General features: G+C 65.7%; 211 protein-coding genes, 3 tRNA genes and 1 other RNA gene. 109 read left to right on the forward strand and 106 right to left on the reverse strand.

Annotated features, from left to right (window positions below; all coding sequences use genetic code 11):
* The first annotated feature begins 366 nt into the window (after window positions 1-366).
* The gene (locus tag LQK81_RS17960; RefSeq protein ID WP_230807756.1) at window positions 367-846 is read left to right on the forward strand and encodes a hypothetical protein; all 480 of its coding nucleotides are present in this window, start codon (window positions 367-369) and stop codon (window positions 844-846) included.
* 1,021 nt (window positions 847-1,867) lie between these two features.
* Here the strand turns inward: LQK81_RS17960 and gdhA are convergent.
* Window positions 1,868-3,214: an NADP-specific glutamate dehydrogenase gene (gdhA, locus tag LQK81_RS17965; protein WP_230807976.1), complete on the reverse strand. Its 1,347-nt coding sequence runs from the start codon at window positions 3,212-3,214 to the stop codon at window positions 1,868-1,870.
* Window positions 3,215-3,598: 384 nt separating this feature from the next.
* Here gdhA and rnk point away from each other — a divergent pair, with 384 nt between their 5' ends.
* Window positions 3,599-3,994 carry a nucleoside diphosphate kinase regulator gene (gene rnk / locus LQK81_RS17970; protein WP_230807757.1) on the forward strand — a complete coding sequence of 132 codons (396 nt, stop codon included), beginning with the start codon at window positions 3,599-3,601 and terminating at the stop codon, window positions 3,992-3,994.
* Between the two features lie 148 nt (window positions 3,995-4,142).
* On the opposite strand, the gene LQK81_RS17975 is transcribed toward rnk, so the two are convergent.
* On the reverse strand, window positions 4,143-5,051 hold the full coding sequence (locus LQK81_RS17975) for a ribokinase (protein WP_230807758.1): 909 nt from the start codon (window positions 5,049-5,051) through the stop codon (window positions 4,143-4,145).
* Between the two features lie 99 nt (window positions 5,052-5,150).
* Between LQK81_RS17975 and LQK81_RS17980 the strand changes: the two genes are divergently transcribed.
* Genes LQK81_RS17980 through LQK81_RS18010 form a run of 7 tightly spaced genes read left to right on the forward strand, consistent with a single transcriptional unit; the run spans window position 5,151 to window position 10,338 of the window.
* Window positions 5,151-5,969 (forward strand): FadR/GntR family transcriptional regulator, encoded by an 819-nt coding sequence (locus tag LQK81_RS17980; protein ID WP_442967156.1) that lies wholly within the window; start codon window positions 5,151-5,153, stop codon window positions 5,967-5,969.
* A 30-nt stretch (window positions 5,970-5,999) separates the two neighbouring features.
* Window positions 6,000-6,446, forward strand: a complete 447-nt coding sequence (gene rpiB / locus LQK81_RS17985; protein WP_230807759.1) for a ribose 5-phosphate isomerase B — start codon at window positions 6,000-6,002, stop codon at window positions 6,444-6,446.
* 32 nt (window positions 6,447-6,478) lie between these two features.
* Window positions 6,479-7,405, forward strand: a complete 927-nt coding sequence (locus LQK81_RS17990; protein ID WP_230807760.1) for an NAD(P)-dependent oxidoreductase — start codon at window positions 6,479-6,481, stop codon at window positions 7,403-7,405.
* Window positions 7,402-8,079 carry an amino acid ABC transporter permease gene (locus LQK81_RS17995; RefSeq protein WP_230807761.1) on the forward strand — a complete coding sequence of 226 codons (678 nt, stop codon included), beginning with the start codon at window positions 7,402-7,404 and terminating at the stop codon, window positions 8,077-8,079. The genes LQK81_RS17990 and LQK81_RS17995 overlap by 4 nt, the downstream gene beginning before the upstream one ends.
* An 11-nt stretch (window positions 8,080-8,090) precedes the next feature.
* Entirely contained in the window at window positions 8,091-8,762 is a 672-nt protein-coding gene (locus tag LQK81_RS18000) for an amino acid ABC transporter permease (RefSeq protein ID WP_230807762.1), read from the forward strand.
* A 28-nt stretch (window positions 8,763-8,790) separates the two neighbouring features.
* Window positions 8,791-9,516, forward strand: a complete 726-nt coding sequence (locus tag LQK81_RS18005) for an amino acid ABC transporter ATP-binding protein (protein WP_330166558.1) — start codon at window positions 8,791-8,793, stop codon at window positions 9,514-9,516.
* A gap of 24 nt (window positions 9,517-9,540) precedes the next feature.
* Window positions 9,541-10,338, forward strand: a complete 798-nt coding sequence (locus tag LQK81_RS18010) for a transporter substrate-binding domain-containing protein (protein ID WP_230807763.1) — start codon at window positions 9,541-9,543, stop codon at window positions 10,336-10,338.
* Window positions 10,339-10,687: 349 nt separating this feature from the next.
* Here the strand turns inward: LQK81_RS18010 and LQK81_RS18015 are convergent, their stop codons facing one another.
* A complete protein-coding gene (locus tag LQK81_RS18015) occupies window positions 10,688-13,081 on the reverse strand; it encodes a calcium-binding protein (protein ID WP_230807764.1) in 2,394 nt (797 codons plus the stop codon).
* A 384-nt stretch (window positions 13,082-13,465) separates the two neighbouring features.
* Here LQK81_RS18015 and LQK81_RS18020 point away from each other — a divergent pair, with 384 nt between their 5' ends.
* Together LQK81_RS18020 and LQK81_RS18025 are read left to right on the forward strand one after the other, a co-directional pair.
* Window positions 13,466-16,546 (forward strand): glycosyltransferase, encoded by a 3,081-nt coding sequence (locus LQK81_RS18020; protein WP_230807765.1) that lies wholly within the window; start codon window positions 13,466-13,468, stop codon window positions 16,544-16,546.
* 150 nt (window positions 16,547-16,696) lie between these two features.
* Window positions 16,697-17,278, forward strand: a complete 582-nt coding sequence (locus tag LQK81_RS18025; protein ID WP_230807766.1) for a class I SAM-dependent methyltransferase — start codon at window positions 16,697-16,699, stop codon at window positions 17,276-17,278.
* 114 nt (window positions 17,279-17,392) lie between these two features.
* Here LQK81_RS18025 and LQK81_RS18030 read toward each other — a convergent pair.
* Window positions 17,393-17,468, reverse strand: a tRNA-Ala gene (locus LQK81_RS18030).
* Between the two features lie 145 nt (window positions 17,469-17,613).
* Window positions 17,614-18,003: a TIGR02300 family protein gene (locus tag LQK81_RS18035; RefSeq protein ID WP_112600103.1), complete on the reverse strand. Its 390-nt coding sequence runs from the start codon at window positions 18,001-18,003 to the stop codon at window positions 17,614-17,616.
* Window positions 18,004-18,317: 314 nt separating this feature from the next.
* Here LQK81_RS18035 and aroA point away from each other — a divergent pair, with 314 nt between their 5' ends.
* The 3 genes from aroA (at window position 18,318) to rpsA (ending at window position 22,306) form a co-directional block, all read left to right on the forward strand.
* Complete coding sequence (aroA, locus tag LQK81_RS18040; RefSeq protein WP_230807767.1) at window positions 18,318-19,676, forward strand: 3-phosphoshikimate 1-carboxyvinyltransferase; 1,359 nt, start codon at window positions 18,318-18,320, stop codon at window positions 19,674-19,676.
* 178 nt (window positions 19,677-19,854) lie between these two features.
* A complete protein-coding gene (gene cmk, locus LQK81_RS18045; RefSeq protein ID WP_230807768.1) occupies window positions 19,855-20,484 on the forward strand; it encodes a (d)CMP kinase in 630 nt (209 codons plus the stop codon).
* 115 nt (window positions 20,485-20,599) lie between these two features.
* Window positions 20,600-22,306 (forward strand): 30S ribosomal protein S1, encoded by a 1,707-nt coding sequence (gene rpsA / locus LQK81_RS18050; RefSeq protein ID WP_230807769.1) that lies wholly within the window; start codon window positions 20,600-20,602, stop codon window positions 22,304-22,306.
* Window positions 22,307-22,409: 103 nt separating this feature from the next.
* Here rpsA and LQK81_RS18055 read toward each other — a convergent pair whose 3' ends face one another.
* On the reverse strand, window positions 22,410-24,104 hold the full coding sequence (locus tag LQK81_RS18055) for a hypothetical protein (protein WP_230807770.1): 1,695 nt from the start codon (window positions 24,102-24,104) through the stop codon (window positions 22,410-22,412).
* Window positions 24,105-24,470: 366 nt separating this feature from the next.
* Between LQK81_RS18055 and LQK81_RS18060 the strand changes: the two genes are divergently transcribed.
* Window positions 24,471-24,803: a DUF6665 family protein gene (locus LQK81_RS18060; protein ID WP_230807771.1), complete on the forward strand. Its 333-nt coding sequence runs from the start codon at window positions 24,471-24,473 to the stop codon at window positions 24,801-24,803.
* 16 nt (window positions 24,804-24,819) lie between these two features.
* Here LQK81_RS18060 and LQK81_RS18065 read toward each other — a convergent pair whose 3' ends face one another.
* Entirely contained in the window at window positions 24,820-26,079 is a 1,260-nt protein-coding gene (locus LQK81_RS18065) for a hypothetical protein (RefSeq protein ID WP_230807772.1), read from the reverse strand.
* 114 nt (window positions 26,080-26,193) lie between these two features.
* On the reverse strand, window positions 26,194-26,820 hold the full coding sequence (locus LQK81_RS18070; protein ID WP_230807773.1) for a ribonuclease D: 627 nt from the start codon (window positions 26,818-26,820) through the stop codon (window positions 26,194-26,196).
* Between the two features lie 108 nt (window positions 26,821-26,928).
* Here LQK81_RS18070 and LQK81_RS18075 point away from each other — a divergent pair, with 108 nt between their 5' ends.
* Entirely contained in the window at window positions 26,929-27,258 is a 330-nt protein-coding gene (locus tag LQK81_RS18075; RefSeq protein ID WP_230807774.1) for a hypothetical protein, read from the forward strand.
* Between the two features lie 90 nt (window positions 27,259-27,348).
* Window positions 27,349-28,377: a hydroxyacid dehydrogenase gene (locus tag LQK81_RS18080; RefSeq protein ID WP_230807775.1), complete on the forward strand. Its 1,029-nt coding sequence runs from the start codon at window positions 27,349-27,351 to the stop codon at window positions 28,375-28,377.
* 53 nt (window positions 28,378-28,430) lie between these two features.
* On the opposite strand, the gene LQK81_RS18085 is transcribed toward LQK81_RS18080, so the two are convergent.
* Both LQK81_RS18085 and LQK81_RS18090 read right to left on the reverse strand, forming a co-directional pair.
* On the reverse strand, window positions 28,431-29,177 hold the full coding sequence (locus tag LQK81_RS18085) for a type 1 glutamine amidotransferase (protein ID WP_230807776.1): 747 nt from the start codon (window positions 29,175-29,177) through the stop codon (window positions 28,431-28,433).
* 77 nt (window positions 29,178-29,254) lie between these two features.
* Window positions 29,255-30,481, reverse strand: a complete 1,227-nt coding sequence (locus LQK81_RS18090) for an ROK family transcriptional regulator (protein ID WP_230807777.1) — start codon at window positions 30,479-30,481, stop codon at window positions 29,255-29,257.
* A gap of 268 nt (window positions 30,482-30,749) precedes the next feature.
* On the opposite strand from LQK81_RS18090, the gene LQK81_RS18095 reads away from it, so the two are divergent.
* The 5 genes from LQK81_RS18095 (at window position 30,750) to pyrC (ending at window position 35,658) form a co-directional block, all read left to right on the forward strand.
* Window positions 30,750-31,775 carry a sugar ABC transporter substrate-binding protein gene (locus LQK81_RS18095; protein WP_230807778.1) on the forward strand — a complete coding sequence of 342 codons (1,026 nt, stop codon included), beginning with the start codon at window positions 30,750-30,752 and terminating at the stop codon, window positions 31,773-31,775.
* 191 nt (window positions 31,776-31,966) lie between these two features.
* Window positions 31,967-33,049, forward strand: coding sequence for an ABC transporter permease (locus LQK81_RS18100; protein WP_230807779.1), 1,083 nt, complete (start codon window positions 31,967-31,969; stop codon window positions 33,047-33,049).
* The gene (locus tag LQK81_RS18105) at window positions 33,049-33,831 is read left to right on the forward strand and encodes an ATP-binding cassette domain-containing protein (RefSeq protein WP_230807780.1); all 783 of its coding nucleotides are present in this window, start codon (window positions 33,049-33,051) and stop codon (window positions 33,829-33,831) included. The genes LQK81_RS18100 and LQK81_RS18105 overlap by 1 nt, the downstream gene beginning before the upstream one ends.
* Window positions 33,828-34,454, forward strand: coding sequence for a nucleoside triphosphate hydrolase (locus LQK81_RS18110; protein WP_230807781.1), 627 nt, complete (start codon window positions 33,828-33,830; stop codon window positions 34,452-34,454). Before LQK81_RS18105 ends, LQK81_RS18110 begins: the two co-directional genes overlap by 4 nt.
* 166 nt (window positions 34,455-34,620) lie before the next feature.
* A complete protein-coding gene (pyrC, locus tag LQK81_RS18115; RefSeq protein ID WP_230807782.1) occupies window positions 34,621-35,658 on the forward strand; it encodes a dihydroorotase in 1,038 nt (345 codons plus the stop codon).
* Between the two features lie 48 nt (window positions 35,659-35,706).
* Here pyrC and LQK81_RS18120 read toward each other — a convergent pair whose 3' ends face one another.
* Window positions 35,707-36,156, reverse strand: a complete 450-nt coding sequence (locus LQK81_RS18120) for a DoxX family protein (protein ID WP_230807783.1) — start codon at window positions 36,154-36,156, stop codon at window positions 35,707-35,709.
* 179 nt (window positions 36,157-36,335) lie between these two features.
* Between LQK81_RS18120 and LQK81_RS18125 the strand changes: the two genes are divergently transcribed.
* Window positions 36,336-36,617, forward strand: coding sequence for a SelT/SelW/SelH family protein (locus tag LQK81_RS18125; RefSeq protein WP_230807784.1), 282 nt, complete (start codon window positions 36,336-36,338; stop codon window positions 36,615-36,617).
* Window positions 36,618-36,638: 21 nt separating this feature from the next.
* On the opposite strand, the gene LQK81_RS18130 is transcribed toward LQK81_RS18125, so the two are convergent.
* Window positions 36,639-37,118: a BA14K family protein gene (locus LQK81_RS18130; protein WP_230807785.1), complete on the reverse strand. Its 480-nt coding sequence runs from the start codon at window positions 37,116-37,118 to the stop codon at window positions 36,639-36,641.
* Window positions 37,119-37,327: 209 nt separating this feature from the next.
* On the opposite strand from LQK81_RS18130, the gene LQK81_RS18135 reads away from it, so the two are divergent.
* Together LQK81_RS18135 and LQK81_RS18140 are read left to right on the forward strand one after the other, a co-directional pair.
* Complete coding sequence (locus tag LQK81_RS18135; RefSeq protein ID WP_230807979.1) at window positions 37,328-38,758, forward strand: phosphomannomutase; 1,431 nt, start codon at window positions 37,328-37,330, stop codon at window positions 38,756-38,758.
* Window positions 38,759-38,960: 202 nt separating this feature from the next.
* Window positions 38,961-39,047: transfer RNA gene (locus LQK81_RS18140), tRNA-Leu, on the forward strand.
* 120 nt (window positions 39,048-39,167) lie between these two features.
* Here the strand turns inward: LQK81_RS18140 and LQK81_RS18145 are convergent.
* Both LQK81_RS18145 and LQK81_RS18150 read right to left on the reverse strand, forming a co-directional pair.
* The gene (locus LQK81_RS18145) at window positions 39,168-39,890 is read right to left on the reverse strand and encodes a hypothetical protein (RefSeq protein ID WP_230807786.1); all 723 of its coding nucleotides are present in this window, start codon (window positions 39,888-39,890) and stop codon (window positions 39,168-39,170) included.
* 192 nt (window positions 39,891-40,082) lie between these two features.
* Window positions 40,083-41,498 carry a helix-turn-helix domain-containing protein gene (locus tag LQK81_RS18150; RefSeq protein WP_230807787.1) on the reverse strand — a complete coding sequence of 472 codons (1,416 nt, stop codon included), beginning with the start codon at window positions 41,496-41,498 and terminating at the stop codon, window positions 40,083-40,085.
* Window positions 41,499-41,640: 142 nt separating this feature from the next.
* On the opposite strand from LQK81_RS18150, the gene LQK81_RS18155 reads away from it, so the two are divergent.
* The 4 genes from LQK81_RS18155 (at window position 41,641) to scpA (ending at window position 48,642) form a co-directional block, all read left to right on the forward strand.
* Complete coding sequence (locus tag LQK81_RS18155) at window positions 41,641-43,173, forward strand: acyl-CoA carboxylase subunit beta (RefSeq protein WP_230807788.1); 1,533 nt, start codon at window positions 41,641-41,643, stop codon at window positions 43,171-43,173.
* 16 nt (window positions 43,174-43,189) lie between these two features.
* Window positions 43,190-43,567 carry a hypothetical protein gene (locus LQK81_RS18160; protein ID WP_230807789.1) on the forward strand — a complete coding sequence of 126 codons (378 nt, stop codon included), beginning with the start codon at window positions 43,190-43,192 and terminating at the stop codon, window positions 43,565-43,567.
* Window positions 43,568-43,569: 2 nt separating this feature from the next.
* On the forward strand, window positions 43,570-45,576 hold the full coding sequence (locus tag LQK81_RS18165) for an acetyl-CoA carboxylase biotin carboxylase subunit (protein ID WP_230807790.1): 2,007 nt from the start codon (window positions 43,570-43,572) through the stop codon (window positions 45,574-45,576).
* 861 nt (window positions 45,577-46,437) lie between these two features.
* Window positions 46,438-48,642, forward strand: a complete 2,205-nt coding sequence (scpA, locus tag LQK81_RS18170; protein ID WP_330166559.1) for a methylmalonyl-CoA mutase — start codon at window positions 46,438-46,440, stop codon at window positions 48,640-48,642.
* 114 nt (window positions 48,643-48,756) lie between these two features.
* Here the strand turns inward: scpA and LQK81_RS18175 are convergent, their stop codons facing one another.
* Window positions 48,757-50,316 carry a D-aminopeptidase gene (locus LQK81_RS18175; protein ID WP_230807791.1) on the reverse strand — a complete coding sequence of 520 codons (1,560 nt, stop codon included), beginning with the start codon at window positions 50,314-50,316 and terminating at the stop codon, window positions 48,757-48,759.
* Between the two features lie 233 nt (window positions 50,317-50,549).
* Here LQK81_RS18175 and LQK81_RS18180 point away from each other — a divergent pair, with 233 nt between their 5' ends.
* Window positions 50,550-51,041 carry an acyl-CoA thioesterase gene (locus LQK81_RS18180; protein ID WP_230807792.1) on the forward strand — a complete coding sequence of 164 codons (492 nt, stop codon included), beginning with the start codon at window positions 50,550-50,552 and terminating at the stop codon, window positions 51,039-51,041.
* A gap of 44 nt (window positions 51,042-51,085) precedes the next feature.
* Here LQK81_RS18180 and LQK81_RS18185 read toward each other — a convergent pair whose 3' ends face one another.
* The 3 genes from LQK81_RS18185 to LQK81_RS18195 form a co-directional block, all read right to left on the reverse strand.
* Window positions 51,086-51,835, reverse strand: a complete 750-nt coding sequence (locus LQK81_RS18185) for a DUF2161 domain-containing phosphodiesterase (protein ID WP_230807793.1) — start codon at window positions 51,833-51,835, stop codon at window positions 51,086-51,088.
* Window positions 51,828-53,660, reverse strand: a complete 1,833-nt coding sequence (gene lepA / locus LQK81_RS18190; protein ID WP_230807794.1) for a translation elongation factor 4 — start codon at window positions 53,658-53,660, stop codon at window positions 51,828-51,830. The genes LQK81_RS18185 and lepA overlap by 8 nt, the downstream gene beginning before the upstream one ends.
* Window positions 53,661-53,751: 91 nt before the next feature.
* On the reverse strand, window positions 53,752-54,351 hold the full coding sequence (locus tag LQK81_RS18195) for a GNAT family N-acetyltransferase (protein ID WP_230807795.1): 600 nt from the start codon (window positions 54,349-54,351) through the stop codon (window positions 53,752-53,754).
* A 120-nt stretch (window positions 54,352-54,471) separates the two neighbouring features.
* On the opposite strand from LQK81_RS18195, the gene LQK81_RS18200 reads away from it, so the two are divergent.
* The 4 genes from LQK81_RS18200 to LQK81_RS18215 all read left to right on the forward strand — a co-directional run bounded on the left by LQK81_RS18200 (window position 54,472) and on the right by LQK81_RS18215 (window position 56,463).
* Window positions 54,472-54,873, forward strand: coding sequence for a ketosteroid isomerase-related protein (locus LQK81_RS18200; RefSeq protein ID WP_230807796.1), 402 nt, complete (start codon window positions 54,472-54,474; stop codon window positions 54,871-54,873).
* A 75-nt stretch (window positions 54,874-54,948) separates the two neighbouring features.
* Window positions 54,949-55,527 (forward strand): helix-turn-helix domain-containing protein, encoded by a 579-nt coding sequence (locus tag LQK81_RS18205; protein ID WP_230807797.1) that lies wholly within the window; start codon window positions 54,949-54,951, stop codon window positions 55,525-55,527.
* 10 nt (window positions 55,528-55,537) lie between these two features.
* The gene (locus LQK81_RS18210) at window positions 55,538-56,074 is read left to right on the forward strand and encodes a GNAT family N-acetyltransferase (RefSeq protein ID WP_230807798.1); all 537 of its coding nucleotides are present in this window, start codon (window positions 55,538-55,540) and stop codon (window positions 56,072-56,074) included.
* A 158-nt stretch (window positions 56,075-56,232) separates the two neighbouring features.
* Window positions 56,233-56,463 carry a hypothetical protein gene (locus LQK81_RS18215; protein WP_230807799.1) on the forward strand — a complete coding sequence of 77 codons (231 nt, stop codon included), beginning with the start codon at window positions 56,233-56,235 and terminating at the stop codon, window positions 56,461-56,463.
* Between the two features lie 36 nt (window positions 56,464-56,499).
* Here the strand turns inward: LQK81_RS18215 and fabI are convergent, their stop codons facing one another.
* The 3 genes from fabI to fabA are packed head-to-tail and all read right to left on the reverse strand — an operon-like array spanning window position 56,500 to window position 59,101.
* Window positions 56,500-57,306 carry an enoyl-ACP reductase FabI gene (fabI, locus tag LQK81_RS18220; protein ID WP_230807800.1) on the reverse strand — a complete coding sequence of 269 codons (807 nt, stop codon included), beginning with the start codon at window positions 57,304-57,306 and terminating at the stop codon, window positions 56,500-56,502.
* A gap of 6 nt (window positions 57,307-57,312) precedes the next feature.
* Window positions 57,313-58,536, reverse strand: a complete 1,224-nt coding sequence (fabB, locus tag LQK81_RS18225) for a beta-ketoacyl-ACP synthase I (RefSeq protein WP_230807801.1) — start codon at window positions 58,534-58,536, stop codon at window positions 57,313-57,315.
* Window positions 58,537-58,585: 49 nt separating this feature from the next.
* On the reverse strand, window positions 58,586-59,101 hold the full coding sequence (fabA, locus tag LQK81_RS18230) for a 3-hydroxyacyl-[acyl-carrier-protein] dehydratase FabA (protein ID WP_230807802.1): 516 nt from the start codon (window positions 59,099-59,101) through the stop codon (window positions 58,586-58,588).
* 317 nt (window positions 59,102-59,418) lie between these two features.
* Here fabA and irrA point away from each other — a divergent pair, with 317 nt between their 5' ends.
* Window positions 59,419-59,841, forward strand: coding sequence for an iron response transcriptional regulator IrrA (gene irrA, locus LQK81_RS18235; protein ID WP_230807803.1), 423 nt, complete (start codon window positions 59,419-59,421; stop codon window positions 59,839-59,841).
* A 34-nt stretch (window positions 59,842-59,875) separates the two neighbouring features.
* Here irrA and LQK81_RS18240 read toward each other — a convergent pair whose 3' ends face one another.
* Window positions 59,876-60,511 (reverse strand): trimeric intracellular cation channel family protein, encoded by a 636-nt coding sequence (locus LQK81_RS18240; protein ID WP_230807804.1) that lies wholly within the window; start codon window positions 60,509-60,511, stop codon window positions 59,876-59,878.
* A gap of 136 nt (window positions 60,512-60,647) precedes the next feature.
* On the opposite strand from LQK81_RS18240, the gene LQK81_RS18245 reads away from it, so the two are divergent.
* Window positions 60,648-61,124: a hypothetical protein gene (locus LQK81_RS18245; protein WP_230807805.1), complete on the forward strand. Its 477-nt coding sequence runs from the start codon at window positions 60,648-60,650 to the stop codon at window positions 61,122-61,124.
* A 7-nt stretch (window positions 61,125-61,131) separates the two neighbouring features.
* Here LQK81_RS18245 and LQK81_RS18250 read toward each other — a convergent pair whose 3' ends face one another.
* The 11 genes from LQK81_RS18250 to rimP all read right to left on the reverse strand — a co-directional run bounded on the left by LQK81_RS18250 (window position 61,132) and on the right by rimP (window position 75,279).
* Window positions 61,132-61,923 carry a YdcF family protein gene (locus tag LQK81_RS18250; RefSeq protein WP_230807806.1) on the reverse strand — a complete coding sequence of 264 codons (792 nt, stop codon included), beginning with the start codon at window positions 61,921-61,923 and terminating at the stop codon, window positions 61,132-61,134.
* A 174-nt stretch (window positions 61,924-62,097) separates the two neighbouring features.
* Window positions 62,098-63,114: a class I SAM-dependent methyltransferase gene (locus LQK81_RS18255; RefSeq protein ID WP_230807807.1), complete on the reverse strand. Its 1,017-nt coding sequence runs from the start codon at window positions 63,112-63,114 to the stop codon at window positions 62,098-62,100.
* Between the two features lie 112 nt (window positions 63,115-63,226).
* Entirely contained in the window at window positions 63,227-65,371 is a 2,145-nt protein-coding gene (gene pnp, locus LQK81_RS18260; RefSeq protein WP_230807808.1) for a polyribonucleotide nucleotidyltransferase, read from the reverse strand.
* 329 nt (window positions 65,372-65,700) lie between these two features.
* Entirely contained in the window at window positions 65,701-65,970 is a 270-nt protein-coding gene (rpsO, locus tag LQK81_RS18265) for a 30S ribosomal protein S15 (protein ID WP_230807809.1), read from the reverse strand.
* 180 nt (window positions 65,971-66,150) lie between these two features.
* On the reverse strand, window positions 66,151-67,884 hold the full coding sequence (locus LQK81_RS18270) for a sensor histidine kinase (RefSeq protein WP_230807810.1): 1,734 nt from the start codon (window positions 67,882-67,884) through the stop codon (window positions 66,151-66,153).
* 203 nt (window positions 67,885-68,087) lie between these two features.
* Window positions 68,088-69,023, reverse strand: a complete 936-nt coding sequence (gene truB / locus LQK81_RS18275; protein ID WP_230807811.1) for a tRNA pseudouridine(55) synthase TruB — start codon at window positions 69,021-69,023, stop codon at window positions 68,088-68,090.
* Between the two features lie 11 nt (window positions 69,024-69,034).
* Window positions 69,035-69,436: a 30S ribosome-binding factor RbfA gene (gene rbfA, locus LQK81_RS18280; protein WP_230807812.1), complete on the reverse strand. Its 402-nt coding sequence runs from the start codon at window positions 69,434-69,436 to the stop codon at window positions 69,035-69,037.
* A gap of 73 nt (window positions 69,437-69,509) precedes the next feature.
* Window positions 69,510-72,143, reverse strand: a complete 2,634-nt coding sequence (gene infB, locus LQK81_RS18285; protein WP_230807813.1) for a translation initiation factor IF-2 — start codon at window positions 72,141-72,143, stop codon at window positions 69,510-69,512.
* 106 nt (window positions 72,144-72,249) lie between these two features.
* Window positions 72,250-72,933: an RNA-binding protein gene (locus tag LQK81_RS18290; RefSeq protein ID WP_230807814.1), complete on the reverse strand. Its 684-nt coding sequence runs from the start codon at window positions 72,931-72,933 to the stop codon at window positions 72,250-72,252.
* Window positions 72,934-72,952: 19 nt separating this feature from the next.
* On the reverse strand, window positions 72,953-74,560 hold the full coding sequence (gene nusA, locus LQK81_RS18295; RefSeq protein ID WP_230807815.1) for a transcription termination factor NusA: 1,608 nt from the start codon (window positions 74,558-74,560) through the stop codon (window positions 72,953-72,955).
* 131 nt (window positions 74,561-74,691) lie between these two features.
* Window positions 74,692-75,279 carry a ribosome maturation factor RimP gene (gene rimP / locus LQK81_RS18300; protein ID WP_230807816.1) on the reverse strand — a complete coding sequence of 196 codons (588 nt, stop codon included), beginning with the start codon at window positions 75,277-75,279 and terminating at the stop codon, window positions 74,692-74,694.
* A gap of 344 nt (window positions 75,280-75,623) precedes the next feature.
* On the opposite strand from rimP, the gene LQK81_RS18305 reads away from it, so the two are divergent.
* The gene (locus LQK81_RS18305) at window positions 75,624-77,255 is read left to right on the forward strand and encodes an MFS transporter (protein WP_230807817.1); all 1,632 of its coding nucleotides are present in this window, start codon (window positions 75,624-75,626) and stop codon (window positions 77,253-77,255) included.
* 65 nt (window positions 77,256-77,320) lie between these two features.
* Here LQK81_RS18305 and LQK81_RS18310 read toward each other — a convergent pair whose 3' ends face one another.
* Complete coding sequence (locus LQK81_RS18310) at window positions 77,321-78,541, reverse strand: lytic murein transglycosylase (RefSeq protein ID WP_230807818.1); 1,221 nt, start codon at window positions 78,539-78,541, stop codon at window positions 77,321-77,323.
* Between the two features lie 235 nt (window positions 78,542-78,776).
* Window positions 78,777-79,382 carry a recombination mediator RecR gene (recR, locus tag LQK81_RS18315; RefSeq protein WP_230807819.1) on the reverse strand — a complete coding sequence of 202 codons (606 nt, stop codon included), beginning with the start codon at window positions 79,380-79,382 and terminating at the stop codon, window positions 78,777-78,779.
* Between the two features lie 203 nt (window positions 79,383-79,585).
* On the opposite strand from recR, the gene LQK81_RS18320 reads away from it, so the two are divergent.
* Window positions 79,586-81,415 carry a patatin-like phospholipase family protein gene (locus tag LQK81_RS18320; protein ID WP_230807820.1) on the forward strand — a complete coding sequence of 610 codons (1,830 nt, stop codon included), beginning with the start codon at window positions 79,586-79,588 and terminating at the stop codon, window positions 81,413-81,415.
* 25 nt (window positions 81,416-81,440) lie between these two features.
* On the opposite strand, the gene LQK81_RS18325 is transcribed toward LQK81_RS18320, so the two are convergent.
* From LQK81_RS18325 to ffs, 3 genes are all read right to left on the reverse strand, one after another.
* Window positions 81,441-81,764, reverse strand: coding sequence for a YbaB/EbfC family nucleoid-associated protein (locus LQK81_RS18325; protein WP_230807821.1), 324 nt, complete (start codon window positions 81,762-81,764; stop codon window positions 81,441-81,443).
* Between the two features lie 32 nt (window positions 81,765-81,796).
* Complete coding sequence (locus LQK81_RS18330) at window positions 81,797-83,677, reverse strand: DNA polymerase III subunit gamma/tau (RefSeq protein WP_230807822.1); 1,881 nt, start codon at window positions 83,675-83,677, stop codon at window positions 81,797-81,799.
* A 58-nt stretch (window positions 83,678-83,735) separates the two neighbouring features.
* Window positions 83,736-83,833, reverse strand: an RNA gene (ffs, locus tag LQK81_RS18335) — signal recognition particle sRNA small type.
* A gap of 119 nt (window positions 83,834-83,952) precedes the next feature.
* On the opposite strand from ffs, the gene LQK81_RS18340 reads away from it, so the two are divergent.
* Complete coding sequence (locus LQK81_RS18340; protein ID WP_230807823.1) at window positions 83,953-84,363, forward strand: HIT domain-containing protein; 411 nt, start codon at window positions 83,953-83,955, stop codon at window positions 84,361-84,363.
* Complete coding sequence (gene nudC, locus LQK81_RS18345; RefSeq protein ID WP_230807824.1) at window positions 84,360-85,334, forward strand: NAD(+) diphosphatase; 975 nt, start codon at window positions 84,360-84,362, stop codon at window positions 85,332-85,334. The genes LQK81_RS18340 and nudC overlap by 4 nt, the downstream gene beginning before the upstream one ends.
* Before the next feature lie 37 nt (window positions 85,335-85,371).
* Here the strand turns inward: nudC and LQK81_RS18350 are convergent, their stop codons facing one another.
* Together LQK81_RS18350 and LQK81_RS18355 are read right to left on the reverse strand one after the other, a co-directional pair.
* Window positions 85,372-86,226, reverse strand: a complete 855-nt coding sequence (locus LQK81_RS18350) for a prephenate dehydratase (protein ID WP_230807825.1) — start codon at window positions 86,224-86,226, stop codon at window positions 85,372-85,374.
* 11 nt (window positions 86,227-86,237) lie between these two features.
* Entirely contained in the window at window positions 86,238-86,993 is a 756-nt protein-coding gene (locus LQK81_RS18355; protein ID WP_230807826.1) for a 3-deoxy-manno-octulosonate cytidylyltransferase, read from the reverse strand.
* Between the two features lie 145 nt (window positions 86,994-87,138).
* Between LQK81_RS18355 and LQK81_RS18360 the strand changes: the two genes are divergently transcribed.
* Window positions 87,139-87,768, forward strand: coding sequence for a c-type cytochrome (locus tag LQK81_RS18360; RefSeq protein WP_230807827.1), 630 nt, complete (start codon window positions 87,139-87,141; stop codon window positions 87,766-87,768).
* Between the two features lie 150 nt (window positions 87,769-87,918).
* Here the strand turns inward: LQK81_RS18360 and LQK81_RS18365 are convergent, their stop codons facing one another.
* Window positions 87,919-88,866: an AEC family transporter gene (locus LQK81_RS18365; protein ID WP_230807828.1), complete on the reverse strand. Its 948-nt coding sequence runs from the start codon at window positions 88,864-88,866 to the stop codon at window positions 87,919-87,921.
* A 455-nt stretch (window positions 88,867-89,321) separates the two neighbouring features.
* On the opposite strand from LQK81_RS18365, the gene LQK81_RS18370 reads away from it, so the two are divergent.
* Entirely contained in the window at window positions 89,322-89,666 is a 345-nt protein-coding gene (locus LQK81_RS18370) for a hypothetical protein (RefSeq protein ID WP_230807829.1), read from the forward strand.
* An 83-nt stretch (window positions 89,667-89,749) separates the two neighbouring features.
* Here the strand turns inward: LQK81_RS18370 and LQK81_RS18375 are convergent, their stop codons facing one another.
* Both LQK81_RS18375 and LQK81_RS26265 read right to left on the reverse strand, forming a co-directional pair.
* Window positions 89,750-90,073, reverse strand: a complete 324-nt coding sequence (locus LQK81_RS18375; RefSeq protein ID WP_230807830.1) for a hypothetical protein — start codon at window positions 90,071-90,073, stop codon at window positions 89,750-89,752.
* Between the two features lie 522 nt (window positions 90,074-90,595).
* Window positions 90,596-90,730 (reverse strand): hypothetical protein, encoded by a 135-nt coding sequence (locus LQK81_RS26265; protein WP_269065040.1) that lies wholly within the window; start codon window positions 90,728-90,730, stop codon window positions 90,596-90,598.
* Between the two features lie 237 nt (window positions 90,731-90,967).
* On the opposite strand from LQK81_RS26265, the gene LQK81_RS18380 reads away from it, so the two are divergent.
* From LQK81_RS18380 to LQK81_RS18410, 7 genes are all read left to right on the forward strand, one after another.
* Window positions 90,968-91,696: a thermonuclease family protein gene (locus tag LQK81_RS18380; RefSeq protein WP_230807831.1), complete on the forward strand. Its 729-nt coding sequence runs from the start codon at window positions 90,968-90,970 to the stop codon at window positions 91,694-91,696.
* 194 nt (window positions 91,697-91,890) lie between these two features.
* On the forward strand, window positions 91,891-92,652 hold the full coding sequence (gene cmoA, locus LQK81_RS18385) for a carboxy-S-adenosyl-L-methionine synthase CmoA (protein ID WP_230807832.1): 762 nt from the start codon (window positions 91,891-91,893) through the stop codon (window positions 92,650-92,652).
* Between the two features lie 4 nt (window positions 92,653-92,656).
* On the forward strand, window positions 92,657-93,400 hold the full coding sequence (locus tag LQK81_RS18390) for a methyltransferase family protein (protein WP_330166560.1): 744 nt from the start codon (window positions 92,657-92,659) through the stop codon (window positions 93,398-93,400).
* Between the two features lie 133 nt (window positions 93,401-93,533).
* Window positions 93,534-94,112, forward strand: a complete 579-nt coding sequence (locus LQK81_RS18395; protein WP_230807833.1) for a dual specificity protein phosphatase family protein — start codon at window positions 93,534-93,536, stop codon at window positions 94,110-94,112.
* 107 nt (window positions 94,113-94,219) lie between these two features.
* Entirely contained in the window at window positions 94,220-95,509 is a 1,290-nt protein-coding gene (locus tag LQK81_RS18400; RefSeq protein WP_230807834.1) for an Hsp70 family protein, read from the forward strand.
* Window positions 95,510-95,616: 107 nt separating this feature from the next.
* Window positions 95,617-96,315 carry a calcium-binding protein gene (locus tag LQK81_RS18405; RefSeq protein ID WP_230807835.1) on the forward strand — a complete coding sequence of 233 codons (699 nt, stop codon included), beginning with the start codon at window positions 95,617-95,619 and terminating at the stop codon, window positions 96,313-96,315.
* A 153-nt stretch (window positions 96,316-96,468) separates the two neighbouring features.
* Window positions 96,469-96,999: a dihydrofolate reductase family protein gene (locus LQK81_RS18410; RefSeq protein WP_230807836.1), complete on the forward strand. Its 531-nt coding sequence runs from the start codon at window positions 96,469-96,471 to the stop codon at window positions 96,997-96,999.
* 107 nt (window positions 97,000-97,106) lie between these two features.
* Here LQK81_RS18410 and LQK81_RS18415 read toward each other — a convergent pair whose 3' ends face one another.
* Window positions 97,107-97,676, reverse strand: coding sequence for a TetR/AcrR family transcriptional regulator (locus LQK81_RS18415; RefSeq protein WP_230807837.1), 570 nt, complete (start codon window positions 97,674-97,676; stop codon window positions 97,107-97,109).
* A gap of 60 nt (window positions 97,677-97,736) precedes the next feature.
* On the opposite strand from LQK81_RS18415, the gene LQK81_RS18420 reads away from it, so the two are divergent.
* Window positions 97,737-98,660, forward strand: a complete 924-nt coding sequence (locus LQK81_RS18420; protein ID WP_230807838.1) for an alpha/beta hydrolase family protein — start codon at window positions 97,737-97,739, stop codon at window positions 98,658-98,660.
* Between the two features lie 174 nt (window positions 98,661-98,834).
* On the opposite strand, the gene LQK81_RS18425 is transcribed toward LQK81_RS18420, so the two are convergent.
* A tRNA-Ser gene (locus LQK81_RS18425) sits at window positions 98,835-98,924 on the reverse strand.
* A gap of 232 nt (window positions 98,925-99,156) precedes the next feature.
* Between LQK81_RS18425 and LQK81_RS18430 the strand changes: the two genes are divergently transcribed.
* The 3 genes from LQK81_RS18430 to LQK81_RS18440 all read left to right on the forward strand — a co-directional run bounded on the left by LQK81_RS18430 (window position 99,157) and on the right by LQK81_RS18440 (window position 101,396).
* Window positions 99,157-99,474, forward strand: a complete 318-nt coding sequence (locus LQK81_RS18430; protein WP_230807982.1) for a hypothetical protein — start codon at window positions 99,157-99,159, stop codon at window positions 99,472-99,474.
* Between the two features lie 65 nt (window positions 99,475-99,539).
* Entirely contained in the window at window positions 99,540-100,190 is a 651-nt protein-coding gene (gene msrA, locus LQK81_RS18435) for a peptide-methionine (S)-S-oxide reductase MsrA (protein WP_230807839.1), read from the forward strand.
* 213 nt (window positions 100,191-100,403) lie between these two features.
* Window positions 100,404-101,396: a BMP family lipoprotein gene (locus LQK81_RS18440; RefSeq protein ID WP_230807840.1), complete on the forward strand. Its 993-nt coding sequence runs from the start codon at window positions 100,404-100,406 to the stop codon at window positions 101,394-101,396.
* Window positions 101,397-101,464: 68 nt separating this feature from the next.
* Here the strand turns inward: LQK81_RS18440 and LQK81_RS18445 are convergent, their stop codons facing one another.
* The gene (locus tag LQK81_RS18445; protein ID WP_230807841.1) at window positions 101,465-101,695 is read right to left on the reverse strand and encodes a SlyX family protein; all 231 of its coding nucleotides are present in this window, start codon (window positions 101,693-101,695) and stop codon (window positions 101,465-101,467) included.
* Between the two features lie 177 nt (window positions 101,696-101,872).
* Here LQK81_RS18445 and LQK81_RS18450 point away from each other — a divergent pair, with 177 nt between their 5' ends.
* The 7 genes from LQK81_RS18450 to deoA are packed head-to-tail and all read left to right on the forward strand — an operon-like array spanning window position 101,873 to window position 108,797.
* Complete coding sequence (locus LQK81_RS18450; protein WP_230807842.1) at window positions 101,873-103,408, forward strand: ABC transporter ATP-binding protein; 1,536 nt, start codon at window positions 101,873-101,875, stop codon at window positions 103,406-103,408.
* Window positions 103,405-104,538, forward strand: a complete 1,134-nt coding sequence (locus LQK81_RS18455) for an ABC transporter permease (RefSeq protein ID WP_230807843.1) — start codon at window positions 103,405-103,407, stop codon at window positions 104,536-104,538. Before LQK81_RS18450 ends, LQK81_RS18455 begins: the two co-directional genes overlap by 4 nt.
* Before the next feature lie 4 nt (window positions 104,539-104,542).
* Entirely contained in the window at window positions 104,543-105,514 is a 972-nt protein-coding gene (locus LQK81_RS18460; protein WP_230807844.1) for an ABC transporter permease, read from the forward strand.
* A gap of 2 nt (window positions 105,515-105,516) precedes the next feature.
* A complete protein-coding gene (locus LQK81_RS18465) occupies window positions 105,517-105,909 on the forward strand; it encodes a cytidine deaminase (protein WP_230807845.1) in 393 nt (130 codons plus the stop codon).
* The gene (locus tag LQK81_RS18470) at window positions 105,906-106,715 is read left to right on the forward strand and encodes a purine-nucleoside phosphorylase (protein WP_230807846.1); all 810 of its coding nucleotides are present in this window, start codon (window positions 105,906-105,908) and stop codon (window positions 106,713-106,715) included. Before LQK81_RS18465 ends, LQK81_RS18470 begins: the two co-directional genes overlap by 4 nt.
* Window positions 106,708-107,481: a deoxyribose-phosphate aldolase gene (gene deoC / locus LQK81_RS18475; RefSeq protein WP_230807847.1), complete on the forward strand. Its 774-nt coding sequence runs from the start codon at window positions 106,708-106,710 to the stop codon at window positions 107,479-107,481. Before LQK81_RS18470 ends, deoC begins: the two co-directional genes overlap by 8 nt.
* Window positions 107,482-107,483: 2 nt before the next feature.
* Window positions 107,484-108,797: a thymidine phosphorylase gene (gene deoA, locus LQK81_RS18480; RefSeq protein ID WP_230807848.1), complete on the forward strand. Its 1,314-nt coding sequence runs from the start codon at window positions 107,484-107,486 to the stop codon at window positions 108,795-108,797.
* Here the strand turns inward: deoA and LQK81_RS18485 are convergent.
* From LQK81_RS18485 to LQK81_RS18515, 7 genes are all read right to left on the reverse strand, one after another.
* The gene (locus LQK81_RS18485; protein WP_230807849.1) at window positions 108,787-109,320 is read right to left on the reverse strand and encodes a TIGR02281 family clan AA aspartic protease; all 534 of its coding nucleotides are present in this window, start codon (window positions 109,318-109,320) and stop codon (window positions 108,787-108,789) included. The two genes, deoA and LQK81_RS18485, sit on opposite strands and share 11 nt — an antisense overlap.
* A gap of 193 nt (window positions 109,321-109,513) precedes the next feature.
* Window positions 109,514-110,143 (reverse strand): uracil phosphoribosyltransferase, encoded by a 630-nt coding sequence (gene upp, locus LQK81_RS18490; RefSeq protein WP_112594501.1) that lies wholly within the window; start codon window positions 110,141-110,143, stop codon window positions 109,514-109,516.
* 114 nt (window positions 110,144-110,257) lie between these two features.
* Window positions 110,258-111,226, reverse strand: coding sequence for an adenosine deaminase (locus LQK81_RS18495; protein ID WP_230807850.1), 969 nt, complete (start codon window positions 111,224-111,226; stop codon window positions 110,258-110,260).
* The gene (locus LQK81_RS18500; protein ID WP_230807851.1) at window positions 111,223-112,452 is read right to left on the reverse strand and encodes a phosphopentomutase; all 1,230 of its coding nucleotides are present in this window, start codon (window positions 112,450-112,452) and stop codon (window positions 111,223-111,225) included. The genes LQK81_RS18495 and LQK81_RS18500 overlap by 4 nt, the downstream gene beginning before the upstream one ends.
* A 186-nt stretch (window positions 112,453-112,638) precedes the next feature.
* Window positions 112,639-113,271, reverse strand: a complete 633-nt coding sequence (locus LQK81_RS18505; protein ID WP_230807852.1) for a TadE/TadG family type IV pilus assembly protein — start codon at window positions 113,269-113,271, stop codon at window positions 112,639-112,641.
* The gene (locus LQK81_RS18510; RefSeq protein WP_230807853.1) at window positions 113,268-113,846 is read right to left on the reverse strand and encodes a TadE/TadG family type IV pilus assembly protein; all 579 of its coding nucleotides are present in this window, start codon (window positions 113,844-113,846) and stop codon (window positions 113,268-113,270) included. Before LQK81_RS18510 ends, LQK81_RS18505 begins: the two co-directional genes overlap by 4 nt.
* A gap of 220 nt (window positions 113,847-114,066) precedes the next feature.
* A complete protein-coding gene (locus LQK81_RS18515; RefSeq protein WP_442967157.1) occupies window positions 114,067-114,495 on the reverse strand; it encodes a pilus assembly protein N-terminal domain-containing protein in 429 nt (142 codons plus the stop codon).
* A 374-nt stretch (window positions 114,496-114,869) separates the two neighbouring features.
* Between LQK81_RS18515 and LQK81_RS18520 the strand changes: the two genes are divergently transcribed.
* The 9 genes from LQK81_RS18520 (at window position 114,870) to LQK81_RS18560 (ending at window position 123,889) form a co-directional block, all read left to right on the forward strand.
* A complete protein-coding gene (locus tag LQK81_RS18520; RefSeq protein ID WP_230807854.1) occupies window positions 114,870-115,064 on the forward strand; it encodes a Flp family type IVb pilin in 195 nt (64 codons plus the stop codon).
* Window positions 115,065-115,200: 136 nt separating this feature from the next.
* Complete coding sequence (locus LQK81_RS18525) at window positions 115,201-115,713, forward strand: A24 family peptidase (RefSeq protein WP_230807855.1); 513 nt, start codon at window positions 115,201-115,203, stop codon at window positions 115,711-115,713.
* Between the two features lie 233 nt (window positions 115,714-115,946).
* On the forward strand, window positions 115,947-116,756 hold the full coding sequence (cpaB, locus tag LQK81_RS18530) for a Flp pilus assembly protein CpaB (RefSeq protein ID WP_230807856.1): 810 nt from the start codon (window positions 115,947-115,949) through the stop codon (window positions 116,754-116,756).
* Window positions 116,757-116,770: 14 nt separating this feature from the next.
* Entirely contained in the window at window positions 116,771-118,306 is a 1,536-nt protein-coding gene (locus LQK81_RS18535; RefSeq protein ID WP_230807857.1) for a type II and III secretion system protein family protein, read from the forward strand.
* Window positions 118,307-118,367: 61 nt separating this feature from the next.
* Window positions 118,368-119,018, forward strand: a complete 651-nt coding sequence (locus LQK81_RS18540) for a CpaD family pilus assembly protein (RefSeq protein ID WP_230807984.1) — start codon at window positions 118,368-118,370, stop codon at window positions 119,016-119,018.
* Window positions 119,019-119,061: 43 nt separating this feature from the next.
* Window positions 119,062-120,351, forward strand: coding sequence for an AAA family ATPase (locus LQK81_RS18545; protein ID WP_230807858.1), 1,290 nt, complete (start codon window positions 119,062-119,064; stop codon window positions 120,349-120,351).
* Between the two features lie 38 nt (window positions 120,352-120,389).
* Window positions 120,390-121,865, forward strand: a complete 1,476-nt coding sequence (locus tag LQK81_RS18550; RefSeq protein ID WP_230807859.1) for a CpaF family protein — start codon at window positions 120,390-120,392, stop codon at window positions 121,863-121,865.
* Between the two features lie 13 nt (window positions 121,866-121,878).
* Entirely contained in the window at window positions 121,879-122,889 is a 1,011-nt protein-coding gene (locus LQK81_RS18555; protein ID WP_230807860.1) for a type II secretion system F family protein, read from the forward strand.
* A 16-nt stretch (window positions 122,890-122,905) separates the two neighbouring features.
* Window positions 122,906-123,889: a type II secretion system F family protein gene (locus LQK81_RS18560; RefSeq protein ID WP_230807861.1), complete on the forward strand. Its 984-nt coding sequence runs from the start codon at window positions 122,906-122,908 to the stop codon at window positions 123,887-123,889.
* A 232-nt stretch (window positions 123,890-124,121) separates the two neighbouring features.
* Here the strand turns inward: LQK81_RS18560 and LQK81_RS18565 are convergent, their stop codons facing one another.
* Window positions 124,122-124,940: a tetratricopeptide repeat protein gene (locus LQK81_RS18565; protein ID WP_230807862.1), complete on the reverse strand. Its 819-nt coding sequence runs from the start codon at window positions 124,938-124,940 to the stop codon at window positions 124,122-124,124.
* 134 nt (window positions 124,941-125,074) lie between these two features.
* Here LQK81_RS18565 and LQK81_RS18570 point away from each other — a divergent pair, with 134 nt between their 5' ends.
* The 3 genes from LQK81_RS18570 to LQK81_RS18580 all read left to right on the forward strand — a co-directional run bounded on the left by LQK81_RS18570 (window position 125,075) and on the right by LQK81_RS18580 (window position 127,769).
* Window positions 125,075-126,466 (forward strand): leucyl aminopeptidase family protein, encoded by a 1,392-nt coding sequence (locus LQK81_RS18570; RefSeq protein WP_230807863.1) that lies wholly within the window; start codon window positions 125,075-125,077, stop codon window positions 126,464-126,466.
* A 90-nt stretch (window positions 126,467-126,556) separates the two neighbouring features.
* Window positions 126,557-126,907, forward strand: coding sequence for a MarR family transcriptional regulator (locus LQK81_RS18575; protein ID WP_230807864.1), 351 nt, complete (start codon window positions 126,557-126,559; stop codon window positions 126,905-126,907).
* 7 nt (window positions 126,908-126,914) lie between these two features.
* Complete coding sequence (locus LQK81_RS18580) at window positions 126,915-127,769, forward strand: C40 family peptidase (protein WP_230807865.1); 855 nt, start codon at window positions 126,915-126,917, stop codon at window positions 127,767-127,769.
* A gap of 49 nt (window positions 127,770-127,818) precedes the next feature.
* Here LQK81_RS18580 and LQK81_RS18585 read toward each other — a convergent pair whose 3' ends face one another.
* The 5 genes from LQK81_RS18585 to LQK81_RS18605 all read right to left on the reverse strand — a co-directional run bounded on the left by LQK81_RS18585 (window position 127,819) and on the right by LQK81_RS18605 (window position 134,685).
* Entirely contained in the window at window positions 127,819-128,778 is a 960-nt protein-coding gene (locus tag LQK81_RS18585) for a 2-hydroxyacid dehydrogenase (protein ID WP_230807866.1), read from the reverse strand.
* Window positions 128,779-128,791: 13 nt separating this feature from the next.
* A complete protein-coding gene (locus LQK81_RS18590; protein WP_230807985.1) occupies window positions 128,792-130,447 on the reverse strand; it encodes an ABC transporter ATP-binding protein in 1,656 nt (551 codons plus the stop codon).
* 8 nt (window positions 130,448-130,455) lie between these two features.
* Window positions 130,456-131,601 carry an ABC transporter permease gene (locus tag LQK81_RS18595; protein WP_230807867.1) on the reverse strand — a complete coding sequence of 382 codons (1,146 nt, stop codon included), beginning with the start codon at window positions 131,599-131,601 and terminating at the stop codon, window positions 130,456-130,458.
* Window positions 131,601-132,680 (reverse strand): microcin C ABC transporter permease YejB, encoded by a 1,080-nt coding sequence (locus LQK81_RS18600; protein ID WP_230807868.1) that lies wholly within the window; start codon window positions 132,678-132,680, stop codon window positions 131,601-131,603. The genes LQK81_RS18595 and LQK81_RS18600 overlap by 1 nt, the downstream gene beginning before the upstream one ends.
* A 151-nt stretch (window positions 132,681-132,831) precedes the next feature.
* A complete protein-coding gene (locus LQK81_RS18605; RefSeq protein WP_230807869.1) occupies window positions 132,832-134,685 on the reverse strand; it encodes an extracellular solute-binding protein in 1,854 nt (617 codons plus the stop codon).
* A 191-nt stretch (window positions 134,686-134,876) separates the two neighbouring features.
* Between LQK81_RS18605 and mepA the strand changes: the two genes are divergently transcribed.
* From mepA to LQK81_RS18635, 6 genes are all read left to right on the forward strand, one after another.
* Entirely contained in the window at window positions 134,877-135,932 is a 1,056-nt protein-coding gene (gene mepA, locus LQK81_RS18610) for a penicillin-insensitive murein endopeptidase (RefSeq protein WP_442967158.1), read from the forward strand.
* 102 nt (window positions 135,933-136,034) lie between these two features.
* Window positions 136,035-136,409 carry a methylglyoxal synthase gene (locus LQK81_RS18615; RefSeq protein WP_230807870.1) on the forward strand — a complete coding sequence of 125 codons (375 nt, stop codon included), beginning with the start codon at window positions 136,035-136,037 and terminating at the stop codon, window positions 136,407-136,409.
* Between the two features lie 69 nt (window positions 136,410-136,478).
* A complete protein-coding gene (locus LQK81_RS18620; protein ID WP_230807871.1) occupies window positions 136,479-137,504 on the forward strand; it encodes a glucokinase in 1,026 nt (341 codons plus the stop codon).
* Window positions 137,505-137,621: 117 nt separating this feature from the next.
* On the forward strand, window positions 137,622-139,433 hold the full coding sequence (locus tag LQK81_RS18625; protein WP_230807872.1) for an ABC transporter ATP-binding protein: 1,812 nt from the start codon (window positions 137,622-137,624) through the stop codon (window positions 139,431-139,433).
* On the forward strand, window positions 139,430-140,248 hold the full coding sequence (gene dapB, locus LQK81_RS18630) for a 4-hydroxy-tetrahydrodipicolinate reductase (protein ID WP_230807873.1): 819 nt from the start codon (window positions 139,430-139,432) through the stop codon (window positions 140,246-140,248). Before LQK81_RS18625 ends, dapB begins: the two co-directional genes overlap by 4 nt.
* Before the next feature lie 33 nt (window positions 140,249-140,281).
* Window positions 140,282-140,917, forward strand: coding sequence for a 2,3-bisphosphoglycerate-dependent phosphoglycerate mutase (locus tag LQK81_RS18635; RefSeq protein WP_176950713.1), 636 nt, complete (start codon window positions 140,282-140,284; stop codon window positions 140,915-140,917).
* 97 nt (window positions 140,918-141,014) lie between these two features.
* On the opposite strand, the gene LQK81_RS18640 is transcribed toward LQK81_RS18635, so the two are convergent.
* Both LQK81_RS18640 and LQK81_RS18645 read right to left on the reverse strand, forming a co-directional pair.
* Window positions 141,015-141,887: a methylated-DNA--[protein]-cysteine S-methyltransferase gene (locus LQK81_RS18640; protein ID WP_230807874.1), complete on the reverse strand. Its 873-nt coding sequence runs from the start codon at window positions 141,885-141,887 to the stop codon at window positions 141,015-141,017.
* Between the two features lie 68 nt (window positions 141,888-141,955).
* The gene (locus LQK81_RS18645; protein WP_230807875.1) at window positions 141,956-142,456 is read right to left on the reverse strand and encodes a DUF2244 domain-containing protein; all 501 of its coding nucleotides are present in this window, start codon (window positions 142,454-142,456) and stop codon (window positions 141,956-141,958) included.
* Window positions 142,457-142,478: 22 nt separating this feature from the next.
* Here LQK81_RS18645 and nth point away from each other — a divergent pair, with 22 nt between their 5' ends.
* Complete coding sequence (gene nth / locus LQK81_RS18650; RefSeq protein ID WP_230807876.1) at window positions 142,479-143,243, forward strand: endonuclease III; 765 nt, start codon at window positions 142,479-142,481, stop codon at window positions 143,241-143,243.
* Window positions 143,244-143,252: 9 nt separating this feature from the next.
* Here the strand turns inward: nth and LQK81_RS18655 are convergent, their stop codons facing one another.
* Window positions 143,253-143,825: a TetR family transcriptional regulator gene (locus LQK81_RS18655; protein WP_230807877.1), complete on the reverse strand. Its 573-nt coding sequence runs from the start codon at window positions 143,823-143,825 to the stop codon at window positions 143,253-143,255.
* 82 nt (window positions 143,826-143,907) lie between these two features.
* On the opposite strand from LQK81_RS18655, the gene LQK81_RS18660 reads away from it, so the two are divergent.
* The gene (locus LQK81_RS18660) at window positions 143,908-144,333 is read left to right on the forward strand and encodes a VOC family protein (RefSeq protein ID WP_230807878.1); all 426 of its coding nucleotides are present in this window, start codon (window positions 143,908-143,910) and stop codon (window positions 144,331-144,333) included.
* Window positions 144,334-144,336: 3 nt separating this feature from the next.
* Here LQK81_RS18660 and LQK81_RS18665 read toward each other — a convergent pair whose 3' ends face one another.
* A complete protein-coding gene (locus LQK81_RS18665; RefSeq protein ID WP_230807879.1) occupies window positions 144,337-145,050 on the reverse strand; it encodes a sulfate transporter family protein in 714 nt (237 codons plus the stop codon).
* Window positions 145,051-145,208: 158 nt separating this feature from the next.
* Here LQK81_RS18665 and LQK81_RS18675 point away from each other — a divergent pair, with 158 nt between their 5' ends.
* A complete protein-coding gene (locus tag LQK81_RS18675; protein WP_330166561.1) occupies window positions 145,209-147,290 on the forward strand; it encodes a methyl-accepting chemotaxis protein in 2,082 nt (693 codons plus the stop codon).
* Window positions 147,291-147,350: 60 nt separating this feature from the next.
* On the opposite strand, the gene LQK81_RS18680 is transcribed toward LQK81_RS18675, so the two are convergent.
* Window positions 147,351-148,439, reverse strand: coding sequence for a lysine-2,3-aminomutase-like protein (locus tag LQK81_RS18680; RefSeq protein WP_230807880.1), 1,089 nt, complete (start codon window positions 148,437-148,439; stop codon window positions 147,351-147,353).
* Window positions 148,436-149,500: an EF-P lysine aminoacylase EpmA gene (gene epmA / locus LQK81_RS18685; protein ID WP_230807881.1), complete on the reverse strand. Its 1,065-nt coding sequence runs from the start codon at window positions 149,498-149,500 to the stop codon at window positions 148,436-148,438. Before epmA ends, LQK81_RS18680 begins: the two co-directional genes overlap by 4 nt.
* A 146-nt stretch (window positions 149,501-149,646) precedes the next feature.
* Between epmA and efp the strand changes: the two genes are divergently transcribed.
* Entirely contained in the window at window positions 149,647-150,216 is a 570-nt protein-coding gene (gene efp / locus LQK81_RS18690) for an elongation factor P (RefSeq protein ID WP_230807882.1), read from the forward strand.
* A gap of 111 nt (window positions 150,217-150,327) precedes the next feature.
* Entirely contained in the window at window positions 150,328-151,320 is a 993-nt protein-coding gene (locus LQK81_RS18695; protein WP_230807883.1) for an adenosine kinase, read from the forward strand.
* Window positions 151,321-151,330: 10 nt separating this feature from the next.
* Here LQK81_RS18695 and LQK81_RS18700 read toward each other — a convergent pair whose 3' ends face one another.
* Window positions 151,331-151,873, reverse strand: a complete 543-nt coding sequence (locus tag LQK81_RS18700; protein ID WP_230807884.1) for an SH3 domain-containing protein — start codon at window positions 151,871-151,873, stop codon at window positions 151,331-151,333.
* 181 nt (window positions 151,874-152,054) lie between these two features.
* Here LQK81_RS18700 and LQK81_RS18705 point away from each other — a divergent pair, with 181 nt between their 5' ends.
* On the forward strand, window positions 152,055-153,059 hold the full coding sequence (locus LQK81_RS18705) for a 2-hydroxyacid dehydrogenase (protein ID WP_230807885.1): 1,005 nt from the start codon (window positions 152,055-152,057) through the stop codon (window positions 153,057-153,059).
* Between the two features lie 10 nt (window positions 153,060-153,069).
* Here the strand turns inward: LQK81_RS18705 and moeB are convergent, their stop codons facing one another.
* Window positions 153,070-153,837 (reverse strand): molybdopterin-synthase adenylyltransferase MoeB, encoded by a 768-nt coding sequence (gene moeB / locus LQK81_RS18710; protein WP_230807886.1) that lies wholly within the window; start codon window positions 153,835-153,837, stop codon window positions 153,070-153,072.
* 20 nt (window positions 153,838-153,857) lie between these two features.
* Window positions 153,858-154,982: a DNA replication/repair protein RecF gene (recF, locus tag LQK81_RS18715; RefSeq protein ID WP_230807887.1), complete on the reverse strand. Its 1,125-nt coding sequence runs from the start codon at window positions 154,980-154,982 to the stop codon at window positions 153,858-153,860.
* Window positions 154,983-155,165: 183 nt separating this feature from the next.
* On the opposite strand from recF, the gene LQK81_RS18720 reads away from it, so the two are divergent.
* Complete coding sequence (locus tag LQK81_RS18720; protein ID WP_230807888.1) at window positions 155,166-156,041, forward strand: glycosyltransferase family 2 protein; 876 nt, start codon at window positions 155,166-155,168, stop codon at window positions 156,039-156,041.
* A gap of 115 nt (window positions 156,042-156,156) precedes the next feature.
* Window positions 156,157-157,953, forward strand: a complete 1,797-nt coding sequence (locus LQK81_RS18725; RefSeq protein ID WP_230807889.1) for an alpha/beta hydrolase — start codon at window positions 156,157-156,159, stop codon at window positions 157,951-157,953.
* A gap of 42 nt (window positions 157,954-157,995) precedes the next feature.
* Here the strand turns inward: LQK81_RS18725 and LQK81_RS18730 are convergent, their stop codons facing one another.
* From LQK81_RS18730 to LQK81_RS18750, 5 genes are read right to left on the reverse strand one after another with little or no spacing between them, the layout of a single operon-like run.
* Window positions 157,996-160,461 (reverse strand): glycosyl hydrolase 2 galactose-binding domain-containing protein, encoded by a 2,466-nt coding sequence (locus LQK81_RS18730; protein WP_230807890.1) that lies wholly within the window; start codon window positions 160,459-160,461, stop codon window positions 157,996-157,998.
* Window positions 160,462-160,474: 13 nt separating this feature from the next.
* On the reverse strand, window positions 160,475-161,455 hold the full coding sequence (locus LQK81_RS18735; RefSeq protein ID WP_442967160.1) for a DUF1839 family protein: 981 nt from the start codon (window positions 161,453-161,455) through the stop codon (window positions 160,475-160,477).
* On the reverse strand, window positions 161,452-162,363 hold the full coding sequence (locus LQK81_RS18740; protein WP_230807891.1) for an amino acid--[acyl-carrier-protein] ligase: 912 nt from the start codon (window positions 162,361-162,363) through the stop codon (window positions 161,452-161,454). The genes LQK81_RS18735 and LQK81_RS18740 overlap by 4 nt, the downstream gene beginning before the upstream one ends.
* Before the next feature lie 6 nt (window positions 162,364-162,369).
* On the reverse strand, window positions 162,370-163,542 hold the full coding sequence (locus LQK81_RS18745; protein ID WP_230807892.1) for an acyl-CoA dehydrogenase family protein: 1,173 nt from the start codon (window positions 163,540-163,542) through the stop codon (window positions 162,370-162,372).
* Window positions 163,539-163,793, reverse strand: a complete 255-nt coding sequence (locus tag LQK81_RS18750; protein ID WP_230807893.1) for an acyl carrier protein — start codon at window positions 163,791-163,793, stop codon at window positions 163,539-163,541. Before LQK81_RS18750 ends, LQK81_RS18745 begins: the two co-directional genes overlap by 4 nt.
* Window positions 163,794-164,192: 399 nt before the next feature.
* Here LQK81_RS18750 and LQK81_RS18755 point away from each other — a divergent pair, with 399 nt between their 5' ends.
* Both LQK81_RS18755 and LQK81_RS18760 read left to right on the forward strand, forming a co-directional pair.
* Window positions 164,193-166,214 carry a GumC family protein gene (locus LQK81_RS18755; protein ID WP_230807894.1) on the forward strand — a complete coding sequence of 674 codons (2,022 nt, stop codon included), beginning with the start codon at window positions 164,193-164,195 and terminating at the stop codon, window positions 166,212-166,214.
* 11 nt (window positions 166,215-166,225) lie between these two features.
* Window positions 166,226-167,530, forward strand: a complete 1,305-nt coding sequence (locus LQK81_RS18760) for a UDP-phosphate alpha N-acetylglucosaminyltransferase (RefSeq protein WP_230807895.1) — start codon at window positions 166,226-166,228, stop codon at window positions 167,528-167,530.
* 6 nt (window positions 167,531-167,536) lie between these two features.
* Here LQK81_RS18760 and LQK81_RS18765 read toward each other — a convergent pair whose 3' ends face one another.
* From LQK81_RS18765 to polA, 3 genes are all read right to left on the reverse strand, one after another.
* A complete protein-coding gene (locus LQK81_RS18765; RefSeq protein WP_230807896.1) occupies window positions 167,537-168,580 on the reverse strand; it encodes a glycoside hydrolase family 5 protein in 1,044 nt (347 codons plus the stop codon).
* A 33-nt stretch (window positions 168,581-168,613) separates the two neighbouring features.
* The gene (locus tag LQK81_RS18770; protein WP_230807897.1) at window positions 168,614-169,846 is read right to left on the reverse strand and encodes a glycosyltransferase family 4 protein; all 1,233 of its coding nucleotides are present in this window, start codon (window positions 169,844-169,846) and stop codon (window positions 168,614-168,616) included.
* Between the two features lie 204 nt (window positions 169,847-170,050).
* Complete coding sequence (gene polA, locus LQK81_RS18775) at window positions 170,051-173,038, reverse strand: DNA polymerase I (RefSeq protein ID WP_230807898.1); 2,988 nt, start codon at window positions 173,036-173,038, stop codon at window positions 170,051-170,053.
* A gap of 399 nt (window positions 173,039-173,437) precedes the next feature.
* Here polA and LQK81_RS18780 point away from each other — a divergent pair, with 399 nt between their 5' ends.
* The 4 genes from LQK81_RS18780 to LQK81_RS18795 all read left to right on the forward strand — a co-directional run bounded on the left by LQK81_RS18780 (window position 173,438) and on the right by LQK81_RS18795 (window position 177,140).
* Complete coding sequence (locus LQK81_RS18780) at window positions 173,438-173,878, forward strand: MarR family winged helix-turn-helix transcriptional regulator (RefSeq protein WP_230807899.1); 441 nt, start codon at window positions 173,438-173,440, stop codon at window positions 173,876-173,878.
* Between the two features lie 112 nt (window positions 173,879-173,990).
* Entirely contained in the window at window positions 173,991-175,382 is a 1,392-nt protein-coding gene (locus LQK81_RS18785; RefSeq protein ID WP_230807900.1) for a dipeptidase, read from the forward strand.
* 246 nt (window positions 175,383-175,628) lie between these two features.
* Window positions 175,629-176,585, forward strand: a complete 957-nt coding sequence (locus LQK81_RS18790; RefSeq protein WP_230807901.1) for a lysylphosphatidylglycerol synthase transmembrane domain-containing protein — start codon at window positions 175,629-175,631, stop codon at window positions 176,583-176,585.
* 81 nt (window positions 176,586-176,666) lie between these two features.
* Window positions 176,667-177,140 (forward strand): BA14K family protein, encoded by a 474-nt coding sequence (locus LQK81_RS18795; RefSeq protein WP_230807902.1) that lies wholly within the window; start codon window positions 176,667-176,669, stop codon window positions 177,138-177,140.
* Window positions 177,141-177,198: 58 nt separating this feature from the next.
* Here the strand turns inward: LQK81_RS18795 and LQK81_RS18800 are convergent, their stop codons facing one another.
* The 3 genes from LQK81_RS18800 to LQK81_RS18810 all read right to left on the reverse strand — a co-directional run bounded on the left by LQK81_RS18800 (window position 177,199) and on the right by LQK81_RS18810 (window position 178,274).
* The gene (locus LQK81_RS18800) at window positions 177,199-177,411 is read right to left on the reverse strand and encodes a hypothetical protein (protein ID WP_230807903.1); all 213 of its coding nucleotides are present in this window, start codon (window positions 177,409-177,411) and stop codon (window positions 177,199-177,201) included.
* A gap of 176 nt (window positions 177,412-177,587) precedes the next feature.
* Window positions 177,588-177,857 carry a hypothetical protein gene (locus LQK81_RS18805; RefSeq protein ID WP_230807904.1) on the reverse strand — a complete coding sequence of 90 codons (270 nt, stop codon included), beginning with the start codon at window positions 177,855-177,857 and terminating at the stop codon, window positions 177,588-177,590.
* Between the two features lie 147 nt (window positions 177,858-178,004).
* Window positions 178,005-178,274: a hypothetical protein gene (locus tag LQK81_RS18810; protein ID WP_230807905.1), complete on the reverse strand. Its 270-nt coding sequence runs from the start codon at window positions 178,272-178,274 to the stop codon at window positions 178,005-178,007.
* A 345-nt stretch (window positions 178,275-178,619) separates the two neighbouring features.
* Here LQK81_RS18810 and LQK81_RS18815 point away from each other — a divergent pair, with 345 nt between their 5' ends.
* The 3 genes from LQK81_RS18815 (at window position 178,620) to dnaJ (ending at window position 184,453) form a co-directional block, all read left to right on the forward strand.
* Entirely contained in the window at window positions 178,620-180,857 is a 2,238-nt protein-coding gene (locus LQK81_RS18815; RefSeq protein ID WP_230807906.1) for a transglycosylase domain-containing protein, read from the forward strand.
* A gap of 302 nt (window positions 180,858-181,159) precedes the next feature.
* Window positions 181,160-183,073, forward strand: a complete 1,914-nt coding sequence (gene dnaK, locus LQK81_RS18820) for a molecular chaperone DnaK (RefSeq protein ID WP_230807907.1) — start codon at window positions 181,160-181,162, stop codon at window positions 183,071-183,073.
* A 246-nt stretch (window positions 183,074-183,319) separates the two neighbouring features.
* The gene (gene dnaJ / locus LQK81_RS18825) at window positions 183,320-184,453 is read left to right on the forward strand and encodes a molecular chaperone DnaJ (RefSeq protein ID WP_230807908.1); all 1,134 of its coding nucleotides are present in this window, start codon (window positions 183,320-183,322) and stop codon (window positions 184,451-184,453) included.
* Between the two features lie 49 nt (window positions 184,454-184,502).
* Here the strand turns inward: dnaJ and LQK81_RS18830 are convergent, their stop codons facing one another.
* The 3 genes from LQK81_RS18830 to LQK81_RS18840 all read right to left on the reverse strand — a co-directional run bounded on the left by LQK81_RS18830 (window position 184,503) and on the right by LQK81_RS18840 (window position 186,772).
* Window positions 184,503-185,102, reverse strand: coding sequence for an AAA family ATPase (locus LQK81_RS18830; RefSeq protein WP_230807909.1), 600 nt, complete (start codon window positions 185,100-185,102; stop codon window positions 184,503-184,505).
* A gap of 138 nt (window positions 185,103-185,240) precedes the next feature.
* Window positions 185,241-186,074 (reverse strand): aminoglycoside phosphotransferase family protein, encoded by an 834-nt coding sequence (locus LQK81_RS18835; RefSeq protein WP_269065042.1) that lies wholly within the window; start codon window positions 186,072-186,074, stop codon window positions 185,241-185,243.
* Window positions 186,075-186,076: 2 nt separating this feature from the next.
* A complete protein-coding gene (locus LQK81_RS18840) occupies window positions 186,077-186,772 on the reverse strand; it encodes an HAD family hydrolase (RefSeq protein WP_442967159.1) in 696 nt (231 codons plus the stop codon).
* 239 nt (window positions 186,773-187,011) lie between these two features.
* Between LQK81_RS18840 and LQK81_RS18845 the strand changes: the two genes are divergently transcribed.
* Window positions 187,012-187,269: a hypothetical protein gene (locus LQK81_RS18845; RefSeq protein ID WP_230807910.1), complete on the forward strand. Its 258-nt coding sequence runs from the start codon at window positions 187,012-187,014 to the stop codon at window positions 187,267-187,269.
* 39 nt (window positions 187,270-187,308) lie between these two features.
* Here LQK81_RS18845 and LQK81_RS18850 read toward each other — a convergent pair whose 3' ends face one another.
* The 4 genes from LQK81_RS18850 to LQK81_RS18865 form a co-directional block, all read right to left on the reverse strand.
* A complete protein-coding gene (locus LQK81_RS18850) occupies window positions 187,309-188,910 on the reverse strand; it encodes an ABC transporter ATP-binding protein (protein WP_230807911.1) in 1,602 nt (533 codons plus the stop codon).
* A 1-nt stretch (window position 188,911) separates the two neighbouring features.
* A complete protein-coding gene (locus LQK81_RS18855) occupies window positions 188,912-190,045 on the reverse strand; it encodes an ABC transporter permease (RefSeq protein WP_230807912.1) in 1,134 nt (377 codons plus the stop codon).
* A complete protein-coding gene (gene oppB, locus LQK81_RS18860; RefSeq protein WP_230807913.1) occupies window positions 190,038-190,961 on the reverse strand; it encodes an oligopeptide ABC transporter permease OppB in 924 nt (307 codons plus the stop codon). Before oppB ends, LQK81_RS18855 begins: the two co-directional genes overlap by 8 nt.
* 62 nt (window positions 190,962-191,023) lie before the next feature.
* The gene (locus LQK81_RS18865) at window positions 191,024-192,622 is read right to left on the reverse strand and encodes a peptide ABC transporter substrate-binding protein (protein WP_230807914.1); all 1,599 of its coding nucleotides are present in this window, start codon (window positions 192,620-192,622) and stop codon (window positions 191,024-191,026) included.
* 524 nt (window positions 192,623-193,146) lie between these two features.
* Here LQK81_RS18865 and LQK81_RS18870 point away from each other — a divergent pair.
* A complete protein-coding gene (locus tag LQK81_RS18870) occupies window positions 193,147-194,172 on the forward strand; it encodes a histone deacetylase family protein (RefSeq protein ID WP_230807915.1) in 1,026 nt (341 codons plus the stop codon).
* Between the two features lie 137 nt (window positions 194,173-194,309).
* Window positions 194,310-194,975: an OmpA family protein gene (locus tag LQK81_RS18875; protein ID WP_230807916.1), complete on the forward strand. Its 666-nt coding sequence runs from the start codon at window positions 194,310-194,312 to the stop codon at window positions 194,973-194,975.
* Window positions 194,976-195,057: 82 nt separating this feature from the next.
* On the opposite strand, the gene LQK81_RS18880 is transcribed toward LQK81_RS18875, so the two are convergent.
* The 3 genes from LQK81_RS18880 to LQK81_RS18890 form a co-directional block, all read right to left on the reverse strand.
* Window positions 195,058-195,525, reverse strand: coding sequence for a group III truncated hemoglobin (locus LQK81_RS18880; protein WP_230807917.1), 468 nt, complete (start codon window positions 195,523-195,525; stop codon window positions 195,058-195,060).
* A gap of 87 nt (window positions 195,526-195,612) precedes the next feature.
* On the reverse strand, window positions 195,613-197,238 hold the full coding sequence (gene xseA / locus LQK81_RS18885) for an exodeoxyribonuclease VII large subunit (RefSeq protein ID WP_230807918.1): 1,626 nt from the start codon (window positions 197,236-197,238) through the stop codon (window positions 195,613-195,615).
* Window positions 197,239-197,403: 165 nt separating this feature from the next.
* Window positions 197,404-198,204 carry a helix-turn-helix domain-containing protein gene (locus LQK81_RS18890; protein ID WP_230807919.1) on the reverse strand — a complete coding sequence of 267 codons (801 nt, stop codon included), beginning with the start codon at window positions 198,202-198,204 and terminating at the stop codon, window positions 197,404-197,406.
* A gap of 127 nt (window positions 198,205-198,331) precedes the next feature.
* Between LQK81_RS18890 and LQK81_RS18895 the strand changes: the two genes are divergently transcribed.
* Window positions 198,332-198,739, forward strand: a complete 408-nt coding sequence (locus LQK81_RS18895; protein WP_230807920.1) for a hypothetical protein — start codon at window positions 198,332-198,334, stop codon at window positions 198,737-198,739.
* 71 nt (window positions 198,740-198,810) lie between these two features.
* On the opposite strand, the gene LQK81_RS18900 is transcribed toward LQK81_RS18895, so the two are convergent.
* Complete coding sequence (locus tag LQK81_RS18900) at window positions 198,811-199,797, reverse strand: Gfo/Idh/MocA family protein (RefSeq protein WP_230807921.1); 987 nt, start codon at window positions 199,795-199,797, stop codon at window positions 198,811-198,813.
* A gap of 163 nt (window positions 199,798-199,960) precedes the next feature.
* On the opposite strand from LQK81_RS18900, the gene LQK81_RS18905 reads away from it, so the two are divergent.
* Window positions 199,961-200,911 carry an aldo/keto reductase gene (locus LQK81_RS18905; RefSeq protein ID WP_230807922.1) on the forward strand — a complete coding sequence of 317 codons (951 nt, stop codon included), beginning with the start codon at window positions 199,961-199,963 and terminating at the stop codon, window positions 200,909-200,911.
* Between the two features lie 253 nt (window positions 200,912-201,164).
* Here the strand turns inward: LQK81_RS18905 and pheT are convergent, their stop codons facing one another.
* From pheT to infC, 5 genes are all read right to left on the reverse strand, one after another.
* The gene (gene pheT / locus LQK81_RS18910; protein WP_230807923.1) at window positions 201,165-203,591 is read right to left on the reverse strand and encodes a phenylalanine--tRNA ligase subunit beta; all 2,427 of its coding nucleotides are present in this window, start codon (window positions 203,589-203,591) and stop codon (window positions 201,165-201,167) included.
* Between the two features lie 24 nt (window positions 203,592-203,615).
* Window positions 203,616-204,701: a phenylalanine--tRNA ligase subunit alpha gene (pheS, locus tag LQK81_RS18915; protein WP_230807924.1), complete on the reverse strand. Its 1,086-nt coding sequence runs from the start codon at window positions 204,699-204,701 to the stop codon at window positions 203,616-203,618.
* A 95-nt stretch (window positions 204,702-204,796) separates the two neighbouring features.
* A complete protein-coding gene (gene rplT, locus LQK81_RS18920; RefSeq protein WP_230807925.1) occupies window positions 204,797-205,201 on the reverse strand; it encodes a 50S ribosomal protein L20 in 405 nt (134 codons plus the stop codon).
* A 39-nt stretch (window positions 205,202-205,240) separates the two neighbouring features.
* Entirely contained in the window at window positions 205,241-205,444 is a 204-nt protein-coding gene (gene rpmI, locus LQK81_RS18925) for a 50S ribosomal protein L35 (protein ID WP_024270153.1), read from the reverse strand.
* A gap of 212 nt (window positions 205,445-205,656) precedes the next feature.
* The gene (gene infC, locus LQK81_RS18930; RefSeq protein ID WP_230807990.1) at window positions 205,657-206,193 is read right to left on the reverse strand and encodes a translation initiation factor IF-3; all 537 of its coding nucleotides are present in this window, start codon (window positions 206,191-206,193) and stop codon (window positions 205,657-205,659) included.
* Between the two features lie 241 nt (window positions 206,194-206,434).
* On the opposite strand from infC, the gene LQK81_RS18935 reads away from it, so the two are divergent.
* Together LQK81_RS18935 and LQK81_RS18940 are read left to right on the forward strand one after the other, a co-directional pair.
* Entirely contained in the window at window positions 206,435-207,253 is an 819-nt protein-coding gene (locus tag LQK81_RS18935; RefSeq protein ID WP_230807926.1) for an alpha/beta hydrolase, read from the forward strand.
* 182 nt (window positions 207,254-207,435) lie between these two features.
* Window positions 207,436-207,981, forward strand: coding sequence for a transglutaminase-like cysteine peptidase (locus tag LQK81_RS18940; RefSeq protein WP_330166564.1), 546 nt, complete (start codon window positions 207,436-207,438; stop codon window positions 207,979-207,981).
* A 119-nt stretch (window positions 207,982-208,100) separates the two neighbouring features.
* On the opposite strand, the gene mbfA is transcribed toward LQK81_RS18940, so the two are convergent.
* The 4 genes from mbfA to ybaK form a co-directional block, all read right to left on the reverse strand.
* A complete protein-coding gene (mbfA, locus tag LQK81_RS18945) occupies window positions 208,101-209,084 on the reverse strand; it encodes an iron exporter MbfA (RefSeq protein WP_230807928.1) in 984 nt (327 codons plus the stop codon).
* A gap of 101 nt (window positions 209,085-209,185) precedes the next feature.
* A complete protein-coding gene (locus LQK81_RS26370) occupies window positions 209,186-209,974 on the reverse strand; it encodes a pyrroline-5-carboxylate reductase family protein (protein ID WP_230807929.1) in 789 nt (262 codons plus the stop codon).
* Between the two features lie 7 nt (window positions 209,975-209,981).
* Complete coding sequence (locus LQK81_RS18955) at window positions 209,982-211,238, reverse strand: aminopeptidase (RefSeq protein ID WP_230807930.1); 1,257 nt, start codon at window positions 211,236-211,238, stop codon at window positions 209,982-209,984.
* Window positions 211,239-211,331: 93 nt separating this feature from the next.
* Window positions 211,332-211,805: a Cys-tRNA(Pro) deacylase gene (ybaK, locus tag LQK81_RS18960; protein ID WP_230807931.1), complete on the reverse strand. Its 474-nt coding sequence runs from the start codon at window positions 211,803-211,805 to the stop codon at window positions 211,332-211,334.
* A gap of 263 nt (window positions 211,806-212,068) precedes the next feature.
* On the opposite strand from ybaK, the gene LQK81_RS18965 reads away from it, so the two are divergent.
* Window positions 212,069-213,412 (forward strand): glycosyltransferase family 2 protein, encoded by a 1,344-nt coding sequence (locus LQK81_RS18965; RefSeq protein ID WP_230807932.1) that lies wholly within the window; start codon window positions 212,069-212,071, stop codon window positions 213,410-213,412.
* A 29-nt stretch (window positions 213,413-213,441) separates the two neighbouring features.
* Here the strand turns inward: LQK81_RS18965 and LQK81_RS18970 are convergent, their stop codons facing one another.
* Complete coding sequence (locus tag LQK81_RS18970) at window positions 213,442-214,119, reverse strand: helix-turn-helix transcriptional regulator (RefSeq protein WP_230807933.1); 678 nt, start codon at window positions 214,117-214,119, stop codon at window positions 213,442-213,444.
* Window positions 214,120-214,703: 584 nt separating this feature from the next.
* Here LQK81_RS18970 and LQK81_RS18975 point away from each other — a divergent pair.
* From LQK81_RS18975 to LQK81_RS19000, 6 genes are read left to right on the forward strand one after another with little or no spacing between them, the layout of a single operon-like run.
* On the forward strand, window positions 214,704-216,014 hold the full coding sequence (locus LQK81_RS18975) for a polysaccharide biosynthesis/export family protein (RefSeq protein ID WP_230807934.1): 1,311 nt from the start codon (window positions 214,704-214,706) through the stop codon (window positions 216,012-216,014).
* A gap of 52 nt (window positions 216,015-216,066) precedes the next feature.
* Window positions 216,067-216,945 carry a glucose-1-phosphate thymidylyltransferase RfbA gene (gene rfbA / locus LQK81_RS18980; RefSeq protein ID WP_230807935.1) on the forward strand — a complete coding sequence of 293 codons (879 nt, stop codon included), beginning with the start codon at window positions 216,067-216,069 and terminating at the stop codon, window positions 216,943-216,945.
* Window positions 216,942-217,520 (forward strand): dTDP-4-dehydrorhamnose 3,5-epimerase, encoded by a 579-nt coding sequence (gene rfbC / locus LQK81_RS18985; protein ID WP_230807936.1) that lies wholly within the window; start codon window positions 216,942-216,944, stop codon window positions 217,518-217,520. Before rfbA ends, rfbC begins: the two co-directional genes overlap by 4 nt.
* Window positions 217,517-218,584 carry a dTDP-glucose 4,6-dehydratase gene (gene rfbB, locus LQK81_RS18990; RefSeq protein WP_230807937.1) on the forward strand — a complete coding sequence of 356 codons (1,068 nt, stop codon included), beginning with the start codon at window positions 217,517-217,519 and terminating at the stop codon, window positions 218,582-218,584. The genes rfbC and rfbB overlap by 4 nt, the downstream gene beginning before the upstream one ends.
* Entirely contained in the window at window positions 218,581-219,456 is an 876-nt protein-coding gene (gene rfbD / locus LQK81_RS18995; protein WP_230807938.1) for a dTDP-4-dehydrorhamnose reductase, read from the forward strand. Before rfbB ends, rfbD begins: the two co-directional genes overlap by 4 nt.
* Before the next feature lie 51 nt (window positions 219,457-219,507).
* Window positions 219,508-221,013 (forward strand): O-antigen translocase, encoded by a 1,506-nt coding sequence (locus LQK81_RS19000; RefSeq protein ID WP_230807939.1) that lies wholly within the window; start codon window positions 219,508-219,510, stop codon window positions 221,011-221,013.
* Between the two features lie 148 nt (window positions 221,014-221,161).
* Here LQK81_RS19000 and LQK81_RS19005 read toward each other — a convergent pair whose 3' ends face one another.
* Genes LQK81_RS19005 through LQK81_RS19030 form a run of 6 tightly spaced genes read right to left on the reverse strand, consistent with a single transcriptional unit; the run spans window position 221,162 to window position 226,669 of the window.
* Entirely contained in the window at window positions 221,162-222,349 is a 1,188-nt protein-coding gene (locus LQK81_RS19005) for a DegT/DnrJ/EryC1/StrS family aminotransferase (RefSeq protein ID WP_230807940.1), read from the reverse strand.
* Window positions 222,349-223,323 carry an NAD-dependent epimerase/dehydratase family protein gene (locus LQK81_RS19010; RefSeq protein ID WP_230807941.1) on the reverse strand — a complete coding sequence of 325 codons (975 nt, stop codon included), beginning with the start codon at window positions 223,321-223,323 and terminating at the stop codon, window positions 222,349-222,351. Before LQK81_RS19010 ends, LQK81_RS19005 begins: the two co-directional genes overlap by 1 nt.
* A 14-nt stretch (window positions 223,324-223,337) precedes the next feature.
* Window positions 223,338-224,036 (reverse strand): acyltransferase, encoded by a 699-nt coding sequence (locus LQK81_RS19015; RefSeq protein ID WP_230807942.1) that lies wholly within the window; start codon window positions 224,034-224,036, stop codon window positions 223,338-223,340.
* Window positions 224,026-225,132, reverse strand: a complete 1,107-nt coding sequence (locus LQK81_RS19020) for a DegT/DnrJ/EryC1/StrS family aminotransferase (RefSeq protein ID WP_230807943.1) — start codon at window positions 225,130-225,132, stop codon at window positions 224,026-224,028. Before LQK81_RS19020 ends, LQK81_RS19015 begins: the two co-directional genes overlap by 11 nt.
* Window positions 225,129-226,166 (reverse strand): Gfo/Idh/MocA family protein, encoded by a 1,038-nt coding sequence (locus LQK81_RS19025; RefSeq protein ID WP_230807944.1) that lies wholly within the window; start codon window positions 226,164-226,166, stop codon window positions 225,129-225,131. Before LQK81_RS19025 ends, LQK81_RS19020 begins: the two co-directional genes overlap by 4 nt.
* Window positions 226,166-226,669, reverse strand: a complete 504-nt coding sequence (locus LQK81_RS19030) for an acyltransferase (RefSeq protein WP_230807945.1) — start codon at window positions 226,667-226,669, stop codon at window positions 226,166-226,168. The genes LQK81_RS19025 and LQK81_RS19030 overlap by 1 nt, the downstream gene beginning before the upstream one ends.
* Between the last annotated feature and the right edge of the window lie 18 nt (window positions 226,670-226,687).

A 226,687-nucleotide genomic window follows, 5' to 3' on the forward strand; every position in this document is an offset into this window, starting at 1 on the left:
GCGCCCGCAGGCCCCTGCGCTAAATGGAGAGCTCCGGGCCTACGCGCGCTGACCCGATGCAACCAGAGGCAGGGGTCCCTTTTGGGAGCCGATAGGGGGGCCCGTTTCGATGCCGATTGACAGGCTGAATGCGGGGGTAACTTGGAGAACGGCCGTCTTTCTGATCTACGGGATTTTTACAGTTTGATAGCGTCGCTGGCCGCTCTCAGTTCTCCACGAACCTTGTCGGCTTGCTCTGGCCGAATGTCTTGGCCGCAACGAGGCGTCTATTTTTTTATGGAAGATGGGGAGACTCGATCCGACAGCGGGACCGGGTTGCGCATAGTACGCGTCGGAACTCATGCGCTAAAAGACAGCTCAGGCACGATGCTATGGACGCGCCTGTCGCAGCACAAGGGCAGAGTATCAAGTGGCGGTGGAAACCACAGAGGATCGATTTTTCGCCTAATCGTTGGTACGGCTATACTGAATCGCGACAATATTGATCACCCGACATGGGGCCAGGGCAATAACGCCCCAAAAACCATCCGCGCAGAGGAAATCCCGCTGGAGCGGCAAGTCAGCAACGTTCTGGGTGCCATGCAATTCCTGTGTCTGTCTGTGCCGGATGCCCCCGGACCGAACAGCCTGCGGGGGCACATCGAGCGCAATGCCATTGCGCTCCTCAGTAACTTCGGGCGGGAGCCGCTTGATCCGCCGAGCACGGGATGGCTCGGGCGACATTGCGACCGGGAGCGCATCTGCCGTTCCGGCCTTTGGAACTCAAATCATGTCGACGAGAGTCATGATCAGCTTTTTTTACGCACCCTCGAACAGACGATTCTGGCGATGGAGCGCGAGCAATGATTGTCGTAATCCAGTGCGCCGCAACAAAACAACCAAACGCCGGGCACCTTCGGACCGATGACGGCCGCAGAGTTATGTTTGTGGCGCAACCGGCCATGGCCCCGCCTGTCACAGGGGTTCATTATGCCCGGCCCGATGATCTGTCGGGAGCGGGGTCTTCGTGGCGGGAAAAGCTGATGCGCTACAACACCGATCCCCAAGGCGACCCACTTGGCCTGCTACCAGCCATCTCCCTCTACACTCACCCGACGTACAGACGCCTTGCCGAAGCGATTGACCCGAACAGGCTCTTCATTTTGTCAGCCGGGTGGGGGCTTCTTCCCGCGTCATACTTGACGCCGAACTACGACATTACGTTCAGTCCCATGGCCGAGCCGTACAAACGGCGTCGTCCAGCTGACCCTTATCAGGATTTTGCGATACTCCCGGATATTGCTGATGAGCCTATGGTCTTCTTTGGTGGCAAGGACTATGTGCCGATGTTCGCGTCCCTGACGAGAACGCATAGAGGACCGCGAACGGTGTTCTATAATTCGCAACTGCCGCCCAATGCATCCGGCTGTCGCCTTGAGCGGTTCGCAACTACCACACGGACCAATTGGCACTACGAATGCGCTGGCGGATGGCTAGCACAGCTTCGATCCTGCTAGAATTTATATAGCTCCTACAATGACATAGTGGTGCCCAGTTTCATCCTGTCCGGCGCGCCATTCTCTTCAATGACTCAGACATGCCCCTTTCTCTCTTCAGGAGAGCAACAGGAAAAATGTCTTGTGGTTCGTCTCGATCTTCTCGGCCGCCCGCAATCTCTCCGCCATTCCGCATGTTGGATGGCCGCCCTGACCACCCATTGGCTGATCTCAGGAGAAGCGCGGAATCCCAATGTCCGCCTGAAAGCGTGACGTTTCCCGAGGCTTACGTTGCATGACCACCAGAGAACGCCCAATCACCGTGACCCGGATGCTGCAGGTGCCAGCGCACCGGCAGCATCCGTTGACGAATGCGCCCTGAGCGCCTGCCCTCAGATCACGCCGAGGGCATCCATGGCTTCGGCCACCCGCACGAAGCCTGCGATGTTGGCACCAAGAACGTAGTCCCCCGGCGCGCCATACTCCTCGGCCGTCTCGGCACAACGATCGTGGATTGCTTCCATGATGGTTGCGAGACGCGCCTCGGTCTGCTCGAAGGTCCAGCTGTCACGCGAGGCATTTTGCTGCATCTCCAGCGCCGACGTCGCGACCCCACCCGCATTGGCAGCCTTGCCCGGTGCGAAGAGGATGCCGGCGTCCTGAAAGATGCGGACGGCCTCGGGCGTGGAGGGCATGTTCGCCCCCTCGCCCACAGCCACGACGCCATTCTTCACCAGGGCACGCGCATCCTTTCCGGTGAGTTCATTCTGGGTCGCTGACGGCATCGCGACGTCGCATGGAACATCCCAAATGGAGCCGCCTTCGATGTAGCGCGCCTTCGCTCTCTTGAGCTTCGCGTACTCGCTGATCCGTTCCCGCCGGACTTCCTTGATCTCCTTGACCAGCTGAAGGTCAATGCCGTCCTCGTCGACCACGTAGCCATTCGAGTCGGAACACGCGATGATCCGGCCTCCGAATTCGGAGACTTTTTCCATGGTGTAGATCGCGACGTTGCCGGAGCCGGAGACGGCTACCCGTTTTCCTTCGAAGTCCTGGCCCCTGGTTCCGAGCATCCGCTGAACAAAATAGGTCGCGCCAAAGCCGGTCGCTTCTTTTCGCGCACGCGATCCGCCATGGAAAAGCGCCTTCCCCGTGAGGACGCCGGCTTCATAACGGTTGGTAAGGCGCTTGTACTGGCCGAACATGTAGCCGATCTCCCGGCCTCCGACCCCGATGTCTCCGGCCGGAACGTCCGTATATTCACCCAGATGCCGATGAAGCTCGGTCATGAAGGACTGGCAGAACCGCATGATCTCGCCGTCCGAGCGCCCCCGCGGGTTGAAGTCCGAACCGCCCTTGCCGCCGCCGATCGGCATGCCTGTCAACGCGTTCTTGAAGGTCTGCTCGAAACCAAGGAACTTGATGATGCCGACATTCACCGACGGATGGAACCGGATGCCTCCCTTGTAGGGGCCGAGCGCCGAATTGAACTGAACCCGGAAACCACGGTTGATCTGGACCTGCCCGGCATCGTCAACCCACGGCACTCGAAAGATGATCTGGCGCTCCGGCTCGCAGATCCTCTCTATGAGGGCGTTTTCGGCGTAACGGGGATGCTTGGCTATGACGCGCCCGACACTTTCGAGCACCTCGCGCACCGCCTGGTGAAATTCGAGTTCACCGCCGTTACGCCTGAAGACTTCCGTTAGAATTGGTTCCAGTTTCTCATCGACATTCACAATGTTTCTCCTATTAGCGGCTCGCCTCAACGCGACCCGCGCGGGCGCGCAATAACCGGTGGGATCGAATAAGGGAATAGGATTTTCCGGCACCGTGACGAAGGACCGCACAGGGACGCCCCATGATACCCGCCCCGACGCCTTGACTTCCTTCTTTTGCATGGCATCATCCCGGCCATGTTGAAGCCTCTGGATCGACATTGCTGTCTTCTCCGCCGAGAGTGTTCCATCGAAGGACACTAGCCCGGGTCCTTGACTGCTGTCGCGCACCTGAATCCGGGGACTGAACTTTCTCACTTCTCCCGTTCTGCGCGACCACTACCGACAATTTGATCCATCTCACTGGTGCGTGGTCCTGAAGGACCGGGCAGAAGGGCTTGAACTATGGAAACGAGACACACCAATCAGGACAGGCCACATATCGTCCTGCGCGCGAGCGAACATTCACGTTTGACGTCGCTGGCTCTGGCAGCGCCAGGCCGGGACCTCGACGTTGCGGACGACCTGCTGGCCGAACTGGAGCGGGCTTCGATCGTGGCGGACGACCAGTTCCCCACCACCGCGGTCGCGATGGGCTCGACGGTCACATACGAGACGGAAAGCGGTCAAAGCCGCACGGTCACTCTGTGCTATCCCGGCAAGGCCGACATAGAGCGCTCCATGGTCAGCGTCCTGACGCCCATCGGGGTCGCACTCATCGGAATGGCGCCGGGCCAGGCGATCAACTGGAACGGACGGGATGGCCAGATGCATCGGCTGACGATCAAGTCGGTGGAATGAGCAGGGACTGCAGGAACCAGGGCTCGCCGTGAAGACGAGCCCATCACCTGCCGAAGGATCCGGAGATCAAAGCAGGAGATCGTCTTTCAACGGCGACATGCCGTCATCAAGGTCGGTTCCGAAGTCCCGCGCAGGCGCCGCCCGGAGACTATGCGGACCCCTCCAACCCATCGACCTTGCGTGCGTCGGGAACGGCCGGCTGGGCACCCTTGGCAAGGCAGGCGAGCGAACCCGCGACGGCCGCACGTCGCAGCGCCGATTTAAGGTCGAGGCCCTGCTCGAGGCTGCCGGCGAGATAGCCGCAGAACGTGTCGCCGGCACCGACCGTGTCCACAGGCTCGATCTCGAGGCTCCTGGCCTGTATGATGGCGCCATCGTGGACAGCGATCGCGCCATCGGCCCCCATCGTCAGAACGACGGTTTGGCCGCCATCTTGGTGCAAGCGCAACAGGGCTTCACGGCGCTGGCCCATGTCATGGATCCTTGATCCCACAAGCAGTTCGAACTCGGTTTCGTTGCACACCACGATGTCGGCCAACGCAGCCAGGCGCGGAACGTCCGCCGTGAACGGCGCAGTATTGAGGATCGTCACGATATTCTTTTCGCGCGCAGCCTTCATGGCGTGTGCGACTGTATCGGCCGGGACTTCCATCTGCAGCATCAGCATGTCGCCGGCCGTCATGGCCCCGATGGCCTCATCAGCCATCCTCTCGTCGACAGCATCATTCGCCCCCGCCACGATCGTGATCATGTTCTCACCTGCGGCATCAACCAGGACGACTGCGATCCCCGTCACGGCCGACACGGTCCGCACCGCGGCAAGATCGACCGAAGCCCTGCGAAGCATGCTCAGCGCATCGGCTGCGAAGCCGTCGTTTCCGACAGCACCGACCATCCGCACGTTGCTGCCGGACAATTTTGCCGCCAACGCCTGATTGGCCCCCTTCCCTCCCGCCGAGGTTTCGAACGTCCGCCCGGCGACGGTTTCCCCCGGACGGGGGTGGCGTTCCGTGGTGGCGACGAGATCGATGTTGATGGAGCCGAGAACGGTGATCATGAAGCCTCTTACCCTCTATTTGAGCACCCGTCGGCACATGCCGCGGGCGTTTCTGGTAAAAAAATCGGGATATAGCAATAGCTTACAAGAAACCTCAACTTGCAGCTTGACAGTGTCCCGACCGTGGATAGTTTAGAGGTAATACCACGGTATGGACAGAAGATGACAGTCAAAAAAACCATTCGCCGCGAACCACAGGAAGCCGGAGCCCATAACCGGGTCGCAGCTTTTCTGCGGGACCAATTGCTGTCAGGGGACCTGAAGGCAGGGGACTGTCTGCTGCCCGAACGTGAGCTGGCGGCTCAATTGAACGTCAGCCGTCCTGTCCTGCGGGAGGCCCTGCGCGCACTGTCCATGATCGGCGCCGTCGAGATCAGGCACGGCGTCGGCACGATCGTTCGGCGACCGGATGCCACCGCCCTCGGGGATATCTTCAGCTTCATGCTCGCCCACGGTTCGAATGTGACCGGAGACATCATGGAGGCGAGAAAGGCGATCGAGCATCATGCGGTGCGTCTCGCCTGCCAGCGCGCGACCGAACAGGATTTCGCAAATGTCGCCAACGCGCTCGGACGCATTGTCGAGACGATCGACAATGCGGAACTGGGCGGTGTGGCCGATTTCCAGTTCCACGAGGCAATCGTCAGCGCCTCGCATTCGCCGACGCTGGTGACGATCTACGCGTCGATTTCGCAATTGATGATGCGCTCTCATCTCGAACGCCGGGAAAAGATCATCCGGGTCGACGGCATCGAAGAATTCCTGATCGACCATCACCGCATGATCCTCGAAGCCCTGGCTGCCCGCGACCGGGTGCGGGCCGATGACCTGCTCCACCAGCATTTCGAGATCGGCGCCGACTTCAGGCGCCGGGCCAGCCTTCACGACATTTCCGTCGGCACGGGCATTTCGAACTAGTTCTCCATTCATTCAACAGGGAAAATTCTCATGAATATTGTTATCGGCAGCGATCATGCCGGCTTTCCGCTGAAGGCGGACGTCATTGCCGTGCTCAAGGAACTCGGTCACACGGTCGAGGACATCGGCAGCTTCACGCCCGAGCCCGTCGACTTCCCGGACATTGCCGGACTGCTCTGCCAGAAGGTCCGTGACGGTGTCGCCGACCGCGGCATCCTCGTATGCGGCACCGGCGTCGGCGCGGCGATCGCCGCCAACAAGATCAACGGCATTCGTGCCGCCGTCTGCCACGACGTGCATTCGGCCCACCAGAGCGTCGAGCACGATGACGTCAACGTCATGTGCATCGGTGCCAAGATCGTCGGCCCCTGGCTCGCCCGCGATCTGGTGGTCGCATATCTCGACGCCGAGTTCGATCGCAATGAAGACTTCGTGCGCCGGGTGGAAAAGCTCTCCGCTCTGGAGAGGGCGCAGTAAGGCGCCGCACTGACGTGTTCGGGAGGATAGACATGACCGTAAGCAATTTGCCGAAGCTGGCATTCGTCGGCCTCGGCGTCATGGGCCGCGAGATGGCCGGTCATCTGATCGCGGCAGGGTATCGGGTGCGGATCTTCGACATTTCGTCCGAGGCGGTCGGCAGCTTGTCAGAAAGCGGCGGCATCGCATCGACAAGTGTCGCGGAAGCCGTCGCCGATGCCGAGATCGCCATCTCCATGCTGCCGAATACCCCGCAGGTCGAGGACGTGGTCTATCGCGACGGCGTGCTCGCACATATGCCCTCAGGCGGGATCTTCATCGATATGAGCACGATTTCACCGGAGGCGACGCGTGCCATGGCTGCCTCGCTTGCGGAGAAATCGATCTCGATGCTCGACGGGCCCGTCTCCGGCGGTCCGGTCGGCGCCAGGAACGCAGCGCTTTCGATCATGGTCGGCGGCGAGCGCTCCGCCTTCGAGCGCGCCGAGGCGGTGCTCAAGGTCATGGGTACGACGATCACCCATGTCGGCGCTCCGGGCGCCGGCCAGACGGTCAAGCTCTGCAACCAGCTCGTCTGCGCCGTCAATATCCAGGCGATCTGCGAAGCGCTCGCGCTTGGTCGCGCCAGCGGGGTCGACCTGGCGCAGATGCGCGACGTGCTGCTTGGCGGTTCGGCATCGTCCTGGATGCTCGACAAGCTCGGCCCGGCGATGATCGACGGCGATGCCAGTGCGGGCTTCCGCATCGATCTGATGCTGAAGGATCTTCGGCTTGTCCTGGAAATGGCGGGGCAGAACGACGTGCCACTGCCGGCGACCTCGCTCGTCACCTCGCAATATGTCGAGGCACGCGCACATGGTGAAGGTTCGAACGGCAACCAGGCGCTGTTTCGCGTCTATGATCGCATGACCGGCCAGGCAGCCTCGCGCGGCACCGCGGTCGCGGCAGGTCACCGATGACCTTCGACTTCTCCGTCGTTCTCCTTCGCTGGCAGATGCTGGTCGACGGCATGGCGCTGACGGCCCAGTTGGCGCTGATCACGACATTGACCGGCTTCGTCATCGGAACGGCATGCGCCATCGCACGCCGTTCCGGCAGCCCGACCTTGCAGGCAATTGCCACAACCTATGTGGAAAGCGTCCGCAACACGCCGTTCCTGGTGCAGATCTTCGTCATCTACTTCGGCCTGTCCAGCCTGGGCTTTTCGTTCGGCGCCATCTTCGTGGCCGCGCTCGCATTGACGGTCAATGTCGGGGCCTACACCGCCGAGATCATGCGCGCCGGTTTCGACTCGATCCAGAAGGGCCAATGGGAGGCCGGGGAATGCCTGGGCCTGTCGCCGGTCCAGCTCTACTGGCATGTCGGCCTCCGGCCGGCGATGGAACGGGTCTACCCCGCCCTGACAAGCCAGTTCATCCTGCTGATGCTCGCCTCTTCGGTGACCTCGCAGATCTCCGCCGAGGAACTGACGGCAGCGGGCAATTTCATCCAGTCGGAGACCTACCGGCCCTTCGAGACCTACATCGTCATCGCCGTCATCTATCTCTTCCTGTCGCTCGTCATGCGCGCTCTCTTCTGGGCGCTCGGCATGGCCATGTTCCCGCGCCGTCGCCGGCTCGGCACGCCTTTGTGAGGGAGGCCCCGATGATGACCGCATTAAATCACAACCACCTGCTCTTCCTGCTCAACGGCGTGGTCTGGACACTCGTCCTCACCGCAATGGCCTTTGTCGGCGGCGGCATCGTCGGCTTCCTCGTCGCTCTCGGAAGGATCACACCGTCACGCGTCGTGCGCATGATCACGGCCGCCTATGTCCAGCTCATCCAGGGCACGCCGCTCCTGGTCATCATGTTCATCATCTATTTCGGCCTGCCGACGCTGGGCTTCTCCATCACGCCGCTGTTTGCCGCCGGGATCTCGCTGACCATCTATGTCAGCGCCTATCTCGGCGAGATCTGGCGCGGCTGCCTGGAATCCGTTCCGAAGGCGCAATGGGAGGCCGCCGAGTGCCTGGCACTGTCCAGGCCCCAGCGGATGTTCAAGGTGATCCTGCCGCAGGCGATCCGGATCGCGACGCCGCCGACGGTCGGTTTCAGCGTGCAGATCGTCAAGAACACGTCGCTTGCCTCCGTCGTCGGCTTCGTGGAGCTGACGCGCGCCGGGCAACTCATCAACAATTCGATCTTCGAGCCCTTCCTCATCTACCTCATCGTCGCCGCACTTTACTTCTGCCTATGCTTCCCGCTGTCGGCATTCAGTCAGCGGCTCGAGCGCATGGGGCCGAGAAGGCGGGCGATGGTCAAGCCAGCGATCTGACGCTGCGCAATTTTTCGGGAGGCGGATCATGGCAATGATCGCACTAAAGCAGGTGAAGAAGAGCTTCGGCGCGGTCAACGTGCTGCAGGGCGTGACATTCAACGTCGAAAAGGGCGAGGTCGCAGCGCTGATCGGCGCCAGCGGATCGGGCAAGAGCACGGCCCTTCGCTGCGTCGATCGGCTGGAGGTCATCGACAGCGGCGAGATCGTCGTGGCCGATCACAAGGTCCATGATCCGCAGCTCAACCTGCGTAAGTTGCGCCTTGACGTCGGCATCGTCTTCCAGAGCTACAATCTGTTTCCGCACCTGACCATCGAGGAGAACATCACGCTTGCTCCCCGATCCGTGAAGAAGCTGCCGAAAAGTCAGGCTCGTGACCTCGCGCGCGCGGCGCTCGAGCGCGTCGGCCTCGGCGACAAGGCGGACCACTATCCCGAGCAGTTGTCCGGCGGGCAGCAGCAGCGCGCCGCAATCGCGCGATCGCTCGCCATGGAGCCGAAGGTGATGCTGTTCGACGAGGTCACCTCGGCACTCGACCCCAAGCTCACCGGCGAGGTCCTGCGCGTCATCGAGAAGCTCGCCGAGAGCGGCATGACGATGATCATGGTGACCCACGAGATGAACTTCGCGCGAAAGGTCGCCGATCGCGTGATCTTCATGCATCGCGGCCTCGTACACGAGGAGGGCGACGCCGCGATCCTCAGCACGCCGCAGACGGCGGAACTGAGGGAATTCCTGAGTCACGACCTTTGAATTCAACCAACGGAGGAGAATGAAATGCTGAAGAAACTTTTCGCGTTCGGCGTCGTGGGAGCGATGCTGACGGCCCAGGCAGTCCCTGCCCTTGCCGACACCTACGCCGACATCATCGCGGCAAAGAAGATCAGGGTATCTACCGATCTCGCAATCCCACCGTCCGGAATGCTGGACGCTAACCTCAAGCCGGTCGGTTCGGATGTCGAGACCGCGCAGCTTCTCGCCAAGGATTGGGGCGTCGAAGTGGAGTTCATCCAGACGACCGGGGCGACCCGCATTCCCAACCTGCAGACCAACAAGGCCGACATCGTCATCTCGACGCTCTCGGTCACGCCGGAACGTGCCCAGGTCATCGATTTCTCGAAAGCCTATGCCGGTCTGCAGTCCGTCATCGCAGCACCTGCAGCCTCGCCGATCAAGGATTGGGCGGACCTCAAGGGCCAGACCATCACCGTCACGCGCGGCACCACGCAGGATAGCGAATTGACCAAGCTCGCAGACGAGCACGGCTTCACCGTCGCACGCTACGACGACGATGCGACCATGGTCACCGCGGCCGTCTCGGGGCAGGCCAAGGCCATCGCGACGTCCGCCACGCTGGTCAAGCAGGTCCATGACAAGAACCCCACCCTGGCATTCGAACCGAAGATCACCATCCGCGTCCTCGACCTGGCGATCGGCGTTCGCAAGAACGAACCCGAACTGCTCGCCAAGATCAATGAGTGGGTCGCAGCGAACTTGAAGAACGGCAAGCTGAACGAAATCTATCAGAAGTACCACGGCACGCCGTTGCCGGAGGAAATCCTCAACGCCGATTGAGGCGTTCGACATCGGGCGGGAAGCCCTGGGCGGATGTTCGCGCGCCTTGGCCGCGAACATCCGCCACCGATTCTGCATACAGGGATGCCCGACAGAGTTGGCGTCGCCATTCCCCACCTTGTCGAACATTGTCCGGTCGCACCGGATCTTGCCAGCCGGCACCCGGCCAAAGCCAACCCTGTGTCCACAAAGCACGAAGGGCGCGTCCTGTGGACGCGCCCTTCGCCAGGTCAGGAAAACCGCGGGGCGAGAGTCTGTCAGCTTCATACCGAAGCTGTCAGACTCTCGCTTTCTTTGTTATCGTTTGTCTTTTTCGGGAAAACCGGATTCCACTTTTCCCTGACAATCTCTAGAGAATAAAGTCCGATTCCTTGAACGTGACGATCTGGTCGACGAAGATCGAGAAGTCCGCCTTCTTGTCTCCGTTGATGTCGCCGGAAATCATGATGCCGTCACCGGACTTCTTTGCACGCAACTGACCGTCCGTGCCGTTGAAGGCCTTTTCGCCGATGAACTTGAAGCTCTGATTGCCTGCCTTGTCCGCGCGCGCATCGATGGCGGAGACGTCGATCTTGTCCTTCTGCGCCCGCCAGAAGTCGGTGATCGTGTCATGCGCGCTGGAGGTGGAATCCTTTGCCGAGGTAAAGATGAAACGGTCGGCGCCCGAGTTGCCGGTGAGGATATCCGCCCCCTTGCCGCCGGTGATGCGGTCGTTGCCGGAACCGCCCTCGATCTTGTCGTTGCCGGAGCCGCCCAGAAGGACGTCGTTGCCGCTGCCGCCCAGGATCTTGTCCTTGGAGGAGCCGCCCTGGACATGATCTGCACCCTTGCCGCCGACGACGTTGAGCTTGGTACCGCTGCCGGCACTCAGATAGGCGCCGCTGTTGTCAAGCTTGACCTGCCCCGTGCCGACGATGCGAACGAGATCCCAGTCCTTGATGTCGGTCGTCTTCAGCTTGGTACCGGTGCTGTCGATCTTGACGGTCAGGTAGTCCTTGTCGCCCTGCATGGCGATTTTCTTGTTCAAGGTGAGCGTGCCAGCCGAAGGCGTCTTCGTCATGTCGATCACCTCGACACTGTCAAGCCGTCCCAACTTGCGCAGGTCGACGCCGCTGCCCTTGATCACCTGGAGTGAATCCGTCCCTGCACCGCCGAAGATGTGAAGCTTGTCGTCGGCTAGGTAGCCCGGTGCCACCTTGATGACGTCGTTCTTGTTCGTCCCCGTAGCACCGCGCTCCTGGCCGGTCATCGTTATGGTGACACCTTTGCTCAGCGCCTTACTGAAGGTGAACTGGCTGCTGGTGAGGTCTCCGACCTTGACGCCCTTCAGCACGAGTTCGTCGCCACCACCGAGCGCGATCACCGTATCCGAGCCGACCTGGCGCCGCGCCAGATCGGACAGCTTCGTGATGCCGGTGCCGGAAAGGTCGATCTTGTCCTTCTCGGACTTCGCAAAGTCCCGGATCGTGTCCGCGTCGAACGAACGGGCGAAGACGAACGTATCGGCGCCGGCATTGCCCCGGAGGATGTCGTTGTCGGCACCACCGGAGAGGCGGTCGTTGCCCCGGCCGCCAGTCAGTTCGTCCATGTCGGCATAGCCGGCGAGATCGCTCCCGTCATCGGCACCGCGAATCTTGTCCTGGGCCGAACTCCCCCTGAAGTACTTGAACTTCACGTCATTGGCGTCGATCGTCGAATTGGGATGGATCTTCGGGTTTCCGGGCGAAACACCGCCATGGGCATACTGGCTGCTGTAGCTCAGGACGGCGCGATCAACATAGATCGTATTGCCGTCATCGGGGCTGCCGTGGAAGTTGATGTCGCGATTGGTGTAGACGACGCCGATGCTGTTGTAATGTTCGGCGCTGAAGGAACCGAACAACACCGAATGGCGCATGTCCGTGTCGGTCAGGCTGGTAAAGTTGTTGTTGAAGGCATGCTTGAAAAAGAACGCGTAGCCGTTGCCTTCGCCCCCCTTGTTGTGAGCCCCGGAGGCCGTGAGCTTGTCGCCGCTGATGCCGTAGACATCGCTGAAGGTGAAGCCGTGCGAGGCATTGTCCTTGACTTCGATGTTGTGCAGCTTGACGCCGGTCGCGCGGGTGACCTCGACAGTCGAGGCATTATCGAACTTGTCGTAATTGTTCTTGAAGTCGAACTTGTCGGCCGTTCCGAGGCTGGTCTTGATCGAGAACCCGCCCAGCTCGATGTTCTTGATCATGTTGGCGACGCTGATGGTCGTCTTTCCGGCTTCGAAGTTGTACGGCGTCTTCGTTGCCAGGGTCACCTTGTTGCCGTTGACGGAAACGACCTCCGCCAGCATTTCCCGCAGCGGATCCACAGACGGATTGATGTGCTGGTTGCCTTGGGAATCGAGCCATTTGCGATCGTTGTCCTGATGCAGCTTCAGGATCGTTCCCTTGGTGATGCCTGCCGCGCTGGAAAGTTCGAGCACTGTCGTGCTGCCCTTCACGGTCGTCTTCGTCAGCTCAGCCGCAAGCTCCGTGGGCTTGGCAACACCCTGAATGTCGAAGGCGGTCGCGTTCACGCCCCTCGCATCGACCGTTATGTTGGTCTTGCCGACACCGGCGCCAAGGATGGTGATGTCGCTGCGCGTGATCTGGACCTGGTCATTGAAGGTATAGTTCCCCGCTCTGAACTGGATAACATCGCCGGCCGCAGCGCCGTTGATGATGGTCTCGATATTGGCAGCAGAGGTGCCAAGTTCAATGTATCGTGTCGCCAACGTCGTTACCACCCTCTGTAAGTTCGGTTCAGGCATACTGCCCGGGGAAAATTAGAAAAAGTACACGTCAGTTGTTTGAAGCAGAAGAACGCGGCAGGCAATCGCGAAGGATCGCCATATTTTTGCCGCTTGCCCCTCCGAGTGAGACATGCACGAACGAGCCCAGCATCGAGCGCCCGGGCCACAGCGCGGCACAAGTCGCCTTCAAGGCCAAATCCATCGCCGAAATTCGTTAAAAAATGGCACAAGGCGACCCCGTGGATTTTGACTTAGACCAGGGCCTCCACTATGCATGTGACGCTATTCGGCGAGGCACCACAACTTTTGGGCGATCATGCCGTCCCGATTGTTGCAACGAGTCTTCACCAAACACAAGAGGCATGTATGACAGGCAAGCAGCAGATGCAGTACGACGGTCGTATGCCTGACGCTCCGGAGGGGCCCCTGCAGACCAGGGAGGCTGTCGCCGACACCTCGGCCCTGGAGGAACAGGTACGATCGCTGCTGGCGCTGAACGCCTCCCTTCGCCAGCGCGTGGAGGCTTCCGAACGCGCCATGCGCAGCGCGGCTGCCGCCATCGATCGCCAGCGGGAGCAGCTCGCCTATCGGCTCGGAACCGAAGTCATTGCAGCCACGCGCTCGGTCTCCCGACTTGTCGGCCTGCCCGTCTCGCTGCGTCGCGCCTACCGGGAATACAGGACCGACTTGACTAGGAGACAGCAGGATCCGGACAGCGACACGACGTCCAGCCCTGCCGGCGTGGATAGTGCACAGATCCTGTGCGAAACCGTCGAGGGCCTGGAGCAGCAGATCGCGACACTGCAAAGGGATAACGGCCTGCTTTTGGAGCGCGCCGACCAGGCAGATCGCGCCAAGAAGCTCTCCAACGATGCCATCCGACAGATCCAGCGGCAGCTGGCCTATCGCATCGGGGCGGATATCGTCGCCGCCCGCTCGTTGCCGGCGATGCTCAAGCTGCCGCTGACCCTGCGGCGCACCTATGCCGACTTCAAGGCGGGCGGCACCAGGCACAAGCGCTCCGGCGAACTCCATCGCGACATCGGCGACCTCGAAGCCAAGATGTGGGGCGGGTTTGCGAAATATGCCCATGCCGAACTCGTGCAGTGCATGGAGGACAACAGGCTCGCCTCGAAAGACCGGTCGGCCGCCGCGCATGCGCTGGCGCGCTGGGCTTTCGTCGACGGGGACTTCGACGATGCGGCGGACCTGATGGAGCGCAGCATCAAGCTGCATCGCGACAACATTCGCGAAAAGCGTCTCTGCCAGCTGATGTGCCTGGCGCAGGCCAGTCGCGTGGCCGAGGCGGAAGCCGTGCTTGGCCACATCCAGTCGAAAGTCAACGAGTTCATCGACTATTCCGTGATGCGGGCCGATATCGCCCGCCGCAGGGCGCGCCTGGACGGCCGCTCGGTCGCGGACAGCGATCGCATCTATCTGGATGCGCTGAACCGTGCCATGGCGCCATCCGGCATGTCACCCATCGAACTGGCCGATCCCACCAGGCCGCTCAGCATCTGGAACACCGTCTCCCATGCGCCTGCAAGCATGGCTACCCAGACGTCGAAGGTTTCCGTCATCGTCCCCGCCTTCAATGCGGAAAAGACGCTGACGATGGTTCTGGAAAGCCTCGCGGCGCAGACGTGGCGGAATATCGAGATCATCGTGGTCGACGACTGCAGTACGGACGGCACCTGCGCGCTGGTGGAGAACTTTGCTGCCGCCGATCCGCGCGTCCGGCTGGTGCGGCGTACCGTCAACGGCGGCGCCTATCCGGCACGAAACGACGGGGTGGAGGTTGCCTCCGGCGATTTCATCACGGTGTGCGACAGTGACGACTGGTCACATCCGGAGAAGATCGAGCGGCAGGTCAACGAACTTGTGGCAAATCCGCAATGCGTGGCCGTCCTGTCCCATTGGCTGCGGGTCGACGACGACCTCGGCGTGGTCGGCTCCTGGATTCCCAAGAAGAGCCTGCTGGACATGAATTTTTCGTCGCTGCTGATGCGGCGCGACGTCTTCGACCGCCTTCGCGGCTGGGACGAAGTGAAGGTCACCGGCGATGCCGAGTTCAGATCGCGTATCGTGGCCGTCTATGGCGAAGCCTCGATCTGCAAGGTGAAGCACAACAACATCCTGTCCTTCTCGCTGGCCCGCGAGGATTCCCTGACCCGCTCCAAGGCGACCCATATGCGGTCGCTCTATTACGGCGTTCGCGGCCAGTATCGGGACTCCTACCGGAACTGGCACCTGAGCCTGCAGCAGGGCGGCGATCCGCACCTGCCTCGCACCAACGGACGCTTCCCGGTCCCACTCGGCAACCGACGCGCTGCGGACGGCGACCGGACGTTCGATCTCGTCGTCATCTGCGACTTCGTGTTGAAGGGCGGCGCCTTCGTCTCGACGATGAACTACATTGCCGCCGCCGCCCGGGCGGGGCTGAAGATCGCCGCGGTTCACTGGCGCAAGTATGAACTCAATGTCGAGTCTCCGCTCAACCCGGTGTTCTACGATGCCTGCCTGAAATACGGCATCTCGATCCTGACGCCCGGCGACGAAGTCAGGACCAGGAACGTGCTGGTCGGCTATCCTGCCGTCCTGCAGAACATGCCCGACCGGTTCCCGAAGATCGAGACCGACAATGTGATCGTCCTGATCAATCAGTTCGCAACGCGGCTGGTGGACGGCTCGGACCGCCAGTACGAACCGGAAGCCATCCGGCAGCACCTGGTCGAACTGTTCGGGACGTCGGGCACCTGGATACCGATATCCCACTGGGTGAAACGGCTGATGCAGGAAGACCCGAGCTACCCCGATCCCTATGGCGACCCGTGGCATCCGATGGTCGACACGAGCCTCTGGTGCTCGACCCCGATCGTGTGGCGCGGCGGCGGCGATCGCCGTCCGGTCCTCGGCCGGCACGGCAGGGATGCCTATACGAAATGGCCCAGCACGGTCGAGGCGCTGAAGGCTGCCTACTGCGTCGACATGGATGTCGATCTGAAGTTCCAGGGCGGGGCGAAGCATGCCAGGGGCATGCTCGGCTTTTCGCCGCAGAACTGGGAGGTCATGCACTTCGATGCGATCCCGGTCAGTGCCTTCCTCGAGAGCCTCGACTTCTTCATCCATTTTCCGCATGAACTCTATATCGAGGAGTTCGGGCGCGCGCCGATGGAGGGAATGGCCGCCGGAAAGGTGACGATCCTGCCGCCGCAGTTCCGTGAGACGTTCGCAGACGCGGCCGTGTACTGCGAACCGCATCAGGTGCGGGAGACCGTCCAACGCTTCTGGAACGATGAGGCCGCCTACCGGGCCCAGGCCCAAAAGGGGCGCGAATTCGTGTTGCGGCACTGCGACCAGATGGGTTTCATCGACCGGCTGAACGCACTGACATCCACCAACCGAGGCGAGCGCTCTTTCGGCACAGAGGTCCGGACCGGAAGCTGATTGCCGGCTGCGGTCCGTCGAAATCGCGGGCCGCATGATGCGGCCTTCGCCATATCCAGAGGAAATCGTCGTGCGTCCCGGTCCGGTTCGAAGCGGACGGGGGCCACGCTAAGAAAACGTCCTCAGCCAGGGGACACGGGGAGACATGGAATGAGCTATGCGGATGGCAAGTACTGGGCGGGGCGCAGCGATCTGTTGTACTACCAGTACTTCAGGATGATCATTCGCTGCGTGGGCAAGGACGCCGGGAGCATGATCGATATCGGGTCAGGAAACGCCCCCTATCTCGAATGGTTCGACTGGATCGGAAAGCGGGTATCGGTCGACATTCGCACACCTTACCGGTCTGCCACCGTCGAAGGCATCAAGGGCGACATTCACAAGCTCACGTTCCCCGAGAAATTCGATATCTGCACCTGCATGCAGGTCATGGAGCATGTGCCTGAAGCCGGGCCATTCGCACAACGCCTGCTCGAACTCGGCAAGCTGTTGGTCGTGTCGGTGCCCTACAAATGGCCCAAGGGGAAGACGAACGGCCACGTCCACGACCCCGTCGATCTCGAGAAGCTGACCGCATGGTTCGGCCGCAAGCCGAACTACAGCCAGATCGTCAAGGAGCCCTTCTCCGATTCGAAGGGCCGCAGGCTGTTCGCCATATACGATCCGGCCGATCCCGAGAAGACGTTCGGCTCGTCCTACTTCTCGCAGCGGCGCCCACTCGCAGACGCTTGAGTTTCAGCAAAGCCGGCGTCTCCGGGCCACGGCGGCCGGCGACGCCGGTGTGCGTCATGGCCAACGGGGAAGAATAACCGCGATTACTTTGCTTGCCTGATCATAAGGGGAATTTGGTGGAGCTAAGCGGGATCGAACCGCTGACCTCTTGCATGCCATGCAAGCGCTCTCCCAGCTGAGCTATAGCCCCATCAAGGGTCCGGCGTGGCCGGTTCCGGGATACCGAACCGGGGTTTCCCCGGGCGGTGCGGCTTCATACTTCCGGTTTCGGGAGATGGCAAGCCGAAAAATCCGTTCCGGCCGAACTTTTTGAATTCGGCCGGAAAATCATCAGTTTAGACTTCCTCGTCGTCGCCGGTGACGCCGATGATGCCGGTCATGTCGTCGTTGTCGTCGTCCTCGTCCTGTTCGAGGAAGGTGTCGTCGTCGTCATCGCCGATCTCGACGTCGTCGTCGCCCAGATCCGGCAGGTCGTCGCCGCCCGATGCTTCGTCGTCGGCATCCTCCAGCGAAACCAGCTCGACTTCCGTGTTCTCGGTGTCGACCTCGTTGACCTCTTCGTCCTCATCCTTTTCCATGACGGCCGCGGCCGAGGTTTCCTCGAAGAAGGAGAGCGGATAGGACTTGCCCGTATAGGGTGATACGATCGGGTCGCGGTTCAGGTCGTAGAACTTACGACCCGTCTCCGGGTCGATGCGCTTGGTTCCAAGTTCCGGTTTTGCCACAGTCAAAGCCTCTTGAATGGCCGAATTTTTCCGGCGAAGCCGGATAACCGGCGGATGGTCGGGAATAAGAATTAGCCGGTCCCCTTAATCATCTTGCCCGCTGCTGTCAAAGCCTAACTTTGCAGCGTTTTGCGTCCGTTGCGGCCGCAGCGCCGGTCGGGGGGATTTTCGCCGGCGGGTGGATGACGCTCGGGATGCTTTGTGATAGCACCCCGCAGAACTCCCGGCGAAAGGACGGCGCCCAGGACGCAAACGCTTGCGGGCTGGCCGGCGTCCGGCCGCCAAGACACGCTCTCTATGAAGGAACCCGCTCCATGTCGCATGGTGCCCAGGCAAAGCCCGCAACCGCACGCAAGTCGCAAGGCCTCTCCGGTACCGTGCGCATCCCCGGCGACAAGTCCATCTCCCACCGTTCCTTTATGTTCGGCGGGCTTGCCAGCGGCGAGACGCGGATCACCGGGCTGCTGGAAGGCGAGGACGTCATCAACACCGGCAAGGCCATGCAGGCCATGGGCGCGAAGATCCGCAAGGATGGCGACACCTGGATCATCGACGGCGTCGGCAACGGCGCGCTGCTGGCGCCGCAGGCCCCGCTGGACTTCGGCAATGCCGGAACCGGCTGCCGGCTGACGATGGGCCTCGTCGGCGTATACGATTTCGACAGCACCTTCATCGGCGACGCCTCGCTGACCAAGCGGCCGATGGGCCGCGTGCTCAATCCGCTGCGCGAGATGGGCGTGCAGGTGAAGGCCGAAGAAGGCGACCGGCTACCGGTGACGCTGCGCGGGCCGACGACGCCGACGCCGATCACCTACCGCGTGCCGATGGCGTCCGCCCAGGTCAAGTCGGCCGTGCTGCTCGCCGGGCTGAATACGCCCGGTATCACCACCGTGATCGAACCGATCATGACGCGCGACCATACGGAAAAGATGCTGCAGGGCTTCGGGGCAAACCTCACGGTCGAGACCGATGCCGACGGGGTCCGCACGATCCGGCTCGAAGGCCAGGGCCGGCTGACCGGCCAGGTCATCGACGTTCCGGGCGACCCCTCCTCCACCGCCTTCCCGCTCGTCGCCGCGCTGCTGGTGCCGGGCTCCGACGTCACCATCCTGAACGTGCTGATGAACCCGACGCGCACGGGCCTGATCCTGACGCTGCAGGAAATGGGCGCCAATATCGAGGTCCTCAACGCGCGGCTTGCCGGCGGCGAGGACGTGGCCGACCTGCGCGTGCGCCATTCGGAGCTGAAGGGCGTCACCGTGCCGGAAGAGCGTGCGCCGTCGATGATCGACGAATATCCGGTCCTGGCCGTCGCTGCTTCCTTTGCCGAGGGCGCGACCGTCATGAACGGGCTGGAGGAACTGCGGGTGAAGGAGAGCGACCGGCTTTCGGCCGTCGCCGACGGGCTGAAGCTGAACGGCGTCGACTGCGACGAGGGCGAGGCCTCGCTCGTCGTCCGCGGCCGCCCGGACGGCAAGGGGCTCGGCAATGCCGCAGGTGCCGCGGTCGCCACCCATCTGGACCACCGCATCGCCATGAGCTTCCTCGTCATGGGGCTCGTCGCCGAGCACCCGGTCACGGTCGACGACGCTACGATGATCGCCACCAGCTTCCCCGAATTCATGGGACTGATGACGGGGCTCGGGGCGAGGATCGAAAGCGACGAGGCGTAAGGAGCGAGCGAACGCCAGGCGCCGTCTATCTCCGGAACGCCTGACCTTGGCGCCGAACCAGGTCGCCTCACGGAAAGTTAGGGGCATCTGCGGCAATCAAAGGCCAACCGCCCCTTGGCATCACGTACTGTTTTCCGCTAACACGCTTCGTGACGCGGATATGACGCAAGGATGCGAAATGACGACCATTGCCATCGACGGTCCAGCGGCTGCCGGCAAGGGCACGTTGTCGCGCCAGATTGCCGAGGCGTACGGGTACCATCATCTCGACACCGGCCTGACCTATCGCGCAACCGCCAAGGCGCTTCTGGATCGCGGCCTGCCGCTCGACGACGAGGCGGTCGCCGCCGATGTCGCACGGAACCTGGACCTTTCCGGGCTCGACCGCGCGATCCTGTCGGCGCACGGGATCGGCGAGGCCGCCTCGAAGATCGCCGTCATGCCGGCGGTCCGGCGTGCACTGGTCGAAGCGCAACGGGAATTCGCCGCACGCGAGCCGGGAACAGTCCTCGACGGCCGCGATATCGGCACCGTCGTCTGCCCGGATGCGACCGTGAAGCTCTACGTGACGGCGTCGGCGGACATCCGCGCCAGACGCCGCTATGACGAGATCGTCGCCAGAGGCGGGGCCGTGGAGTACGACGCGGTCTTCGAGGACGTGCGCCGCCGCGACGAGCGCGACATGGGCCGGATGGACAGTCCCCTGCGGCCGGCGGAAAACGCGCACTTGCTTGATACGTCGGAAATGAGTATAGAAGCCGCGTTTTCGGCGGCGAAATCCATCATCGACGCTGCCCTGAAGCACTAGAGCGACAGCCGTCCCCGCGCCGGTTTTGCTTCCGACCATGGAAGCGGATGCGCCTCGCTCATTGTCAACGCTAACCCCCGGCGCCCGTGCCTTTTCCGGCACACCAGGAGTTTCCATGTCCCAAGCTAATCCCACGCGCGACGATTTCGCAGCCCTGCTGCAGGAGTCCTTCGCCACCAACGACCTGGCCGAAGGCTATGTCGCCAAGGGCCTCATCACCGCCATCGAGAAGGACGTCGCCATCGTCGACGTCGGCCTCAAGGTCGAAGGGCGCATCGCGCTCAAGGAATTCGGCGCCAAGTCCAAGGACGGCACGCTGAAGGTCGGCGACGAAGTTGAAGTCTATGTCGAGCGCATCGAAAACGCTCTCGGCGAAGCCGTTCTGTCGCGCGAGAAGGCTCGCCGCGAAGAGAGCTGGGCCAAGCTCGAAGTCAAGTTCGAGGCTGGCGAGCGCGTCGAAGGCGTCATCTTCAACCAGGTCAAGGGTGGCTTCACCGTCGATCTCGACGGCGCCGTTGCCTTCCTGCCGCGTTCGCAGGTCGACATCCGTCCGATCCGCGACGTCACGCCGCTCATGCACAACCCGCAGCCCTTCGAAATCCTCAAGATGGACAAGCGTCGCGGCAACATCGTCGTTTCGCGCCGTACGGTCCTCGAAGAGTCGCGCGCCGAGCAGCGTTCTGAAATCGTCCAGAACCTCGAAGAAGGCCAGGTTGTCGACGGCGTCGTCAAGAACATCACCGATTACGGTGCGTTCGTCGACCTCGGCGGCATCGACGGCCTGCTGCACGTCACCGACATGGCCTGGCGCCGCGTCAACCATCCGTCGGAGATCCTGTCCATCGGCCAGCAGGTCAAGGTTCAGATCATCCGCATCAACCAGGAAACCCACCGCATCTCGCTCGGCATGAAGCAGCTCGAGAGCGATCCGTGGGATGGCATCGGCACGAAGTACCCGGTCGGCAAGAAGATCTCCGGTACCGTCACGAACATCACCGACTACGGTGCGTTCGTCGAACTGGAGCCGGGCATCGAAGGCCTGATCCACATCTCCGAGATGTCCTGGACCAAGAAGAACGTACACCCCGGCAAGATCCTGTCCACGAGCCAGGAAGTCGACGTCGTCGTTCTCGAAGTCGACCCGACCAAGCGCCGCATCTCGCTCGGCCTCAAGCAGACGCTCGAGAACCCGTGGGAAGCCTTCGCGCACAGCCATCCGGCTGGCACCGAGGTTGAAGGCGAAGTCAAGAACAAGACCGAATTCGGCCTGTTCATCGGCCTCGAAGGCGACGTGGACGGCATGGTCCACCTCTCCGACCTCGACTGGAACCGTCCGGGCGAGCAGGTCATCGAGGAGTTCAACAAGGGCGACGTTGTCAAGGCTGTCGTTCTCGATGTGGACGTCGACAAGGAGCGCATCTCGCTCGGCATCAAGCAGCTCGGCCGTGATGCGGTCGGCGAGGCTGCCGCTTCCGGCGACCTGCGCAAGAATGCAGTCGTTTCGTGCGAAGTCACCGCGATCAACGACGGCGGCATCGAAGTCCGTCTCGTCAACCACGAGGACATCTCTTCGTTCATCCGCCGCGCCGACCTGTCGCGCGACCGTGACGAGCAGCGTCCGGAGCGTTTCTCGGTCGGCCAGACCGTCGACGCCCGCGTGCTGAACTTCTCCAAGAAGGATCGCAAGATCCAGCTTTCGATCAAGGCGCTGGAAATCGCCGAAGAGAAGGAAGCCGTCGCACAGTTCGGTTCGTCCGACTCGGGCGCTTCGCTCGGCGACATCCTGGGCGCAGCCCTGAAGAACCGCCAGAACAACGAGTAATCGTTCTTCTGCGACGCAAGTGACGAAGCCCGCGGGGAGCGATCCCCGCGGGCTTTTTCATGCAAGATTTGTGGAACGACGGCGCGGGCAGCCGCCCGATCGGTCAGGTCCAGTATTCGCCGAGCTTCTGGTAGAAGGCGAAGCCGGGATCGGGCGGGCCGACGAGATCCTCGATCTTGCGCCGCCGCTTTGCCATTTCGGGCGTGTCGGTCTCTTCCGGGGGCTCTCCCTCGGCCTCCCCGCCCGCATCGCCACCGTCGCGCTCGTCGCCGTCCCGCTCGTCGCCTGCCCCGTTCTCCCCGGCCGTGTCCGTCGTCTCTTCCTCGTCCTCGGGCGGTTCGCGGCGGGCCGGATCCTGCGGCTCCAGCTCGTCCTGCGCGGGCAGGTAGGGCACGAAGGGGACGGCAACACCGTCGCGGAACAGCGGCAGCGCGGCGCGCTCAGGCAACGGGAGCGGCAGGGGCAGCGGGGTCGGGCGCGCCGGCACATCGGCATCCTCGGCGGCCGCCGCCGGCCGGCCGGCCAGCGCCTCGTCCTCGGCGATGTCCTGGGGCTGGGCAATAGCAGGTCTGGCCGTATGCGCAGCCTCTGCCGTCGTGGGGGCCGGCACGGTGCCGCCGACCGTGACGGCGGAGCGTTCCGGCATGGCGTCTGCGGCCCGCAGCCTGCCGGCCGGATCGTCAGCGTCCGCGGGCAGGTCCGGCATGGACGCCGCCGGCGAGGCGCGTTCGGGCAGATCCGGCAGAGGCGCCTGCAACAGAAGGCGCAGCACGAGCGCCTCGTCGGCGGTCAGATCGGCGACGATACCGGCGATCATCCGCAACACGCCCTCGTGCTCGCGACCGGGAGCAACGACCGGCACGGCTGTCGGGATTGCGGAAGCGCGTCCGGCCTCCGAAGCCGCCGTGCTCCTGTCGGTGACCGGCGACAGACCCCGGTCCGGGGACGCGAGGCGGGCGGCGGACTCTTGTACATCCGCCGGCAGGCCACCTAGCACGATGTTTGCGGGCGTGGCGGGGGCACGCGCCGACAAGGGCGCCTCGTTCGTGCGTTGGGGCAGCGATACAGAACCGACGCCGGCTTCGACACTCTTTCCGGCGGGAGCTGTAACGGGCTGCTGTGGCTGCGGGAGCGTCGGGACGGGCGCGGATCGTGGGCTGGTGCGGGCCGAACGGTCAGGCTCTGCACCGCCCTCGAAGAGCCGGAGCAAGGCCGCCTGCAGCACGCGGCTGTCGACGCCCGCGTCCCGCTGCCGCTGGCGGTCGTTGCCTGCGGCGGCGGCAAGCTGGACCTCGCCGGGGATGAACCGCGGCTGCGACGCCGTCGGGCGGTCCGACTTGCCGCCCGGCTCATCGGCGGCGGCAAGCAGGGCCTGCGCCAGGCGCTGGGCATCCGGCCCGGCGGGATTGCGGATGATCTCCATCAGGATCCGGGTCGGCGCGGTGGCAAGCACGGTGGCCAGCAGCCGCTCGGCCGCGGGCCGCATCTCGGCGGGCAGCCGCGCGATGAGAAGCGCCAGGCGCCGGGTCGCATCGCCATCGCCGCCTTCGCGGGGCGGCAGCGCCTTCATCGCCTCCAGGAGGATCTCGAGCAACTGGCGCGCCGCATTGCCCTTGTCTCCGCCCTGCTCGATCTGGCGCATCATCGCCTCCAGCAGGCGCAGGAGGACGGCGGCGCGCAGGTTGGACAGCGCTTCCGGGGACAGTTGCTGGCGGGCGGCGACGGGCGCGGCCCCGGTTGCCGGGTCCTGCGGCGAAGGGATCGGGACTGTGACAGGCGTCGCAAGGCGCGGCAGCATCACCATCTCCATGAGGCATCTTCGCAGTGCCGCCGTCCGGCAGGCACGATGCCGCTCTCCAACGATCCATTTTCAGGCTGGCAAGGCATCATGCGCGCCAAAGAGATTGACTGACCACTGGCATTCCGCGCGGAGGGAGGCTTCGCCCCGGATCCTGGCTCGCTGGCCGACACGTCCGCCGGAACGAGATCCGGTCCTTCGCTGACGGCCAGAATGCCATGCACGCGCGTCGGGATACGCATCAATGAACAAGAAATGACAGAACATGGTTAACGATCCGTTAGCGATGCTGCACTGCAGGGGACTTGCAGGTCGCCGGGCGATCGCCGATGATTGCGGAACCCGCGATCGGAAGGTTGATGGATCATGTCCGTACGTCCGCCCCGGTTCTTCGACCGGCAGCACGCCACCGGCTTCAACGTCCTCGAATACGAGCTGCTCTCGGAACGCGCCGATGCGCTCGGCCGTCACGGATTGAAGGTGGAGAAGGCGCTGGAGCAGCTTCGGGCGAAGATGGCCGCGGGATGCGGCGGGGACCAGCGCGAGGCTCTTCTGGATGCGGCCGCGGACGCGGTCTGGGCCTTCTTCATCCAGCGCGAGATCTGCGGCCTGCGCGACCAGCGCGACCTCATCCGCCGCTACGACATCCCCAAGGAGGTGCTGGCGCGGGTCGGTGTCGTTCGGAAACCTGAAAGCTGACAGCCGCGGACGACGCTCAGGCAGCCTCGCGCCGCAGCAATTCGTAGATGCCGATCTCGTCGACCGGAAGGACGAGGATCGGGTCGAGCGCACCTGTGCGCTCCTGGCGTTCGAAGTCTTCCAGTTGCGCCGCCATCTCTTCGCGGTTCGCTTCGGGCAGGGCCTCGGACAGGGCTTCGGCCGTCCGGCCCGTTGCGTCCGGTTCGACACCGGCGTTGTCCTTGCCCGACGGCTCGGTCGTCACCCCGTCGCTTCCCGACGGCACAGCGGCGAGGATCTGGATCAGTTCGAGGCTGCCCTCGGCGGTCGTCGTCGCCTCTTCGCCCGGAACCGCCTCGTCGGTCTCTTCAAGATGCTCCTTCACCGCATCCTGCAGGTCCTGCACGTCCTCGAGCTTCTCCGAGGCTTTCAGGTCCTGGATCTTCTGCTCGCGCTCCGCCTTCGTTTCCTCGTCCTCGATGCGGCCCGGCTCCGATTTCGTCCGCGCCTCCTGAAGCTCTTCGAGGGTCTTCGGGTCGGCAACGTCCTCCAGCCGCTGGATGACCTTGCGCATCTCGCGCGTCATCGACCGCTCGCCCTCGGCCCTTTCGGCAAGCGCGTCCCTCACCTTCAGTCCGGCATCGCTCCAGGGGTTGGCGATCGCGGCGATCATGTCCTGTGCGCTCAGGCCAAGTTCCGTCAGGCCGGTGGCCTTTTCCAGTGCGGCGACGCTCTTCGGCAGGGCCGCACGCGTCTCCATCAGTGCTGCGGACAGCCGCGCCTCGAAATCCTCCTCCTCGCCGGTCAGCCCGGCGCCTCCGGCCACGCGCGCGGCAAGGGCGGTCATCGCGTCGGTCGACCCGTTCACGCCGTCGCGCAGGACGGCAATGACGTCGTTCGCCGCGACGCCGAGGGTCTCGAGGCTGATCTTCACCGGCTGGCCGCGCGAATCGGCCTTGGCGAAGCCGAGCATGGTCACGGCGTCGCTCAGCCTGCGGGCGAAGTCGCGGCTTGATTCGTCGGCGTGCTGGGCAAGGCCCAGCGCATCGGAGAAGCGGGCGACGAGGGTGGCAAACGGATCGGGATCGATCTTCAGGGCGCCGAAGAAATAGGCGTTGATCTTCTCGTTGGCAGCGGCCGTCGACGCATCCTGGGTGGCTCCGACGACCTTGTCTTCCCGCTCGCGGCCCTTCGCCTTGTCGTCGTCTTCCCGGCGGCGCGTCTCGATGTCGTCGAGCAGCGAGCGCAGTTGCGTCGTTGCGAACTGGCCGGCCGATTGCTGGAGGGACGGGAGCATGACGCTATCCTGGCTGCAAGATCGAAAATTACAGCCGAGGATAGAGACGCAGGGTTAAGCGGAGGTAACCATCCACCCGTTGCTTCTCGGGGCGCGCGTGCGCGGGGCCGCCGGTCAACTGTGGGCGAAGATGTCCGTCTCCTCCCAGCCGAGCAGGTCGAGCTTGGCGCGGGTCGGCAGGAAGGCGAAGCAGGCCTCGGCATGCTGCAGGCGGCCGTCACGGACGAGGCGCGCCATCAGCTTGTCGCGCAGCGCATGCAGGTGCAGCACGTCGGACGCCGCATATTCGAGCTGCGCCGGCGACAGCGTCTCGGCCGCCCAGTCGGAGGATTGCTGCTGCTTGGAGATATCGACTTCCAGCAGTTCCTTCAGATTGTCCTTCAGGCCGTGGCGGTCGGTGTAGGTCCGCGTCAGCCGCGAGGCGATCTTGGTGCAGAAGACGGGAGAGCAGGTGACGCCGAAGGTGTGGAACAAGACGGCGATGTCGAACCGGCCGTAGTGGAAGATCTTCTGGCGCGAAGGATCGCCCAGCATGGCGACGAGATTGGGCGCGCGCGTCTGCCCGGCGGCGATCTTGATGACGTCGGCGGTGCCGTCGCCCGGCGAGAGCTGGACGACGCACAGGCGGTCGCGGCGCGGGATCAGCCCCAGCGTCTCGGTGTCGATCGCGATCGCGCCGTCGTAGCGCGCAGCGTCCGCGGCGGAAATGTCGCCCTCGTGATATCGTATTGCATTGGCCATAGGGCACCCCACATGAATGTGCATCGAACGTGAACGCGCTATATCGCATGTTTGCGTGGCGGGGTACTGCGGAATGACGCTTAATGCGGCTCAATCGAACGGAATGACATGACGATCCGGCGGACATCCGGCGCGACTGGCCTGATTCTGGCGCTGCTCCTTGCGGTACAGCCGTCGCTTGCCGCTGCCCAGCAGGCAGGCCTGTTCAGCGACCGCCGCTACCCGTTCACCGACCTGCCCGGCGTGACGACGCAGAAGGAGGCCGAGGCGGCCGACGAGGTCGTGTGCACGCAGACCTTCGACAGCAATAGGAACCGGTCCCGCCGCTTCGGCGAACCCAGCCGCCCGGTCTACACCTGCACGCAGAACGGCAGGACCTTTTCCAGCGAACGGCCACCGCTGTCGCGCGAACGCGACCTGCGCGGCCTCGGCTGGTAGTACCGGAGCAGGCTGGTAAGGCTTCGAATTCATGGTAACAATCCCGCCAAGCCGACCCGTCGTGCGGGAACGGGCGGCCGGGAGGAGACCATGACCGATACGAGACCCATTGCCATCAGCGCGCCCGAGCCGCGCACGCTCGAGCTGATCTTCACGCCCGAGGCGCTGAAGCGGCTGAAGGAGACCTACCGCATCGTCGAGGCGGACCCCGAAGACATCGCCGGCCTTGGCGACGACGTTCTCTCGCAGGCGCGCTACATCATCGGCCAGCCGCCGCTTTCGGCCGGGACGCTGGACCGGATGGCGAACCTGCGCTGCATCCTCAACGTCGAGAGCAACCTGATCAACAACATGCCCTATGACGTCCTGTTTGCCCGCGGCATCCATGTGGTGACCACCGGACAGGTCTTCGCCGAGCCTGTGGCGGAGCTCGGGCTGGCCATGGCGCTGAACCTCGCGCGTGGCATCATCGATGCCGACGTCGATTTTCGCGAGGGGCGCGAACGCTGGGGCGGCGACGGCAATGCCGGTGCCCGGCTGCTCTCCGGCTCCGATATCGGCATCATCGGCTTCGGCGACCTCGGCAAGGCGCTCGCCCGGGTGCTGTCGGGCTTCCGCGCCCGCATCCGCGTGTTCGATCCCTGGCTGCCGCCGTCGATGCTGAAGGAGGCCGGTGTCGAACCCGCCTCGCTCGATAGCGTGCTCGGTGAAAGCGACTTCATCTTCGTGGTGGCCGCCGTCACCAGCGAGAACAGGGGTTTCCTCGGCAGCGACGCCTTCGGGCGGATGCGCAAGGGGGCTGCCTTCATTCTGCTCAGCCGCGCCGACGTCGTCGATTTCGACGCGCTGATGGCGACGGTCGAGCGCGGCCACATCGTGGCGGCCAGCGACGTCTTTCCCGAGGAGCCGCTCGCCGCGGAGCATCCGGTCCGCCGCCTGAAAGGCTTCGTCCGCTCGGCGCACCGCGCCGGCGCGCTGGACAGCGCCTTCAAGAAGATGGGCGACATGGTGCTGGAGGACATGGCCCTGATGGACCGCGGGCTGCCGCCGATGCGCTGCAAGCGGGCCGAACGGGAAACCGTGTCGCGGATGCGCTCGAGGCCGGTCAGCGTCAACTGACACGGCACGGCTGTTGTCCGGCGACGGCAGAGACGCACGCCGGCGGGTAGCGCTCAGGCCGCGTCGCTGACGCCTTCCCTCCTGCCGGCACCGGAACCCGCCGCGATCGTCGCCACCCAGGCGCGAGCGATCGCGAGGCCTGCCGTATCGGCAGCCGGTCCGTGCGCGCCTGCGATCTCGTCGAACCGCCCGATCCAGCCGGGGGCCATGCGTTCGATCTGCTCGGGAAAGGTATCGCGCCACCAGGCTGCGACCGTCCGGTCCACCTCGAAATGGAACTGCGTGCCATAGGCCGCGCGGCCGATCCGGAAGGCCTGGTTCCTGGCAGCGGCGTTGCCCGCCAGGTGCACGGCGCCCTCGGGCAGGGTGAAGGTATCGCTGTGCCACTGGAAGATCGGAAAGATGCCGCCGGCCGCCGCCAGCAGCGGGTCCGCCAGCCCCTGTTCCGTCGGATGGATATCCTGCCAGCCGAACTCCGGCGCCGCCCCGATCAGGTTGTCCGCGCCATAGCCGCGCGCCAGCAACTGGCTGCCGAGACACACGCCGAGGACCGACTTTCCGGCATCGCCAAAGCGGCGCATGAGGCGGCAAAGGCGCGGCAGGTAGGGATGCCTCTCGTCGTCCACGGCCGATTGCGGCCCGCCCATGACGACAAGGGCGTCGTGGCCGTTCTCGTCCTCGGGCAGCGGCTCGCCGGCATGCGGCCGACAGAAGAGGATCTCCGCGCCCGCTTCGAGAAGGGCCGCCTCGATCTGTCCGAGGGCGGTATGCCTGTCGTTTTCGACCACCAGTACGCGCATGAGGCTGCCTCCCGAATCTTGGGCGCCAGACAAGCATGCCGCCGCGCGACGTTCAAGCAGGCCCCGCGCCGCTTGGTTCAGGCGGGCCCCTTGAACAGCACGTTCTGGTCGAGCAGGTAGCGGGCGAACAGGGGCAGGCTGGCGGCGCCTATGGTGCGCGCCTGGCTACCCGCCTCCCCTTCCAGGATCTCGGGCATGATCACGCCCTGCAGGTCGTGCTCCCCGAGGGCTGCACGGGTCGCCATGACGATGCGCTCGCGCACCCAGGCGGGGAAGCCGCCGTCGATGACGGCTGCGGAGAAGTCGATCACCGAGGCGGCCGCGATCAGCGCCTGGGCAAGGGCTGCGGCGGTATCCTGGATCCAGCTCTCGAGCGGCGCGCCGAAATCGATCCATTCGTCCGGCGAATACCAGAGCGGCCGGGGATCGATGCCGCCCGCCCGCAACCGATTCTCCAGGACGAAGATCGAGGCGATCTTCAGAAGCTGCACCGTCCTGCCGTCGCGCCCCTGGACCGGCAGCGGGCCGATGGCGCCGGCCGTGCCGGTGCGGCCGGAAAAGAGCGCGGAATTGAGCACGACGCCGCCGCCGATGAAGGAGCCGATGAAGAAATAGATGAAATCCGGATAGCGCTGGCCGAGGCCGAACACGAGTTCGGCGGCGCAGGCGCTGGTCGCGTCGTTATGCAGGAACACGGGGTGCGACACTCTCGCCTGGATTTCCCGCTGCAGGTCGACGCCGCGCCAGGTATCCATGTCCCGCTGCGGCGCGCCGACCTCCTCGGCCCAGTTCCACAATTCGAACGGCGCGGCAATGCCGATGCCGGCCACGCGGGCACGCTGCCCGGGATCCAGTCCCGCCTCCATCTCGGCGATGCCGTCCGTGATGAAGGCGAGCACCTCGTCCGGCATGGGATAGGCATAGGTGCGACGGACCTGCAGCCGCACCCGGCCGACGAAGTCCATGACCGCGAGTTCGGCGCTGCGACGGCCGATCTTGACGCCGAAGGAATAGACCGCATCGGGATTGAGCCGCATCGGCGTCGAGGGCTGGCCCACCCTGCCGCGGGTCGGTTCGCCGCGCATCAGCAGGCCATCGGCCTCGAGCGCGCGCATGATGACGGTGACGGTCTGGGCGGAAAGGCCGCTGCGCCGGGCGATCTCGGCCTTCGAAAGCTCGCCGTGGCGGCGCACGAGCGACATGACGAGCCGCTCGTTATAGGCCCGCACGCGCACCTGGTTCGACCCGCCGGACGGATCGAGGATCGTCGCCGGCGATGCTGCCGGCACGCTTTCCTCAGGCATGCCATTCCCTCCCGAACCGGGCATCTTGTTCTTTCCGGCCAAATGCTTCGCGTCGCCGTGACGGGCGGATTTCACGCGCATCGGCCTATGCCCTGTTTGATCCCAGCATGCCACAGCGAATTAATAATTCAATTCGATTTATTTATTGACAGGGCCCATCTTCAATGGTTCCCTGACGGTGGAAGCGTGATCGACGGCCGCAGAGGAGCGGCACGGATCGGCATCCGGATGGCGTCACGCCGTCCTGTTTTGTCCTTGGGAGGATTACATGAAGACCACGATTGTGAGCGCCGCTCTCGGCGCACTGGCGCTTGGCGTCGCCTTTTCCACGCCTGCCGCGGCGGCGGACGTCACCGCCTGCCTGATCACCAAGACCGATACCAACCCCTTCTTCGTCAAGATGAAGGAAGGCGCCACGGCCAAGGCCCAGGAACTGGGCGTGACGCTGAAGGCCTATGCCGGCAAGATCGACGGCGACCATGACAGCCAGGTGGCTGCGGTCGAATCCTGCATCGCGGACGGCGCGAAGGGCATCCTGATCGCCGCCTCCGACACCAAGGCGATCGTCGACCAGGTCAAGAAGGCGCAGGCTGCCGGCCTGCTGGTGATCGCGCTCGACACCCCGCTCGACCCGGCGACCGCCGCCGACGCCACCTTCGCCACCGACAACCTGCTCGCCGGCAAGCTGATCGGCCAGTGGGCGGCCGCGACGATGGGCGACAAGGCCAAGGACGCCAAGGTCGGCTTCCTCGATCTCACCCCGTCGCAGCCGACGGTCGACGTGCTGCGCGACCAGGGTTTCATGATCGGCTTCGGCATCGACCCGAAGGATCCGAACAAGATCGGCGACGAGGACGACCCGCGCATCGTCGGCCACGACGTGACCAACGGCAACGAGGAAGGCGGCCGCACCGCCATGGAGAACCTCCTGCAGAAGAATCCGGACATCAACGTCATTCACACCATCAACGAGCCGGCCGCCGTCGGCGCCTATCAGGCGCTCAAGGCCGTCGGCAAGGAGAACGACGTGCTGATCGTCTCGGTCGACGGCGGTTGCCCGGGCGTCAAGTCGGTCGCCGAAGGCGTGATCGGCGCGACCTCGCAGCAGTATCCGCTGATGATGGCCGCACTCGGCGTCGAGGCAATCAAGAAGTTCGCCGACACCGGCGAGAAGCCGAAGCCGACGGAAGGCAAGGACTTCTTCGACACCGGCGTGGCGCTCGTCACCGACAAGCCGGCCGCGGGCGTCGAATCGATCGACACCAAGGTCGGCACGGAGAAGTGCTGGGGCTGAGCGCCCTCGGTTCCACGATCACGCGAAGGGCGGCCGGAGCCGCCCTTCCCATCAAGCTGAGCGCCCGTCTTTGACAAGACGACGAAAACCGCGCAGCCTTCCCTCCGGCACCGGGCTTCGCCTGGCCTATGGTGATGCGCGCGGCACAGATCACGACCCCTCGGGAGCGGGGGTTTTCGGGAGGAATGTTCATGGGCGAGCCCACAGCCGCACATTCGGCGCAGGAATTCGAGAAGGTCCTGGCCCAGAGCTCGACGCAGGTCGCGTCGTTCGATACCCACGACAAGACGGCGGTGCAGAAGATCCAGCAGTTCCTGCACTCGACGCCGGCAGCGATCCCCTTCATCGTGCTGGTCGCCGCCATCCTCATCTTCGGACTTGCGATCGGCAGCCGCTTCTTCTCGTCCTATACGCTGACCCTGATCCTGCAGCAGATCGCCATCGTCGGCATCCTCGGCGCGGCGCAGACGCTGGTCATTCTGACCGCCGGCATCGACCTATCGATCGGCGTCATCATGGTGTTCTCGGCGGTGGTGATGGGCAATTTCGCCGTCAGCTACGGCCTGCCCGCGCCCCTCGCCATCCTCGCCGGCTTCGGCGTCGGCGGCGCCTGCGGCTTCGTCAACGGCTTCCTCGTCGCACGCCTCAAGCTGCCGCCCTTCATCGTCACGCTCGGGACATGGTACGTGATCATGTCGACGAACTTCATCTATTCGGCGAATGCGACGATCCGCGAGGCAGACGTGACCGCGGTGACGCCGATGCTGCACGTGTTCGGCATCAGTTTCAAGGTCGGCTCGGCCGTGTTCACGCTCGGCGTCGTCATGATGGTGCTGCTCGTGCTCGGGCTCTGGTATGCGCTGAACCACACGGCCTGGGGCCGGCATCTCTACGCCGTCGGCGACGATCCGGAGGCCGCCAAGCTGTCGGGCATCCGCGTCGACCGCGTGCTGCTCGGCGCCTATACGCTCGCCGGCATGATCGCCTCGCTCGCGGCCTGGGTCTCGATCGGCCGCAACGGCTCAATCTCGCCGTCCGCCGCCGTCACGGACTACAACCTGCAGGCCATCACCGCAGCCGTGATCGGCGGGATCTCGCTCTTCGGCGGCCGCGGTTCGATCCTCGGCACGCTGATCGGCGCCATGATCGTCGGCGTCGTCTCCATGGGGCTGAACATGCTCGGCGCCGACCCGCAATGGAAGGTGTTCCTCACCGGCGTCCTCATCATCACGGCGGTCGCCGTCGACCAGTGGATCAGAAAGGTAGCAGGCTGATGGCTGCAGAACCCATCCTCACCGCCCGCGGTCTCGTCAAGCGCTACGGCCGCGTGACCGCGCTCGACAATGCCGACTTCGACCTCTACCCCGGCGAGATCCTCGCCGTGATCGGCGACAACGGTGCCGGCAAATCGACGCTGATCAAGGCGATCTCCGGTGCCGTGACACCGGACGAGGGCGAGATCCGGCTCGAGGGCGAGGCCGTGCATTTCCGCTCGCCGATCGAGGCCCGCCGCGCCGGCATCGAGACGGTCTACCAGAACCTCGCGCTGTCGCCGGCGCTGTCGATCGCCGACAACATGTTCCTCGGCCGCGAGATCCGCAAGCCCGGCATGCTGGGCAGCGTGTTCCGCAAGCTCGACCGCTCGGCGATGGAGAAATTCGCGCGCAACAAGCTTTCCGAACTCGGCCTGATGACCATCCAGAACATCAATCAGGCCGTCGAAACGCTTTCCGGCGGCCAGCGCCAGGGCGTGGCGGTCGCACGGGCGGCCGCCTTCGGCTCCAAGGTGATCATCCTCGACGAGCCGACCGCGGCGCTCGGGGTCAAGGAAAGCCGCAAGGTGCTGGAACTGATCCTCGACGTGCGCTCGCGCGGCCTGCCGATCGTTCTGATCTCGCACAACATGCCGCACGTCTTCGAAGTGTCGGACCGCGTCCACGTCCACCGCCTCGGACGCCGCCTGTGCGTGGTCGATCCGAAGGAGCACACCATGTCCGATGCCGTCGCCTTCATGACCGGCGCCAAGGAACCGCCGCGGGACGCGCTGGCGGCATGAGCGACACGGTCCCGGAGATCGCCGGCGAGATCGTCCGCCGGGCGGGCAATGCCAGGCGCTTCCTGGTCGCCATTGCCGGCCCGCCGGGTGCGGGCAAGTCGACCATGGCCGACCATCTTGCGGCCGCGCTGAAGGCACAGGGCGAGAGTGCGGAAGTGCTGCCCATGGACGGCTTCCACATGGACAACGCCATCCTGATCGAACGCGGGCTGCTCGCCCGCAAGGGCATCCCCGAGACGTTCGACGTGCGCGGCTTCATCGACATCGTCCGCGCCGTCCGCCCCGCCGACCAGGAGGTGCTGGTGCCGGTGTTCGACCGGTCGCGGGAAATCGCCATCGCCTCGGCGCGGGTGGTCTCGCCGGAGCACCGCTTCATCGTCGTGGAGGGCAACTACCTGCTGTTCAGCCAGGGCAAATGGGCGGAACTGGAGGGCATGTTCGACTATTCGATCATGCTCGCGCCGCCGATCGAGGTGCTGGAGGCACGGCTCTGGGAGCGCTGGCGCGGCTATCGGCTGAGCGAGGAGGCCGCCCACGCCAAGGTCTATGAGAACGACCTGCCGAACGGGCGGCTGATCCTGGAGAACCGGCGCCCCGCCGACATCACGCTTGCAATCGCCTGACCCTTCCCATCCCTCGCTGCATTCCCGGTCAAGCCAGCGCAGGCACGCCGGGCCCGAACCGGTTCGGTCCGACGGCCCACACTCTGACCGCAAAGCGTTTGCCACGAACGGCGCAAGGGTATAATTCCCGCGGCACAGATGTCCCCGATCCGCGGAGTTCCCAGGCATGCAAACGATCACCCTTCGCCGTCCTGACGACTGGCACCTGCACCTGCGCGACGGCGCGATGCTCGAGGGCGTGATCGGCGATACGAGCCGGCACTTCGCCCGCGCCATCATCATGCCCAACCTGGTGCCGCCGGTGGTGACGACCGCGGATGCGAAGAGCTATCGCGAGCGGATCATGGCGGCCCTTCCGGCCGGCGACCGCTTCGAGCCACTGATGACGCTGTATTTGACCGAACAGACGAGCCCCGACGACGTCGAGGCCGGCAAGGAAAGCGGGCTCATCACCGCGGTGAAACTCTACCCTGCCGGGGCGACCACCAATTCGCACGGCGGCGTGCGCGACATCGAAAAGGCGATGCCGGTGCTGGAGCGCATGGCCAGGATCGGCCTGCCACTCTGCGTCCACGGCGAGGTGACGACCCCGGACGTCGACATTTTCGACCGCGAGGCCGTCTTCATCGAGACCGTGCTCGATCCCTTGCGCAAGCGCCTGCCGGAACTGAAGGTGACGATGGAGCACGTCACGACCAAGGACGGGATCGACTATATCAAGGCGTCGAAGGCCAACCTCGCCGGTTCGATCACCACCCATCACCTGATCATCAACCGCAACGCCATCCTGGTCGGCGGCATCCGCCCGCACTACTACTGCCTGCCGGTCGCCAAGCGCGAGCATCACCGGCTGGCGCTCCGCGCCGCCGCCGTCTCCGGCGATCCCCGCTTCTTCCTCGGCACCGATTCCGCCCCGCATGTGGATCCGCTGAAGGAATGCGCCTGCGGCTGCGCCGGGGTCTACACCTCGATCAACACCATGAGCTGCCTTGCCCATGTCTTCGAGGACGAGGACGCGCTGGACAAGCTCGAGGCCTTCTCCTCACTGAACGGCCCGGCCTGGTACGGCCTTCCCGTCAACGCGGAGACGATCACGCTGGTGCGTCGCGAGGAAGAGGTGCGCTTTCCGGCGAAGATCGAGACGGGGGCGGGCCCCGTCACGGTGTTCGACCCGATGTTCGCCCTGCACTGGGACGTGGCCTGAGCTGGCAACGGCGCCCTGCCCCCGGTCGTGAGGCGGACGCCGGAGACGTCAGAACTGGCGGCCGATGCGGGCGTCGACGGACTGGCTGTTGGAGCCGCGAACCGCGAAATAGAGCATGATGGCCGTCCACAGGATGGACTTCTCGGCGCCGCCGAGGCCCTCCATCTTCACGATGCCGTGGAAATAGATCGTCACCGCCAGCACGATTGCCGAGGCGAACGCGGCAGGCCGCGTGAAGAGGCCGATCGCAACCAGGATGCCGCCGAAGAATTCCGTCGCGGCCAGGAGCGGCGACCAGAAGACGCCGGGGTAGAAGCCGAGCCCCTCGACCATTCCGACGGCGCCGAAGGGGTTCATGATCTTGCCGTAGCCGTGGGTGACGAGAAGCCCGCCCGCGACAATGCGCAGCAGGGTCTCGGCACTTTCGTTCAGTGTGGAATACAGCGGCCGCAGGAACGGCAGGATGAGGCCGGGGCGATGCGTGGTGGTGTCGGACATGCGGTTGGCTCCAAGGATGTTGCAGTGCATCCATGTCTCGGCCATCGTGACCTGCGCAAGCGGACACGACGCAAAAACCCGATAAATTCGACTGACATTTCCGTGAACGGACAGACGTCGCCCACGCAAAGGTCAATCGTCGGCCCGAAAACCCCATCGGCAGGAAGGAAAAGGCAGGAATGAGCGAGAAGCCCCGGATCACGATACTCTACTGCACCCAGTGCAACTGGCTCTTGCGTTCGGGCTGGATGGCGCAGGAACTTCTGCAGACCTTCGGCGACACGCTCGGTGAGGTGGCGCTCATCCCCGGCACGGGCGGCAACTTCGAGATCCGCGTGGACGGCGAACTCATCTGGGAGCGCAAGCGCGACGGCGGCTTTCCGGGGCCGAAGGAACTGAAGCAGCGGGTGCGCGACATCGTCGAGCCCGAGCGCGATCTCGGACACGTCGACAAGCCCTGACTCAGCTGGCGCGCAGCCCGCTCAGCGGTACGGCGAAACGCAGACCCGATAGACGCCGCCGCCGGCATGGTAGCGGTCCGTCGCCGGGTTGTAGGTGCGATAGCGGTTCGTGCACCAGCCGACATGGCTGCCATAGCCGCTGCGAACGGCCGGAGCGTAATACGGCCCGTCATAGGGTCGATAGATGGTCACGCTGCGGGAATAGGGCTGATAGCTCGGCCTGTAGGACGGCGGCATGTAGGGGCGGTAGGGTCGATAGATCGGCCACGAATAGGCGCGGTAGTACGGCCGGTTCAAGGGATTGTAGAGCGGCCCGGTGTTCCAGCAACTATAGCCGTTGCAGACGAAGGCGACCGGGACGACAGCGCTCCCGGCCCCATGGCTTTCGGCGAAGCCACGGTCCGGGACCACCATCGGGCCGGCTGCGGCTGTGGAGGTCAGGCCGGGCGAAACGGCCAGCCCGGCAGCGACGGTCAGTAGGAGGTTACGCAAGCTGAACATTTCGATCCCCTATGCGTTCTGGAGTGTATGTCTGCGAAACGTGGCTGCCGTCGGGTCTGCGTCCTGCCGTCCGGCCGGAACGCCCGGAGCGGGCGATTGCACGGACCGACAGGAAGAGGTCGGGCGGGACAAGCCGGCAAAAATCGGGCATGACAGGGTCGGGACACGGACGAGCGTCAGCATACTATAATTTGGAGCATGAGATGAGTCTGAAATTCGGCACCAGCGGACTGCGCGGCCTTTCCACCGACCTGGAGGGGCCGCCTGCGGCTCTCTATGCGACGGCCTTCGCGCGATACCTGCTCGAAAGCGGCCTGGCGCGCACGGGCGACACGGTGCTGATCGGACGCGACTTCCGGCCCTCGAGCCCGGCGATCGCCGCGATCGCCGCCGGCGCATTGCGCGGCGCCGGGCTGTCGCCACTCGACTGCGGCACGATCCCGACGCCGGCGTTGGCGCTGCTGGGCCTCAGCAAGGCTGCCGCCAGCCTGATGGTGACCGGCTCGCACATCCCGGCAGACCGCAACGGCATCAAGTTCTACCGGCCGGACGGCGAGATCGGCAAGGCCGACGAGGCGGCGATCACGACGATCGCCGATGCGATCTCCGCAAGCGGCGAGGCGATCGACGCAGCACCGGCCGCGGCGCCCGACGCCTCCGCGCAGGCGGAGGCGCTGTTCCTGCAGCGGTATGACGGGCTGCTTGCGCCGGACGCGCTGAAGGGCAAGCGGATCGGCGTCTACCAGCACAGCACGGTCGCGCGCGACCTGTTCGTCACCGTGCTTACCGCATTCGGCGCCGACTGCGTACCGCTCGGCCGCTCGCAGACCTTCATCCCGGTCGATACCGAGGCCGTCCCGGCCGAGACCGTCGAGATGCTGCAGCACTGGGCCAGCGAACATCGCCTCGACGCGATCGTCTCGGCGGATGGCGACGGCGACAGGCCGCTCGTTGCCGACGAGACCGGTACGCCGCTGCGCGGCGATCTGCTCGGCCTGATCACCGCCAACTTCCTGAACGCGGACGTGGTGGCGACGCCGGTGACGTCCAATTCCGGCATCGAGGCGGCCGGCCGCTTCGAAATCAGGCGCACCCGCGTCGGATCTCCCTTCGTGATCGCAGCGATGGAGGAGGCCGTGGCCGGCGGCGCCAGGGCCGTCGTCGGCTTCGAAGCGAATGGCGGCACGCTCACGGCTACGGACTGCGCCGCCAACGGGGCGACGCTTGCAGCCCTTCCGACCCGCGACAGCTTCCTTCCCGCGCTTGCCGCCCTCGCGCTCACCGTCGAGCGCAGACAGCCGCTGTCCGTCGTTGCCAAAAGCTTCAACCTGCCGGCCGCCGCTGCCGACAGGCTCGAGAATTTCCCGGTCGAGACGAGCGCTGCGCTCATGGCCGAACTGCGCTCCGGTCCGCAGGCGCTCGCGGCCTTCCTCGCACCGATCGGTGCGCCGGCCTCGACCAGCGACATCGACGGGCTGCGGGTGACGCTGGAGGACGGCCGCATCGTCCACTTCCGCCCTTCCGGAAATGCGCCGGAGATGCGCTGCTATGTCGAGGCAGCCGACGAGACGGCCGCCCAGGGCCTTCTCGCCGAGGGCCTCGCCCTGATCCGCGGCTGGGCGGAACGGCGCCAGGCATGACGCCGGCGACCTAGAGCAATTCCAGCAAAAGTGGGAACCGGTTTTGCGTCCGGAAATGCGTAAAACTATGAAGATAGAGCATTGCCGACGATTCAATAATCGCCGGCAATGCTCTAGAAACGAGGGAAAAGCGCATGCCGTTGCAAAAACTTCAAAAACCCAGTTGACACCAACGGCAGCGCCCCGTACATCCGCGTCCGTCGCCCAGATGGCGGAATTGGTAGACGCGCCAGCTTCAGGTGCTGGTACTCGAAAGGGTGTGGAGGTTCGAGTCCTCTTCTGGGCACCATTCCTTCTCCGAAGACGTTTCAGGACGTCGAAATCGGATTGAAAAACCCCGGTCTTCCGGGGTTTTTTCGTTTCCGGCCGTGCCTGAGTCTGACTGAAAGACGGTGTCCGGCGGGACCCGCTATCGATGCCGCATTTCCTTGCCGGGCAGGTCTTCGATCCCGGTGGCAAGGTCGCCGCGATCGCGGACGAAGGGCAGGCCGACATGCTCGGCGAGGTCCGGTTCGGTCGTGAAGATATTTCCCCGATCTCTTAAGCGCGTCAGGACGAAGGTGTCTTCGGCGATCTGTCGGCGTGTCTTCCCCTTGTCGTCGTAGGAATGGCCCATCTTCGTGAGCGAGAAGCCTGCGAGGGTGACGGACGGAACGCCCGTGAAAAGTGCATAGCAGAGCGTGGCAACGCCGTTCGTCACCTTGCCGACATCGCCGATGTCGGCGGGCAGCCCGCCGCTCACGGCATTGACGATCGCCTCGCGCTCACGCCTGGTGGCGCGCATCAGGCTGCTGTAGCGCACATGCGGCATCGTCAGAAGCCTCAGGTGCATCATCCAGAGAGGCTTCGTATGGAGCCAGAGAAGGCCTCTCGTCCTGACGTAGGGATGTTCCTCCCACGATTTCTTCCGCTTGCGGAACGTCAGGTCGGCGGGCGGGAGACCCAAGGCATTCGCCGTCTTGCCGGAATTGTTGACGTCGACGCGTGCGCAATGTTCGAGCAGGTCGGCCGGAAGGGTGGGAGACGGCGCGGAACCGAGAATCAGCCAGGGCTTGTGCAGAATGCCAAGCTTGGCGAGCCAGCGACGGTGGTTGCCTCGCAATACTTCAAGCGCATCAGGTTCAATCGCCACACGAGCTCCTCAGACCGAGTAGAAAGACCGAAGGTTACCTAAACGTCGACGTCGTATGTCTTGCACAAGCCTGCCTCGGTGTCCATTGCCCGCCGGCTCTTGGTCTTTTGGCGCGGATGATCTTCAAGGTCGCAATCACCCGCGGCCGAGAGCTTCAACTCCCCCCTCGTTCCGCAGGCCGCGCCCGCGTCCTCAACTCTCCAGTTCGTAGGGCACGATCCGGCGCACGTGATGGTCGACGTGCAGGCGACGCTTGAAGGGCGGGACGGCGCGGCTGGCGCAATTGGCGCGCTCGCAGATTCGGCAGGAGATGCCGATCGGCGCGAAGGCGCCGGCGTTTTCCAGGTCGAGGTCGTCGGCATAGACGAAGGCGCGGGCATAGGAGATCTCGCAGCCGAGCGCCAGCGCATATTCCGGCCGGGCGGCCCGGAAGCCGCCGCTGCCCTTGGAAGCGTGGGTGGCCAGACAGAGATAGCGCACGCCGTCCGGCGTCTCGGCAAGCTGGCGCAGGATGCGGCCGGGGCGCTCGAACGCCTCGTGGGCGTTCCAGAGCGGACAGGCGGCGCCGAAACGGGCGAACTGGAACTTCGCCGCGCTGTGACGCTTGGTGATGTTCCCGGCGCGGTCGATGCGGGCAAAGAAGATCGGCACGCCCTTGAGGCCCGGCCGCTGCAGCGTGCTGAGGCGGTGGCAGACCTGCTCGATCGAGGCGCCGAAGCGGGCGGCGAGCAGTTCCAGGTCGTGGCGCAGTTCCTGCGCCGCCTGGAGAAAGGCGCCATAGGGCAGGAGCAGCGCGCCGGCGACGTAGTTCTCCAGTCCCATGCGACAGATCTCCACCGCTTCCTCCGAGCGGAACCCGGCGCCCTGCACCACCGCATCGATCTCGCGGGGCATCTGCAATTGCGCGATCTGCAGCGCCAGCTGGAAGTCGCGCGTGGGGGCTGCGGCATAGGGATTGACGGTCAGCACGCGCGCCTGCGGATCGAAGCGGCGGATCGCATCGTCGCCTGCGATCCCGCGTGCGATCCGGACGCCGAACGCCTTGTCCAGATGGTCCGCCAGCGCCGCATGGTTGTCGCCGCGGCCGATGCCGAGATCGCTTGCCAGCCGCTCGGCGGCAAGGTCGAGTTCGTGGATGTAGTTATCGACGAAGTGGAAGAAGTCGCGCACTTCCTCATAGGGCGTCGTCTCGGCCGGACCGCCGACGCGGCCGAGCGTCGCGTCGAGGCTCGCGAGCCGCTCGCTGCTGCGGCGATAGGCCTGGTGGCAGGCGATCAGCGCGTGCGCCAGACCCGGCGCGTTCTGGGTGACGAGCTTCAGTTCCTGCAGGCTCGGCGTATAGGTCTCGAACAAGGGGTCCGTCAGCGCCTCGGACAGCGCCGACAGCAGCCGGTCGTTCTCGCCCACCGAAAGCTCGGCGATATCGAGGCGGAACTTGTCGGCGAGCGCGAGCAGGACCGCGGCGGAGACGGGACGCTGGTTGTTCTCGATCTGGTTCAGGTAGCTCGTGGAAATGCCGATGCGCTCGGCGAACTGGCTCTGCGTCGTGCCGCTCGCCAGCCTGAGATCGCGGACCTTGCGGCCGATGAAGAGTTTGCCGATCGCCATGCTTCACCGTGTTTGCAAATTCGCATTTTCAATTTTGCTTTTTTATATTGCCACATTTGCGCCTGTTCAACTGTTTTCAACCGGACAATATCGGCATAATGCGCGCTCACACGGCGGCAGGAACAGTGGCAGGGGAGTGAGGATGCGCCCGATACTCGAGCAGTTGCAGGCCCGGCGCGACGAGGCCTATCTCGGCGGCGGCGAGAAGCGGATCGACGCCCAGCACGGCAAGGGCAAGCTGACGGCGCGGGAGCGCCTGGAGGTGCTGCTCGATCCGGGCTCGTTCGAGGAATACGACATGTACGTGACCCACCGCGCGGTGGATTTCGGCATGGCGGGGCAGAAGATCGCCGGCGACGGCGTCGTCACCGGCTGGGGCACGATCAACGGCCGGCAGGTCTATGTCTTCTCCCAGGACTTCACCGTTCTCGGCGGCTCGCTGTCGGAGACCCACGCACAGAAGATCTGCAAGATCATGGACATGGCCGTGCGCAACGGCGCGCCGGTGATCGGGCTGAACGATTCGGGCGGGGCTCGGATCCAGGAGGGCGTCGCCTCCCTTGCGGGCTATGCCGAGGTGTTCCGCCGCAATGCGGAGGCCTCGGGCGTGATCCCGCAGATCTCCGTCATCATGGGCCCCTGCGCGGGCGGCGCGGTCTATTCGCCGGCCATGACCGACTTCATCTTCATGGTGCGGGATTCGTCCTACATGTTCGTGACCGGCCCGGACGTGGTGAAGACGGTGACGAACGAGATCGTCTCGGCCGAAGAGCTCGGCGGCGCCGGCACGCATACGAAGAAGTCCTCGGTCGCCGACGGCGCCTACGAGAACGACATCGAGACGCTGGAAAACGTGCGGCTTTTGTTCGACTTCCTGCCGCTCAGCAACCGCGAGAAGCCGCCGGTGCGGCCGTTCCACGACGACCCGGCGCGGCTGGAGGCGCGGCTCGACACGCTGATCCCGGATAGCTCCAGCAAGCCCTACGACATGAAGGAACTGATCCTCGCCGTTGCCGACGAGGGCGACTTCTTCGAGCTGCAGGAGAATTTCGCCAGGAACATCATCACCGGCTTCATCCGGCTGGAAGGCCAGACGGTCGGCGTCGTCGCCAACCAGCCGATGGTGCTGGCCGGCTGCCTCGACATCGATTCGTCGCGCAAGGCTGCGAAGTTCGTCCGTTTCTGCGACGCCTTCAACATTCCGCTGCTGACGCTGGTGGACGTGCCGGGCTTCCTGCCGGGCGTGGCCCAGGAATATGGCGGCGTCATCAAGCACGGCGCCAAGCTGCTCTTCGCCTATTCCCAGGCGACCGTGCCGATGGTGACGCTGATCACGCGGAAGGCCTATGGCGGCGCCTATGACGTGATGGCGTCGAAGCATATCGGCGCCGACGTCAACTACGCCTGGCCGACCGCCGAGATCGCCGTGATGGGCGCCAAGGGCGCGACCGAGATCCTCTACCGCTCGGAACTGGCGGACCGGGAAAAGATCGCCGCGCGCACGCAGGAATACGAGGAGCGCTTCGCCAACCCCTTCGTCGCCGCCGAGCGCGGCTTCATCGACGAGGTGATCATGCCGCATTCCTCGCGCAAGCGCATCGCGCGGGCGTTTGCGAGCCTGCGCAACAAGCAGGTCGATACCCGCTGGCGCAAGCACGATACGATACCGCTGTAAGGGACGTTCAGGATCGATGGCCAATCTTCCCGACATGACAAAACATCGTGGCTTCCCGTCCGGCATGCCGGGCACGGGTGTCCAGTTCACCATCCGCCGCGCCAACCCGAAAGGGGTGACGCCGATCAAGGCGCTGCCCCGTCGCGCCCGACCGGGCTCCGCCGAGCACCGGATCGATGCGGCTTTCCTGCATGCGCTCTGGCATCATTTCGGACCGGATCCTTTCGAGCGCGGCAATCTCGATGCCGCCCGGCTCAACCTGCTGTTCGGACGCGAGGTGCTGGCGGCGGAGAAGGATTTCGACCCGACCTCCTATGAGGCATTGCTGGTCATCAACGAGAAGGAGGCCCGTGCTTCCTTCCCGGAATCGTTTGAAGACGTGATGGAGGTCTAGCCTTGGCGATCCAGAAAATCCTCATTGCCAACAGGGGCGAGATCGCCTGCCGGGTCATCAGGACAGCGAAGAAACTCGGTATTGCGACCGTCGCCGTCTATTCGGATGCGGACCGAGATGCGCTGCATGTGCAGATGGCCGACGAGGCGGTGCATATCGGGCCGGCACCGTCGAACCAGTCCTACATCGTCATCGAGAAGATCTTGGAGGCGATCCGGCAGACGGGGGCGGATGCGGTGCATCCCGGCTACGGCTTTCTGTCGGAGAACGCCGCCTTCGCCGAGGCGCTGGAGAAGGAAGGCGTGACCTTCATCGGCCCGCCGGTCGGCGCGATCCAGGCGATGGGCGACAAGATCACCTCGAAGAAGCTCGCCGCCGAAGCGGGCGTCTCCACCGTCCCCGGCCATATGGGCCTGATCGAGGACGCCGACGAGGCTGTCATGATCGCCTCGAAGATCGGTTACCCCGTGATGATCAAGGCCTCTGCCGGCGGCGGCGGCAAGGGCATGCGCATCGCCTGGAACGACCAGGAGGCGCGCGAGGGCTTCCAGTCGTCGAAGAACGAGGCGAAAAGCTCCTTCGGCGACGACCGCATCTTCATCGAGAAGTTCGTCACCCAGCCGCGCCATATCGAAATCCAGGTGCTCGGCGACAAGCATGGCAACACGCTCTATCTGGGCGAGCGCGAATGCTCGATCCAGCGGCGGAACCAGAAGGTGATCGAGGAAGCGCCCTCGCCCTTCCTCGACGACGCCACGCGCCGGGCCATGGGCGAACAGGCGGTGGCGCTGGCAAAGGCCGTCGGTTACCATTCGGCCGGCACCGTCGAGTTCATCGTCGACGGCAACAGGAACTTCTACTTTCTCGAAATGAACACGCGGCTGCAGGTGGAGCATCCCGTCACGGAGCTCATCACCGGCATCGACCTGGTCGAGCAGATGATCAGGGTCGCCTCGGGCGAGGCGCTGTCCTTCGGGCAGGAGGACGTGAAGCTGGAGGGCTGGGCGATCGAAAGCCGGCTCTATGCCGAGGACCCCTACCGCAACTTCCTGCCCTCGATCGGCCGGCTGACGCGCTACCGTCCGCCGGCGGAGGGGCGGCATGCCGACGGCACCGTCGTGCGCAACGACACCGGCGTCACCGAGGGCGGCGAGATCTCGATGTATTACGACCCGATGGTGGCCAAGCTCTGCAGCTGGGCACCCGACCGGGCGGCGGCCGTGGACGCCATGGGCCGGGCGCTGGACGATTTCGAGGTGGAGGGCATCGGCCACAACCTTCCCTTCCTGTCTTCGGTGATGCGGAACGACCGTTTTCGCGAAGGCCGGCTGACCACGGCCTTCATCGCCGAGGAATTTCCGGACGGCTTCCACGGCGTGGCGCCGGACGCCGCATCATGCCGCAGGCTTGCCGCCGTCGCAGCCCTCGTCAACGACCGGCTGCAGCGCCGGGCGACGAAGATCTCCGGCACGATCGGCAACCATCGCCGCCGGGTCGGTGCGGACTGGGTGGTGGCGCTCGGCAGCGAGCCGGTCGCCGTCACGCTTTCGCAGGAGGGCGACGCCTCGCGCATCACCTTCGACGACGGTGCGACGGTGGCGATCCGCAGCGACTGGCTGCCGGGCCAAACGCATGCGACCTTTTTCGTCGACGAGGCGCCGATGGGCGTGAAGGTCAACAAGATCGGCTATGCGCTGCGGCTGCGCTGGGGCGGCATCGACGTGATCGCCCGGGTGCGCGAACCGCGGGTGGCGGAGCTTGCGAAGCTGATGCCGGTGAAGCTTCCGCCGGATACCTCGCGGATGCTGCTCTGCCCGATGCCGGGGCTGGTCACGGCGATCGCCGTTGCCGAGGGCGACATGGTGGAGGCCGGCCAGGCGCTGGCGACGATCGAGGCGATGAAGATGGAGAACATCCTGCGCGCCGAGAAGAAGGCGGTGGTCAAGCGCGTGCCGGTCTCGGTCGGCGCCAGCCTCGCCGTCGACGAGATCATCATGGAGTTCGAGTGAGGGGACGATGCGGTTGGGGAATGGCGAAAGATTGTTTCGCAGCCTCGAGAGGTCGTCCGTCAATGAATGGCCCCTCACCCTAACCCTCTCCCCGCAGGCGGGGAGAGGGGACGCGGACCGGTCGGCCGGCGTCCGTGAACGCGAACAGGCATGCGGTACGTTTCCTTCTCCCCGCTTGCGGGGAGAAGGTCCCGGCAGGGGGATGAGGGGTCGACCGCCAGCATCCGAATCAAACGCAGCGAAAAATTTTCGCCCCGGTTCGTCCCCGTGCCCCCACCCCGGGCCTATACTGACGCCGTTCCGTCGCGGATACACCGGCAGGCGTGCCGGCGAGGCGGAGCCGGCGCGCGCATCGGGGATAAGACGCAAAGCCCCCATGCTCGGGTCCGCGGAAGAAGGTTTCACTCCGACTGGGGGAGGGAGCGGGATGCTTGTCGGACCGACATCCTGCTTTCCATCCCGGAGGGTGCACCGCAACCGCCCGTCGCGATCTTCGGACGCGGCCGGCTCCGGTTCGGCGCACAGGATGCGGGGCCGCACCGTGCGCGTTCGAGGGGCTTTGAACCCGGACGCACGGCGCAGGTGGAAGACGAAGCCCAAAGGCAGTCATGGCCCGGGCATCGTAAGCCTGAGTGCGTGCATGACACCCTTTCTCGAGGGGCACGCAACCGTTCCCACAAACCCCGCCGATCACGGACGAAGCCGAGGCCGCGGATATAAACCGCCGAACGGGGCGCTGAGAGGTGTCACTTTCATACCCCTATACGAGGCAGCTTTCAGCGCCCCGTCCGCAGTCCATATTGATCACCACGGCGCTTTCGGGCGCGCGTGAACGCGATCGCGTATTCAGGAGGAAAACCCGTGTCAGACGAAAGCTCGAAGGCGCAAGGGCCAGGCAACGGAAGCGGCGAGACGCGCGGCCGTGAACACGCGCATGAACGCAGCCGTGAGCAATGGAAGGCGCTGGCCGAGCGCGAACTGAAGGCTTCGCCCGAGACGATCACCTGGCAGACGCCGGAAGGCATCGCCGTCAAGCCGCTCTATACGGCCGACGACCTTGAGGGCATCGATCATCTCGACAGCATGCCGGGCCTCGCGCCCTTCGTGCGCGGACCGCGCGCCACCATGTATGCCGGCCGGCCCTGGACGATCCGGCAATATGCCGGCTTCTCGACGGCGGAGGAATCCAACGCCTTCTACCGCAAGAACCTTGCGGCGGGCCAGAAGGGCCTGTCCGTCGCCTTCGACCTTGCCACCCACCGCGGCTATGACAGCGACCATCCGCGCGTTCTCGGCGACGTCGGCAAGGCGGGTGTTGCGATCGATTCGGTCGAGGACATGAAGATCCTGTTCGACGGCATTCCGCTGGACGAGATGTCGGTGTCGATGACAATGAACGGCGCGGTGATCCCGATTCTCGCGAGCTTCATCGTCGCCGGCGAGGAACAGGGCGTGCCCCGCGCAGCGCTTTCCGGGACCATCCAGAACGACATTCTCAAGGAGTTCATGGTCCGCAACACCTATATCTACCCGCCGGAACCGTCGATGCGGATCGTCGCCGACATCATCGCCTACACGGCGAAGGAGATGCCGAAGTTCAACTCGATTTCCATTTCCGGCTACCACATGCAGGAGGCGGGGGCCACGCTGGTGCAGGAGCTGGCATTCACGCTGGCTGACGGGCGCGAATATGTGCGGGCAGCCCTGGCCAAGGGGCTGAATGTCGACGATTTCGCCGGCCGCCTCTCCTTCTTCTTCGCCATCGGCATGAACTTCTTCATGGAGGCGGCGAAGCTGCGTGCGGCAAGGCTCTTGTGGACGCGAATCATGGAGGAGTTCGAGCCGAAGAAGGCCTCCTCGCTGATGCTGCGCACGCACTGCCAGACCTCCGGCGTGTCGCTCCAGGAGCAGGACCCCTACAACAACATCGTCCGCACCGCCTTCGAGGCGATGTCGGCCGCACTCGGCGGCACCCAGTCCCTGCATACCAACTCCTTCGACGAGGCGATCGCTCTGCCGACGGAATTTTCCGCCCGCATCGCCCGCAACACCCAGCTGATCCTGCAGCACGAGACGGGCGTGACGAAGGTGGTCGATCCGCTGGCGGGCTCCTACTACGTGGAAAGCCTGACGAACGAGCTGGCCGAAAAAGCCTGGGCGCTGATCGAGGAGGTCGAGGCGCTCGGCGGCATGACGAAGGCGGTTGCCGAGGGCCTGCCGAAGCGGATGATCGAGGAAGCGGCGGCGCGGCGGCAGGCGGCGGTCGACAAGGGCGAAGAGGTGATCGTCGGCGTCAACCGGTACCGACTGGAGAACGAGGAGCCAATCGACATCCTGCAGATCGACAACAGCGCGGTGCGGGCCGCCCAGATCCGGCGGATCGAGGAGACGAAGCGGCGGCGCGACGGCGCGCGGGTTCGCGCCGCGCTCGAGGCGCTGGCCGCGGTCGCCCGGACGGGCCAGGGGAACCTGCTGGCAGCAGCGGTCGAGGCCGCGCGCGAGCGCGCGACCGTCGGCGAGATCTCGGATGCGATGCGCCAGGCCTTCGGCGACCACGAAGCCACGCCCGAGGTCATCAGGGACGTCTATGGTGACGCCTATCGCGACGAACCGGAGCTCGCCGTCCTGAAGTCGCGCATGTCCGGCATTGCCGAAAGGCTCGGCCGCCCGCCGAAGATCATGGTCGCCAAGCTCGGCCAGGACGGGCACGACCGGGGCGCCAAGGTGATCGCGTCGGCCTTCGGCGACATCGGCTTCGACGTGCTCGCCGGGCCGCTGTTCCAGACGCCGGAGGAAGCCGCCGCGATGGCGCTGTCGGAGGCGGTCAACGTGATCGGCGTGTCCTCGCTGGCCGCCGGCCACAAGACGCTGCTGCCGCAACTCGTCGAAGACCTGAAGCGGGGTGGCGGCGAGGTGATCGTCGTCTGCGGCGGCGTCATTCCGCGGCAGGACTACCAGTTCCTGCAGGACCATGGTGTAGCGGCGGTCTTCGGTCCCGGTACCAACGTCATCGAGGCGGCGAATTCCGTGCTGGACCTTCTGGAAGGGCGGCGACGGAACATCTGAGGCGTGGATGGGACGGCGCGTTGTGCCTGGATCATCGGCCTTGCGGCACATGCCCCGGCGTTCCACGGCGCGCACCCGCCACGAGCGCAGACACCGCCTGCTTCAGCGATTTCCTTAGCCGGCTTTCGAATACGCGATCTTGCGGGCCAGCCAGCAGCCGAGGGTAAGCCCGCTCACCGCGCCCGCATCGTCGCGGTGCACGAGGATGGTCCAGTCGCCGGGTGCGGGCGCATCCATCGAGCGCCGGCAGGAGAGCCGCCAGACGTCCTCGCCGACCGGATGGACCGGATGCATCGCGCCCTTGCCGAGAAAGCCCTCGAAGGCGCCGAACCAGGCGCCGCCGGCGGAGACGATCTCGAAGGCGGCATCCAGTTCCGCCGAGACGTAGCGGCCGGCGATATCGTCGCGCAGGCCGGGCCGGATGCGGGTTGCGACGGCAACGAGGTTCTCACCGGGGCGCTCCATGCGCACCGCATCGCCCTCGCGCGTCATCGTCATCGTCGACGAGCGGGCGATGCCGTCCGCACCGTGCGAAAGGGTTTCGGCCGAGGTCGCAAAGCGCACCCTCAGCCCGTCATGCACGGTGGAGATGCGCAGCAGCAGGCCGGTCGACGGCTCCAGGTAGCTGCCAGCCCAGTCCGGCGCCGGTCTCGTCTTCTCGACCGGCGCTTCCGGGCGGCCGAGAGCGGCGCGCAACACCACGTTCGCCGCGGCGTGGGCGTCGGCCTCATGGTTGAACATGACCACGACGGAGAGACGCTCGGCCGCGGCATGCAGGCGCCTGGCGCGGAAGCCGCGCAGGGCGCCGCCGTGGCCGGTCACGGCGATCCCGTCGACCGTCTCGCGGGCGAGGCCGAAGCCGTAGCGGGATGCTCTGCCATCGGAAAACGGCTGCGGCACGGATATCCGGTTGTAGAGCCCATCCGGGTCGTCGCGACTGCGGTCGATAAAGGTCTCCCAGGCGAGCATATCGTCCAGCGAGGCGGCAATACCGGCATCGCCGGACCAGTGGATGCGGTTGACGGCGGGGAAATGGCCGAGGTTCGCATTGCCCTCGTAGCCGACGACGCCGTTCAACGGCTCGGCGGTATCGGCGGCGAGGATTGCCGTCTCCATGCCGGCCGGGGCGAACAGGCGCTCGCGATAGGCTTCCGCCAGGGATTTGCCGGCCGCCTCTTCGACGAGGTCGCCGAGGATGCGGAAATTGCCGTTGGAATAGGAATAGCAGCTGCCGGGTTCGAAATGGGTCTGGTGCATGCGCGAGAACAGCCCGGCCGCATCGCTGCCGGCGAAGACGCCGTCGGCGAGCGCCCCGTGCAGCACCGTCAACGCCCAGTAGTCGCGCAGGCCCGACTGGTTGGCGCAGAGCTCCGCCACCGTCGGCAGCCTGCCTTCGAGGTTCGGCAGGTGGCGGGCAAGGGCGCCGTCGAGCGTCGCCGGATCGCCAGCGACATCGAGGAGGGCTGCGCAGGTGAACTGCTTGCTGATCGAGCAAATCGGCAACAGCGTCTCCGCCGTCATCGGCAGGCGCCGGTCGAGATCGGCAAAGCCCCAGGCATGGCGCACGATCACCTCGCCGTCGACAACGACGCCGACGACACCGCCCGGCCCGGGAAAGCGGTCCGGCAGCGACTGGACGGCGGCCTTCAGGGCGGCGGGATCGATCTTCGTCATGAGAGGTGACTTCCGGGGCGGAGGGCAAGACAAGGCACGAGCGGCCGAACGCCGCCGGCGGACCGTATCGCGCCGGGCTGGCGCAGGCAACAGCGACCGGCGGCTCACGACGACACCGGCAACGTGCGCCGTCGCTCGCTGGCGGCGCCGCTCCGCAGGTTCTTTTCCTTGCGGAGCGCTGCCGACAGGCTTATGGGCTCTTCCTGCCCGTCCGTACGTCGAAAGGACCGCCCATGGATCGCGCCCATGACCCCAGCCAGCTCGAAATGGTGGTTCTGATGACGCCGGACATGGCGAATTTTTCCGGCAAGGTGCACGGCGGCGCGTTGCTGAACCTGCTCGACCGCGTCGCCTATTCCTGCGCCTCGCGCTTCTCCCAGCAATATGCGGTGACGCTCTCGGTCGACCAGGTGGTGTTCCGCCAGCCGATCCATGTCGGCGAACTCGTCACCTTCCGCGCCTCGGTCAACTATGCCGGGCGCACCTCGATGGAGATCGGCATCCGGGTCGAGGCCGAGAACATCCGCACCGGCGAGCGCCGCCACACCAATTCCTGCTATTTCACCATGGTCGCCGTCGATGTCGACGGCAAGCCGACCGTGGTGCCACAACTCTCGCTCGACACGGAGACCAAGCAGCGCCGGGCAAAGGCCGCCGAGGGCCGCCGGGCGCTGCGGCAGGAATTCGAGATGCGGCACCGGGAGATGCGGGAGGGAACGGAGTGATCTGGCACAACCTGCAACGAACCACGGCAGTTCCGTAAGTTCGCCTATCGCCCCGAGGCGTTGGCAGAGACATCTTTTTCAACGGGATCGGCCATCTCTGGCTGCGGCCATCGCCGTAGCGCTTCGTGACCGGCATCCGTCAGGCCGTAGACGCCTCTGTCGAGCCGCTCAAACCAACCATACACGTTCGAAAGCAAGATCTTCCCTGCTTCTGGTATGCCGGTTCTCACATCGCGAACACGCGATGGTCCCGCAGCCAGAGCTGCCGCACATCCGAGCGCCTGCTGGCGATAGGCCGTCATTACGGGTGCGCGCGTGCTGCCGCCAAGTGCGGGATCGCCGCGCCGGTTCCGGTGTTCGCGCATGAGCTTCGAACGCCGTTTCGGATTGGTCCGCGGCATTGGTGATACGGAGCCGACGATGACGCTGACTTCGCCGGCGTCGGAAATGCCAAGCATGCCAATGCCGAGCCTGCGGCAGAGGTCGCGGTAGCGCTTGTCGGCCTCCCGCCCTCTGCCCTTGGCCGAGATCCTGGCGGCGATCCAAACCTCGTCTGAAATGGCAGCCCGGTCGACGGCCTGCAGGATGAGTTCCAGATTGAAGGTCAATTTCAGTTCGCAGATCACCACAACGGGGGGATCGTTATCACTGAGACCGACAAGATCGCAGCCGCCAACTTCGCCCTTGACGGCGTAGCCTGCCTTTTCGAGGAAGCCTTTTACAGGCAGATAAAGTGAAGTCTCGCCGACAAGCGGGCCCGCGACCGGGGAAGGACCTTGCGGCCCCTCACTCATCTCCCATCTTCAGCGCCGCGATGAAGGCTTCCTGCGGGATCTCGACCTTGCCGAACTGGCGCATGCGCTTCTTGCCTTCCTTCTGCTTTTCCAGAAGCTTGCGCTTGCGGGTGGCGTCGCCGCCGTAACACTTGGCGGTCACGTCCTTGCGCAGCGCGCGGACCGTCTCGCGGGCGATGATGCGGCCGCCGATCGCTGCCTGGATCGGGATCTGGAACATGTGCTGCGGGATCAGGTCCTTCAGCTTCTCGCACATGACGCGGCCGCGTTTCTCGGCGGCGGAGCGGTGGACGAGCATGGAGAGCGCATCGACCGGCTCGGCATTGACGAGGATCGACATCTTGACGAGGTCGCTCTCGCGGTAGCCGAAGAGGTTGTAGTCGAACGAGGCGTAGCCCTTGGAGATCGACTTCAGCCGGTCGTAGAAATCGAAGACCACTTCGTTGAGCGGCAGCTCATAAGTCAGCATCGCGCGGTTGCCGACATAGGTCAGCTCGGTCTGGATGCCGCGGCGGTCCTGGCAGAGCTTGAGGATGCCGCCGAGATACTCGTCGGGGGTGAGGATCGTCGCCTTGATCCAGGGTTCGCGGAACTCGGCGATCTTGACCACGTCCGGCATGTCGGCCGGGTTGTGCAGTTCCTTCTCGGTGCCGTCGGTCATCGTCAGCTGGTAGACGACCGAGGGCGCCGTTGCGATCAGGTCGAGATCGAACTCGCGGGACAGGCGCTCCTGGATGATTTCGAGATGCAGGAGGCCGAGGAAGCCGCAGCGGAAGCCGAAGCCGAGGGCGGCCGAGCTTTCCATTTCGAAGGAGAACGAGGCGTCGTTCAGGCGCAGCTTGCCCATGGCCGAACGCAGTTCCTCGAAGTCGGCGGCATCGACCGGGAACAGGCCACAGAAGACCACCGGCTGGGCCGGCTTGAAGCCCGGCAGGGCTTCGGCGGTCGGGCGCTTGTCTTCGGTGATCGTGTCGCCGACGCGGGTGTCGGCCACCTCCTTGATGGAGGCGGTGATGAAGCCGATCTCGCCGGGGCCGAGTGAATCCATCGCCACCATCTTCGGGGTGAGCACGCCGACGCGCTCGACCGAATACTTGGCGCCGGTTCCCATCATGCGGATGGTCTGGCCCTTGGTGAGGCGGCCGTCGATGATGCGCACCAGCACCATGACGCCGAGATAGGTGTCGTACCAGCTGTCGACCAGGAGCGCCTTCAGCGGCGCGCTCTCGCCGCCCGGGCTTTTCGGGGCCGGCAGCTTCTCGACGATCGCTTCCAGCACATCGGGAATGCCGAGGCCGGTCTTGGCGGAGATCAGCACGGCCTCGGAGGCGTCGATGCCGATCACTTCCTCGATCTGGTCCTTGATGCGGTCGGGCTCGGCCGCCGGCAGGTCGATCTTGTTGAGGACGGTGACGAGCTCGTGGTTGTTGTCGATCGCCTGGTAGACGTTGGCGAGCGTCTGGGCTTCCACTCCCTGGCTGGCATCGACGACCAGCAGCGAGCCCTCGCAGGCGGACAGCGACCGCGAGACTTCGTAGGCGAAGTCGACGTGGCCGGGCGTGTCGATCAGGTTCAGCACATAGGTCTGGCCGTCCTTGGCCTTGTAGTGCAGGCGCACTGTCTGGGCCTTGATGGTGATGCCGCGCTCGCGCTCGATCTCCATGTTGTCGAGCACCTGCTCGGACATCTCGCGATCCGCGAGGCCACCCGTCGACTGGATCAGCCGGTCGGCCAGCGTCGACTTGCCGTGGTCGATATGGGCCACGATCGAGAAGTTGCGGATATGGTCAAGGGGCGTCGACGAATTGGTGCTCATGGGCGCCATATAGCAGTGCGCCTTGCGGCCGCAAAGCGGTAATTAACCGGCCGTTCTCCCTATTTTCAGGCCGTTGCGTTCCGGCGAAGGCGGGCCGGGATCAACCTGCCGCCGCAAGGTCGCGGATCCAGAAGGACAGCGGCTTTTCGCTTTCCTCCGTCTCGTCGAGATCGCGCCAGGTGAAGGTGGTGCGCAGTTCGGGATGATGGCGGTAGCCGCGGTTTTGCCAGAAGCGATCGAGCGGGGCGTATCCGGCCGGGCGGCGCGGATGGTCGGCAGGCCGCTCCACGGCGCAGAACGTGCAGAAAGCCAGCCCGAGCCTGCGGGCCTGCGCCTCGCGCCCCTCGAAGAACTTCACGCCGATACCGCGGCCGCGATAGGCGGGAAGCAGCACGCTTTCACCGAAATAGAAGTAGTCGCCCGGATCGCGACCGGCGGCGAGGAAGGGCGCCCTGACCTCGTCCGTCTCGGCCGCCATCGGCATGCCGGTCGCCGCCCCGACGACACGGCCACCGTCGAGAGCCAGCACGAAGACCGAGCCTTCAGATCCTGCATAGGTGGCCAGGTATTTTCGCTCATAGGCAGGATCGCCGTCATAGAGGTAGGGGAAATCCCGGAAGACGGTGATCCGCAGCCGGGCGAGGTCGTCGACATAGGGTGCGGCATCGGCGCCCGAAAACGATCGGATTTCAAGGGTCATTGCATCGTCACTTCAGGTTATCCGGGACCATTCCCCAGCCATGGCATTTGCAGGTGGCGATTGCTTGGTTATACCGGCAGGGTTCCATTCCACAAGCATGCTTCATCGAGGGAGACATCCATGAAAGCCGCCGAGATCATCCGCGCCTATTACGACGCCTTCAACCGCCAGGACATGGATGCCTTCCTGGCCCTGCTCGACGAGGACGTCGCCCACGACATCAACCAGGGCGAGCGGCAGACCGGCAAGGCGGCCTTTGCCCGGTTCATGGAGCACATGAACCGCTGCTACAGGGAAAGGCTGACGGAGATCGTCGTCATGGCGAGCGAGGACGGCAGCCGCGGGGCGGCGGAATTCGTCGTCAACGGCGAATATCTTGCGACCGACGAGGGCCTGCCGGAAGCGAAGGGCCAGACCTATACCCTGCCGGCCGGCGCGTTCTTTGCGTTGAAGGATGGTAAGATTAGCCGGGTAACGAACTACTACAGCCTGAACGACTGGATCGCCCAGGTTCAGGGCTGACGTCTTCCCTGTTCCGTTTCCGGGGGGCGACGGATCGACTTGACTCCATTATTGTAGAATAATAGATCTACAATAATGGAAAATGGCGAAACACACATCGACGCGACGATTGCCGAGCGCCTGCGGGCGCTCCGCAACGGCAGAAACCTGACCCTCGACGAACTCGCGGGCCGTTCCGGCGTCAGCCGGGCGATGATCTCGCGCATCGAGCGCGGCGAGGCGAGCCCGACGGCGCAGTTGCTGTCGCGGCTCTGCGCAGCACTCGACGTGACACTATCGGCCTTCTTTGCCCCCGAGGGAGAAGAGGCGAGCCCGCTGTCCCGCCATGCCGACCAGCCGGTCTGGCGCGATCCGGAGACCGGATACGAGCGCCGGGCCGTTTCCCCGCCGGCAACGGCGTCGCGCGTGGACGTGATCTACGTCACCTTCCCGCCCGGCGCCCGCATCGCCTATCCGCCGGAGACCGCGAAAGAGGGCATGACCCAGCATGTCTGGCTTTTTTCCGGCGCGCTCGAGATGACGGTCGCCGGCGTCAACCACCGGCTGGAACCGGGCGACTGCCTCTACATGAGCATCACCGAAGGACACGTCTTCCACAATCCGGGCCCGGCCGTGGCGCACTATGCCGTCGTGCTCGACTGTGGCCGCAACTGAAGAGGGAAACATGGACGGGATCAGGATTCTGGGACACGAGGAAGCAACGGCGCGGATCGACGAGCTTGCCGAGGTGCTCGTGGACTGCGTGATGGGCGGCGCCTCCGTGGGCTTCATGGCGCCCTATGGCCGCGACGACGCATATGCCTTCTGGCAGGGCGTAATCGTGGCGGTGGCGGACGGTTCGACGCTACTCTTCTGCGCCGAACGCAACGGGCGCATCGCCGGCACCGTGCAGGTCGGCATGCGGCAGATGCCGAACCAGGGCCACCGCGCCGACATCAAGAAGCTGCTGGTGAAGGAAAGCGAGCGCGGCCGCGGCCTCGCCCGGCGGCTGATGGCTGCGGCCGAAGGCGCGGCCGCTGCAGGCGGCAAGACGGTGCTGGTGCTCGACACGGCGACCGGCAGCCCGGCGGAGAGCGTCTATCGCAGGCTCGGCTGGCATTGGGTCGGCGTCATCCCCGACTACGCCCTCTACCCCGACGGCAGCTTCTGCAGCACGACGCTGTTCTACAAGCGGGTCGGCCCGGGCGCCGTGGCGGCCTGACCTACTGAGAGGACGATTGCGCGAGACGGACTTGCGCGACCGCCTTGCAGGGCCGGGCTTGCAGGGGCGCGTCACACCGTCCCATGGTTGCAATTGTGATTGCAAATGGACCGTTTCAGGTCCACCATCCGCCCGCATCCCAACCAGGAGAGCGTGCGATGGTTTTCGGACCTTCAAGGCCGCCCATCACCGAAGATGTGGCGGACGTCATCGCCAGGGAGGTGAAGGAGAGCGAGGGGCATACCCCGCCCTCCGAGACACCGATCGCCTTCATCCGGCGCAAGATCGATCCGACCGCCGCCGTCGACATGCACCCGCGCGTGCGCCGCGTGCTGCACGGCATTGCGCTTGCGATGCTGGTGCTGGTCGTCGTGCTGCTGTTGCGCTGACGCCGCCGCTCCTACGAGAAAGCCGCAGGCTGCCCGCTATTCGCTGTCGGCGCGGGAGAGCGTCTCCAGAGCCGGCATCGAGGTGATGTTATAGCCGGAATCGACGTAGTGGATCTCACCGGTCACGCCGCTCGACAGGTCCGACAGGAGGTACATGGCCGAATTGCCGACGTCGTCGATGGTGACGGTGCGGCGCAGCGGCGAATTCTTCTGCTGCCAGGACAGCATGGCGCGGGCATCAGCAATGCCGGCACCGGCCAGCGTGCGGATCGGTCCGGCGGAAATCGCATTGACGCGGATGCCGCGCGGGCCGTAGTCGGCAGCCAGATAGCGCACCGACGCCTCCAGCGCCGCCTTGGCGACGCCCATGACATTGTAGTTCGGCATCACCCGGACCGAGCCGCCATAGGTCAGCGTCAGCATCGTGCCGCCCTCGCCCATCAGATCGGCCGCGCGTCTCGCGATCTCGGTGAAGGAGAAGCAGGAAATGACCATGGTGCGGGTGAAATTGTCGCGCGAGGTATCGGCGTAGAGGCCCTTCAGCTCATTCTTGTCGGAAAAACCGATGGCATGGACGATGAAGTCGAGCCGGCCCCAGCGCTCCTTGATATCGGCGACGACCGCATCCACCGAGACGACGTCCTCGACGTCACACTGGAGCAGGTATTCAGAACCGAGTTCGGCCGCGAGCGGCTTGACGCGCTTGCCCAGCGCCTCGCCCTGATAGGTGAAGCAGAGTTCGGCCCCCTGTCCGGCCAGCGCCTTCGCAATCCCCCAGGCGATGGAATGATTGTTCGCGACCCCCATGATCAGGCCGCGTTTTCCCTTCATGATCCCCGTCATTGTCCGTTATCCGTTGTAGCGCTGGAAGACGAGTGTCGCGTTCGTCCCGCCGAAGCCGAAAGAGTTGGAGAGCGCGATGTCGATCTTCGCGTCGTCGATGCGCTTGCGCACGATCGGCATGCCGTCGAATTCCGGATCGAGTTCGGCGATATGCGCGCTCTCGCCGATGAAGCCGGCCTGCATCATCAGGAGGCTGTAGATCGATTCCTGCACGCCGGCGGCACCCAGCGAATGGCCCGTCAGCGACTTGGTCGACTGGATGTGCGGGATACGATCGCCGAAGACTTCGCGGATCGCGCCGATCTCCTTGCTGTCGCCGACCGGCGTCGAGGTGCCGTGGGTGTTGATGTAGTCGACGTCGCCCTTCACGGTGGCAAGCGCCTGGCGCATGCAGCGCACGGCGCCTTCGCCGGAGGGGGCGACCATGTCATAGCCGTCCGAGGTCGCGCCGTAGCCTGTGATCTCGGCATAGATCTTGGCGCCGCGCGCCTTGGCGTGTTCGAGTTCTTCCAGCACCAGCACGCCGGCGCCGCCGGCGATGACGAAGCCGTCGCGGTTGAGGTCATAGGCGCGCGAGGCGGTGTCGGGCGTATCGTTGAACTTCGACGACATGGCGCCCATGGCGTCGAAGAGGTTCGACATCGACCAGTCGAGATCCTCGTGGCCGCCGGCGAACATCACGTCCTGCTTGCCCCACTGGATCATCTCGGCCGCATTGCCGATGCAATGGGCGGACGTCGAGCAGGCCGAGGAGATCGAATAGTTGACGCCATGGATCTTGAACCAGGTGGCAAGCGTCGCCGAAGCCGTGGACGACATCGCCTTCGGCACGGCGAAGGGGCCGATGCGCTTGGGGCTGCCGTTCTTCAGCGTGATGTCGGACGCCTCGACGATCGTGCGCGTGGACGGGCCGCCCGAGCCCATGATGATGCCGACGCGCTCGTTGGCGCCGTAGTCCTTTTCCTCCAGCCCGGAATCGGCGATCGCCTGCTTCATGGCGACGTGGTTCCAGGCGCCGCCCTGCGACAGGAAGCGCATGGCGCGGCGATCCACCAGGTCGGTCGTGTCGATGTTCGGCGCGCCCCAGACCTGGCACTTGAAGCCGTGCTCGGCAAAATCCTTGGAAAAGCTGATGCCGGAACGGGCGTCGCGCAGCGACGACGTCACCTCCTCCGCATTGTTGCCGATGGAAGAAACGATACCAAGACCTGTGACAACTACCCGTCTCATCTGCTTACCTCTGTGATCCTTGAGCCCAACCGACAGCCTTGCGAGGGTGTCAGGCGGTCTTTTCCTTCGACAGGCCGACGCGCAGGTCGGTTGCCTGGTAGATGGTCTCGCCATCGGCCTTGAGCCAGCCATCGGCGGTCCCGAGCACGAGCCTGCCGCGCATGACGCGCTTGAAATCGATGCCGTATTGCAGAAGCTTGGCGTGCGGGCGAACCATGCCCTTGAACTTCACCTCGCCGGTGGAGAGCGCCATGCCGCGCCCTTCCTCGCCGAGCCAGCCGAGGAAGAAACCGGTCAACTGCCACATGCCGTCCAGCCCGAGGCAGCCCGGCATGATGGGGTTGCCCTCGAAATGGCAGGGAAAATACCAGTCGTCCGGCTTCACGTCGTATTCCGCGCGAATGTAGCCCTTGTCGTGCGCGCCGCCCGTCTCCGAGATCTCGGTGATGCGGTGGACCATGAGCATCGGCGGCAGCGGAAGCTGGGCGTTTCCGGGGCCGAACAGTTCGCCGTGTGCACAGGTGAGGATCTCTTCGTAGGTGAAGCTCGATTGCCTGGTCGTCATGGGCTGTTTCTTCCCGGTCCTTGGTTCTTCGTTCTAGCTTTAGAGCAGGATGAGGCCAAAATGAAGCATTGGCCACTCGCCGCGCCGGCTGTGCCCGGCGCCTCCTCGAGGGGACTGCCGGAGTGGATTTTGCGTTCCGCATACATGATGACCGGCCCGACAGCTAGTGCAAAGTGCCCGAGCCTGGGCCAAAGCATTGGTTTTCCGCATCCCGCAACATTGTCGCCCCTTGCAAAACTATTGAATCCGTGCGCCGTAAAAGTTATATCGAAACGTCAAGATTGTTCTGCAAGATCAGGCGAACGGATTCGTCACCCATGGTGCATGTCAAAGAATTGAGCATAGAGACCCGGTTGCGGGACTGTGGGCTTCGGCCGACACGGCAGCGCATCGCGCTCGCCGACCTGCTCTTTGCCAAGGGTGACCGGCACCTGACGGTGGAAGAACTGCACGAGGAGGCTGTCGATGCCGGCGTGCCGGTTTCGCTGGCGACGGTCTACAACACCCTGCACCAGTTCACGGAAGCCGGGCTCGTCCGCGTCCTCGCCGTCGAGGGCTCGCGGACCTATTTCGACACCAACATTTCCGACCATCACCACTTCTTCGTCGAGGGCGAAAACGAGGTGCTGGACATTCCGGTCAGCAGCATCGCCATTGGCAACCTGCCGGAACCGCCGGAAGGCATGGAAATCGCCCATGTCGACGTCATCATCCGGCTGCGGGCCAAGAAAGACCGCTGACGGCGGACCGACCATTCCCCACACGTGACCCCTTCTACATGACATCGTCGGGATGGCGCCCGGGCTGATGCCTGTAGACCGGAATGCGCCAGGCGAAGCGCAGGGCGCCGCCGCGCACGGCGAAGGCCGTCAGCGCACCGACCACCGATGCCACCGAGAGAGGCACGCCGGCGGAGATCAGCGCGGTGAAGGCCGCGGCCCCGCAGAGCGCGGCCGTGACGTAGATCTCCGGGCGCAGCAGCACGGAGGGCTCGCCGGCGAGCAGGTCGCGCAGGATGCCGCCGACGCTCGCGGTCATGACGCCGGTGGTGATCGCCACCGTCGGGGAACCGGTGGCCGCCAGCCCCTTGGCAGCCCCCATGACGCTGTAGGCCGAGAGACCGACCGCATCGAGCCAGAGCAGCATGCGATAGCGCGACTCGAACAGGTGCGCGGTGAAATAGAACAGTAGCCCGACGCCGACGCAGACCAGGAGATAGGTCGGGTTCGTCACCCAGAACACCGGCGCAGCACCGAGCACGAGATCGCGGAAGGTGCCGCCGCCGACCCCCGTCGCCGCCGCCAGGAAGAGAAAGCCGATGATGTCGAGCTGCTTGCGCGAGGCCGCCAGCGCCCCGGTCGCGGCGAAGACGGCAACGCCCGCATAGTCGAGCAATTCCAGGATCGTCACGCATCCCTCCTTCACGGTCAGCAGCCAAGCCTCGCGACAGCTTGGTCGGGCAAAGATGCGCCCTGTGTTGCCCGGGGGCGCCGGGTCGACGCCTCACGCTATCTTGACCGATCCGGATACCAAGGAAAGGCCCTGAATGATGTTTTCCCGTCCGGTGCTTCGCAAACTCCTGTTGGCCGTCGCCCTGCTTTTCCCCGCAGTTTCCGATGCGGCGCCGATTCTCGATGACGCGGTCGCCCACGAGAAGGCGGCGGTGGCCCGGCAATGCAAGGCGGCAACCTACGGCGGCGACTTCGCCCGCGTCATCGACTTCAACAATGACGGGCTCGACGACGTCATCACCAACCTGGGCGCGGTCAATTGCGACGGGGTCGACGGCAAGCTCTGCGGCGAGGTCGGCTGCCCGCACAATTTCTATGTCGGCGTCGCCGAGGGCGGGTTCGTGCTGATCGGCAGCGCCGATCTCTACGGCTACGAACTGAAGAAACGCTACGGCAACCTCGTCTTCGAGATGCGGGCGAATGCGGTCACCTGCAAGCGCGACGACGGCGAATATTGCATCATCACCACCCGGGTCCGGGGCCTGCGCTTCGACACCATCTCCAAGAGGTGACACCGGTTCATTCCGGCAGGATCGTCTCCGTGCGGCCGGCGAGATAGTAGGCCGTAAGCCCGATCCATTCGCGGAGGGCGGTGGTGGTCAATTGCGCATTCGACGACGGCTGGGTGAAGTCCAGTTGCAGCGAGGCCATGCCGCTCGTGCGGTAGTCGGTCGGCCAGGGGACGACGTCGAGACCCGCCTTGCGAAAGAGCCCCATGGCGCGCGGCATGTGAAAGGCGGAGGTGACGAGCAGGCAATCGTCGAGACCGTTCTGCACGAGCAGGTCCCTGGTGTTCTCGACGTTTTCGAAGGTGGTGCGCGAGGTCTCCTCCTGGATCAGCCGGACCGGCGAGATGCCATAGGCAGCGAAGAAGGCCGCCGATACCGTGGCGTCGCCGGCATAGCGGCCGCTGAAGGAACCGTCACCGCCGGAAACCAGCACCCGGGCCTCGGGATAGGCCTGCAGCAGGCGCAGCGTCTCGACGAAGCGATCGCCGGCCTGGTTCATCTCAACGCCGCCGCGGGCGGCGATCACCTCGGCCTCGAAGCTGCCGCCGAGCACGATGATGCAGCGCGGGCCGCCAACGGGCAGGGTCGAGCGCGCGAAGCGGTCTTCCAGCGCCTGCAGCATGACGGTGCCGGCGCTGGTATAGAGCGTGACGAAGAGGATCGCGGCGGACAGCAGCATGAAGGCCGCCTGCAGGCGCCTGCGTCCGAACCAGCCGAACAGGATCGCGACGACGATGGCGAAAAAGGCCAGGGAAAGCGGCTGCGCCGCCAGCCAGAAGAACTTCGATGCGTAGTAGCTCAAGGATGCCCCGTCGGTGTCACCGGTCCGGCGGAATGCCGAATCGCTGCCGGAAAGGCAATCACGTCGCGCCCGTCAAGAAAAGGATCGGCAGCGTCCGAGACGATGACATCGCGGTGATCGGCGGCCGATGAACGTCCCGCGGCGAACGCGGAAAGAAAGCACCGCGACGAAGGCTCAGCGGCGGCCCCAGAGCACCTTGAAGCGTGCATTGCGGCAGGCTTCGCCGCTCTCCTTGAAGGCTTCCTTGAGCACCGGTTCGTAGGGCAGGCCGCGATTGGCGACGAGCAGGAGGCGGCCGCCGGCCTTGAGCGACTTCGCCGCCATGCGGATCATCGCAGCACCCAGCCCGTGGTCGGCCGCGTGGCCTTCGTGGAACGGCGGGTTCATGACGATCAGGTCGTAGTGGTCGCGCGGCTGTTCGGCGGTCAGGTCCTGCCAGTAGAAGCGGGCTGGCACGTCCGGGCAGTTCTCGGCCATGTTCTCCTTCGCGGCTTCCAGCGCGTTGTAGTCGGCCTCGAAGAGGTCGACGCCCTTCAGGCCGGGCGCCCGCTCGCCAAGGAGCACGGAGAGATAGCCCCAGCCGGCGCCGAAATCGGCGGCGTGGCCGCGGAAATCCTCCGGGATACGGGATGCGAGCAATTCCGAGCCCTCGTCGATGCGATCGTGCGAGAACATGCCCGGCGCGGCAGTGAAGCGGCCGGCGACCCGGACGGCATGGGACGACAGTGCCGTGACCGCCTCGGCCGCATCCGCCGGGCGCGCGAACCAAAAGGCGACGCCATGATATTTCGGCGCGTGGTCGCCGCCGAAGCCGAAGCGGTCGATGCGCTTGCGCAGCGACTGGATGCCGTCCTCCTTGCCGCCGGCGATCACGATCGTCCCGCCGGCCTGCACGCGCCGCAGCGCCTCGGCGATGCGGTTTTCGTTTTCGCCCTTGTGCTTGCCGCAGAGCACGAGCGCACCGTCATAGCCCTCGCCCTCGATCGTGGGCGTCACGCTTGCGCGCGCCGCCTCGAGTGCGCGGTAGAGCGGACGAAGCGGCTGCACGGCATCGATCCCGGCCGCAAACCCCTCGGGCAGGCGCTGGCCTGCTTCGGCGCCCAGGAAGAGAAAGCGCTGCCCCTCGCCCGGCAGGTCCAGCAGACCGGCGGCGAAGGGATGGTAGAGGGTCTTAAGCGCGTCGCGGCTCATTGCGGGATCTTTCGGGCGTGCGCGGCTTCACCGCGTCGATGGCAAACAGGTCTCGATACGAAAAGGGGCGCGGAACGTGCTGCTCCGCGCCCCTAAATAGGTAAGTCAGAACTTACTCGGCAGCTTCGCCGCCGTCGCTCTTCTTCTCGGCCGCGATTTCCTTGCCGGTCGCCTGGTCGACGACCTTCATGGAGAGGCGGACCTTGCCGCGCTCGTCGAAGCCCATCAGCTTGACCCAGACCTTGTCGCCTTCCTTGACCACGTCGGAGGTCTTGGCGACACGTTCGGAGGCGAGCTGCGAGATGTGCACGAGGCCGTCACGCGGGCCGAAGAAGTTGACGAAGGCGCCGAAATCGGCGGTCTTGACGACCGTGCCCTCGTAGATCTGGCCGACTTCCGGTTCTGCGACGATCGAGTGGATCCACTTGCGGGCCGCTTCGATCTCCTTGGCCGAGGACGAGGCGATCTTGATGGTGCCGTCGTCTTCGATGTTGACCTTGGCGCCGGTCTTCTCGACGATCTCGCGGATGACCTTGCCGCCGGAGCCGATGACTTCACGGATCTTGTCGACCGGGATGTTCATCACTTCGATGCGGGGAGCGAACTCGCCGAGTTCGGCGCGGCCTTCGGTAATGGCGTTGGCCATTTCGCCGAGGATGTGCTTGCGGCCGCCCTGCGCCTGGCTGAGCGCGACCTTCATGATCTCCTCGGTGATGCCGGCGATCTTGATGTCCATCTGCAGCGACGTGATGCCGTCGGCGGTGCCGGCGACCTTGAAGTCCATGTCGCCGAGGTGGTCCTCGTCACCGAGGATATCGGAGAGAACCGCATAGCGGTCGCCCTCAAGGATCAGGCCCATGGCGATACCGGCAACCGGCTTTGCCAGGGGGACGCCGGCGTCCATCAGGGCGAGCGAGGTGCCGCAGACGGTGGCCATCGAGGACGAGCCATTGGACTCGGTGATCTCGGAGACGACGCGCAGCGTGTAGGGGAACTGCTCGGCGGTCGGCAGCATCGGGCGGATAGCGCGCCAGGCGAGCTTGCCATGGCCGATTTCGCGGCGGCCCGGGGAGCCCATGCGGCCCGTTTCACCGACCGAGTAGGGCGGGAAGTTGTAATGGAGCAGGAAGCGCTCCTTGTACATGCCGGTCAGGCTGTCGACATACTGCTCGTCCTCGCCGGTGCCGAGCGTGGCGACGACGATCGCCTGGGTCTCGCCGCGGGTGAAGAGTGCCGAACCGTGGGTGCGCGGCAGGATGCCGACTTCGGAGACGATCGCACGGACGGTCTCGAGATCGCGGCCGTCGATGCGGCTCTTGGTGTCGAGGATGTTCCAGCGGACGATCTTGGCCTGCAGGTGCTTGAAGACGGCGCCGATGACTTCGGCGGAGAACTTCGGCTCGACGCCCTCGGGGAAGAAGTGCGCCTTGACCTTGGCCTTGACGGCGTCGACGGCAGCGTAGCGGTCGGCCTTCTGGGTGATCTTGTAGGCGTCGCGCAGTTCGGCTTCGAACAGCTTGAGCATCTCGGCCTCAAGCTCGGAATGGTCTTCCGGCTGGAAGTCGCGCGGCTCCTTGGCAGCCACTTCGGCGAGCTTGATGATCGCGTCGATGACCGGCTGGAAGCCCTTGTGGCCGAACATGACGGCGCCGAGCATGACGTCTTCGTTCAGTTCCTTGGCTTCGGATTCCACCATCAGGACGGCATCCTGGGTGCCGGCGACGACGAGGTCGAGAACCGATTCGTCCATCTCGTCGAGATGCGGGTTCAGGACGTATTCGCCGTTGATGTAGCCGACGCGTGCGCCGCCGACCGGGCCCATGAAGGGAACGCCGGAGATCGTCAGGGCGGCGGAGGCTGCAACCATCGACAGGACGTCGGGGTCGTTCTCGAGGTCGTGCTGGACGACGGTGACGACGACCTGGGTGTCGTTCTTGTAGCCTTCAGGAAACAGCGGGCGGATCGGGCGGTCGATCAGGCGGGAAACGAGCGTTTCCTTTTCCGACGGACGGCCTTCGCGCTTGAAGTAGCCGCCCGGGATCTTGCCGGCGGCATAGGTCTTTTCCTGGTAGTTGACGGTGAGCGGGAAGAAGTCCTGGCCCGGCTTCGGCGCCTTGGCGGAGACGACGGTGGCGAGAACCACGGTCTCGCCGTAAGTGGCGAGAACGGCGCCGTCAGCCTGGCGGGCGATCTTGCCGGTTTCCAGCTTGAGCGGACGGCCCGCCCATTCGATTTCAACCGTATGGGTATCGAACATGTCTTGTCCTTAGCGTTTGCGGAGACGCTCACCGCCGCCTTGTCGGCGCAGGTGGCTCTATCCGCATTCATGACGCATCATGGGCAAGACAACGGGAGGCTTCGACTTCCTGGCCACGCCACCCGGCCATGGCGCTTCCTGCCACGCCGGATACAGGCGAGCGCCTGAAGCATCCTGCAATCCTGCCCCATGACAGGTCATCGGTTGTTCCGCAGGACCGGCCCACCCGGCCTGCTGGAGTGTCGAGTTCCGATGATCGGAACGTCTGCGGAAACAGTCCCGCAGATAGCACTGACGGGCGTCCCGCGAGGAACGCCCGTCAGAAATGATTAGCGGCGGATGCCCAGGGCAGCAATCAGCTTGCTGTAGCGGGCTTCGTCCTTCTTCTTGAGATAGTCAAGAAGCGAGCGGCGGCTGGAAACCATCGTCAGAAGGCCACGACGCGAGTGGTTGTCCTTCTTGTGGTCCTTGAAATGGCCGGTCAGGTTGTTGATGCGCTCGGTGAGGATGGCAACCTGGACTTCCGGAGAACCCGTATCGCCTTCGACGGTCGCATATTCCTTGATCAGCGCAGCCTTGCGCTCGGCAGTGATCGACATCGGTGATCCTTTCTGAAATGGAGGACTTGGGTCGCCAACCGCCGGGATGTCGTCCAGCGATGGCCATGAAGGCAGGCGGAACCGGGTCCGCATGCTGGCGCTGCCTATAAACCATTCAATGGAGAAAGGGAAGGGCCGTCGAATTGTGCATTCCCGGGCCTCTCGCCCCCTTGCGATGCCTCAACCTTCGCCACCCGGATCGTCCTGATCGGAAAGATCGGTCCGCAGTTGCGACAGCGGGATCCGGACCCGCCATTCGATGCCGTCGGCATGCATCTGCCGTTCCAGTTCGGCCTGCAGCGCCATGCCGAGCATGCGCTCCAGCACGATGCTGCCGAAGCCCTTGCGCTGGGGGCCATCCGCAGGCTTCTCGATATCCGCGCCGCGTTCGCGCCAGACGAGCGCCAGCCGGTCGTCGTCGATCGACCAGGTGAGATCCACCCTCCCGCGGTCGTTGGCGAAGGCACCGTATTTCGAGGCATTGGTGGCAAGCTCGTGCAGCGCCATGCCGAACGTCTGGGCCGTCTGGCTGTCGAGGCGGATCGAGGGACCGTCGATGTGCACGCGCGCGGCGTCGTCGGGGGCAAACGGCTTCAGCTGGTTGCGCGCCAGTTCGGCCAGTTCCACCCCTTGCGCCGCGTGGGCGATCATCAGGTCGGTCGAGCGGGCGAGGCCGGCGACACGCTTGCGGAAGGCATCGGCGAAGACGGTCGCGGATTCGGCGGTGCCGGCCGACTGGTTCAGCATGGCCTGGATCACGGTCAGCTGGTTCTTCGAACGGTGCGCCACCTCGCGCATCAGGAAGCGGACCTCGTTTTCCGCCCGGGCGCGGGCATCGGCGGCTTCCGACAGCGCCCTGGAGACCGTGTCGAGCTCGGAGATGACATGGCGGCGCGGCGGCACGGCTTCGCCCATGCCGAGCCGCGTGGCATCGCTGGCCAGAAGCTTGACGTCGCGCGAGAGCGCCCTGGCGATCAGGATGGCCGCGCCCGCGGCCAGGCCGGCGAAGACGGCGCCGCCTGCGGCCAGCCAGAGGAAGGAGGCGGTCGCCGGTCGTTGCACGTCGGACGCCTTCGCCCAGGCGACGATGCGCCATCCGGTCAGCGCCGAGAAATCGGTCACGACCTGGTAGTCGGTATTGTCGTGGCGGATGCTGGCGAGCCCGATCCTGAGTGCCGGGACGAGCGGCAGGAAAAACGGCTTGCCGACGGCATCGGGGCCATCGGTGGAGACGATGACGACGCCGGCGTCGTCCACCACCGCCGCGTTCCAGCCCGGAGACAGGATGTCCCGGTTGACGACGCTGGTAAAATTCTCCGCGTTCTTGGTCAGGGTCAGGAGCACCTGTTCGCCGGTCGAAAGCGTCTCCGGCATGTGGACGTTGAACACCCATTTCTGCGCGGTCTGCCCGAAGAACAGGTTGGAGACGGCTGGCTCGCCGCTGGCGAAGGCCTTGTCGGCAGTCGTCCGGTCCGACATCTCGCCAAGCGGCGTTCCGTACGGCACGCGGGTGTTCAGCCTCTGGTGATAGTTCCGGTCGATCACCAGCAGATAGGAGTTGGTCCCCGCCAGCGCCTTCTCCGCCTGCTCCTGAAGTCCCCGCATGTCGCCACGCGCCAATTGCTCGGAAGCGGTGAAGAAGGAGAGCGTCGACAGCATGGTGGTGACTTCGCGCTCCATCACCCGGCCGACCGCGCCGGTCGAGGTCCGCAGGAGCGATTCCCGCACGCGCTCCTGCGCCTCGTTGGCACGGTTCAGCACGACGGCGGCGAAGATGAAGGCCGGAACGACGGCGAGCAGGATCAGCCAAACCAGGTAGAAGACGACCGGATGGCGCATGCGCTTGCGCCAGTCCGAACCTGCCTTGCCGGATGCGCCCGTCTTTACCGTTTCCCTGACGCCCAAGATCGTCACCCGATGACCTTTCCCCTCCGGCGCTCGACGAGCGACCGGTGCCGCCCGCCCGGATGGCCGGCCGGCATTCCATTCGCCCTATTGAGCCCATGGGGATCTACGAAATCAAGCCGGCATCCCGACCAATGTTCGGTGCTGTCCGAATTTGGGTCACCCGAACGGGCCGATGACGCCCGCTGCCGGCGCTTGCCGCGCCATTTCCGTTAGCCGGCGAACACGCGCTTGGGACGGAACTCGCCGCCGTCGACCTCTCCGATCGCCACCAGCCTGCCGCGCGCCGTGGCATAGGCCTCGTCGGCGGAGACCGGCGCGTCGCGGCCGCGCAGGATGATCGGGTTGCCCATGCGCAGGCGATGGGCCTGGTCGTCGCTGACAACGATCTGCGGCAGGTTGGACAGCGCCTCGCCGGTATCGATCAGGAAGGCATCGAGCGCTGCCAGCCTTTCGGCCTCGTCTTCGATCTCCTCAAGCGCGGTAAGGTCGGCCAGGGGCACCATCGCATCCTCGCCGAAGGGGGCGACATAGGTGCGGCGCAGTTCGGAGACATGGCCGAAGCAGCCGAGGTCGCGGCCGAAATCGCGGGCGAGCGCACGCACATAGGTGCCCTTGCCGCACTCGACCTCGAACCTTGCGGTGTTTGCATCCGGGCAACCGACCAGGGTCAGGCGATGGATCTCCACCTCGCGCGAGGGGATCTCCACCGTCTCGCCGTCGCGGGCGATGTCATAGGCGCGTTCGCCGTCGATCTTGATGGCGGAGAACTGCGGCGGCACCTGCTGGATCACGCCGGTATAGCCGGGCAAAAGGGCCGTGATATCTCCTGCCGTCGGACGTTGCTCCGACGCACGGGTCACCTCGCCCTCGAGGTCGTCCGTCGCGCGCTCCTCGCCCCAGGTGACGGTGAACTCGTAGATCTTACGCCCGTCCATCACATAGGGAACGGTCTTGGTGGCGTCGCCCAGCGCGATCGGCAGCATGCCGGAGGCGAGCGGATCGAGCGTGCCGGCGTGGCCGGCCTTCTGGGCCTTGAACAGCCACTTGATCTTGGAGACGGCTTCCGTGGAACCGAAATCGAACGGCTTGTCGAGAATCAGCCAGCCGGAGACCGGGCGGCCCTTGGATTTGCGAGGTTTGGACATCGGTTCTTCTGTTATTGTTCGTCGGTGTCATCGAGGTCGCGCGCGACCTCGGGCGAGCGCAGGAGCTCGTCGATCTTCTTGTAGTTGTCGAAGCTGGTGTCGTCGCGGAAGCGCACCTCCGGCATGTACTTCATCTGCCTGAGCTGCGGGCCGAGCCGGCCGCGGATGAACTTCGCATTGCGGTTGAGCGCCTCGATGACGGCGGTATGATCCGAGACGCCGAGCGGCGTCACGAACGCCGTCGCGTGCTTCAGGTCGGGCGACATGCGGACTTCGGAAATGGAGATCACCGTCTTCTCGATCAGCGGATCGCGGACTTCGCCGCGCTGCAGGACCTGGGTGATCGCCGCGCGAACCTGTTCGCCGACGCGCAGCATGCGCTGGGAGGGCGCGGAGGACGTTGCTCTGGTCATCGTCGTTACCTTGTAAAAAAAAGCGAGCGCCGAAACCCTCCGGCGCCCGCATGACAACTGCCTGGACGAGCCGTTACAGCGTGCGCGTCACATGCTCCACGCGGAAGCACTCGATCGTGTCGCCGGCGCGGATGTCCTCGTAGTTCTCGAAGGCCATGCCGCATTCCTGGCCGGACTGCACTTCGGAGACCTCGTCCTTGAAGCGCTTGAGCGTCTTGAGCTTGCCTTCGTGGATGACGACGTTGTCGCGCACGAGGCGGACGCCGGAGCCACGCTCGACCTTGCCTTCGGTGACGCGGCAACCTGCGACCTTGCCGACCTTGGTGATGTTGAACACCTCCAGGATCTCGGCATTGCCGAGGAAGGTCTCGCGGCGCTCCGGAGACAGGAGGCCCGACATCGCCGCCTTCACGTCATCCACCAGATCGTAGATGATGTTGTAGTAGCGGATCTCGATGCCCTCGCGCTCGGAGAGGCTGCGGGCCTGCGCGTTGGCACGGACGTTGAAGCCGATGATCGCCGCATTCGAGGCTTCCGCCAGCGAGATGTCGGATTCGGTGATGCCGCCTGCGCCGGAATGGACGATGCGGGCGCGGACCTCGTCGGTACCGAGCTTGTCCAGCGCGCCGGCGATCGCCTCGATCGAGCCCTGCACGTCGCCCTTTATGACCAGCGGGAACTCCTTCATGCCGGAGGACTGGAGCTGGGTCATCATCTGTTCGAGCGAACCACGCGAACCGGTCTGGCGGGCAACCTGCTTCTCGCGGGCGAGACGCTGGCGATATTCGGAGATCTCGCGGGCGCGGCTCTCGTTCTCGACCACGGCGAACTTGTCGCCGGCGGCCGGCGTTCCGGAAAGACCGAGGACCTCGACCGGCGTGGATGGGCCGGCAGACTTCACATGCTCGCCCTTGTCGTTGACCAGCGCGCGCACGCGGCCCCACTGGTCGCCGGCGACGATGATCTGGCCCGGCGTCAGCGTGCCCTTCTGGACGAGGACGGTTGCGACCGCACCGCGACCGCGATCCAGCTCGGCTTCGACGACGACGCCCTCGGCCGTCCGGTCCGGATTGGCCTTGAGGTCGAGGATTTCCGACTGCAGCAGGATCGCCTCGAGCAGCTTGTCGAGATTGGTGCCGTTCTTGGCCGAAACCTCGACGTCGAGCACCTCGCCGCCCATGGATTCGACGAAGACCTCGTGCTGCAGAAGCTCCGTGCGGACCTTCTGGGCATTGGCCGTCGGCTTGTCGATCTTGTTGATCGCCACGATGATCGGCACGCCGGCCGCCTTGGCGTGGTTGATGGACTCGATCGTCTGCGGCATGACGCTGTCGTCGGCGGCCACCACGAGGATGGCAATGTCGGTCGCCTGCGCACCGCGGGCACGCATGGCGGTGAACGCGGCGTGGCCGGGCGTGTCGATGAAGGTGATCTTGTTGCCGTCCTGCTCGACCTGGTAGGCGCCGATGTGCTGGGTGATGCCACCGGCTTCGCCGGCGACCACGTTGGCATGGCGGATGGCGTCGAGCAGCGAGGTCTTGCCGTGGTCGACGTGGCCCATGATGGTGACGATCGGCGGACGCGGCTGCATCACCGCTGCGTCGTCGGCAACGTTGAAGATGCCTTCCTCGACGTCGGATTCAGAGACGCGCTTGACGGTATGGCCGAATTCGCCGGCGATGAGCTCTGCCAGGTCGGCATCGATCAGGTCGCCCGGCTTCATCATCTGACCTTCCTTCATCAGGTACTTGATGACGTCGACGGCGCGCTCGGACATGCGCTGCGACAGTTCCTGGATGGTGATGGTCTCGGGCAGGACGACTTCGCGCGAGATCTTCTCACGGGTCTCCTGCATCATGGAGCGCTTGAACTTCTCCTGGCGACGACGGATCGAGGCGAGCGAGCGGCCGCGCTGTGCGCCGTCCTCGTCGGTCGAAGCGGTCGTGAGCGTCAGCTTGCCCTGGCGGCGGCCCTCGTCGCCCTTGGGGCGGGCCGGGACCTTGGCAGGCTCGGGGCGCGTGACCTTGCCACGCGCCGGAACACCGGCGCCACGCGGGCGGGCGTCTTCTTCTTCCTGCTCGCGGCGACCGCGAACGCCGGCGGGTGCCGGGGTCGCTGCTGCCGGCGTTGCGGGGCGGACACCGGCGGGGCGCGGTGCTGCGACCGGCGCCGCCTCTGCAGCGGCCGGCGGTGCGACCTCGACGGTCTCGCCGCGGGCTTCGGCCTCGGCCTTGCGTTCGGCCTCTTCCTTCTCGCGCAGGACGCGGGCTTCTTCCTCGGCCTTGCGGCGCGCCTCTTCCTCGACCTTGCGGCGGGCTTCCTCTTCCGCACGACGGCGGGCGTCCTCGGCCTCGCGCACCTGTGCGTCGGCGAGCGCCCGGCGACGGGCCTCGACCTCTTCCGGCGACAGCTGGTTCAGGACGACGCCGACGCGCGGACGCTGCGGCTCCTGACGCGGCGGCGGGGACGGCTGCTGGCGCACCGGCGCCTGCTCGGCAACCCGCGGCGCCGGCGTCACCGGCTGGATCGCCGGCCGCTCGTCTTCCGGGCGCGACGGACGGCGCTTGCGGGTCTCGACCACGACAGCCTTCGTGCGGCCACGGCCCATGTCCTGACGCACGGTACCCTGCTGAACCCCGGAGGGCTTCAGGGTCAGCGTCTTCTTGCCCGCTACGCTGATCGTCTTGTCGTCTTTGTTATCGGTCATTCCGTATCCGTTCCGTTAGATCAGGGCCGGATGCGTATCACCAGACCCTGTCGTTCAATTCCTGTCGATCGACGCGCTTGATGCCGGTTTCGGCCGGTCACCCGCGTCATGACTTTGGCTGGCGAGCGTCGCCCTGCGCCCGGACCGAGCCATCGCCACGGTACTTTTCGAGCATGATTGCGCGCTTCACTACACCCTCACCCGCCTGCCCTGCAAGCGCTGCCGCATGGATAAAAGCATTCTGGCCCAAAAGCCCTTCCATTTCCGCCGCGGTCGCGAAGCGGAAGGAGGCAATCTCCTCGTCCTCGTCGGCGGCATACCTATAGGCCTTCCGGGCCTGGTCGATCTTGCGGACGCCGTCGGCTGCGGCATCGACTGCGTGAAAGACAGCGAGCGCGGCACCGCCGCGAACCGCCTTGTCGACATTCATGCCCCCGGTGACGAACTGGCCGGCCTTGCGGGCCAGGTTCATCATGCCGGCGAGTTGCGCCAGAAGAAGACGATCGACCTCCGCACCGAGTTCGGCGGACGCCTTCACATCAGACTTCAAAGCCCGCGCGAAAGCCTTCTTCGCCACTGCCTTGTCGACCAGCGCGCGCTCGGCCTTCACCCAGCAGCCGCGGCCCGGCAACTGGCGCTTCAGGTCGGGGACGACGCTGCCGTCCGGACCGGCGACAAAACGGATGAGCGCATCGGGGTCGCCGCTCTCGCGGGTGACGATGCACATGCGGCCGTTCTCGCCGTCGTCCTTCCTGTTCTTCTCGGGCAACGGCTTCTCCGGCTGCTGCATTGCGGGAAGAGGACGCCCGTCAGGCGTCCTGCTCCGCACCCTCGACCACTTCCACCGGGGCGTCCTCGGCGGCGAGGTCTTCCTCGGTGATCCAGCCAGCGGCAAGCCGCGCCTGAACGATCATGGCCTCGGCCTCGGCGCGGGAAATCTCGAACTTCGAGAACAGACCCTCGAACTTCTTCGTCTCGCCGTCCTTGCGCTCGGACCAGCCGACCAGGTCGTCCGCGGCGCAGCCGGCGAAGTCCTCTATCGTCTTGATGCCGTCCTCGCCGAGCGCGACCATCATCTGCGAGGTCATGCCGTCGATCTGGCGCAGTTCGTCGGCGACGCCGAGCTCCTTGCGCTTGGCATCCATCTCCGCTTCGAGGCGCTCGAGGAACTCACGGGCGCGGGTCTGGATCTCGGTTGCCGTGTCTTCGTCGAAACCGTCGATCGAGGCGATTTCGTCGAGATCGACATAGGCCAGTTCCTCGACGGCAGCGAAGCCTTCGGAGGCCAGCACCTGGCCGACCATCTCGTCGACGTCGAGCGCGTCCATGAAGAGGTTGGTGCGCTCGTTGAATTCCTTCTGGCGACGCTCGCTCTCTTCCTGCTCGGTGAGGATGTCGATGTCCCAGCCGGTCAGCTGCGAGGCGAGGCGGACATTCTGGCCGCGGCGGCCGATGGCGAGCGACAGCTGCTCGTCGGGAACGACCACTTCGATGCGCTCCGCATCCTCGTCGAGAACGACCTTGGCGACTTCTGCCGGCTGCAGGGCGTTGACGATGAAGGAGGCCGGATCCTGGCTCCACGGAATGATGTCGATCTTCTCGCCCTGCAGCTCGCCGACGACGGCCTGGACGCGCGAACCGCGCATACCGACGCAGGCGCCGACCGGATCGATCGACGAGTCGTTCGAGATGACAGCGATCTTGGCGCGCGAGCCCGGGTCGCGGGCAACCGACTTGATCTGGATGATGCCGTCGTAGATTTCCGGCACTTCCATGGTGAAGAGCTTGACCATGAACTGCGGATGGGTGCGCGACAGGAAGATCTGCGGACCGCGCTGTTCGCGGCGGACGTCGTAGACAAAAGCGCGGACGCGGTCGCCGTAGCGCATGTTCTCGCGCGGGATCATCTCGTCGCGGCGGATGATGCCTTCGCCGCGGCCGAGGTCGACGATGACGTTGCCGTATTCGACGCGCTTGACGGTGCCGTTGACGATCTCGCCGACGCGGTCCTTGTACTCGTCGAACTGACGATCACGCTCGGCCTCGCGCACCTTCTGCACGATCACCTGCTTGGCCGACTGGGCGGCGATACGACCGAAATCCATCGGCGGCAGCGGATCGGCCATGAAGTCGCCGATCTTGGCGTCCGGGTTGCGATCGCGGGCCAGTTCCAGCGGGATCTGGGTGGAATAGTCCTCGGCCTGCTCGACGACTTCGAGAAGACGCTGAAGCCGGATCTCGCCGGTCTTGGAATTGATGTCGGCGCGGATGTTCGATTCCGAACCGTAGCGCGAGCGCGCCGCCTTCTGGATGGCGTCGGCCATCGCGGCCAGAACGATTTCGCGATCGATGACCTTTTCGCGGGCCACGGCATCCGCGATCTGCAGAAGTTCGAGCCGGTTAGCGCTGACTGCCATTGTCTCAAGTCTCCGTTGTGATACCGGTCGCTACCGCCGGCCATGGGGAGCGGGCCTGCCGCTCCGGTTCCATCCTCAAACGCCGCCATCGACCGGAACATCCGGGCCGGAGTGGCTGCGCACTCACTGAATTATTCGCCGTCCTCGTCGTTCTGGTTCGCGGCCTGCGCCTTCGCCGCCTTGTCGGCGCGCAGGGCATCGCGGATCAGGTCGTCGGTCAGGATCAGCTTCGCCTCGGCCAGCGCCGAGAACGGGATCGCGACGGTCGGCTCCTCGCCATAGGCGGGCTGGTCGCGCTCGACCGTGAAGCCATCGGCATCGGCGGAAGCGATCTTGCCGCGGAAGCGCTTGCGGCCATCGATCAGGATCGACGTCTCGCACTTCACCAGGTGTCCCTGCCAGCGCGCAAAATCCGACTTGCGGACCATCGGCCGGTCGATCCCCGGCGACGACACCTCGAGATGATACGCCTTGTCGATCGGATCCTCAACGTCGAGGACGGGCGAGATCGCCATGGAGACGGCTTCGCAGTCCTCCACCGTCATCGTGCCATCGGCCCTCTCGCACATGATCTGCAGCGTCAGCCCATGCTGCGCCGACAGGCGAACGCGCACCAGACGATAACCGATCTGCTCGATCGTCGGCTCGATGATATCGGCCACCCGCCGGTCGAGACCGGTCTCGACGATCAGCCGCGGTTCGTTTTCCTGTTCCGTCATCATCACTTCCCTCGCCGTCCATGCCCCTCCGACAGGAGGGTCGTGCGGCGCACAACTCCGAAGATCCTTGCCGGCAAAGGCAGGCTTGCGGAGCGTTGTTCATCATGCGCCCGACCGGGCCAATAAAAAAGAGCGGGTCCGGTGCGGGCCCACTCTTCATCAAACCGATCAAGAATTTGACGCTGATATATACGCCTTCACCGGTCTTTGCAAGGTCGGCCGGGTCACAGGGTCAAAGGGCGGAAAAATGCGACCGGGTTTCCGGGTTGCCCTTGCCGCCCGCCGCCACCTCGCTATCTTGTCTCGCGAACGAGAAAACGAGAACAAGAACGCGAGACTGAGCAGTGCCCGATCGCAAATCTCCCCTTGCGCCCTTCAGGCACGACGTCTTCCGGCTCATCTGGGGGGCAAGCCTCGTCTCCAACTTCGGCGCGCTGATCCAGTCTGTCGGCGCGGCCTGGATGATGGCCTCGATCTCGAATTCGGCCAACATGGTCGCGCTGGTCCAGGCCTCGACCTCGCTGCCGATCATGCTGTTTTCGCTGGCCTCCGGCGCCTTGGCCGACAGTTTCGACCGCCGCCGCATCATGCTTTCCGCCCAGTGTTTCATGCTGGTCGTTTCCGTCACGCTGACGCTGTGCGCCTGGTACGGGCTGATCACGCCCTGGCTGCTTTTGTCCTTCACCTTTCTCATCGGCTGCGGCACGGCGCTGAACAACCCGGCCTGGCAGGCATCGGTCGGCGACATGGTGCCGCGCGAGGACCTGCCGGCGGCGGTCGCGCTGAACTCGATGGGCTTCAACATCACCCGCAGCGTCGGCCCCGCGGTCGGCGGCGCGATCGTGGCGGCTGCGGGGGCTGCCGCGGCCTTCGCCGTCAATGCCTGCAGCTACTTTGCGCTGATCTTCGCGCTTTTGCGCTGGAAACCGGTCGTGCCGGCAAACCCGCTGCCGCGCGAGACCTTCGGGCGGGCGATCTCGGCCGGCTTCCGCTACGTGTCGATGTCGCCCAATATCGGCAAGGTGATGCTGCGCGGCTTCGCCTTCGGGCTTTCGTCGAGCGCCATCCTCGCGCTGCTGCCGCTGGTGGCGCGCGACCTGGTCGCCGGCGGACCGCTGACCTTCGGCGTCCTGCTCGGCTGTTTCGGGGTCGGCGCGATCGGCGGCGCGCTGACGAGCGCATGGGCGCGCGAGCGGTTTTCCAGCGAGACGATCGTGCGCTTTGCCTTTGCCGGCTTTGCCGCGAGCGCGGTCATCACCGCCATCAGCGGCCATGCCGCGATCACCGGTCCCGCCCTGTTCCTGGCAGGTGCCTGCTGGGTGCTGGCGCTGTCGCTGTTCAACACGACCGTGCAGCTTTCGACGCCGCGCTGGGTGGTGGCGCGGGCGCTCTCGCTCTACCAGACCACCACCTTCGGCGGGATTGCCGGCGGCAGCTGGCTGTGGGGCACCGTCGCGGACATGCAGGGAGCGGCCAACGCGCTGCTCTGGGCCGCGGCGGCGATGCTCGCCGGCGGCGCGCTCGGCCTGCGCTACGGCCTGCCGCAGTTCGAATCGCTGAACCTCGACCCTCTCAACCGCTTCAGCGAACCGCAGCTGCCGCTGGACCTCAAGCCGCGCAGCGGGCCGATCGTCATCCTGATCGACTACGAGATCGCCGAGGAAGACATCCCCACCTTCCTGACGGCGATGACGGAGCGCCGGCGGATCCGCATCCGCGACGGGGCCGGCCAGTGGACACTGATGCGCGACCTGGAAAACCCGACGATCTGGACCGAGACATACCACGTGCCGACCTGGATCGAATATGTCCGCCACAACCAGCGGCGCACCCATGCGGACGCCGAGAACGGCGACCTCCTGCGCGCGCTCCATCGCGGCTCCGAGGCGCCGCGGGTGCACCGGATGATCGAGCGCCAGACGATCCTGCCGACCGAATACGAGCGCTACAAGCAGCAGATGGACATCCACCACTGAGACAGGCGGAGGATCCCGCAGTTCTGCCACACTGCAGAGCGTGCCGGAGACCGCCGACGGGCTGCTCAGCGCAGCTTCGCCTTCAACGATGCGTCCGGATAGCAGGTCGGCTTCAGGCCGGATTTCGACTGCCAGTCGCCGAGCGACCGGCGGGTCTTGTAGCCCGGCAGGCCGTCGACCTTGCCGACGTCGTAGCCCTTGGCGACGAGCGCCTTCTGCATGGCGAGCACATCGGAGCGCAGCATCTTGCCGACATCGCCCCAGGCGCCGGAGAACGCGCCGCTGCCATAGGCGATGCGATCGGCGAGGTTGCCGATGAAGAGCGCGTAGAGGTCGGAGTTGTTGTATTCCTTGATCACGTAGAAGTTGGGCGTGACGATGAATTCGGGACCGTGGGTGCCCGCCGGCACCAGCATCATGCCCGAAGCGCCCGTCTCGCCCTTCGGAAACGGCTTGCCGGACACCCGCCCGATGCCGGTCGCCGACCATTTCCCGATCGGCCTTGCCAGGTCCGGCCCCTCCTGGGCGCAGGAGACGCCGTCCGGAATACGCACCTCGTAGCCCCAGCCGCGGCCAGCCTCCCAGCCCTTCCGGCGCAGGTAGTTGGCGATGGAGGCCAGGCTGTCGGGCACCGAATTCCAGATGTCGCGGACGCCGTCGCCGTCGAAATCGACGGCATATTTCAGGTAGCTCGTCGGCATGAACTGCGGCTGGCCCATGGCACCGGCCCAGGACCCCTTGAGCTGCGTCGGCGTGCGGTCGCCGCCGTCGATGATGTGCAGGGCGGCGACGAGTTCGCGCCGGAACATCTCCTTGCGGGTGGACATGAAGGCCTTGGTCGCGAGCACCTCGATCGCGGGATGGGGGATATCGGCGCGGCCGTAGCCGGATTCGCGCCCCCAGACGGCGAGGATGACCTCGCCCGGCACGCCGTAGTCCTGCTCGACCTTGCGCAGCGTGGCGGCGTGGGTTTTCGCCAGCCTGCGGCCGCTGGCGGCGAGGCCCTGCAGGCGCTTTTCGGAGAAATAGGCGCCGGGCGAGGAGAACTCGGCCTGGCTCTGCTTCTGCTCCTTCTTCGGCGCAGCACCGGGCGGCACCAGATCCGGAAGGTCCCAGTTCAGGCGGATGCCGTCGAAGGCGGCCTTGAAGGCCTTCTGCGACACACCGGATTTCGACGCTTCCGGCCAGAGGTCGTTCTGCAGCCACGCCTGGAACTGGCGCTCGATATCCGGTCTGCTCTGGGCCGCGGCGGGGAGCGGCAGAAGGGCGAGGGACGCCACAAGCATGATGGTTCGCGCGATCCTTGCCCGTGGCACCCCCTCTGGCCTGCCGGCCATCTCCCCCACAAGGGGGGAGAAGACCGCGCGGCAAACTCGTCGCCTCCACGCAACCGTCCCGGCGATCAGCGTCTGCACTCTGTCTGATGGTTGGCGATACCGTCGCGACAACCTTTCTCCCCCCTTGTGGGGGAGATGGCCGGCAGGCCAGAGGGGGATTTTCGTCCGCATCGCCGCTCCTTGGTCAAATCGTCGTTCGTGCGCGCAGCGCCGCCGTCAGGGTGCCCTCGTCAAGATAATCGAGTTCGCCGCCGACGGGCACGCCGTGGGCGAGGCGGGTGATCCTGACGTCCAGCCCCTGGAGCTGGTCGGTGATGTAGTGCGCGGTGGTCTGGCCCTCGACGGTGGCGTTGACGGCGATGATCAGTTCGCGCACGCCGCCTTGCGAGACGCGGTCGATCAGGCCGCGGATGTTGAGGTCCTCCGGGCCGACGCCATCGAGCGGCGACAGGGTTCCGCCCAGCACGTGATAGGCGGCGTTCATGGCGCCCGCACGCTCCAGCGCCCAGAGGTCGGAGACGTCCTCGACGACGATGATTACCGACTGGTCGCGGCGCTCGTCGGTGCAGACCGTGCAGGGATCGATGGTATCGACATTGCCGCAGCACGAGCAGATGCGCACCTTGCGATGCGCCTCGCCCATCGCGTCCGCGAGCGGCCCGAGCAGTTGCTCCTTCTTCTTGACGAGATGGAGGGCGGCGCGCCGGGCCGACCGGGGGCCAAGCCCCGGCACCTTTGCCAGAAGCTGGATGAGTTTTTCGATTTCGGGGCCGGTGACTCGTTTTGCCATGGCCGGTTTCTACCGCATATCCCCCGCGAACGGAAACCGGGAAGACATGCCTGTCCGCGGAAATCGACCGCCGTAACGGCGCGGATGCCCGGCGGTATTCAAGAACCGCATATTCAACAATGCTGATGGACTAGCGAGCGCCCAGGTGTATCATGGGTCCGTGCAATCGATGGTAGACAGCAGCCCCGATCGGGAGGAGCCGCATGGTCGACAGCAGCGCAGCACACCCCTTTGCCAATCCGCCGAAGAAATGCGACCTGATCATGAAGGGCGGCATCACTTCGGGCGTCGTCTTTCCGCAGGCCATCTGCGAACTGGCGCGCGAGTATCGTTTCGTCTGCATCGGCGGCACGTCGGCGGGCGCGATCGGGGCCGTCATGGCGGCGGCCGCGGAATACAGGCGCAGGAAGGCCATCGACGACCCGGCGAAGCAGGGCGCCGGCTTCGAGCGGATCGCCGCCATGCCATCCGTGCTTGCGGCAAACCTTCCGACCTTCTTCCAGCCTTCGCCGGAGACCAGGCCCCTGTTCGACATCGGCATGGCGGCGATCCGCGCCCGGGGCAGCAAGGCCTTCGCGGTGCTGCGCCAGACCCTCTGGGGTTTCCGGCAGGAGACGTCGAAGGGCGCCGTCCTGGGGCTGCTGGTGATGGCGGTCTCGATTGCGACCGAGAGCATCGCGGGGCTGTTGCTCGGACTTCTGCTGGCGCTGACCGGCGCGGCCATCATGGTCGGCTATGCGCTGTACAAGGCCGTGGCCATCACGCTTCCGCAGCATGATTTCGGCCTGTGCAGCGGCCTGACCCAACCGGGAAACCTGAAGCCCGGCTTCACGGACTGGATCGCCGACGAAATCCAGGCCGTCGCCGGGCGGACGACGGCGAACGACCCGCTGACGATCGGGGATCTGGACGAGGAGAACATCCAGGTGGTGAGCGTCACCACCGATCTCTCGTCGCGGCGGCCCTACGAACTGCCGTTCGGCTCTGACGTGTTCTGCTTCCGGAAGTCGGAGTTCGAACTGCTGTTTCCGACGTGGATCATGGACTACCTGCTGCGGGTCAGCAGCGAACTTCCTGTCGTCGCCTATGGCGGCGCCCGCGATTTCTACCGGCTTCCGAACAAGAAGGCCCTCCCCGTTGCCATGATCGCCCGGATGAGCCTCAGTTTTCCCGGCCTCATCCGCGCCGTGCCGCTTTACCGGTACGACCGGTCGCTACTGTCGAGCAGTGAGAAATTGCAACTGGCACCGGTTCGCTGCCTGTTCTCGGATGGGGGGATCACCAGCAACTTTCCGATCCATCTTTTCGACAGCCTGCTGCCGGGCCGCCCGACGTTCGGCATTTCGCTGGCAAGCTACGACTCCAAGCGACACGATGGCCGGGTCTACATGCCGAACACGAAGGAGGCCGGGGCCGACGATATCGACCGGACGCCGATCCTGCCGGTCGGCGGTCTCCTCGATTTCGTCTCCGCGATCCTGTCCACGGCCCGTAACTGGCAGGACACGCTGCAGAGCCAGTTGCATGGCTACAGCGAGCGTATCGTGGAAATCAGGCTGGACGACAAGAAGGAGGGCGGCCTGAACCTCGACATGGACGACGAGATCATCGGCACCCTGACGCGGCTCGGCAAGGATGCGGGCGGCGCGATCAGGCAGAGTTTCGATTTCAACGAGCATCGCTGGCGGCGCGCCGCCACGGCGCTGCCGACACTGGCCCAGTCGCTGAAGAAGCTCCACGAGCGCTACAGCGCCGGGCCGGGGCCGGAACTCAACGACCTGGACGCTGACGTCATGGACTACGCGACCATCCTGTCCTCGTATCAGCCCACCGCCTTCGTCGACCGGCCGATGGTGACGCGCGACAGGCTGAAGGCCTTCGCCGAGAAGGCCGCGGCGATCGGCGCAAAGATCCCCAAGGAGGCAGAGGCGAGCGCCACCACGCAGAAGGCCAACCTGCGCATCACCGCCAGCATGGAAACCAGCGCGGTCGCACCGCCCGTCGACCCGGCGGCGTCCCCGCGGCAGGCCTGACGGGGCCGAATGAAGAAGAAAAGGATCAGAACGGCAGCTTGAAGCCCGGGGGGATCGGCAGGCCGGCGGTCAGCGCCTTGGTCTTTTCGGCGGCCAGCGCCTCGGCCTTGTCCTTGGCGTCCTTGTGGGCGGCGACGATCAGGTCCTCGAGGATCTCGACGTCGTCTTCCTTGAAGAGCGACGGATCAACCTTCAGGCCGCGCATGCCGCCCTTGCCGTCGAGCGTGACCGTGACGAGGCCGCCGCCGGAGGTGCCTTCGACGGTCAGCGCGGCGATCTCCTCCTGCAACTGCTCCATCTTGGCCTGCATTTCCTTGACCTTGCCCATCATGCCCATGATGTCGCGCATCGGCCGCTCCTTCCGTCTTTGTCGTTAGGCTTTCAGAATTCGATGTCGTCGCCGGGCAGGATGTCGCCCTCGGCGGATTCGGCGGCTGCGGCCACCTCGACCGTCTCGCTCTCGACCTCCGGCGCCTTGATACGCACGTCGGTGATCTTCGCGCCCGGAAAGCGCTGCAGGATGGCGGCGACGTCGGGGTCCTGCCTGGCATCGGCGACGCGTGCTTCCTGCGCGCTTGCCTCGGCTTCGGCGAGCGTCGGACCGTTCGCCTCGCGCGAGACGATCACCATCCAGCGGATGCCGGTCCATTCCTCGAGGCGGCGCTGCAGGTCGCCCACAAGCGATTTCGGTGCATCGTCGGCAAGGCCGATCTCGGCGCGGCCGGGCTCGAAGCGGCCCGGGCGGACGAAGTTGCGCAGGAGCGCGCGCAGGCGGATATCGCGGTTCTTGGTGCAGAGATCGGAGATGTCTTCCAGCGAGCGGACCGGGACCTTCGGCTGCGGTACGGCCTCGGCCGGCTCGACGCTGGGGGCCGCCTGCGCGGACGGCTGATTTTGCTCGTCGACGACCGGAACCGGGCGCAGCATGGTGGCGCCGCCGCCGGTGCGCATGCCCGGCTGGTCGGAACTGCGACCGATCGCGGACACGGCATTCGTCGTCTGCGGCGCGGCGGACGTGCCGGAGGCGGATGGCGCGCGCTGGCCGTTACCCCCTGCCCCGTTGCCGCCGCTGCCGGCCAGTTCCGCAAGCCGCCGCGCGGCATCTTCCGGCGAGGGAAGATGGGCGGCATGGGCAAGCCGGATCAGCACCATCTCGGCCGCCCCCGCCGGGCGGCTCGAGGCTTCGGTCTCGGGAATTCCCTTCAGCAGCATCTGCCAGATGCGCGACAGCGCGCTGACCGCAACGCTCTGCGCCAATTCTGCCCCGCTCTGCCGTTCGACCTCGCTCAGCGACTGGTCGCCCGCCGCATCGGGCACATACTTCATGCGCGTGACGAGATGGGTGAAATCGGCAAGATCGGTCAGGACGACGGCCGGACTGGCGCCCGCCTCGTACTGTGCCGCGAACTCGGCCAGGGCCGCCGCCACATCGCCGCGGACGACATGGCCGAACAGGTCGACGATACGGGCGCGATCGGCGAGGCCCAGCATGGAGCGGACGGCCGACGCCTCGACCACGCCGCCACCATGGGCGATCGCCTGGTCCAGCAGGGAAAGGCCGTCACGGGCCGAGCCTTCGGCCGCGCGTGCGATCATGGCGAGCGCATCCGGCTCCGCCTGCACGCCTTCCTTTTCCAGAATGGTGGTGAACAGTCCGACGAGATCGGTGGCGGCGATGCGGCGCAGGTCGAAGCGCTGGCAGCGCGAGAGCACCGTGATCGGCACCTTGCGGATCTCGGTGGTGGCGAAGATGAACTTCACATGCTCGGGCGGCTCTTCCAGCGTCTTCAGCAGGCCGTTGAAGGCCTGCGTCGAGAGCATGTGCACCTCGTCGATGATATAGACCTTGTAGCGCGCCGAGACCGGGCGATAGCGGACCTGCTCGATGATCTCGCGGATATCGTCGATGCCGGTGTGGGAGGCGGCGTCCATCTCGATCACGTCGACATGGCGGCCTTCCATGATCGCCTGGCAATGCTCGCCGGGAACCTGCAGGTCGATGGTCGGGCGGTCGACTTCGGGCGTCTTGTAATTGAGGGCACGGGCGAGGATGCGGGCGGTCGTCGTCTTGCCGACCCCGCGAACGCCGGTGAGCATGTAGGCCTGGGCGATGCGGCCGGTCTCGAAGGCGTTGGTGAGGGTGCGGACCATCGGCTCCTGGCCGACCATGAGGTCCGTGAAATCCTTGGGGCGATACTTGCGCGCCAGAACCCGGTATGCGGCGGGCTTTTCACCGGACGGAAGTGGAGTGTCGTCGCTCATCGGCCAGTCGTGCGCCCTTGCCGTATCGCCTGAAAATCGCGTCCCGACAGGACGTTGGGTGGGAGGCTGGCACGATGACCCGTGCCGGGGCTCGTTAGGGCTGCTTCCTTCCGGACCTGACCCGGTTGGCGAGTGGCTCGTCCACCACCAACCTCCCGGCCTCCATATCGGCAATATTGGATCGGAATGCAAGCCGGCATGCCAAAAAACTGTTGGTGCCGGCCACAAGCCGTGGCATGACTCAAGGGGTGAGGAGCAACATGGGAGCGACCGACTTGACCCCATTCGAGGCTGACGCGCGGCTGGCTCGGGACAGCGAGCTCCTGACGCGGATCGGACTTTGCGAATTGCGGCTGATGCGCGATGCGCGCTGGCCGTGGCTCGTGCTCGTGCCGCAGCGCACGGACGTGTGCGAGATGTTCGACCTCACCCCCCTCGACCAGACGATGCTGACCTTCGAGGTCAACCTCGTGGCGGACGCGTTGAAGCGCGCCACCGGCGCCACCAAGATCAATGTCGGCGCACTCGGCAACATCGTCCGGCAGTTGCACGTCCACGTAATCGCCCGCAGCGAGGGCGACCCCAACTGGCCGGGCCCCGTCTGGGGCTTCGGGACGGCGGAAGCCTGGGACGACACCGACAAGAACGCCTTCACGGCCAAGCTGCTGGAACATCTCAACTCATGACGTCATCGATCTTCGACCTGCACCTGCCGCATGCCGAACCCAGCACCATGGTCGCCTTTGCCGAGAACAGCCTGGACCGGCGCTCGGAGTATCGTGGCGAGGATTGCGTGGAGCGCGCCTTCGAGGCCGAAGGCGTGCACGCGTTTGCCTTTGCCGGCGGCAAGCTGGTCGTCAAGCACGACGAGAAGATCATCGATCCGTTGTTTGCGCCTTACGAACTCGCGGGACTGGATCCGATCGTGGAGGACACCGTCCTGCTCGGCTACCTGAAGAACGGCGAGCCGCGGGTGGCCGTTCCGGTCCGGGCCGACCCGGACACGCTGCAGGAGCCGCTGAAGGCCTCCGACGGACGCACGCTCTACCGCCAGCAGATGCTGGACGACGACCTGCTCGGCCAGTTCGCGCAGGCTTCCGCGCTCCTGACCTGGAACGCCAACAACCGCTTCTGCGGCAAGTGTGGCGCGCCGAACCGGATGGAGATCGGCGGCTATCGCCGCGTCTGCACGGCCTGCGCCCACCAGACGTTTCCGCGCACCGATCCGGTCGTCATCATGCTGACGATCGACCTTCAGCGGGATCGATGCCTGCTCGGCCGCTCGCCGCATTTTCCGCCGGGCATGTATTCCTGCCTCGCCGGCTTCGTCGAACCCGGCGAGACGATCGAGCACGCGGTTCGCCGCGAGACGCTGGAGGAAGCGGGCATCCGGCTCGGACGCGTGCGCTATCATGCCTCCCAGCCCTGGCCCATGCCGCACTCGCTGATGATCGGCTGCTATGCGGAAGCGAAGTCGACCGACATCCACCGCGACGAGCAGGAACTGGAGGATTGCCGCTGGTTCACCCGGGCGGAGACGCTCGAGATGCTGGCGCGGACGGCCTCCACCGACCCGGTCACCGGCACCACGACTTCGCCGCCGAAGGGCGCGATCGCCCACCGCCTGATGCGCGACTGGCTCGACTGGCCCGCCTGACCGGCGACCAATCGCTGCGGGGCCAATCTCCTGCCGGCTACATGTTCAGGCGCATGGGATGCGCCCGGTAGGAGCCGAGAACGCGGACCTTTTCGGAGAAGAACCGCAGTTCCTCCAGCGCGCGGCGCACATTGGCATCGTCGGGATGGCCCTCGATGTCGGCGTAGAACTGGGTGGCGAAGAACTTGCCGCCGATCTGGTAGCTCTCCAGCTTCGTCATGTTGATGCCGTTGGTGGCAAAGCCGCCGAGCGCCTTGTAGAGCGCAGCCGGGATGTTGCGCACATTGAAGACGAAGGTGGTGACGATGATGTCGTCCGGCGTCAGGCGGTCCGGGACGTCCTCCTCGCGGGCGAGGACGACGAAGCGGGTGACGTTGCTTTCTGAATCCTCGACGTTCTCGGCGATGATCTCGAGCCCGTAGAGATCGGCCGCCAGCCGCGGGGCAAGGGCCGCCATGCTACGGTCACCGGTGTCGGCGACGAGTTTCGCGGCACCGGCGGTGTCGCCGGCGATAACCGGCTTCCAGCCGTTCATCCGGACGATCCGCCGGCACTGGCCGAGCGCATGGATATGGCTGTGGACGGTGCGGATCTCGTCCTTGGCGACGCCGGGCAGGACCATCAGCTGGAAGCGGATCGGCATGAAATATTCGCCGACGATGTGGAGCCGCGATTCCGGCAAGAGGTGGTGGATGTCGGCGACGCGCCCGGCCAGCGTGTTCTCGATCGGGATCATCGCCAGGTCCGCCTCGCCGTTCTCGACCGCGAGGAAGGCTTCCTCGAAGGTCTGGCACGGCAGCGGCTCCATCTGCGGGAACATGTCCCGGCAGGCCATGTCGGAATTCGCGCCGAACTCGCCCTGGAAGGCGATCCTGTTGGTCTTCTTTATCATGGGGCGGTCCATCAGCGGGGGGCAACCGGGATCAGCCGGCGGGCCTTTTCGAGATCGGCGGGAGTATCGACACCGAGCGGAACGGTGTCAACGATCTCGGCATCGATGCGCAGGCCCGCCTCGAGCGCACGCAGCTGCTCCAGCGATTCGCGCCTTTCCAGCGTCGACGGCGGCAGCGAGACGAAGATTTCGAGCGCCTTGCGGCGATAGGCATAGAGGCCGATGTGGTGATAGAGCGGGCCGTCGCCATAAGGCGCCGTCGCGCGGGTGAAGTAGAGGGCGCGCAGGCGGCTCGTGCCGATCGGCGAGCCCACGACCTTGACCACGTTGGGATTGGCCTTCTCCTCCGGATCGGTGATCACGGTCGTGAGCGTGGCGATATCGGTCGCGGGATCGGACAGCGGGTTCAGGGCGGCGAGAATGGTGGCCGGATCGATGGTCGGCAGGTCGCCCTGAACGTTGATGACGACCTGCGCCTTGCGGTCGGGGTCGCATTTCAGCAGCGCCTCGTGGATCCGGTCGGAGCCGGACTGGTGCTCGACCTTTGTCATCACGACCTCGAAGCCGGCGGCCGCGACCGCATCGAAGGTGTCCTGGTGATCGACGGCGACCACGACGCGCCCGGCGCCCGATTCCGCGGCCCGCCGGGCAACCTGCACGATCATCGGGGCGCCCCCGATATCGGCCAGGGGTTTTCCGGGCAGGCGGGTGGATGCCATGCGCGCCGGAATCAGCACGAGCGTCTCTTCAAACTTCGGGGATTTCATGCTCTGCCCTTCAAGATCGCGAAAGAGTGTCAAAAGGTCCCAACTGCGGCTGCACAATCACTGTTGCAACGAAGCAGCAAAAGACATAGGTTCCGCGCGATTTCAAGACTGGCGGCCATGCTGCCGTGTCCCTGGGGAGTGGTGGATGAATCCTTATGTGAACATGGGTGTGGGAGCCCTGCTCGGCACCGTCTTCGTGCTGATGTCGGTATCGATTGCATCGGAAGGCATATTCCATTCGGGAGCCCCCGAGAAGGAAGGCTTTGCCATCGTCGCCGCCGAGGCCGCAACCGAAGGCGGCGCAGAGGCCGGCGGCGGGGAAGCAGCCGTCACGCCCATCGCCACGCTGCTCGCCTCCGCGGACCCCGCGGCCGGCGAAGCCGTCTTCAAGAAGTGTCAGGCCTGTCATAGCGGAGAGCAGGGCGGCCCGAACAAAGTCGGCCCTGGTCTCTGGAACATCGTCAACCATCCGGTCGCGGCCCATGAGGGCTTCAGCTACTCGGCCGGCATGAAGACCTTTGCCGAAGGCGGCAAGGTCTGGGACTTCGAGCACCTCAACCATTTCCTGCTGGCACCGAAGAAATACGTCGCCGGAACGGCGATGGGCTTTGCCGGCCTGAAGAAGGACGACGAGCGCGCCAACCTGATCGCCTACCTGCGCACGCTCTCCGACAACCCGGCACCGCTGCCCTCGCCCTCCGCCGAAGGCGCAGAGGCGACCCCGCCGGCTGCGCCCGAGGGTGCCGCGCCCGAAGCTGCGCCGGCTGCCCAGTAACACCGTCGCCATCGTTGCGAATTCAAACCCGGCCAATGGCCGGGTTTTCTTTTTGACGGGTGAACATCGTGCCACGGCGACCTCGCCGTGGCGATCACCGCCGATCCCGGCCCCGTCCGTGGCACGAGGCCCGCCCTGCGGCAGAAGCGGCTAGAACACCAGAAGCCAGGTCCAGAACGAAACGCTCAGGGCTCCCGCCATCGTCGTCAGCGTGATGGTCGACGAGGCAAGGCCGTGGCCGACATTGAAGTGATTGGCGAGAAGCCAGGCATTGACGCCCGTCGGCACGGCGGCGGTCAGCACCATGGCAGCGGTCCAGTCCGGGGCCAGCCCGACCAGACGGCAGGCCACGTAGACGCTGGCCGGCAACAGAAACAGCTTGAACAGCGACATGGTCATTGCGGGCGCGACATTGCCGCGGATCCCGTATTTTACCAGCGCCATGCCGACCGAAATCAGCGCGGCCGGCGAGGCGATCAGGGCGATCTGGTCGACGACGATTTTCGCGGGCCCCTGCAGGGGAACCCCGCCCAGATGAAAGAGCCCGCCGCAGACGAGGCCGATCACCAGCGGGTTGCGGGCCAGGCTCCTGCACAGCCCGATCAGCACGGCAATCACGCTTTGCGGCGGTCGTATGCCTTCGCGGCGCTCGGCAAGCTCCATCATCAACGTCCCGGCGACCATCATCACCGGCAGATGGACCGAAAGCAGCACGGAGATCGCGACCAGGCCGTCTTTGCCAATGATGTTGGCGACCAGGGGAAGGCCGATGAAGACTGTGTTGGCGAAGGCGGACGAGACGCCCGCCAGCACACCGAGGCGACGGTCGCGCCGGAAGACCAGGGTGGCGGTCAGATGCGCGATCGTCCACGTCACGGCCACGCCGGAGAAATAGGCGACCCAGATACGCCAGGGCGCCTCGCCCGTGAACGTCGCCTCGGCGATCGTGCGAAACAGAAGCACTGGCACGGCCACGCGGAACACGAAGTCGCCCAACGCGTCGCCGATCGAGGATTGCAGATATCCCGTGCGGACGAGAAGCCACCCGAGCAGGATCAGGGCGAAGAGGGGAACGACGTTCAGTGCGATTTCGGCCATGGCAGCAAGGTGAGGAAGAGGCGTCTGGAAGGAAGAGAACCGGCGGAAATCGCCGTCGCTTCCGATGCGTAACGGAACCCGCCGACCCGGTCCACCGCAAACCCTGCCAAAATGAAAAAAGCGGGGCCGTGACCCCGCTTCCTCATTCCCGGCGAATGCCGGGACGATATCCGACGGCTGCCAGTACATCCGTGGTCAGCATCGTCGGACAAATCCGTTTCCGCCTTGCGGCGGGTGCCTATGCGGCCTTTCTAGTCACCCAGGGTTACAGCCGTGTGACACGTTCCGGCCCGGCACCGATAGCCTCAGCATCGCCGGTCTTGGTTAACGACCGGTTAACGCGCGCGCCTCTTCGATGATAGACTGGCGGCGCGGATCCGAAATCCCACCTTGCGGGAACCCGAGGCCGCCCTTGCCAGTTTCTTGCCTGTAAACCCCGGATCAGGAGAATTCTCATGGTAGATGAAAAGCAGCCGCCCCGGCGCGCATCCCTCGGCGTCATCGGCGGTGACAGGAAGACGGGCAAGACGCTCGAAGGCGCGGCGGAGGCCCTGTCTGCCGATGCGGCGGATGCCGAGGCGGCAAAGGCCGCGATTGCCGAACAGGTGGCCGTCCTGAAGGAGGAAGTCGCCCGGCTCCGCGAGAGCCTTGGCGTCATCGCGGAAAGCAGCGGGCAATATGCGGTCTCGCGCGTGAATTCGGTGCGGGAGGACGTGCGCGTCGCCGTTGCCGCCAATCCGCTGGGCGCGCTGTTCGGCGCAGCCCTGGTGGGCTATCTGTTCGGGCTTCGGCGGCGCTGACATCGCGCCGCCGCGCTGGCGAGAACGAAGACAATGCTCCCCGCAGTCGAGCGCCGCCCCGGTCGGGCGGCGCTTTCGGCATCTTATCGCCAGTAGCGGCTGCGCGGCGTCCGGTCTTCGGCGCTGCCGAGCATGTAGCCGAGCACGACGCCGGCAAGCCCGGCAGCGAGCACGAGGGTCGACACCGCGGCCGGATGCTCGCGCGCGACGTCGGCCACCGCAGATCCTTCCGAGCGGACATAGCCCGCGCCCTGCCTGGCGGCCGCGCGCACGGATCGCCCCGCCTTGCCGGCCCGGTCCCGGACCTCGTCGATCGCCTGCGAGGATTGTGCCGTCACCTCCTTGCGCAACTTGTCGAGTTCATCGCGGAGGTTTGCAAGCTGCGCCTGGGCGTCCAATTCTGCCATGTTATTTCTCCTCTTGAGGAAAGACCGGCCATCTCCGGCGGGCGGCAAGCAGGCTGCCGGACGGCCGACGGGAACGAATCACCGCGAGCGCCTGTGCCCGCGACACCAACAGAACGACCGAGGCGGCACTGCGGTTCCGGCGCGGGCTCCGGATAAATCACAGTCCGCGGACCCTGCGCCGGGTCGCCTTCAAGGATAGCAAGCTGAACCGAAACCGCCAAACCGCCCTGCCAGTCTCGACCGCTCCCGTCATGCCTTCAAACGGCTGGAGAAGGGGCCTTCGACGGCCAAACCGCAATAACACCGGTACTCCAAACAGGAAGAACCCGGCGCTGTGCGGGCGCCGGGAGGTACAGGTTGGGGCATTTTCTGGGGTGGCGCCGGCGCCACAGGTAAGAACTTAAATGCAATCAGCGTTTGTTCCAAGTAGAATAATACACTCTAGCTCGAATTATCGAGTTCTATAGCTCTTTCGCCCGACGCTGCATTGCAACTCGTCCTTTGCGGAAAGCTTTCCGGCGACTACTCGACGACAGCAACCTGCTCGATTTCGTCGACCTGCGAATAGTGATCGACGAGGTCGGGAACGAGCGCCAGTCCGAACATGACGGCGACGAACGTGACGAAAACCGTCACGGATAGGGTAGTGCGAAGCATATCGGCCTTCCTTTCACGCGGTCAGGCTACACCAAGGCGGATGACCGCGCCGGTGTTTTCTGAACGCCAGATGAACAAAAAACCGTTATCGGGGGAAGTAACGAAAAATATACGCCTGTCATGTGGGCCAGCTGCCATGGCCTGCTCCCGCGCCTCGCCGGGCCGGCAATCCTTTGACATCGGGCTCCAAGCAGGGGTACCAACGGCTGCCTGCTCACGATCGATTCCGGACAAGCCATGCCCCCGAAGAAACAGCGCAAGCGCCGTTCGACAGCCCGACGGTCGCCCCCCGCACGCGGCCGCATGTGGCCCTGGTACATCCTGGCCGCCACCATCATCGCCGCCATCGTCGCGCGCGAGAACCTCGACGACCTGACGGGCTGGCTGCGCCCCGGCAACACGATCCGCTCCGGCACGCAGCCGGCTGCCGCGCGTCCGAAGCCGGCCGAACCGCCGCGGAACGTGCGGCAGCGCACCGAGGCATCCGCGGAGCGACGTCCGCCTCCGGCCCCGGCCGAGGCGCCAACGCCGGGCCCGAGACCGCCCGAAACGATCCCCGGAGCGACATCGGAGGCGCCGCCGGTGGTGGTGCCGGGGACGGCGCCCGGCGACGGGGACGAGGCGGCCTTCTTCTATTGCGGCATCAAGCAGGACAACTGCGTCGTCGATGGCGCCAACTTCATCTACCGCGGCGCCAGGATCCGGCTGGCGGACATCTACGTGCCGGCGACCAAGGATGCGAAATGCGACCGCGAGCGCAACCTCGGCGGGGACGCGAAGGAGGCGCTGCGGATCCTGCTCAATGCCGGCGAATTCGAGCTTGCGGCCTGGAAACCGATCGACGAGGACCAGCATGGCCGCAAGCTGCGGGTCGTGGTGCGCCACGGCAAGTCGATCGGCGATGCCATGGTGGCGCGCGGGCTGGCGCGCCCGTGGACGGGACAGCGCGAATCCTGGTGCCCGTGAGGATCGAACGGCGGCGTGTCGTGTCGAGCGCTGGCTAACTCCGCGCTCGAACCCGCGACGAGGACAGTCCTTGGACCGCACCCTGCCCGCCGCTCACCCCCTATCCAGCCGGCCCCGGATGGCCGAGCCTTCAGGTCATTGTCAGCTTCGGGTGTCGTACGTGTCGCCGTGTGGGCAGCGCATGGAGACGCGACATGAGCGAGAACAAGAGGCGGCTGACGCTTCATACCAACCAGCGCGACGAGCTTTTTGCACGCCGGGAAGAGCCGATCGGCGATTTTGCGTTCGACTCCGGCGTGGCCGACGTCTTCGACGACATGGTGAGCAGGTCCGTTCCCTATTATGACGAGATGCAAAGGATGGTCTGCGAACTGGCGAAGGATTTCGCCCGGGCCGGCACGTATCTCTTCGACATCGGCTGCTCGACCGCGACGACGCTGCTGAGCCTCGACCGCGAGATCGAGGAAGGCGTCGCCTTCGTCGGCATCGACAATGCACCGGACATGCTTCAGAAGGCGTCCGAAAAGATCGCGGCTGCGGGGACGCGGCGGGCGATCGACCTGCGGGTAGCCGACATCCACCAGAATTTCGTCATCGACAATGCCAGTGTCGTCACGATGCTGCTGACGCTCCAGTTCGTCCGGCCGCTCCACCGCGAACGCGTGCTGAGAACGATCCACCGCGGCCTGAACGACCAGGGTTGTCTCCTGCTCGTGGAAAAATTGACGAGCGAGGAAACGTCGTTCAACCGGCTCTTCATCCAGCACTACTACGATTTCAAGCGCAGGAACGGATACTCCGAGATCGAGATCGCCAAGAAGAGGGAGGCGCTGGAAAACGTCCTCATCCCCTATCGCCTGGAAGAGAACACGCAGCTTCTGAAGGAAGTGGGGTTCAGGAGCGTCGAGGTATTCTTCCGGTGGTACAACTTCTGCGCCCTTGTCGCGGTCAAGTGAGGGCATGGCAATGGAACCCGTCACCGTCACAATCGGCAATTTCTTCTTCCGCTTCCGCAACCAGGTCTTTCCGCTCGTCATCCTCGCGCTTTTCCTAATGCGGGCGCCAGCGCTTCCGACCGTAGATGGAGACACGGTCGGGCGGCTGCGGGAAGCAGTCGCCCTCCTGTCCGTCTTCTGCGGCCTTGGTCTGCGGGCGCTGGTGATCGGCTATGCCTATATCCGGCGCGGCGGCAGGAACAGGCGGGTCTATGCCAAGAACCTCGTCACCGAGGGCATGTTCGGCGTCTGCCGCAATCCGCTCTATGTCGGCAACATGCTGCTCTACTTCGGCCTGTTCCTGTTCCACGGGAATCCGGCCGTCGTCGTCACCGGTACCTGCCTGTTCTTCTTCATCTACCATTGCATCGTCTTCGCAGAGGAGGACTTCCTGTCGGAGAAATTCGGCGATGCCTATGACCGCTACCGGGCGGACGTACCGCGGTGGTGGATGCGATGGTCGAATTTTGCCGAGGCGACGCAGGGAATGCGGTTCAGCCTGCTTCGGGTGCTGGCCAAGGACTATTCGACGATCGCGGCCGCGACCTTCGCCGTCATCGCGACGGAAATCTATCGCATCGCCTTTTCCGACGTCGCCGGCCAACGCACCCGGTCCCTTGTGCTGCTGGCATTGGCGATGCTGGCAGCCGGCGTCGCCACCGCCGTCATCAGCTATCTGAAGCGGTCCGGCGCGCTCGAGGAGGCGTGAGGCCTCCGCGCAAGACGGCGCGGGCACGGTCCCGTCGTCCAAAGCCATCGGGTCGATCGGGTGCCACCCCTTCAGGTGGTTGTCAGGCAGAGGCTGCATTCAGCGGGTGGTCATCCACGGCACGAGTGCGAGCATGCGTCTTCTTCCTGCGCGTAAATCCTTAAGGGCATTTGCCACGATCTGCCTGCTCGCAGGGGCCACCCTTGGCGGCTACGCAGCCAATCTGCAGGCGACCGGCAACTTCCATACGGTCATCGAGGGCGAGCTCTACCGTTCGGCCCAGCCGAGCCCGGCCCAGCTTGCCGCCTATGTCAGGGATCACGGCATCCGCACCGTCATCAATCTTCGCGGCGAGAATGCCCAGGCGTCGTGGTACGAGGCGGAGCTTCGGACCGCCCATGCGCTCGGCGTTCGTCACATCGATTATCGCATGTCGGCGTCGAAGGAGCTGACGACGAGCAGGGCGGACGAACTCGTCGCCATCATGGCGGCAGCGGAGAAGCCGATCCTCATCCATTGCCAGGCCGGATCCGACCGGACCGGACTGGCCTCGGCCCTTTACAGCCTCCGCGTCGCCGGCCGCCGGGAAGGCGAGGCAGAGCGGCAATTGTCGTTTTACTTCGGCCATGTGGGCATTCCGCATCTGTCGGCGGCCTATGCGATGGACACGAGCTGGGAGACGTTCGAGGACTACTACAAGCCCGAGGGGTAGACGTGCCGCCCGGTGGGCGAGCCGCCGGACCGCCGCCAGCCTTGCATTTGCCCCACGGACGTGGGAGGAGGCGCTCCCTTTCGCGCTCCCCTCACATCGGATCCGTCATGACGACCGCCTACGGCCTCGACTTCGGCACCACCAATTCCGTTCTTGCGACCGCCGACGGAGGTTCGACCCAGTCCGTCGTCATGCACACGCCGGCCGGCGAGGCGGATACGCTCCGGACCGCGCTTTCCTTCATGAAGGGCGGCAGAGGTGAGCTCTCTTGCGAGGCCGGGCCTGCCGCCGTCGCGCAGTTCATCGACAACCCCGGCGAATGCCGCTTCCTGCAGTCGATCAAGACCTTCGCCGCCTCGCCGCTGTTCCAGGGCACGCTGGTCTTCTCAAAACGTTTCGCCTTCGAAGACATCATGCACGCCTTCCTCTCCCGCCTGCGGGACTATGCCGGGGGGACGCCGGACGGGCGGGCGGGACGGATCGTCGTCGGGCGCCCGGTCCGCTTCGCCGGCAGCAATCCGGACGAACGGCTGGCGACGGAGCGCTACAACGCGGCACTCGGCCGCTTCGGCTTCCCCGAGATCCACCATGTCTACGAGCCGGTCGCCGCCGCGTTCTATTTCGCCCGCACCCTCGATCGCGACGCCACCGTACTCGTCGCCGATTTCGGCGGCGGCACGACGGACTACTCGCTGATCCGCTTCGAGAGCCATGCGGGGCGGATGACGGCGACACCGCTCGGCCATTCCGGCGTGGGCGTGGCCGGCGACAACTTCGATTTCCGCATCATCGACAACATCGTCTCCCCGATCATCGGCAAGGGCTCGATGTTCAGGAGCTTCGACAAGGTGCTCGAGGTGCCCTCGAGCTACTATGCGAATTTCGGCCGCTGGAACCAGCTCTCGATCTTCAAGACGCTGCGCGATTTTGCGGAACTGAAGAAACTCGTCCAGACCAGCCTGGAGCCGGAAAAGCTCGAAACCTTCGTCGACCTCATCGAAATGGACGAGGGCTATCCGCTCTACCAGGCCGTCTCCGCCACGAAGATGCAGCTATCGGCCGCCGAGGAAGCGGAGTTCTCCTTCCCGCCACTGGGCGACGGCGCGCGCCAGATCGTCCGGCGGAGCGATTTCGAGCGCTGGATCGCTCCCGAACTCCAGCAGATCGAAGGCGCGCTCGACGACGTTCTCGCGACGACGAACATGGCGGCCGGCGATATCGACAAGGTGTTCCTGACCGGGGGGACGTCGTTCGTCCCTGCTGTCCGGCGGCTGTTCGAGCAGCGCTTCGCGCGCGACCGCATCGAAAGCGGCGGCGAACTGCTCTCCATCGCCCATGGCCTCGCTTTGATCGGCGCACGGGACGATATCGCCGACTGGTCGGCCAGATCGAGCTGAAGCGGCGATCGCTCGCCCCCGGGAGAGAGGAACTAGCCCATAGGATCGATTGAGGGGCGATGAAGCCGCCCTACCTTGTCGCCATCTTTTCATGGGAGGGCAGCAACATGGTTCGCAGGACTGGCACTTCTTCCGGTGATACGCTCCGGGGCACAAGCAACGAGGACCGCCTTGAAGGGCTCGCAGGGGACGACACGCTCGACGGTCTGGGGGCCGATGACAGGCTCAAGGGCGACAGCGGCGACGACACGCTCTCCGGCGGCGACGGAGCCGACAGGCTTCAGGGCGGCAGCGGCAGTGACATTCTCCGGGGCGGCGGAGACGAAGACCGGCTGGAAGGCGACCGCGGGGACGATTTCCTGTATGGAGACGCCGGAAACGACGAGCTGAGAGGCGGTCGCGGCAACGACGTCCTCAAGGGCGGAGCCGGTGCGGACAGACTCAGAGGAGACCTCGGCCAGGACGATCTCTATGGTGGAGGCGGCCCCGACCGGTTTATCTTCAAGAAGGTCGCCGAGTCGACCGCAGAGCCCGGCGGCCGCGATACGATCCACGACTTCAGCCTCACGGGAGGCGATCGCATCGACGTCTCGTCGATCGACGCCAATGGCGTATCCTCCGACGGCAACCAGAGGTTCCGGTTCATAGCAGACGAGGAATTTCACGGCCGGGCCGGCGAACTTCGCACTGAAAAACGGGCCGGCGATACGCTCGTCCTTGCCGACCGCGACGGCGACGGCGAGGCGGACTTCTCGATCCGTCTCGACGATCCACTGGCGCTGCAGAAGGGCGATTTCATCCTTTGAGCCTACAGGCCGGCAGGGCCGGGACGCCTTGCGGATCGTTGTGCCCGGGGAGATTGCCGGAAACCTGGTTCTCGAGCAGCATGCGATCGGCTCCACTTTCTGCGCCTCCTTGTTCATACTATCGTGAACACCCTGGCACGGAGGTCCGGCAGCATGGCGAAGCTCGTCTTCGGAATGAACCAGTCCCTGGACGGTTATGTCGATCACCTGGAAATGCGGACGGGGCCCGAACTCTTCCGCCACTGGACAGAGCACGTGCGCGACCTGACCGGTAGTGTGTACGGTCGCCGGATGTATGAGACCATGCGCTACTGGGACGAAGACCGTCCCGAGTGGAGTGCGGAGCAACGCGCGTTCGCGGTCGCGTGGCGGCGTCAACCGAAGTGGGTCGTGTCGCGCTCGTTGACGTCGGTCGGCCCCAACGCCACGCTTGTCGACGACAACGTCGAGGCAGCGATCCGTGACCTGAAGGCCAGGCTTGCCGGGGAGATTGCGGTTTCCGGACCGGACCTGGCGCAGAGCCTGACCGACCTCGGTCTCATCGATGAATATCGGCTCTACCTCCACCCCTACGTGCTTGGCCGCGGCAAGCCGTTCTTTGCCGGCCCGCGGCCGCCGCTCCGCCTTGTTTCCACCGATCGCATTGGCGAGGACACAGTCAGGCTGACCTACGTTCCTGCCTGATCGCGCGAGAGTCCGTCAGCTTGATACTGAAGCAGTCAGACTGTCGCTTTCCTTGTTATCGTTTGCCTCGTCGGGAAAACCTGATTCCACTTTCCCTGACAAACTCTCTAGGCTCTGATCAGCTTGGCGGCCGCCTCGCCGGCGCTGTCCATATAGCTAGCATCCCGGTGGAGAAGGACGACCGCGAACGCGCCGTCGAGCAGGAGAATGATCTGCCGCGCCAGACGCCGCGCCTCGTCGGGCGCGCGCCTGTCTGCGAGCACCGCGCAGAGCCAGTCCTCGACCCGCTTCTTGTGTGTGCGACCGGCGATGATCGCGGGATGCCCCGGCAGGTGGATGAGTTCGACCGAGGTGCGCAGGAAGCCGCACCCCTTCCATTTGGGATGCCGCGCAGCGATCGCAAGATTGCGGAAGATGCCCTGCACCTTGTCGGCCGTGTCGCCGTCGGTCTCGGCAAACCAGCGCTGGAACAGCGCCAGGTTGGGCTGGTCCCTGGCCTCCAGGCAGGCCGCGATCAGATCGTCCTTGCTGCGGAAATGATAGTAGAGGGTCCGCTTGGTCAGCCCGGCCTTTTCGGCGACGGCATCGACGCTGACGGCGCGGATGCCCTCGGCGTGAAAGAGCTTGCCGGCCGCTTCGACGATGCGCTCGCGTGTGGGGATATCGGCCCTAGTCATGTGCCCTTGTATACCGACCAGTGAATATACACAATTCGCCGCAGCCTCTATCGTGGCGACATGCTCAACCTGCCCCCGCCACAGACGACCATCGAAGAAAAACCGATCGAAATCCCCTGTCCGGACGGGGTTCGGCTCGGCGGTCATCTCTGGCAAACGCGACAGGCCGAACCGGCCGGCACCGTCATCGTCAATCCCGCCACCGGCGTCCTCTCGCGCTACTACCACCGCTATGCCCGCTTCCTCGCCGGGCACGGGTTCGACGTGCTCACCTACGACTATCGCGGCATCGGCCTGTCGCGGCCCGAGCGGCTGAAGGGATGCGGCTATCGCTGGCGCGACTGGGGCGAGCTGGATTTCGAGGGCGCCATCCGGTTCGTCCGGCAACAGGGCCGTTGCGACGGGCTGTTCGTGGTGGGCCACAGCATCGGCGGGTTCCTGCCGGGCCTTGCGGAAAGCGCCCACCGGATCGACCGCATGCTGACCGTCGGCGCACAATATGCCTGGTGGGGCGACTACGCCGCCAGCCGACGGCTCTCCCTGTTCCTCAAATGGCATGTGGCGATGGCTGTCCTGACATGCGCGTTCGGCTATTTCCCCGGTCGCCGGCTGGGCTGGCTGGAGGACCTGCCAGCAGGCGTCGCCCATGAATGGAGCTTTCGCGGACAGCGCTTCGAACACAGTCATCGCCCTGCCGAACGGCAAGGCGCGCTCGACCGCATGGCGGCCGTTGCCGCACCGATCCTGGCGGTGACCGTCTCCGACGACGAGCTTGGCACGCCGGCCGCCATCCGCCGCACGCTGGACTACTACACGCGCGCCGAACGAACGGCGGTCCTGCTTCGGCCATCGGACTATGGCTGCGACACCATCGGCCATTTCGGCCTGTTCCGCGACAGTCACGCTTCCGGCTTCTGGCTCGACACGCTGCTATGGTTGCGCGACGGCCGCAACCCCTGGCCCCGCCACGTCATCGGCCCTTGAGCCGGGGGGCTTTTATGCGTCGTCTCACCAAGTGGTCCGAATCAGGGTTCGCTCGCTGCCTGCATCGAGCCGGAGGAGATGGGCGAACCGCATGACGCGGAGATCAGCGCGTCGCAGGAACGAGGAATTGGCAAGGAAGCCGGCGGGTGTCGTTCGCGGGGATAATGCAGAAAATGGCGGACAGAGAGGGATTCGAACCCTCGATACGCTTTCACGTATACACGCGTTCCAGGCGTGCGCCTTCAACCACTCGGCCACCTGTCCATCCGTTGACGGCCGGTGGTCAATCCGGCACGGACCGCGCCGCTGTTTCCAGTGGGCGGGACGGCGCGATATATACCGATGATGGCGGCGGGATCAACCGCTTTCTGACAGAATTTTGACCGTCTTCGATCGTGTCGCGGCATGGCCGATTGCAACGGATGGCGGCGGCTCTTATCTATAGGCGGAAGCAAGGGATTGGCCCGAAGGTCCTGCCGGAGTGATACCGTCGATGATACGCTTCGTTTTCAGGATGCTCAGCCTCGTGGCGCTGACGCTTGGGGTGATGGCGGCGTCGCTGGATGCGATCCAGTCCGTGGCGGCGTCCACGCCCGTGCTGACGCCGCTCGCGGTCGCCTGGAGTGCGGTCAGTCCCGAATCGATCGCGTTTGTCGCCGACACGCTGATGAACCGCGTGCATCCGGTCCTCTGGGACCCGGCGGCGCTCTGGGTGTTGTCGCAGCCGGCCGCGATCGTGCTGCTGGTGCTGGCGCTGCTCCTCTGGATGATCGGCTACAAGCGCCGGCCGTTCGCGGGCCGCTTCACCGCCTGAAGGACAACGTCCGGACCGACCATGAAGGATGCCCGGAGCTTACGGGCCTGAAAGGAGTATTTCGCGTGTTCCTGATCGACATGTTCAACAAGAAGACGACGATGCCGGCGGCGGACGCAGCGCTCCCCGGCCGCCCAGAGCCGATCCCGACGGCGGAGACGCATTTCGTCAACGGGCACCCGCTCAAGGGGCCCTACCCCGACAAGACCTGCAGCATCCTTCTCGGGCTCGGCTGCTTCTGGGGTGCGGAGCGCCTCTACTGGCAGATCCCGGGGGTCCGTGTGACGGTCGTCGGCTATTCCGGCGGGTTCACGCCGAACCCGACCTACCAGGAGACGACGACGGGCCTGACGGGGCACACCGAGGTGGTGCGGGTCGTCTACGATCCCAGCGTCGTTTCGCTGGAGGATCTCCTGAAGGTGTTCTTCGAGGAGCACGATCCCACCCAGGGCATGCGCCAGGGCAACGATATCGGGACAACCTACCGCTCGGCGATCTATACGACCGGTGACGACCAGATGGAGACGGCGCTGAAGGTGCGCGACCAGTACCAGGCCGCCCTCGACGCGGCCGGGCACGGCAGCAGGATCACGACGGAAATCGCGCCGGCCGGCGCGTTCTATTTCGCCGAGCCCTATCACCAGCAGTACCTGGCGAAAAATCCCGGCGGCTACTGCGGCCTGCGCGGGACCGGGGTCTCCTGCGCCATCGGCTGAGGTGCCCCTCCCGGTTGCAGCGAAACCCTCGACGGCGGGCCCTGGCGGGCCCGCCACGTTTTTTTACCAACTGAAAAAATTGTCGTGAAATTTTGTGGCGGGCATGCAAGGATCGCCGCGTCTGATCCTCGGGAACAGGGTTGGCGCTCCGCAGACCGTCATTCACGGACGTGCGGGAGGACCCAAAAAAATCAATAGCAACAGGGCTGCACGATGAAAAAAACCTTGCTTACTTTCCTTGCCACTGCGGCCATGTCGGCAACGGCGCTTGCGGCCGACATCAAGCCGGCGATCATCTACGACCTCGGCGGCAAGTTCGACAAATCCTTCAACGAAGCAGCCTTCAACGGCGCCGAAAAGTTCAAGACCGAGACCGGCATCGAATATCGCGACTTCGAGATCGCCAACGACGCGCAGCGCGAACAGGCGCTCCGCCGCTTCGCCGGCGACGGCAACAACCCGATCGTGATGGCCGGCTTCTCCTGGGCCGCCACGCTGGAGAAGGTCGCAGCCGAATATCCGGACACCAAGTTCGCCATCATCGACATGGTCGTCGACAAGCCGAACGTCCGCTCCGTCGTCTTCAAGGAAGAGGAAGGCTCCTGGCTCGCCGGCATCATGGCCGCGATGGCTTCGAAGTCGAAGACCGTCTCCTTCGTCGGCGGCATGGACATCCCGCTGATCCACAAGTTCGCCTGCGGCTATATCGGCGGTGCGAAGTCGGTCGGCGCCGACGTCAACGTGCTCGAAGCCTATACCGGCACCACGCCCGACGCCTGGAACGACCCGGTCAAGGGCGGCGAGATCGCCAAGTCGCAGTTCGATCAGGGTTCGGACGTCGTCTATCACGCAGCCGGCGGTACCGGCGTGGGCGTGCTGCAGGCCGCGGCCGACGCGGGCAAGCTCGGCATCGGCGTCGATTCCAACCAGAACATGCTGCATCCCGGCAAAGTGCTGACCTCGATGCTGAAGCGCGTCGACGTCGCCGTCTACGATGCCTTCAAGACGGCTAATGACGGCAACTTCACCCCCGGCATCAACGTGCTGGGCCTGAAGGAAGACGGCGTCGGCGTCGCCATGGACGACGACAATGCGCCGCTGATCACGCCGGAAATGAAGGCTGCGATCGACAAGGCCACGGCCGACATCATCGCCGGCACGGTCACTGTCCACGACTACATGTCGGACGAGACCTGCCCGTACTGATCGCCATCGCCACAAGCGGCCCGCCGGTCTCGCAACGAGCCGGCGGGCTTTCCGTTTCTACCGGAAGCTCAGTAGTGCGGCGGGCGGGTGATCGCGGGCGCCTCGAGCGCGCTCTCCTCCAGGACGAGGAAGCGATCGGTCAGCCGGTCCAGCTTCGTCCGCATCTGCTCGACCACCTTCCATTGTTCCGTCAACTGGTCGGAAAGCTCCTCGATGGTGCGGCTCTGGTGGGCCACGTGCTCCTCCAGGGCGGCGATGCGACCGGCATGATCGTCGGCGGGGTTTACGGGATTGGTCATGGTTCGTCGGCCTTCCGCTTCGTTGCGGTGGATCTATCGAATGACGCAGCCGCCCGCAATGATGCTGGACAAGCGTAACGGAAGCAACAAGACTGAACGGGAAGACTGGCCGGAGGTGGCCGCAAGTCCGCGCCCAGACAGGCCGGCGGCGTCCACATACGAGAACAACGGATCGTCATGGGTGAACTGGCAATCGAACTGAAAGGCATCGACAAGAGCTTCGGCCTCGTCCATGCCAACAAGGACATCAACCTGAAGGTCCGCAAAGGGACCATTCACGGCATCATCGGCGAGAACGGGGCGGGCAAGTCGACGCTGATGTCGATCCTTTACGGCTTCTACCAGGCCGATCGCGGCGAGATTCTCGTCGACGGACGCGCCATCAGCATTCGCGATCCGAATGCGGCGATCGCGGCCGGCATCGGCATGGTGCACCAGCACTTCATGCTGGTCGAGAACTTCACGGTCCTGGAAAACGTCATGCTGGGCGCCGAGGAAAGCTGGATCCTGAACGCCGGCATCGCCAAGGCGCGGGCGGAACTGAAACGGCTGGAGAAGGAATATGCGCTGGAGGTCGATCCCGACGCGGTGATCGAGGAACTGCCGGTCGGGCTGCAGCAGCGCGTCGAGATCCTCAAGGCGCTCTACCGCAAGGCCGACATCCTGATCCTCGACGAGCCGACGGGCGTGCTCACGCCTGCCGAGGCTGACCACCTTTTCCGGATCCTCGAACAGTTGAAGGCGCAGGGAAAGACGGTCATCCTCATCACCCACAAGCTGCGCGAGATCATGGCGATCACCGACGAGGTCTCCGTCATGCGCCGCGGCGAGATGGTGGCGACGCGCGAGACGGACAAGACCTCGGTGGAGGAACTGGCCGAGCTGATGGTCGGCCGCCGCGTGCTGCTGCGCGTGGAAAAGGGCACAGCACATCCGGGCGACGTGAAGCTCTCGGTCAAGAACCTGACCGTGCGCGACGGCCGCGGCGTGACCATGGTGGACGACGTTTCGCTCGACCTGCGCGCCGGCGAGATCGTCGGCATCGCCGGCGTCGCCGGCAACGGCCAGTCCGAGCTTCTGGAGGCGATCGCCGGCATCCGCCGCGCCGTCTCCGGCAACGTGGAGCTGAACGGCCGGGCGATCGACGTCACCGGCCATGCCGATCCGGCCGAGCTGCGCCAGCGCGGGCTGGCGCATGTGCCGGAAGACCGCCACCATATCGGCCTGGTCTTGAAGTTCGAGGAGAGCGAGAACGCCATCCTCGGCTATCACGACGATCCGCAATACCGGAAGGGCCTCCTTCTCGACATCGACGCGATCCGCGCCGATGCGGAGGAGAAGATCCGGAAATACGACATCCGCCCACCGAACGCGCGGCTGAAGACGGCCAATTTCTCCGGCGGCAACCAGCAGAAGATCGTGCTGGCCCGCGAGATGGAGCGCGGGCCCGACGTGCTGATCATCGGCCAGCCGACGCGCGGCGTGGACGTCGGCGCGATCGAATTCATCCACAAGCGCATCATCGAGATGCGCGACCAGGGCAAGGCGGTGCTGCTCGTCTCGGTCGAGCTCGACGAGATCCGGGCGCTTTCCGACCGGATCCTCGTGATGTTTGCCGGCCGCGTCGTCGGCGAACGGTCCCCCGATGCCTCCGAAGGCGAGCTCGGCCTCCTGATGGCCGGCGTCGAAGGCCCGAAGGAGGCCGCGCAATGAGCACCCCCTATGCGAAACTGCCGGGCTGGGTCGAATACGGCCTCATCCCGCTCGTCAATCTCGTCGTCGCCTTTGCGGTGGCCGGCCTCGTCGTGCTGCTCGTCGGCGAGAGCCCGCTGGAGGCGGCCTACCACATGATCAACGGCGCCTTCGGGCGCGGCGAATATATCGGCTTCACGCTCTACTACGCCACCACCTTCATCTTCACCGGGCTCGCGGTCGCCGTCGCCTTCCATGCCGGGCTGTTCAACATCGGCGGAGAAGGGCAGGCCTATGTCGCCGGCATCGGCGTGGCGCTCGCCTGCCTCTGGCTCGACCGGATCATGCCCTGGTACGTCGTCTTTCCGGTGGCGATCCTCGGGGCCGGGCTGTTCGGCGCCGCCTGGGCGTTCCTGCCCGGCTGGTTCCAGGCCAAGCGCGGCAGCCATATCGTCATCACCACGATCATGTTCAACTTCATCGCCGCGAGCCTGATGAACTACATGCTCAACCGGGTGATGAAGCCGCTCGGCTCGATGTCGCTGGAGACGCGGACCTTCGACGCCGGCGGGCAGCTGCCGAAACTCGACTGGCTGATGTCGATCTTCGGCCTGAGCGTCGGCACGTCGCCCTTCAACGTGACCTTCCTGCTGGCGCTGGCGGCAGCCTTCGGCGTTTGGGTGCTGATCTGGCGCACCAGGCTCGGCTACGAAATGCGCACCATGGGCCACAGCCCGCAGGCGGCGCGCTATGCCGGCATCAAGGAGGCGCGCATCATCATCATCACCATGATGATCTCCGGCGCGCTCGCCGGCATGATGGCGCTGAACCCGATCATGGGCGAGACCTACCGCATGCAGCTCGATTTCGTGCAGGGCGCCGGCTTCGTCGGCATCGCCGTCGCACTGATGGGGCGCTCGCATCCCGCCGGCATCATCCCGGCCGCGGTCCTGTTCGGCGTGCTCTACCAGGGCGGCGCCGAGATCGCCTTCGAGATGCCGTCGATCTCGCGCGACATGATCGTCATCATCCAGGGTCTGGTGATCCTCTTCGCCGGCGCGCTGGAGCATATGTTCCGCCCCGCCATCACCCGCGCCGTCCTCGCCTTCTCCGGACGCGGACGCGCGGACGCGGCCGTCAAGGGAGCCTGAGGCCATGGACTATCTTCAGCTCTTCCTCGAGCTTGCGCAGTCGACCGTCCGGCTCTCGACACCGCTGATCCTTGCAGCCCTTGCCGGCCTCTTCACCGAACGCGCCGGCGTCTTCGACATCGGCCTGGAGGGCAAGATGCTGGGCGGCGCCTTTGCCGCCGGCTGCGTCGCCTTCGTCGCGCAGTCGGCGATGGCCGGGCTTCTGGCCGCCGTCGTCGTTTCCGTGCTCCTGTCGCTGGTGCACGGCTATGCCTCGATCACCCAGCGCGGCAACCAGATCGTCTCGGGCGTCGCCATCAACTTCATCGTCGCCGGCGCCACCGTCATCCTTGGCGAGGCGTGGTTCCACCAGGGCGGCCGCACGCCGGCGCTCGCCGAAGGCGCCCGCTTCCAGGTGATCGAGCTTCCCTTCGCCGAGGCGCTGCGCGGCGTACCGCTGCTCGGGCCGATCTATGCCGAGCTGATCTCCGGCCACCAGGCGCTGACCTATCTCGCCTTCCTGATGGTGCCGGCCAGCTGGTGGATCCTCTACCGCACGCGGTTCGGCCTGCGGCTGCGGGCCGTCGGCGAGAATCCGGGCGCGGTCGACACGGCCGGCATCTCGGTGATCTGGATGCGCTACCGCGGCGTGATCTGCTGCGGCATCCTGTGCGGCATCGCCGGCGCCTACCTGTCGCTTGCCGCCAATGCCGGCTGGACCAAGGGAATGACGGCCGGCAAGGGCTATATCGCGCTCGCAGCGCTGATCTTCGCCAAGTGGCGGCCGGTGCCGGTCATGTTCGCCTGCCTGCTGTTCGGCTTCCTCGATGCGTTTGCGATCCGCTACCAGAGCACGCCGCTGCCGCTGATCGGCAAGGTGCCGGTACAATTGATGCAGGCCCTGCCCTATATCCTCACCGTGGTGCTGCTGGCAGGCTTCATCGGCAAGGCCATTCCGCCGCGGGCCGGCGGCGTCCCGTATGTGAAGGAGCGGTGAGAATGTCCCACGACCTGTTCGAAGCGGCGCGCGACGCCATGGCGTTTGCGCATGCGCCGTACTCGAAATTTCCGGTGGGGGCGGCGATCCGCGCCGAGGACGGCAAGGTCTATGCCGGCGCCAACATCGAGAACATCTCGTTTCCGCAAGGCTGGTGCGCGGAGCCGACGGCGATCAGCGCGATGATCATGGCGGGTGCGAAGAAGATCGTGGAAATGGCCGTGATCGCCGAGAAGCTGCCGCTCTGCCCGCCCTGCGGCGGCTGCCGGCAGAAGATCGCCGAGTTCGCCTCCGCCTCGACGCGCATCTATCTGTGCGACGAGACGGGCGTGAAGAAGACGATGACGATGGACGAACTCCTGCCGCACGGCTTCGCAACGGAGGTGATCGGATGAAGGACGCGGTCGACCACCTCTTTCCCCACCTCGGCGGGCTGGTGCCGCGCTACGGGATCGTCCTCGGTTCCGGCCTGGGATCGCTCGTCGACACGGTCGAGGGCGGTGTGCGCATCCCCTATTCCGAGCTGCCGAGTTTTCCTTCGAGCTCCGTCTCCGGCCATGCCGGCGAGATGGTCATCGGGCTCGTCGGGGGCGTTCCGGTGATCATGCTGTCCGGTCGGGCGCATTACTACGAAAAGGGCGACGCCGATGCGATGCGTGGGCCGATCGAGGTCCTGAAGGGCCTTGGCGTCACCTCGCTGATCCTGACCAACTCCGCTGGCTCGCTGCGCGAGGACATGCCGCCCGGCTCGGTGATGCGCATTTCCGACCACATCAACTTCTCCGGGGCCAATCCACTGATCGGCATCGACAGCGACGACCGCTTCGTCGGCATGACCAACGCCTATGACGCGGGGCTCGCCGTGCAGATGGAGGCGGCCGCGCACAGGACCGGTACGCCGCTGCACGAGGGCGTCTACATGTGGTTCTCCGGCCCGAACTTCGAGACGCCGGCGGAAATCCGCATGGCCCGTATGCTCGGCGCCGATGCCGTCGGCATGTCCACCGTTCCGGAGGTGCTGATCGCGCGATTCCTCGGGCTGAAGGTGCTTGCGGCCTCCGTCATCACCAACTATGGCGCCGGCATGACTGGAACCGAACTCAGCCATCACGAAACCAAGGACATGGCCCCTGTCGGCGGTGCGCGGCTTGCCGCGGTGCTTGCCGAGATGATCGCGGCCGGAGAGACTGCCGATGAATGAAACCACGCCCCGCCTCGTCGCCGCCAAGGCGCTGTCGCTGCTCGACCTGACGGATCTTTCCGACAATTGCGACGCAGCCGCGATCGAAAAGCTCTGCCAGCAGGCGAACACGCCGTTCGGCACGACGGCCGCGATCTGCATCTGGCCGCGCTTCGTTTCCCAGGCCCGCACCCTGCTCGGGCCGGACAGCCGGATCCGCATCGCCACCGTGGTCAATTTTCCCTCGGGCGACCTGCCGGTCGAGACGGTCGTCGCCGAGACCGAACAGGCGATCGCCGACGGCGCCGACGAGATCGACCTGGTCATTCCCTACAAGGCCCTGATCGCAGGCGACGAGGATGCGGTGCGGCAGATGATCCGTGCCGTCAGGGAAGCCTGCAGGCCGCCTGTCGTGCTGAAGACGATCCTGGAAACCGGAGAACTGAAGGACCGCGACCTGATCCGCAACGCATCGCACCTGGCGATCTCGTCCGGGGCGGACTTCATCAAGACCTCGACCGGCAAGGTGGCCGTGAACGCGACGTTGGAAGCGGCCGACATCATGCTCAACGCCATCCGCGAGAGCGGCCGCAATGTCGGCTTCAAGCCGGCCGGCGGCGTGCGCACCGTCGGGGACGCCAGCCTCTACCTCAATCTGGCGGCGACAATCCACGGGCCCGACTGGGCGATCCCCTCGACCTTCCGCTTCGGTGCGTCCGGCCTCCTCGGCGATATCGTCGCCGTGCTCGAGGGCCGCGAATCCGGCGGCCAGAGCGCGGCCTACTGACGATGCTCCCGCAGGAGACCATACGCCGCAAGCGCGACGGCGAGGCTCTCTCGGCAGAGGAGATCGGTCAGTTCGTCGCCGCGCTGACGGATGGACGGGCCAGCGAAGGCCAGGTCGCCGCCTTCGCCATGGCCGTCTGGTTTCGCGGCATGGATGCCCGCGAGACCGTAGCGCTGACCGAAGCGATGCGTGATTCCGGGGAGGTACTCGACTGGCGCGACCTCGACCGGCCGGTGGCGGACAAGCATTCGACCGGTGGCGTCGGCGACAACGTCTCGCTGATGCTGGCGCCGATCGCAGCCGCCTGCGGGCTCGCCGTGCCGATGATCTCCGGCCGCGGCCTCGGGCACACCGGCGGCACGCTCGACAAGCTGGAATCGATCCCCGGATATACGATCACGCCGCAGCCTGTGCTGTTTCGCCGGACGGTGAAGGAGGCGGGTTGTGCGATCATCGGCCAGACGGCCGACCTGGCGCCTGCGGACCGGCGGCTCTACGCCGTCCGCGACGTGACGGCCACGGTCGATTCCGTTCCGCTGATCACGGCCTCCATCCTGTCGAAGAAGCTGGCCGCAGGGCTGCATTCGCTCGTGCTCGACGTGAAGCTTGGCAACGGCGCCTTCATGACGAGCCGGCCGGATGCCGAGCGGCTGGCAAAGGCGCTGGTGGAGGTCGCGAACGGTGCCGGGCTGCGGGCGAGCGCGCTCATCACCGACATGAACCAGCCCCTTGCGGACGCCGTCGGCAATGTCGTGGAGGTCGAAAACTGCATCGCCTTTCTCCGGGGCGAGAAAGCGGGAAGCCGGCTCGAGCGCATCGTGCTGTCGCTGGCCGCGGAAATGCTGGTCAGCGGGGGCATCGCGACGGACATGGTGGCCGCCCACGAGCAGGCGCAGCAGGCGCTTTCGGACGGGCGCGCCGCGGAGGCGTTCTCGAAGATGGTGCGGTCGCTCGGCGGCCCCGGCGACCTGATGGACAATCCGGCCGGGATCCTCTCGAAAGCGCCCATCATCCTGCCGGCGACATCGGAGACCGGGGGATATCTCGTCGGCTGCGACACGCGGGGGCTGGGAACGGCCGTGATCGAGATGGGCGGCGGGCGGACAAGGCCCGACCAGGCGATCGACCACCGCGTCGGCTTCGACCGGCTGAGACCGCTCGGCACGCGCATCGAGGCGGGCGACGAGATCGGCCGCGTCCACGCGCAGACGCTGGACGAGGCCATTGCCGGCGTGGCGCGGTTGCGCGCGCTCTACACGATCGGAGACACCGCCCCGCTGCCGGACTACCCGATTATCGACCGGATCAGCGAATGAGGCGCATCCGGCCGCCGTCGACCTGATAGGACGAGAGCCCCTTGAGGAAGGTCATGCCGACCAGCATGCCGGAAAGCGCCTTGTCCTCCAGCACCATGGCGCCGACGTCGGGGACGGTGATCGCGCCGATCGCGACGCTGTCGAGGCGGACATAGGCAGCGCGCGCCTTGCCGTTGGCGGTGTTGACGGCATAGCGGAACTCCAGCTCCTTGCGCGCGATCCCCAGCCGCTCCGCCATCGAGACATTGATCGCGACCATGCTGGCGCCGGTGTCGATCATGCCCTCCTGCTTGCGGCCGTTGACCGTGAAAAGGCCGGAGAAATGACCGGCGGCATCGGCCTCCAGCGTGACGCCGCGATTGCCGGTGTAGCGGGCGGTCGAGACCGGCGCGGCGGTTGCCGTCTGCGCATCGTTCGCCGTGGTCTCGGTCCGGCCGGCCGCAAGATAGCTGCTTGCCATGCCGGGCACGTAGACGGCCGCGACGGCGATGGCGGCTGCAACGAACAGGCTGCGGGCGAACATGGGCATCTCCTGCGGGGTTCATCCCCGACCTTGCGCATTGCCGCGATTGTGCGACGACGCGCGTCCAACCGGACGTGCGAGGCAATACACCATGGCAAGGTTGACGGACCGGAAAACTTGCGCCCAAGCGCCGGATTCGCCGCTGCGAAAACGTGCGGTGGCTAATGCCGGGTTAACGCCGACGGTCGCGCCCCTACTTCGTTCCGTACATGCGGTCGCCGGCGTCGCCGAGGCCGGGCATGATGTATCCCTTGTCGTTCAGGTGGCTGTCGATCGAAGCCGTATAGACCCTGACGTCGGGATGGGCGGAGCGGAAGTTGCGGATGCCCTCGGGGGCGGCCAGCAAGCAGAGGAAGCGGATGTTGGTGGCGCCGCGCTCCTTCAGCTTCTCGATCGCGGCGATCGCCGAATTGCCCGTGGCGAGCATTGGGTCGACGACGATGACGAGCCGTTCGTTCAGGAGATCGGGCGCCTTGAAGAAATACTCGACGGCTTCCAGCGTCTCATGGTCGCGGTAGACGCCGATATGCGAGACGCGGGCGGAGGGGACCAGTTCCAGCATGCCCTCGAGCAGGCCGTTTCCGGCGCGCAGGATCGAGGCGAAGACGAGCTTCTTGCCTTCGAGGACCGGTGCGTCGATGACCTGCAGCGGCGTTTCGATCCGCTCGGTCGTCAGTTCGAGGTCGCGGGTGACCTCGTAGCAGAGCAGCGTGGAGATCTCGCGCAGGAGCCGCCGGAAACTGCCGGTCGAGGTATCCTTCTTGCGCATGATGGTCAGCTTGTGCTGCACGAGCGGGTGATCGATGACTGTGACGCCGTCCATGGCCAAACCTTCCCTCGAATTCGTTGATCTTCTCTTCTTTCACATTCGCGCCTCGTCCCGCAAGGGAGCGAATCAGGCGCCGGCCGTTCATCCCCATTGCGAAGCCCAGCAGCGTCAGAGCCGCGAGAGCAGCCGGCTTCGGGTGTCCTCGTCGACAAAGGCGGCCTCGATCGCCGTCCTTGTCATCGCGTCCAGTTCCTCGTCGGCAAACCCCATCGCCTCGCGGGCGAGGTCGTATTCGCGTTGCAGTGAGGTGTGGAAGAAGGGCGGATCGTCGGAATTGAGCGTGACCCTGACGCCGGCTGCGTGAAGCCGGCGGAGTGGATGGGCGGCGAAGTCGGAAAACACCCCGAGCGCCACGTTCGATCCGGGGCAGACTTCGAGCACGACGCCCTCGTCCGCCAGGCGCTCGACCAGAGCAGGGTCTTCGATCGCCCGCACGCCGTGGCCGATCCGGGCCGGGCGGAGGAGATCGAGCGCATCGCGCACGCTGGACGCCCCGCAAAGTTCGCCGGCATGCACCGTGATCCCCAGCCCCGCGTCCCGGGCGATGTCGAAGGCGCGGACAAAGTCGGAAACGGTACCCAGGCGCTCCTCGCCCGCCATGTTGAAGCCGGTCACCAGCGGATTGCCGCATGCCGCGGCGTAGCGGGCCGCCCATTCGACCCGCTCCGGACCCCGGTGGCGCAGGCCGACGACCACCATCCGGCATTCGATCCCCGTCCTCGCCCGTGCCGCCTCGATGCCGCGGCTGATGCCGGCGAGATAGGCATCGGCGCCGAGGCCGACGGTCTCGGCGTGGTCGGGCGAGACGAAGAGTTCGCTATAGACCACCCCGCAGGCGGCAAGCCCGTCGAGATAGGCCTCGGTCAGCAGTGCATAGTCGCTCTCTGTGCGGAAGAGATCGGCGACGGCGTCGTAGGCGACGAGGAAACTCGTGAAATCCCGCCAGACATAGGCTCCGTCGCGCAGGAAGGCATCGGTCTCGATACGGTACTTCCTCGCCTGCGACAGCGCCAACGCCGGCGGAACCGCACCCTCGAGATGGCAGTGGAGCTCGGCCTTCTTCAGGGGTCGCGTCACAGGAAGCTTCTCCCGTGCGGGCCGGGAGGAATGCCGAGGTGCTTGGCGATGGTCTCGCCGATGTCGGCGAAGGTGGTGCGGGTGTCCAGCAGGCGCGAACGGATGCCGGGGCCGAAGCTCATGATCGGCACGCGCTCGCGCGTGTGGTCGGTGCCGCGCCAGGTCGGGTCGCAGCCGTGGTCGGCCGTGAGCAGGACGAGGTCGCCCGCGTGCAGCTTGCGGTCCACCTCCGGCAGGCGCCGGTCGAAGGCCTCGAGCGCTGCGGCATAGCCGGCCACATCGCGGCGATGGCCGTAGAGCATGTCGAAATCGACGAAATTGGTGAACACCAGGTCGCCGTCCTTCGCCTCGTCCATCGCCTGCAGGGTCGCGTCGAACAGCGCCATGTTGCCGTTCGCCTTCGATAGCCGGCCGATGCCCTGATGGGCGAAAATGTCGCCGATCTTGCCCACGGCATGGACGGTGCGCCCGGCTTCGGTGAGCCGGTCCAGCAAGGTGGGCTCGGGCGGCAGTACGGAATAGTCCCGCCGGTTTCCGGTGCGCTCGAAACCGGCGGGCGTCTCGCCGATGAAGGGCCGCGCGATCACGCGGCCGATCCTGCCGCCCGGCCGGTCGTCGAGGACGGTCCGGACGGACTGGCAGAAGGCCAGGAGACGGTCGAGGCCGAAATGCGTCTCGTGCGCGGCGACCTGGAAGACCGAATCGGACGAGGTGTAGCAGATCGGCTTGCCGGTGCGGATGTGCTCCTCGCCGCACCTTGCGATGATGTCGGTCCCCGAGGCGTGACAGTTGCCGAGGATGCCCGGCACCTCTCCGGCCTCACAGATGGCGGCGACCAGATCGGGCGGGAAGGCGGCGTCGTCTGCGGGAAAATAGCCCCAGTCGAACATCACCGGCGTGCCGGCGATCTCCCAGTGGCCCGACGGCGTGTCCTTGCCGCGGGAGATCTCGCTTGCCGCGCCGTGCTGGCCGAAGACCCGGGGCGGAACGTCCATGCCGTCGGGAAAGCGGCCGGTCGCAGCGCGGGCTGCATGCAGGAGCCCGAGGGCGGACATGTTGGGAAGCTTCAGCGGGCCCTGTCTCAGGCCCGGGCGATCGGCCGCGCCGGCGGCGCAGAATTCGGCGATGTGGCCGAGCGTATCGGCGCCGTCATCGCCGAAATCCGCCGCATCCGGGCCGCCGCCGATGCCGAAGGAATCAAGTACGAAGAGAAACGCTCTGGCCATGCATCACCTGTCGATCCCGCGCGGCTGGCGCTGGGCTGCGGAACGGAAGGAGCGCGACACGGCTGAAAAAGCAAGCGTCACCCGGCGCCGACAGCGATCCTCCCACGGCCGGAATGACATGAAAATCGATGGCGGCTCAAGGAAAATCGCCGGCTGGACGGCGGGGAGCGACGCCGATTGCAAGCATCAGGTGCAAACGCTGCACGGAAGCTCGCTGCCCTTGCGCAGACGGCTGTAGCTGGTGCGCTTGAGCTTGGGATCCAGGATCTCCGTCGTCGAGGATCCGCGCAGGAACGGCAGGACCTTTTCGACGAGCTCGATCTTGTAGTCCATCGTCACCGTAGTCATCACGATGAAGCTCTTCGTCTTCGTCATGTCCTCCGGCAACGGCACCGTCGTTCCCTTGGTCATGCTGGTCACCCAGTTGTCGTGCTCGTCGCGGGACCAGGCGACCGTAGCGTTGCCGTCATCGTCGATCTGGATGCCGACGATCTCGTAGCTGAGGTTGTCGGCGCTGACCTGGTAGGGTGCGAGAATGGTGTTGGCAGCCATCCGGGCATTGTTAAGCTCGTCGCTTCCGACGGAATTGTCCTGGGTCAAAAGGTCGGAGATCGTCGAAGAGGTGCGGCCGACCTTGTTGTAGACCGACATGGCCACCGAAAGCTCGTAGGCGCCGATATATCCGACGAGCAGCAACGGCACGAGGATCGCGAATTCCACCGCGCCGGCGCCCTCGCGCCCGCGCGCCAGCCGGCGCAGCGATGCAGGCATAAAGGAAACCATGGCCCTTGCGATGCGTCCCGCGTCCCTGGCTCTCATGGATAGTCCTCGTTGCGGAAAACGGCCGTGGCGACCAGGTTCTGCCCGTCTATGGTGTTGTCCGACGAACCGTGCAGCGAAACCAGTCGCAGGTAGTCGACGATGATCGGCCAGCGGTAGCAGGATCGCACGATGTTGGTCGTCTGCTTGCCGCCGGGCGTGAAGGTGTTGCTGTCCGGGCATGCCAGGACATCGGCGGATCCTCCGAAATTCGCCAGGCTGCGCACATCGATGTGGAGACGCGGCGCCACCGTGGAGTCGTCATCGGAGCAACTCAGCAGGACGACGAACTCCGCGCAGAAGAGGGCGCGAAACTCCTTCTCGTCCACGTCCGTCGGGCGGCCCATGTCGAAGGTGATCTCGCCCATGCGGATCCTGCGGGCCATCGCATCGTTGGCGTTGAGCAGAACCTGCTCCGCCGCATAGGCGACAAAGGTCTCGATGATCGCAAAGACGATGCCGAAGAACACGGGCGCGAGAATGGCGAACTCCAGGGCGGAGGCGCCTTCGCGCGCCGCGAAGAAGCGTCCCAGCCGGCCGGTCGGCTCGCCATGTCGCCTGCTCGTTCCCATCATGGATCCGATCCACCTTCCGCTCGTACCCGGCCCTCAGGGAGGCAGGGTACATTTCCCCCAGCGTCGGCCCGGACGGTCCTGCATCGACCGCTCGACGGCGCATGGGCGCGAGATTATTCGATCGACCGTTTATTTTCCGTTTGCGGGAAGGCTCGCATTCGACCGGCTTCCCGGTTTCGGACGCGGCAGACCTCAGGGGCCAAGTGTCAGGGGCCAGCTATCAGGGGCCCGCGCCGTTGGCACGCTTGGCGTGCTGCTCGCAGATCGGCGTGCAGGAAAGGACCGAGCGTTCGGTCTGGCGGAACACGCGAACCGTGTTGCCCTCGTCTATGGAGACGAGGATGCGCTCGTCGACGATGGCATTGCCGTCGGCGTCGAGGAGGACGAGATTGGTGGTGCCGAAGTTCCGGCCGGTGAGCACGATCGTCGTGGCGTCGGCGACGGTGGCGTCGGCCACGTCCGCATTGCCGACGATGACCTTGCTGACGGGACGGTCGAGCTTCAGCACGCGTGCGTGGTCCATGTAGACGCGTATCATTTCGCCGTCTTCCGCCCGGGCGCTGCCCGCGGCAAGGCAGGACTGCGCAAGCAGAAGTCCGACGGCCAGTCGCATGGCCCTGGAAGTGGCGAACGTCCCGACGGTTCTCATCTGGCGATATCCTGAAGCTGCGGCGTTGGCCGAGAATGGCCGCGAATGGTGAATGAACCCTTAAGTTGCGCCGATTTTCCTGAACGCCGCCGGGAGAGACCGAAGCGACGCATCTGAATTTCGCCCGAAATGTGCAAGCACGCCTATGTGCATGCACGGATTCTACTGTGGTTCGGCGTTCGCGCGCATACCCCGAACCGGCGGGCTGCCATTGCCCAATTGTTTACCACAATATCGGGCAGTCCGCGTTAACGGAAAGGTAACCGCCTTCCTTAAGCAGGTGGCAATGCGGCGCGTGTAGGTTGCAGTCATCCGAACAACGGAAAACAGTTGTCGGACGTGCTGAACCAACATCGTGGATAGGAGAAACTCCCATGACCAAGATCTTCGCTCGCTTCCTGAAAGACGAATCCGGCGCGACCGCCATCGAATACGGCCTGATCGCCGCCCTGATCTCCGTCGCCATCATCGCCGGCGCAAGCACCCTCGGCGACGAGCTGTCCGATACGTTCGGCAACCTGAGCACCTCGATGGAGAAGGCAAACGACGCCCACCCCGCCACGCCGTGATCTGAAGTCCACGGAGGCCCGTGGCTCAAAGATGGCCGTCTTCCTAAACGGGAAGGCGGCCATTCTAGTTTAGACACCGTTCACAAGCTTGCTTCACAATCGTAACCGGCCAAACCTGGCCTCACCGGAGAAACCCATGACGGAAGCAGCAATCTTTGTCGTCTTTCCGCTCTGCCTTGCGATCGCGGCCTTCTCCGATTTCTTCACGATGACCATCCCGAACCGGGTTTCGGCCATCCTCTTGGCCACATTCATCATCGTAGCGCCGCTCGCGGGGTTGGGCCTGGTCCAGATCGGCTTTCATCTTCTCGCCGGTCTCGCCGTCTTCAGCGTCTGTTTCGGGCTGTTCGCACTCAACGCCATGGGCGGGGGCGACGCCAAACTCCTGACGGCCAGCGCCGTCTGGTTCGGCCTGACACCCTCGCTTGTTTCCTTCCTCGTGCAGGTTTCCATCTTCGGCGGGGTCCTGACGCTCGTGCTGCTCGCGCTTCGCGCCCGCACCCCGGCGATCCTGGCATCCGGCCTGCCGGTCCCGAGCCACCTGCTGACCGCAAAGAAAGTGCCCTACGGGATCGCGATCGGCATCGCCGCCTTCGTCACCTATCCCGCCTCGCCGCTGATGCAGGCCGCCCTCGCCCGCCTGCACTGACAAAGACCATTTGAACCCGACGATCGCCGGCCCGCGCACTGAGGACGCTGGTTAACGGAATGCCGTCCGAAATAAGGCCGATCGCCCGTGGATTGCATTAGCAGAAACTGATCGCCCTGAGCGCACCGCCATTTAAGCGCCTGTTAACCAAGCTCATAAGCAAGTCATTAACCATAATTATACCAATTGGTGCGCAATGTGACGATGCAATCTCGCACGTCCAGGGGCCAAACATGAAACCGGCGCGAATCATCATTCTGGCAGTCGCCGTCCTGTCGGCGGGTGTGGCGGGCTATCTCGCCCTGCAACTCGCCCGCGGCAACAGGATCTCGGTCGCAAGCGAGCCCGTCGTCGAACGGGAGCCGACGGTGAACGTGCTGGTGGCGACGCAGAGCCTTCCGATCGGCGCGCGCCTCAACGGCGAAGCGATCGGCTGGAGCGCCTGGCCGGAAAAGAACGTCGTCGAGGGCTTCATCACCGAGCAGAGCCGCCCGGACGCGCGGGAGAAACTCGCCGGGGCGGTCGTGCGCATGCCGATCTTCAACGGCGAGCCGATCCGCCAAGAGAAGATCGCCGATTCCAACAGCAAGATCATGTCGTCGCTACTGCCGGCCGGAAAGCGCGCGGTCTCCACCGAGATCTCCGTTGCGACCGGCGCCGGCGGCTTCATCCTGCCGAACGACCGCGTCGACGTGATCATGGTCCGCGAGGGCGACGACGACACCAAGATCACCGAGACCATCCTCAGCAACGTGCGGGTGCTGGCGATCGACCAGCAGATCCAGGAAAGCGAGGACGGCAAGAAGACGGTCGTCGGAACGACGGCGACGCTCGAGCTGACGCCCGACCAGTCCAAGGTGATCACGGTTGCCCAGCAGATGGCCGAGCGGCTGCAGCTGGCTCTGCGCAGCGTCGCCGACGCGCAGGAGGAAGACACCCGGGCTGCCGACTATCTGCTCAGCGGAGGCGAAGGCTCGCCCATCATCCAGGTCATCAAGTCCGGCGAGATCGTCCGGGCGGGCACGCCCGCGGTCAACAAGTGAAGCAGGAGCGCACAGTGCGAGGAATCGGAAAGAAATTTCGGGCTTCGGTCGCCGGCGGGATGGCCTTCTGCCTTGCCTTTTCGGGCATGCCAGCGGCATTGGTGAACGGCGGCACCGCGATCGACATGGCGCAGGCCGCCTCCACCGGCCTCGTCCGGATCACCCAGACGGGCCCTGGCGCGCGCAAGGCGCTGAAGCTCGGCCTCAACAAGGCGATCGTCGTCGACCTGCCGACCGACGCGCACGACATCCTGGTCGCCGATCCGATGAAGGCGGATGCGGTGACCCGCACCTCGCGGCGCATCTACATCTTCGGCAAGGAGATCGGCCAGACCAACGTCTTCATCTTCGGGCCGAACGGCGAGGAGATCGTCAGCCTCGACCTCGCCGTCGAGCGCGACATCGCGGGTCTTGAGGACCATCTGCGCCGGTTCATCCCCGATTCCGACATTTCGGTCGAGATCATCTCCGACAACATCGTGCTGACCGGCACGGTGCGCACGCCGCAGGACGCACTGCAGGCGGCCCGTCTCGCCGACATCTTCCTGACCGGCGGTGAGGCGACCACCCGCACCGTGACGGCCCAGGGCAACAACGGCGACGCGGCGATCTTCGGGGAAGAGCGGCAGAAGTCGCAGGTCGTCAACATGTTGAAGATCGACGGCGAGGACCAGGTGACGCTGAAGATCACCGTGGCCGAAGTCAGCCGCCAGGTGCTGAAACAGCTCGGCTTCAACGGCTCTGTGAGCGGAACCGACGGCGGCATCGCCTTCCGCAACCCCTCCAACCTCGGTGGCGCGATCGACTGGACGGCGAATGCCGCGCTCTCCGGCAGCATCGGCGGCACCAATATCGCAGCCTATGTCAACGCCATGGAGCAGGCCGGCGTGATGCGGACGCTTGCCGAGCCGAGCCTGACCGCCATCTCCGGCGAAAACGCCAGCTTCTATGTCGGCGGCGAATTCTGGCGGCCCGTGGAGCAGGAAGTCGACGAAGAGGGCAAGATCTCGCGCACGAACGAAGAGGTCGAATACGGCATCCGGCTGAACTTCAAGCCCGTCGTGCTGTCTGCCGGCCGCATCAGCCTGCGCGTCGAAACCGAGGTGTCCGAGCCGACCTTCGAAGGCTCGATCAATACCGGCAGCAATGTCAACATTCCCGCCGTCACCGCCATGTCGATCCGCCGGCGCGAGGCGTCGACGAGTGTGGAGCTTCCGTCCGGCGGCTCGATCGTGATCGCCGGCCTCGTGAAGGAAGAGATCCGCCAGGCCATGACCGGTTTTCCGGGGCTGTCGAAGATCCCCGTGCTCGGCACGCTGTTCCGCTCCAAGGACTTCCTGCGCAACGAGACGGAAATGGTCATCATCGCAACGCCTTACCTGGTTCGCCCGGTGGCCCGCAGCGCGCTGAACCGGCCGGACGACAACTTCAACCCGACGAACGATGCGGCGAGCTTCTTCCTCGGCCGGGTCAACCAGATCTACGGCCGCAAGGAGGCCGGCGTACCCGCCGGAACCTACAACGGCGCCGTCGGCTTCATCTACAAGTGACCGGGGAACGGACATGACCGCACGCACACGCTTCCAGCCCCCCTGCGAAAGGCTCGCCCCGATGGTCTCCCGTCGCCTTCTTCCGCTGACGTTCGTCCTCGCCGCAGCGGTGCTCGCCGGCTGCGCCTCGAAGGACGCGGTGACGACATCGTCGATCCCGGACGACTACCGCACCCGGCATCCGATCGTGCTGACGGAGGCCGAGCATACGCTGGACATTCCCGTCGCCTCGGGCGACCGCTCGCTGACGCTTCCGATGCGCGACAACATCCGTGGCTTCGCGCAGGACTACGAATCGAAGTCCAAGGGCACGGTGCAGATCATGCTGCCGCAGGGCTCGGCCAATGCGGGTGCCGCCGCAGCACTGCGCAAGCAGGTGCGCGCGACGCTGGTCAACGAGGGCGTGCCGAACAAGCTCATCATCGAGACGGCCTACGGCGCAGCCGGCCAGGGCGACGCCGCCCCGATCCGGCTCGCCTTCATCTCGACCACGGCGAAGACCAACCCCTGCGGCCAGTGGCCGGAGGACCTGACGCTGAACACGATGGAAAACAGGCAGTACTACAATTTCGGCTGCGCGACGCAGGCGAACCTCGCCGCGCAGATCGCCAACCCGATGGATCTGGTCGGGCCGCGCGGCATGACGCCGATCGACGCCGAGCGCCGCGCCACGGCGATCCAGGACTATCGCGAAAACGGAACGGCAGACTGACGGAGCCGCGCGCGGCTGACCGGACAGTAACGGGGCATCAACGATGACGAGCATCCAGTACGGCATTGAGGCGAGACAACCCTCCGACGCCACCTTCGACGAAGGTCCGGCCACCGGCGAGCTCGATCATGTGCGCCCGCTTCCGCGCATCTCCATCCACGCCTTCTGCGAAAGCGACGGCATGCTGCAGACGATGGAGCGATGCGCCAACGACCGCCGCATGTCGAAGGTCAGCCTGCGCATCAACAGCGGCAGCATCCAGACGGCGGTGAACATGTTCGCCACGGCGCCGACGCCGAACCTGATCATCCTGGAAAGCTCGACCGAGCCTTCGGCGATCCTGCAGGAGCTCGCCCCCCTCGCCGAGGTCTGCGATCCGAGCACCAAGGTCGTTCTCGTCGGCCATCACAACGACATCTCGCTCTATCGCGAGCTGATCCGCAACGGGATCTCCGAATACCTGGTCGCGCCCGTGGCCATGGCGGAGGTGCTGAATGCCGTCTCGGCGATCTTCGTCGATCCCGAGGCCGAGCCGCTTGGTCGCACCATCGCCTTCGTCGGCGCCAAGGGCGGGGTGGGTTCGTCCACCATCGCCCACAACTGCGCCTGGGACATCTCGAACCTGTTTTCGACAGAGGTGGTGCTGGCCGACCTCGACCTGCCCTTCGGCACCGCCAACATCAATTTCGACCAAGACCCGGCCCAGGGCATGGCCGAGGCGGTCTATACGCCGGAGCGGCTGGACGAGGTCTTCCTCGACCGCCTGCTCGCCAAATGCTCCGACCACCTGTCGCTGCTGGCCGCGCCATCGACGCTCGATCGCGCCTACGACCTGGAACGCGGCTCGTTCCAGCCGATGGTGGAGGTGCTGCAGCGCAGCGCGCCGGTGAACGTCCTCGACGTTCCGCACGCCTGGTCGGAATGGACCCGCTCCCTGCTCGCCGAGGTCGACGAGGTGGTCGTCACCGCGGTTCCCGACCTCGCAAACCTGCGCAACGCCAAGAACATCTTCGACGCGCTGAAGAAACTCAGGCCGAACGATCGCAGCCCGCACCTGATCCTCAACCAGGTCGGCATGCCCAAGCGGCCGGAGATCGCACCGAACGACTTCTGCGACCCGCTGGAGACGCAGCCGATCGCGATCATTCCCTTCGACGCCCAGCTGTTCGGCGCGGCTGCCAACAGCGGGCGGATGATCGCCGAGATGGACCGGAAATCGCCGGCTGCGGAGACCTTCTCCCAGATCGCGCATGTGGTGACCGGGCGCGCCACGGTGAAGAAACCCAGGAAGGGCGGACTCGGCAAGATGCTGGGAATGCTCGGCCGCAAATGACGCCCGGCAAGGGCCGGCACAGGACTGGATGAAACGGCATGTTCGGTAGACGCGGAAACGAAGGCTTTGGAAAGAGTGGCGGCCCCGCCGGCCATCCGCCGCAGGCCGCCCCTGCGCCGGCGCCCGTGGAGCGCGCAGCGCCCGCCGCGGCCGAGCCGGTACGGGAGACGGCCGTTGCGGTCGCCCCTCCGCCCCACCAGCCCTCGCCGATCGCGCGAAAGAAGATGCCGCGCACGGAGGACTACTACGACACCAAGTCGCAGGTGTTCTCTGCGCTGATCGACACGATCGACCTGTCGCAGCTCGCCAAGCTCGATACCGAGAGCGCGCGCGAGGAAATCCGCGACATCGTCAACGACATCATCACCATCAAGAATTTCGCGATGTCGATCTCCGAGCAGGAGGAACTGCTCGACGACATCTGCAACGACGTGCTCGGCTACGGCCCGCTGGAGCCGCTGCTCGCGCGCGACGATATCGCCGACATCATGGTGAACGGCGCCGGCCGGACCTATATCGAAGTGGCCGGCAAGGTGCAGGAATCGGAGATCCGCTTTCGCGACAACGCGCAGCTCCTGTCGATTTGCCAGCGTATCGTCAGCCAGGTCGGCCGCCGCGTCGACGAATCGAGCCCGATCTGCGACGCGCGCCTTCCCGACGGCTCGCGCGTCAACGTCATCGCCCCGCCGCTGGCGATCGACGGCACCGCACTCACCATCCGCAAGTTCAAGAAGGACAAGCTGACGCTCGACCAGCTCGTGAAGTTCGGTTCGATCACCCAGGAGGGTTCGACGCTGCTGCAGATCATCGGCCGGGTGCGCTGCAACCTCGTGATCTCCGGCGGCACCGGCTCGGGCAAGACGACGCTTTTGAACTGCATGACGCGCTATATCGACACCGACGAACGGGTGATCACCTGCGAGGACTCGGCCGAACTCCAGCTGCAGCAGCCGCACGTGGTGCGCCTCGAAACCCGCCCGCCGAACATCGAGGGCGAGGGCGAGATCACCATGCGCGACCTGATCAAGAACTGCCTGCGCATGCGTCCCGAGCGGATCATCGTCGGCGAAGTGCGCGGACCGGAAGTCTTCGACCTGCTGCAGGCGATGAACACCGGCCACGACGGCTCCATGGGCACCATCCACGCCAACTCGCCGCGCGAATGCCTGAGCCGCATGGAATCGATGATCGCCATGGGCGGCTACACGCTGCCGGCCAAGACGGTGCGCGAGATCATCGCCGGCTCGGTCGACGTCATCATCCAGGCCTCGCGCCTGCGCGACGGCTCGCGCCGCATCACCCATGTCACCGAAGTGGTTGGCATGGAAGGCGACGTTATCGTCACCCAGGACCTGATGCGCTTCGAGATGGAAGGCGAGGACGCCAACGGCCGCATCATCGGCCGCCATGTCGGCACCGGCATCGGCAAGCCGCATTTCTGGGACCGTGCCCGCTACTTCAACGAGGAGCGGCGTCTCGCCTCGACGCTCGACCTGATGGAAAAAGTGGCCTAGCCGCGAGGGACCGATGTTCGGACTTGATCTCACCATCCTCGCGATCGTCGCGCTCGCGGCCGTGGCCGCCGGCACGCTCGGCTACGGCCTGCTGTTCTCCCGCATCGAGACCGAGAAGAAGGCCGAGAGCCGCGTCAACCGCGTGAAATCCGCAGAGACCGACCAGAACAAGGTCAAGGCGGCGCGCGAGCGCATGCAGGAGATGTCGAAGCGGCGCAAGTCGGTCCAGGACTCGCTGAAGGACCTCGAAAAGAAGCAGCAGGAGCGTAGCAAGCGGGCCGCGCCGACGCTGAAATCGAAGCTGTCGCAGGCCGGCCTGTCGCTGAGCCCGACGCAGTTCACGATGATCGGCATCGGCTTCGGCCTGTTCATGGCGGCCGCAGCCGTCGTTGGCGGCGCCCCTCCGGTGGTCGCCGGCGGCCTTCTCTTCATCGCCGGCGTCGGCATTCCGCGCTGGGTGCTGAACTTCATGGTCAAGCGGCGGATGAACAAGTTTCTCGAGGAGTTTCCGAACTCGCTCGACGTGATGGTGCGCTCGATCAAGTCCGGCCTGCCGCTGACCGACGCACTGCGGCTGATCGCAGCCGAGGGCCAGGAGCCGGTCCGTTCCGAGTTTCGCCGCGTCGTCGAATCCCAGCAGATGGGGCTCAGCGTTCCGGACGCCTGCGCGCGCATGTTCACCTACATCCCGCTGCAGGAGGTGAACTTCTTCTCGATCGTGATCGCCATCCAGAGCCAGGCGGGCGGCAACCTGTCCGAAGCGCTCGGCAACCTGTCGCGCGTGCTGCGCGAGCGCCGCAAGATGCGGGCGAAGGTCGATGCGCTGTCGATGGAAGCCAAGGCGTCCGCGGTCATCATCGGCGCCCTGCCGCTGATCGTGATGCTGCTCGTCTACCTGACGACGCCCGACTACATCAAGGTCATCTTCATCGATCCGCGCGGCCATCTCATCCTCGGCGCCTCCGCCGTCTGGATGACGATCGGCATCCTGATGATGCGCAAGATGATCAACTTCGACATCTGAGGAAGGATCAGGCGCTATGAAGGAACTGGCTTCGACCCTCACAAATCCCGACATCCTCCTGCCGGTGTTCGTGGTCATCGCGGTGCTGGCGACCTTCTACACGCTGGCGGCGCCCTATTTCGAACGCGGCGACCTCGACAAACGCATGAAGTCGGTGGCGCTCGAGCGCGACCAGATCCGCGCGCGCGAACGGGCCCGGCTGAACGCTGAGGGTCCGCAGGGACGCGGCTCGCTGCGCTCCCAGCAGAACAGCTCCGTCCGCCAGGTGGTCGAACGGCTGAACCTGAGGGAGGCGCTGGTCGACGCCGGCACCGTCAACCGGCTGCGCCAGGCGGGCTACCGCTCGCAGAACGCGCTCAACATCTTTCTTTTCGCCCGCTTCGTGCTGCCCTTCGTGTTCTTCGCGGTCGGCGCCTTCTACATCTTCTATCTCGGGCATCTCGGCGACAAGCCGCTCGCCATCCGGATCCTGGCTGCGATCGGCGCCGCCTATCTCGGCTTCTATGCGCCGAACATCTTCATCTCCAACCGTGTCTCCAAGCGACAGCTGTCGATCAAGCGCGCCTGGCCGGACGCGCTCGACCTGCTCTTGATCTGCGTCGAATCCGGCGTGTCGATGGAAGTGGCGCTGCGCCGCGTGGCGGACGAGATCGCCGCGGCCTCGCCTGAACTCGCCGAGGAACTGGTGCTGACAACCGCGGAACTGTCGTTCCTGCAGGACCGGCGCGTCGCCTACGAGAACCTCGGCACCCGCACGGGGCTCGACATCGTCAAGGCGGTGATGCAGGCGCTGATCCAGGCCGAGCGCTACGGCACGCCGATCGCCCAAGCGCTGCGCGTGCTGGCGCAGGAAAGCCGCGACCAGCGCATGAACGAGGCGGAGAAGAAGGCCGCGGCCCTGCCGCCCAAGCTGACCGTTCCGATGATCGTGTTCTTCCTGCCGGTGCTCATCGCCGTCATCCTCGGCCCCGCCGGCATCCAGGTCGCAGACACGTTCTGAGGACGTCGCCGACGCGGAGGGCCGAAGCCGGCATGCCGGCCAAATCGCAGGAAAATGATGCGGCGGCGACAAGCCTGCCCTTCGGCAGATACCATGCTTCCAGGCGACCAGGGCCGGTCACACGGGGCAACGGCCATCCGTCGCCGGTGTCAGGCATCCTCGTGCGGAGACGGGATGGCACGATCGCACCTGCCGCCCGCCGCGTTTGTCCGGCGAACCCGGTCTGCCGGGATCAGTTGGTGTGGTTGTCGTCGTTCTGGGCGAGCTTCTTCCAGGCATTCTGCTGGGAGAGCATGCCGCGAAGATAGGCGACGTTCGCCTGGGCCTGTTCGGCGCTGAGTTCCTGCATGGCAATCTGCTGCGCCTCGTCGAAACGGCCCTGCAGGCCGATCGCGAGCGCCAGGTTCTGCCGGACGCTGGAATCGGCAGCCGGCTGCTGGGCTGCCGAGCGCAGGTAGGTCTCCGCGGTCTTCAGGTCGCGCACCAGGAGATAGGACATGCCGAGATTGGACAGGACCGACGGCTCATTCGGCTTCAGGTCGAGCGCCTCGCGGTAGCGACCGCGCGCTTCGGGGGCACGGCCGAGCTGGTCCAGGATCGCGCCTTCGGCCGATTTCAGCCGCCAGTCGGGGCGGTCGGGCGTCTGCGCGCGCTGGATGGTGCCGAGCGCCTGTTCGAGCTGGCCGGCGGCCGCCTGCGACTTGCCGTAGGCCGCCAGAACCTCGCGATCGGTCGGGTGGAAGATCGCCACCTGCTGCATGACGGCGAGTGCCTGGTCGTTGCGCCCGGTCATACGCAGAAGGTTCGCATAGTTGAGGCCGGCCTGGCGGTCCTTGGGGTTCTTCTCATAGGCCTTGCCGACGCTCTCGGCGGCCCTTGCCAGTTCGCCGGCATTCATGTCCGTCACCGGCTTGGAGTTCCGGGGTATGGAGCCGGTCGTTTCCCTGCTGGGTCCGGTGCTGCAGCCGGCAAGGGTCGCGGCCAGCAGGGCGGTCGCGGTCAGAAGAGCGAATTTTCGGCCAAACGGTTGTGCATGCGCGGAGCCAAGCATGTATGTTCCCCAGAACGTCTCTTGCGGCCAAATCGTCAGGAATCACGCCGCAACCCTCACTCCAGCAATATTCTGTTAACCCTAACAGAGTGTTAATTCGCCGAATCCCGGACCGTACCGCAAAGGCTCTGCCCATGGCCCCCTACCAGTTCATCGAACGCCCGTCCCCCTTCAACAGCCGCGGCGGCAAGACGCTTCCGATCTTCGCCATCACGCCTGCGCATATCGAGACCGGAACGATCGATCCCGTGGCGCTGGACTGGGCGCGCAAGGCGGGTTTCAAGGCCGAGGCGGGCGCACTGCTTCTCGTGCCCACGGACGACGGCCATCTGGGCGGCGCCCTGTTCGGCCTCGGCAAGTCGCCCTCGGATACACCCTTCCTGGCCGGCAAGCTGGCGCGAACGCTGCCGGCCGGCGACTGGCACATCGAGACCGCGCCCCTGACCGCCAACCGGCTTTCCCTCGGCTACGGCCTCGGCAGCTATCGCTTCGAGCGCTACCGCCAGGCGACGAAGGATGCGCCGACGCTGATGATCCCGACGGATGCGGATGCGACGGACATCAAGCGCCAGCTTGCCGGCGTCTTCCTCGCACGCGACCTCATCAACACGCCGACCAACGACATGGGACCGGACGCGCTCGAAGACGTCTTCCGCGCGCTCGCCGAGCATTACAAGGCGAAGTTCACGGCGATCCGGGGCGACGATCTGCTGAAGGAGAACTTTCCGCTGATCCACACCGTGGGCCGCGCGTCCGCCGAGGCCCCGCGCCTGCTCGAACTGCGCTGGGGCAAGAAGGGGCACCGCAAGGTGACACTGGTCGGCAAGGGCGTCTGCTTCGACACCGGCGGCCTCGACATCAAGCCTGCCTCCTCCATGCTTTTGATGAAGAAGGACATGGGCGGCGCGGCGAACGTCATGGGCCTGGCGCTGATGATCATGGACGCCAAGCTGAAGATCGACCTGCGGGTGCTCGTGCCGGTGGTCGAGAATTCGATCTCCGCCAATGCCTTCCGACCCGGCGACATCTACCGCAGCCGCAAGGGGCTGACCGTGCAGATCGACAACACCGACGCCGAGGGCCGGCTGATCCTGGCCGACGCGCTGGCGCTGGCCGACGAGGAGGAGCCGGAGCTTTTGATCGACATGGCGACGCTGACAGGCGCGGCGCGGGTTGCGCTCGGACCCGACCTGCCGCCGTTCTTCACCGACGACGACGATCTCGCAAGCGCGCTCGACGATGCCAGCCTCTCGGTCGACGACCCGCTCTGGCGGCTGCCGCTCTACATGGGCTACGACAAGGACATAACTGCCCGGATCGCCGACATCACGAACGCACCCGCAGGCGGCATGGCCGGTGCGATCACGGCCGCCCTGTTTCTCAAGCGCTTCGTGACGCGCACCCAAAGCTGGGTCCATTTCGACATCTACGGCTGGGCCCCGACCGAGCGGCCGCATTCGCCGGTCGGCGGCGAGGCCCAGGCGATCCGGGCGCTCTACCATCACCTGAAGTCGCTGGCGGGGTAGCCGCACAGCCGGGGCAAGATCAGGCCTATTCCCATGACCGGAATGATACGGTACCGTAACGACGTCGTGCATATCCGACCGGAGACTGTCTTGCCCCTGGAACTCTCGGCCTCGCAGGCGCTCGGCCTCTGGCATTCCGTATCGATGCAGCAGGTCAGGCTGGACGGGCGGGACCTCAGCCTGCGGCAACTGGCAATCCTTCTCGAGATCTACCTCGTGCCGCCGCCGCACACCGTCCGCGGCCTCGCCGCCAAGCTGGAGGTGACGAAGCCGGTCATCACCCGGGCGCTCGACACCATGGGGGCGCTCGGGCTCGTGACCCGCGAGCGCGACGAACGCGACCGGCGCAACGTCATCATCAAGCGCACCATCGACGGCGCCCTCTATCTGGAACGGCTCGGCGACCTGATCATCGGTCGCGGGCGGACCCTCTCTCAGTGAGCCCCGCATGAACACTCTGCCCGATCGCCGCCTGAACGCCTACCGGCCCGACCTCGCCGAAGAGGCGCTGCGCGGCCGCCTCGAAGCCCCGCGCTACACGGCCGGCACGCCGGCGACGGTCTCGGCCGCCGTTGCAGCGCTCCGGCCACGGCCGGACGCCGGTGCCGGGATCGACACCGAACTCCTCTACGGCGAGCGCCTGCGCGTGCTCGACCGGGCGGATGGCTGGGCCTGGGTCAAGGCGGACTTCGACGGCTACGTCGGATACCTGCCGGACGATGCCCTCCGCGAGGCCGGCCCCGACGCGACGCACGTCGTCGCGGTGCCCAGAACCTTTGCCTATGGCGGGGCGGACCTGAAGACGCCGGCAGCCTTTGCGCTCTCTCTCGGTAGCCGGCTAAACATCGTCGGCGAAGCCGAGACCCGCGGCACACGCTACCTGAAGCTCGACGGCGGGGAATTCGTGGTGGCGGCCCATTGCGCGCCTGCGGACCGGGCGATCGGCGACGACTACGTCTCGATTGCCGTCCGCCTGCTGGAGACGCCCTATCTGTGGGGCGGACGGAGCGGCTTCGGGATCGACTGCTCGGGACTGGTCCAGCTTGCGATGATGGTGACGGGACGCCGCGCTCCGCGCGACACCGACATGCAGGCATCCGGGCTCGGCACGCCGATCGACCGCGGCGATCTGCGGCGCGGCGACCTCGTGTTCTGGAAGGGGCACGTGGCGATCATGGAAGACGAAGAGACGGTCTTGCACGCCAACGGCAACACGATGAACGTGGCCCGCGAAGGCGTCGCCGCCGCCATCGAACGGATCGGCTGGCTCTACCAGCAGCCCACATGCTACCGCAGGCCCTGAGCGGTCCATTTCGCAGCCGTCACGCGGTCGACATGGCCGGCCGTTGCGATCAGTAGCCGGCGGCGCGGTCGACCACGTGCTCCGGCGGCTCGCCGTTCTCGATGCGGTCCATCTGGCGCTCGACATGGGCAAACAGCGCGCGGACGTCGGACGCGGCCGCCGCATGCGGCGTGACGAAGACCTTCTCATGGGTCCAGAGCGGGCTTTGAAGCGGCAGCGGCTCCGTCTCGAACACATCGAGCGAGGCACCGGCAAGGACGCCGCCGGCGAGCGCTGCGAGAATGTCCGCCTCGACCTGGCTGCCGCCACGACCGGCATTGACGAAGACGGGGCCGCCGAGGGCGCCGTTGCGGCGAAGCCCCTTGAACAGTGAGGCGTTGAAGATGCCGGCGGTATCGGGCGTCATAGGCAGCAGGCCGACGAGGATATCCGTCCGCGCCAGAAAGGCATCGAGCCCTGCCGCATCGAAGGTCTCGACACCCTCTATCTCCTTCTTCCGGCGCGACCAGCCTATGACGTCGAAGCCCATGACTTTCAGCTTCCTCGCCGCGTCCTGACCCAGCACGCCCATGCCCATGATGCCGACGGTCACCTCGGCCGCCTCGGGCTGGGCCAGTTCGTGCCACAGGTGCTTGCGGTTCTGCGCCTCGTAAGCCTTGAACTGGCGCAGATGCAGGAGGCACTGCATCACGATCCATTCGCTCATCCGGTTCGTCAGCGTCGGATCGACGAAGCGGACGACCGGGACATCGGGCAGGCCGGGCAAGGTCATGACGTGATCGACGCCGGCGCCGCCGGAAAAGACCACCTTGAGGTTCGTCGCCCGCGCGAACAGATCGGCCGAGGGACGCCAGACGAGGGCATAGCCGGCGCCGGAGAGATCGAGGCTGCGATTGACGGGAAGCGCCAGGTCGATCACCTCCCGGCCGGCAAAGGCGCCCTTGAGGGCGGCCGCGATCTGCGCGCGGTCGAACTTCAGGTCGAGGACGAGGGGGCTTTTCTTTGGCACGGTGCGCTCCCTGCTATTGGCGGATGACGTCGGACTTCACTGCCGCCAGGTCGAAGGCGGCAGCCATCAGCGCCTTGGTGTAAGGCATTTCCGGCGCCTCGATGATGCGCTCTGCCGGCCCCTTCTCCACCACCTTGCCGGCGCGCATGACGATGATCTCGTTTGCGAGCGCACGGACGACCTTGAGGTCGTGGCTGATGAAGAGATAGGCGAGGTTGTGCCGCGCCTGCAGGTCGCGGAGCAGGTCGACCACCTGCGCCTGCACGCTCATATCGAGCGCCGAGGTCGGCTCATCCAGCATGACGAATTCGGGCTTCAGCACCATGGCGCGGGCGATGGCGATACGCTGGCGCTGGCCGCCGGAGAATTCATGCGGGTAGCGCCAGCGGGTGGCCGCGTCGAGGCCGGTCTCTTCGAGCGCGGCGGCGACCCGGCGGTCGCGCTCGTCGGCCGAGAGCGCCGGCTCGTGGACCGCAAGCCCTTCGCCGACGATGTCTGCGACCGACATGCGCGGCGACAGCGAGCCGTAGGGATCCTGGAACACGATCTGCATGCGGTTCCTGAGCGGCCGCATCTCCTGGAAGGAGTAGCCGGCAATGTCCTTGCCGATGAAAGCGATCCTGCCTTTTGAGGCGATCAGCCGCGTCAGCGCCAGGCCCAGCGTCGTCTTGCCCGAGCCGGATTCGCCAACGACGCCCAGCGTCTGGCCGGCGCGGAGCCTGAGGTCGATGCCGTCGACGGCCTTCACGTGGTCGACGACCTTGCGCATGAAGCCGGCCTTGATCGGAAACCAGACCCGGACGTCGTCCGCTTCCATGATCACCGGACGGGTGTCGTCCGCCGGCAGGGGCCGCCCGCGCGGCTCGGAGGCGAGCAGGTGGCGGGTGTATTCGTGCTGCGGATCGGTGAAGATCGCCTCGACGGGACCGCTCTCGACGATCTTGCCCTTGGTCATCACGCAGACCCGGTCGGCGAACTTGCGTACGATACCGAGGTCGTGGGTGATGAACAGCATGGACATGCCGTGCTCGTCCTTCAGCTTCTTCAGAAGCTCGAGGATCTGCGCCTGCACGGTGACGTCGAGCGCGGTCGTCGGCTCGTCGGCGATCAGGAGTTCGGGCCGGTTGGCCAGCGCCATCGCGATCATTACGCGCTGGCGCTGCCCGCCGGACAGTTCGTGCGGATAGGCGGCCAGGCGCTTCTCCGGCTCGCGGATGCCGACCTGGTTCAAGAGTTCGAGCGTCCGCTCCCGCGCGGCCGGACCCTTGATGTTCTGATGCAGCTCGAGGATTTCGCCGATCTGCCGCTCGATCGAATGGAGCGGGTTGAGCGAGGTCATCGGCTCCTGGAAGATCATGGTGATATCGTTGCCGCGCACCTGGCGCAGTTCGGCCTCCGGGGCCTTCATCAGGTCGCGCCCGTTGAAGTGCACCGCGCCGGAGGGATGGCTTGCGGCCGGATAAGGCAGGAGCCTGAGCACGGAATTCGCCGTCACCGACTTGCCGGATCCGGATTCGCCCACGAGCGCCACCACCTCGCCGCGGCCGATCTCGAAGGACACGTGATCGACGGCGATCGACGTCTTGCCGCCCTGGTGGAAGGCGACCGACAGGTCTTCCACCTTGAGGATCGGTCCGGCTTTCCGGTCGTTGGCCGTCTGGTCTTGCATCACAGCGCTCACCGGAAGGTCTTCCTCGGGTCGAAGGCGTCGCGGGTGGCCTCGCCGACGAAGATCAGCAGGGACAGCATCAGCGACATGATGACGAAGGCGGTGATCCCGAGCCACGGCGCCTGCAGGTTCTGCTTGCCCTGGGCGATCAGTTCCCCCAGAGAGGGCGAACCGGGCGGCATGCCGAAGCCGAGGAAGTCGAGCGACGTCAGGGTCGTGATCGAGCCGGACAGGATGAAGGGCAGGAAGGTCAGCGTCGCCACCATGGCGTTGGGCAGCAGGTGGCGGACCATGATCGTGCCGTTGCCGACACCCAGCGCGCGGGCGGCCCGCACGTATTCGAAGTTGCGCGCGCGCAGGAACTCGGCGCGCACCACACCGACGAAGCCGACCCAGGAGAACAGGAGCATGATCGACAAGAGGATCCAGAAGCCCGGCGGCAGAATCGCGGAAATGATGAGAAGAATGTAGAGCACCGGCATCGACGACCAGATCTCGATGAAACGCTGCATCAAAAGATCGGTCCAGCCGCCGAAATAGCCCTGCACGGCGCCCGCCGAGACGCCGACGATGGCGGACGCGATCGTCAGCGCCAGGCCGAACAGCACCGAGATGCGGAAGCCATAGATGACGCGGGCGAGCACGTCGCGCGCCTGGTCGTCGGTGCCGAGCCAGTTGAAATTGCCGAGGATGCAGCCGGGATCGTCCTGCCCCAGCGGATAGCCCGAGCAGCGCTCCTCCTGGCTCATCAGCCAGAACGGCTTCGTCGGCGCGGAATGGGGGATGTTCGAATTGACGGTGCGATAGGAGTAACGGATCGGCGGCCAGATCATCCAGCCGTTGGCCTCGATCTCGTCGCGGATGAAATCGGACTTGTAGTCGGTCTCGGCGAGGAAGCCGCCGAACTTCTCCTCCGGATAGTTCACCAGCACCGGAAACAGGATCTCGCCCTTGTAGGAGGCGATCACCGGGCGGTCGTTGGCGACGAACTCGGCGCAGAGACTGAGGCCGAACAGCACGAGGAAGAGCCAGAGCGACCAGTATCCGCGGCGGTTCGCCTTGAAATTCTCCCAGCGCCTTTGATTGGTCGGCGAGAGAAAGCCCTTCGGCGGAGCACCGTCGGGAAGCGCGCGGGCGTCGGGAAGAACGGTCATCAGACGTCCCTCCGCTCGAAATCGATGCGCGGATCGACCCAGGTGTAGATCAGGTCCGAGATCAGGCTGACGACCAGGCCCATCAGCGAGAAGATGTAGAGGGTGGCGAAAACGATCGGATAGTCGCGGCGGACGATGGCGTCGTAGCCGAGCCGGCCCAGGCCATCGAGCGAGAAGATGTATTCGATCAGCAGCGAGCCGGTGAAGAAGGCCGAGATGAAGGCGCCCGGGAAGCCGGCGATGATGATCAGCATGGCGTTGCGGAACACGTGGCCGTAGAGCACCTGCCGCTCCGTCAGGCCCTTGGCGCGGGCGGTGACCACGTACTGCTTCTTGATCTCGTCGATGAAGGAGTTCTTCGTCAAAAGCGTCGTCGTGGCGAAGGCCGACAGCAGCAGCGTGATCAGCGGCAGCGTCATGTGCCAGAGATAGTCGAGCGGCTTCTGCCACCAGGGAAGCTGCCAGAAATCGTCGGAGACGATGCCGCGCAGAGGGAACCAGTCGAAGAACGAGCCGCCGGCGAAGACGACGATCAGAAGGATGCCGAACAGGAAGCTCGGCACGGCATAGCCGACGACGATGATGGCGGAGGTCCACATGTCGAAGGGCGAGCCGTCGGAGACCGCCTTCTTGATGCCGAGCGGGATCGAGATCGCATAGGAGAGGATCAGGATCCACACGCCGAGCGATATCGACACCGGCATCTTTTCGACGATGAGGTCGACCACCGAGGTATTGCGGAAGAAGCTCTCGCCGAAATCGAAGCGGATGTAGTTGCCCATCATCGACAGGAAGCGCTCGAGCGGCGGCTTGTCGAAGCCGAACTGCTGTTCGAGCTTGGCGATGAACTCGGGATCGAGGCCGCGCGCGCCGCGATAGCCGGAGGCATCCTGGGAGAAGTCCTGCAGCATGTCGCCGCCGCCGGAAAGCCGGTCGCCGCCGCCCTGGCTGGTCAGGTCGGAGATCACCTGCTCGACCGGCCCGCCCGGGGCGAACTGGACGACGATGAAGGAGATCGCCATGATGCCCACGATCGTCGGGATCATCAGCAGCAGGCGCCTGAGGATATAGGCACCCATCAGCCCTGCCTCCGCTCGCCTGCGGATGCCATGCCGCGCCCTATCGCCCTGTCAGCTGTCAAAACCGCCCAATCCCCGATTCTCGCCCCGCTGTCAGCGGTGATTCGTATTTCCCGTCATTTGGGGCGCCGGGGCGCCCCAATGCAAGCGCTCAGTCCTGCTTGACCTCGGTCGACCACCAGGCGTCGGGGAAGCCGAGGCCATAGGTGGGCAATTCTGCCGGAGGCGTGATTCGGTTCCAATAGGCGATCGGGTCCGACATGCGGTAGTACATCGGCACGACATAGTGATGGTGGAGGAGCACACGGTCCATTGCACGGGTCGCGGCAACGAGTTCCTCACGGTCCTTGGCGAAGATGATCCGATTGATCAGGGCATCGACGGCGGGATCGGCGATCCCGGCATAGTTCTGCGACCCCACGCGCGACACCGAGGACGAACCCCAGTAGTCGCCCTGCTCATTGCCCGGATGCAGGGACTGCCCCCAGACGTGCCACGTCATGTCATAGTCGAAATCGCGGGTGCGATTGGTGTATTGCGACGGATCGACGGTGCGCAGCCGCGCATCGATGCCGATGCGCTTGAGATTGTTGGCGTAGGGCAGGGCGACGCGTTCCAGCATGGGGCTGGACAGCAGGATCTCGAAGGAGAGCGGCTCGCCGGTATCGGCCCGCACCATCCGGTTGCCCTTCAGAACGTAGCCGGCATCCTTCAGGAGCGCGACCGCCTTGCGCAGGTTCTCGCGCTGCTTGCCCGGATCGCCGCCGACCGGGTTTTCGAAGGGCTCGGTAAAGACGCTCGGCGGCACCTGGTCCTTCACTTCGTTCAGAATCTCCAGTTCCTTGCCCTCGGGCAGGCCGGAAGAGGCCAGCTCGGTGCCGAAGAAGTAGCTGTTGACCCGCTGGTACTGCCCAAAGAAGATGGTCTTGTTCAGTTCCTCGAAATCGAAGGCATAGCCCAGCGCCTCGCGCACGCGTTCGTCCTTGAACATCTCCTTGCGCATGTTCGGCACCATCGCCTGCATCACCCCGCTCGCGCGGCGGCGGTTGGGGACTTCCTCGCGCTTGATGCGGCCATCCTTGACGGCAGGGAAGTCATAGCCCGTCGCCCAGCGGCTCGCCTGGTTCTCGAACCAGTAGTCGACATTGCCGGCACGGAACGCCTCGAACTCGACGTTGCGGTCGCCATAGAAGGAATACTCGATGCGGCCGAAATTGTTCTGGCCGACATTGACGTTGAGGTCCTTGCCCCAATAGTCGTCGCGCAATTCGTAGCGGATAGACGCTCCCGGCGAGAACGAGGCGATCCGGTACGGTCCCGAGCCCATGACCGGCTCCAGCGTCGTGCGGGAAATGTCGCGCTGCTGGCCCTTGGCATCCTTTCCTTCCCACCAGTGCTTCGGCACGATCGAAAACTGGCCGAGGATCTGCGGCAGTTCGCGGTTGTTCTTCTCGTCGAAATGGAAGGTGACGTCGCGCTCGCCGGTCTTCTCCACGGAGACGACGTGCTGGTAGTAGTTGGTGAAGAGCGGATTGTGCTCGATCACTTTTTCGAAGGAGAAGATCACGTCTTCGGGGGTCACCGGCTGGCCGTCCTCCCACTTCGCCTCTGGGCGGAGGCGAAAGGTCGCAGACGAGATGTCGTCGGGATAGGAGACGCCTTCGGCGAGCAATCCGTAGGAGGTGGTGATCTCGTCCTCCGAGGACTTCATCAGCGTATCGAAGACCATGCCGACACCGACCGCCGCCTCGCCCTTGGCGAGCAGCGGATTGAAGGTGTCGAACGTGCCGGCATTGGACAGCCTGAGCGTTCCGCCCTTCGGCGCTTCCGGGTTGACGTAGTCGAAATGCGCAAAGCCGGGCCGGTACTTGAGATCGCCGACGGTGGAGATGCCGATCCGCCATTCGGGGGCCTCTTCCTGCGCGCCTGCCGGGCCGAAAAGTGATGTCGCGGCCGCTACGGCGAGGATGAGCCCAACGAATTTCCCGGATCTGCGTAGTTTCATGCCAAGCCCCTTGGTCATTGATCGTTCCTGTCGTCTGCCGGAAAGATTAGACAAATTCCGGGCAAAGGACACAAGCCGCCATGAAAGCGGCGATTTTTTGCGGCCCCCTCGCGACTCAGAAATCCATTTCCGCGAAAGCGCGCCATGCTATTCGCAGGGACCGAAAACGCAGATCGATTCCGGACGACACGATGTCTTTCAATCTCATGAAGCTCCTTTCCCGTCTCGGCACCGCGGCTGCCCTTCTCGCCGCCATGGCGTCCCCGCTGCAGGCCGAGGAACGGCCGGCCAAGGAACTTTTCGGGGCGAGGGCACTGCCGGCGGCGATGCAGACGCAGGCCTACGGTTCCTACGCCAAGGGGTGCATTGCAGGTGCCGTCGCCATCCCGACGGACGGCCCGGCCTGGCAGGCGATGCGGCTGTCGCGAAACCGGCGCTGGGGGCATCCGGAGATGATCGCGCTTCTGGAGCAGTTCTCGCAGGATGCGCAGAAGCTCGGCTGGCCCGGCCTTCTCCTCGGCGACATATCGCAGCCGCGCGGCGGGCCGATGCTTTCGGGTCACGCATCGCATCAGATGGGGCTCGACGCCGACATCTGGTTCACTCCGATGCCGGACCGGCGCATGAGCGCCCAGGAAAGGGAGCAACTCCCCTTCACCTCGATGCTCGACAAGAGCAAGTTCCTGACGGTCGATTCGCGTCGCTGGACGTCCACCCATGCACGGCTCGTCATGAAGGCCGCCAGCTATCCGCAGGTCGAACGCGTCTTCGTCAATCCGGCGATCAAGAAGAAGCTTTGCGAAACCTGGCAGGGCGACCGCTCGCTGCTCGGCAAGGTCCGCCCGATCTACGGCCATGACGAACATTTCCACATCCGCATCAAATGCCCGCCGGGTTCGGCCAACTGCAAGGGCCAGGCTGCCGTGCCGGCCGGCGACGGCTGCGACAAATCGCTCGCCTGGTGGTTCACCAAGGAGCCCTGGGCGAAGCCGGAGCCGAAGAAGAACCAGAAGCCGGTGAAGCCGCGCTACGTCAAGCTCTCCGATCTGCCGAAATCCTGCGCCGCGGTTCTGGCAGGGCCGGCGCCGGCCTCCGAGCAGGAGGTCACCTATGGCGGCGGCGCAGCGATGGCATTCGCGGCCCAGCCTGCGGCCGACGACGGGATCGCCGCGGTGATCGCGGCCGATGGCGGCGCGGAGCCGGCCAGCCTCATCCCGATCCCCCTGCCGCGACCCTCGTTGCAGTAGCACCTCCCGGTCAAATGCGGCTTTTCATGTGCCGCGCCCTGCTGTACATAGCGTCTAATCGATTTAAAATTCGACGACCTTGCCGCTTGAGGGACCGCGTCCATGCCGCTTCCGAAGACCATCGCGCTCATCGCCCACGACGAGAAGAAGGATGAGATGGCGGAGTTCGCCAGGCGGAACGAGGCGGCCCTGATGGCCTGCCGGATCTTCGCCACCGGCACTACCGGCGGCCGGGTGCAGGCGGCCTGTCCGGAACTCGACGTGACACCCTTGAAGAGCGGCCCGCTCGGCGGCGACCAGCAGATCGGCGCGCTGATCGCGACCGGCGAGATCGACATGCTGATCTTCTTCGTCGACCCGCTGACGGCCATGCCGCACGATGTCGACGTCAAGGCGCTGATGCGGCTTGCGATCGTCTACGACATCCCGATGGCGCTCAATCTGGCGACCGCCGAGCGGCTGGTTGCGGGCGGCTGACAACGGTGGCAAAAGCCTTCGGGCAAGTTACTCATCGCGGCGCGAAGACCGGGAGGAAAGCGAGACATCATGGCAAAGTCGAACGACGGCGAGATCGTCCTGCCCTTTCCCATCCTGATCGGCGACATCGGCGGCACCAATGCCCGCTTCGCGCTCCTGCTCGACGCCTTCGCGCCTCCGAAGGAATTCCCGATCATCCAGACGGCGCAGTTCGAGACGATCGACGAGGCGCTGCAGCGCTCGATCCTCGACAAGAGCTCGGTCCAGCCGCGATCGGCGATCCTGGCGCTTGCCGGCCCGATCCAGGGCGACGAGGTGCCGCTGACGAACTGCGACTGGGTGGTGCGCCCGCGCGACATGATCGCCAATCTCGGACTGGAAGACGTCCTGCTCGTCAACGACTTCGAGGCCCAGGCCCTGGCGATCGCCGCGCTCTCCGACGGCGATCGCGAGAAGATCGGCGGCGGGGCGGAGAATTTCGCAGCCTCCCGCGCCGTGCTCGGCCCCGGCACCGGGCTGGGCGTGGCCGGGCTCGTGCACGCGATGCACACCTGGATCCCAGTTCCGGGAGAAGGCGGCCATATCGACATCGGCCCGCGCAGCGAGCGCGACTACCAGATCTGGCCGTTCCTCGAGCCGATCGAGGGACGCATGTCCGCCGAGCAGCTATTGTGCGGGCGGGGTATCATGAACATCTACCACGCGATCTGCGCGACCGAGCGCCGCGAGGCCGCATTGGACACGCCGGCCGCGGTGACCGGCGCGGCACTTTCGAAATCCGACCCGGACGCGATCGAAACGGTCTCGCTGTTTTCGACCTACCTCGGGCGCGTCGCCGGCGACATCGCCATGATCTTCATGGCCAAGGGCGGGGTCTATCTCTCCGGCGGCATCTCGCAGAAGATCCTTCCGGCGCTGCGTGGTCCCGAGTTCCGCGCCGGCTTCGAAGACAAGGCGCCGCACGGGGAGATGCTGCGCGAAATTCCCACCTTCGTTGTGACCCATCCGATGGCGGCCCTTGCGGGTCTTGCCGCCTTTGCCCGCATGCCCGACCGCTTCGGCGTGGCCAGCGAAGGTCGCCGCTGGCGGAGGTAGGGTGCCGGGTCACCTCAACGCCAGACTCGCCAAACGCGGCGCAAGGCACTATAGAGCGCCGCAACAGGCGCCGCAGATGCCAGGGCGCCGATCGCCGCTGCAGGAAAGATGGGTTAATTGAGCGAAAAGCACCGTAGCGATCGTCACGTCAGTGCCGAAACGATCACGGGCGTTCTGAAGCGCGTCATTGCGGAGAACGGGCGCGATCACATTCGCGGCTATGTCTTTGCGATCTTCTGCCTCGTCCTCGTCGCCGGCGCCACGGCGTTCACCGCCTGGATCATGGAGGCAGTCGTCAACGAGGCCTTCGCCAACCGGCGCGCAGACCTCGTCGCCTGGATCTGCGGCGCGATCCTGCTCGCCTTCATCCTGCGCGGATTTGCTACCTACGGCCAGGCGGTGACGCTGTCGAAGATCGGCAACAGCATCGTCGCAAACTACCAGCGCAGGCTCTATTCGCACCTGATGAGCCTGAGCGTCGGGTTTTTCAGCGAGGCCCGGTCCGCGCGGCTGGCGGCCCAGATCAACCAGAACATCAACGGCATCCGCGACGTCCTCAACATGACGGTGACGTCGATCGCGCGCGATTTCCTGACGCTCATCGCCCTCATCGGCGTGATGATCTCGAAGGACCCGCTGCTGACGGCGATCGTCTTCCTCGTCGCCCCGCCGCTTCTGCTCGGGCTGCGCTACGTCTCCAGGAGGCTGAAGTCGGCGACGCGGGAATCGGTGCTGATCAACAGCCATGTTCTCGGGGCCATCCAGGAGACGATCCAGGGCATCAGCATCGTCAAGGCGTTCACGATGGAGGACCAGCTTCGCGCCAAGGTCGAGACGATCATCGACCAGGCGGAGAAGCGTTCCAACCGCATCGCGCGGCTTTCGGAGCGGACCGCGCCGATGACGGAGACCTTCGCAGGCGTGGCGATCGCCAGCGTGCTCGGTTACTCGGCCTACCAGGCGATCTATGGCGGGGTGCTGCCCGGCGCCTTCTTCGCCTTCATCGCAGCCCTGCTGATGGCCTACGACCCGGCCCGGCGTCTGGCGCGGCTGCAGGTGTCGATGGAGCGGGCCGTCGTCAACGCGCGGATGATCTACGAGATCCTCGACATCGAGCCGCACCAGCGCGACCGGGCGGACGCGAAGCCGATCAGGATCGAGAAGGCGGAGATCGAATTCCGCAACGTCTCCTTCGCCTATGGTAACGGAAAAAGCATCCTCAACGGCGTCAGCTTCGTTGCCGAGGGCGGCAGGACGACGGCGCTTGTCGGCCCTTCCGGCGCGGGCAAGTCGACGGTGATCAGCCTGATCCCGCGCTTCTACGATCCGGACGCCGGGGAGATCCTGATCGACGGCCAGGACATCGCGCATGTGACCAAGCAGTCGCTGCGCAACAGCCTCGCCTATGTTTCGCAACAGCCCTATCTCTTCGAGGGCACGATCCGCGACAACATCCGCTACGGCCGGCCGGAGGCGACCGACGCCGAGGTGGAAGAGGCTGCACGGCTCGCCTATGCGCACGAATTCATCCTGGATCAGCCGCAGGGCTACGACACGCCGGTCGGCGAGAACGGCATCACGCTTTCGGGCGGCCAGCGCCAGCGGCTGTCGATCGCGCGGGCACTGGTGCGCAACGCGCCGATCCTCCTGCTCGACGAGGCGACCTCCGCGCTCGACACCGAATCCGAACAGGCGGTGCAGAAGGCGCTGGAACATGCGATGAGCGGGCGGACGGTGGTGGTGATCGCCCACAGGCTGTCCACGGTCGTGAACGCCGACAAGATCGTCGTGATGCAGAGCGGCACGGTCGCCGAGGAAGGCACGCACGATGTCCTTGCCGCGCGCACCGACGGTCTCTACGCTCGGCTGCACAATCTGCAGGGACCCGGCGGAAATCCGCAGGAAACGGTGAAGGAATCTGAAGAATGACGGCAGGCGACATGAAGCTGGTCGTAGTCGGCGCCGGCGGTCGGATGGGCCAGACGCTGATCCGGATGATCCATGCCGTCGACGGCGCACGGCTGTTTGCCGCCGTCGAGCGCCCCGGCTCCCCCTTCGTGGGCAAGGATGCGGGCGAACTTGCGGGGCTCGGGCCGATCGGCGTGACGGTGACGGACCAGCCGCTCGAGGCCTTCGTGGAGGCGGAAGGGGTGCTGGACTTCACCGCGCCCGCCGCGTCGGTCGAGTTCGCCGGCCTTGCGGCGCAGGCGCGGATCGTCCATGTGATCGGCACGACGGGCTGCACGGCGGACGACGACGCGAAGATCGCAGCCGCTGCCCGCCACGCCCGGGTCGTCAAGTCGGGCAACATGAGCCTCGGCGTCAACCTGCTCGCCGTCATGGCCGAACAGGCGGCCCGCGCGCTCGACGCCTCCGACTGGGACATCGAAATCCTCGAGATGCATCATCGCCACAAGGTGGACGCGCCTTCCGGCACGGCCCTCCTGCTCGGCGAGGCAGCGGCGCGCGGGCGCGGCGTCTCACTTGCCGAGAATTCCGTGCGGGTGCGCGACGGCCATACCGGCGCGCGCGCGGCCGGCACGATCGGCTTTGCCACGCTGCGCGGCGGATCGGTCGTCGGCGAGCATTCGGTGGTGCTGGCCGGCGAGGGCGAACTGGTGACCCTGTCGCACAGCGCCGGCGACCGCGCGATCTTCGCGCGCGGCGCGGTCAAGGCAGCACTCTGGGCACGCGACAAGAAGCCCGGCCTCTACACCATGCTCGACGTGCTCGGGCTCAACTGACCACCCCATCTCTTAGCGAGGAGCGAAGACCACATGAGCGGAACCCTTGTCCTTGTTCGCCACGGCCAGAGCGAATGGAACCTGAAGAACCTGTTCACAGGCTGGAAGGACCCGGACCTGACGCCGCTCGGCGTCGAGGAAGCCAATGCCGGCGGCAAGGCACTGGCCGACACCGGCATCAAGTTCGACATCGCCTTTACCTCCGACCTGTCGCGGGCGCAGAAGACCTGCCAGATCGTGCTGGACAATGTCGGCCAGCCTGATCTGGAGACGATCCGCAACCAGGCGCTGAACGAACGCGACTACGGCGACCTCTCCGGCCTCAACAAGGACGACGCACGGGCAAAATGGGGCGAGGAACAGGTGCACATCTGGCGCCGCTCCTACGACGTGCCGCCGCCGGGCGGCGAAAGCCTGCGCGACACCGGCGCGCGCGTCTGGCCCTACTACCTGACCGACATCCTGCCGCGCGTGCTCGCCGGCCAGACGGTGCTGGTCGCCGCTCACGGCAACTCGCTGCGCGCCCTCGTCATGGTGCTGGACCGGCTGACGAAGGAACAGGTGCTGAACCTCAACCTCGCGACCGGCGTTCCGATGGTCTACAGGCTGAACGCGGATTCGACCGTCGCCTCGAAGGAAGTCCTGGGCGACATGTCCGGCGCGCATTGAGCGCTGCCCGCATCCCACAGACATCATGGCCTCCGGAAAGAAATCCTTCCGGAGGCCATTTCTTTGGCTTGAGAGGACCCCAGCGCGGTGTCCTTGCCTACGCCTTCCCCGCTTCCCAGCCGAGCATGGCCCGCTTGCGGGTCAGGCCCCAGTGATAGCCGGTGAGCGCGCCGCTCTTGCCGAGCGCACGATGGCAGGGAACGACGAAGGATATGGGATTGCGGCCGACGGCCGCGCCGACGGCGCGCGATGCAGTCGGCTGGCCGAGCTGGCCGGCGATATCGGAATAGGTGACGGCCTTGCCGAGCGGTATGCGCAGCAGCGCCTCCCACACGCGGATCTGGAAATCCGAACCGATCAGGACGATGCGCAGCGGCTCCTCCGGATGCCAGCGCTCGGGATCGAATATGCGCGCGGCATAGGACGCGGTCGCCTCGTCGTCGCGGATGTACGTCGCGTTGGGCCAGCGGCAGGTCATGTCGTCGAGGCAGGCGTGCTCGTCGCCGTCATCGGCGAAGGCAAGGCCGGCGAGGCCGCGGTCGGTGACCATCACCAGCGCCTGGCCGAACGGCGAGACGTGGAAGCCGTAGCGGATCGTCAGGCCGGCGCCGCGCGCCTTCCATTCGCCGGGCGACATCGCCTCGTGCGTGACGAAGAGATCGTGCAGGCGGCCGGGACCGGACAGGCCGACCTCGAAGCTGGTCTCGAGTAGCGGCATCGCTTCGTGGCGCAGAAGCCGCTTGGCGTGATCCAGCGTGACCGCTTGCAGGAACGCCTTCGGCGAGAGGCCGGCCCAGCGGGTGAAGGTCTTCTGCAACTGGGTCGGCGGCTGCCGCAGGCGGGCGGCGATATCGTCCAGCGAGGGCTGGTCGCGATAGTCCTCGGTGATCATCTCGATGACGCGGCGGACCGTCTCGTAGTCCGAGCCTGCGGGAGTGATGTCGGCATTCAGCGTGGCGGTGATGTTCATGTTCGTTCTCCTGACCTGCAGGAAACCATGCCTTAGGGCAGGCTGCCACCCGAAACTTGCAGCAGCGATCAGTGGCCGCGCTTGACGCGCGCCAGCGCGCCGGAAAAGGCGGACGCGAAACGCTCGCGGTCGTCATGGTGCAGGAAGCCGCCGATGTCGGTCCACCGCCCCTGCCCGCTCACGGACATGCCGGTGATGCCGATCTCCTCCTTGCGGGCGACGTTGAAGCGCGCCCAGAAGGGGTTGAAGTCGTGCTTCGTCTCCCGCCCGGCAGGGTCGCGCTTGCTGATCGCGATATTGGTGCGCGACAGGGCGATCCGTTCGGATGCCCGGGCCGCGCGGTTGTTCAGCCAGAAGGCTGCGAACAGGATCAGGAAGTCGGCGCCGAAGAACATCATCACCGGCCAGGCGCCGGAGAAGAGGAATACCGCCATGTGGGCGAAGGTGAGCGCGCCGGCGATGAGGAAGAAGACGAAATGGCCCCTGTGGCCGAGCGAACGGTGCGGCCGGAGTTCGGCGAGGAACACCGGCCGTTCGTTCGCGCTGATATCGTCGTTGCCATCGCTCATGACCGATGACTATAGAGGCAGGATGAAGAACGCGAAACCGAAAACGAAGACCGGTACCGCCCCGGCGCCGGGACGCCGCAGCGCCAGGCCGAGAAGTGCCTATACGCCGGACGAGATCCGCGAGATCTTCCGCCGCTTCTCCATCCAGCGGCCGGAGCCGAAGGGCGAGCTCGAGCACGTCAACCCCTTCACCCTCGTCGTTGCCGTGGCGCTTTCGGCGCAGGCGACCGACGCCGGGGTGAACAAGGCGACCCGCGCGCTGTTTGCGGTCGCCGACACGCCGGAGAAGATGCTGGCGCTCGGCGAGGACAGGGTCCGCGACTACATCAAGACGATCGGGCTCTTCCGCAACAAGGCCAAGAACGTGATCGCGCTGAGCCGGAAACTCGTCGACGAGTTCGGCGGCGAGGTGCCGCGCAGCCGCGAGGAACTGGTGACGTTACCGGGCGTCGGCCGCAAGACGGCGAACGTGGTGCTGTCGATGGCCTTCGGTCAGGCGACGATGGCGGTCGACACCCACATCTTCCGCATTGCCAACCGGATCTGTCTGGCGCCGGGGAAGACCCCGGACGAGGTCGAGGCACAGTTGATGCGGATCGTGCCGGATGACTATCTCTACCACGCCCATCACTGGCTGATCCTGCACGGGCGCTATGTCTGCAAGGCGCGCAAGCCGGACTGCGAACGCTGCGTGATCGCCGACATCTGCAAGTCTCCCGAGAAGAGCTGCGACATCCCCGCCCCGCTGGTGGAGCTGCCGCCGCAGGCGGTCGCCGCGGCGCAGTAGAAAGACGCCCTATCGCGGGCAGAGGCCGTCGATCATACAGACGATGGCTGCCTCATAGGCGGCGCGGTCGCCACCCTCGGCGATCTCGACCGCCGCCCGGTCGAAGCCTGCGGACAACAGCGCCGTCATCTGGTCCAGCAACCGGCCGGCCTCGTCCCGCAGCAGGTTCGAGAGGCCGGCGCGCAACGATGCCTCGGCGTTGCGGCGATCGAGGGCCGCCGCTCTTTCGGAACCGAGGACGGCGGGCGCATCGAGAAGCAGCAGGCGCGTCCTGCCCTTCTGCGACATCGCGTCGAAATAGCCTCTTGCCCCGAGGATCAGCGCCTTGCGGGCGTCCGTCTCAGGAGCGGCGCGCGCCTCGATTTCCGCTGCGACCGTGCTGGCTTCCCGTTCGACGACGGCGAGGAACAGCGCCCGTTTGTCCTCGAAGTGGTGATAGAGCGCGCCGCGGGTGACGCCGGCGGCGGCGACGATATCGGGCGTGGCCGTGGCCGCGTAGCCCCTGTCGACGAACAGCGCGCGCGCCGCGTCGAGAAGGGCTGTGCGCGTGGCCTCCGTCCGGTCCTTGTTGCTGCGGGTCATCTTTCCCTCTTTACATACATTCTGCACGTATTATAAATAGAAACATGCAGATTGTATGTTATCAATGAAAGGAAGGAAAGCCATGAAGTGCACGAGCTACTATCCGGTCATCATGACCGACGACGTCGCAGGTACCGCCGCCTTCTATTGCCGGCACTTCCGCTTCCAGCCGCTCTTTTCCAGCGACTGGTACGTCCACCTGCAATCGGCCGAGGACGAGCATGTGACGCTGGCCATCCTTGACGGACAGCACGGGACGATACCGGAGGCCGGTCGCGGCAAGGTGTCGGGCCTGCTCCTGAACTTCGAGGTCGAGGATCCCGATGCGGTCTATGCCGCCTGTCGGGCCGCGGGCCTGCCGATCCTCAAGGCACTGTGCGACGAGGATTTCGGCCAGCGGCACTTCATCACCGCCGATCCCAACGGCGTGCTGATCGACGTCATCAAGCCGATCCCGCCGAGCGCCGAATTCGCCGCACAATACGAGGCCGCCGCGCTGCCGTCCTGATCCTCAGCCGCGAAAGCCGGGGTCGGCGCGCGACAGCAGCTTGTGCAGGTGGACCATCAGGCCCGCCGCGAAGAGCGGCGTCAGCAGGTTGACGACCGGCACGGCGAGGAAGGCGGCGACGAGGAGGCCGGCCAGGAAGACGGTGGAGGCGTGCTTGGCGCGGAACAGCCGTGCCTCCTCCGGCGACCGGAAGCGCATGGCGGCGAACTCGAAGAACTCCCGGCCGAGCAGGTAGCCGTTGACCAGGAAGAAGGCGATCAGGTTGATGCCGGGGATCAGCAGCAGGAAAAGGGCGATGAGGTTGCCGACCAGCACGACGCCGAGGAACTTGAGCGAGCCCGCGATCGCCGGCCACAGCGGCAGCGCCTTGCCCGACGGATCGCCCGGATAGTCACGCGCCTCGACGACCTCCGCCACGTCGTCCAGGAAGAAGCCGGCGATGATCGCAGTGACCGGTGCCAGCAGCAGCGCCAGCGACAGGGCCAGGCCGATGCTTGCCATGATGCCGAAGATCACGGTGAGCCAGCCCGTCCAGTCGGGAAGCCCGGGCATGTAGCCGGAGACCCAGGGCCAGGCGAAGGCGATGAAGCTCTCGCGCAGCGCGAACCAGAGCACGATCAGGACGAGGACCGTCAGGCCCAGCACCTTCCAGAACACGCGCCGGGTTTCCGGCGCGAACAGATTGCCGAGCGCCAGGCGCGCCGCGTCGAGGACCATGCCCATACTCCCTTTCGTTGCGCTCGATGTAGGGTGCGGAAAACCGGCCCGCAAGCCGTGGCTTTTGACGGCGCAATTTAAGCCTGCGTTAAAGGGCCGGAACTAGAGTTCACCCCACGTCAGTCGAGGTCGAAATCCACAGCCCGGGTATTTGAACAATGCGCAGCATCAAGATCAGCAGGCTCCTTCCCGCCCTCTTCGTCCTGATGGTGCTGCTCGGCGGGCTACAGGGCGCGGTCGCCTTCAGGTCGCTGTCGACGATCACCGGCCAGTTCGAGCGCATCGGGCAGGAGCGCATGCCCCAGATGAGCGAGATCCTGCAGATCAGCAACGACTTCTCCGTCCTCGGCGGCACGTTTTCCGAACATCTCCTCTCGATGAATCCGGACGAACTGACGGCGATCGAAAAGAGAATCGCCGACGACGCCGCGGTGCTGAACCAGCGGATCGACGCCTATGCGAGCGCCGTGTCGGGCGACCCGGCCGCGGCAGGTACGGTTGCCGGCATCAAGGACAGCCTGGCGGCCTACCTGGCCGAATCCGAGAAGCTGAAGCAGTTTTCCGCCATCGCCGCCAAGGGGCCGGCGCTGGAGATCTTCCACGGCCCGATGAAGCAGCACGCCGAGACGATCGATGCCGGCCTGAAGAGCCTCGTCGCCACCAACCAGTCGCTGACGGCGCAGGCCATCGACGCCGCGCAGGCCGAGCAGGATTCCGCCTATCAGCTGACGATCGCCTCGCTCGCTCTGTCGGTAGGCCTCGCGATCGCTGCGATCTTCGTCGTCCACCGGCGCGTCGTGCGCCCGCTGGACGGTATCGCCGCCGCCATGAAGAAGGTAGCCGACGGCGACATCCACCAGGAAATCCCGCACGCGGAGCGCCGCGACGAGATCGGCGAGATGGCGGCAGCCGTCGCCATCTTCCGCGACAATGCCGGCGAACGCCTGCGCCTGGAGCGCCAGGCGGCGTCCGACCGCGCCAGCACCGAAGCCGAACGCATGGCCCGCGAAGCCGAACGCAACCGCGAGACCGGCAAGGTGGAAGCCGCGGTCGTATCGCTCGGCGAGGCGCTCGGCCGGCTTGCCGGCGGCGACATGACCTGCGCCATCGACACGCCGTTCGACGGCGAACTCGACCGGCTGCGGCAGGATTTCAACACCTCGGTCGCGCGCCTGCGGGAAGCGCTCTGCGAGGTCGGCGACAATGCGCGGGCGATCGATTCCGGCGCCCGCGAGATCCGCACCGCCGCCGACGCGCTCGCGCGCCGCACCGAACAGCAGGCTGCCTCGGTGGAGGAAACGGCCGCAGCCCTGGACCAGATCACCACGACCGTGCGCGATTCCACCCGCCGCGCCGAGGAGGCCGGCGAACTCGTCGGGCATACCCGTGCCGGTGCGGAAAAGTCGGGCGAGGTGGTGCGTCGCGCCATCTCCGCCATGCAGCAGATCGAGCAATCCTCCGGCGAGATCGGCAACATCATCGGCGTCATCGACGAGATCGCCTTCCAGACCAACCTCCTGGCCTTGAACGCCGGCGTCGAGGCGGCGCGCGCGGGCGAGGCGGGCAAGGGCTTCGCCGTGGTGGCGCAGGAAGTGCGCGAACTGGCGCAGCGCTCGGCCAAGGCCGCACACGAGATCAAGGCGCTGATCACCACCTCCAGCAACCAGGTGCGCAACGGCGTGGCGCTCGTCGGCGACACCGGCAAGGCGCTGGAGACGATCGTCGTGGAGGTCGAGGAGATCAACGGGCACGTCCAGGCGATCGTCCAGGCGGCCCGCGAACAGGCGCTCGGCCTCTCCGAGATCAATACGGCCGTCGGAAACATGGACCAGGGCACCCAGCAGAACGCCGCCATGGTCGAGGAAACGACGGCGGCCAGCCACGGGCTGGCAAGCGACGTGCAGGCGCTCAACGCGCTGATCGGCCGCTTCAACGTCGGCACGTCGCTCGGGCAGGCGTCGGGCGGGTCGCAGATGCATGCGCTGCCCGGAACCGAGCCCGCCGGCCCGGCACCTTCCGCGCCGCTGCCCGCAAGCGCGCAGACCAGCAAGTCGCGCCCGCCCGCGGGCGGCGTCGTTTCCCAGTTGCCGCGGAAATCGGCCGGCCAGTGGAACGTGAAGGCTGCGAGCAAGGTATCGCGGGCGGTCACCTCGCCGGCGCATCTGTTGAACCAGAAGCTGGCTGGAGCGCTCGGCGCAAGGCAGGCGGAAACCAAGGACGGGGACTGGGAAGAATTCTGATCGCCCCCGCCTCCAGGCAAGGAGAAGACGTCTTCGCCGGGACCTGACACCGTGACCTCTTCAGCCTTCGGCGTTGCCTTTCGTCAGCCCTTCGTCGGCGTCGGGCGGATAACGATGCTCGCCGCCGCGGAAATCGCGGATGCGGAAGCAGCCGTCGTCGCTTTCGCGGACGGCGTCGGACAGCACGGGAACCTTTCCGTGGCCTCCCGGGATGTCGAGGATATAGGTCGGCTGGCAGAGGCCGGAAATGCGGCCGCGCAACTGCGCCACCAGCGCCTTGCCCTCGGCGAGGCCGAGGCGGAAATGGCTGGTGCCCGGCGCGAGATCGGGGTGATGCAGATAGTAGGGCCGGATGCGGTTCTCGACAAAGGCGCGCATCAGGGCGGCCAGCACGTCGGCATCATCATTGACGCCCCTCAGGAGCACCGTCTGGCTGATCATCGCGATCCCGGCGTCGACCAGCCGGGCGCAGGCCGCGCGCGCCTGCGGCGTCAGTTCGCGCGGATGGTTGGCGTGGAGCGCGACATAGGTCGTCTTGCCCGACGCTTTCAGGGCATCGATCAGCGCGGCATCGACGCGGTCGGGCTCGACCACCGGCACGCGGGTATGGAAGCGGACGATCTTGACGTGGCCGATGGCCGCCAGCCGTTCCATGATCTCGCGCAGGCGGCGGGCGGACAGGACCAGCGGATCGCCGCCGGTGAGGATCACCTCCCAGATCTCCTGCCGCGCGGCGATATAGGCGATGGCCGCGTCGAGCTGTTCGGGCGTGAGCGTCCCGAGCCCCGACGGCCCGACCATCTCGCGGCGGAAGCAGAAGCGGCAATAGACCGGACAGACATGCACCGCCTTGAGCAACACCCGGTCGGGGTAGCGATGGACGATGCCCTCCACCGGGCTGTGGGCGAGGTCGCCGATCGGATCGGTCCGCTCCTCGGCGCGGACATGGAGTTCCGCGGCATCGGGGACGAACTGCAGCGCGATCGGATCGTGCGGGTCTTGCCGGTCGATCATTGCCGCGACCGCCGGCGTCAGCGCAACCGCATAGCGTTCGCCGACCCGGGCCATGTCCGAATGTTCGGCTCCCGGCGGCAGCAGGCCGGCCTCCACCAGTTCCGGCACCGAACGCAGCGTCCTTGGCATGCTCATGGCGCGGTCTCCGCGACCGGCGCCCAGATGACCTGGTCGATGCGCGCAGCGCCCGTCGCCAGCATCACCAGGCGATCGAAGCCGAGCGCGATGCCGCTCGCTTCGGGCATGATGCGCAGCGCTGCGAGAAAATCCTCGTCGAGCGGATAGGTCTCGCCATAGACCCGCTGCTTTTCCGCCATCTCCAGTCCGAACCGGCGACGCTGCTCGGCGGCGTCCGTGAGTTCGCCGAAGGCATTGGCGAGTTCGACGCCGCAGGCATAGAGTTCGAAACGCTCGGCGACGCGGGGATCGTGCGGCGCCGGGCGCGCCAGCGCCGCCTCGGAGACGGGATATTCGCAAAGCACCGTCGCCCTGCCGAAACCGAGATTGGGCTCCACGCGCTCCACCAGCACGCGGCTGAACAGGTCGGCCCAGGTATCGTCGGGTGTCACGCGCATGCCGGCCCGGCCCATCGCCGTCGCCAGGACCTCGCGATCGGTCGCGCCGTCGGGACCGATGGTCGCCATAAGGTCGAGGCCGGCATGGCGCTCGAAGGCGGCCGCTACGGTCAGCCGTTCGGGCTCGGCAAAGGGATCGCAGTCACGTCCGCGCCAGGAAAGGCGCTGCGTCCCTGCCGTCCGCGCGGCAAGCGCCAGGATGGCGGCGCAATCGCGCATCAGTTCCTCGTAGCCTTCCCCCACCCGGTACCATTCGAGCATGGTGAATTCCGGATGGTGCAGGGGGCCCCGCTCGCGATTGCGGTAGACATGAGCGAAACAGGCGATCCGTTCCTCGCCGGCGGCGAGCAGCTTCTTGCAGGCGAACTCGGGCGAGGTGTGCAGGTAGAGCGGCGTCGCGGTTCCCGAATGGCCGATCGCTTCCGTGCGAAAAGCATGCAGATGCGCCTCGTTTCCGGGCGAGACCTGCAACGTCGCGGTATCGACCTCGACAAAGGCGCGCTCGGCGAAATAGCCCCTCAGCGCGGCCTGGATGCGGTTGCGCGCGATGAGGAACGGGCGACGGTCGGCATGGACGTCTGGCGTCCACCAGGGAGACGGTGCGGGCGTGCTCGCGGTCATGGCAAGTTTCTATCAGATTCCGGCGGACACGCTGGCCTTTTTCCGGAATTTAGGGTAGTTGCGGCCCGATCCCGCTTTCCGGCGGCCCGGGGATGACACTTGCTGGGTCCTCTACGACGCGGTCGCTCCAGATACAAGGAAGACTTATGGCAAAGATCATCGCTTCTTCCGTCCGCAAGGGCAACGTGCTCGACGTCGACGGAAAACTCTACGTGGTTCTGACGGCACAGAACTTCCACCCGGGCAAGGGCACGCCGGTCACGCAGGTCGACATGCGCCGCATCTCCGACGGGGTGAAGGTCTCCGAGCGCTACCGCACCACCGAACAGGTGGAGCGCGCCCATGTCGAGGACCGCGAGCACACCTTCCTCTACGAGGACGGCGACGGCTTCCACTTCATGAATCCGGAAAGCTACGACCAGCTGACCATGTCGGCCGACGACGTCGGCGATGCCAAGGCCTATCTCCAGGAAGGCATGGCCGTGATCCTGTCGACGCACGAAGGCGTCGCGATCGCGCTGGACCTGCCGCGCAACGTGGTCCTCGAGATCACCGAGACCGAACCGGTCGTCAAGGGCCAGACGGCCTCCTCCTCCTACAAGCCGGCCATGCTTTCCAACGGCCTCCGCACGCTCGTGCCGCCGCACATCCAGGCCGGTACCCGCGTCGTCATCGCCACCGAAGACGGCTCCTACGTCGAGCGCGCCAAGGACTGATGCGAATTGCGCCGCCCGGCCGGACGATCGGGCGGCACCCCTTACAATCCGTCGAAAATCCGCTATGACCGGTACCCGGCTCTACCCCCAACGAGACGGATCTGATACCGCATGACCCAATTCGACGTGCTGACGGTCGGCAACGCCATCGTCGACATCATCGCCCGCTGCGAAGAACGCTTCCTCACCGACAATGCCATCATCAAGGGCGCGATGAACCTCATCGATGCCGAGCGCGCGGAGCTGCTCTATTCGCGGATGGGTCCGGCTGTCGAGGCCTCCGGCGGGAGCGCCGGCAACACGGCTGCCGGGATCGCCAGCTTCGGCGGACGCGCGGCCTATTTCGGCAAGGTCGCCACGGACCAGCTGGGCGAGATCTTCACCCACGACATCCACGCCCAGGGCGTCCATTTCGCAACCCGACCGCTCGACGGCTTTCCGCCGACCGCGCGCTCGATGATCTTCGTCACCGCCGACGGCGAGCGCTCGATGAACACCTATCTCGGCGCCTGCGTCGAGCTCGGCCCGGAAGACGTCGAGGAGGCCGTGGTCGCCGCCTCCAAGGTCACCTATTTCGAAGGCTATCTCTGGGATCCGCCACGGGCGAAGGAGGCGATCCGTGCCTGCGCGCGCATCGCCCATGCGAACGGCCGCGAGGTGTCGATGACGCTGTCGGACAGCTTCTGCGTCCATCGATACCGCGACGAATTCCTCGAGCTGATGCGCTCGGGCACCGTCGACATCGTCTTTGCCAACCGGGCCGAGGCGCTGGCGCTTTACGAGACCGAGGACTTCGAGCACGCGCTTCAGATGATCGCCGGGGACTGCCGCCTTGCCATCGTCACCATGAGCGAGGAAGGTTCTGTGATCCTGCAGGGGGGCGAGCGGACCCGGGTCCATGCCTCGCATGTCGAGCGGGTGGTGGACACCACCGGCGCCGGCGACCTCTATGCGGCCGGGTTTCTCCACGGCTATACACAGGGGCGCTCGCTGGAAGACTGCGGCAAGCTCGGCAGCCTCGCGGCCGGGATCGTCATCGAGCAGATCGGGCCGCGCCCGATGGCCTCGCTCGCCGAAGCGGCGGCGGAGGCCGAGCTCGCCTGAACCTCGTCGCCTACTTGAAGGCCTCGCCGGGATAGGCGCCCCAGATCTCGATCTGGGCCACCCAGCCCTCGGTGCCGTCCACCTCGGCGCGGCACCAGTCCCCGTTGCATTCCCCGACCTTGACGACGACGCCGGGTTCGAGCTTGGCGACGATCGTGCTGGAGGACTGCGCCTCGCGGCGCATGTTGACGTAGATGTCAGCGCCCTTGCCGCGCATCCAGGGTGCCGTCACCGCCGTGCGCTCGCCGGACAGAAGCGCCTGGTTGACCCAGCCTTCGGTGCCGTCGGCATCGCGGACGCGCCGCCAGTTGTCGTATTCCTGGATGATCTCGACCGGCACCCCGGATTTCAGGTAGCGCCAGGCGACCGCGTAGTCGACGCTGGGGCCGACGCGCAGATTGACGCTCTTTGCCTTCAGGCTGACGAAGCGCGGCAGCGGAAGCCCGCTCGGCCCCTTCGCCGCCTGCGCGAAGGCTGCGGGAACGCCGTGGGAAGCCAGCAAGGTCAGGGCGGCAAGCGCTATGGTGCAAACGCGGATGGGTAAGCGATGCATGACGTGTTCCACTCAAAAACTTGCGGACATCCGGCAACCGGACCCTGTCGGACCTGGCAATTCGCAAGTCCGGCTTTCAGAGCGGATTGTCTTCGCGACGGGGTCTGGTAGAAAATGCCCTTGATGAAGCAAGTCTTGCCTATCTTGGTTAAGGACCCGTCAACAGGACGCCGATCGGACCATGACGAACAAGAAAAAACCGAAGGTCTATCTGACACGCCGCCTGCCGGACGTGGTGGAAACGCGCATGCGCGAATTGTTCGACGCCGAGCTCAACATCGAGGACACGCCGCGCACGCAGCCGGAGCTCGTCGCCGCGGTCAAGACGCATGACGTGCTGGTGCCGACCGTGACCGACCGGATCGACGCGGCCCTGATCGAACAGGCCGGGCCGCAGCTGAAGCTCATCGCCAGCTTCTCGAACGGCGTCGACCATATCGACATCGACGCTGCGGCGCGCCGCGGCATCACCGTCACCAACACCCCGAACGTCCTGACCGAGGACACGGCCGACATGACGATGGCGCTCATTCTCGCCGTGCCGCGCCGGCTTGCCGAGGGCGCCCATCTCCTGACCGACCGCAAGGGCGAATGGGCGGGCTGGTCGCCGACATGGATGCTCGGCCACCGCATCTGGGGCAAACGGCTCGGCATCGTCGGCATGGGCCGGATCGGCACCGCGGTGGCCCGCCGCGCCAAAGCCTTCGGGCTCTCCATCCACTACCACAACCGCCACCGCGTCAGCCCGGCGACGGAGGAAGCGCTGGAGGCGACCTACTGGGACAGCCTCGACCAGATGCTGGCGCGCGTCGACATCGTCTCGGTCAACTGCCCCTCGACGCCGGCGACCTACCACCTGCTTTCGGCCCGGCGGCTGGCGCTGATGCAGCCGTCCAGCTACATCGTCAACACCGCGCGCGGCGGCATCATCGACGAGGCGGCGCTGATCAAGTCCCTGCGCGAAGGCAAGATCGCAGGCGCCGGGCTCGACGTGTTCGAGCACGAGCCGGCGGTCAACCCGAAGCTCGTCAGGCTTGCGACCGAAGGCAAGGTGGTGCTCCTGCCGCACATGGGCTCTGCGACCCTGGAGGGCCGGATCGACATGGGCGAGAAGGTCGTCATCAACATCCGCACCTTCTTCGACGGTCATCGCCCGCCGGACCGGGTGCTGCCGGGCCGGACCTGAAGCAACCTGTTTAACGGCTGCGGCGCCGGTAGCGCATCACCTCGAAGCGCGCCGCCAGCCCGTCATAGAGCATGAGCCGGCCGACGAGCGGTTTGCCGGCGCCGGTGACGAGCTTGATCGCTTCCATCGCAATCAACGTGCCGACGACGCCGGTCAGGGCGCCGACGATGCCGGCCTCGGCGCAGGAGGGGACGACGCCCGGTGGCGGCGGCGCGGGGAAGAGATCGCGGTAGCCGGGGTTCTGCCGCCCGTCCGCATCGGTCTCCCACGGCTTCAGCACCGTCAGCGAGCCGTCGAAGCGGCCGACCGCTCCGGTGACGAGCGGCAGGCGTGCCGCCTCCGCCGCATCGGCTGCGGCATAGCGGGTCTCGAAATTGTCGGAGCCGTCGATCAGGAGATCGAAGCCCGCGAGCAGGCCTGGGGCCGCCTCGAGGGTGAAGCGCGTGTCGAAACCCGTCACGCGGACATGCGGATTGATCGCGGCGATCGCCGAAGCCGCACTTTCGATCTTGCTGCGACCGATGGCGCCGGTGCCATGGATCACCTGCCGCTGCAGGTTCGACAGCGACACGGTGTCGTCGTCGACGATACCGATATGCCCGACGCCGGCGGCAGCGAGATATTGCAGGACCGGCGCGCCAAGGCCGCCGGCGCCGATCACCAGAACGGCGGCATTCTTCAGCTTCTGCTGACCCGCGCCGCCGATTTCGGCCAGCACGATGTGGCGCCGGTAGCGCTCGATCTCGTCGGGTCCCAGGGGTTGTTCTTCGGTCGTCACGCGCGATCTCCGCCAGTTGCCTATCCGGCGATCGTACCGTTTTCCACCGTCAGGAAGCGGGCGCGATCGCCGAGGGCTTCGAACATGGCACGATCGGTCCCGGTCATGAAGGCCTGGCCGCCGAGCGCATCCACGCGATCGAACAGCGCCGCCCTGCGGCCTTCGTCGAGATGGGCGGAAATCTCGTCCAGCAGCAGGACGGGCGCATGTCCCGTCATGCCGGCGACGAGCCCCGCATGGGCGAGGACGATGCCGACCAGGAGCGCCTTCTGCTCTCCGGTCGAGCAGCGCGCCGCGTCCATGTCCTTCTCGCGGTGCCGGATCATGAGGTCGACCCGATGCGGGCCGTCCAGCGTCCGGCCGGCGGCTGCGTCGCGAAAACGGCCGTCGCGCAGGGTGGCGGCGTAGATCTCCTCGATCTCGTAGGCCGGCCGATCGAGCACGTCGTCGAGAAAGCCTGTGAGCGCCATCGTCGAAGTGGGGAACGGTCCCTCGTCGCGCGACGCCTCGACGAGGTCGGCGAGGAGGCCCACGAGTTCGCGCCGCGCCAGTGCCATGGCGACGCCGAGCTCGGCCATCTGCAGCTCCAGCCCGTCCAGCCAGCGCGCATCGGGCCGCGGCTCCGAGAGCAGCCGGTTGCGGCCGCGCATGGCCTTTTCGAAGTCCGCCGCCCGCCGCCCGTGCTCGGGATCGAGCGAAAGGACGAGGCGATCGAGAAAGCGGCGACGGTCGGAGGATGCGCCGGTGAAGAGCCCGTCCATGGACGGCGTCAGCCAGACGACGCGCAGATGGTCCAGAAGCTCGTCGACCGAACGGGCCGCGGTCCCGTTCAGCCTGAGACGGCGCGACTGGCCCTCCTCGCCCGCCTCCGTGCCGGTGCCGATCTCGACCTCGCCCTGCATGCCGTCGATCGCCGCGAAGACGCTGAAGCCCGCCGGCGCGCCCTCGCGCGCAACGTCGGCATAGGAGGCGCGCCTGAGGCCGCGGCCGGGGGTCAGGAAGGAGACCGCCTCCATCAGGTTCGTCTTGCCGGCCCCATTCGCGCCGGTCAGCACGACATGGCGACTGTCGAGCCCGAGCGCGACGGTCGCATAGTTGCGAAAATCGTGCAGCTTCAGACTGAAAAGGGTGACCTTGTGGGGCATCGGGATCCGGATCTTTCGCCAGAGAGCTATGCCGAAGCGGGCGCCAAGGCAAGGCCCGCCCGTCGAATACGAGCCGTTCCCGGCAATCGCTCCGGTTGCGTTCACCGGGCCTTAACGCCTCATCGGGACAATGTCGCGGCCGTATCCGCCGCCTGTTGGGGCCGGTCCACCCCCAGGAACGCTATGTCGCCAAACGAACCATCATTCCGTCTCTCGCTTGTGGTTGCCACGCTCGGCCGTTCGGACGAACTGGCGCGGCTTTTGGGCTCGCTCGCGGCACAGACGATCTCCGACTTCGAGGTCATCATCGTCGACCAGAACAGCGACGACCGCGTGCTGGGCCCGATCGCGCAGCATGCCGAAAGCTTGGAGATCGTCCATGTCAGGACGCCGAGGAAGGGCGTCTGCCGGGCCCGCAACCTCGGCGCCTCCATGGCGCGCGGCGAATGGCTGATGTTTCCGGACGACGATTGCTGGTATCCGGAAGATCTGCTGGATCGCTACCGGCAGGTGACCGAAGCCACACCCGCCGACTTTCATTGCGGCCGCGCCACCAATGCGGCGGGACAGACGATCATGGGTACGTTCGAGAGCCAGCCGGTGCGGATCCGGCGCGGCAACGTCTGGACGACGCTGATCGAATGGATGCTGACGGTGCGAAAGGACGACTTCACGGCTGCGGGCGGGTTCGACGAGAAGATCGGGCCCGGTTCGGGCACGCCATGGGGCGCCTACGAGGTGCAGGATTTCGTGCTGACGCTGCTGGAGCGCGGCCTGGCCGGCCGGTACGATCCGATGCTCGCAGGCCACCATCCCGAGGACATGACCGACCAGACCGTTCCGGCGAACATCGCCAAGATCCGCTGCTACAGCGCCGGTCTCGGCTATGTGATGCGCAAGCACGGTTTCGGTCTTTCCGGTTTCCTGCCGCGTCTCCTGCGGCCGCTCGCGGGAATGAGCATCTATGCGCTGACCGGCCGCCCGGCGATGGCGCGGCGATCACAGCAGATCCTGGTCGGCCGCTGGGACGGCTGGCGAAAGGCGGCCGGCGCGGCCTGAGACCGAGGTCCGGCAGGATATCTTAAGAGTTGAAAGCTAGGGTCTGCACCCTGGGGTCGTGACCGGCGGTTGCGGCTGTGACGGATAACGGCTGCCGGCCAGCGGAGCGACGACCATGCTGCGAACGAACGACCTTGCGGTGGACGCCGCCGGAAGCGCCTCCTGGGCGCCCGGATCGGCCGCCCTGCCCGTCTGCTTTGCCGGGACCGTCGGCCTCTTCACGCCACCGATGGCGGGTACGACGCCGTCCGACTGTGCCGTGCTCTTCCTCAGCCCATGGGGCTTCGAGGAGATGTGCACACGCAAGCTCTGGCGGGAGCTCGCCGAAGGCTTCGCCGGCCTCGGGATCGCGAGCCTGCGCTTCGACTATCCCGGCACGGGCGATTCGCTCGATCCGATGGAATTTTCCGGCGGCCTGCCGGTCTGGCAAAAGGCGATCGGGGCCGCCGCCGCCGAACTGCGCATGCTCTCCGGCGCGAGACGGCTGATCCTTGTCGGACACGGGCTGGGAGCGACGTTCTCGATCCTTTTCGGGCGGCAGCTCGGGGCGGTCGAGGCAACGGTGCTGATGGCACCGGTGGTCAGCGGGCGCTTCTATCTGCGCGAGCTTTCCGCCTGGTCGAAGATGGTGGACGACGGCCTCGGGCTGACCGAGGAGCAGCGCCTGACGGGGAAGACCTCGGTCGCGGGCCTCGTCATGCCGGAGGACGTGGCAGCCGCAGTGCGTGCGATCAACCTTCAGGCCACCGATGCCGCGCCGGCCGGGTCGATCCTGATGGTGCACCGGCCGACCCGGGACAATGAGGCGGCCCTCGCCGCACGGCTGGAAGAGCTGGGTGCCGCGGTCTGCCGGAAGCCTTATCTCGGCTATGACGAGCTCGTCTCCAACCCCACGCTCGCCATCCAGCCCGAAACGGTCGTGCAGCACGTCATTGAATGGGTTGTGACGCTGGCGGCCGCGGCCGGGCCTGCGTGCGGGCCGCAACTTGCGCCGTCCCCGGCCGTTCTGGAAGGCGACGGCTTTGCCGAAGAGCCGTTGCGGTTCGGGCCGGCCGGCCGACTGTCCGGCATCCACTGCCGGCCGGCCGTTCCGCGGCGCGGCGCCGCCGTGATCCTGCTCGGCACCGCCTACGACCGGCATGCCGGGTGGGCGCGCTCGACCGTGGACACAGCCCGGTTGCTCGCCCGGCAGGGCGTTGCGTCCCTCCGGTTCGACGCCGCCAATGTCGGCGACAGCCCGCCGGTGGACGGTGCGGCGGGGCAGGTGCTCTTTTCCGAGGGGCAGAAGGACGACGTGCGCGCCGCCCTCGATCTGATGGCCGCGCGGCAGCTGACGCCCGCCGTCCTTGCCGGACGATGTAGCGGCGCCTACCTCGCCTTCCAGAGCGCCATCGACGAGCCGCGCTGCCGGAGCGTCGTCGCCGTCAATCCCTTCACCTTCGTGTGGGACCGGGATGAAGAGGTCGATGCAGCGCTGCGGTACAATCCGCGCTCGCTCGGCGACTATCGCAAGCGGGCGTTGCGGCTGGACACCTTGCGTCGGCTGGCTTCCGGCCAGATCGATCTCCGGCGTGCCGCAGCCAATATCGGCAAGCAACTCGGCCGTCGGGCCGCGCTGATGGCGCCGGGCCCACTGGGGCGCCTGTCGAAATACGGCCGGCTGCGGCAGGCGGTGCTTTCAGCCTTCCGCTCGCTCGCCGAACGGCGCGTGCCGGTGCGGCTGATCTATAGCGATACCGACGTGGGGCTGGAGCGCTACCACGCCTATTTCGGGGCCGACGGATCCGGCATGAACGCGTTTAAGAATGTCACGGTCGAGATCGTCCCCGATGCCGACCACAACCTGTCGCCGCCCGCCGCCAGGGCTCTCCTGCAACAGCGGATCCTCGAGGCGGCGCTCGCCGCCGACTGAGCGACGCGGGCGGAACGTTGCGACAGAGGCGGTCGTTCTCGGTCAAAAGGAAACCGGAGCAGGCAGGTTCAGGGCGGACAGCTCTCCGCCGGGGCGTTCCGCGGCGCCCGTGCGGACCAGCCGGATGACCTGTTCCCCGCCGGGAGAAAGATGGAACCAGTTGTCCGAGGGCAGGAAGCCCGGGCAATCGATGTGGACAGACTGCAGCAGCCGGTCCGCCCCGATCCGCAGTTGCCAGCCGCCCTCCGCCTCCTCCAGCGCGACGGTCGCCGTTGCCGGATGAAGGGCACGCGCACGGCCCTGCGGGAAATGGAAGGCTTCAGCGACGATCGTCGGACTGTCACCGTCCCGCAGGCTCGCAATGGTCACGTCATGGGCGGGCGGACCGAAGCGGAAGGCATAGGTCGTGTCGAAGAAGGCGCCGAAGAGATCGGTGGCGGCGAAGGTGGCGGCACCGCGCGCCGCAAGCGTCAGGGCGCGCCGCCCGGTGACGACGGGCTGACGGCCGTCGCGCAGGCAGGTGAGATCGACGGTCAGTTCGCGTCCTTGATCCGTCTCGTTGATCACGTGCACGTCGAGACCGTTGGTGCCCTCGTCGGAGAGCAGCACCTGGAGCGGGCGGAAGGCGCGCCGCAGCGCGTGCCAGGCCGGCTTCGGCAGGCCGGTGGCATCGACGACGCCCCAGCCTGCGCCCGGCATGAGGTCCTGGAGCGTCCAGACGAGCGCGCCGTTGCAGCTCGACTGCGGCCGCCGCCACTCGGCATATGTCGCCTCCATGACCTCGCCGCTGACCGCGCGGGAGATATCGAGGTAGCGCGCCGGGTCCTCGCGTCGCAGGCGCGCAGGATCGCAATCGTAGAGCAGGCCGAGATAGTGTTCGCGCACGTCCTCGAAATCCCAGGAGGCGCCGCGGTCGCGCGGGATTCGGGATTTCCAGCGCGGGTCGTGCACGGCGGGAACGGGCAGATGCGCGTCGAGCGTCACCTGCTCCGGGACATTGGCGAAAGCCAGCGATTCGGCCGCAAAGCGCACCCCGGCCCGGCGCGCATCCTCGAGCGGCCGGCAATAGGCGCCGACGCCGTAATAATGGGCGACGCCCGCATTGGAGGAGAACGGCAGGGCGCCGCCAAAGGGCGCGTTGGGGACAAAGGGGACGTCCGGGCGCAGCGCCCGGACGATCTCGGGCAGGACCGCATCCGTCAGCGGCCCATTCCCGGCCTCGGCCGGCAGACCGAGCATCGCCGCCTGCTGGAATACCTCGCTGCCGCCGCAGAGAACAGCCAGCGCTGGCGAAGCGGCCGTGCGCTGCAGGAACTGTTCGACCTCGGTTTTCAGCAGGGCGACGAAATCTCCGTCTGCAGCCGGATAGTCGAAGTTCGCCAGCATGACGTCCTGCCAGACGAGAATGCCGAGCTCGTCGCACAGCTCGAAGAAGGCATTGCTCTCATAGGCCATGGTGCCGCCGATGCGCAGCAGGTTCATGCCCGCGCCGGCGGCCAGCCTCAAGGTCGGTTCATAGGCCGCCCGCGTGCCCGGCAGGTCGACGATGTCGGCATTCGTCCAGACCGCGCCGCGGCAGAAGACCGGGACCCCGTTCACCCGCAGGGCGAAACCGCGGCCGTCCGCACCGGTATCGATATCGATGCGGCGGAAACCGGTGCGACCGAGCGCATGGCTCTCGCCGTCGATTTCGACCTCGACCCCGTGCAGAACCGGCCGGCCATGCGTGTGCGGCCACCAGGCCGCAACGTCGGGGATGGCGAGCTTGCCCTGCCACCGGCCATCGGCGCCGCGCTCCATGGCCGCCGTGACGCCGGCGCAGCGCAGAAGGGCGGGGCGGGCGCCGTCGCCGGCCAGGAACGATACGGCCAGATGCCCGGTGCCGTCCGGCGCGAGCGTCGCGGCCATGCGGATGTCTGCTGGCTCGGCAGGCTGCGGCCGCACGAGGCGGACGGGGCGATAGGGACCGAGCGCATGCACGGAAGGACACCATCCCGGCATCCGGCCGAGCAGCGTCGTTCGGGTGAGCCGGACGCCTTGCGGAACGATCATCTGCGGACGCCAGCGAGCACGCGGGCCGCGTCGCTCGAGATGCGGCCCGAGCGCGCGGAAGCAGATCGCCAGACGATCCCTGCCGGTGACCTGCACGTCGATCTCGTGGGCCACGAACATCGAGCGGGAGGAAAGCCGGAGCTCGCCGTTCCAGTAGACGTCCGCGATCGTCGCGAGGCCCTCCAGCGCAAGCACGGCTGGACCCGGTGTCTCGCCGACGCGCTCGAGCAGGTACCACGCATCATAGCCGTCGAGCGGCATCGGATCGTCGCGGTCGAAGCGTCCTGCGCGTTCCAGCGCGCCCGCGACCGTGCCCGGCACCGGCGCATCCAGCATTTCCACATCGGGACCGATCATGGAGGGATCGGACCACGCCCCGGCTGCGACAAGGCACAGCTTCCAGCCCTTCTCCAGGTCCACGATCTGCGGGGACGCGCCTTCGGCCGCTTCGCTCATGCGCCCTCCGGCCTCAGTCGACGCGGCGTTCGAGAACGGCGATCATCTCGTCCCAGGCCGAGACTGCCGGGTCGAGCGCGGTCGCAAGAGGCTCGAAACGCTTGCGGGTGACCGCGCGGGCGAGCTGGAACTGCACCGACTTGGCGTTCTCGGCGATGCGACGCGCGGCCGCTGCGGCGTCGGTCAGCGTGCCGTCCGGGGCGATCCAGTCGAGATGGCTGGCGGCAAGTTCGAAATTGGCACCGAGCTGGCGCAGCGTGTTGAAGGCATATTTGTGGAAGAAGCCGAAGGGCCGCTCCGCGACAGCCTCCACCTGGCCGGGAAAGACGGCGGCGAAGGCGGCGACGGGATTGTCCGCCGGCCGGCGCTGCAGATGGAAGCGCAACAGGCGGCGGGCGGCCCTTGCCGTGTCGGTCTCGGCCGGACGCGCGGCGGGGAACTTCGCGAATTCCGTATAGGGCAGGAACGGCAGCGCATCGGCCGGCGCATCAAGCTGGAACAGGCCGTCGAAATCCTCGCCTTCGAGCCGGAAGAAGCCGGCATTGTGGAAGTAGTCGAGCGTGCGGCTTCCAAGGTCCAGCCGGTTGATCGCCACCGTCGTCTTGCCGTGCTCCAGCCGGTAGGCGACGCCGCGCGTGTCGGGCATGTAGAAACTGTCCATCTCGACGAGGCACAGGCGACCACGGCCGATCTGTTCGGCGACGTGGCGTTCGACGCGGTCATAGATCGCAAGCTCGGTGCAGCGGATGCCGTAGAGGACTTCGAGGTCCTCGAGCGGCACCTTGAAGAAGGTGAACTGGTCGCCCTCGAAATCCTGCGTCAGCGTGAAGCCCAGCATCGCCTCCGGCGGCAGCGCCTGCGCGCCCAGAACCTCGATCCACAGGTCGACATAGCAGTTGGTTTCCGGCCACATGCGCTCGTGATCGTGCAGCGCGTGCGGCCGGTAGGTGGCGGGATCAAGCCCGGGAAAGACGGAAGCTACGCCCAAGGTCAGCCCCAGAGGGTCTTGCGGACGCTTTCCGGCCAGTCGGCGACGTCGAGACCGTGGGTGTGGAACAGAGCGAGCGCGATGCGTTCCAGGCCGAAGCCGACGCAGGCGGTGTGCGCCACGCTGCCATCCTCCATGGTCAGGCCCCACTTCGTGCCGAACGCATCCTGATGATAGTTGAAGCTCATGCAGGCCGTGGGTCTCGCGACCGAGGTGATCGGGATCAGGAGCTCGAACTTCAGGTTCTGGTCGCGCTGGTTGTTGGCCAGCATCTTGCCGGCGCGGCCGAAGAAGGGATCGTTGGCGACATCGATCGTCACCTCGAGGCCGACCTCCTTCATCATCTGCACGCCGCGGTCCATCCAGGACTGGCGGAAATCGGTGACATGCTTCTCCGTGCCCATGCAGACATATTCGCGCATGCGGAAGAGCTGCTGGCGAGCCGGGTCCTGCGAAGGTTCGTGGCGGAAACAGTAGGACTGCAGGTCGTAGAGCGCGCCCTTTGCCGGGATCGCCCCGCGTCTGGCAACCGTCGGATAGAGCGGGTAGCAGGCGGCCGGCGTCAGGACGATATCGGTTGCCTTCTGGTCCTTCGTCCAGTCCTCCTCGCCCACTTCCATGCACTTCAGCAGGCTCATGTGGTCGAGTTCGTTGCCGCAGAAGGAATGGACGGTGCCGGCCAGCTGCGGGAAGCTCTTCATGTAGCCGCTCTTTTCGAAGAAGGCGCGGTTCATGCCCGGCGGGAAGCGCATGGCTTCCGCGCCGTCGGCGCCGCCGACACGGTCGATCAGGCGCTCGAAGGCGAGGATGACGTCCTCGAACCGGCCGCTGCGGCCATAGAGCCCTTCAACGCCGGTGTCGATCAGAAGGCCGGAATCGAACAGGCGTTCGAGAAACGAGGTCTGCATATCCATGGTTCTTCACCCCAGAAGACTGGTGTCCTGCTTGTGGACAAGCAGGAGATTGGACGTGTTGCCGAGAATGCGGTCGTTGGAGATCATCAGCTGGGCCGAATGCGCATCGCGCAGGTGCCGGCCAAGGCTGTAGGGCGTACCGTTCTTGTAGCCCATGATGCCGCAGATCAGCATGGCGTGGTTGATGATCGTCAGGATCGTCTCGGACGAGCCGATCTTCAGATTGTTCATGGCGACGGCGAAGCCCATCGAGGACAGCCGGTCGGCATCCGCCTTCGCCACCTCGAATTCGTTCAGGCCGGCGACCACGTTCGACTTCAGCAGTTGCAGCAGGTTCGACGCCTCGGCCAGGCGCAGGGCGCCGGGCGGCGTCTGGCCCGGCGACCTGCGTGCCGCGGCGCGGACGAAGGCCTGGGCACGCGCCATCGCATTGGCGGCGATCCCGTACCAGACGGCGCTCCAGAGAAGATGCGAGGTGGCGAGCATCGACTGGGCGGCGATCTCGGCGAAGGGCTTGGGCAGGATCTGCTCGGCCGGCGCCTCGGCCTTGAACAGATAGCCGTCGGAGCAGGTGCCGCGCATGCCGAGCGTATCCCAGACATGGGTGCGCTCCAGCGTGTATTGATCCTTCGTGAATACGGTCATGACCTGGTCGGTGGAGGCGGCCTCGGCGTGGCTGCGCGAGGTAATCAGGATCGCATCCGCGTTGGCGCCGTAGGAAATGACGGTCGCATCCTTCTCAAGCCGGCAGCGGTCGCCCTCGACCGCGATGGCGCAGATGCTGTTGCGCAGGTTGCCGCCGATGCCGCCTTCCGTCGTGGCGGAAGCCAGAAGCAGCTGTTCGTCGGCGATGCGGCGCATGAAGGTGCGGTGCCAGGCGGCATCGGTGCCATGCGAGACGAGGCTCGACGCCTTGATCTGGTGCATGGCGAAAACCATGGCCGCGGCAGAGCAGGACTGGCCCAGAATGGAGCAGACCTCGGCGATTTCGGCAATGCTCGCCCCTTCGCCGCCGAGCTCCGTGACGATCTGGATGGACAGCAGGCGTTCGGCGCGCATGGCGTCCACCGCTTCCTGCGGGAAGCGCCCCTTGACGTCGACATCGTCGGCGTGCGCCTCGGCCACGGCGGCAACGCGGGCGGCTCTTTCCGCCAGACCTGCCCCGGTGGACATGTTCATTCGGCAGCCTCCGCAGTGCCGGTCAGGCTTTCGACCGTGCGGGTGATGGCCGCGATGCTCTGGAACGACTTGCGGTTGAGCAGATTGTCCGGAAACTCCAGGTCGAAGGCTTCCTCGATCGCCAGCATGATCTGGACGGATGCGAAGGACGACAGGCCGGCCGCGTAGAGGTCCTGGTCGTCGGCGATCTTATCGACTGCGACCGGCAGGCCGCCATGCCTGGCGAGCAACTCACGGATTTTCTGCTTCATGGCGACATTCTCCCGCGTTCATCTTTCTGTCGGCCGGCGATGCCGCCCGTTCCGATCTTGTTCAACCAGAGGCATACATGAGGAGAGATAAGAACGCTTGAAGGGACATGGATAAGAATCCATGAAGGCGGCCAAGTACCCGTACCGCCCCATGCGCTGACGCTGCGCGGTCGCCCGTTCCGAAAAACATCATATTTTCAGCATGTTTAATATTTCCGTCGTCGCCCTATCCCGGCATTTCCGACGACAGGTTGAGAGGTTGTTAACCATAATCTGAGAGGTTGCGGGACGGTCCCCGGGAACCGCCGTGTGGTCTGACGGCAGCGAAGGCTGCGAAATTCGGCCGCGTCCCCAGGATTGCGACAGGGACCGCAACAGGGACGGGCGATCGGGCATGTGATGGACATCGACATTTTTCAGCTGCCGGGCATCGTGAGGAAGAGGATCCACTACGTGATCCTCGCCGCGGTGGTGTGCGCGCTGCTGGGCATGGGCTTCGTCCTCACCCAGAAGCCGTTCTATCGCTCGACCGCCGAGATCTTCGTCGATATCGGCGCCGGGCCCGTCGTCGGCACCGATACCGGCGGGTCGCTCAACACGCAGCAGGTGATCGGCAGCCAGATCTACCTGATCCAGTCCCGCGACGTGCTGCGCGACGTCGTGACCAGGCTGGACCTCACAAACGACCCCTATTTCAACGGCGGCGGCCTGCTGTCGAAGCTGCTGGGCCGACCGAAGACCGACGCGGCGACAGTCGACGGCGTCATCAATGCCCTGCTGGAGAACCTGAGCGTCGCGCGCAACGGCGACAGCTTCGTCTTCACCATCACCGTCAAGCACGGCAACAGCGAGATGGCCGCGAAGATCGCCAATGCCATTGCCGAAAGCTACCTCGCAGTTGCCGACAAGGCGCGCCTGGACGTCAGCCTGAAGACCACCCGCACGATCGCCGAGCAGGCCGAAGAGCTGCGCCAGCGGGTGCTCGACGCCCAGGAGGCGGTGGAGGACTTCCGGGCCGAAAACGGCATGATCAGCGCGGGCGACCAGGGACTGATCACCGACCAGCAGCTCGCCGGCCTGAACCAGCAGTTGCTGACAGCGCGCCAGCAGGTGGAGCAGCTGAAGACGGCCTACGAACAGGCACGCCAGCTCAACGTCTCCAATGTCGAGGCCGGCGCCATTCCCGAAACGCTGAATTCCGGCGCGCTCTCCGGGCTGCGCAGCCGCTATTCGCAGGCGCTCGACCGCCAGGCGGAACTGGCAGCCAATCTCGGCAACGACCATCCGCAAATGCGGGCGATCCGCTCGCAGATCGCCAGCATCCGCAACGCCATCGAGATCGAGCTCGAGCGCATACGCCAGTTGTCGGCCAATACCTACGAGCGCAGCCGGGCCAACCTCGCCTCGCTGGAAAAGCGCTTCGACGATCAGGCGGCCTCGAGCAAGGACAACGGCAAGCTCCGCTTCCAGCTGGTCCAGCTGACCAGCGAGGCTGCGGCCATCGATGCGGTCTACAAGGCATTCCTGACCCGCGCCGAGGAACTGAGCCGCCAGCAGGATCTCGGCAACGGCAATTCCCGCGTCATCTCCGAAGCCGTGCCGTCCGACAAGGCGGTGCAGGCGCCGAAGCTTCTGGTCCTGATCGCCGCGGTCCTGTTCGGATCTGCCGCAGGCGCCGCCCTTGCGGTGCTGCGCGAACTCCTGGGCGGCACCAAGCGCATGGAGCGGAGCCTCGTTGCCAAGACCGGTGCGCCGATGCTTGCCATCATGGCCGGCGACGCGCCACCGCCACCCGGCCGCCTGGACCGTTTCGCGCAGCGGCTGCCGTTTGCACGGCCGCCGGTCCCGGAAGCCCTGCCGCGGGAGGCGGGGATCCGCAGGCTCGGCCAGTTGCTCGAGGCGGAATTCGGCGCCAGCCACTCCGCCACCATCGCATTTTTGTCTGCCGACGGCAGCGGCCGCGACGGGGTTGCCGCGGACGTGGCGCGCGAGTTGCATGTCGCCGGCGAGATCGTGCTCTTCTGCAACGGCGAACTCCGCCACAGGGATCATTCGGCCGCGCGATCCTCCTGGAGCGTCAAGATCCGCCTCGACGCCGCCTTGCCACGCGACCATGCGCTGGAGGACGTCCTGCACTTCGAACGCATCGGCGCCGGCGGCCTGAGACGGATCGCAGCACTCGGGTCCTCCCGCGTCAGCACCGCGCCGCGGACCGAACCCGTTGACTTCGCCGTCATCGACTGCAGCGGCACGCCGGCAGAAACGGTCATCCCCACCGTCATGAAGCATACCGACGCCGTCATCGTCGTCTCGACCATTGGTGCGACGGGTGGCGATGCCCTCGACACGCTGATGGCGGAAATCGGCCCCTGGCGCGACAAGATCCTCGGAAACGTCCTTCTGACCCACCGGGCGCCTTAGGAGACGCCGAGATGGCCCGCACGGAATCGATCGGCACCGGGACGGGCTTCAGCAACCGACGAAGCCACAACATCCCGCAGGCGCACCACGAAGCCGGCACGCCGGCCAAAATCGACCCGGTGCGCATCGCCGCGATCGTGACGGTGATCGGCGGCCTCGTGTTCAATGCGCTCCTCTGCCTGGTCAACACCCGTTTCATGGGCATGGCCGACCGCCATGTCATCATGTCGGAACTCGTGATCGTCGGCTGCGCCTTCCTCGCGGCCATGACGCGAAAGTCGACGCTCTATGTGATCCTCGGCCTGTTCGTCAGCTACATGATGTTCCTGTTCATGCTGCGCGGGCAGGTGAATCCCAAGGCAGTCCGCGACATCCTCATCCCGCTGACCTTCTACTTCATGGCCGTGCGCATCGCGGACGCGAGGCTCGCCGACAGGCTGGTGACGGCCAGCGGCCTGATCGTCGTCGGCTTCGGGCTGTTCGAGTATCTCTTCCTGGAGACCTTCCTCGAATACTTCAACGTCATCGGCTACTATCTGGCGCGCGGCACCGTGACACTCGACCAGGTGTTCGGGCAGACCAAGGGCCTGTTCATTTCCGGCCAGCGCCCCGAGGCGCGGACGATCCTGCCCTTCCTCGGCCAGCACCGCGTCTCCTCCGTCTTCCTGGAGCCGGTGTCGATGGGCAATTTCGCCGTGATCATCTATTCCTGGGCGCTCTATCGCGGCCGCGCCTTCCCCGGCCGCTGGCTGGTCTTTGCGCTCGCCTTCACGGTGATCGCGCTGGCCGATGCGCGCTTCGGGCTCTACAGCTGCGTGCTGATCACGCTGCTCTATCCCGTCTATTCCTTCCTGCCGCGGCTGGTCTGGGTCGTCCTGCCGTTCTTCCTGCTCGCGGTGCTGTCGATCTACGGTATCACCTCGGTTTCCGGCGGGGGGCCGAACGACCTCGCCGGACGGTTCGCCGTGACCGCGCATATCCTGACGCAGCTCGACCTCGGCGTGGTGCTGGGCTCGGAGACGACCGACGCGTTTACCGCCGATTCCGGCATCTCCTACTCGCTGACCGCTTTCGGGATCTTCGGCTTCATCGGGTTGTGGACGATGCTCGTGCATGCGCCGCTGAAGGAAGCGCGGGCCTGGCGCTTCCACTCGATGATGATCGTCTATCTGCTGCTTCTGATGCTGATCAGCGATTCGTTCTATTCGATCAAGACGGCCGCCCTGATGTGGTTCCTGGTCGGCACCGCCGGGGCGTGCCGGCAAACGGCCGCTCCGCAACGGCCGGCTGCCGCCGCCATGCCACGCAGGGCATGAGTTTCCTTACCCGGTCTCGCCGAGCGCCGGGCAGGCCGCCTTCGGGGCCGGGATGCTGCCGCCATATTCGAGGGCGCGCAGCTGCGGCCGGTCGCCCTCGCTGGTCGGCTGGATGTTGAGCGCCTCGGTCTGCGGCCACCAGTCGCCCGCCGCCCAGTAGGTCCAGCCGGTCCATACGTCCGGGGCGCCGTCGACGACGGCGGTCATGCGCGAAAGGGCCGTCAGGCATTCGCTCGTGGCCGGTGCGCCGAACTCACCCAAGAAGCCACGCTTGCCGTTCTCGCGCAGCCAGACCGTGAAGCGTTCGAGTGCCGCCACGGCTTGCGCCGCGCCCTCGCAGGTCTCGTGCGTGCCGGAGAAGTCCTCGTCCAGGTACTGGTGGACCTCGTAGGCGTAGTTCTTCGCCGGATCCTCGATGCCCAGCATCACACTGGCGTTCGAGCCGCCGGGGCGATCGCTCTCCCAGCTGTGGGCGCCGGTCCAGATCGTTCCGGGAACGTAGACGAGATTTTCGGCCCCCGCGCTGCGGATGGCGGCGATGGCGGCGTTGGCGGCGACCAGCCATCGGTCGGCCGGAATGTCGTGCGGTTCGTTCATCAGGCCGAACTGCACCGCCGGATCGTTTGCGAACTCGGTGGCAAGCCGTCGCCAGAAGTCGGCAAAGGCCTCGACGGGGACCTCGGTGGAGCCGATCTGGCGACCGCCGTGATAGGCATAGTTATGCGGATCGAGGACCACCGTGAAACCCGCCGCCTTCAGGCGCTTGACAGTGTCGACGAGGCGCCGGCGCTCGCCCATCGCAAACGCCCGGCCGAGCCTCGGCTGAAGCCGTTCCCAGCGGAAGGGCAACCGCGCGCCGTTGAACCCCTTGCCGGCAAAATACCGGATCGTCTCGTCGCTCGGATAGATGTAGTCCTTGCCGTAGACGCCCGGCGGATCGCCGAACTCGGCCCCGGCAAGGTTGACGCCGCGCAGGCAGGCGGCGGACGCATCCAACGGAAGGACCAGCGCCAGCGCGAGCCCGCCGATCCGCATCGCCCTGCGTCTCATCTGCCTGCTCCCGGATTTCGCATATGCCGGCTTTCAGCCATTGGCTGCGACTTCATTGCCTTCACCGCCCTTTGCCGCTGCCGGGCCCCATTCGGGCGGAGCGACGCCTCCCAGAACTTCAGTATAGATCGCGGCATAGCGCCGGGCCACATGATCCCAGGAGTAGCCTTCCGCCGCGCGCATCGCCCTTGCCCGGTAGGCGGGGACGTCGCGGGCAAGTGCCAAAAACGCCGCGTGGATCGTCCCGGCTGCCGTCTCCGCGTCCTCGAAGTCGCAAAGGCGGACCTCGGGATGCTTGGCGGCGAGGTCGCGATAGGCCTGGTTCGGATGCAGCAGGGGCAGGAGGCCCGCGCTCATCGCCTCGACGGCAACGAGGCCGAAGCCCTCATATTCCGAAGCGGAGGCAAACAGCGAGCATCCGGACACCAGGTCGCGGACCTGTTCGTTCGACAGGCCGACATGCACGTCGATATGGTCTTCGAGCGCCCGCTGGCCGATCATCCGCCGCAGGGCTGCCTCGTCCAGTTCGCCCGGCACGCCCACCACCGATAGCCGCCAGTCCGGCTCGTGCACGACGAGGCGCGACAGGGCATCGAACAGACGGTCGAGCCGCTTGTTGGAGGAGAAGCGTCCGATCGTGACGATGCGGCGAAGCGGCTTCGTCGCGCCCGCGTCACGGAACTTGGCGATATCGGCGCCATTGTCGACCTCGACGACGCGGCGGCCGGCGACCTTGCGGAACAGGCGGGCATCCTGCGCGCTGCAGGCGATCAGCCGGCGGTAGGCGAGCGCCGAAAGGCGCGTCGTCACGTTGAACCAGACGAGCTTGAGCGCCTTGTGCCGCTCGGTATGGAAGAAACCGCCATGGGTGGTGGCGACGAGCGGCTTTCCATGCAGGGCCTTGCCCCAGGCGAGCGCATCGAAGAAGAAGTCGATCGCATGGACGTGCACGAGGTCGGCATCCTTCAGGTGCCGGAACACGCCCGGCGCGAAGGGATAGCGGGTGCTGCCCGAAAACGGGATCCGGATCACCTCGATGCCGTCGACGATCTCGCGCGCGGGCAACTTGCGGTCGGGGGCGGTAAAGAGGCGATCGAGCGTCACCACGCGGACGCGATAGCCACGCGCGCAAAGCTGGCGCGACAGGTTGGCGACGACGTCCTCCAGTCCGCCGCGGCTCGGCGGGAACTGGCGCACGACCTGCACGGCGAGCGGCGCGCGCCTGTCGGCATCGATGGAAAGACTGCCTTGCAGAAATGCGTCCATGCCGTCATCCGTGCCGCATCGCATTGCGGGTCATCCGCAATTTCCGGGCGCCCAGTCGATGACACGCGCCCCCAAGCCTCCCGCAGAAGCGCAGCAAGCGATTAAGGCCGGGTTAAGGTTGCCTTTGCGGGGCCGGTATCGGCGCGAAACGTCGGCACGTGGTAAACGGTCCCGCAACGGGCGCGCGGCCGGATGCGGAACCGCTCAATGCGCCTCGTCCCAGTTGAGGGCGGCGCGCGCGTCCACCTTCAACGGCACCCTCATCGGCAGCGCCGGCATCGACGCGTCCTCCATCACCGCGACGATGACGGGAATGGCACGCTCGACCTCCGCATCCTCGACCTCGAAGACGAGCTCGTCGTGCACCTGCAGCAGCATGCGGGCCGACAGGCCGTTGTCTGTGAGCGCCGGCTCCATCTTGACCATGGCGCGGCGGATGATGTCGGCGGCCGAGCCCTGGATCGGCGCATTGATCGCCGCCCGTTCGTTGAAGGCGCGGACCGAGGGGTTGGACGAGCGGATCTCGGGGTAATGCGCGCGGCGGCCGAAGATGGTCTCGACATAGCCGTGCTCGCGGGCGAAGGCCTTGGTCTGGTCCATGTAGTCCTTGATACCGGGAAAGCGCTCGAAATAGCGCTTGATGTAGTCGCCGGCCTCGGAGCGCTCGATCGACAGCTGGTTGGCAAGGCCGAAGGCGGAGATGCCGTAGATGATGCCGAAGTTGATCGCCTTGGCGCGACGGCGGACCTCGGCGGGCATGCCGTCGACCGGCACGCCGAACATCTCGGACGCCGTCATCGCATGGATGTCGATGCCGTCGGCGAAGGCCTGCTTCAGCTGCGGGATCTCCGCCACATGCGCCAGCACGCGCAGCTCGATCTGGCTGTAGTCGGCCGAGACGAGCTTGTGACCGGGCGTGGCGATGAAGGCGGTGCGGATCTTGCGGCCTTCGGCGTTGCGAACCGGAATGTTCTGCAGGTTCGGGTCGGACGAGGACAGGCGCCCGGTCGTCGTCGCGGCCAGCGCGTAGGACGTGTGCACTCGCTTCGTCTCGGGATGGACGAAGCCCGGCAGCGCATCGGTATAGGTGGACTTCAGCTTGGTCAGTTGGCGCCAATCAACGATCTTGCGCGCCAGCGGCACGCCCTGGGCGGCGAGGTCCTCCAGCACCTGCGCCGAGGTCGACCATTGCCCCGTCTTCGTCTTGGATCCACCGGCCAGGCCCATCTTGCCGAACAGGATATCGCCCAATTGCTTCGGCGAGCCGATGGTGAAGCGCTCTCCGGCGAGTTCATAGATCTCGTCCTCGAGCACGGCCGCACCCTGCGCCAGCTCTCCCGACAGGCGCGACAGGATCTGGCGGTCGATGGTGATGCCCCGCTCCTCCATGCGCGCGAGCACCGGCACCAGCGGCCGCTCCAGGCGTTCGTAGACGGTCGTCATCTTCTCGGCGGCGAGCCGCGGCTTGAGCACGTGCCAGAGGCGCAGCGTCACGTCGGCATCTTCCGCCGCATAGGCCGTCGCCCGGTCGATGTCGACCATGTCGAAGGTCTGGGCACCCTTGCCGCTGCCGGCGACATCCTTGTAGGCGATCGGCTTGTGGCCGAGCCAGCGCTCGGAGAGCGAATCCATGCCATGCGTGCCGGCGCCGGCGTCGAGGGCATAGGACATCAGCATGGTGTCGTCGAAGCCCTGCATCGTGATGCCGTGCCGCTTCATCACCAGGTAGTCGTATTTCAGGTTCTGCGCCACCTTCAGGACCGAGGCATCCTCCAGCAGGGCCTTCAGCCGCGACAGCGCGTCGCGCATGGGGATCTGCCCCTCGACCAGTCCGCCGCCGAGCAGATCACCGATGCCGGACTTGTGCAGCAGCGGCACATAGGCCGCGCGGATCGAGACGCCGGACGGATCCCGGGCATTGTCGGCGATCGCAAGCGAGAAACCGCAGAGCTCGGCCTGCATCGCGTCGAGCGAGGTCGTCTCGGTGTCGAAGCCGACGAGACCGGTCTCGTGCGCATCGGCGATCCAGCGGTCGAGCGTGGCGAGGTCGCGGATCGTCACATAGGCGGAATGGTCGATCGGCTGGCCGGAGAAGCCGGCGGCGCGCGTCCGCGCCAGTTGCACAGGCTCGTGGCCGTCCACTGACGCGGTCGGAAGCAGCGTCTCGGCGGCCTCGGCAGCGCTCTCGCCGGGCGTGCCTACGGTCTCCGGGCCGGTCCCCTCGCCCTTGTCGAGATCGGGGCCGCGGGCATCGGCGCCCCATTCCACCGGGACGGTGGCCGGCTCGATTGCAGAGGCGTCGCAGTCGCAGGCCTCGGCGACCCGCCGCGTCAGCGTGGTGAACTCCATCGCCTTGAGGAAGGCGATCAGCCTGGGACCGTCCTGCGTCTCCAGCACCAGGTCCTCGAGCGGCACGTCGAGCGGGGTGTCCGTCTTCAGCGTCACGAGCTGGCGCGATAGCAGCGCCTGGGCGCGGTTTGCGATGATGTTCTCGCGGCGCTTCTGCTGCTTGATCTCCTCGGCCCGGGCGAGCAGCGTATCGAGATCGCCGTATTCCTCCAGAAGCTGGGCGGCGGTCTTGGGGCCGATGCCCGGGATGCCCGGGACGTTGTCGGTCGAATCCCCGGTCATCGCCTGCAGGTCGATCATCTTGTCCGGGGTCACGCCCCATTTCTCGACCACCTCGGGGACCGCGATCTGCTTGTCCTTCATGCTGTCGTACATCGACACCTTCGAGGTGACGAGCTGCATCAGGTCCTTGTCGGAGGAGACGATGGTGACGTCGGCCCCGGCCGCCTCGGCAAGCCGGGCATAGGTGGCGATCAGGTCGTCGGCCTCGAAGCCTTCCTTTTCGATGCAGGGCAGGTTGAAGGCCCGCGTCGCATGGCGGATCAGCCCGAACTGCGGGATCAGGTCCTCGGGCGGGGCCGTCCGGTTCGCCTTGTACTGATCGTAGAGCTCGTTGCGGAAGGTCTTCGAGGAATAGTCGAAGATGACGGCGAAATGGGTGGGCGTGACGCCGACGTCCGTGTTGCGCGCATCCTTCAGGAGCTTCCACAGCATGTTGCAGAAACCGGAGACGGCGTTGACCGGCAAGCCGTCCGACTTGCGGTTCAGCGGCGGGATCGCGTGAAAGGCGCGGAAGATGAAGCCCGAGCCGTCGACGAGGAAGAGATGATCACCATTTTTCATGGCGCTAGGGATAGCGTGCGCAGGTGCCCGCGTCCATCGTCCTTTGCGTTCGTGGCAACTCCGGCCAAACCGCTTTGGAGGCTCACACAAACGTTACCAATTTGTAATTTCCGGCACCGCGCATATCCCTTGAAAAGCCACATTCCGGGGCCCAAATGACACTCATCGGCACCTGATCAAGCCGTGGTCTGGCATCCCGGCCTGTCCCCCGCCGCGCCAGACCAGAGGACAAAGGCCTTATCCCCCTCTCCGGGCCTTTGTCCACAATTTGCAAGGGCCGCTTCGAACGTACCTCCCGTCCGAAGCGGCCCTTCACATGTCTGCCCCCCGATTTCCCGTACCTTCCCACGAAGACCTCAACCGATTGTCTGGAATCGAATTCCGGCCTACTGTCTGCGCATGGTGTTCGATCGGAGGGAATCGGCCGCTTACCTCGCCGGCTTGCTGGCGAAAGAGGCCACGCGCGCCTTTCAGGCCCGCGCGAAGCAGTCCGGCTTTGCGCCCGGTCAGCTGCCTGTGCTGCTGGAACTGTGGTCCTGCGACGGGCTGACGCAGCGCCAGCTCCTCGATCGCCTCGATATCGAGCAGGCCACGATGGCCAACACGCTTTCGCGCATGGAACGGGACGGACTGATCACGCGCTCGCCGCATCCGACCGACAGGCGCGCCCAGCTGGTGCATCTGAGCGAACACGGGCGGGCGCTGCGCGCCGACGCCCTTGCCGCAGCCGAGCATGCCGAAGCCGAGCTGTTCAAGGGCTTCCGGCGGTTCGAGCGGGAGCTCCTGCTGGAATACATGCGCATGATGATCGCCAATGTCGCGCGCGACACGCGGGCCTGAGGCATTCTTCTTTCCGGATGACGGGAGGCATTTCGCCACCGTTCGAACCGACAGAATTGTTTCCAAATCACGACGGCACGCTCTAAGGTCGCTCCGCAAAGAGGATTCGACAATGACCAACCTGTTACCCGTACTCGACCACGCCGCCGCCAACGTGCCTGCCGCACTCGAACGCCTGTTCGACCTTGTCCGCATCAAATCGATCTCGACCGACCCGGCCTACAAGGCCGACGTGCGGCGCGGGGCGGAATGGCTGGTCAGCGAACTGCGCACGCTCGGGTTCGACGCCACCGTGCGCGATACGTCTGGTCACCCAATGGTGGTCGCCCACCACGAAGGTGCGAGCGCCGAGGCGCCGCACGTGCTGTTCTATGGCCACTACGACGTGCAGCCGGTCGACCCGCTGGAGCTCTGGGAGAACGATCCGTTCGAGCCGGCCGTGCGCGACATCGGCGGCGGGCGACGGATCATCACCGGCCGCGGAACCTCGGACGACAAGGGCCAGCTGATGACCTTCGTCGAGGCCTGCCGCGCCTACAAGGAGACGGTCGGGGCGCTGCCGTGCAAGGTCACGATCCTGTTCGAGGGCGAGGAGGAGTCCGGCTCGCCCTCGCTGAAGCCGTTCCTCGAGGCCAACGCAGCCGAACTCAAGGCCGACTACGCGCTCGTCTGCGACACCAACATGTGGGATGGCGAGACGCCGGCGATCTCGGCCGGGCTGCGCGGGCTGGTCGGCGAGGAGGTCGTCGTCAAGGCGGCGGACCGCGACCTGCATTCGGGCTATTTCGGCGGGGCGGCCGCAAACCCGATCCATATCCTCGCCGACATCCTCGCCGGCCTGCACGACCGGGACGGGCGCGTCACGCTCGAGGGCTTCTATGAAGGCGTCGAGGAGACGCCTGCCGACATCAAGGCCACCTGGGACAAACTCGGCCAGACGGCGGAGAAGTTCCTGGGCGAGATCGGCCTGTCCGTTCCCTCGGGCGAGAAGAACCGTTCGGTGCTGGAACTGACCTGGGCGCGACCGACCGCCGAGGTCAACGGCATCGTCGGCGGCTATACCGGCGACGGCTTCAAGACGGTGATCGCCGCCGAAGCCACCGCAAAAGTCTCGTTCCGGCTCGTCGGCAAGCAGGATCCGGGCAAGATCCGTGACGCCTTCCGCACCTATGTCCGCGCGAAGGTTCCGGCCGACTGCTCGGTGGCCTTCCACGCCCATGGCGGTTCGCCCGCGATCCAGCTTCCCTATGATTCACCGCTCCTGAACAAGGCGAAGGACGCGCTCTCGCAGGAATGGCCCAAGCCGGCCGTGATGATCGGCATGGGGGGCTCGATCCCGATCGTCGGCGATTTCCAGAAGATGCTGGGCATGGAATCGCTGCTGGTGGGCTTCGGGCTTTCCGACGACCGGATCCACTCGCCGAACGAGAAATACGAGTTGCGTTCGTTCGAAAAAGGTATTCGTTCCTGGGTGCGCATCCTTGCCGCCCTGGCGGCCCGCTGACGAAATGTTGACCTTGAAGGGTGCAAGAAAGTCGCCGACTTTGGCCGTCGCATCGTTGTCGGCGCTGCCCGATAATGGTTAAGTCCGAACAGATGAAATCACAGGCGCTTGCGGGTCCGGCGGGACCCGCAGCGACAGAAGACGACCCGGAAGGGGAAGCATCGGCATGAACGACAGTCCTGCATATCACCTGCGATCCGGCCCTCCGCAAGGCAGCCGTCGCCGGTGCCGGCGGACGCGGGGCGCATGAAACTCGGCAAGCTCTTCTGGCCCATGGTCGGCGCGGTCGCGATCGTCTTCTCCGTCTGGATCCTCTACCACGACCTCAAGGGGATGTCGTTTCACGAGTTCCGCGACAGCCTGCTCGCCATCCCCCTGTCGGGCTGGCTGCTTGCCGCCCTTGCGACGATCGTGGCCTATGCAGCGCTTGCGGCCTACGACCATCTGGCGCTCGAGCACCTCGGCCACCGGATATCGCTGTGGTTCATCACGGTCGCCTCGTTCACCGCCTATGCGCTCGCCCACAACATCGGCGCATCGGTCTTCTCGGGCGCGGTGGTGCGCTATCGCGCCTATACTTCCAAGGGGCTTTCTGCCAGCGAGGTGGGGGTGCTCGTCGCCTTCTGCTCCTTCACCTTCGCGCTCGGAACGGCAGTGCTGATGGGGCTGGTGCTGATTGTCGAGCCGGAGATCATCGAGCGGGTTTCGAAGTTCCTGCCCGTGGAAGCGGCGTTTTCCACCGGCGTGCTGATCCTGGCGCTCGTCTCGCTCTACCTGATCGGCAGCCTCGTCGGGTTCCGGCCGATCCGCACCCGCTGGCTGAAACTGGAGTATCCGCGGCCGTCGGTCGCCTTCCGGCAACTGGTGATCGCGCCCGTGGAACTGCTGGCGGCGGCAGCGATCATCTACTTCGTCCTGCCGGAGGCCAACAATCCCGGCTATCTCGTCGTGCTCGGCATCTTCCTCGCCTCGTTCTCGGCAGCGCTGCTTTCGCATGCGCCGGGCGGCATCGGAGTGCTGGAACTGATCTTCATCGCCGGGCTGCCGGAGTTCGACCCCGTCGACGTGCTGGCCGCACTGGCAGTGTTCCGCATGTTCTACCTGATCATTCCGTTCGTGCTCGGCCTCGGCGCGGTGCTGGCATTCGAGCATGCGCGCTATACGCAGATGAAGCGGGAAGAGAGCAATGGAACGAAAGGGTGAGCGGTTCATCGCCCGTTCAGCCGAATTCCTGCATCCTCCCGCACGTCATTGGAAGTTTGATGGCCCCTCGGGAGTAACAAGATGAGAAAGATCGTCAGCGGCCTTTTGGCGGCCGCGCTATCGGCGGCAACGCTCGTAACCGGCCTGGTGCCGGCACAGGCGGCAGGAATGCCGCGTGCCGGCGTCACCGTCCAGACGGACGTCGAGAACGTCGACTACTATGTCCGCCGCGGCTATCGTCCGCCACCCCCGCGCTACCACAGCGGCCCGCGCTACTACCGCAGCGGCGGCTATTATCGCGGCTACCGCGGCTATCCCTACTATCGCGAGGGCTACCGCCGCTACGACGACGGCTACTGGTATCCGCTGGCCGCCTTCGGTGCGGGCGCGATCATCGGCGGCGCGATCGCCAGCCAGCCGCGCGTCGTCGACGGCGGCGTCAACCCGCGGCACTTCGAATGGTGCGCGGGGCGCTACCGCTCTTATCGCGCCTACGACAACAGCTTCCAGCCCTATAACGGGCCGCGCCAGCAGTGCCTGTCGCCCTATTACTGAAATAGCGAAGGGCGGCCCCGCAAGGCCGCCCTTTCCTTGATGACAGGCATCACCTGTTTCACTCTGCCGTCTGCTCCTGCGCGGCAGGGGCGTCGTTCTTCTTCAGGAGAACGACTTCGCCCGTAGCGGGCGCCGATTTCTCCGAAATGCTGGCCGTCGTGGTCATCTTGTCAACATCGGCCTTCGCATTGGTCTGGTGGTAGGCGCAATCGGCAAATGCCATGGGAGCTGACAGGCCGAGCGCGCATGCAAATACGAGGATGCGTTTCATAGATCGTCTCCTTGCTCGTTGCGGCGTGAGAATACTGGCGCAGGCCGCAAAGCGGAAATCACGTTTCCGCGCGCATTCCGGCAGGCGTCGCGCTCGATGGCACGAGAGGCCGCAATGGCGGCCACAGTCAGGGCCCGGACTTGCCCTGCCGGACACTGCGGGATGGACCTGGCACGTCAATCCGCGCAGGCAGCCTCGAATTCGGCGATGACGTCAGGGTCGTTGTCATCAGGGAGCACGGCATCGGCAGCCTCGGATTCACCGGCAGCCTGGCCCATGCCCTGCGAATAGGAAGAAATGAAAAACGCCCGTTGGCCCTTCCATACCTGGCGACCGTCCACCGGACGAGCGCACTCCAGCGCGGATTCGAAATCGGACTGAAGCTCTTCGACGGTCGGCTGCGTTGCGGCCGCAGCGAATACGGCGGCGAATAGGATCGGCGACATCAGCTTCATCTCCCTTGGGCTAGAGAAGCGACATCAGCAGATTCGGCGCCCGCGGTCGATATTTCACGACGGCTATCCACGCTCGTTTAACGGGCCTCCGCCGAACCATTGCCGGCTGGCAGGTTGAGCGCCGAAAGCGCCACGGCGTCAGTCCTTGCCCCCACAGGCAGACCACTGTCGGCCGCCATAATCATAGCAGAGCCCGCGACCCTTCAGCTCGTCGACAATGTCCTCCCGCCGCTGGCAAGCCAGGTCGGCCGCTTCGGCCGAGATCGTCCCGTCCGCATCTTCAAACTGTCGACAAGCCATGTCCTGCGTGTCGTAGTCGCGCATCAATTCATCGTCTGTCGCGGCAAGAGCCTCGAGCGGAAAGCCCAAGGCAGCCAGAACCAGCATCATTCTCAGCGGAGCTGCCATGGATCACCTCGACGTCGTTGGTGGCGAGCGGCAATACACTGTACGCGGTGGAGGGCCGCCGGTCGATCGCCAACAGGACGAACGACGCATCCGACACCGCAACGCGAAGACGACGGAACGATGGCGGCCACGCGCCGTGGCGCCGGCGCGGGAACCATTTGAGAACTCTAGCGAATTCGTTTCCAACTTCTTAACCACCCCTTAAATCGCCGCATTTAAAGTTCAACGGACCGGGAGCACAGCCTTGGCGGGCGCTCTGCAGAAACAATGCGTTGCCGCACGCCGGTCCGCCTCGACGGGCCGGGGATCAGGCGGCACGGACACGAAAGGCATACTTCTTCCAGGATGGCAGGCCGGCGCAAATCACAGCGGATCGAGCCCTCGTTCCAGCGCGAGGACGAATACGACGATGACGATCTGCGCATCGACGAGGAGGATCGCGTGACCCGATCTGCGACGCGCAAGTCGAAGCCGGCAAGCCGCAAGGCGGCGACGGCCTCGCGCCGGAAAGCCCCTGCCCGCAAGCATCGCCGCAGCGGCGGAGGCGGCCTCTTCGGTGCTGTCCGGTTCCTCACCTACTGGTGCGTCGTGCTGGGCATCTGGGGCGGCATGGCCATCGGCGCGCTGGTTCTCTACTACGGCGCCCAGATGCCGAGCGCGACGACCTGGAACATTCCGGCGCGGCCGCCGAACGTCAAGATCATCTCCACCGACGGCACGGTGATCGCCAATCGCGGCGGCACCGGCGGCGAGGCGTTGTCGCTGGAGCAGATGTCGCCCTACATCCCCCAGGCGGTGATCGCGATCGAGGACCGCCGCTTCTATTCCCATTTCGGCATCGATCCGCTCGGGCTCGCCCGTGCGATGGTGACGAACGTGACGACGGGGCGGATGGTGCAGGGCGGCTCGACGCTGACCCAGCAGCTCGCCAAGAACCTGTTCCTGTCGCCCGAGCGCACGCTGGAGCGCAAGGTGCAGGAAGTGCTGCTCGCCTTCTGGCTCGAGCACAAATACTCCAAGGACGAGATTCTCGCGATGTATCTCAACCGGGTGTTCTTCGGCTCCAACGCCTATGGCGTGGAGGCGGCGTCGCGGCGTTACTTCAACAAGTCCGCCCGCGACGTGAACCTCGGCGAGGCGGCGGTTCTGGCGGGCCTTCTGAAGGCGCCGTCGCGGCTTTCGCCGGCCCGCGATCCGGAAGCCGCCGAAGAACGGGCGCAGGTCGTGCTCGGCACGATGCGGGATGCCGGCTTCGTCACCGAACGCGAGATCACCACCGCCATGTCGCAGCCGCCGACGCGGGCGAAGAGCTACTGGTCCGGGGCCGAGCACTACGCGGCCGACCTGGTGATGGACCAGGTGCCGAAGCTCGTCGGCGACATCACCGAGGACCTCGTCGTCGAGACGACGGTCGACCTCGACCTGGAAAAGAAGGCGGACGAGGCAATCACCGCGATCATCGACGCCGAGGGCCCCAAGCTCAACGCCTCGCAGGCCGCTCTCGTCTCGATCGACGGCACCGGCGCCATCCGGGCGCTCGTCGGCGGGCGTGACTATGCCGAAAGCCAGTTCGACCGCGCTTCGAAGGCCAAGCGCCAGCCGGGCTCCGCTTTCAAGCCGTTCGTCTATGCCGCAGCGCTGGAGATGGGCCGCTCGCCGCAGTCCGTCCGCAACGACGCACCGGTGCGCATCGGCAAGTGGACGCCGGAGAACTACGACCAGAAATATCGCGGTGAAGTGACGCTTTCGTCCGCGCTCGCCAATTCGCTGAACACGATCGCCGCCCAGCTCGTGATGGAGGTGGGGCCGGACACCGTGATCAAGCTCGCCCACAGGCTCGGTATCGAATCCGAGATGCAGTCGAATGCCTCGATCGCGCTCGGCACTTCGGAAGTCTCGCTCGTCGAGCTCACCTCCGCCTATGCGCCCTTCATGAACGGCGGCTACAAGGCGACGCCGCACATCATCCGCCGCATCTCGACGGCCGAAGGCAAGGTGCTCTACGAGAACACCTACGACAACCCGCCGCGCGTGCTCCAGCCCGAGATCGTCGCCATGATGAACGGCATGATGACGCGCGTCATCACGGAAGGCACCGGCAAGAACGCGAAAATCCCCGGCTGGGAGGCGGCCGGAAAGAGCGGCACCACGCAATCCTTCCGCGACGCGCTCTTCGTCGGCTACACCAGCAACCTGACGACCGGCGTCTGGTTCGGCAACGACGACGGCAAGTCGATGAAGAAGGTGACGGGCGGCGGCCTTCCCGCCAAGGCCTGGAGCCGTTTCATGACCGCCGCCCACGAGGGGCTCTCGCCCTCGCCGCTGTTCGGCACGGCCGGCGGCGGGATCCCGATGGCCGGTGCGGACCCCGCGGCCCCTGCCGGGCGGGAAGACGAATCGCTGGCGGAAATGGTGGCGCGGGCCTTGGGCACGAGCAGCCGTGACGGCGGCGGCGAGGCGGTGGCGATACCGGACCGGACGGGCGGCATCGAGGGCGATCTGCCGGTCCCGCCCGCCGATGTCGGGGAGCAGCCCGCAAGGCCCCGGCGCTCCAGCCTGCTGGACGTGCTGATCGGCGGGTGACGCGCCGGCCGATCAAATGGCCGATCCTCTGTTCGATCCGCTGGTCCTGCACGCATTGGCGGCCTTGACGGACGTGCGCGGCCCCACCACATTTCAGCCGAAGGCATCGGCCTTTTCCGACTGCCAGTGCCCGTCTGGAACGCGCGCCGGAAGCAGATTGATGCCTTGCAGTCACCTAGACTGATCCTTATATAGCCGGAAACCGCGGCCCCGGTCGCGATTTCCTGCAATACCATCCCACTAGGGACTGCCAAACGAATGCCTGATTGGGTTCCGGCAGTTCGCTTCAAGGAGAGAATGACATGGCAAAAGTAATCGGTATCGACCTCGGAACGACAAATTCCTGCGTCGCCGTCATGGATGGCAAGGACGCGAAAGTGATTGAGAATGCCGAAGGCGCGCGCACGACGCCCTCCATGGTCGCCTTTACGGACGACGGAGAACGCCTCGTCGGCCAGCCGGCCAAGCGCCAGGCTGTGACGAACCCGGAAAACACCCTCTTTGCGATCAAGCGCCTCATCGGCCGCACCTTCGAGGATCCGACGACCCAGAAGGACAAGGGCATGGTGCCCTACAAGATCGTCAAGGCTTCCAACGGCGACGCCTGGGTCGAAGCGCACGGCGAGAGCTATTCGCCCTCGCAGATCTCCGCGATGATCCTTCAGAAGATGAAGGAAACCGCCGAATCCTATCTCGGCGAGAAGGTCACCCAGGCCGTCATCACCGTTCCGGCCTACTTCAACGACGCCCAGCGCCAGGCGACCAAGGACGCCGGCAAGATCGCGGGCCTCGAAGTGCTGCGCATCATCAACGAGCCGACGGCTGCCGCTCTCGCCTATGGCCTCGACAAGAAGGACGGCAAGACGATCGCGGTCTACGACCTCGGCGGCGGCACCTTCGATATCTCGGTCCTGGAGATCGGCGACGGCGTCTTCGAGGTGAAGTCCACCAACGGCGACACCTTCCTCGGCGGTGAAGACTTCGACATGCGTCTCGTCGAATACCTCTCGGCCGAGTTCAAGAAGGACCAGGGCATCGACCTGAAGAACGACAAGCTGGCCCTGCAGCGCCTGAAGGAAGCTGCGGAAAAGGCGAAGATCGAGCTCTCCTCCTCGCAGCAGACCGAAATCAACCTGCCCTTCATCACGGCCGACGCTTCCGGTCCGAAGCACCTGACGATGAAACTTTCGCGCGCCAAGTTCGAAAGCCTCGTCGACGACCTGATCCAGCGCACCGTCGCCCCCTGCAAGGCAGCGCTGAAGGATGCCGGCGTCTCGGCTGCCGAGATCGACGAAGTCGTTCTCGTCGGCGGCATGAGCCGCATGCCGAAGGTCCAGGAAGTCGTCAAGCAGCTGTTCGGCAAGGAGCCGCACAAGGGCGTGAACCCGGATGAAGTGGTCGCCATGGGCGCTGCCATCCAGGCCGGCGTCCTGCAGGGCGACGTCAAGGACGTGCTGCTGCTCGACGTGACCCCGCTGTCTCTCGGCATCGAGACGCTCGGCGGCGTCTTCACCCGCCTGATCGAGCGCAACACGACGATCCCGACGAAGAAGAGCCAGACGTTCTCGACCGCCGAGGACAACCAGTCGGCCGTGACGATCCGCGTCTCGCAGGGCGAGCGCGAAATGGCTGCCGACAACAAGCTGCTCGGCCAGTTCGACCTCGTCGGCATTCCGTCGGCACCGCGCGGCGTGCCGCAGATCGAAGTCACCTTCGACATCGACGCCAACGGCATCGTGCAGGTCTCGGCCAAGGACAAGGGCACCGGCAAGGAGCACCAGATCCGCATCCAGGCTTCCGGCGGCCTCTCCGACGCCGACATCGAGAAGATGGTCAAGGACGCCGAGGCCAATGCCGAGACGGACAAGCAGCGCCGCGAGGCCGTCGAGGCGAAGAACCAGGCCGAAAGCCTGATCCATTCGTCCGAGAAGTCGCTCACCGAATATGGCGACAAGGTCTCCGCCGAGGACCGCAAGGCCATCGAGGATGCGATCGCCGCGCTGAAGACGGCCGTCGAGGCTTCCGAGCCTGACGCCGAGGACATCAAGGCGAAGACCAACACGCTGATGGAAGTCTCCATGAAGCTCGGTCAGGCGATCTACGAGGCCCAGCAGGCCGAGGCCGGCGCTTCTTCCGCTGACGCCGGCGACAACGTCGTCGACGCCGACTACGAGGAAGTCAAGGACGACGACGACCGGAAGCGTTCGGCTTCCTGATCATGACGACCGCTGGCCGCGCGAAACACGCGGCCAGCCTGTCTTTTTCCAGCAGGGGCGGAAGAAACCAAGGGGCGAGTTCCATGATGCATCCCGTTCGAGGCGGCGACGATGTCATGGTTTCCTCTGTTCCCGCAACGCCGCCGCCTTGCTTTTTCGCCGTGAAGCCGGATACATCGATCTGCGGCTGGCATTTCCACCTTCAACGAACAAAGACACCGTTCACGAGACGGGCGCGGCAGTGATATGGCTAAGACTGACTTCTACGAGACGCTGGGTGTTTCCAGAACCGCTGACGAGAAGGAGCTGAAGAGCGCCTTTCGCAAGATGGCGATGAAATACCACCCCGACAAGAATCCCGGGGATGCGACGGCCGAGGTCCGGTTCAAGGAAGTCAACGAAGCCTACGAGATCCTGAAGGACCCGCAGAAGCGGGCCGCCTACGACCGCTACGGCCATGCGGCCTTCGAGCATGGCGGCATGGGCGGCGGCGGCATGGGCGGCGCAGGCTTCGGTGCCGGCGGCTTCTCCGACATCTTCGAGGACATCTTCGGCGAGATGATGGGCGGCGGCCGCCAGCGGCGCTCGTCGGGCGGACGCGAACGCGGCGCGGACCTGCGCTACAACATGGAGATCTCGCTGGAAGAGGCCTTCACCGGCAAGACGGCGCAGATCCGTGTCCCCACCTCGATCACCTGCGACGTCTGCACCGGAACCGGCGCCAAGCCGGGCACCAAGCCGCAGACCTGCTCCACCTGCCAGGGTGCGGGACGCGTGCGCGCCGCACAGGGCTTCTTCTCGATCGAACGCACCTGTCCGACGTGCCAGGGCCGCGGAACGACCATTCCCGACCCCTGCACCAAGTGCCACGGCCATGGCCGCGTCACCGAGGAGCGTTCGCTCTCGGTCAACATTCCGCAAGGGATCGAAGACGGCACCCGGATCCGTCTTGCCGGCGAAGGCGAGGCAGGCGTGCGCGGCGGGCCGGCCGGCGACCTCTACATCTTCCTGTCGGTCAAACCGCACGAGATCTTCCAGCGCGACGGCGCGGACCTGCACTGCAGCGTGCCGATCTCCATGACGACGGCTGCGCTGGGCGGCACCTTCGACGTCTCCACGCTCGACGGCACGAAATCACGCGTGACGGTGCCGGAGGGCACGCAGAACGGCCGGCAGTTCCGCCTGAAGGGCAAGGGCATGCCGGTGCTTCGCTCCAGCCAGGTCGGCGACCTTTATATCCAGATCATGATCGAGACGCCGCAGAAGCTGACCAAGCGGCAGCGCGAACTGCTCAGGGAGTTCGAGGAGATCTCCTCGAAGGACAACAACCCGGAATCGACCGGCTTCTTCGCGCGGATGAAGGAATTCTTCGAGGGCTGACGCTCTCCTCTCAGAACCTGCCTCCAATGCCCGGCACTGCCGGGCATTTTCATGTCTGCGACGGCCCGAGCGGCGTTGCGAGGTGCGCAAGCACGAAACCGACACGCTGCCCGACCGAAGCCTTCGGCAGTTCCACCGGCCGGTAGCCCAGCCGGGCGAAGGTTTCCAACGAAGCCTCGTATTGCGCGACGGCCTCGTCGTAGGAATGCCTGCGCTCGTCGTCGCCGGCAAAGATTTCCGGCCAGGGCGGCGTGAGGAAGACGGTCGTATTGTACCGCAGCAGCCGCGCCGCCCTCTCCAGGTGGTCGGGAACGTCGCGGCCGAGATAATCGAAGAACGCTACCGCATCGACGATGCCGCGGTCGAAGAAGACCGGGCCGGCGCTTTCTGCAGCCGCCTGCATCTGCTGGATGGCGCAGAAGACGCACAGTTCGGCGAAGAGGGCCTGATCTCGCCAGGGCAGCCCCGGGCCGTCGATCAGCATCTGCTCCCTGACGACCTGACGCCCCGGCTCCTCAAAGGCAGGAAACCCCCGCTCCCTCAATGCCGCAAGCAGAGTGGACTTACCGCCGCCCGAACAGCCGGAGAGGAGGACGAAATTGCCGGCGGGATCCGCCGGCTGGTGGAACTGATCGGTCTCGTCGGACATGACATTCTCCATGCTTGAGCAACTCCATGGCGCATCTCGCGCGATGGCAATTCGTAGCGAAGTCCGGGAAGGGTGGGAGCGTGCCCGACGGCAGCTTACATTGCTTCCCATATCCGCCACGCGGGCGTCAAACGGTGTTCAGCGATCGAGGGCGGCCGCAGCGAGGGCGGCGATGCCGAGGTCGATGTCGGCCGGCATGTCGTCATCGAGGTACCAGACGGCCGACAATCCCGCCCAGGCGAGGATCCATTGCAGCAGCCGGCGCCGGTCCAGCCCGGTTTCGGCGCAGACGATCTCAAGGCGGGCCTCGAAGCGCTCCGGGCGCGTCGCCACCGGGATCGAAGGATCGGCGAGGTCGGGGTTGCAGAAGATGTTGGCGAAATCGAAGCAGCGCTCGCCGTGCAGCCCCTTGGGATCGATCGCCAGCCAGCCGCGATCGCCGAAATCCAGGAAATTGTCGTGATGGACGTCGCCGTGAAGGACAACGACGTCGCGCTGGCCGGCAAGGAGATCACGCGCGGTCGCCGCGGCCCGGGTCAGGATGCCGCCGTGGGCGTTCGCGCCGGGCCCGAGCGCCTCGAACCACCGGTCGAGCGGGATCAGTTCCGGAAGCGGCCCGGTTCGGGGAGCGTGAAGACGGCGCACCGCTCCGCACAGAATGCGCGTCGCCTCGTCGTCGCGGCCGTTCCGGGCGCAGGCGGCGAGCGAACGCGGGCCGAGGGCGCGCTCGAGCAGGATCGCCTCGCCCGCCTGCGCATAGACAGCGGCCGCGCCGTCGCCGTCCCACCAGGCCATGAGCCGGCCACCGGACGCTTCTTCCGGCACGGTTGCCACCTTCAGCATCGCCGGACGGTGGCGCCATCTTACAGGGAGCAGACGGCTCGTCGGCGTGACGATCGCATCGCCATCCGGCACCAGCGACCATGTGCGGACATAGGGATCGAGTATGGGGTCGGCCGCGTCCGTGGCCATGCTCAGCCGGTTGTCGCCAACGCCAGCGACAGCAGGCCGCCCGTGGCAACGTCGAGGCGCAACTGCCGGTAGCTGTCGATCGACGGATGCGCCGTCGCCAGATCATCGGCATGCGTCGCCGTGACGACCACGACGCCGGCGCCGGCGCTCTCGCCGGCCCTCGCCCCGGCCTCGACGTCCTCGAACACGAGGCAGCGGGCGGGATCGACGCCGAGCCGCGCGGCGGCGAGCAGGTAGCCTTCCGGCGAGGGCTTGCCGACCTTGACGTCCTCGGACGTCACCATCGTCTTGGGCAGCGCGATGCCGGCAGCCTCGAGCCTTCGCCTTGCCAGCGCGACGGGAGCCGAGGTCACGATCGCCCAACGGTCCGGCGGCAAAGCGGAGAGGAACGCGATTGCGCCATCGATCGCCACCACGCCCTCCACGTCCTCGATCTCGCCGCGCTCGATCTCGCGTGCCTCGGCCAGCGGATCGACGCCCGGCAGGTCGAGAGCCGTGATCGTATCGATGCCGCGCCGGCCGTGCATGGTCGGCAGGAACGCCTCGACGTCGAGCCCGTGCCGGCGGGCCCAGTTGCCCCAGACGCGCTCGGTCGCCGCAATCGAATTGATGAGCGTGCCGTCCATGTCGAACAGGAAGGCATCGAAGGTCTTGCCGAAGATCGGAAAGGTCTGTGCGTCCACGTCTTGTCCATCCATCTGCCGGAAAAGGGTGCGCCGGGAGGGCGCGCGATCCCCGGATACAGCGCTCGCGCCGAAGAGGCAACGCCGGGGGCGTTCACGATCGGGAAAGCCTCTCCTTTGGTGTACAGTCCATTCAGCCCCGGGATACTGGCGCAAGCGCGCAATGACGCTTATCTTTCATCAAGAGGCGCCGGTCCCGCGGAATGCAGGAAGGGGGCGCCAAACGGCCGGGTGACCGGCCAGGGGGTGTCACGATGCGCATGCGAACCATTCTCGTCCTCGCGACCGCTTGCGCGATGGCCGGCAGCGCACTGGCCACCGGCAGCGCATGGTCCGCTCCGCCGGAGCCTGCCGAAAACGCACCCTACCAGTTGCCGGTGGTGGTTCACGGCAAGACCAGCATGCGCCAGGCGATGCGGTCGGGCTCGACCTTCAGCTTCAAGACGTTCCGGCAGGACGGCCAGGAGAAGCGCCAGCCCTACTCCTACCCCGAGCCCGACAGCAACAGGTGACGTCGAACGACCGTCGCGGATCCTGTCGTCGGCCGGTCGTCAGACGTGGAAGGCCGCGCCGATCAGCGCCTTCGTATAGGCGTTGGCCGGCGCCTCGAATATGCGGTCGGTCTCCCCCTCCTCGACGATCCGTCCGTCCTTCATCACCACGACATAGTCTGACATCGCCCTGACGACGGAAAGATCGTGGCTGATGAAGAGGTAGGAGAGCTGGTGGGTGTCCTGCAGCCGGCGCAGAAGGTCGATCACCTGGCCCTGCACCGAGCGGTCGAGCGCCGAGGTCGGCTCGTCGAGGATGACCACCTTCGGCTTGAGGATCATCGCCCGGGCGATGGCGATGCGCTGGCGCTGACCGCCGGAAAACTCGTGCGGATAGCGATTGCGTGCCTCGGGATCGAGCCCGACCTCCTTGAGGGCCGCGACCGCACGCCGGTCGCGCTCGGCCTTGCCGAGATCCGGCTCGTGCACCAGCAAGCCCTCGGTGATGACTTCGCCCACCGTCTGCCGCGGCGAAAGCGATCCGTAGGGATCCTGGAAGACGAGCTGCATCGCCTTGCGCAGGGGACGCATGCGCGAACGGTCGTAGCCCGAGATGTCGGTCGTACCAAAGCGGTAATAGCCGGCGCCGGGAATCAGGCGCAGGAGCGCGCGTCCGAGCGTCGATTTGCCGGAACCGGATTCGCCGACGACGCCGATCGTCTGGCCCTCCCTCAGCCGCACCGTGACCCGATCGACCGCGCGAAACATCGACTTGCCGCCCGAGAACAGCCCACCGCCGATCCGGTAGTCAACGACGACGTCGCGCCCCTCCAGGATGATCGGGGCCGTGTCGGGCGGCGAAGCCTTGCGCCCGTGCGGCTCGGCGGCAAGCAGCATCTTCGTATAGTCCGATGTCGGCCGCTCGAAGATGTCGGCCGTCGTTCCCTGCTCCACCACCTCGCCGCGCCGCATCACGGCCACGCGTTCGGCAAAGTGCCGAACGATGCCGAGGTCGTGGGTGATCAGCACGATCGCCATGCCGAAGCGCTCCTGAAGCGAGCGCAGGAGCTTGAGGATCTGGGCCTGGATGGTGACGTCGAGCGCGGTCGTCGGCTCGTCGGCAATCAGGATGTCGGGATCGTTGGCGAGCGCCATGGCGATCATCACACGCTGGCGCTGGCCGCCCGAGAGCTCGTGCGGATAGCTGTCGATGCGCCGTGCGGGCTCAGGGATGCCGACGAGCTCGAGGAGCTCCAGCACGCGCTTGCGCGCCTCCCTGTAGCTGCCGCCGCGGTGATGGACGATCGGCTCGGCGATCTGCCGGCCGATCGGATAGAGCGGATCGAGCGAGGTCATCGGCTCCTGGAAGATCATGGTAACCTTGGCGCCGCGAACCCGGTTCAGCTCGGACGGCGGCAGGCCGATCAGTTCCCTGCCGCGGTAGGTTGCCGAGCCGGTGACCGTGCCGTTGCGGGCGAGCAGGCCCATGATGCCCATCATGGTCTGGCTCTTGCCGGAGCCGGACTCGCCGACGACGGCCAGCGTCTCGCCCGCCCGGACGTCGAGGCTGATGCCCTTGACGGCGTTGACGGTGCCGTCCGGCGTCGCAAAATCCACCTTCAGGTCGCGGATGGCGAGGATGGTTTCGTTCTTGTCGGCCATCTCAGCGGTCCTTCGGGTCGAACGCGTCGCGCAGGCCGTCGCCGACGAAGTTCAGCGAGAACAGGGTGGCGACGAAGAGGATCGAGGGGAAGATCAAAAGCCAGGGCGCAGACTGGATGTTGTTGGCGCCTTCCGAGATCAGCGCCCCCCAGCTCGTCAGCGGCGCCTGGACGCCGAGGCCGAGGAAGGAGAGGAAGCTCTCCAGCAGGATCACCTTGGGCACCACGACGGTGACGAAGACGATCACCGGGCCGATCGTGTTCGGGATGATGTGGCGGCGGATGATCTGCCAGTCGCTCAGCCCCAGCGCCTGGGCGGCGCCGACGAACTCGCGCCGCTTCAGCGCCAGCGTCTGCCCACGCACGATGCGCGCCATGTCGAGCCATTCGACCGCACCGATGACCAGGAAGATCAGCACGAAGCTGCGGCCGAAGAACACGACGAGCACGACGACGAGGAAGACGAAGGGCAGCGAATAGAGGATCTCGACGAAGCGCATCATGACGTTGTCGACACGCCCGCCGATATAGCCCGAGGTCGCGCCATAGACGACGCCGATTCCGAGCGAGACGAGACTTGCGAGCAGGCCGACGGCAATAGAAATCTGCCCGCCCAGCATGACGCGTGCCAGCAGGTCGCGACCGTTGGGATCGGTGCCGAAGAGGAAATATTCCCGACTCACCTGGCCGCTGAGCTTGAGGACGCGGCCGTCGTTCTCGGTCGCGTCGATCTTGGTGTCCCTGAATTCGTTGGCGCGGTCGAAATAGCGCGTCGCGCGCGGGTCGATCGGCTCTTCGGCGCTGATCGTGGCGGTAAAGGCCTGCCCCTCCACGGCGAACGCGTCGAGATTGACGCGCGCCCGGCCGGCAACGCCCTCCATCACATCCTGCAGCGTCGAGGTGTCCGGACGCGGCTGAAGGCTTGGCGGAACGGTCACATAGGACGAGAACACCTGGTCATAGGTGTGCGGGACGAACAGCGGCCCGACGAAGGAGAACAACGCGATCAGGAACAGCGTGACACAGCCGGCCATCGCCGCCCTGTTGCGGCGGAAGCGGATCAGCGCAAGCTGGAACAGGCTGCGGCTCACCGTCTTCGGCGGTTCGCTGACCGGTGTTGCGGCAAAATCAGTCATGGCGGACCCTCGGATCGAGAAGGCCGTAGAGGATATCGACCAAAAGGTTGAAGACGATGACGAAGATGGCGATCAGGATCACCGTTCCCATGACCAGCGTGTAGTCGCGGTTGATCGCGCCGAGCACGAAATAACGGCCGACGCCGGGAATGGTGAAGATCGTCTCCACCACGGCGGAACCCGTCAGCAGGGCCGCGGCGCAGGGCGCCAGATAGGAGACGACCGGCAGCATCGCCCCGCGCATGGCATGGGTGACGACGACGACCCGCGACGGCAGGCCATAGGCGCGCGCGGTGCGGATGTGGTCGGCGTGCAGGGCTTCGATCATCGAGCCGCGGGTAAGACGCGCGAACACGGCGAGCTGCGGCAGGGCCAGCGCGATCATCGGCAGGATCAGGAAGCGCAGCGAACCGTCACCCCAGCCGCCGGCCGGCAGCCAGGACAGCGCGATGGCGAAGACCAGCGTCAGGACCGGACCGACGACGAAGTTCGGCACCGTGGTGCCGACGGTCGCAAGCGACATGATGGAGAAATCGAGCGCGCTGTTCTGGCGCAGGGCGGCCACCGTGCCCATGGTGACGCCGCCGACTAGCGCGAGCAGCAGCGCATAGAAACCAAGCTCGATCGAGTAGGGCAGGCCCTTGCCGATGAGTTCGGCGACCGAATTGTCCTTGTAGATGTAGCTCGGGCCGAAATCGCCGGTGACGGCGTTGGTGATGTAGGTCACGTACTGGCGCCAGAGCGGCTGGTCTAGCTGGTAGGTGCGGACCAGGTTCTCCATCGTCGCCGGGGGCAGCGGGCGCTCGAGATTGAAGGGGCCACCGGGGGCAAACCGCATCAGGAAGAAGGAAATCGTGACGACGATGAACAGCGTCGGCACGGCGCTCGCAAGGCGGCGCAAGACAAAGGCTATCATTGCCCGTACTCCCGTGAGGCGGCGCGCGGATCGAACCCGCGCGCCGCCTCCTTGTCGCAATGTTACTCGGAAACGCTGAGGAAGCGGCTCAGGTGCTGGTTGGCGGCATTGTCATGCCAGCCCTGCACCCGGCCGGAGACGAGCCAGAGATCCGCCTGCGTCAGGAACGGGGCGATCGGCTGGTCCCGCATCAGCAGGGCCTCGGCCTCGTGCATCAGCTTCGAGCGGGCGGCCGGATCGACCTCCGCATAGGACTTCTTCATGAGGTCGTCGAACTCGGCGTTCTCGTAGTGACCGTAGTTGAAGGTCTTGTTGGAGCTCAGGCTGAGGGCGAGGAAGTTCTCGGCATCGGCATAGTCGGCCACCCAGCCGGCGCGGGCGACGTTGAACTTTCCGCCCTCCTGCAGGTAGGCGTAGTGCGAGGAGACGTCGAGGTTGACCATCGAGACGTTGGCGCCGAAGGTGTTCTTCCACATGTCGGCGACCGCCGTCGCCACGCGCTCGTGGTTCGGGTTGGTGTTGTAGCGGATCTCGATGTTCAGCGGCTTGCCGCCCTCGCCATAGCCCGCTTCCTTCATCAGGGCGATTGCCTTGTCCTCGCGGTCGAGCTGCGACAGCGTGGCAAAATCGGCCTTGGACGGCTCGCCGTAGGTTTCGATGCCCGGGGGAACCATCGAGTAGGCCGGGATCTGCGAACCCGAATAGATCTCCTTGGCGAGGAAGTCGCGGTCAACGGCCATGGACAGCGCCTGGCGCACGCGCACGTCGCTGTAGGGCTCCTGGCGGGTGTCGAAGGCGTAGTAGTAGGTGGCCAGCGTCGGCGAGACATGGACCTGGTCGCCATAGGCGCCGCGCAGGCGGTCGATCTGGTCGGCGGAGAAGTTGTAGACGAGGTCCATCTCCTTCGCCTCGAAGCGGCGGACCGAGGCGGCCTGGTCGTCGATCGGGTAGAAGATCACCTTGTCCAGCTTGACGTTGGCGACATCCCAGTAGCTGGGGTTCTTCTCCATCACGAGATTGTCGTTCGGCACGTGGCTGACGAGCTTGAAGGCGCCGTTGGAGACCATGGTGCCCGGCTTGACGAAATCGGCGCCGTTCTTTTCGACGCTCGCCTTGGACACCGGCAGCGCCGTCTGGTGGGCCAGCAGTTCCAGGAAGAAGGGCGTCGGGCGTTCGAGCGTGACTTCCAGCGTCTTCTCGTCGACCGCCTTCACGCCGAGCTCGGTGGGCGGAACCTCGCCCTTGTTGACCTTTTCGGCATTCTTGATCGGATAGAGGATGTTGGCGTAGCCCGCGGCTGTCTTCGGATCCTCGACGCGCTGGTAGGAGAACACGAAATCCTCGGCGGTGACCGGCGATCCGTCGGACCACTTGGCATCGGCGCGCAGCTTGAACGTGTAGGTCAGGCCGTCGTCGGAGAGATCCCAGGTCTCGGCGGCGCCGGGCACGATCTTGCCGCTGGCGTCATAGATCGTCAGGCCCTCGTAGAGGTCCTTGAGGATGAATTCCTCGATGTTGATCGAGGTGTGGGCCTGGTCGAGCGTCTGCGGCTCGCCGGCATTGCCGCGATGAAGGACAGCCTCGGCCAGCGCCGGGCTGCTTGCCAGCAGGGCTGCACCCAGCACGAGGGCAGCGCGCAGGTTGAGAATTCGAGGTGTCATTGTTTTACCTTCCCCGTCGTTGTTTTTGCTTTGAAGGCCGGAGTGAAAGCCAGAAAAGCCGCAAACGCAAGGAGTATTGCATCAGGACGCCTCAAATCGGTCGAGCCTCTTGCGCAAGGTGAACGCCCTGATTGCAGGGCTAGCCGTTTCCCGCCGCCGTGTCCCAGACCGGATCAACAGGACCGGTGAGGCATCATCAAATTGCACGCCATGGTCGCTGCGCAATTTTGCGAAAAAAGACCTGCCGTTCACGTAATATGTGGAATCGCGCAGGCGCGCCGCAATCATCTTTCGTTCGCGGACGGCAGCAAGGGTGTTGCTCCCTCCGTCCTCCAACCCGGTGGGCGGAATTTTCGACGGCATGCCGTCATTTTCCATCTATGGTAGCACATGCCACTGTGGATGACATGGCGAGGGAGCGGTCGAAGAACGGCCGTGCGGGGCGGAAGTGCGCATGCTCCGCCCGCCTTGCCTCGCAGGCCGCTTCGAGGCTAACGTCGCCTCGACCGAACCGGGAGCCCCACATGCGCGTCATCTTCTCCGAGGACCACAAGCTCAGAAATGCCAGGACCGAGCTGAGCGGCGGCGAGCTCGTGCCGCCTTTCGAGGCCCCGTTCCGGGCGGAATGGATCTTGGCGGCCGTCAGGGAGGCGGGCTTCACCGATGTGACGGCGCCGGCGAAACACGGGCTCGAGACGGCACTGAAGGTGCACGACGCCGGTTACCTCGCTTTCCTCGAGACCGCATGGGAGCGCTGGGAGGCCGCCGGATACCGGGGCGAGGCGATCGCCACCTCCTTCCCCGTACGCCGGACCTCGCCGCGCATCCCGACCGACATCGACGGGCAGCTCGGCTACTACTGCAACGCGGCCGAGACCGCGATCTCGCCCGGGACCTGGGAGGCCGCGCTCTCCTCGATGTCGTCGGCCCTCGACGGCGCCGATCTTGTCGCCGCGGGACAGCGGGCCGCCTTCTCGCTCTGCCGCCCACCGGGACACCATGCCGGCATCGACAGTTTCGGCGGTTACTGCTTCATCAACAACGCCGCCGTCGCCGCCCAGCGCCTGCTCGACAAGGGGGCCGCCAAGGTCGCCGTGCTCGACGTCGATTTCCATCACGGCAACGGCACGCAGGACATCTTCTACGAACGCGGCGATGTGTTCTTCGCCTCGCTGCACGGCGATCCGGCGGAAGCCTTCCCGCACTTCCTCGGCTACGAGGAAGAAACCGGCACGGGCGCCGGCGCCGGCACCACGCGGAACTACCCGATGGGGCGCGGCACGCCCTATTCCGTCTGGAAGGTCGCGCTGGACGATGCCTTGAAGCAGATCGCAGCCTACGGGGCGGAGGCGATCGTCGTCTCCCTCGGCGTCGACACGTTCGAGAAGGATCCGATCTCCTTCTTCAAGCTGACATCGCCGGATTACATCGACATGGGGCGGAAGATCGCGGCAAACGGCGTGCCCCTGCTCGTGGTGATGGAAGGCGGCTACGGCGTGCCGAAGATCGGCCTGAACGTGGCCAACGTGCTGAAGGGAATCTCCGGCTGAGAGCCGGGGGTTGCCCGCCGGCAACACAGCCGGAAATTGCGGGCCGGGAAACCGGGAAGGACGTCAGAGGTTCCATCTTGCCGCCGCAATCGCTAGTTTGAAGCAGAATCAAGATAAACGCTCGGAACCAGCTCTCCATGTACAAGAAGATCGCAATCGTCTCCCTCTCCGCCATCTACCTCTCCGCCTGCACAACCACCGATCCCTATACGGGTCAACAGAAGGTCTCCAATACCGCCGGCGGCGCGCTGATCGGCGCGGGCCTCGGTGCGGCGACCGGCCTTCTCGTCGGCAACAACCCGGTGCAGCGGCGCAACGCCGCGCTGATCGGCGCAGGCGTCGGCGCGCTCGCCGGCGGCGCCATCGGCAACTACATGGACAACCAGGAAGCGGAACTGCGCGCGCAACTGCAGGGCACCGGCGTCTCGGTCACCCGCGCGGGCGACCGCATCATCCTGAACATGCCCTCCAACATCACCTTCGCCATCGACCAGGACCAGATCGTGCCGGCCTTCTATCCGACGCTCGATTCGGTCGCGATCGTTCTGCGCAAGTTCAACAGGTCGCTGATCGACGTCGACGGCCACACCGATTCCACCGGCTCCGCCGCCCACAACCAGGCGCTTTCGGAACGCCGCGCCTATTCCGTCGCCAATTATCTGGGCTCGCGCGGCGTCGACCAGCGGCGCATGTCGGCCATGGGCTACGGGCAGGATCGCCCGATCGCCTCCAACGCGACCGAAGCCGGCCGCGCCCAGAACCGGCGCGTAGAAATCTCGATCTCGCCGCTGCGCCAGGGCTGAGCGCTCCGCCGCATCGCAACAACGGACGCGCATCCCGCCGGGGTGCGCGTTTTTCGTGGTGCCTACGAGAAAAGCGGCCGGCTCAGGCGCTCCCGCGAGCGGGATCGTCGTCGGCGGGGTTGTAGAACAATGACAGCACGAGGCTTTTCGCGATCCGTTCGGCGGTCGCCATGAACCAGTCCTTCGCTTCCGCGCTCGGCGCGATATCGTCGAGCGTTTCGGAAAACAGGCCCAGCCAGACCTTGAACAGCGGTGCCTCGAGATTGGCGATGCCCTGGTGCGCCATCACCGGCTTGCCCTGATAACCGCCGTCCTTGAAGGCGACGGCGGACCAGAAGCGCTTCATCTTTGCCAGATGCTCCGGCCACTGGCCCGCCAATCTCGCCTCGAAGACCGGGCCCAGTTGCGGGTGGTTCCGGACGCGATCGTAGAAGGTATCCACGAGCACGGGGATGAATTCGGCATCCACGCCGATGTCCGCCATCTCCGAGACGGCTCGCGTGCGGATCTGTTGAAAGTGGGACTGGCGATCGTCTGCAACGGGTTCCATGCGACGACAGATAGGCTCTTCGCGCCGGTCCCGCAATCGGGCGCATCGCCGCACCAGAGGCCGGTGCCCACTTACGGGCGACGTGCGTTAGAACAGCGATCCCTGCTTCGGCGGATCGGCCGCGGCCTCCGCCGGCTTGGCGGGCCGGCGTTTCTGCGGTGCCGGCTTGGTGGCGGGCGCCGAGGGAAGCGTGTCCCCGCCCTGCGCGCGCTTGCCGGCCACGGCCTCGATGGTGCCATCGGAAAACTCAACCGTCATGGCCGTTCCTTCCGACAGATCCGCCGCCTGCTTGACGGCCTGTCCCGTCTCGTCGCGGACAAGCGCGTAGCCGCGCCTGAGCACGTTCCTGTAGGACAGCGATTGCAGCACCCGGTCCTGGCCGATGAGCAGGGCCTTGCGGCGGGCAAAGTCGGCGGCAAGTGCCGCGTCGGCGCGAAGCACCAACCCCGCCAGCCGGTCCCGCGAGCGCCCGGCCTTTGCCAGGATGCGCGACGGCGCCGTCCGCAAGGACGCATCCAGCGCGGCAACCCTGCTGCGGCCCTGGTCCAGGCGCCGCTCCACGACGCGGTCCACCCGCCGAAGCGCATCGGCAAGCCTCTGGCGGCGCTCGGCCATCCGGCCGGACAGGAGTTCCGGCCGCACATGCGCGGCCACGCGCTCGAAGGCGCGGCGCTTGTTGACCGTGTTCATCCGCAGGCCGCGGCCGAGGCCGGCGGCCGCCTCGTCGAAGCGCCGGCGCGGCAGCGCGAGCAACTGGTCCAGCGACGGCAGCGCCCGGGCGAGCGCGCGCACCGCCTGGCGGCGGCCGTCCATCTGGCGGCTCGCCGCCCCGCGCAGGCGCGCGGCGAGCGCGGAGACCGCCGCCTCCAGGTCGGCCCGCACCGGAACGGCCATTTCGGCCGCCCCGGTGGGCGTCGGCGCGCGGCGGTCGGCGGCATGGTCGATCAACGTCCAGTCGGTCTCGTGGCCGACGGCGGAAATCAGCGGGATCGCCGAGGCCGCGGCGGCGCGGACGACGATCTCGTCGTTGAAGCTCCAGAGATCTTCCAGGCTGCCGCCGCCCCGCGCCACGATCAGCACGTCCGGACGCGGGATCCCGCCACCCGGCTGCAGGGCGTTGAACCCCCTGATCGCGGCCGCGACCTCCTCGCCCGAGCCCTCGCCCTGGACCTTCACCGGCCAGACGAGCACATGGACCGGGAAGCGATCAGCAATGCGATGAAGGATATCGCGGATGACAGCGCCAGTCGGCGAGGTCACGACGCCGATCACATGCGGCATGAACGGCAGCGGCCGTTTGCGCCCGGTGTCGAACAGGCCCTCGGCTGCGAGCTTGCGCCGGCGCTCCTCCAGCAGTGCCATCAGCGCGCCGGCGCCGGCCGGCTCGAGCGTCTCGATGACGATCTGGTACTTGGACGATCCCGGGAAGGTCGTGATCTTGCCGGTGGCGATCACCTCCATCCCTTCCTCGGGGCGAAAGCGGAGCCTGGAAAAGCTGCCCTTCCAAATCACCGCGTCGATGCGGGCGCGGTCGTCCTTGAGGCTGAAATAGGCGTGGCCGGAGGAGTGGGGACCGCGATAGCCGGAGATCTCGCCGCGCACCCGCACTTGGTCGAAGGCCTGCTCGACCGTGCGCTTGATCGACCCGGACAGCTCCGAGACGGAGTATTCGGCAAGGTTGGTGGGCGAATCGTTGTCCGGAAACATGCTCATGCCCCATTCTGACCGGCTCCGCGCCGCGTGGCCAGAGGGGCGTTCATGCCGTCCCCGCAAAGACGAGGCTTCACGCTTGTACCGGATCTATTCGGCGACCCGGACGCGATAGATCTGCAGGTGTGCCGGCGATACCGCCGGTCCCATGCCCTGGTCGTGGTTCGGCTATTCCCGCTTCGTCTTCGACCCGCCTGCTCCCTCGAAATAGGCGCGGGTGGCCTCGTCGCCGGGGAAGAAGGATTCGATCAGCACACCTTGCACCAGCGCGTCCTGCGCCGACCCGAACGAGGTGAGCGTGGTGATGAAGATCAGGCGCTCTTCGCCCTGCCGGATCTCGATCGGCAGGACAGGCAGGCGTTCGGTCTTTGGATAGGTCTCGATCGCAGCGCGCACGGCCGGATCTGCCGCCAACCGCTCGATCCTCCTTGCCAGCGCGCTGCGCGGGCCCTGCAGCCATGCGTCGGCACGGATGCGGTGGACGAGATCGGCCGCCGTTCGCTGCCAGTTGACGATCAGGGTCCGCAACGGAGATGGCCCGAGATACGCGTCGAGGAAATTGTCGCCGGTCTTCAGCGCGATGCCCGCCATCGCCACCAGACCGCCGAAGGCGGCATTGGCGGCGAGCACGTTGTAGTCGTGATCGAAGACGACGCCGGGATAGGGATCGTGACGGGCCAGGATCAGCCTGATCGCCTCGACGACGGGCACCGGGAGGGCTTCCAGATCGCGTGCGGGGTGCGTCTCATGGCGCGGCCGGAAGCCGGCGGCGGAAAAGAGGATGCCCTGGTCGCGCGCCGGGATCGCCAGCACATCCGCAAGCCGCAGGATCATGCCCTCGGACGGGCGCGACCGGCCGGTTTCCAGGAAGGACAGGTGGCGCGCGGAGATGCCGGCCTCCACGGCCAGGCCAAGCTGGCTCATGCGTCGATGGCCGCGCCATTCCTTGAGATGCTCGCCGAACTCCATGCCTGGATCCTCTCCGTTCCGCGCCATCAAACCGAAACCGGGGAAAGAAATCCATTACCTCAGAGGTAATTGGTTCTGCGACCCGGGTCGACGAGGATTGCCCCATTCGCAACGAAAGGAGCATCCCATGCTTGCCAGCATCAACCGCAACCTCCTCAAGGCCGTCATGTTCGCTGACGGCGCCTTCTCGCTCGTAGCGGGTGCCGGACTTGTCGTCTTTTCCGGTCAGGTGGCCAGCCTCGCCGGCCCTGCCGCCTCACCCGGCATCGTGATGGCGATCGGCATATTCCTGCTCGGCTGGGGCATCTTTCACCTGGCATCGGCGCGCCCGCCGCATCCGGCAGAGCATGCCGTCCGCCTCGCCATCGCCGGCGACGCCGCCTGGGTGATCGGAAGTGCCGTCATCCTCCTCGTCGGGCGCGACGGCCTGTCCCTGGCCGGCATCGCCGCGATCGCGGTTGCCGCAGTCGCTGTCTTCGACATCATGCTGCTGAAAATCGCCGGACTGCACCGCCGGCGGGCAGCGACGGCTTGAGACACAGAACGAGGCCTTCCGGCACTATGGCCGGGAGGCCTCTCGGCCTGCACAGACCGCCCAGGGGGCGGTCAGACCGCTTCCCAGCCATCCCTGTCGCTGGCGCGGTAGATGGCGTCGATGAATTTCTGGGTGTTGATGGAACTCTCGAGCGTCACCACTTCCTCGGGTTCGCCCTGCGCAGCCCGCGCGAAAGCCTCGGCCTCCAGCTTGTACTGCCGCGAATCCTGGAAACGGAACAGCTGCGACTGGGAATGGTTCTGGTTGGTCAGTTCGACCTCTTCGGCGCCGTAGCGGTCGGCGTTGAAGGGCGACTTGACCTCGATGAAGCCCTTGTCGCCATGGAAGACCATCACCTGGCGGGCGGCAAGCTGGGTGGAGATGTAGAAGCTCAGCTCGAAATCGCCGAAGTCTGCGCGCACGCTCGAATAGATGTCGGTGCCGAAATCGGGATCGCGTTCGGTGGCCGCCTGGACACGGATCGGCTCCTTGCCGGTGGCAAAGCGGGTGGTAATGGTCGGGTAGACACCGATGTCCGGCAGGCCGCCGCCGCCGAGGGCCGGAATGTTGCGCATGTTGCCGGGATCGCGGTTGAAATAGGTGAACGCGCCCTGGACGTGGCGCAGCCGGCCTATGGCGCCCTCCCTCAGCAGCTCGCGGACCTTGCGCCACACCGGGGCGTAGGTGACCATGTAGGCCTCGGAGATCAGCACCTTGTTGCGGTCGCGGGCGGCAATCAGCGTCTCGATCTCGGAGGCGCGCAAGGCGATCGGCTTTTCGCACAGCACGTGCTTGCCGGCGTCGGCAGCCTTGATTGTCCACTCGACGTGCTGCGAGGTCGGCAGCGGAATGTAGACGGCGTCAATTAGGTCGGAGGCCAGCATCTCCTCGTAGGAACCGAAGGCGTGGGGCACCGAGAAGCGATCGGCCATGGCGCGGGCTTTGGCGAGATCGCGGCTCGCTATCGCGGTGACGACGCAGTTCTCCGCGTCCTGGATCGCGGGGACGACCAGTTCCCGGCCAATCTTGGCAGTAGACAGGATACCGAAACGCAACATGGAAACTCCCTCCTTGAATCGGCCGCAGACTATGCCTGAGGTACGTGCCTAGCAAGGGCAGCCCGCGGCGAAATTCTTCCCTTGCCGGTTCAAAAGTCCGCCGCCTGCCCTATGCTTGAGGGGCCACCCGCCTGCCTCGTCACCAGAAAATGGAGAATGCATCATGCAGAAACGGACTCTCGGCCGAACCGGCCTGAGCATCGCGCCGCTCGTCTTCGGCGGAAACGTGTTCGGCTGGACGGCCGACGAGAAGACCTCGTTCGCCTTGCTCGACGCCTTTACGGATGCGGGCTTCAACGCCATCGACACGGCCGACGTCTATTCGTCCTGGGTGCCGGGCAACAAAGGCGGCGAATCCGAGACCATCATCGGCAACTGGCTGAGGCAGTCCGGACGGGCCCGCGACAGCGTCGTCCTGATCACCAAGGTCGGTTCCGACATGGGCCAGGGCCATCGGGACCTGTCGCGAAAGTGGATCATGGAGGCGGTCGAGGCATCGCTGAAGCGGCTGAAGACGGATCACATCGATCTCTACCTCTCGCATTGGCCGGACGACCGCACGCCCTACGAGGAGACGCTCGAGGCCCATGCCGCACTCGTCAAGGCCGGTAAGGTGCGCGCCTTCGGCGCCTCCAATCTCGATGCCGCACAATTACAGGCATCCTCCGCAGCCGCCGACGGGGCGGGCCTGCCGCGTTATGCCGCGCTGCAGCCCGAATACAATCTCTACGACCGGGACGGATTCGAAGGCCCGCTTGCGGAACTCTGCGCCCGCGAGAACATCGGCGTCATCACCTATTTCAGCCTTGCGCACGGCTTCCTCAGCGGAAAGTACCGTTCGGTCGCCGACACGGAGGGTGCGGCCCGTGGCGGCAGCGTCGCCGGATACCTCGATGCCAAGGGCCTGCGCATCCTCGCAGCGCTCGACAAGGTCAGCGCCGAGACCGGCGCGAAACCGGCAGAGATCGCTCTCGCCTGGCTGATGGCAAAGCCCGCCGTGACAGCGCCGATCGCCAGCGCGACCAACCTCGATCAGTTGAAGAGCCTGGCGAAATCGGCAAGCCTGACGCTCTCCGCCGACCACATGGCGGCACTGGACGCGGCGGGAGCCTGATCGCCTTCTTGGGCCCCGACCTGCATTTTCCCGCTAGCCAGAAAAGCCGCCGGCAGGACGGAACAACTGCGGCCCCTCGCCGTTGTCGGGAAGCACAAGCAAGCGACAAGGCCATGCGACTTTGGCCAGGCCCGATCAAGTGACAGGGGCCGGGCAAAAGAATGACGGGCGGGGAGGCCATCGAGGCGGCCGGCGGATCCCTCGCCCGTCATTTCAATTCGTTGTTCTTGCGCGTGGATTGTTCTCCGCGTCGTCAGGCGCGGAGAACACCGCCCGTCGTCTTGGCCACGTTCGCGACGATCTTCGCCGTCAGTGCCTCGAAGTCCTCGTCCGTCAGCGTCTTGTCCGACGGCTGTATGACGACCTCGATCGCGACCGACTTCCTGCCATCGCCGACAGAGGCTCCTTCGAACACGTCGAAGACGTTGACGCTCGTGACCAGCTTCCGGTCAGCGCCTGCGGCCGCCCGGACAATGGCGCCGGCCTCCACCGTCTTGTCGACGACGAAGGCGAAGTCGCGCTTCACCGCCTGGAACGGCGAAAGCTCGAGCGCCGGCTTGGTCCGCGTCGCCTTCTTCTTCGGCTCGGGCATCGCGTCGATGAAGATCTCGAAGCCGGCGAGGGCGCCGGAAACGTCGAGGGCGCCGAGCGTCTTCGGATGAAACTCGCCGAAATGGCCGAGCACGACCTTCGGGCCCATCTTAATGGTGCCGGAACGTCCGGGGTGGTACCAGGCCGGGCCGCCCGGCTCGATCTGGACATTGCTCATCGGCAGGCCGCAGGCCTCGATCACGGCGAGCGCATCGGCCTTGGCATCGAAGACGTCGACGGGTTTGCCGCCACCCTTTGCCGGATTCGACCAGAGACGCCCGGCGCCGGAAAGCGAGGCCGTGGCACGGCGGATGCCGCCGGCGACGCGCCGCTGGCCTTCCGGCCGGTCGTTTTCATAGGTGCCGGAGACCTCGAAGATCGCAACATCGCCGAAGCCACGGTCGGCGTTTCGCTGCGCAGCCGTCAAGAGGCCCGGCAGCAGCGAGGGCCGCATGTCGGACATGTCGGCTGCGATCGGGTTGGACAGCGCCAGTTCCGGCGCGCCGCCGCCGAAAAGCTCGGCCTGCGCCTTGGGGATGAAGGACCAGGTGACGGCCTCCATCATGCCGCGGGCGGCAAGCGCGCGCCTGGCAAGACGCGAGCGGATCTGCAGCGTCGTCAGGATCTTGCCGTTGACGCTCGCATGGCTTTCGAGCGGCGCGGCGTGAATGTTGTCGACGCCGTGGATGCGCATCACCTCTTCGACGAGGTCGGCCTTGCCGTCCACATCCGGCCGCCAGGAGGGCACGGAGACGGACAGCCTCTCGCCCGAGCCGGAAACGCCGAAGCCGAGCTTTTGAAGGATGTCCGCACTCTCGGCGGACGAAATGTCCAGGCCAGTCAGCCGCCTGACCTCCGAGACCGGGAAATCGATGACTTTCGGCTGGAAGCCCTTGTAACCGACGACGTCCGCCTTCGCGGCGATGCCGCCGCAAAGTTCGAGGACGAGTTCCGTGGTGCGCTCGAGGCCGGGGATCATGTATTCCGGATCGACGCCGCGCTCGAAGCGGTAGCGCGCATCGGTGATGATACCGAGCGTGCGGCCCGTCCTGGCAATGTTCATCGGGTCCCAAAGTGCCGATTCGATCAGCACATCGGTGGTGTTCCCGTCGCAGCCGGAATGCTCGCCGCCCATGACGCCGCCGATGGATTCAACGCCTTCGGCGTCCGAGATCACGACATTGGCCGGCGACAGCGTGTATTCACGCTGGTCGAGCGCCAGCACTGTCTCGCCTTCCCTGGCGCGGCGGACGGTGAGGTTGCCCTTGACCTTGGCGGCGTCGAAGACGTGCATCGGCCGGCCCTGGTCGAACGTCATGTAGTTGGTGATGTCGACCAGCGCGTTGATCGGACGCAGCCCGATCGAAAGCAGCCGCTGCTGCATCCAGCGCGGGCTGGGGCCGTTCTTCACACCGCGTACGAGGCGGAGCGCAAAGCCGGGGCAAAGATGCGTATCCTCGCCGAGTTCAAGCGCCACCTTCACCGGCGTCTCGCCTTCTGTGCGGAAGGTCGGTGCCTTGGGTGCCTTCAGCGTACCGAGGCCGGAGGCCGCCAGGTCGCGGGCGATGCCGAAGACACTGGTGCAATCCGGACGGTTCGGCGTCAGGTTGATCTCGATGACCGGATCGTCGAGCCCGGCATAGGCGGCGAAGCTCGTGCCGACCGGCGCGTCGGCCGGCAGGTCGATGATGCCGTCGTGATTGTCCGACATCTGGAGTTCCTTCTCCGAGCACATCATGCCGCGGCTCTCCACGCCACGGATGTTGCCGACGGAAAGGGTCACGTCGATGCCGGGAACGTAGGTGCCGGGCGCGGCGAAGGCGCCGACAAGGCCCGCGCGCGCGTTCGGCGCACCGCAGACGACCTGGACGGGCGCGCCGGCGCCGGTATCGACCATCAGCACGCGCAGCTTGTCGGCATTCGGATGCTGCTCGGCCGAGACCACCTTCGCGATGACAAAGGGCTTGAACGAAGCCTTGTCGTCGACGTCCTCGACCTCGAGACCGATCGCGGTCAGGCGTTCGCAGATCTGTTCCAGCGTCGCATCCGTGTCCAGATGGTCTTTCAGCCAGGAGAGTGTGAATTTCATGTCTCTGATCCTTACGCGCGCGACTTAAGCACTCAGGCCGCCGAACAGGGTCGGCACGTCGAGCGGGCGGAAGCCGTAGTGGTTCATCCAGCGGACGTCGGCGTTGAAGAAATCGCGCAGGTCGGGCATGCCGTATTTCAGCATGGCGATGCGGTCGAGCCCCATGCCCCAGGCGAAGCCCTGGTACTCGTCCGGATCGAGGCCGCCGGCGCGCAGCACGTTCGGATGCACCATGCCGCAGCCGAGGATCTCCATCCAGTCGGTGCCCTCGCCGAACTTGACGATCGGGCCCGAGGAGCGGTCGCACTGGATGTCGACCTCGAAGGAGGGCTCGGTGAAGGGGAAGAAGGACGGGCGGAAGCGCATCGTCACGCCGTCGACCTCGAAGAAGGTCTTGCAGAACTCCTCCAGCACCCAGCGCATGTTGGCGACATTCGCCTTCCTGTCGACCACGAGGCCCTCGACCTGATGGAACATCGGCGAATGAGTGGCGTCCGAATCTTGCCGGTAGGTCTTTCCGGGGATGATGATGCGGATCGGCGGCTTTTGCCCTTCCATCGTGCGCACCTGCACCGGCGAGGTGTGCGTGCGCAGCACCTTGCGCTCGCCGTTTTCATCCGGCGGGAAGAAGAAGGTGTCGTGCATCTCGCGCGCCGGATGACCTTCCGGGAAGTTCAGCGCGGTGAAATTGTAGTAGTCGGTCTCGATATCCGGACCTTCGGCGATGGAGAAGCCCATGTCGGCAAAGATCGCGGTAATCTCGTCGATGATCTGGCTGATCGGGTGGATGCGGCCACGTTCGGCCGGCGAGGACCGGACCGGCAGGCTGACGTCCACCGTCTCGGCGGCGAGCCGGGCTGCAATCGCAGCGTCACGCAGCTCGCTCTTGCGGGCGGCGATCGCATCCGTCAGGTCGTTCTTCAGCGCGTTGATCGCGGCTCCGCGCGTCTGGCGCTCTTCCGGCGTCATCGTGCCGAGGGTCTTCAGAAGTTCGGAGACGGACCCCTTCTTGCCGAGGGCGGCGACACGCACGGCCTCGATGGCCGGCTCGTCGCCGGCGGCCGATACGTCGGCCAGCAGGGTCTGTTTCAAGGTATCGAGATCGGACATCGTTCAAAATCCATTGAGCCCAAAGAAAAACCCGCGCCAGCCCTGCCAGCGCGGGTTTCCCAACTTCTATGTACAAAGGCTTGGGAAGCGCTGGATTAACGAACCGCGCTTTCAAACTCGTTGGTGGTGCCGGCGTCCTTGAGGTAGGCGAGCGCCTTCTTGGAAGCTTCGACGAGGGCGCCGAAGGCTGCCGGCTCATGGATCGCCATGTCGGACAGGACCTTGCGGTCGACTTCGATGCCGGCCTTGTTCAGGCCGTCGATGAAGCGGCCGTAGGTCAGGCCGAATTCGCGGACGGCGGCGTTGATGCGCTGGATCCACAGGGCGCGGAAGTTGCGCTTGTTCACCTTGCGGTCGCGGTATGCGTACTGCTTGGAACGATCGACCGCAGCCTTGGCGGCGCGGATGGTGTTCTTGCGGCGGCCGTAGAAGCCCTTGGCGGCCTTGAGTGTCTTTTTGTGCTTGGCGTGGGCGGTAACGCCGCGTTTTACACGTGCCATGTCATGATCTCCTTAACGTATCCAAATTGCCTGAAAGTCTCAGAGACCGTTCGGCAGGTAGTTCTTGATGACCTTCTTGCCATCGGGCTCGGCGAGAACCATGGTTCCGCGCGCGTCGCGAATGAACTTGTTGGTACGCTTGATCATGCCGTGGCGCTTGCCGGCGGCAGCTGCAACGACCTTGCCGGTCGCGGTGATCTTGAACCGCTTCTTGGCAGACGACTTCGTCTTCATCTTGGGCATTTTGCTACTCCATTCTTCTTGGTTTCGAGACGGCTGACGAGGCACGTCTCCAGCGTAAAGAACGGCCACGGCATGCCCTGCCGGACCGTTCGGACGGGGGCTTGTAACCGAAGTCCCCCGAAAGCGCAACCGGATTCCTGAAAAGCCGGACGGTTGCGCCAGAAAAGCAGAAAGCCGCCCCGTGGGCGGCTCATGCCAATCGCCGGACCCCTTTATCGGGGAGCCAGCACCATCATCATCTGACGGCCTTCGAGCTTCGGCTCGGCCTCGACCTTGGCGATCGTCTGCGTGTCTTCCTTGACCTGCAGCAGGAGCTTCATGCCAAGTTCCTGGTGCGCCATTTCGCGGCCGCGGAACTTGAGCGTCACCTTGACCTTGTCGCCGTCTTCGAAGAACCGGTTCATCGCCTTCATCTTCACGTCATAGTCGTGCGTGTCGATGTTGGGGCGCATCTTGATTTCCTTGATCTCGACGATCTTCTGCTTCTTGCGCGCTTCGGCCGCCTTCTTCTGGTTGGCGTATTTCAGCTTGCCGAGATCGAGGATCTTGCACACCGGCGGATCGGTGTTGGGGGAAATCTCCACGAGATCGAGGCCGGCGTCTTCCGCCATGCGAAGGGCCTGATCGGTGGGAACGATACCGTGGTTTACACCTTCGGCATCGATGAGCTGAATCCGGGGAATCCGGATTTCACGGTTTGAGCGCGGGCCGTCCTTGACCGGGGCGTCCGCTTTGAAGGGTCTGCGAATGGTCGTATTCTCCTCGAATAGTTCGAACAGGGCTACCTAATTTCGGGGCAATCGTACCCGCCGCCTCGCGCACGGGCGCTGCTTGCGGGCAATGTGTCGATCACCGAGGCGAAGTCAATACCACGTCGTACGGAAAAAATCACCATCTGTGCCGCCCGGTGCGAAATCGTGTAAATCGGAGCCCGAGAGGCGGTTGCCGCGGCAGGACGCGCGGCCGCCACCGGCAATCCAGGAGCATTTCATGACCCCAGAGCAAACCAGCGAAACGAGCGGCAGCGTATCCGTCGGCACAGGCAGCGACCAGCGCGAGATCGCCACGCGTCTTCTCCCCGAACGCAAGGGCAACCCCCATCCGCATCTCGTCTGGCTCGGCGGCTACCGTTCGGACATGACCGGCACGAAGGCCGTCGAGCTCGCAAGCCTTGCCGCCGAACTCGGTACCGGCTGCGTGCGGTTCGACTATTCCGGCCACGGCGCGTCGGGGGGCGCCTTCGTGGACGGGACGATCTCGCGCTGGCTGGAGGAGACGCTTGCCGTCGTGGCACACGCCAGAGAGCATCTCGGCACGCAGCGCAAGATCCTCGTCGGCTCGTCCATGGGCGGCTGGCTGGCGCTGCGGCTCGCGCAGGAACTGCGCCGGGCCGGACAGGGCTCCGAGATCGCCGGCATGGTCCTGATCGCGCCAGCGCCGGACTTCACCAGCGAGCTGATCGAGCCCAAGCTGACGGAGGCAGAACGCAACTCGCTCTCCGAGCGCGGCTACTTCGAGGAACCGACCCCCTACGGGCCCGATCCGAATATCTACACGCTGAAGCTGATCGAGGACGGACGCCGGAACCGGGTGCTGGGCGGGGTGATCGACGTCGGCTGCCCGATCCACGTGCTGCAGGGCATGGCGGATCCGGACGTGCCCTACACCCACGCCATCAGGCTGATGGAACACCTGTCCTGCGACGACGCCGTGCTCACCCTGATCCGCGACGGCGACCATCGCCTTTCGCGTCCGGAAGACATCGAGAAGCTGAAGGAGGCGGTTTCCCATCTGCTCAATGCTGCATAATGGTCACGCGCCGCGACGCATTTTAACCATGTTGTCGCATTGCGAATTATCGTGATTGACGAGCAGGCCCCTAAAAATTTAACGTTTTGTTAACGATTGAGGGGACACCCATGGCGCGAATGATTGGTGCTAAGGCTATTTTTGCGGCAATTTCAGCCTTGTTCATTTCGTCTTCCGTCGCCATGACGGCCCCTGCATCGCCCCTGTCCATGCGCACGGGCAGCGTCACGTCGCAGCCGATCGGGCACTATGAATTCTGCCGGTCCCACCCTTCCGAATGCAACACCACCCGGCGCGATCAGGGTGCGGCCAAGGTAACGACGTTCGGCTGGACCGTCGTCCGGGACATCAATTCGGAGGTCAACCGCACCATCAGCCCGATGACCGACAAGGACCTCTACGGCCGCGACGAGCACTGGTCCTATCCGGATACGGCCGGCGACTGCGAGGACTTCGTGCTGCTGAAGCGTCGCAAGCTGATGGAGCACGGCTTCGAGGCCGCCGACCTGCTCATCACCGTCGTGCGCAAGCCCGATGGCGAAGGCCATGCCGTTCTGACGGTGCGGTCGACGGAAGGGGACTACGTCCTCGACAACCTCGACAGCGACGTGAAGCTCTGGACCGAGACGCCCTACCGCTACCTGAAGCGCCAGGCATCCTTCAATCCCGGCCGCTGGGTGTCGATCGAAAACGGCGACGCAGTCATGGTGTCGTCGGTCGGCAATTAGACGAGCCCTCCTGCAGAACGTTCCACCGCGGCGGCCGGCATCCCGGCCGCCGTTCTCGTATGGTCCTTTCTCGCATGTCGTTGTCGCAAAACCGCGGCGCAGTTTTGTGCGACATGCTCTCAAGCATTGCCGATCAGCACGCCGCAGGCAAATACCAGCCCGCCACCGAGGACGACCTGGAAGGCGGCGCGCAGGAACGGCGTTTCCATGAAACGGTTCTGGATGAAGGCGATCGCCCAGAGCTCGACGAAGACGACGCCGACGGCAATCGCGGTGGCGAGCGCGAAGTTCGGGATCAGGTAGGGCAGCGCGTGGCCGAGGCCGCCGATGGCGGTCATGATGCCGGAGGCAAGGCCGCGCCTGACCGGCGAGCCGCGTCCGGAAATCTTGCCGTCATCGTGGGCGGCTTCCGTGAATCCCATGGAAATCCCGGCGCCGATGGAGGCGGAAAGCCCCACCAGGAAGGTCTGCCAGGTATCCTGGGTGGCGAAGGCGGCCGCGAAGATCGGGGCAAGGGTGGAAACCGATCCGTCCATCAGCCCGGCAAGGCCCGGCTGCACATAGGTGAGGATGAACTGCCGGCGTTCGACCGCGTCTTCCTCGGCGATCGCCGCCTGGTTCGCCTCCGCCTCGGCCATATGGCGCGCCTTGTCCTCATGGGCCTTCTCGGCAATGGCGAGATCGCCCAGGAGCTTGCGTGTCTGCGCATCCGTCGTCTTGGCCGCGGCCTGCAGGTAGAAGCGGTGCGCCGCCTCTTCCATCGCCTTCGCCTGCGCGCGGGCGGTCTGCACCGGCATGTTGGCGATCAGCCAATCCGGCTTCCGCTCCGGAAAATCGCGCACGAATTCGCGCCGGACCAGCGGAATCCGGTCGCCGAAGCGACGGATGTGCATGTCGATCAGCAGGCGACGGTGTTCGTTCTCCTCGCCAGCCATCTCCTCGAACATCCCGGCCGTGTGCGGCGAGCTTTCGCGCAGCGCGTCGGCATAGGCGAGATAGATGCGGCCATCGTCCTCCTCGGAGGAGATGGCAAGGGCAAGGATTTCCTGCTCGCTGAGCGATTCCAGCGAACGCTTGCCGTTACGGAAGATGCGGGAGAGCATGTCGAAACCTTTTTTAGAATAATTCTAAAAATAGGCATCGAGGCGAGGAACGTCAACCGCTTCCGATGCGACAGAAGGGACGGGAGCCAAGGGCCGGAGGTTTAGAGCAGCCCCTCTTCGGCCTGTTCGCGGGCAGCGGACAGGCCCCGAAAGATCGGCGAGGCGACGTCGGCCTCGATCATTGCCGACAGGCCGGCAGCAGTCGTTCCCCGATACTCGAGGAAGATATCGACAAGGTCGGAGGGCGGGGTATCGGACTGCGCCATCAGCACGCCCGCGCCGAGAAAGAGCTGGCGCACCGCGGCATCGGCCGTTTCCGGGTCGAGACCGGCACCGATCGCATGGCGGATCATCGCATCGGCAAAGAGGGCGGGAAAGGCCGGGCCCGAACCGGTGAGCGCGGTGAAATAGTCGAGCTGCGCCTCCTCGTGGATGCCGTGCGCCTGGCCCGATGCCGAAAAGAAGCGGAAGACGAAATCCGCCTCGTCGTCGGTCACGCCGTCGGTCGCAAACCAGGGCGTGAACGACAGCCGGTATTCGGCGCAGGCATTCGGCATGGCGCGCACGATGCGGGTGGCGCCGTAGCGCTCGGCAAGCTCGGCAACGCTGACGCCGGCGACCACGGAAACGAGCAGCCGGTCCGTCAGGTCGACATCAACCTCGTCCAGGTCGTGCGGGCGCACGCAGAGCATGACGATGTCGGCACGCGCCGCCAGCGCCTCGTTGTCGGTCGTGAGGGCAATGTCCGGCCAGTCCTCGAAGCCGGTCACGTCGCCGGAGCGGGAGGACAGGATCAGCTGCCGCGGACGGATGACACCGTCTTCGAGCGCAGGATGCAGCAATGCCCCTGCGAGCCAACCGCCACCGCCGATGACCCCGATCGTCGCCACGCTCGCCTCAGGCCCATTCGCCCGCGCGCATCACCGGGATGCGGCTGCCGTCGGCACGGATACCATCGATGTCGATCTCGCCCGAACCGATCATCCAATCGATGTGGATCAGGCTCGAATTACCGCCCTGTGCGGCGATCTGCTCCGGCGAAAGACTGGCGCCATCGAGGAAGCACTTCGAATAGCACTGGCCAAGCGCGATGTGGCAGGCGGCGTTCTCGTCGAAGAGGGTGTTGTAGAAGAGCAGACCGCTCGCCGAGATCGGCGAAGAATGGGGCACGAGCGCAACCTCGCCCAGCCGGCGTGCGCCCTCGTCGGTATCGAGGACCTTGTTCAGCACGGCCTCGCCCTTCGACGCATGAGCCTCGACGATGCGCCCCGCCTCGAAGCGGACGCGGATGTCGTCGATCAGCGTCCCCTGGTGAGACAGCGGCTTGGTGCTCGACGCATGCCCCTCGACGCGAAGGGCATGCGGCGTCGTGAAGACCTCCTCGGTCGGGATGTTCGGATTGCAGGTGATGCCGTTCTTCGCCGTCGAGGCGCCGCCGTGCCATTCGTGGCCGTCGGCGAGGCCGACCGTCAGGTCGGTGCCTGGCCCCCTGAAGTGGAGCGCTGCGAAACGCTCGCCGTTCAGCCAGGCGGAACGGCTGTGCAGGTTGGCATTGTGCGCCTTCCAGGCGCCCACCGGATCGTCGCGGTCGACGCGCGAGGCGGCAAAAATCGCGTTCGCCAGCTTCTCCACCGCCACGTCCTCGGCATCGTCCGGAAAGACCTGCCGCGCCCAGGAGGGGTTCGGATAGGAGACGATGTTCCAGTTGATGTCGAAATTGGCGATCTTCTCCAGCGCCGGCTTGTAGGCGATCGAGTTCGCCTTGTTGGCGCGCGCCACCTTGGCCGGATCCTCGCCGGACAGAAGCATCGGGTTGTCGCCGGCGATCGCGAGCCTGGCGGCGCCATCGGCATAGGCTTTCGCCATGCCCTGATAGAGCCAGTCCGTCGCCCGGTCGAAGCTCTCGTCAGGAGCATGGCGATAGCGGGCCAGCGTCGCCTCTTCGTCGGCATAGAAGGTGCTGACGAGACCGGCGCCGGCGATGTAGGCGTGCTTGGTGATCAGGCGGACCAGCGGAAGTGCCGCAACCGGCGCCGTCATCACCAGATCCTGGCCCCTCTGCAACTGGAGGCCGACCTTGACGGCGACCTCCGCGAGCCTCTCGAGCTTGACGGGATCGACGGGCGTGGATGCTGTACGAAGCGGTGCGTTCATCGCTCTTACCTGCTGTCTTCGATTGCGTTGCCTTCTACTTAGGACGGAATGGCGAAAAACAGAAGATCGGCGACGACCGCCGGAGCAGATAAGTCAGGCGACGACCGGGGCAGCCACCGCATCGAGGGCCCTGCGCGCGTCCTCCGGTGCAAGACGGATCTGCAGCCCCCGCTGCCCGCCATTGATGTAGACGCGCTCATGGGCGAACGCCGCCGTCTCGATCGCCGTCGGCACAGCCTTGCGCTGCCCGAACGGGCTGATGCCGCCCACATGGTATCCCGTCAGCCGTTCGGCATCGGCCGGCTTCATCATGCTCGCCGACTTGCCGCCGAAGGCTGCGGCCAGCTTCTTCATGCTGACCTCGCAGTTGGAGGGCACGACGACACAGACGGGCCTGCCGTCGACCTCCGCCATCAGCGTCTTCAGCACCCTGTCCGGCACCTCCCCGATCGCTTCGGCGGCCTGCAGGCCGACCTTCTCGGCGGAGGGGTCGTATTCATAGGTGTGAACCGTAAAGGCGACGCCTGCCCTTTGCAGGGCCTGGGTGGCGCGAGTGGTCTTGGACATGGCGTGACCGTCGAAGATGCAGCAACTGATGACGGAGATCGGTGCCGCATGCTCGCGATCCTTGTCAACAGCGATGCAGCAGAAGCCGAGCTGCGAAAATGCGAAATGTCAGGGAGAAGCGCTTTCCTGCGGGATCGAAGCGGAGCGGGAGCGCCGGCGACCTTGCCATGCCACAAAGTATTGGTTACTGCCAGATTCCTTCGATCGGCCGAAACCTGCACTGGTTGTTCCCTTCCGGGTCATTTTCGGCAAGCGGGTGGATCGTGCTGCAGTTCCGTCGACTTCAATTTCACTATCTCCTATCGACCAACCGGTTTGCGGAGGCGCTCGCGCTTGCGGAGGCGGACCCCGAGGCGACCCGCGCAGGCCGCGCCTGGGCACTCTACCGACTCGGCTGCTACAGGTCGGCGAGCGCCCTCCTGCGCCAGCCGCGCTCCGGGCGGGAGGCATTGGCGCTCGGCATTTCGCTCGCCGCGTCGGGCGAGAGCGAGGCGGGCATCGCGCTGCTTCGCAAGGCGCACGAGGGCGGACAGTTCAATGGACGGCAACTGGCGGCCGCGGCGGAAGCGGTCGCTCCCTACAGCCTGGACACGGCGACCCATTTCTGTCGCGCCGGCGCTCCGGTCCGCGCCGGCCTGCGGATCGCACTGCTTCTAGCCGAAGGTCGGCAGGAAGAAGCGCTGGCGGAGGCAAGGGCGGCGATCGGACGCGGCGAGGGTGAGCGCGAACCGGACCTGCACCTGCTGCTCGCCAATGCCGCGGGCGACGAGAGCGCGGCCCTGCCGCTCGCCAACGACTTCCTCGCAGCGCACGGCCTGTCGCCGGTTGCCCTGATCGATCCGCAGCGACCGATCTCCGCCTCGAACCTGGCGAGCCGCGTCGCCGCCGGCAGCGTCCGCGGGCCGCTGGTGACGATCACGATGCCGGCCTACAACACCGCCGAACGGATCGGCCGCTCGATCGAGTCGCTGCTGGCGCAAACCTACCGGGACATCGAGGTGCTCGTCGCCGACGATGCGAGCACCGACGACACCGTCGCTGTCGTCATGGCCCTTGCCGCGCGCGACAACCGCGTCCGGCTGATCCGGCGCGACCAGAACGGTGGTCCCTATGCCGCACGCAACCTGGCGCTTGCCAATGCCAGGGGCGACTTCGTGACGTGCCAGGATTCCGACGACTGGGCGCACCCGGAGAAGATCGCGCGGCAGGTGCGGCCGCTTTTGAAGGACAAGGGGTTGTTCTTCACCTTGTCCAACTGGGTCCGCGTCGACGATCACGGCCAGTTCTACGCCCGGCAGATCTATCCGCTGACGCGCCTCAATCCGGCTTCCCCGCTGTTTCGTCGCGAGGAGACCCTTGCCCGCGCCGGCACCTACGAGGACGTCCGCACGGGTGCGGACAGCGAGTATATCGCGCGGCTGAAGCTCGTCTTCGGATGGCGGGGATGGCGCCGGTTGCGCCAGCCGCTTTCTTTCGGCGCGCACCGGCCGGGATCGCTGATGACGGATGCCGGCACCGGCATCGCACGCGGCAAGGTCAACCTCGAGCGCCTCGACTACTGGGAAGAGTGGACCGCCCGGCACATCGGACGGTTTGCGCGGAAGTAGCGCCGATCCGATCGCAAGCGCGGGCGGGCTCAGTCGAACAGGGCATTGCCGTTTCTGGCATTGCGGAAACGGGCGGCCGCTTCCGTCCTGTTGTGGACGCCGAGCTTGCGGATGATGTTGTGCAGATGGATCTTGACCGTGTGCTCGGATAGTCCGAGCCCGGCGGCGATCAGCTTGTTCTGGAGCCCGCGGGAAACCATCTCCAGGATCTGCAGTTCCCTGGCCGTCAGTTCCGCGACGCCGCTCTCCGCCTTGCGCGGAGCGGACGGCATGCCGTTGTGGGCCGGAAGCGACGGCCCGGGATCGCCGGGCCGCACGCCGACCACCGATCCCGGGGGCAGGTATTCGCCGCCGCACAGCATGAGCCTGATGATCGAGAGCCAGATATCGAGTCGCATGTCCATCGGCAGGACGCTGCGGAACAGGGCGGAATCGGTGACGGCGGAGAAGGAGGTCGCCTGCATCTTGTCATAGGGTTCGATGACGGCGGCAAGGGCATGCGGATGGACGCGCCCAAGCATCGCGGCGGCGGCCTCGGCCTCATGCACCAGGGCGACATCGACGAGGATCAGGGCCACCGGATGGGCAAACGCCCTGCAGCCGGCGGAGACACTCTCCACCTGCTCGACGAGAACCCATGGGAACTCGCGCTCGACCGCATCGATCAGCCGCTTCGATACGCTCCCCGTGTTCGTGACTATCAGCATCACGCGCTGTGGTTCAGGCCCACCCCTGATCCCTGCCGCGCCCGGTTGCGCTTCCGCGTAGTCGTTCCCGTCCAAAAGCACCATATCCCTTCACCCGCCCTGCCCGATCCGGCTTTCGTCGCCGGCAATCGTCACTGCCGACGAACGCGCGAAATCGTGCACCATCGACAGGACCTTAACGCACGTCACGAACGACCGCGACGGCGCAAATGGGCTGAGAAAAGGATAGAAAGGCAATGCACGTGGGGGCACCGGGCGAGGCACGTTCATCCAAACGAACTAACCTTAGGTGAAGCCTACCCACCAACTTGGGCATCCGACGCAAATCTCCTCCTACCTCGCCCGCCCGGACACCGCCCATAGATCGCACCTGCCCCGGCCGGAGCTACGGAACGGCGATGGGGGTAGGCCCTGCACATGCCCTTTCACCAATATTGATGAAGTCGGAGCAAGGTCCTGCCCCTTCTCAATATTTCAGGAATTTGCACACTGGGACACGCTGTCCGGAAGGCAGCGCCGAGCATTGGTCGAGCGTGCATTTGTATCTTGCATCTGCATCTCCCTGTGACGGGTCGGAGAAAGACATGCCAGTCGCCATTCTGCAAAGCTGCAGGTCCCTCAAGGCCGGGATCATCCTCTCCGCGCTGGTCGTGGCCGGCGCGCTGGCGCCCGCGCCGGCCGTTGCCTCGAAGCTTGCGCCCCAGACGCGCATCCGGCTGTCGGTGGTCCAGTGGATGCCGACGCGGGGGACCTACGAGCGCTGGGATGCGCTCGGCGGCGAGTTCGTCGTTTCCGACGAGGGCACCCTTTCGCTTCCCGTTCTCGGCAACGTTCCCGTCGGTGATCTCGACGAGGCCCAGCTGGCGGCCAGGATCGCCGATCAGTTGAAGACGCGGATCGGGCTGGTCGAGAAGCCCGACGCCTCGATCGCCGTCATCGACTATCCGCCCGTCTACGTGGTCGGCGACGTCGCCTCGCCCGGAGAATACCGCTTTCGCCCGGGCCTGACCGTGCTGCAGACGCTCGCCATGGCCGGCGGCGAATTCAGGCTGGAGGGTCTCACCGGCACGCGCGGGGTGGAATATGCGGGCGAACTGCGGGAACTGAACGATTCCATCCTGCGCGGCAGCATCCGCGTGGCCCGGCTCGAGGCCGAGATGGCGGGCGCCAAGGGCTTCGATTTCGACCTGAAGCCCTATCGCGACAATCCGCTGGCCGCGACCATCTTCCAGCAGGAGCAGCAGATCTTTGCCGCACGCGCCGCCGTGGTCGAGCGCCAGTCGCGCTCCTTCACGGAACTTCGCGAACTGATGGGCCAGGAGATCGACACGCTGGAGAAGAAGATCGACAGCAACGACGAAGACATCGAATCCGTCCGCAAGGAACTCGAGACGGTCAAGCCGATGGTGGAGCGCGGCGTGATCCTGCCGACGCGGCAGACCGACCTGGAACGCTCGCTGCGCGGATACCAAGCGACGCGGCTCGACATGGTCACGGCGATCATGCGCGCCCGCCAGAACATTTCCGAGGCGACACGCAATCTCGAGGGGCTGACCGACAACCGCCAGGTGGACGTGACGGCGCAGCTGCAGGCGGAAAAGGGCGCGCTGAAGCAACTGCAACTGCGGCGCGACACCCGAAACAACGTGCTGAACGGCGCCCTCGTTGGCGATGCGGGCGGCGACGGCGCGGCCAGCACCTCGCTCACCAGCTACAGCATCTCGCGGCGCGCCGACGGCAAGGTCGACATGCTCGAGGCGAACGAGACGACGACGGTGCAGCCGGGCGATGTCGTGCGCGTCGTGCGGACGCGGCTGCCGACCGCCGGCACCCTGCCGGACGAGGCCGCGGACGTGCCGGCTGCGGACGATCCAACGGAGCAGGCGAGCCAATGACGAAATGGGGCAATGGACCGGCCGGTCCGGAGTGCAACAAGGGGCGGACACGATGAAGGGCATAATCCTGGCGGGCGGCAGCGGCACGAGGCTCTATCCGCTGACGATCGCGGTGTCGAAGCAGATCCTGCCGATCTACGACAAGCCGATGATCTACTATCCGCTGAGCGTGCTGATGCTCGCCGGCATCCGCGAGACCCTGATCATCTCCACCCCGCGCGACCTGCCCTGCTTCCGGGCTCTGTTCGGGAACGGATCGGATCTCGGCCTGGACATCTCCTATGCCGAACAGCCGCAACCGAACGGGCTTGCGGAGGCCTTCATCATCGGCCGCAACTTCATCGGCTGGGACAACGTCGCCATGATCCTCGGCGACAACATCTTCTTCGGTCACGGCCTGCCGGGCATCTGCCGCGAGGCGACGGCCCGAAAGAAGGGCGCCTCGGTGTTCGCCTATCACGTCGACGATCCCGAGCGCTACGGCGTCGTGAGCTTCGACCGCAAGACCGGCAAGGCGCTGACGATCGAGGAAAAGCCGACCGAGCCGAAATCGAACTGGGCGGTGACGGGCCTCTACTTCTACGACAACGACGTCGTCGACATCGCCCAGACGATCAAGCCGTCTGCCCGCGGCGAGCTGGAGATCACCACCGTCAACAACATCTACCTGGAGCGCGGCGACCTGCATGTCTGCCAGCTCGGCCGCGGCTATGCCTGGCTCGATACCGGCACCTATGACAGCCTCCAGGACGCCTCCTCCTTCGTGCGCACGGTGGAACGGCGCCAGGGCGTGCAGATCGCCTGCCCGGAGGAGATCGCGCTGGAAATGGGCTGGCTCGGACCGGAGGAGGTGAGCCGGCGCGCCAGCCTGCTCGGCAAGACGGCCTATGCCGCCTATCTGAACCGCCTCGTCGAGGAACGCGCCGGATGACGCTGGAAATCAGGCGGCTGGAGATCGAGGACGTGCTGGAGATACGGCCGCGCAAGTTCGGCGACGAGCGCGGTTTCTTTTCCGAGACCTGGAACGCGCAAGCCTTCGCAGAGGCCGGCATCGCGCTCGATTTCGTCCAGGACAACCATTCCTATTCCGCAGCGCGCGGCGTCCTTCGCGGGCTCCACTACCAGTTGCCGCCGTTTGCGCAGGACAAGCTCGTGCGAGTGACGCGCGGGGCGATCTTCGACGTCGCCGTCGATATCCGCGAGGGATCGCCGACCTTTGCCCGGTGGTGCGCGGTGCGGCTTACGGCCGCCGACTGGAACCAGCTGCTCGTGCCCAAGGGGTTTGCGCACGGCTTCGTGACGCTCGAGCCGGACACCGAGGTGATCTACAAGGTCACGAGCCCCTATTCGCCGGCCCACGACCGGTCGATCCGTTACGACGACCCGCAGATCGGCATCACCTGGCCGATCGCCGCCTCGCAATTCCAGCTTTCGGACAAGGATCGCAATGCGCCACGCCTGGCACAGGCGGACGTCTTCGGGCCAACGGGGGGAACCTGGCCATGAACATTCTCGTCACCGGCGGCGCCGGCTTCATCGGCTCGGCACTCTGCCGCCATCTCGCCGCCGATCTGGAAAACCGCGTCGTCAACGTCGACAAGCTCAGCTATGCCGGCAACCTCGCCTCATTGTCCTCGATCTCGGGCCTGCCCAACTACCGTTTCGTGCGGGCCGACATCGGCGACGAGGCGGCGATCGGCGAGGTGTTGCGAAACGAGGCGATCGACCGCGTCATCCACCTTGCCGCCGAGACGCATGTCGACCGTTCGATCGACGGACCGGGATCCTTCATCGAGACGAACATCGTCGGCACCTACCGGCTGCTGCAAGCGGTGCTGAAATATTGGCGCAGCCTGCCGGCGCCGGCTGCCGAGCGGTTTCGCTTCCACCATGTCTCGACCGACGAGGTCTTCGGCGACCTTCCCTTCGACGACAGCACCTTCAACGAGGCCACGCCCTACGCGCCGTCCTCGCCCTATTCGGCCTCGAAGGCGGCCTCGGACCATCTGGTTCGCGCCTGGCACCATACGTTCGGCGTGCCGGTCGTCGTCACCAACTGCTCCAACAACTACGGGCCCTTCCATTTCCCGGAAAAGCTCATCCCGCTGGTGATCCTGAACGCGCTGGACGAAAAGCCGCTGCCGATCTACGGCGCCGGGGCGAACGTCCGCGACTGGCTCCATGTCGAGGACCATGCCCGGGCGCTGGCGCTGGTGGCCGAACGCGGCAGGATCGGCGAGAGCTACAACATCGGCGGCGGCGCCGAGTTGACCAACCTCGCGGTCGTGGAGGCCATCTGCGACGCGCTCGACAGGCGGCGGCCGCGCCGGAACGGCGAGAGCCATCGCGCGCTGATCGCCTTCGTCGCCGATCGTCCGGGCCACGACCGACGCTATGCGATGGATACGTCCAAGATCGAGCGCGAACTCGGCTGGGAACCGCGGGAGACCTTTGCGACCGGGCTGGAGCGGACCGTCGACTGGTATCTCGACAACGACTGGTGGTGGCGGCCGATCCGCGAAGGCACCTATGCCGGCGACCGCCTCGGCAGACTGGCCGCAGGGCAATGAAGATCCTGGTGACGGGCACGCATGGACAGCTGGCGACGAGCCTCGCCGAGGCCGCCACTGCCATGCCCGGCCTCGAGCTGGTAACGGCCGGGCGACCGGCGCTCGAACTTTCGGATCCGGCCTCCATCCGGCGGGAGATCCTTTCAGCCCGGCCCGACATCGTGGTCTCGGCGGCGGCCTACACTGCGGTCGACCGGGCGGAGGACGAGCAGGACCTCGCCTATGCGGTGAACGTCATCGGCGCGGCCGCGGTCGCGGACGCGGCTGCGACGCTGCGGATCCCGGTGATCCACATCTCGACCGACTACGTCTTCTCCGGGGACGCCGGGCGGCCTTATTCGGAAGACGACGAGACGGAACCGAAGACGGTCTATGGCTATACGAAGCTGCGTGGCGAGCACGCGGTGGCGAGCGCCAATCCGCGCCATGTCATCCTGCGGACGAGCTGGGTCTACAGCCCCTTCGGCACGAATTTCGTCAAGACCATGTTGCGGATTGCCGGCGAACGCCCGGCGATATCCGTCGTCGCCGACCAGTGGGGCAATCCGACCAGCGCGCCGGACCTCGCCGATGCGATCCTGCTGGTCGCGACACACCCGGCAAGGGAGCGCCCCGGCATCTATCACGTGGCCGGCACCGGCGATACCAACTGGGCCGGCCTTGCACGGTCGGTGTTCGAGGCGAGCAAGGCGCGCGGCGGACCCTTCGCGGAGGTCCATGACATCGCGTCGGCGGACTACCCGACCAGGGCGCGGCGACCGCTGAACTCGCGCCTGTGCTGCGCCAAATTCGAACGGACATTCGGCTGGCGCGCGCCGCCATGGCAGGAGAGCACCGTCGCGGTCGTCCGCCGCGTGTTGCAACCGGATTGACGAAAACCAAGGGGACGGGTGCCGATGTGGCGCTCGCACGGATCGATGGCAATGACGGCGCCGCAAACCGACAGGCAACAGTCCTATTTCCACATCCTGAAATCGATGGCGATGATCGGGGGATCCTCGGTCATCAACGTGCTGTTCTCGATCGTGAAGAACAAGGCGCTGGCCATCCTGCTCGGTCCAGCCGGCGTCGGGCAGATGAGCCTCTATCTCTCGATCGTCGATCTGGCCCAGGCTCTGGCGGGCTTCGGGGTCCAGTCCAGCGGTGTGCGCCAGATCGCCGAATCCGCGGGAACCGGCGATACCGACCGCATCGCGCGCACCGCGACAGCCCTGCGCAGGACCTCGGTCGTGCTCGGCCTGATCGGCGCCGTCCTGCTCGCAGCCCTCGCCAGCCCGATCGCCAACCTCACATTCGGCGACGACCAGCATACGCTGGGGGTTGCCCTGCTGGCTCTGGCGATCCTCCTGCAACTGGTGGCCGGCGGGCAGATCGCGCTGACGCAGGGCATGCGCGACATCGCCAGCCTCGCCCGCATCCAGATCCTGTCGGGTCTTGCGACGACCTGCATCACCGTCTCGCTCGTATTCCTCTTCGGTCCCGCCGCCCTGGCGCCGGCGATCGTCATGAGCGCGGCGGCGCTGCTGCTGATCTGCTGGTGGTCCGGCCGGAAGCTTCGCATCAGCCGGCAGACCATGTCGACCGGCGAACTGGTCGAGGAAGTCGCGCCGCTCCTGAAACTCGGTTTCGCCTTCATGCTGAGCGGGATCCTCGGCTTCGGCGCCGCCTATGTCATCCGCATGCTCGTGACGTGGGAGGGGGGAATTGCCGCTGCCGGGCAGTACCAGGCGGCCTGGGCGCTCGGCGGCCTCTATGCCGGCTTCATCCTGCAGGCGATGGGGGCCGATTTCTATCCGCGGCTGACGGCGGCTGCGAGCGATCACACGGCCGCCAACCGGCTGGTGAACGAGCAGACGCAGATCAGCCTGCTTCTGGGAGGACCGGGCGTGCTGGCCACGCTGACCTTTGCGCCAGTGGCGATGTGGCTGTTCTACTCTCCGGAATTCTATCCGGCTGCCGAGATCCTGCGCTGGATCTGCCTGGGCGTGCTGCTCAGGATCGTGTCCTGGCCGCTCGGATATGTGATCATCGCCAAGGGCCGGCAGATGATCTTCTTCTTTTCCGAGGTCGTCTCGCACAGCCTGCATGTGGTCCTGGCCGTGCTGCTTGTGCCGCGGCTCGGGCCGACGGGTGCTGCGATCGCCTTTCTCGGGCTCTATGTCTGGCAGGGGTTCATGGTCTACGCCATCGCCCGCCACCTGACGCAGTTCCGCTGGTCGGGCGCCAATGTCAGGACGGGAGCACTCTTCATTGTCGCCTCGGGCCTCGTCTTCTGCGCGACGCAGTACCTGGCGCCCTGGCAGGCCATGGCGGCAGGTACGCTCGTGACCCTCGTCCTCGGCCTCCATGCGCTTCGCAGCCTGCTCAGCCTGCTGCCGCCCGAATCCCTGCCGATGCCGGTGCGGGCCCTGCTTTCGAAATCCGTGTGAGATCGGCCGTCCGGCTCGGGGTGCTTCCCCGAGACAGATCGAAAACCCCGGGGCGCGGATCGCTCCCCGGGGTTTTCGATCTGTAGCGGATTTCACACTTGCCCGGCCGGTGGAGAAACTGCGGCTTCGCGCCTAGTTAAAAGGCGACCTACTCGGCGGCCGCGATCGGGCGCTCGCGGGACGGCAGGCGGCAGGCCTGACGGAGTTCGTCCAGCACCGTCGCCACGTCGGTTTCCGTCATCTGCGCAAACAGCGGAAGGACGACGCACCGCTCCTGCGCTGCGACGCTGTTTTCCAGGCTTCCGACGACCCTGTGCGTCGACGGGTCGGCATAGGCCGGCTCGCGATGGCTGTTCATGATGCCGCGACGGGTGGAGACACCCCGATCGAGCAGCGTCTGCATGACCTTAAGCTGGTCCAGCCCTTCTGCAAGGCGTACGCAGTAGCTTTGCCAGTTGGTGCGCGCCCAGGCGGGTTCGCCCGGCGCCTCGACGCCGGGGATGTCCTCCAGGCCCTGGCGGTAGAACTCCGCCATCCGGCGGCGACCCTCAATGAGGTCCGGGAGCCGGGCGAGTTGGATCCGACCGATCGCCGCCTGCATGTCGGTCATGCGGTAGTTGTAGCCGAGCTCGGGATAGCTCTCGAAGATCACCTGCCTGGAGCCATGGCGCACCGCATCGGTGACGCTCATGCCGTGCTGCCGCCAGAGGCGGAACTTCGCGTCATAGTCGGCATTGGCCGTCGTCAGCATACCGCCGTCGCCGGTGGTGAGCAGCTTGCGCGGATGGAAGGAGAAGCAGGCGACATCGCCATGCGGCTTTCCGACCTTCTCCCACCGGCCCTGCCAGAGGATCTCGCTTCCCGAAGCGCAGGCCGCGTCCTCGACCACCGGGATGGAATGGCGCCTGCCGATTGCGACGATACGCTCGAGGTCACAGGGCATGCCGAGCTGGTGGACGCAGAGGATCGCCTTGGTCTTCGGCGTAATGGCGGCCTCGATCCCGGCCGGATCGATGTTGAAGCCGTTCTCCTCGATGTCGACGAAGACGGGAACGGCACCGCAATAGCGCACCGCATTGGCGGTGGCGATGAAGGAATGGCTGACGGTGACGACCTCGTCGCCCGGCCCGACGCCGACAACCTTCAGCGCCAGGTGCAGCGCCGTGGTGCAGTTGGACACCGCGCAGGCGTGGTCCGCGCCGACAAAGGCGGCGAACTCGTTTTCGAACGCCGCGACCTCGGGGCCTTGCGTGACCCAGCCGGACAGGACAACCCGCCTGACGGCCTCGACCTCGCGCTCGTCCAGCATCGGTTTTGCAACGGGGATCATCGCCATCACGCCGCCTCGCCCTTGGCCCGGTCCACTTCGCTGCGCCACCAGGCGACCAGTTCGCGCAGTCCGTCCTCGAGCGAGATCTCGGTGCGGAAGCCGAGAAGCCGCTCCGCCTTGCTGGTGTCGGCCAGCCGGCGGGTGACCGCGTTGACCTTGCGTGCCGGCTGGAACTGCGGCTCGACGGAGGAATCCATGATCCGGACCAGCATCTGGGCAAGCTCGAGCAGGCTCGTCTCGGTGCCGCTGGCGACGTTGAAGATCTCGTCGGTCACGTCCGATTTCGCCGCCAGCATGTTGGCGCGGGCGATGTCGCGCGCATTGACGAAATCCATCGTCTGCAGGCCGTCACCGAAGATGATCGGCGGCAGGCCGGCCGCAATCCGCTCCATCCAGCGGATCATCACCTCGGTATAGACGCCGTAGGCATCCATGCGCGGGCCATAGACGTTGAAGTAGCGGAGCGCGACGTAGTTCAGGCCGTACATGTCGGTGAAGCTGCGCAGCAGCGCCTCGTTGAACACCTTCGCCGCGCCATAGATCGTGCGGTTGTTGTAGGGATGGTGATCCTCGGTGGTCGGGAAGCTCTCGGCGAGCCCGAGCACGGATGCGGACGACGCCGCCACGACCTTCGAGACGCCGGCATTCACCGCAGCCTCGAGCACGTCGAACGTTCCGCCGGCCAGCACCTCGAAGGCCAGCCTCGGTTCCTCGGCACACTGGGTGATGCGGATCGCCGCCTGGTGGAAGACGATGTCCACCCCTTCGAACATTTCGGCAAGCAGCTTGCGGTCACGGATGTCGCCCTCAACGATCGTCACCGGGGCAGCGGCGATCGCCGCCTCCAGGTTCTCGCGCCGGCCGCGGACGAAATTGTCGAGGACGAGGATTTCGCGCGGCTCTTCGAGGGCGACCAGGTCGGCAATGTGCGAGCCGATCAGGCCCGCCCCGCCGGTGATCAGTATCCGTTTGTTCTTCATGACCTATCCACCGTTCACGAGGGGAGGTCCGGCAGCGGTTCCTGCCGCCACCGGATGAATTTCGCCGGCACGCCGGCAACGACCGAAAAGGGCTCGACGTCGGACGTGACCACCGCGCCGGCGCCGACGATGGCACCCTTGCCGATCGTGACACCGGGCAGGATCGTGGCATTGGTGCCGATATCGGCCCAGGCGCCGACCCTGACCGGCTTGATCTCCAGATCGGTGCGGATGATTGGGACGTCGACGGGGATCGCCGTATGGCTAGAGCCGAGCACCTTCGCGCCGGGTCCCCAGCCGACATGGTCCTCCAGCACCAGATTGCGCGCGTCGAAATAGGCTTGCGGGCCGATCCAGACATTGTCGCCGATTTGGCAGGTGCCGTCGAAGCGGCCCTGGATATAGGCTTGGGCGCCGATGAAGACGCCGCTGCCGATCTCGAAGGTGTCCGCATGCTTGAAGCCGACGCCGCTGCCGACCTGCAGCCCGGAGCCGGAACTGCGGGCGAGCGCCTTCACGATCAGCTTGCGCATCATCGCGTCGAAGAACCCGTCGCCCATCGCAAAGCGCCCGTAGAACTCGACGAGGCCCGCGGGCGTATAGGCCTGCTTCAGTTCCTCCACCAGCGCACGCTGATGGTCCGGATCGGCCGGCGCCTCGCGGCGGCCGTGGACCGAAGGGACAATGCGGGCGGCGAGCTGTTCAACCGACATAGGCATCCTGCTCCATCGCTGCCACCACCTGCTCGACCTGCCCCACCGTCATCTCCGGATAGATCGGCAGCGACAGCACGGTGCGCGCCGCGGTTTCGGAGACCGGGAAGTCGCCCGCCTTGTAGCCGAGGTCGGCATGGGCCTTCTGCAGGTGCACGGGAATGGGATAGTGCAGCCCCGTCTGGACGCCCTCGGCCTGCAGGTGGCGCTGCAGCGCGTCGCGGTCGCGGCAGCGCAGGGCATAGACGTGATAGACGTGCCGGCGGCCCTCGATCTCGACGGGGGTCTTCACTTCCGGCGACCCCTTCAGCAAGCTGGAATAGCGCTTGGCATGGGCGCGACGCGCCTCGGTCCAGTCCTCGAGGTGGCGGAGCTTGACCCGCAGGATCGCACCCTGGATGCCGTCCATGCGATAGTTGAAGCCCTTGAGCGCATGGTGGTAGCGCTGTTCCTGGCCCCAGTCGCGCAGCATGCGGATGGTCCTGGCGTGGTCGTCGTCGTTGGTGACGACGATGCCGCCCTCACCGCAGGCGCCGAGATTCTTGCCCGGATAGAAGCTGAAGCAGCCGGAAACGCCGATGCTGCCTGCCCGGCGTCCGTCGAGCTCCGCGCCGTGCGCCTGGCAGGCATCCTCGATGACAGGAATGCCGTGGCGATCGGCGATCGCCTTGATCGCATCGAGGTCGGCCATCTGGCCATAGAGATGGACCGGCAGGATCGCCTTGGTGCGCGGCGTGATCGCCGCCTCCAACTGCTGCGGGTCCATCGTCAGCGTCACCGGCTCGACGTCGACGAAGACAGGGGTCGCGCCGGCATAGCAGATCGCCGATGCGGTGGCGACGAAGGTGAAGGGCACGGTGACGACCTCGTCGCCGGGGCCGACACCGGCGGCGAGCAGCGCCAGATGCAGGGCGCTGGTGCCGGTGTTGACGGCGATCGCATGCTTCGTCCCGCAATAGGCCGCAAACTCGCGCTCGAACTGGGCGACCTCCTCGCCCAGCACATACTGTGCCGAAGCCAGAACGCCGAGAACCGCCGCGTCGATCTCGCTCTTTAGCGAGGCGTACTGGGCCTTCAGATCGAGGAACGGGATCATGCAATACGCCTCTGCTGCTCGAGTTCGATGACGCGGCCGCGCTGGGCAAGCGACTGGGTTGCGGCTTCCAGAATGCGCACGACGCGCAGGCCCGCCTGGCCGTCGGCTTCCGGCTGGCCGTTGGTCTCGATGCATTCGACGAACTGCCGCAGTTCGCGGCCGAGCGCCTCGGTCATGTCGAGTTGTGGGGCGTACATGTCGCCGGTGCGGTAGCCGACCAGCATCTGGTAGACCTTCTCGCCGTTCTTCTGCGGATTGCCGTTGAGCGTGATGCCCTTGTCGTAGACCTTGATCTTCTCGCTGGCCTCGAGATCGTCATAGACGATCATCTTGCCGCTGCCGCCGACAAGCGTGCGCCGCACCTTGACCGGCGCCAGCCAGTTGACGTGGACATGCGCGATCAGCTTGCTCTCGAAGAAGAGCGTGAGATAGGCGATGTTCTCGGGCTCGCCGGCGACGTGGCTCATCCCTGTGGCACAGACCGCCACCGGCTTTTCCGGCAGCACGTAGTCCATGATCGAGAGATCGTGCACCGCCAGATCCCAGATGACGCTGACGTCGTGCTGGAACAGGCCGAGGTTCACCCGCACGCTATCGTAGTAATAGATGTCGCCGAGGCCGTTCTCGACGATCTCGCGCATCTTGCGGACGGCGCCGGTGTGGATGAAGGTGTGGTCCACGGCGAGCACCAGCTTGCGCCGCGCGGCCTCCTCCACCATCCGGCGTGCCTCGTCGCCGGTGGATGCCATCGGCTTTTCGACGAAGACGTGCTTGCCCGCCATCATCGCCTTCATGGCGAGCGGGTAGTGGGTCGAGACCGGCGTCGCGATCGCCACCGCGTCGACCCGCGGATCGCGCAGGATCTCCTCGAAGTCGTCGGTGATCTCGATTGCGGGATAGCGGAGCTTGACGTTCGCCAGCCGCTCCTTTGCGAGATCACAGACATAGACTACTCTCGCATTGGGGATCTCGGCGATGTTCCGAACCAGGTTCGGCCCCCAGTATCCATATCCGACTACAGCAATGCCGATCATCATTTTCTCCCGGAAGAGAGGATCTCGTAGGGCGCGTCCGCGACGCGGCCGATGACGCGCGCCGGCACGCCGGCGACGATTGCATGAGGGGGCACGTCCCTGGTCACCACTGCGCCGGCTCCCACCTGCGCGCCCTCGCCGATCGTCAGGCCGGGCAGGATCGTGGCATTGCTGCCGATCGAGGCCCGGCGGCCGACGCGGGTGGGAAGCAGTTCCCAGTCGCTGTCGGTCTGCAGGCTCCCGTCCGGATTGACGGCGCGCGGATGCATGTCGTTGGTGAACATCACGCCGTGCCCGACAAAGACGCCATCCTCGATGGTGACGCCCTCGCAGATGAACGTGTGGCTGGAAATCTTGCAGTCGCGGCCGATGGCGGCGTTCTTCTGGATCTCGACGAATGTCCCGATGCGGCTGCCGGCCCCAATCGTGCAGCCATAGAGATTGACCAGATCGGGATGATGAATGACGACCCCCTCGCCGAGGGTCACTGAAGGTGCGATCATTCCGGATGAGCCCCCGTT

The sequence above is a fragment of the Rhizobium sp. GN54 genome, assembly GCF_021026345.1.
In the GTDB taxonomy this organism is placed as follows: Bacteria; Pseudomonadota; Alphaproteobacteria; order Rhizobiales; family Rhizobiaceae; genus Mycoplana.

Bases quoted from the DNA above. Each gene is read 5' to 3' on its own strand.
- LQK81_RS18895 (WP_230807920.1), top strand. From the start codon at position 198,332: ATGCTTGCCAGCATCAACCGCAACCTCCTCAAGGCCGTCATGTTCGCT.
- LQK81_RS19020 (WP_230807943.1), bottom strand. From the start codon at position 225,132: ATGATCCCGTTCCTCGATCTGAAGGCCCAGTACGCCTCGCTAAAGAGC.
- LQK81_RS18195 (WP_230807795.1), bottom strand. From the start codon at position 54,351: ATGACCCTTGAAATCCGATCGTTTTCGGGCGCCGATGCCGCACCCTAT.
- LQK81_RS18445 (WP_230807841.1), bottom strand. From the start codon at position 101,695: ATGACCAATCCCGTAAACCCCGCCGACGATCATGCCGGTCGCATCGCC.
- LQK81_RS18840 (WP_442967159.1), bottom strand. From the start codon at position 186,772: ATGGATGGACAAGACGTGGACGCACAGACCTTTCCGATCTTCGGCAAG.
- oppB (WP_230807913.1), bottom strand. From the start codon at position 190,961: ATGATAGCCTTTGTCTTGCGCCGCCTTGCGAGCGCCGTGCCGACGCTG.
- rplT (WP_230807925.1), bottom strand. From the start codon at position 205,201: ATGGCACGTGTAAAACGCGGCGTTACCGCCCACGCCAAGCACAAAAAG.
- LQK81_RS18655 (WP_230807877.1), bottom strand. From the start codon at position 143,825: ATGACCCGCAGCAACAAGGACCGGACGGAGGCCACGCGCACAGCCCTT.
- LQK81_RS18975 (WP_230807934.1), top strand. From the start codon at position 214,704: ATGCCAGTCGCCATTCTGCAAAGCTGCAGGTCCCTCAAGGCCGGGATC.
- LQK81_RS18090 (WP_230807777.1), bottom strand. From the start codon at position 30,481: ATGCCTGAGGAAAGCGTGCCGGCAGCATCGCCGGCGACGATCCTCGAT.
- LQK81_RS19000 (WP_230807939.1), top strand. From the start codon at position 219,508: ATGACGGCGCCGCAAACCGACAGGCAACAGTCCTATTTCCACATCCTG.
- LQK81_RS18935 (WP_230807926.1), top strand. From the start codon at position 206,435: ATGACCCCAGAGCAAACCAGCGAAACGAGCGGCAGCGTATCCGTCGGC.
- LQK81_RS18465 (WP_230807845.1), top strand. From the start codon at position 105,517: ATGTCCCACGACCTGTTCGAAGCGGCGCGCGACGCCATGGCGTTTGCG.
- LQK81_RS18955 (WP_230807930.1), bottom strand. From the start codon at position 211,238: ATGAACGCACCGCTTCGTACAGCATCCACGCCCGTCGATCCCGTCAAG.
- LQK81_RS18005 (WP_330166558.1), top strand. From the start codon at position 8,791: ATGGCAATGATCGCACTAAAGCAGGTGAAGAAGAGCTTCGGCGCGGTC.
- LQK81_RS18695 (WP_230807883.1), top strand. From the start codon at position 150,328: ATGACCCAATTCGACGTGCTGACGGTCGGCAACGCCATCGTCGACATC.
- LQK81_RS18500 (WP_230807851.1), bottom strand. From the start codon at position 112,452: ATGGCCAGAGCGTTTCTCTTCGTACTTGATTCCTTCGGCATCGGCGGC.
- LQK81_RS18290 (WP_230807814.1), bottom strand. From the start codon at position 72,933: ATGCAGCAGCCGGAGAAGCCGTTGCCCGAGAAGAACAGGAAGGACGAC.
- rbfA (WP_230807812.1), bottom strand. From the start codon at position 69,436: ATGACCAGAGCAACGTCCTCCGCGCCCTCCCAGCGCATGCTGCGCGTC.
- LQK81_RS18800 (WP_230807903.1), bottom strand. From the start codon at position 177,411: ATGAAACGCATCCTCGTATTTGCATGCGCGCTCGGCCTGTCAGCTCCC.
- LQK81_RS18450 (WP_230807842.1), top strand. From the start codon at position 101,873: ATGGGTGAACTGGCAATCGAACTGAAAGGCATCGACAAGAGCTTCGGC.
- LQK81_RS18510 (WP_230807853.1), bottom strand. From the start codon at position 113,846: ATGATGGGAACGAGCAGGCGACATGGCGAGCCGACCGGCCGGCTGGGA.
- LQK81_RS18070 (WP_230807773.1), bottom strand. From the start codon at position 26,820: ATGGCCAATGCAATACGATATCACGAGGGCGACATTTCCGCCGCGGAC.
- LQK81_RS18560 (WP_230807861.1), top strand. From the start codon at position 122,906: ATGAAGGAACTGGCTTCGACCCTCACAAATCCCGACATCCTCCTGCCG.
- LQK81_RS18520 (WP_230807854.1), top strand. From the start codon at position 114,870: ATGACCAAGATCTTCGCTCGCTTCCTGAAAGACGAATCCGGCGCGACC.
- LQK81_RS18755 (WP_230807894.1), top strand. From the start codon at position 164,193: ATGGACATCGACATTTTTCAGCTGCCGGGCATCGTGAGGAAGAGGATC.
- LQK81_RS18855 (WP_230807912.1), bottom strand. From the start codon at position 190,045: ATGACTGATTTTGCCGCAACACCGGTCAGCGAACCGCCGAAGACGGTG.
- ybaK (WP_230807931.1), bottom strand. From the start codon at position 211,805: ATGTCCAAGACCACTCGCGCCACCCAGGCCCTGCAAAGGGCAGGCGTC.
- LQK81_RS18740 (WP_230807891.1), bottom strand. From the start codon at position 162,363: ATGGATATGCAGACCTCGTTTCTCGAACGCCTGTTCGATTCCGGCCTT.
- LQK81_RS18675 (WP_330166561.1), top strand. From the start codon at position 145,209: ATGCGCAGCATCAAGATCAGCAGGCTCCTTCCCGCCCTCTTCGTCCTG.
- LQK81_RS18420 (WP_230807838.1), top strand. From the start codon at position 97,737: ATGCTCAACCTGCCCCCGCCACAGACGACCATCGAAGAAAAACCGATC.
- LQK81_RS19005 (WP_230807940.1), bottom strand. From the start codon at position 222,349: ATGGCGATGATCCCCGTTGCAAAACCGATGCTGGACGAGCGCGAGGTC.
- rimP (WP_230807816.1), bottom strand. From the start codon at position 75,279: ATGACGGAACAGGAAAACGAACCGCGGCTGATCGTCGAGACCGGTCTC.
- LQK81_RS18130 (WP_230807785.1), bottom strand. From the start codon at position 37,118: ATGTTCAGCTTGCGTAACCTCCTACTGACCGTCGCTGCCGGGCTGGCC.
- LQK81_RS18605 (WP_230807869.1), bottom strand. From the start codon at position 134,685: ATGAAACTACGCAGATCCGGGAAATTCGTTGGGCTCATCCTCGCCGTA.
- LQK81_RS18905 (WP_230807922.1), top strand. From the start codon at position 199,961: ATGCAGAAACGGACTCTCGGCCGAACCGGCCTGAGCATCGCGCCGCTC.
- LQK81_RS18010 (WP_230807763.1), top strand. From the start codon at position 9,541: ATGCTGAAGAAACTTTTCGCGTTCGGCGTCGTGGGAGCGATGCTGACG.
- LQK81_RS18355 (WP_230807826.1), bottom strand. From the start codon at position 86,993: ATGAAATCCCCGAAGTTTGAAGAGACGCTCGTGCTGATTCCGGCGCGC.
- rfbD (WP_230807938.1), top strand. From the start codon at position 218,581: ATGAAGATCCTGGTGACGGGCACGCATGGACAGCTGGCGACGAGCCTC.
- LQK81_RS18890 (WP_230807919.1), bottom strand. From the start codon at position 198,204: ATGGAGTTCGGCGAGCATCTCAAGGAATGGCGCGGCCATCGACGCATG.
- LQK81_RS18505 (WP_230807852.1), bottom strand. From the start codon at position 113,271: ATGAGAGCCAGGGACGCGGGACGCATCGCAAGGGCCATGGTTTCCTTT.
- LQK81_RS18540 (WP_230807984.1), top strand. From the start codon at position 118,368: ATGGTCTCCCGTCGCCTTCTTCCGCTGACGTTCGTCCTCGCCGCAGCG.
- LQK81_RS18060 (WP_230807771.1), top strand. From the start codon at position 24,471: ATGTCCGTACGTCCGCCCCGGTTCTTCGACCGGCAGCACGCCACCGGC.
- LQK81_RS18380 (WP_230807831.1), top strand. From the start codon at position 90,968: ATGCCCCCGAAGAAACAGCGCAAGCGCCGTTCGACAGCCCGACGGTCG.
- LQK81_RS18400 (WP_230807834.1), top strand. From the start codon at position 94,220: ATGACGACCGCCTACGGCCTCGACTTCGGCACCACCAATTCCGTTCTT.
- LQK81_RS18120 (WP_230807783.1), bottom strand. From the start codon at position 36,156: ATGTCCGACACCACCACGCATCGCCCCGGCCTCATCCTGCCGTTCCTG.
- LQK81_RS18310 (WP_230807818.1), bottom strand. From the start codon at position 78,541: ATGCTTGTGGCGTCCCTCGCCCTTCTGCCGCTCCCCGCCGCGGCCCAG.
- LQK81_RS18850 (WP_230807911.1), bottom strand. From the start codon at position 188,910: ATGGCCGACAAGAACGAAACCATCCTCGCCATCCGCGACCTGAAGGTG.
- LQK81_RS18325 (WP_230807821.1), bottom strand. From the start codon at position 81,764: ATGCGCGACATCATGGGCATGATGGGCAAGGTCAAGGAAATGCAGGCC.
- rpsO (WP_230807809.1), bottom strand. From the start codon at position 65,970: ATGTCGATCACTGCCGAGCGCAAGGCTGCGCTGATCAAGGAATATGCG.
- LQK81_RS18175 (WP_230807791.1), bottom strand. From the start codon at position 50,316: ATGACGAAGATCGATCCCGCCGCCCTGAAGGCCGCCGTCCAGTCGCTG.
- LQK81_RS18080 (WP_230807775.1), top strand. From the start codon at position 27,349: ATGACCGATACGAGACCCATTGCCATCAGCGCGCCCGAGCCGCGCACG.
- LQK81_RS18720 (WP_230807888.1), top strand. From the start codon at position 155,166: ATGTCGCCAAACGAACCATCATTCCGTCTCTCGCTTGTGGTTGCCACG.
- LQK81_RS17975 (WP_230807758.1), bottom strand. From the start codon at position 5,051: ATGATCACCGTTCTCGGCTCCATCAACATCGATCTCGTCGCCACCACG.
- rfbB (WP_230807937.1), top strand. From the start codon at position 217,517: ATGAACATTCTCGTCACCGGCGGCGCCGGCTTCATCGGCTCGGCACTC.
- LQK81_RS18705 (WP_230807885.1), top strand. From the start codon at position 152,055: ATGACGAACAAGAAAAAACCGAAGGTCTATCTGACACGCCGCCTGCCG.
- nudC (WP_230807824.1), top strand. From the start codon at position 84,360: ATGACGTCATCGATCTTCGACCTGCACCTGCCGCATGCCGAACCCAGC.
- LQK81_RS18870 (WP_230807915.1), top strand. From the start codon at position 193,147: ATGCGCGTCATCTTCTCCGAGGACCACAAGCTCAGAAATGCCAGGACC.
- pheT (WP_230807923.1), bottom strand. From the start codon at position 203,591: ATGAAATTCACACTCTCCTGGCTGAAAGACCATCTGGACACGGATGCG.
- LQK81_RS18095 (WP_230807778.1), top strand. From the start codon at position 30,750: ATGAAGACCACGATTGTGAGCGCCGCTCTCGGCGCACTGGCGCTTGGC.
- LQK81_RS18370 (WP_230807829.1), top strand. From the start codon at position 89,322: ATGGTAGATGAAAAGCAGCCGCCCCGGCGCGCATCCCTCGGCGTCATC.
- rfbA (WP_230807935.1), top strand. From the start codon at position 216,067: ATGAAGGGCATAATCCTGGCGGGCGGCAGCGGCACGAGGCTCTATCCG.
- recR (WP_230807819.1), bottom strand. From the start codon at position 79,382: ATGGCAAAACGAGTCACCGGCCCCGAAATCGAAAAACTCATCCAGCTT.
- LQK81_RS18055 (WP_230807770.1), bottom strand. From the start codon at position 24,104: ATGCTGCCGCGCCTTGCGACGCCTGTCACAGTCCCGATCCCTTCGCCG.
- truB (WP_230807811.1), bottom strand. From the start codon at position 69,023: ATGTCCAAACCTCGCAAATCCAAGGGCCGCCCGGTCTCCGGCTGGCTG.
- LQK81_RS19015 (WP_230807942.1), bottom strand. From the start codon at position 224,036: ATGTCGGTTGAACAGCTCGCCGCCCGCATTGTCCCTTCGGTCCACGGC.
- LQK81_RS18595 (WP_230807867.1), bottom strand. From the start codon at position 131,601: ATGACCGTTCTTCCCGACGCCCGCGCGCTTCCCGACGGTGCTCCGCCG.
- LQK81_RS18360 (WP_230807827.1), top strand. From the start codon at position 87,139: ATGAATCCTTATGTGAACATGGGTGTGGGAGCCCTGCTCGGCACCGTC.
- dapB (WP_230807873.1), top strand. From the start codon at position 139,430: ATGACGGCAGGCGACATGAAGCTGGTCGTAGTCGGCGCCGGCGGTCGG.
- LQK81_RS18785 (WP_230807900.1), top strand. From the start codon at position 173,991: ATGACCAACCTGTTACCCGTACTCGACCACGCCGCCGCCAACGTGCCT.
- LQK81_RS18455 (WP_230807843.1), top strand. From the start codon at position 103,405: ATGAGCACCCCCTATGCGAAACTGCCGGGCTGGGTCGAATACGGCCTC.
- LQK81_RS18640 (WP_230807874.1), bottom strand. From the start codon at position 141,887: ATGAACATCACCGCCACGCTGAATGCCGACATCACTCCCGCAGGCTCG.
- LQK81_RS18790 (WP_230807901.1), top strand. From the start codon at position 175,629: ATGAAACTCGGCAAGCTCTTCTGGCCCATGGTCGGCGCGGTCGCGATC.
- LQK81_RS18590 (WP_230807985.1), bottom strand. From the start codon at position 130,447: ATGCAAGACCAGACGGCCAACGACCGGAAAGCCGGACCGATCCTCAAG.
- LQK81_RS18185 (WP_230807793.1), bottom strand. From the start codon at position 51,835: ATGAGTGAGGGGCCGCAAGGTCCTTCCCCGGTCGCGGGCCCGCTTGTC.
- LQK81_RS18470 (WP_230807846.1), top strand. From the start codon at position 105,906: ATGAAGGACGCGGTCGACCACCTCTTTCCCCACCTCGGCGGGCTGGTG.
- aroA (WP_230807767.1), top strand. From the start codon at position 18,318: ATGTCGCATGGTGCCCAGGCAAAGCCCGCAACCGCACGCAAGTCGCAA.
- pnp (WP_230807808.1), bottom strand. From the start codon at position 65,371: ATGTTCGATACCCATACGGTTGAAATCGAATGGGCGGGCCGTCCGCTC.
- LQK81_RS18570 (WP_230807863.1), top strand. From the start codon at position 125,075: ATGGCCCCCTACCAGTTCATCGAACGCCCGTCCCCCTTCAACAGCCGC.
- LQK81_RS18565 (WP_230807862.1), bottom strand. From the start codon at position 124,940: ATGCTTGGCTCCGCGCATGCACAACCGTTTGGCCGAAAATTCGCTCTT.
- LQK81_RS18660 (WP_230807878.1), top strand. From the start codon at position 143,908: ATGAAGTGCACGAGCTACTATCCGGTCATCATGACCGACGACGTCGCA.
- LQK81_RS18750 (WP_230807893.1), bottom strand. From the start codon at position 163,793: ATGAAGCAGAAAATCCGTGAGTTGCTCGCCAGGCATGGCGGCCTGCCG.
- LQK81_RS18765 (WP_230807896.1), bottom strand. From the start codon at position 168,580: ATGAGACGCAGGGCGATGCGGATCGGCGGGCTCGCGCTGGCGCTGGTC.
- LQK81_RS18405 (WP_230807835.1), top strand. From the start codon at position 95,617: ATGGTTCGCAGGACTGGCACTTCTTCCGGTGATACGCTCCGGGGCACA.
- LQK81_RS18075 (WP_230807774.1), top strand. From the start codon at position 26,929: ATGACGATCCGGCGGACATCCGGCGCGACTGGCCTGATTCTGGCGCTG.
- LQK81_RS18845 (WP_230807910.1), top strand. From the start codon at position 187,012: ATGCGCATGCGAACCATTCTCGTCCTCGCGACCGCTTGCGCGATGGCC.
- LQK81_RS17960 (WP_230807756.1), top strand. From the start codon at position 367: ATGCTATGGACGCGCCTGTCGCAGCACAAGGGCAGAGTATCAAGTGGC.
- LQK81_RS18970 (WP_230807933.1), bottom strand. From the start codon at position 214,119: ATGCTGATAGTCACGAACACGGGGAGCGTATCGAAGCGGCTGATCGAT.
- LQK81_RS18525 (WP_230807855.1), top strand. From the start codon at position 115,201: ATGACGGAAGCAGCAATCTTTGTCGTCTTTCCGCTCTGCCTTGCGATC.
- LQK81_RS19030 (WP_230807945.1), bottom strand. From the start codon at position 226,669: ATGATCGCACCTTCAGTGACCCTCGGCGAGGGGGTCGTCATTCATCAT.
- mepA (WP_442967158.1), top strand. From the start codon at position 134,877: ATGTCTTTCAATCTCATGAAGCTCCTTTCCCGTCTCGGCACCGCGGCT.
- LQK81_RS18880 (WP_230807917.1), bottom strand. From the start codon at position 195,525: ATGGAACCCGTTGCAGACGATCGCCAGTCCCACTTTCAACAGATCCGC.
- LQK81_RS18600 (WP_230807868.1), bottom strand. From the start codon at position 132,680: ATGGGTGCCTATATCCTCAGGCGCCTGCTGCTGATGATCCCGACGATC.
- LQK81_RS18865 (WP_230807914.1), bottom strand. From the start codon at position 192,622: ATGACACCTCGAATTCTCAACCTGCGCGCTGCCCTCGTGCTGGGTGCA.
- LQK81_RS18350 (WP_230807825.1), bottom strand. From the start codon at position 86,226: ATGATAAAGAAGACCAACAGGATCGCCTTCCAGGGCGAGTTCGGCGCG.
- cmk (WP_230807768.1), top strand. From the start codon at position 19,855: ATGACGACCATTGCCATCGACGGTCCAGCGGCTGCCGGCAAGGGCACG.
- LQK81_RS18125 (WP_230807784.1), top strand. From the start codon at position 36,336: ATGAGCGAGAAGCCCCGGATCACGATACTCTACTGCACCCAGTGCAAC.
- LQK81_RS18680 (WP_230807880.1), bottom strand. From the start codon at position 148,439: ATGAGCATGCCAAGGACGCTGCGTTCGGTGCCGGAACTGGTGGAGGCC.
- LQK81_RS18365 (WP_230807828.1), bottom strand. From the start codon at position 88,866: ATGGCCGAAATCGCACTGAACGTCGTTCCCCTCTTCGCCCTGATCCTG.
- LQK81_RS18760 (WP_230807895.1), top strand. From the start codon at position 166,226: ATGGCCCGCACGGAATCGATCGGCACCGGGACGGGCTTCAGCAACCGA.
- LQK81_RS18410 (WP_230807836.1), top strand. From the start codon at position 96,469: ATGGCGAAGCTCGTCTTCGGAATGAACCAGTCCCTGGACGGTTATGTC.
- LQK81_RS18485 (WP_230807849.1), bottom strand. From the start codon at position 109,320: ATGTTCGCCCGCAGCCTGTTCGTTGCAGCCGCCATCGCCGTCGCGGCC.
- infB (WP_230807813.1), bottom strand. From the start codon at position 72,143: ATGACCGATAACAAAGACGACAAGACGATCAGCGTAGCGGGCAAGAAG.
- deoC (WP_230807847.1), top strand. From the start codon at position 106,708: ATGAATGAAACCACGCCCCGCCTCGTCGCCGCCAAGGCGCTGTCGCTG.
- LQK81_RS18255 (WP_230807807.1), bottom strand. From the start codon at position 63,114: ATGAGCCGCGACGCGCTTAAGACCCTCTACCATCCCTTCGCCGCCGGT.
- LQK81_RS18730 (WP_230807890.1), bottom strand. From the start codon at position 160,461: ATGAGCGAAGCGGCCGAAGGCGCGTCCCCGCAGATCGTGGACCTGGAG.
- LQK81_RS18200 (WP_230807796.1), top strand. From the start codon at position 54,472: ATGAAAGCCGCCGAGATCATCCGCGCCTATTACGACGCCTTCAACCGC.
- LQK81_RS17995 (WP_230807761.1), top strand. From the start codon at position 7,402: ATGACCTTCGACTTCTCCGTCGTTCTCCTTCGCTGGCAGATGCTGGTC.
- LQK81_RS18795 (WP_230807902.1), top strand. From the start codon at position 176,667: ATGAGAAAGATCGTCAGCGGCCTTTTGGCGGCCGCGCTATCGGCGGCA.
- pheS (WP_230807924.1), bottom strand. From the start codon at position 204,701: ATGTCCGATCTCGATACCTTGAAACAGACCCTGCTGGCCGACGTATCG.
- nth (WP_230807876.1), top strand. From the start codon at position 142,479: ATGAAGAACGCGAAACCGAAAACGAAGACCGGTACCGCCCCGGCGCCG.
- LQK81_RS18440 (WP_230807840.1), top strand. From the start codon at position 100,404: ATGAAAAAAACCTTGCTTACTTTCCTTGCCACTGCGGCCATGTCGGCA.
- deoA (WP_230807848.1), top strand. From the start codon at position 107,484: ATGCTCCCGCAGGAGACCATACGCCGCAAGCGCGACGGCGAGGCTCTC.
- LQK81_RS18700 (WP_230807884.1), bottom strand. From the start codon at position 151,873: ATGCATCGCTTACCCATCCGCGTTTGCACCATAGCGCTTGCCGCCCTG.
- LQK81_RS18515 (WP_442967157.1), bottom strand. From the start codon at position 114,495: ATGAGAACCGTCGGGACGTTCGCCACTTCCAGGGCCATGCGACTGGCC.
- LQK81_RS18160 (WP_230807789.1), top strand. From the start codon at position 43,190: ATGGCCAATCTTCCCGACATGACAAAACATCGTGGCTTCCCGTCCGGC.
- dnaK (WP_230807907.1), top strand. From the start codon at position 181,160: ATGGCAAAAGTAATCGGTATCGACCTCGGAACGACAAATTCCTGCGTC.
- LQK81_RS18940 (WP_330166564.1), top strand. From the start codon at position 207,436: ATGACGGCCCCTGCATCGCCCCTGTCCATGCGCACGGGCAGCGTCACG.
- LQK81_RS18000 (WP_230807762.1), top strand. From the start codon at position 8,091: ATGATGACCGCATTAAATCACAACCACCTGCTCTTCCTGCTCAACGGC.
- upp (WP_112594501.1), bottom strand. From the start codon at position 110,143: ATGGACGGCGTCACAGTCATCGATCACCCGCTCGTGCAGCACAAGCTG.
- LQK81_RS18180 (WP_230807792.1), top strand. From the start codon at position 50,550: ATGGATCGCGCCCATGACCCCAGCCAGCTCGAAATGGTGGTTCTGATG.
- LQK81_RS18065 (WP_230807772.1), bottom strand. From the start codon at position 26,079: ATGCTCCCGTCCCTCCAGCAATCGGCCGGCCAGTTCGCAACGACGCAA.
- LQK81_RS18830 (WP_230807909.1), bottom strand. From the start codon at position 185,102: ATGTCCGACGAGACCGATCAGTTCCACCAGCCGGCGGATCCCGCCGGC.
- LQK81_RS18320 (WP_230807820.1), top strand. From the start codon at position 79,586: ATGGTCGACAGCAGCGCAGCACACCCCTTTGCCAATCCGCCGAAGAAA.
- LQK81_RS18665 (WP_230807879.1), bottom strand. From the start codon at position 145,050: ATGGTCCTCGACGCGGCGCGCCTGGCGCTCGGCAATCTGTTCGCGCCG.
- lepA (WP_230807794.1), bottom strand. From the start codon at position 53,660: ATGGCGCCCATGAGCACCAATTCGTCGACGCCCCTTGACCATATCCGC.
- mbfA (WP_230807928.1), bottom strand. From the start codon at position 209,084: ATGCTCTCCCGCATCTTCCGTAACGGCAAGCGTTCGCTGGAATCGCTC.
- LQK81_RS18110 (WP_230807781.1), top strand. From the start codon at position 33,828: ATGAGCGACACGGTCCCGGAGATCGCCGGCGAGATCGTCCGCCGGGCG.
- LQK81_RS18900 (WP_230807921.1), bottom strand. From the start codon at position 199,797: ATGTTGCGTTTCGGTATCCTGTCTACTGCCAAGATTGGCCGGGAACTG.
- LQK81_RS18815 (WP_230807906.1), top strand. From the start codon at position 178,620: ATGGCAGGCCGGCGCAAATCACAGCGGATCGAGCCCTCGTTCCAGCGC.
- LQK81_RS18105 (WP_230807780.1), top strand. From the start codon at position 33,049: ATGGCTGCAGAACCCATCCTCACCGCCCGCGGTCTCGTCAAGCGCTAC.
- LQK81_RS19010 (WP_230807941.1), bottom strand. From the start codon at position 223,323: ATGAAGAACAAACGGATACTGATCACCGGCGGGGCGGGCCTGATCGGC.
- LQK81_RS18025 (WP_230807766.1), top strand. From the start codon at position 16,697: ATGAGCTATGCGGATGGCAAGTACTGGGCGGGGCGCAGCGATCTGTTG.
- fabI (WP_230807800.1), bottom strand. From the start codon at position 57,306: ATGACGGGGATCATGAAGGGAAAACGCGGCCTGATCATGGGGGTCGCG.
- LQK81_RS18780 (WP_230807899.1), top strand. From the start codon at position 173,438: ATGGTGTTCGATCGGAGGGAATCGGCCGCTTACCTCGCCGGCTTGCTG.
- LQK81_RS18210 (WP_230807798.1), top strand. From the start codon at position 55,538: ATGGACGGGATCAGGATTCTGGGACACGAGGAAGCAACGGCGCGGATC.
- LQK81_RS18550 (WP_230807859.1), top strand. From the start codon at position 120,390: ATGTTCGGTAGACGCGGAAACGAAGGCTTTGGAAAGAGTGGCGGCCCC.
- rpsA (WP_230807769.1), top strand. From the start codon at position 20,600: ATGTCCCAAGCTAATCCCACGCGCGACGATTTCGCAGCCCTGCTGCAG.
- LQK81_RS18460 (WP_230807844.1), top strand. From the start codon at position 104,543: ATGGACTATCTTCAGCTCTTCCTCGAGCTTGCGCAGTCGACCGTCCGG.
- LQK81_RS26265 (WP_269065040.1), bottom strand. From the start codon at position 90,730: ATGCTTCGCACTACCCTATCCGTGACGGTTTTCGTCACGTTCGTCGCC.
- LQK81_RS18725 (WP_230807889.1), top strand. From the start codon at position 156,157: ATGCTGCGAACGAACGACCTTGCGGTGGACGCCGCCGGAAGCGCCTCC.
- LQK81_RS18375 (WP_230807830.1), bottom strand. From the start codon at position 90,073: ATGGCAGAATTGGACGCCCAGGCGCAGCTTGCAAACCTCCGCGATGAA.
- LQK81_RS17990 (WP_230807760.1), top strand. From the start codon at position 6,479: ATGACCGTAAGCAATTTGCCGAAGCTGGCATTCGTCGGCCTCGGCGTC.
- LQK81_RS18810 (WP_230807905.1), bottom strand. From the start codon at position 178,274: ATGGCAGCTCCGCTGAGAATGATGCTGGTTCTGGCTGCCTTGGGCTTT.
- LQK81_RS18615 (WP_230807870.1), top strand. From the start codon at position 136,035: ATGCCGCTTCCGAAGACCATCGCGCTCATCGCCCACGACGAGAAGAAG.
- LQK81_RS18835 (WP_269065042.1), bottom strand. From the start codon at position 186,074: ATGGCCACGGACGCGGCCGACCCCATACTCGATCCCTATGTCCGCACA.
- fabA (WP_230807802.1), bottom strand. From the start codon at position 59,101: ATGACGACCAGGCAATCGAGCTTCACCTACGAAGAGATCCTCACCTGT.
- cmoA (WP_230807832.1), top strand. From the start codon at position 91,891: ATGAGCGAGAACAAGAGGCGGCTGACGCTTCATACCAACCAGCGCGAC.
- efp (WP_230807882.1), top strand. From the start codon at position 149,647: ATGGCAAAGATCATCGCTTCTTCCGTCCGCAAGGGCAACGTGCTCGAC.
- LQK81_RS18415 (WP_230807837.1), bottom strand. From the start codon at position 97,676: ATGACTAGGGCCGATATCCCCACACGCGAGCGCATCGTCGAAGCGGCC.
- LQK81_RS18215 (WP_230807799.1), top strand. From the start codon at position 56,233: ATGGTTTTCGGACCTTCAAGGCCGCCCATCACCGAAGATGTGGCGGAC.
- LQK81_RS18875 (WP_230807916.1), top strand. From the start codon at position 194,310: ATGTACAAGAAGATCGCAATCGTCTCCCTCTCCGCCATCTACCTCTCC.
- polA (WP_230807898.1), bottom strand. From the start codon at position 173,038: ATGAAAAATGGTGATCATCTCTTCCTCGTCGACGGCTCGGGCTTCATC.
- rpiB (WP_230807759.1), top strand. From the start codon at position 6,000: ATGAATATTGTTATCGGCAGCGATCATGCCGGCTTTCCGCTGAAGGCG.
- LQK81_RS18805 (WP_230807904.1), bottom strand. From the start codon at position 177,857: ATGTCGCCGATCCTATTCGCCGCCGTATTCGCTGCGGCCGCAACGCAG.
- LQK81_RS19025 (WP_230807944.1), bottom strand. From the start codon at position 226,166: ATGATCGGCATTGCTGTAGTCGGATATGGATACTGGGGGCCGAACCTG.
- rfbC (WP_230807936.1), top strand. From the start codon at position 216,942: ATGACGCTGGAAATCAGGCGGCTGGAGATCGAGGACGTGCTGGAGATA.
- LQK81_RS18555 (WP_230807860.1), top strand. From the start codon at position 121,879: ATGTTCGGACTTGATCTCACCATCCTCGCGATCGTCGCGCTCGCGGCC.
- LQK81_RS18020 (WP_230807765.1), top strand. From the start codon at position 13,466: ATGACAGGCAAGCAGCAGATGCAGTACGACGGTCGTATGCCTGACGCT.
- LQK81_RS18745 (WP_230807892.1), bottom strand. From the start codon at position 163,542: ATGAACATGTCCACCGGGGCAGGTCTGGCGGAAAGAGCCGCCCGCGTT.
- LQK81_RS18635 (WP_176950713.1), top strand. From the start codon at position 140,282: ATGAGCGGAACCCTTGTCCTTGTTCGCCACGGCCAGAGCGAATGGAAC.
- rpmI (WP_024270153.1), bottom strand. From the start codon at position 205,444: ATGCCCAAGATGAAGACGAAGTCGTCTGCCAAGAAGCGGTTCAAGATC.
- xseA (WP_230807918.1), bottom strand. From the start codon at position 197,238: ATGAGCATGTTTCCGGACAACGATTCGCCCACCAACCTTGCCGAATAC.
- LQK81_RS18580 (WP_230807865.1), top strand. From the start codon at position 126,915: ATGAACACTCTGCCCGATCGCCGCCTGAACGCCTACCGGCCCGACCTC.
- LQK81_RS18390 (WP_330166560.1), top strand. From the start codon at position 92,657: ATGGCAATGGAACCCGTCACCGTCACAATCGGCAATTTCTTCTTCCGC.
- LQK81_RS18645 (WP_230807875.1), bottom strand. From the start codon at position 142,456: ATGAGCGATGGCAACGACGATATCAGCGCGAACGAACGGCCGGTGTTC.
- LQK81_RS18245 (WP_230807805.1), top strand. From the start codon at position 60,648: ATGATGTTTTCCCGTCCGGTGCTTCGCAAACTCCTGTTGGCCGTCGCC.
- LQK81_RS18085 (WP_230807776.1), bottom strand. From the start codon at position 29,177: ATGCGCGTACTGGTGGTCGAAAACGACAGGCATACCGCCCTCGGACAG.
- LQK81_RS18770 (WP_230807897.1), bottom strand. From the start codon at position 169,846: ATGGACGCATTTCTGCAAGGCAGTCTTTCCATCGATGCCGACAGGCGC.
- irrA (WP_230807803.1), top strand. From the start codon at position 59,419: ATGGTGCATGTCAAAGAATTGAGCATAGAGACCCGGTTGCGGGACTGT.
- LQK81_RS18205 (WP_230807797.1), top strand. From the start codon at position 54,949: ATGGAAAATGGCGAAACACACATCGACGCGACGATTGCCGAGCGCCTG.
- LQK81_RS18150 (WP_230807787.1), bottom strand. From the start codon at position 41,498: ATGGCGATCGGCAAACTCTTCATCGGCCGCAAGGTCCGCGATCTCAGG.
- pyrC (WP_230807782.1), top strand. From the start codon at position 34,621: ATGCAAACGATCACCCTTCGCCGTCCTGACGACTGGCACCTGCACCTG.
- dnaJ (WP_230807908.1), top strand. From the start codon at position 183,320: ATGGCTAAGACTGACTTCTACGAGACGCTGGGTGTTTCCAGAACCGCT.
- fabB (WP_230807801.1), bottom strand. From the start codon at position 58,536: ATGAGACGGGTAGTTGTCACAGGTCTTGGTATCGTTTCTTCCATCGGC.
- cpaB (WP_230807856.1), top strand. From the start codon at position 115,947: ATGAAACCGGCGCGAATCATCATTCTGGCAGTCGCCGTCCTGTCGGCG.
- nusA (WP_230807815.1), bottom strand. From the start codon at position 74,560: ATGGCAGTCAGCGCTAACCGGCTCGAACTTCTGCAGATCGCGGATGCC.
- LQK81_RS18155 (WP_230807788.1), top strand. From the start codon at position 41,641: ATGCGCCCGATACTCGAGCAGTTGCAGGCCCGGCGCGACGAGGCCTAT.
- rnk (WP_230807757.1), top strand. From the start codon at position 3,599: ATGGAAACGAGACACACCAATCAGGACAGGCCACATATCGTCCTGCGC.
- LQK81_RS18395 (WP_230807833.1), top strand. From the start codon at position 93,534: ATGCGTCTTCTTCCTGCGCGTAAATCCTTAAGGGCATTTGCCACGATC.
- epmA (WP_230807881.1), bottom strand. From the start codon at position 149,500: ATGACCGCGAGCACGCCCGCACCGTCTCCCTGGTGGACGCCAGACGTC.
- LQK81_RS18620 (WP_230807871.1), top strand. From the start codon at position 136,479: ATGGCAAAGTCGAACGACGGCGAGATCGTCCTGCCCTTTCCCATCCTG.
- LQK81_RS18100 (WP_230807779.1), top strand. From the start codon at position 31,967: ATGGGCGAGCCCACAGCCGCACATTCGGCGCAGGAATTCGAGAAGGTC.
- LQK81_RS18330 (WP_230807822.1), bottom strand. From the start codon at position 83,677: ATGAGCGACGACACTCCACTTCCGTCCGGTGAAAAGCCCGCCGCATAC.
- LQK81_RS18545 (WP_230807858.1), top strand. From the start codon at position 119,062: ATGACGAGCATCCAGTACGGCATTGAGGCGAGACAACCCTCCGACGCC.
- recF (WP_230807887.1), bottom strand. From the start codon at position 154,982: ATGCCCCACAAGGTCACCCTTTTCAGTCTGAAGCTGCACGATTTTCGC.